This window comes from Streptomyces sp. NPDC048191 (assembly GCF_040652655.1).
GTDB lineage: Bacteria > Actinomycetota > Actinomycetes > Streptomycetales > Streptomycetaceae > Streptomyces.
Genome location: NZ_JBEZMO010000006.1, coordinates 115,344 through 342,981, shown reverse-complemented (window position 1 = coordinate 342,981; position 227,638 = coordinate 115,344). Strand labels below are relative to the sequence as shown.

The 227,638-nt window shown below is 71.9% G+C and carries 198 protein-coding genes, 2 tRNA genes and 4 pseudogenes (2 of these 204 only partly in view); 102 read left to right on the top strand and 102 right to left on the bottom strand.

Translation table 11 applies throughout. The features are described from left to right. The 4 genes in view from AB0D93_RS13705 to AB0D93_RS13690 are tightly spaced (at most 1 nt apart) and all read right to left on the bottom strand, a layout consistent with a single transcriptional unit that may run on beyond the window. On the bottom strand, positions 1-1,124 hold the 5' portion of the coding sequence (locus AB0D93_RS13705; RefSeq protein ID WP_362118109.1) for an AAA domain-containing protein. It extends 214 nt beyond the left edge of the window; only the first 1,124 of its 1,338 coding nucleotides appear in the window; its start codon is at positions 1,122-1,124; its stop codon lies off the left edge, out of view. Next, on the bottom strand, positions 1,121-2,710 hold the full coding sequence (locus tag AB0D93_RS13700; protein WP_362118106.1) for a hypothetical protein: 1,590 nt from the start codon (positions 2,708-2,710) through the stop codon (positions 1,121-1,123). Before AB0D93_RS13700 ends, AB0D93_RS13705 begins: the two co-directional genes overlap by 4 nt. Continuing rightward, complete coding sequence (locus AB0D93_RS13695) at positions 2,701-3,774, bottom strand: hypothetical protein (protein WP_362118216.1); 1,074 nt, start codon at positions 3,772-3,774, stop codon at positions 2,701-2,703. The genes AB0D93_RS13700 and AB0D93_RS13695 overlap by 10 nt, the downstream gene beginning before the upstream one ends. A 1-nt stretch (position 3,775) precedes the next feature. Next, a complete protein-coding gene (locus AB0D93_RS13690) occupies positions 3,776-4,720 on the bottom strand; it encodes a phosphatase PAP2 family protein (protein ID WP_362118103.1) in 945 nt (314 codons plus the stop codon). A gap of 216 nt (positions 4,721-4,936) precedes the next feature. On the opposite strand from AB0D93_RS13690, the gene AB0D93_RS13685 reads away from it, so the two are divergent. Beyond that, positions 4,937-5,533, top strand: a complete 597-nt coding sequence (locus AB0D93_RS13685; RefSeq protein WP_362118100.1) for a histidine phosphatase family protein — start codon at positions 4,937-4,939, stop codon at positions 5,531-5,533. Between the two features lie 70 nt (positions 5,534-5,603). Here AB0D93_RS13685 and AB0D93_RS13680 read toward each other — a convergent pair whose 3' ends face one another. Continuing rightward, positions 5,604-7,076 carry a hypothetical protein gene (locus AB0D93_RS13680; protein ID WP_362118097.1) on the bottom strand — a complete coding sequence of 491 codons (1,473 nt, stop codon included), beginning with the start codon at positions 7,074-7,076 and terminating at the stop codon, positions 5,604-5,606. Positions 7,077-7,342: 266 nt separating this feature from the next. Between AB0D93_RS13680 and AB0D93_RS13675 the strand changes: the two genes are divergently transcribed. From AB0D93_RS13675 to AB0D93_RS13665, 3 genes are all read left to right on the top strand, one after another. Next, entirely contained in the window at positions 7,343-7,756 is a 414-nt protein-coding gene (locus AB0D93_RS13675) for a hypothetical protein (RefSeq protein ID WP_362118094.1), read from the top strand. A gap of 57 nt (positions 7,757-7,813) precedes the next feature. Next, positions 7,814-8,683, top strand: coding sequence for a fused MFS/spermidine synthase (locus AB0D93_RS13670; protein WP_362118091.1), 870 nt, complete (start codon positions 7,814-7,816; stop codon positions 8,681-8,683). Between the two features lie 154 nt (positions 8,684-8,837). Next, positions 8,838-9,185 (top strand): hypothetical protein, encoded by a 348-nt coding sequence (locus AB0D93_RS13665; RefSeq protein WP_362118088.1) that lies wholly within the window; start codon positions 8,838-8,840, stop codon positions 9,183-9,185. Between the two features lie 28 nt (positions 9,186-9,213). Here AB0D93_RS13665 and AB0D93_RS13660 read toward each other — a convergent pair whose 3' ends face one another. Then, positions 9,214-9,720 (bottom strand): hypothetical protein, encoded by a 507-nt coding sequence (locus AB0D93_RS13660; protein WP_362118085.1) that lies wholly within the window; start codon positions 9,718-9,720, stop codon positions 9,214-9,216. A 99-nt stretch (positions 9,721-9,819) separates the two neighbouring features. Here AB0D93_RS13660 and AB0D93_RS13655 point away from each other — a divergent pair, with 99 nt between their 5' ends. From AB0D93_RS13655 to AB0D93_RS13640, 4 genes and pseudogenes are all read left to right on the top strand, one after another. After that, positions 9,820-10,527: a response regulator transcription factor gene (locus AB0D93_RS13655; protein ID WP_362118082.1), complete on the top strand. Its 708-nt coding sequence runs from the start codon at positions 9,820-9,822 to the stop codon at positions 10,525-10,527. Next, positions 10,524-11,937 (top strand): annotated as a pseudogene (locus AB0D93_RS13650) (HAMP domain-containing sensor histidine kinase). The gene AB0D93_RS13655 and the pseudogene AB0D93_RS13650 overlap by 4 nt, the downstream one beginning before the upstream one ends. Positions 11,938-12,048: 111 nt before the next feature. Further along, entirely contained in the window at positions 12,049-13,521 is a 1,473-nt protein-coding gene (locus AB0D93_RS13645) for a cellulose binding domain-containing protein (RefSeq protein ID WP_362118079.1), read from the top strand. Between the two features lie 87 nt (positions 13,522-13,608). Continuing rightward, positions 13,609-13,920, top strand: coding sequence for a trypco2 family protein (locus AB0D93_RS13640; RefSeq protein WP_362118076.1), 312 nt, complete (start codon positions 13,609-13,611; stop codon positions 13,918-13,920). A gap of 264 nt (positions 13,921-14,184) precedes the next feature. Here the strand turns inward: AB0D93_RS13640 and AB0D93_RS13635 are convergent, their stop codons facing one another. The 4 genes from AB0D93_RS13635 to AB0D93_RS13620 all read right to left on the bottom strand — a co-directional run bounded on the left by AB0D93_RS13635 (position 14,185) and on the right by AB0D93_RS13620 (position 18,941). After that, a complete protein-coding gene (locus tag AB0D93_RS13635; RefSeq protein WP_362118073.1) occupies positions 14,185-15,615 on the bottom strand; it encodes a GH1 family beta-glucosidase in 1,431 nt (476 codons plus the stop codon). Positions 15,616-15,706: 91 nt separating this feature from the next. After that, positions 15,707-16,588 (bottom strand): carbohydrate ABC transporter permease, encoded by an 882-nt coding sequence (locus AB0D93_RS13630; RefSeq protein ID WP_362118070.1) that lies wholly within the window; start codon positions 16,586-16,588, stop codon positions 15,707-15,709. After that, the gene (locus tag AB0D93_RS13625) at positions 16,585-17,610 is read right to left on the bottom strand and encodes a sugar ABC transporter permease (RefSeq protein WP_362118067.1); all 1,026 of its coding nucleotides are present in this window, start codon (positions 17,608-17,610) and stop codon (positions 16,585-16,587) included. Before AB0D93_RS13625 ends, AB0D93_RS13630 begins: the two co-directional genes overlap by 4 nt. Continuing rightward, entirely contained in the window at positions 17,607-18,941 is a 1,335-nt protein-coding gene (locus AB0D93_RS13620; RefSeq protein ID WP_362118064.1) for an ABC transporter substrate-binding protein, read from the bottom strand. Before AB0D93_RS13620 ends, AB0D93_RS13625 begins: the two co-directional genes overlap by 4 nt. 378 nt (positions 18,942-19,319) lie before the next feature. On the opposite strand from AB0D93_RS13620, the gene AB0D93_RS13615 reads away from it, so the two are divergent. After that, positions 19,320-20,375: a LacI family DNA-binding transcriptional regulator gene (locus tag AB0D93_RS13615; RefSeq protein WP_362118061.1), complete on the top strand. Its 1,056-nt coding sequence runs from the start codon at positions 19,320-19,322 to the stop codon at positions 20,373-20,375. A 170-nt stretch (positions 20,376-20,545) separates the two neighbouring features. Next, positions 20,546-21,493: an RNA polymerase sigma factor SigJ gene (gene sigJ, locus AB0D93_RS13610; RefSeq protein ID WP_362118058.1), complete on the top strand. Its 948-nt coding sequence runs from the start codon at positions 20,546-20,548 to the stop codon at positions 21,491-21,493. An 89-nt stretch (positions 21,494-21,582) separates the two neighbouring features. Here sigJ and AB0D93_RS13605 read toward each other — a convergent pair. The 4 genes from AB0D93_RS13605 to AB0D93_RS13590 form a co-directional block, all read right to left on the bottom strand. Then, positions 21,583-21,655, bottom strand: a tRNA-His gene (locus AB0D93_RS13605). 115 nt (positions 21,656-21,770) lie between these two features. Further along, positions 21,771-22,373, bottom strand: coding sequence for an oligoribonuclease (gene orn, locus AB0D93_RS13600; RefSeq protein WP_362118055.1), 603 nt, complete (start codon positions 22,371-22,373; stop codon positions 21,771-21,773). Between the two features lie 123 nt (positions 22,374-22,496). Further along, entirely contained in the window at positions 22,497-23,714 is a 1,218-nt protein-coding gene (locus tag AB0D93_RS13595) for a helix-turn-helix domain-containing protein (protein WP_362118052.1), read from the bottom strand. 378 nt (positions 23,715-24,092) lie between these two features. Continuing rightward, complete coding sequence (locus AB0D93_RS13590; RefSeq protein WP_362118049.1) at positions 24,093-24,383, bottom strand: hypothetical protein; 291 nt, start codon at positions 24,381-24,383, stop codon at positions 24,093-24,095. Between the two features lie 315 nt (positions 24,384-24,698). Here AB0D93_RS13590 and AB0D93_RS13585 point away from each other — a divergent pair, with 315 nt between their 5' ends. After that, positions 24,699-25,226 carry a universal stress protein gene (locus AB0D93_RS13585; RefSeq protein WP_362118046.1) on the top strand — a complete coding sequence of 176 codons (528 nt, stop codon included), beginning with the start codon at positions 24,699-24,701 and terminating at the stop codon, positions 25,224-25,226. Between the two features lie 129 nt (positions 25,227-25,355). Continuing rightward, on the top strand, positions 25,356-25,916 hold the full coding sequence (locus AB0D93_RS13580) for a GPR1/FUN34/YaaH family transporter (RefSeq protein ID WP_362118043.1): 561 nt from the start codon (positions 25,356-25,358) through the stop codon (positions 25,914-25,916). 68 nt (positions 25,917-25,984) lie between these two features. Here the strand turns inward: AB0D93_RS13580 and glmS are convergent, their stop codons facing one another. Then, a complete protein-coding gene (gene glmS, locus AB0D93_RS13575; protein ID WP_362118040.1) occupies positions 25,985-27,802 on the bottom strand; it encodes a glutamine--fructose-6-phosphate transaminase (isomerizing) in 1,818 nt (605 codons plus the stop codon). Between the two features lie 12 nt (positions 27,803-27,814). Then, positions 27,815-28,072: a hypothetical protein gene (locus AB0D93_RS13570; protein WP_362118037.1), complete on the bottom strand. Its 258-nt coding sequence runs from the start codon at positions 28,070-28,072 to the stop codon at positions 27,815-27,817. 177 nt (positions 28,073-28,249) lie between these two features. Between AB0D93_RS13570 and AB0D93_RS13565 the strand changes: the two genes are divergently transcribed. Continuing rightward, the gene (locus AB0D93_RS13565; protein ID WP_362118034.1) at positions 28,250-29,815 is read left to right on the top strand and encodes a metallophosphoesterase family protein; all 1,566 of its coding nucleotides are present in this window, start codon (positions 28,250-28,252) and stop codon (positions 29,813-29,815) included. 25 nt (positions 29,816-29,840) lie between these two features. Here AB0D93_RS13565 and AB0D93_RS13560 read toward each other — a convergent pair whose 3' ends face one another. Beyond that, positions 29,841-30,716 carry a DUF4429 domain-containing protein gene (locus tag AB0D93_RS13560; protein ID WP_362118031.1) on the bottom strand — a complete coding sequence of 292 codons (876 nt, stop codon included), beginning with the start codon at positions 30,714-30,716 and terminating at the stop codon, positions 29,841-29,843. Between the two features lie 62 nt (positions 30,717-30,778). Between AB0D93_RS13560 and AB0D93_RS13555 the strand changes: the two genes are divergently transcribed. Next, positions 30,779-32,383 carry a beta-N-acetylhexosaminidase gene (locus AB0D93_RS13555; protein WP_362118028.1) on the top strand — a complete coding sequence of 535 codons (1,605 nt, stop codon included), beginning with the start codon at positions 30,779-30,781 and terminating at the stop codon, positions 32,381-32,383. Between the two features lie 194 nt (positions 32,384-32,577). After that, on the top strand, positions 32,578-33,105 hold the full coding sequence (locus tag AB0D93_RS13550) for a hypothetical protein (RefSeq protein ID WP_362118025.1): 528 nt from the start codon (positions 32,578-32,580) through the stop codon (positions 33,103-33,105). Here the strand turns inward: AB0D93_RS13550 and AB0D93_RS13545 are convergent. The 6 genes from AB0D93_RS13545 to AB0D93_RS13520 all read right to left on the bottom strand — a co-directional run bounded on the left by AB0D93_RS13545 (position 33,102) and on the right by AB0D93_RS13520 (position 40,159). Next, positions 33,102-34,910 (bottom strand): IucA/IucC family siderophore biosynthesis protein, encoded by a 1,809-nt coding sequence (locus tag AB0D93_RS13545; protein ID WP_362118022.1) that lies wholly within the window; start codon positions 34,908-34,910, stop codon positions 33,102-33,104. The two genes, AB0D93_RS13550 and AB0D93_RS13545, sit on opposite strands and share 4 nt — an antisense overlap. Continuing rightward, complete coding sequence (locus tag AB0D93_RS13540; protein ID WP_362118019.1) at positions 34,907-35,437, bottom strand: GNAT family N-acetyltransferase; 531 nt, start codon at positions 35,435-35,437, stop codon at positions 34,907-34,909. The genes AB0D93_RS13545 and AB0D93_RS13540 overlap by 4 nt, the downstream gene beginning before the upstream one ends. Beyond that, positions 35,434-36,720: a lysine N(6)-hydroxylase/L-ornithine N(5)-oxygenase family protein gene (locus tag AB0D93_RS13535; protein ID WP_362118016.1), complete on the bottom strand. Its 1,287-nt coding sequence runs from the start codon at positions 36,718-36,720 to the stop codon at positions 35,434-35,436. The genes AB0D93_RS13540 and AB0D93_RS13535 overlap by 4 nt, the downstream gene beginning before the upstream one ends. Then, positions 36,704-38,146: a lysine decarboxylase DesA gene (gene desA / locus AB0D93_RS13530; RefSeq protein WP_362118013.1), complete on the bottom strand. Its 1,443-nt coding sequence runs from the start codon at positions 38,144-38,146 to the stop codon at positions 36,704-36,706. The genes AB0D93_RS13535 and desA overlap by 17 nt, the downstream gene beginning before the upstream one ends. 112 nt (positions 38,147-38,258) lie before the next feature. Continuing rightward, the gene (locus tag AB0D93_RS13525) at positions 38,259-39,080 is read right to left on the bottom strand and encodes a siderophore-interacting protein (RefSeq protein ID WP_362118010.1); all 822 of its coding nucleotides are present in this window, start codon (positions 39,078-39,080) and stop codon (positions 38,259-38,261) included. Positions 39,081-39,112: 32 nt separating this feature from the next. Next, entirely contained in the window at positions 39,113-40,159 is a 1,047-nt protein-coding gene (locus AB0D93_RS13520; protein WP_362118007.1) for an ABC transporter substrate-binding protein, read from the bottom strand. Between the two features lie 199 nt (positions 40,160-40,358). On the opposite strand from AB0D93_RS13520, the gene AB0D93_RS13515 reads away from it, so the two are divergent. Then, positions 40,359-41,363: a 2-dehydropantoate 2-reductase gene (locus AB0D93_RS13515; protein ID WP_362118004.1), complete on the top strand. Its 1,005-nt coding sequence runs from the start codon at positions 40,359-40,361 to the stop codon at positions 41,361-41,363. A gap of 70 nt (positions 41,364-41,433) precedes the next feature. On the opposite strand, the gene AB0D93_RS13510 is transcribed toward AB0D93_RS13515, so the two are convergent. From AB0D93_RS13510 to AB0D93_RS13495, 4 genes are read right to left on the bottom strand one after another with little or no spacing between them, the layout of a single operon-like run. Continuing rightward, positions 41,434-42,594, bottom strand: a complete 1,161-nt coding sequence (locus AB0D93_RS13510) for an acyl-CoA dehydrogenase family protein (protein WP_362118001.1) — start codon at positions 42,592-42,594, stop codon at positions 41,434-41,436. Positions 42,595-42,599: 5 nt separating this feature from the next. Beyond that, entirely contained in the window at positions 42,600-43,550 is a 951-nt protein-coding gene (locus AB0D93_RS13505) for a hydroxymethylglutaryl-CoA lyase (RefSeq protein ID WP_362117998.1), read from the bottom strand. Further along, positions 43,547-45,559 (bottom strand): acetyl/propionyl/methylcrotonyl-CoA carboxylase subunit alpha, encoded by a 2,013-nt coding sequence (locus AB0D93_RS13500; RefSeq protein WP_362117996.1) that lies wholly within the window; start codon positions 45,557-45,559, stop codon positions 43,547-43,549. The genes AB0D93_RS13505 and AB0D93_RS13500 overlap by 4 nt, the downstream gene beginning before the upstream one ends. An 11-nt stretch (positions 45,560-45,570) precedes the next feature. Further along, a complete protein-coding gene (locus tag AB0D93_RS13495) occupies positions 45,571-47,187 on the bottom strand; it encodes a carboxyl transferase domain-containing protein (protein ID WP_362117993.1) in 1,617 nt (538 codons plus the stop codon). A gap of 97 nt (positions 47,188-47,284) precedes the next feature. Here AB0D93_RS13495 and AB0D93_RS13490 point away from each other — a divergent pair, with 97 nt between their 5' ends. The 4 genes from AB0D93_RS13490 (at position 47,285) to AB0D93_RS13475 (ending at position 50,803) form a co-directional block, all read left to right on the top strand. Beyond that, the gene (locus tag AB0D93_RS13490) at positions 47,285-47,884 is read left to right on the top strand and encodes a TetR/AcrR family transcriptional regulator (protein WP_362117990.1); all 600 of its coding nucleotides are present in this window, start codon (positions 47,285-47,287) and stop codon (positions 47,882-47,884) included. A 134-nt stretch (positions 47,885-48,018) separates the two neighbouring features. Continuing rightward, on the top strand, positions 48,019-49,176 hold the full coding sequence (locus AB0D93_RS13485; RefSeq protein ID WP_362117987.1) for an acyl-CoA dehydrogenase family protein: 1,158 nt from the start codon (positions 48,019-48,021) through the stop codon (positions 49,174-49,176). A 35-nt stretch (positions 49,177-49,211) separates the two neighbouring features. Beyond that, positions 49,212-50,081, top strand: a complete 870-nt coding sequence (gene tesB, locus AB0D93_RS13480) for an acyl-CoA thioesterase II (protein ID WP_362117984.1) — start codon at positions 49,212-49,214, stop codon at positions 50,079-50,081. 260 nt (positions 50,082-50,341) lie between these two features. After that, the gene (locus AB0D93_RS13475; protein WP_362117981.1) at positions 50,342-50,803 is read left to right on the top strand and encodes a hypothetical protein; all 462 of its coding nucleotides are present in this window, start codon (positions 50,342-50,344) and stop codon (positions 50,801-50,803) included. A gap of 80 nt (positions 50,804-50,883) precedes the next feature. On the opposite strand, the gene AB0D93_RS13470 is transcribed toward AB0D93_RS13475, so the two are convergent. After that, positions 50,884-51,672, bottom strand: coding sequence for a phosphatase (locus AB0D93_RS13470; protein ID WP_362117978.1), 789 nt, complete (start codon positions 51,670-51,672; stop codon positions 50,884-50,886). A gap of 73 nt (positions 51,673-51,745) precedes the next feature. Continuing rightward, a complete protein-coding gene (locus AB0D93_RS13465) occupies positions 51,746-53,449 on the bottom strand; it encodes a PucR family transcriptional regulator ligand-binding domain-containing protein (RefSeq protein ID WP_362117975.1) in 1,704 nt (567 codons plus the stop codon). A 192-nt stretch (positions 53,450-53,641) separates the two neighbouring features. Between AB0D93_RS13465 and AB0D93_RS13460 the strand changes: the two genes are divergently transcribed. Genes AB0D93_RS13460 through AB0D93_RS13450 form a run of 3 tightly spaced genes read left to right on the top strand, consistent with a single transcriptional unit; the run spans position 53,642 to position 57,837 of the window. Further along, positions 53,642-55,102, top strand: coding sequence for a sodium:solute symporter (locus AB0D93_RS13460; RefSeq protein WP_362117972.1), 1,461 nt, complete (start codon positions 53,642-53,644; stop codon positions 55,100-55,102). Positions 55,103-55,158: 56 nt separating this feature from the next. After that, positions 55,159-56,127 carry an agmatinase gene (speB, locus tag AB0D93_RS13455; protein WP_055706451.1) on the top strand — a complete coding sequence of 323 codons (969 nt, stop codon included), beginning with the start codon at positions 55,159-55,161 and terminating at the stop codon, positions 56,125-56,127. A gap of 24 nt (positions 56,128-56,151) precedes the next feature. After that, the gene (locus AB0D93_RS13450; protein WP_362117968.1) at positions 56,152-57,837 is read left to right on the top strand and encodes a thiamine pyrophosphate-binding protein; all 1,686 of its coding nucleotides are present in this window, start codon (positions 56,152-56,154) and stop codon (positions 57,835-57,837) included. 62 nt (positions 57,838-57,899) lie between these two features. Here the strand turns inward: AB0D93_RS13450 and AB0D93_RS13445 are convergent, their stop codons facing one another. Then, a complete protein-coding gene (locus tag AB0D93_RS13445; RefSeq protein ID WP_362117965.1) occupies positions 57,900-58,292 on the bottom strand; it encodes a hypothetical protein in 393 nt (130 codons plus the stop codon). Between the two features lie 377 nt (positions 58,293-58,669). Continuing rightward, positions 58,670-58,798, bottom strand: a complete 129-nt coding sequence (locus AB0D93_RS13440) for a hypothetical protein (RefSeq protein WP_362117962.1) — start codon at positions 58,796-58,798, stop codon at positions 58,670-58,672. Positions 58,799-58,889: 91 nt separating this feature from the next. Here AB0D93_RS13440 and AB0D93_RS13435 point away from each other — a divergent pair, with 91 nt between their 5' ends. The 6 genes from AB0D93_RS13435 to AB0D93_RS13410 all read left to right on the top strand — a co-directional run bounded on the left by AB0D93_RS13435 (position 58,890) and on the right by AB0D93_RS13410 (position 68,224). Beyond that, the gene (locus AB0D93_RS13435; protein WP_362117959.1) at positions 58,890-59,813 is read left to right on the top strand and encodes a serine hydrolase; all 924 of its coding nucleotides are present in this window, start codon (positions 58,890-58,892) and stop codon (positions 59,811-59,813) included. A 65-nt stretch (positions 59,814-59,878) separates the two neighbouring features. After that, entirely contained in the window at positions 59,879-60,907 is a 1,029-nt protein-coding gene (locus AB0D93_RS13430; protein WP_362117956.1) for an esterase-like activity of phytase family protein, read from the top strand. Positions 60,908-61,076: 169 nt separating this feature from the next. Continuing rightward, on the top strand, positions 61,077-64,796 hold the full coding sequence (locus AB0D93_RS13425) for an ABC transporter ATP-binding protein (RefSeq protein ID WP_362117953.1): 3,720 nt from the start codon (positions 61,077-61,079) through the stop codon (positions 64,794-64,796). A 135-nt stretch (positions 64,797-64,931) separates the two neighbouring features. Next, entirely contained in the window at positions 64,932-65,324 is a 393-nt protein-coding gene (locus AB0D93_RS13420; RefSeq protein WP_362117949.1) for a hypothetical protein, read from the top strand. Between the two features lie 339 nt (positions 65,325-65,663). Next, positions 65,664-67,523 carry a glycoside hydrolase family 3 protein gene (locus AB0D93_RS13415; RefSeq protein ID WP_362117946.1) on the top strand — a complete coding sequence of 620 codons (1,860 nt, stop codon included), beginning with the start codon at positions 65,664-65,666 and terminating at the stop codon, positions 67,521-67,523. Positions 67,524-67,636: 113 nt separating this feature from the next. Beyond that, on the top strand, positions 67,637-68,224 hold the full coding sequence (locus tag AB0D93_RS13410; RefSeq protein ID WP_362117943.1) for a hypothetical protein: 588 nt from the start codon (positions 67,637-67,639) through the stop codon (positions 68,222-68,224). Between the two features lie 118 nt (positions 68,225-68,342). Here the strand turns inward: AB0D93_RS13410 and AB0D93_RS13405 are convergent, their stop codons facing one another. The 4 genes from AB0D93_RS13405 to AB0D93_RS13390 form a co-directional block, all read right to left on the bottom strand. Next, the gene (locus AB0D93_RS13405) at positions 68,343-69,755 is read right to left on the bottom strand and encodes a S28 family serine protease (protein WP_362117940.1); all 1,413 of its coding nucleotides are present in this window, start codon (positions 69,753-69,755) and stop codon (positions 68,343-68,345) included. Between the two features lie 89 nt (positions 69,756-69,844). Then, positions 69,845-71,113: an MFS transporter gene (locus AB0D93_RS13400; protein ID WP_362117936.1), complete on the bottom strand. Its 1,269-nt coding sequence runs from the start codon at positions 71,111-71,113 to the stop codon at positions 69,845-69,847. 153 nt (positions 71,114-71,266) lie between these two features. Further along, positions 71,267-72,067 carry a sugar phosphate isomerase/epimerase family protein gene (locus AB0D93_RS13395; RefSeq protein WP_362117933.1) on the bottom strand — a complete coding sequence of 267 codons (801 nt, stop codon included), beginning with the start codon at positions 72,065-72,067 and terminating at the stop codon, positions 71,267-71,269. A 17-nt stretch (positions 72,068-72,084) separates the two neighbouring features. Next, entirely contained in the window at positions 72,085-73,014 is a 930-nt protein-coding gene (locus AB0D93_RS13390) for a bifunctional helix-turn-helix transcriptional regulator/GNAT family N-acetyltransferase (RefSeq protein WP_362117930.1), read from the bottom strand. 335 nt (positions 73,015-73,349) lie between these two features. Between AB0D93_RS13390 and AB0D93_RS13385 the strand changes: the two genes are divergently transcribed. Together AB0D93_RS13385 and AB0D93_RS13380 are read left to right on the top strand one after the other, a co-directional pair. Continuing rightward, positions 73,350-73,649 carry a hypothetical protein gene (locus AB0D93_RS13385; protein WP_362117927.1) on the top strand — a complete coding sequence of 100 codons (300 nt, stop codon included), beginning with the start codon at positions 73,350-73,352 and terminating at the stop codon, positions 73,647-73,649. A 136-nt stretch (positions 73,650-73,785) separates the two neighbouring features. After that, positions 73,786-75,021: an FAD-dependent monooxygenase gene (locus AB0D93_RS13380; protein ID WP_362117924.1), complete on the top strand. Its 1,236-nt coding sequence runs from the start codon at positions 73,786-73,788 to the stop codon at positions 75,019-75,021. A gap of 57 nt (positions 75,022-75,078) precedes the next feature. On the opposite strand, the gene AB0D93_RS13375 is transcribed toward AB0D93_RS13380, so the two are convergent. After that, entirely contained in the window at positions 75,079-76,128 is a 1,050-nt protein-coding gene (locus tag AB0D93_RS13375) for a LacI family DNA-binding transcriptional regulator (RefSeq protein WP_362117921.1), read from the bottom strand. A 221-nt stretch (positions 76,129-76,349) separates the two neighbouring features. Between AB0D93_RS13375 and AB0D93_RS13370 the strand changes: the two genes are divergently transcribed. From AB0D93_RS13370 to AB0D93_RS13360, 3 genes are read left to right on the top strand one after another with little or no spacing between them, the layout of a single operon-like run. Further along, the gene (locus AB0D93_RS13370) at positions 76,350-77,501 is read left to right on the top strand and encodes a Gfo/Idh/MocA family oxidoreductase (protein WP_362117918.1); all 1,152 of its coding nucleotides are present in this window, start codon (positions 76,350-76,352) and stop codon (positions 77,499-77,501) included. Beyond that, positions 77,498-78,649 carry a dihydrodipicolinate synthase family protein gene (locus AB0D93_RS13365; RefSeq protein WP_362117915.1) on the top strand — a complete coding sequence of 384 codons (1,152 nt, stop codon included), beginning with the start codon at positions 77,498-77,500 and terminating at the stop codon, positions 78,647-78,649. The genes AB0D93_RS13370 and AB0D93_RS13365 overlap by 4 nt, the downstream gene beginning before the upstream one ends. Before the next feature lie 32 nt (positions 78,650-78,681). Then, on the top strand, positions 78,682-79,479 hold the full coding sequence (locus tag AB0D93_RS13360; RefSeq protein WP_362117912.1) for a sugar phosphate isomerase/epimerase family protein: 798 nt from the start codon (positions 78,682-78,684) through the stop codon (positions 79,477-79,479). Positions 79,480-79,700: 221 nt separating this feature from the next. On the opposite strand, the gene rbsD is transcribed toward AB0D93_RS13360, so the two are convergent. From rbsD to AB0D93_RS13315, 9 genes and pseudogenes are all read right to left on the bottom strand, one after another. Beyond that, complete coding sequence (gene rbsD / locus AB0D93_RS13355; RefSeq protein ID WP_362117909.1) at positions 79,701-80,081, bottom strand: D-ribose pyranase; 381 nt, start codon at positions 80,079-80,081, stop codon at positions 79,701-79,703. Next, complete coding sequence (locus AB0D93_RS13350; RefSeq protein ID WP_362117905.1) at positions 80,078-80,980, bottom strand: ribokinase; 903 nt, start codon at positions 80,978-80,980, stop codon at positions 80,078-80,080. The genes rbsD and AB0D93_RS13350 overlap by 4 nt, the downstream gene beginning before the upstream one ends. A 104-nt stretch (positions 80,981-81,084) precedes the next feature. Beyond that, positions 81,085-83,034 carry a substrate-binding domain-containing protein gene (locus AB0D93_RS13345; RefSeq protein WP_362117902.1) on the bottom strand — a complete coding sequence of 650 codons (1,950 nt, stop codon included), beginning with the start codon at positions 83,032-83,034 and terminating at the stop codon, positions 81,085-81,087. Next, entirely contained in the window at positions 83,024-84,544 is a 1,521-nt protein-coding gene (locus AB0D93_RS13340; protein ID WP_362117898.1) for a sugar ABC transporter ATP-binding protein, read from the bottom strand. The genes AB0D93_RS13345 and AB0D93_RS13340 overlap by 11 nt, the downstream gene beginning before the upstream one ends. Continuing rightward, entirely contained in the window at positions 84,541-85,584 is a 1,044-nt protein-coding gene (locus tag AB0D93_RS13335) for a LacI family DNA-binding transcriptional regulator (protein WP_362117895.1), read from the bottom strand. Before AB0D93_RS13335 ends, AB0D93_RS13340 begins: the two co-directional genes overlap by 4 nt. Before the next feature lie 368 nt (positions 85,585-85,952). Next, positions 85,953-86,129 carry a hypothetical protein gene (locus tag AB0D93_RS13330; RefSeq protein WP_362118222.1) on the bottom strand — a complete coding sequence of 59 codons (177 nt, stop codon included), beginning with the start codon at positions 86,127-86,129 and terminating at the stop codon, positions 85,953-85,955. Between the two features lie 101 nt (positions 86,130-86,230). After that, positions 86,231-86,599 (bottom strand): annotated as a pseudogene (locus AB0D93_RS13325) (YbaK/EbsC family protein); the annotation flags it as partial. Between the two features lie 117 nt (positions 86,600-86,716). Then, positions 86,717-87,910: a M23 family metallopeptidase gene (locus tag AB0D93_RS13320; protein ID WP_362117892.1), complete on the bottom strand. Its 1,194-nt coding sequence runs from the start codon at positions 87,908-87,910 to the stop codon at positions 86,717-86,719. Further along, complete coding sequence (locus AB0D93_RS13315) at positions 87,844-88,191, bottom strand: hypothetical protein (RefSeq protein ID WP_362117889.1); 348 nt, start codon at positions 88,189-88,191, stop codon at positions 87,844-87,846. The genes AB0D93_RS13320 and AB0D93_RS13315 overlap by 67 nt, the downstream gene beginning before the upstream one ends. Positions 88,192-88,491: 300 nt before the next feature. Between AB0D93_RS13315 and AB0D93_RS13310 the strand changes: the two genes are divergently transcribed. Then, positions 88,492-90,762 (top strand): ATP-dependent RecD-like DNA helicase, encoded by a 2,271-nt coding sequence (locus tag AB0D93_RS13310; protein ID WP_362117886.1) that lies wholly within the window; start codon positions 88,492-88,494, stop codon positions 90,760-90,762. Positions 90,763-90,959: 197 nt separating this feature from the next. Next, positions 90,960-92,249, top strand: a complete 1,290-nt coding sequence (locus AB0D93_RS13305) for a citrate synthase (protein WP_362117883.1) — start codon at positions 90,960-90,962, stop codon at positions 92,247-92,249. Between the two features lie 739 nt (positions 92,250-92,988). On the opposite strand, the gene AB0D93_RS13300 is transcribed toward AB0D93_RS13305, so the two are convergent. The 4 genes from AB0D93_RS13300 to AB0D93_RS13285 form a co-directional block, all read right to left on the bottom strand. Continuing rightward, complete coding sequence (locus AB0D93_RS13300) at positions 92,989-95,265, bottom strand: heavy metal translocating P-type ATPase (RefSeq protein WP_362117880.1); 2,277 nt, start codon at positions 95,263-95,265, stop codon at positions 92,989-92,991. An 87-nt stretch (positions 95,266-95,352) separates the two neighbouring features. Further along, positions 95,353-95,592: a heavy-metal-associated domain-containing protein gene (locus AB0D93_RS13295; protein WP_362117877.1), complete on the bottom strand. Its 240-nt coding sequence runs from the start codon at positions 95,590-95,592 to the stop codon at positions 95,353-95,355. An 86-nt stretch (positions 95,593-95,678) separates the two neighbouring features. After that, positions 95,679-96,617, bottom strand: coding sequence for a PrsW family glutamic-type intramembrane protease (locus tag AB0D93_RS13290; RefSeq protein ID WP_362117874.1), 939 nt, complete (start codon positions 96,615-96,617; stop codon positions 95,679-95,681). Between the two features lie 323 nt (positions 96,618-96,940). Further along, on the bottom strand, positions 96,941-97,597 hold the full coding sequence (locus AB0D93_RS13285; RefSeq protein ID WP_362117871.1) for a TetR family transcriptional regulator: 657 nt from the start codon (positions 97,595-97,597) through the stop codon (positions 96,941-96,943). Between the two features lie 161 nt (positions 97,598-97,758). On the opposite strand from AB0D93_RS13285, the gene AB0D93_RS13280 reads away from it, so the two are divergent. Continuing rightward, positions 97,759-99,969: an MMPL family transporter gene (locus AB0D93_RS13280; RefSeq protein ID WP_362117868.1), complete on the top strand. Its 2,211-nt coding sequence runs from the start codon at positions 97,759-97,761 to the stop codon at positions 99,967-99,969. A gap of 31 nt (positions 99,970-100,000) precedes the next feature. Beyond that, positions 100,001-101,044: a zinc-dependent alcohol dehydrogenase family protein gene (locus tag AB0D93_RS13275; protein WP_362117865.1), complete on the top strand. Its 1,044-nt coding sequence runs from the start codon at positions 100,001-100,003 to the stop codon at positions 101,042-101,044. On the opposite strand, the gene AB0D93_RS13270 is transcribed toward AB0D93_RS13275, so the two are convergent. The 3 genes from AB0D93_RS13270 to AB0D93_RS13260 all read right to left on the bottom strand — a co-directional run bounded on the left by AB0D93_RS13270 (position 101,025) and on the right by AB0D93_RS13260 (position 103,193). Continuing rightward, the gene (locus AB0D93_RS13270) at positions 101,025-101,588 is read right to left on the bottom strand and encodes a GNAT family protein (RefSeq protein ID WP_362117862.1); all 564 of its coding nucleotides are present in this window, start codon (positions 101,586-101,588) and stop codon (positions 101,025-101,027) included. The two genes, AB0D93_RS13275 and AB0D93_RS13270, sit on opposite strands and share 20 nt — an antisense overlap. A 73-nt stretch (positions 101,589-101,661) precedes the next feature. Continuing rightward, a complete protein-coding gene (locus tag AB0D93_RS13265; RefSeq protein ID WP_362117859.1) occupies positions 101,662-101,862 on the bottom strand; it encodes a MerR family transcriptional regulator in 201 nt (66 codons plus the stop codon). A 413-nt stretch (positions 101,863-102,275) separates the two neighbouring features. Further along, positions 102,276-103,193: a sugar phosphate isomerase/epimerase gene (locus AB0D93_RS13260; RefSeq protein WP_362117856.1), complete on the bottom strand. Its 918-nt coding sequence runs from the start codon at positions 103,191-103,193 to the stop codon at positions 102,276-102,278. 125 nt (positions 103,194-103,318) lie between these two features. On the opposite strand from AB0D93_RS13260, the gene iolC reads away from it, so the two are divergent. The 5 genes from iolC to mmsA all read left to right on the top strand — a co-directional run bounded on the left by iolC (position 103,319) and on the right by mmsA (position 109,792). Then, complete coding sequence (iolC, locus tag AB0D93_RS13255; RefSeq protein ID WP_362117853.1) at positions 103,319-104,269, top strand: 5-dehydro-2-deoxygluconokinase; 951 nt, start codon at positions 103,319-103,321, stop codon at positions 104,267-104,269. A gap of 404 nt (positions 104,270-104,673) precedes the next feature. Continuing rightward, positions 104,674-105,552 (top strand): deoxyribose-phosphate aldolase, encoded by an 879-nt coding sequence (locus tag AB0D93_RS13250; RefSeq protein ID WP_362118213.1) that lies wholly within the window; start codon positions 104,674-104,676, stop codon positions 105,550-105,552. Positions 105,553-105,559: 7 nt separating this feature from the next. Further along, complete coding sequence (iolB, locus tag AB0D93_RS13245) at positions 105,560-106,399, top strand: 5-deoxy-glucuronate isomerase (RefSeq protein WP_362117850.1); 840 nt, start codon at positions 105,560-105,562, stop codon at positions 106,397-106,399. After that, positions 106,396-108,273, top strand: coding sequence for a 3D-(3,5/4)-trihydroxycyclohexane-1,2-dione acylhydrolase (decyclizing) (gene iolD / locus AB0D93_RS13240; protein ID WP_362117847.1), 1,878 nt, complete (start codon positions 106,396-106,398; stop codon positions 108,271-108,273). The genes iolB and iolD overlap by 4 nt, the downstream gene beginning before the upstream one ends. A 16-nt stretch (positions 108,274-108,289) precedes the next feature. After that, positions 108,290-109,792 (top strand): CoA-acylating methylmalonate-semialdehyde dehydrogenase, encoded by a 1,503-nt coding sequence (mmsA, locus tag AB0D93_RS13235; protein WP_362117844.1) that lies wholly within the window; start codon positions 108,290-108,292, stop codon positions 109,790-109,792. Positions 109,793-109,846: 54 nt separating this feature from the next. On the opposite strand, the gene AB0D93_RS13230 is transcribed toward mmsA, so the two are convergent. Next, positions 109,847-110,659 (bottom strand): hypothetical protein, encoded by an 813-nt coding sequence (locus tag AB0D93_RS13230; RefSeq protein ID WP_362117841.1) that lies wholly within the window; start codon positions 110,657-110,659, stop codon positions 109,847-109,849. Positions 110,660-111,061: 402 nt separating this feature from the next. On the opposite strand from AB0D93_RS13230, the gene AB0D93_RS13225 reads away from it, so the two are divergent. From AB0D93_RS13225 to AB0D93_RS13190, 8 genes and pseudogenes are all read left to right on the top strand, one after another. Further along, the gene (locus AB0D93_RS13225) at positions 111,062-112,525 is read left to right on the top strand and encodes an APC family permease (protein WP_362117838.1); all 1,464 of its coding nucleotides are present in this window, start codon (positions 111,062-111,064) and stop codon (positions 112,523-112,525) included. A gap of 204 nt (positions 112,526-112,729) precedes the next feature. Then, on the top strand, positions 112,730-115,381 hold the full coding sequence (locus tag AB0D93_RS13220; RefSeq protein ID WP_362117834.1) for a CocE/NonD family hydrolase: 2,652 nt from the start codon (positions 112,730-112,732) through the stop codon (positions 115,379-115,381). Then, a complete protein-coding gene (locus AB0D93_RS13215) occupies positions 115,378-116,232 on the top strand; it encodes an ABC transporter permease (protein ID WP_362117831.1) in 855 nt (284 codons plus the stop codon). The genes AB0D93_RS13220 and AB0D93_RS13215 overlap by 4 nt, the downstream gene beginning before the upstream one ends. 233 nt (positions 116,233-116,465) lie before the next feature. Further along, positions 116,466-116,885 (top strand): hypothetical protein, encoded by a 420-nt coding sequence (locus tag AB0D93_RS13210; RefSeq protein WP_362117828.1) that lies wholly within the window; start codon positions 116,466-116,468, stop codon positions 116,883-116,885. A gap of 365 nt (positions 116,886-117,250) precedes the next feature. Beyond that, positions 117,251-117,947 (top strand): annotated as a pseudogene (locus AB0D93_RS13205) (transposase); the annotation flags it as partial. 312 nt (positions 117,948-118,259) lie between these two features. Then, positions 118,260-118,574, top strand: a complete 315-nt coding sequence (locus tag AB0D93_RS13200) for a hypothetical protein (protein WP_362117825.1) — start codon at positions 118,260-118,262, stop codon at positions 118,572-118,574. Between the two features lie 64 nt (positions 118,575-118,638). Beyond that, entirely contained in the window at positions 118,639-118,953 is a 315-nt protein-coding gene (locus AB0D93_RS13195; protein WP_362117822.1) for a hypothetical protein, read from the top strand. Positions 118,954-119,020: 67 nt separating this feature from the next. Then, positions 119,021-119,335 carry a hypothetical protein gene (locus tag AB0D93_RS13190; protein ID WP_362117819.1) on the top strand — a complete coding sequence of 105 codons (315 nt, stop codon included), beginning with the start codon at positions 119,021-119,023 and terminating at the stop codon, positions 119,333-119,335. Positions 119,336-119,505: 170 nt separating this feature from the next. On the opposite strand, the gene AB0D93_RS13185 is transcribed toward AB0D93_RS13190, so the two are convergent. Beyond that, the gene (locus AB0D93_RS13185; protein WP_362117816.1) at positions 119,506-119,799 is read right to left on the bottom strand and encodes a hypothetical protein; all 294 of its coding nucleotides are present in this window, start codon (positions 119,797-119,799) and stop codon (positions 119,506-119,508) included. Positions 119,800-120,065: 266 nt separating this feature from the next. Here AB0D93_RS13185 and AB0D93_RS13180 point away from each other — a divergent pair, with 266 nt between their 5' ends. After that, positions 120,066-120,191 (top strand): hypothetical protein, encoded by a 126-nt coding sequence (locus tag AB0D93_RS13180; RefSeq protein WP_362117813.1) that lies wholly within the window; start codon positions 120,066-120,068, stop codon positions 120,189-120,191. An 8-nt stretch (positions 120,192-120,199) separates the two neighbouring features. Here the strand turns inward: AB0D93_RS13180 and AB0D93_RS13175 are convergent, their stop codons facing one another. After that, positions 120,200-121,708, bottom strand: a complete 1,509-nt coding sequence (locus AB0D93_RS13175) for a fibronectin type III domain-containing protein (RefSeq protein ID WP_362117810.1) — start codon at positions 121,706-121,708, stop codon at positions 120,200-120,202. Between the two features lie 581 nt (positions 121,709-122,289). Here AB0D93_RS13175 and AB0D93_RS13170 point away from each other — a divergent pair. Continuing rightward, positions 122,290-122,595, top strand: a complete 306-nt coding sequence (locus AB0D93_RS13170) for a hypothetical protein (protein WP_362117806.1) — start codon at positions 122,290-122,292, stop codon at positions 122,593-122,595. A 1,256-nt stretch (positions 122,596-123,851) separates the two neighbouring features. Here the strand turns inward: AB0D93_RS13170 and AB0D93_RS13165 are convergent. Beyond that, positions 123,852-125,105, bottom strand: coding sequence for an FAD-dependent oxidoreductase (locus AB0D93_RS13165; protein WP_362117803.1), 1,254 nt, complete (start codon positions 125,103-125,105; stop codon positions 123,852-123,854). Continuing rightward, the gene (locus AB0D93_RS13160; RefSeq protein WP_362117800.1) at positions 125,105-126,430 is read right to left on the bottom strand and encodes an ATP-grasp domain-containing protein; all 1,326 of its coding nucleotides are present in this window, start codon (positions 126,428-126,430) and stop codon (positions 125,105-125,107) included. The genes AB0D93_RS13165 and AB0D93_RS13160 overlap by 1 nt, the downstream gene beginning before the upstream one ends. Before the next feature lie 154 nt (positions 126,431-126,584). Between AB0D93_RS13160 and AB0D93_RS13155 the strand changes: the two genes are divergently transcribed. Next, positions 126,585-127,859, top strand: a complete 1,275-nt coding sequence (locus AB0D93_RS13155) for a glycosyl hydrolase (RefSeq protein ID WP_362117797.1) — start codon at positions 126,585-126,587, stop codon at positions 127,857-127,859. Here AB0D93_RS13155 and AB0D93_RS13150 read toward each other — a convergent pair. From AB0D93_RS13150 to AB0D93_RS13110, 9 genes are all read right to left on the bottom strand, one after another. Further along, positions 127,856-128,965 (bottom strand): GNAT family N-acetyltransferase, encoded by a 1,110-nt coding sequence (locus tag AB0D93_RS13150; protein WP_362117794.1) that lies wholly within the window; start codon positions 128,963-128,965, stop codon positions 127,856-127,858. The two genes, AB0D93_RS13155 and AB0D93_RS13150, sit on opposite strands and share 4 nt — an antisense overlap. Next, positions 128,962-129,606: a lipopolysaccharide biosynthesis protein gene (locus tag AB0D93_RS13145; protein ID WP_362117791.1), complete on the bottom strand. Its 645-nt coding sequence runs from the start codon at positions 129,604-129,606 to the stop codon at positions 128,962-128,964. Before AB0D93_RS13145 ends, AB0D93_RS13150 begins: the two co-directional genes overlap by 4 nt. Then, entirely contained in the window at positions 129,603-130,766 is a 1,164-nt protein-coding gene (locus AB0D93_RS13140) for a glycosyltransferase (protein WP_362117788.1), read from the bottom strand. Before AB0D93_RS13140 ends, AB0D93_RS13145 begins: the two co-directional genes overlap by 4 nt. Beyond that, positions 130,763-131,521, bottom strand: coding sequence for a polysaccharide deacetylase family protein (locus AB0D93_RS13135; protein WP_362117785.1), 759 nt, complete (start codon positions 131,519-131,521; stop codon positions 130,763-130,765). The genes AB0D93_RS13140 and AB0D93_RS13135 overlap by 4 nt, the downstream gene beginning before the upstream one ends. After that, positions 131,508-133,112 (bottom strand): lipid II flippase MurJ, encoded by a 1,605-nt coding sequence (locus AB0D93_RS13130; protein WP_362118210.1) that lies wholly within the window; start codon positions 133,110-133,112, stop codon positions 131,508-131,510. Before AB0D93_RS13130 ends, AB0D93_RS13135 begins: the two co-directional genes overlap by 14 nt. A gap of 1,303 nt (positions 133,113-134,415) precedes the next feature. Beyond that, the gene (locus AB0D93_RS13125) at positions 134,416-135,777 is read right to left on the bottom strand and encodes an O-antigen ligase family protein (protein ID WP_362117782.1); all 1,362 of its coding nucleotides are present in this window, start codon (positions 135,775-135,777) and stop codon (positions 134,416-134,418) included. A 3-nt stretch (positions 135,778-135,780) separates the two neighbouring features. Then, the gene (locus tag AB0D93_RS13120; protein WP_362117779.1) at positions 135,781-137,202 is read right to left on the bottom strand and encodes an exopolysaccharide biosynthesis polyprenyl glycosylphosphotransferase; all 1,422 of its coding nucleotides are present in this window, start codon (positions 137,200-137,202) and stop codon (positions 135,781-135,783) included. Continuing rightward, complete coding sequence (locus tag AB0D93_RS13115; protein ID WP_362117776.1) at positions 137,199-138,359, bottom strand: glycosyltransferase; 1,161 nt, start codon at positions 138,357-138,359, stop codon at positions 137,199-137,201. Before AB0D93_RS13115 ends, AB0D93_RS13120 begins: the two co-directional genes overlap by 4 nt. A gap of 53 nt (positions 138,360-138,412) precedes the next feature. Then, a complete protein-coding gene (locus tag AB0D93_RS13110) occupies positions 138,413-138,820 on the bottom strand; it encodes a hypothetical protein (RefSeq protein WP_362117773.1) in 408 nt (135 codons plus the stop codon). A gap of 215 nt (positions 138,821-139,035) precedes the next feature. Here AB0D93_RS13110 and AB0D93_RS13105 point away from each other — a divergent pair, with 215 nt between their 5' ends. From AB0D93_RS13105 to AB0D93_RS13070, 8 genes are all read left to right on the top strand, one after another. Continuing rightward, the gene (locus AB0D93_RS13105; protein WP_362117770.1) at positions 139,036-139,275 is read left to right on the top strand and encodes a chaplin; all 240 of its coding nucleotides are present in this window, start codon (positions 139,036-139,038) and stop codon (positions 139,273-139,275) included. Positions 139,276-139,446: 171 nt separating this feature from the next. Further along, complete coding sequence (locus AB0D93_RS13100; protein WP_362117768.1) at positions 139,447-140,172, top strand: hypothetical protein; 726 nt, start codon at positions 139,447-139,449, stop codon at positions 140,170-140,172. Positions 140,173-140,380: 208 nt separating this feature from the next. After that, a complete protein-coding gene (locus AB0D93_RS13095) occupies positions 140,381-140,671 on the top strand; it encodes a hypothetical protein (RefSeq protein WP_362117765.1) in 291 nt (96 codons plus the stop codon). A gap of 171 nt (positions 140,672-140,842) precedes the next feature. Then, positions 140,843-141,334 (top strand): DUF5949 family protein, encoded by a 492-nt coding sequence (locus AB0D93_RS13090; protein WP_362117762.1) that lies wholly within the window; start codon positions 140,843-140,845, stop codon positions 141,332-141,334. Continuing rightward, on the top strand, positions 141,334-141,918 hold the full coding sequence (locus AB0D93_RS13085) for a vitamin K epoxide reductase family protein (protein WP_362117759.1): 585 nt from the start codon (positions 141,334-141,336) through the stop codon (positions 141,916-141,918). The genes AB0D93_RS13090 and AB0D93_RS13085 overlap by 1 nt, the downstream gene beginning before the upstream one ends. Before the next feature lie 3 nt (positions 141,919-141,921). Then, positions 141,922-142,194 (top strand): hypothetical protein, encoded by a 273-nt coding sequence (locus AB0D93_RS13080; protein WP_362118219.1) that lies wholly within the window; start codon positions 141,922-141,924, stop codon positions 142,192-142,194. A gap of 72 nt (positions 142,195-142,266) precedes the next feature. Continuing rightward, the gene (locus AB0D93_RS13075; RefSeq protein WP_362117756.1) at positions 142,267-142,758 is read left to right on the top strand and encodes a tyrosinase family oxidase copper chaperone; all 492 of its coding nucleotides are present in this window, start codon (positions 142,267-142,269) and stop codon (positions 142,756-142,758) included. Beyond that, complete coding sequence (locus AB0D93_RS13070; protein WP_362117753.1) at positions 142,742-143,608, top strand: tyrosinase family protein; 867 nt, start codon at positions 142,742-142,744, stop codon at positions 143,606-143,608. The genes AB0D93_RS13075 and AB0D93_RS13070 overlap by 17 nt, the downstream gene beginning before the upstream one ends. Before the next feature lie 228 nt (positions 143,609-143,836). On the opposite strand, the gene AB0D93_RS13065 is transcribed toward AB0D93_RS13070, so the two are convergent. From AB0D93_RS13065 to AB0D93_RS13050, 4 genes are all read right to left on the bottom strand, one after another. After that, positions 143,837-144,796: a D-2-hydroxyacid dehydrogenase family protein gene (locus tag AB0D93_RS13065; RefSeq protein WP_362117750.1), complete on the bottom strand. Its 960-nt coding sequence runs from the start codon at positions 144,794-144,796 to the stop codon at positions 143,837-143,839. Between the two features lie 135 nt (positions 144,797-144,931). Continuing rightward, positions 144,932-145,351, bottom strand: a complete 420-nt coding sequence (locus AB0D93_RS13060) for a hypothetical protein (protein WP_362117747.1) — start codon at positions 145,349-145,351, stop codon at positions 144,932-144,934. A gap of 520 nt (positions 145,352-145,871) precedes the next feature. Then, the gene (locus AB0D93_RS13055) at positions 145,872-146,276 is read right to left on the bottom strand and encodes a hypothetical protein (RefSeq protein WP_362117744.1); all 405 of its coding nucleotides are present in this window, start codon (positions 146,274-146,276) and stop codon (positions 145,872-145,874) included. Between the two features lie 387 nt (positions 146,277-146,663). Next, positions 146,664-146,897, bottom strand: coding sequence for a hypothetical protein (locus AB0D93_RS13050; protein WP_362117741.1), 234 nt, complete (start codon positions 146,895-146,897; stop codon positions 146,664-146,666). A gap of 66 nt (positions 146,898-146,963) precedes the next feature. Here AB0D93_RS13050 and AB0D93_RS13045 point away from each other — a divergent pair, with 66 nt between their 5' ends. From AB0D93_RS13045 to AB0D93_RS13035, 3 genes are all read left to right on the top strand, one after another. Then, positions 146,964-147,476 carry a hypothetical protein gene (locus AB0D93_RS13045; RefSeq protein ID WP_362117738.1) on the top strand — a complete coding sequence of 171 codons (513 nt, stop codon included), beginning with the start codon at positions 146,964-146,966 and terminating at the stop codon, positions 147,474-147,476. Positions 147,477-147,884: 408 nt separating this feature from the next. Next, positions 147,885-148,373 (top strand): hypothetical protein, encoded by a 489-nt coding sequence (locus AB0D93_RS13040; protein ID WP_362117735.1) that lies wholly within the window; start codon positions 147,885-147,887, stop codon positions 148,371-148,373. A gap of 78 nt (positions 148,374-148,451) precedes the next feature. Beyond that, positions 148,452-149,324 carry an alpha/beta hydrolase gene (locus tag AB0D93_RS13035; RefSeq protein ID WP_362117732.1) on the top strand — a complete coding sequence of 291 codons (873 nt, stop codon included), beginning with the start codon at positions 148,452-148,454 and terminating at the stop codon, positions 149,322-149,324. A 423-nt stretch (positions 149,325-149,747) separates the two neighbouring features. On the opposite strand, the gene AB0D93_RS13030 is transcribed toward AB0D93_RS13035, so the two are convergent. After that, a complete protein-coding gene (locus tag AB0D93_RS13030) occupies positions 149,748-150,227 on the bottom strand; it encodes a hypothetical protein (RefSeq protein ID WP_362117729.1) in 480 nt (159 codons plus the stop codon). Positions 150,228-150,665: 438 nt separating this feature from the next. On the opposite strand from AB0D93_RS13030, the gene AB0D93_RS13025 reads away from it, so the two are divergent. Next, positions 150,666-150,914, top strand: a complete 249-nt coding sequence (locus tag AB0D93_RS13025) for a hypothetical protein (RefSeq protein WP_362117726.1) — start codon at positions 150,666-150,668, stop codon at positions 150,912-150,914. A 222-nt stretch (positions 150,915-151,136) separates the two neighbouring features. Further along, the gene (locus AB0D93_RS13020) at positions 151,137-151,340 is read left to right on the top strand and encodes a cold-shock protein (RefSeq protein ID WP_141360305.1); all 204 of its coding nucleotides are present in this window, start codon (positions 151,137-151,139) and stop codon (positions 151,338-151,340) included. A 150-nt stretch (positions 151,341-151,490) separates the two neighbouring features. Here AB0D93_RS13020 and AB0D93_RS13015 read toward each other — a convergent pair whose 3' ends face one another. Further along, positions 151,491-151,802 carry a hypothetical protein gene (locus AB0D93_RS13015; RefSeq protein ID WP_362117722.1) on the bottom strand — a complete coding sequence of 104 codons (312 nt, stop codon included), beginning with the start codon at positions 151,800-151,802 and terminating at the stop codon, positions 151,491-151,493. Between the two features lie 346 nt (positions 151,803-152,148). Between AB0D93_RS13015 and AB0D93_RS13010 the strand changes: the two genes are divergently transcribed. Then, the gene (locus AB0D93_RS13010; protein ID WP_362117719.1) at positions 152,149-152,880 is read left to right on the top strand and encodes a hypothetical protein; all 732 of its coding nucleotides are present in this window, start codon (positions 152,149-152,151) and stop codon (positions 152,878-152,880) included. A 176-nt stretch (positions 152,881-153,056) separates the two neighbouring features. Here AB0D93_RS13010 and AB0D93_RS13005 read toward each other — a convergent pair. Beyond that, positions 153,057-153,129, bottom strand: a tRNA-Arg gene (locus tag AB0D93_RS13005). Between the two features lie 273 nt (positions 153,130-153,402). On the opposite strand from AB0D93_RS13005, the gene AB0D93_RS13000 reads away from it, so the two are divergent. The 7 genes from AB0D93_RS13000 to AB0D93_RS12970 all read left to right on the top strand — a co-directional run bounded on the left by AB0D93_RS13000 (position 153,403) and on the right by AB0D93_RS12970 (position 164,463). Then, positions 153,403-155,007: a dynamin family protein gene (locus AB0D93_RS13000; RefSeq protein ID WP_362117716.1), complete on the top strand. Its 1,605-nt coding sequence runs from the start codon at positions 153,403-153,405 to the stop codon at positions 155,005-155,007. 1,155 nt (positions 155,008-156,162) lie between these two features. Next, positions 156,163-158,115: a YfjP family GTPase gene (locus AB0D93_RS12995; protein ID WP_362117713.1), complete on the top strand. Its 1,953-nt coding sequence runs from the start codon at positions 156,163-156,165 to the stop codon at positions 158,113-158,115. Between the two features lie 491 nt (positions 158,116-158,606). Then, the gene (locus AB0D93_RS12990; RefSeq protein ID WP_362117710.1) at positions 158,607-159,083 is read left to right on the top strand and encodes a single-stranded DNA-binding protein; all 477 of its coding nucleotides are present in this window, start codon (positions 158,607-158,609) and stop codon (positions 159,081-159,083) included. A gap of 280 nt (positions 159,084-159,363) precedes the next feature. Next, on the top strand, positions 159,364-160,776 hold the full coding sequence (locus tag AB0D93_RS12985) for a Cys-Gln thioester bond-forming surface protein (protein ID WP_362117707.1): 1,413 nt from the start codon (positions 159,364-159,366) through the stop codon (positions 160,774-160,776). A gap of 262 nt (positions 160,777-161,038) precedes the next feature. Further along, a complete protein-coding gene (locus tag AB0D93_RS12980) occupies positions 161,039-161,653 on the top strand; it encodes a DUF1326 domain-containing protein (protein ID WP_362117704.1) in 615 nt (204 codons plus the stop codon). Then, entirely contained in the window at positions 161,599-162,417 is an 819-nt protein-coding gene (locus AB0D93_RS12975) for a DUF2182 domain-containing protein (RefSeq protein ID WP_362117701.1), read from the top strand. Before AB0D93_RS12980 ends, AB0D93_RS12975 begins: the two co-directional genes overlap by 55 nt. Positions 162,418-163,110: 693 nt before the next feature. Then, positions 163,111-164,463 carry a hydrolase gene (locus AB0D93_RS12970; RefSeq protein ID WP_362117698.1) on the top strand — a complete coding sequence of 451 codons (1,353 nt, stop codon included), beginning with the start codon at positions 163,111-163,113 and terminating at the stop codon, positions 164,461-164,463. Positions 164,464-164,694: 231 nt separating this feature from the next. Here AB0D93_RS12970 and AB0D93_RS12965 read toward each other — a convergent pair whose 3' ends face one another. After that, entirely contained in the window at positions 164,695-165,093 is a 399-nt protein-coding gene (locus AB0D93_RS12965; protein WP_362117695.1) for a VOC family protein, read from the bottom strand. Positions 165,094-165,186: 93 nt separating this feature from the next. On the opposite strand from AB0D93_RS12965, the gene AB0D93_RS12960 reads away from it, so the two are divergent. Beyond that, positions 165,187-166,197, top strand: a complete 1,011-nt coding sequence (locus tag AB0D93_RS12960; protein ID WP_362117692.1) for a YafY family protein — start codon at positions 165,187-165,189, stop codon at positions 166,195-166,197. 242 nt (positions 166,198-166,439) lie between these two features. On the opposite strand, the gene AB0D93_RS12955 is transcribed toward AB0D93_RS12960, so the two are convergent. Continuing rightward, positions 166,440-167,015: a hypothetical protein gene (locus AB0D93_RS12955; RefSeq protein WP_362117688.1), complete on the bottom strand. Its 576-nt coding sequence runs from the start codon at positions 167,013-167,015 to the stop codon at positions 166,440-166,442. 123 nt (positions 167,016-167,138) lie between these two features. After that, the gene (locus AB0D93_RS12950) at positions 167,139-167,651 is read right to left on the bottom strand and encodes a hypothetical protein (RefSeq protein ID WP_362117685.1); all 513 of its coding nucleotides are present in this window, start codon (positions 167,649-167,651) and stop codon (positions 167,139-167,141) included. Between AB0D93_RS12950 and AB0D93_RS12945 the strand changes: the two genes are divergently transcribed. The 9 genes from AB0D93_RS12945 (at position 167,650) to AB0D93_RS12905 (ending at position 175,541) form a co-directional block, all read left to right on the top strand. Then, positions 167,650-167,820 carry a hypothetical protein gene (locus AB0D93_RS12945; protein WP_362117682.1) on the top strand — a complete coding sequence of 57 codons (171 nt, stop codon included), beginning with the start codon at positions 167,650-167,652 and terminating at the stop codon, positions 167,818-167,820. The two genes, AB0D93_RS12950 and AB0D93_RS12945, sit on opposite strands and share 2 nt — an antisense overlap. Positions 167,821-167,832: 12 nt before the next feature. Further along, positions 167,833-168,078, top strand: coding sequence for a hypothetical protein (locus AB0D93_RS12940; RefSeq protein WP_362117679.1), 246 nt, complete (start codon positions 167,833-167,835; stop codon positions 168,076-168,078). A 399-nt stretch (positions 168,079-168,477) separates the two neighbouring features. Then, complete coding sequence (locus tag AB0D93_RS12935; protein WP_362117676.1) at positions 168,478-168,678, top strand: dehydrogenase; 201 nt, start codon at positions 168,478-168,480, stop codon at positions 168,676-168,678. A 771-nt stretch (positions 168,679-169,449) separates the two neighbouring features. Beyond that, complete coding sequence (locus AB0D93_RS12930; RefSeq protein WP_362117673.1) at positions 169,450-170,709, top strand: DUF4041 domain-containing protein; 1,260 nt, start codon at positions 169,450-169,452, stop codon at positions 170,707-170,709. A gap of 111 nt (positions 170,710-170,820) precedes the next feature. Further along, positions 170,821-171,402 (top strand): UTRA domain-containing protein, encoded by a 582-nt coding sequence (locus AB0D93_RS12925; protein ID WP_362118207.1) that lies wholly within the window; start codon positions 170,821-170,823, stop codon positions 171,400-171,402. A 672-nt stretch (positions 171,403-172,074) separates the two neighbouring features. After that, the gene (locus tag AB0D93_RS12920; protein WP_362117670.1) at positions 172,075-172,572 is read left to right on the top strand and encodes a hypothetical protein; all 498 of its coding nucleotides are present in this window, start codon (positions 172,075-172,077) and stop codon (positions 172,570-172,572) included. A 210-nt stretch (positions 172,573-172,782) separates the two neighbouring features. Next, entirely contained in the window at positions 172,783-174,447 is a 1,665-nt protein-coding gene (ettA, locus tag AB0D93_RS12915) for an energy-dependent translational throttle protein EttA (RefSeq protein WP_362117667.1), read from the top strand. A gap of 6 nt (positions 174,448-174,453) precedes the next feature. Beyond that, the gene (locus AB0D93_RS12910) at positions 174,454-174,867 is read left to right on the top strand and encodes a thioesterase family protein (RefSeq protein WP_362117664.1); all 414 of its coding nucleotides are present in this window, start codon (positions 174,454-174,456) and stop codon (positions 174,865-174,867) included. Continuing rightward, on the top strand, positions 174,864-175,541 hold the full coding sequence (locus AB0D93_RS12905) for a hypothetical protein (RefSeq protein ID WP_362117661.1): 678 nt from the start codon (positions 174,864-174,866) through the stop codon (positions 175,539-175,541). Before AB0D93_RS12910 ends, AB0D93_RS12905 begins: the two co-directional genes overlap by 4 nt. Positions 175,542-175,551: 10 nt before the next feature. Here AB0D93_RS12905 and AB0D93_RS12900 read toward each other — a convergent pair whose 3' ends face one another. From AB0D93_RS12900 to AB0D93_RS12885, 4 genes are all read right to left on the bottom strand, one after another. Beyond that, the gene (locus AB0D93_RS12900; protein ID WP_362117658.1) at positions 175,552-176,514 is read right to left on the bottom strand and encodes an ABC transporter ATP-binding protein; all 963 of its coding nucleotides are present in this window, start codon (positions 176,512-176,514) and stop codon (positions 175,552-175,554) included. 89 nt (positions 176,515-176,603) lie between these two features. After that, entirely contained in the window at positions 176,604-179,327 is a 2,724-nt protein-coding gene (locus AB0D93_RS12895; protein ID WP_362117655.1) for an FtsX-like permease family protein, read from the bottom strand. A gap of 86 nt (positions 179,328-179,413) precedes the next feature. Continuing rightward, on the bottom strand, positions 179,414-182,716 hold the full coding sequence (locus AB0D93_RS12890) for an FtsX-like permease family protein (protein WP_362117652.1): 3,303 nt from the start codon (positions 182,714-182,716) through the stop codon (positions 179,414-179,416). A 152-nt stretch (positions 182,717-182,868) separates the two neighbouring features. Next, positions 182,869-183,273: a globin gene (locus AB0D93_RS12885; RefSeq protein ID WP_362117649.1), complete on the bottom strand. Its 405-nt coding sequence runs from the start codon at positions 183,271-183,273 to the stop codon at positions 182,869-182,871. Positions 183,274-183,437: 164 nt separating this feature from the next. Here AB0D93_RS12885 and AB0D93_RS12880 point away from each other — a divergent pair, with 164 nt between their 5' ends. Continuing rightward, positions 183,438-184,415 (top strand): methyltransferase domain-containing protein, encoded by a 978-nt coding sequence (locus AB0D93_RS12880; RefSeq protein WP_362117646.1) that lies wholly within the window; start codon positions 183,438-183,440, stop codon positions 184,413-184,415. A 6-nt stretch (positions 184,416-184,421) separates the two neighbouring features. Here the strand turns inward: AB0D93_RS12880 and AB0D93_RS12875 are convergent, their stop codons facing one another. From AB0D93_RS12875 to AB0D93_RS12805, 15 genes are all read right to left on the bottom strand, one after another. Further along, positions 184,422-185,858 (bottom strand): FHA domain-containing protein, encoded by a 1,437-nt coding sequence (locus tag AB0D93_RS12875; protein WP_362117643.1) that lies wholly within the window; start codon positions 185,856-185,858, stop codon positions 184,422-184,424. Between the two features lie 33 nt (positions 185,859-185,891). After that, positions 185,892-187,232 carry a VWA domain-containing protein gene (locus AB0D93_RS12870; RefSeq protein WP_362117640.1) on the bottom strand — a complete coding sequence of 447 codons (1,341 nt, stop codon included), beginning with the start codon at positions 187,230-187,232 and terminating at the stop codon, positions 185,892-185,894. An 80-nt stretch (positions 187,233-187,312) separates the two neighbouring features. Further along, a complete protein-coding gene (locus AB0D93_RS12865; protein WP_362117637.1) occupies positions 187,313-188,674 on the bottom strand; it encodes a PP2C family serine/threonine-protein phosphatase in 1,362 nt (453 codons plus the stop codon). Between the two features lie 3 nt (positions 188,675-188,677). Further along, a complete protein-coding gene (locus tag AB0D93_RS12860; RefSeq protein WP_362117634.1) occupies positions 188,678-191,389 on the bottom strand; it encodes a tetratricopeptide repeat protein in 2,712 nt (903 codons plus the stop codon). Then, entirely contained in the window at positions 191,386-192,660 is a 1,275-nt protein-coding gene (locus AB0D93_RS12855) for a hypothetical protein (RefSeq protein WP_362117631.1), read from the bottom strand. Before AB0D93_RS12855 ends, AB0D93_RS12860 begins: the two co-directional genes overlap by 4 nt. Before the next feature lie 43 nt (positions 192,661-192,703). Further along, positions 192,704-193,738, bottom strand: a complete 1,035-nt coding sequence (locus tag AB0D93_RS12850) for a glutamate ABC transporter substrate-binding protein (protein ID WP_362118203.1) — start codon at positions 193,736-193,738, stop codon at positions 192,704-192,706. Between the two features lie 14 nt (positions 193,739-193,752). Further along, on the bottom strand, positions 193,753-195,114 hold the full coding sequence (locus AB0D93_RS12845) for a hypothetical protein (RefSeq protein WP_362118200.1): 1,362 nt from the start codon (positions 195,112-195,114) through the stop codon (positions 193,753-193,755). Positions 195,115-195,530: 416 nt separating this feature from the next. Then, positions 195,531-196,517 carry a BadF/BadG/BcrA/BcrD ATPase family protein gene (locus tag AB0D93_RS12840; protein ID WP_362117628.1) on the bottom strand — a complete coding sequence of 329 codons (987 nt, stop codon included), beginning with the start codon at positions 196,515-196,517 and terminating at the stop codon, positions 195,531-195,533. Then, positions 196,508-197,773, bottom strand: coding sequence for a 6-phospho-beta-glucosidase (locus AB0D93_RS12835; protein WP_362117625.1), 1,266 nt, complete (start codon positions 197,771-197,773; stop codon positions 196,508-196,510). Before AB0D93_RS12835 ends, AB0D93_RS12840 begins: the two co-directional genes overlap by 10 nt. Positions 197,774-197,780: 7 nt before the next feature. Then, positions 197,781-198,674: a carbohydrate ABC transporter permease gene (locus tag AB0D93_RS12830; RefSeq protein WP_362117622.1), complete on the bottom strand. Its 894-nt coding sequence runs from the start codon at positions 198,672-198,674 to the stop codon at positions 197,781-197,783. A gap of 2 nt (positions 198,675-198,676) precedes the next feature. After that, on the bottom strand, positions 198,677-199,618 hold the full coding sequence (locus tag AB0D93_RS12825; protein ID WP_362117618.1) for a sugar ABC transporter permease: 942 nt from the start codon (positions 199,616-199,618) through the stop codon (positions 198,677-198,679). A 2-nt stretch (positions 199,619-199,620) separates the two neighbouring features. Further along, on the bottom strand, positions 199,621-200,964 hold the full coding sequence (locus AB0D93_RS12820) for an ABC transporter substrate-binding protein (protein WP_362117615.1): 1,344 nt from the start codon (positions 200,962-200,964) through the stop codon (positions 199,621-199,623). Positions 200,965-201,005: 41 nt separating this feature from the next. Continuing rightward, positions 201,006-202,217 (bottom strand): ROK family transcriptional regulator, encoded by a 1,212-nt coding sequence (locus AB0D93_RS12815; protein WP_362117612.1) that lies wholly within the window; start codon positions 202,215-202,217, stop codon positions 201,006-201,008. Between the two features lie 494 nt (positions 202,218-202,711). Then, entirely contained in the window at positions 202,712-203,332 is a 621-nt protein-coding gene (locus tag AB0D93_RS12810) for a Uma2 family endonuclease (RefSeq protein ID WP_362117609.1), read from the bottom strand. Positions 203,333-203,469: 137 nt separating this feature from the next. Further along, positions 203,470-204,582, bottom strand: coding sequence for a mechanosensitive ion channel family protein (locus AB0D93_RS12805; protein WP_362117606.1), 1,113 nt, complete (start codon positions 204,580-204,582; stop codon positions 203,470-203,472). A 325-nt stretch (positions 204,583-204,907) separates the two neighbouring features. On the opposite strand from AB0D93_RS12805, the gene AB0D93_RS12800 reads away from it, so the two are divergent. Next, positions 204,908-205,444 (top strand): HNH endonuclease, encoded by a 537-nt coding sequence (locus tag AB0D93_RS12800; protein WP_228625160.1) that lies wholly within the window; start codon positions 204,908-204,910, stop codon positions 205,442-205,444. Between the two features lie 119 nt (positions 205,445-205,563). On the opposite strand, the pseudogene AB0D93_RS12795 reads toward AB0D93_RS12800, so the two are convergent. After that, positions 205,564-205,956 (bottom strand): annotated as a pseudogene (locus AB0D93_RS12795) (ABC transporter permease); the annotation flags it as partial. Between the two features lie 206 nt (positions 205,957-206,162). On the opposite strand from AB0D93_RS12795, the gene AB0D93_RS12790 reads away from it, so the two are divergent. From AB0D93_RS12790 to AB0D93_RS12780, 3 genes are read left to right on the top strand one after another with little or no spacing between them, the layout of a single operon-like run. Continuing rightward, the gene (locus tag AB0D93_RS12790; protein WP_362118197.1) at positions 206,163-206,375 is read left to right on the top strand and encodes a hypothetical protein; all 213 of its coding nucleotides are present in this window, start codon (positions 206,163-206,165) and stop codon (positions 206,373-206,375) included. Beyond that, positions 206,376-208,457, top strand: coding sequence for a 4-alpha-glucanotransferase (gene malQ / locus AB0D93_RS12785; protein ID WP_362117601.1), 2,082 nt, complete (start codon positions 206,376-206,378; stop codon positions 208,455-208,457). 58 nt (positions 208,458-208,515) lie between these two features. Beyond that, on the top strand, positions 208,516-208,791 hold the full coding sequence (locus tag AB0D93_RS12780) for a hypothetical protein (RefSeq protein WP_362117598.1): 276 nt from the start codon (positions 208,516-208,518) through the stop codon (positions 208,789-208,791). 137 nt (positions 208,792-208,928) lie between these two features. Here the strand turns inward: AB0D93_RS12780 and AB0D93_RS12775 are convergent, their stop codons facing one another. Then, entirely contained in the window at positions 208,929-209,507 is a 579-nt protein-coding gene (locus AB0D93_RS12775) for a TetR family transcriptional regulator (RefSeq protein ID WP_362117595.1), read from the bottom strand. A 130-nt stretch (positions 209,508-209,637) separates the two neighbouring features. On the opposite strand from AB0D93_RS12775, the gene AB0D93_RS12770 reads away from it, so the two are divergent. The 3 genes from AB0D93_RS12770 (at position 209,638) to AB0D93_RS12760 (ending at position 213,036) form a co-directional block, all read left to right on the top strand. Continuing rightward, positions 209,638-211,089, top strand: coding sequence for an FAD-dependent monooxygenase (locus tag AB0D93_RS12770; RefSeq protein WP_362117592.1), 1,452 nt, complete (start codon positions 209,638-209,640; stop codon positions 211,087-211,089). A gap of 181 nt (positions 211,090-211,270) precedes the next feature. Then, positions 211,271-212,122, top strand: coding sequence for a DMT family transporter (locus AB0D93_RS12765; RefSeq protein WP_362118192.1), 852 nt, complete (start codon positions 211,271-211,273; stop codon positions 212,120-212,122). A 17-nt stretch (positions 212,123-212,139) separates the two neighbouring features. Next, positions 212,140-213,036, top strand: a complete 897-nt coding sequence (locus tag AB0D93_RS12760) for a LysR family transcriptional regulator (protein WP_362117589.1) — start codon at positions 212,140-212,142, stop codon at positions 213,034-213,036. Between the two features lie 27 nt (positions 213,037-213,063). Here AB0D93_RS12760 and AB0D93_RS12755 read toward each other — a convergent pair whose 3' ends face one another. Next, entirely contained in the window at positions 213,064-213,552 is a 489-nt protein-coding gene (locus AB0D93_RS12755) for a DUF1203 domain-containing protein (RefSeq protein WP_362117586.1), read from the bottom strand. 112 nt (positions 213,553-213,664) lie between these two features. Here AB0D93_RS12755 and pepN point away from each other — a divergent pair, with 112 nt between their 5' ends. Further along, on the top strand, positions 213,665-216,265 hold the full coding sequence (pepN, locus tag AB0D93_RS12750; protein ID WP_362117582.1) for an aminopeptidase N: 2,601 nt from the start codon (positions 213,665-213,667) through the stop codon (positions 216,263-216,265). Positions 216,266-216,316: 51 nt separating this feature from the next. On the opposite strand, the gene AB0D93_RS12745 is transcribed toward pepN, so the two are convergent. The 3 genes from AB0D93_RS12745 to AB0D93_RS12735 all read right to left on the bottom strand — a co-directional run bounded on the left by AB0D93_RS12745 (position 216,317) and on the right by AB0D93_RS12735 (position 219,556). After that, complete coding sequence (locus AB0D93_RS12745; protein WP_362117579.1) at positions 216,317-217,078, bottom strand: SDR family oxidoreductase; 762 nt, start codon at positions 217,076-217,078, stop codon at positions 216,317-216,319. 68 nt (positions 217,079-217,146) lie between these two features. Next, a complete protein-coding gene (locus AB0D93_RS12740; protein WP_362117576.1) occupies positions 217,147-218,439 on the bottom strand; it encodes an RNA polymerase subunit sigma-70 in 1,293 nt (430 codons plus the stop codon). Positions 218,440-218,536: 97 nt separating this feature from the next. Beyond that, positions 218,537-219,556 (bottom strand): aspartate-semialdehyde dehydrogenase, encoded by a 1,020-nt coding sequence (locus AB0D93_RS12735; protein WP_362117573.1) that lies wholly within the window; start codon positions 219,554-219,556, stop codon positions 218,537-218,539. A 331-nt stretch (positions 219,557-219,887) separates the two neighbouring features. Here AB0D93_RS12735 and AB0D93_RS12730 point away from each other — a divergent pair, with 331 nt between their 5' ends. Together AB0D93_RS12730 and AB0D93_RS12725 are read left to right on the top strand one after the other, a co-directional pair. Next, positions 219,888-220,445 carry a sigma-70 family RNA polymerase sigma factor gene (locus AB0D93_RS12730; protein WP_362118189.1) on the top strand — a complete coding sequence of 186 codons (558 nt, stop codon included), beginning with the start codon at positions 219,888-219,890 and terminating at the stop codon, positions 220,443-220,445. A gap of 1 nt (position 220,446) precedes the next feature. Beyond that, entirely contained in the window at positions 220,447-221,301 is an 855-nt protein-coding gene (locus AB0D93_RS12725; protein WP_362117570.1) for a hypothetical protein, read from the top strand. A gap of 14 nt (positions 221,302-221,315) precedes the next feature. Here AB0D93_RS12725 and AB0D93_RS12720 read toward each other — a convergent pair whose 3' ends face one another. Next, positions 221,316-221,858, bottom strand: a complete 543-nt coding sequence (locus AB0D93_RS12720; protein WP_362117567.1) for a CGNR zinc finger domain-containing protein — start codon at positions 221,856-221,858, stop codon at positions 221,316-221,318. 108 nt (positions 221,859-221,966) lie between these two features. Here AB0D93_RS12720 and AB0D93_RS12715 point away from each other — a divergent pair, with 108 nt between their 5' ends. The 6 genes from AB0D93_RS12715 to AB0D93_RS12690 all read left to right on the top strand — a co-directional run. Next, on the top strand, positions 221,967-222,413 hold the full coding sequence (locus AB0D93_RS12715; protein WP_362117564.1) for a VOC family protein: 447 nt from the start codon (positions 221,967-221,969) through the stop codon (positions 222,411-222,413). A 2-nt stretch (positions 222,414-222,415) separates the two neighbouring features. Further along, positions 222,416-223,321, top strand: a complete 906-nt coding sequence (locus AB0D93_RS12710; RefSeq protein WP_362117560.1) for a pyridoxamine 5'-phosphate oxidase family protein — start codon at positions 222,416-222,418, stop codon at positions 223,319-223,321. A gap of 9 nt (positions 223,322-223,330) precedes the next feature. Next, on the top strand, positions 223,331-223,837 hold the full coding sequence (locus AB0D93_RS12705) for an NUDIX hydrolase (RefSeq protein ID WP_362117557.1): 507 nt from the start codon (positions 223,331-223,333) through the stop codon (positions 223,835-223,837). 168 nt (positions 223,838-224,005) lie between these two features. Beyond that, entirely contained in the window at positions 224,006-225,772 is a 1,767-nt protein-coding gene (locus AB0D93_RS12700) for a TIGR03767 family metallophosphoesterase (protein ID WP_362117554.1), read from the top strand. Between the two features lie 104 nt (positions 225,773-225,876). Further along, positions 225,877-226,998, top strand: a complete 1,122-nt coding sequence (locus tag AB0D93_RS12695) for a serine hydrolase domain-containing protein (RefSeq protein WP_362117551.1) — start codon at positions 225,877-225,879, stop codon at positions 226,996-226,998. Between the two features lie 150 nt (positions 226,999-227,148). Beyond that, on the top strand, positions 227,149-227,638 hold the 5' end (the start) of the coding sequence (locus AB0D93_RS12690; RefSeq protein WP_362118186.1) for a glycosyltransferase. The gene runs 773 nt beyond the window's last position; the window shows 490 of its 1,263 coding nt (coding positions 1-490); the start codon lies at positions 227,149-227,151; its stop codon lies off the right edge, out of view.

The following is a 227,638-nucleotide window of genomic DNA, read 5'->3' as shown; positions in this document are numbered from 1 at the left end:
AAGGCGGTGGCGTCGGGGCGGCCGGAGAGCGGGTGCAGGACGACCGTGACGTCGTACTCCCGGCCCTGGAGACGGTTCGCGGTGTCGACCGTGACGTCCGCCGCGCCGAGCTCGGCCAGCGCCGCGCGGACCGCCGCCGCCTGGTCGCGGTGGGCCGTGCCGACGGCGATCCGGTCGGCGGTGAGGGGAGCGGGGGCCTGCGAGCGTTCGGAGAGCGCCGCGCCGCCTCTGTCCAGCAGGCGGCGCACGACCGTCGCCACCGCCCGTACCGCCTCCGGGTCGGTGCGCGGGGTGTGCCGGGCGGGCAGCTCCAGCAGGCCCCAGCCGGATTCCGCCGCCTCGTCGATCACCCGGTCCGGGCCGGAGCCGTCCGAGGGCACGGCGAAGGTCAGGCGACGGTCGCCGTGGTCCGTGCCGCTGCGGAAGGGGGTGTACGGGTAGAACGCGTCGGAGACCAGCGGGGCGGCCGACGCGGGCAGGCGCCAGGAGACCGGCAGGCGGTGCTGGGGGAGTGCCGGGTTGTGGGCCAGGAGGGTGGTCACCGCGGAGGCCGAGGGGTCGTACGACAGACCCGCCCACTGCTCGCTGCCGACGATCGCGAACGGGTCCAGCTGGCCGGGGTCGCCGACGAACAGCGCCCGCTCGAACAGGCCGGCCACGGCGAGCAGGGAGTCCGAGCGCATCTGGTACGCCTCGTCCACGATCGCGTGCCGCCAGGGCTCGTCCACCTTGACGTGCGCCCACTTCGCGGCCGTGGAGAGGACCACCGGCAGTCCGTTCAGGTCGGCCGCCTTCGCCGACGTGCGGACCTGCGGCAGGTCGTCCAGCGCCTTGTCGTAGGCGTCGGTGTCGCTGCTGTGCAGCCGGCCCACCGGCAGGTCCGGGTTCTTCTCGGCGAGCCGCAGGACGAGATCGTCCACCTGCGCGTTCGTCTGGGCCACGACCATCAACGAGCGCCCGGCATCCGCCAGTTCGAGGGCCGCGCGGACCACGAGCGTGGACTTGCCGGCGCCCGGCGGGGAGTCCACCACCACACCCCGCTCGGTGCCGTGCAGCGTGTCGTGGAGGATCGCGTCGGTGGCGCGGGCGGCAGCGGCCGAGGGGTCGAAGTCGACCGTCGTCACAGCAGGTCCTCCTCGGTCACGGTGTCGGGGGCCTCCGGCGCGGGCTCACCCGGCGGGCCACCGTGCGTCCACGGGGTCTCCTCCGGGTCGGGCAGTTTCGCTCCGCCGCGCTGCTCGTGCTCGAAGAGGGTGAAGCACACCCGGTCGCCCTTCTCCGGCACCGAACCGGGCTCGGGTTCCCTGCCCCGGCCCATCTTGTCCACGATCCGCAGCACCAGCAGGCCCTCGCCCTCCAGGCCGACGAACTCCGCCGACTGCGGCCTGCCACCCAGCGAGCGGTAGACCTTCGCGCGCTCCGCGAGGTGCGGCCGGTCGTCCGTGCGGACCGTCACCAGGGGCCGCGGGCTCGGCCGCTTGCCCTCGCTGAAGGCCATGACGACATCGGTCACCTCGCCCGCGAACGCCTCCCCGGCCAGCCGCCGCCCCGCCATCACCAGCGGGTCGTCCAGCGCCTCCTGCGCCTCCAGCCGGGCCTGCTCGCGCTCGCGCGTGGCCAGCTTGTTCGCCGCCGTCACCGCGTCGTCGCGGCGCGGCTGCGGCGGCTCGCCCGCCACCACCCGGTCCCGGTGGCCGGTGAACGACCAGCGGTCGCGGGTCCAGCGCTCCTCGACGTGCGCACCCTCCGGCAGCGCCCGCAGCAGGTCAAGCCCCCGCCACACCGCGTCCCAGGTGGGCCGCGTGCGGCTGTCCACCAGGTCGCGGATCCCCCGCTCGGCCGCGGTGAGCGCGGCCAGCCGGTCGTCGGCGACCAGGGCGTCCTCGGCGGCGGCGAGGGCGGTGCGCGCACGGTCGTAGCGCTCGATCGCCGGGGCCAGCAGCTTGTTGTCGAACGCCGGGTCGGTCGCCGGACCGGCCGGCGGGCACAGCAGCTGGCCGGCGGCGTCCCTGGCGAGTTCCGCCCGGCGGGCGGCCTCCGCGCCGGACGTGTCCTGCGGCGGGTCGATCCAGGCGAGCAGCGCGCCCAGGTGCTGGTCCTCCAGGCCGGACTGGCCGGTCGCCCAGTGCCGGGACAGCACGTCGGTCAGGGCGAGGAGCAGGGACGAGCCGGGCACCCGGGACCGCTCGCCGTAGTGGGTCAGCCAGCGGCCGAGCAACGGCACCCTGGGCGGCGCCGGATGGGGCGCCTCCGGGTCCTGCTCGGCGGTACGGCGAAAACGCATCGAGCGGCCCAGGAGCCGTACGAAGTCCAGGCCGGCGCGGCTCGGCACGATCAGCTGGGGGGCGTCCGCGCACAGCTCCACCTCGACCTTGACCCGCTTGCCGGTCTCCGGGTCGGTCTCGGTGCGCTCGGCCGCCTCCACGGACCCGGCGTAGGAGTCGAGGTACGGCAGGACGACGTCGGCCAGCTCGGCGAGGAAGGAGAACCGCAGGTCGCGGTCGCGGGGCTGGGGTACGACCAGCAGGCGCGGGGTGTCCCGGTCGGTGCCGACCAGCGCGCCGAGCGGGGCACCGGCCTCACCGGCGGTGGTGAGCGGCACGAACACCAGCGGGCGCTCCGACAGGTGCCGGTGCCGGACGGTCGCCGCGGGCCGGGCGCGGCCGCTGCTGACGGCCTCCAGCCGGGCGAGGGTGGCGATCAGCGACACGTGCCCACCTCCGCCAGTGCCTCGGCGCGCAGGGCCGCCGCCCGGCGCAGGGCGGCGACCGCCGGGTCGTCCGGGTCGCCCAGCTCGCCGCGGGCCGCGGCGAGGACGTCCTCGACCGTGGTCAGACCGCCCAGCTCCGCGCGCAGCGGCCGGCCGAGGCGGGTGACGGCGCCCTGCTCGCGGGAGCGTTCGCGGCAGTGGAAGGCCAGCTCGCACGCGGACAGGCACTCGGGGGCGTAGGTGGCCGGGACCGCCTCCACGGCCGCCGTCAGCTCCTCGGCGCTCCGGTCCGGCGCGAAACACGTGCCCGCGGGCAGGGCCCCGGCGAGCTCCTCGATCCGGGTGAGCCGGGTCAGCTGGCGGGCGGTGACGGCGCGCTGCTTGCGGACGTCGACGGCGCAGCCCGCGGGCAGGTTGGAGAAGTCCTTCGGGCACACGAGCAGGATTCGGTGCCGTACGACGGGGGCGGGATCGAGGCGGGCGGCCAGCTCCTCCAGGGCCAGCACGTACGCCGCCGCCTGGCGGGCCGCCGCGCCGACCTTCGCCGGGTCCGCTGAACCGTCCAGCATCGGGAAGGACTTGATCTCCACCACCGACCAGCTGCCGTCCGGGTGCACCACCACCGCGTCCGGCTCCAGGAAGGCGAGCGATCCGGCCACGTCCAGCGCCAGCATCGGATGGTCCAGCAGCGTCCAGCCGCCCGCCCGTGCGGCCTCCCGCAGCGCCAGCGCCGTACGGGCCGTACGCCCCTCGGGGCCGTGCGCGGTCAGGTCGGGCACGGCGGCCGCAGCCGGCGCATCGGCGCCCGGGTCGAGGCGGGCGTGGGCCAGCCGCAGCAACTCCGCGCCGCCGTCCGCCTTCACCCGCGCCTCGAACGCGTTGCCCCGGGTCAGCGCGAACTGCGACTGGCCGAAACCCGACGGCGCGCCCAGCGCGCTCGCCAGCCGCGCCTTGTCCACCCCGGCGCCGTCCAGGATCGCCCGCCGCGCGCACCCCGGGTTCGCGGCGAGCGCCGCGAGGGCGCGCGCGTCCAGGGCCTTGGCCGGTACGTCGGGACCGCGCAGCTCAGCGAGCCGGTGCCGGAGCCCCTTCCCCCGTGTCGCTGGGGGAGACGTCCGGTCCGGCCCCGGCGTCGAGCTGCGACTCGCGCTGCCGTGGAATTCGCTCACCCGCGGAAGTCTGGCACCCGGCACTGACAATCGGGGAACCCGTCGCCTGCGCGACCGGTGTGCGGCGCGGGAACAGGCGGGCCCGGAGCAGGTCCAGAGCCCGCATCAGGCCCGGCGCCAGCAGCAGGCCGACGCCCATCACGGCGACCCCGGCGACCGCGTCCAGGAAGTAGTGGTTGGCGGTGCCCATGACCACGAGCGCGGTCCCCAGCGGGTAGGCGACGCCGAGGATCTTCGCGAGGCGGGTGCCGCCGTGGCGCCACAGCATCACACCGCACCACAGCGCCCAGCCGACGTGCAGGCTCGGCATCGCCGCGTACTGGTTGGTCATCCCGCCCATGCCGCGCGGTGCGCTCGCCTCGCCGCCCCACCAGCCGTAGGAGCTGTAGTGCGCCATGGTGTCCACGAAGCCGTGACCGGCGGAGAGCAGCCGGGGCGGGCAGGTGGGCAGCAGGGTGAAGCCGATCAGGCCGATGAACGTGGACGTCATCAGCCAGGTGCGGGCCCGCCGGTAGTGCTCGGCGCGGGTGCGGAACAGCCAGACCAGGATGGCGGGCGTGATCAGGTAGTGCAGCGAGGCGTACCAGAAGTCCGCCGGCACACCGAGCCAGGGCTCGCGCGTGAACAGCCGGTTGAGCGGGTGCTCGGCGTTGAGGTGCAGGGCCTTCTCCAGGCGCAGGATCGCCAGGCCGTGGTCGACGGCGCCGTGCACGTCACCGCGGGCGAGGAGGCGGCCGGCCGAGTAGCAGCCGTAGACCAGGAGGATCAGCGGCAGCTCGGTCCACCAGCGCAGCCGGGTACGCGGGGCCCCTTCGGTGCCCGGTGTCTCGGTCTGCGGCATCCGATCGCCCTCCCCCTTGTCGCTGTGCGGCGCCGCCCGGAGGGCGACCGTGCCACCTTACGGCGTGCGTATCTCGCCCATGAGGGCGCTCCGGCCCACAAAGACGCCGAGATCGCCCGCCGGGTTGCCCCGAGCGGGGGTGAGCGATGATGGAGAAGTCCTCTTTTCTTGTTTTCGTGACGTCTGTGTGGCGTCCCGCTCCCGGAAAGGTCCCCCATGGCACCGCGCATCCTGCTGGCCCGGCACGGACAGACGGAATGGTCACAGTCCGGCAAGCACACCGGCAGGACCGACGTACCGCTGCTGGAGGAGGGCCGGCGGGGGGCCAAACTGCTCGGCGAGCGACTGCACCGGGCGCCGCTGGACGGACTGCCGGGCGCGGAGGTGCGCACCAGCCCGCTGGTACGCGCGCGTGAGACCTGCGAACTGGCCGGCTTCGGGGACCGGGCCACCGCCTGGGACACCCTCATGGAGTGGGACTACGGCGCGTACGAGGGCATGAAGCCGGCCGAGCTCCAGGCCGTGCGGCCGGGGTGGCTGATCTGGCGGGACGGGGTGCCGGAGGGCGAGAGCATCGCCGAGGTGACCGCACGCGCGGACGAGGTGGTGGAGTGGGCGCGGTCCGCCGACCGTCACGTGCTGGTCTTCGCCCACGGCCACATCCTCCGCTCCATAGGCGCCCGCTGGCTGGGCCTGCCCCTGGACTTCGCCGCGCGCCTGCGCCTCAACCCGACCTCGCTGTCGGTGCTGGGCTGGGCCTACGGAGAGCCGGCGATCGAGAGCTGGAACGACTTGGGGCACCTGGCGGGATAGCCGGGACGCGGCTCCCCGGGGCGCGGGGAACCGCCACTGCCCCCACGCCCCCGCAGACCGCCGACCGCGGTCAGGCCCTTCCCGTTCTCGGGGTCCTCGGCATCGAGGCGTGCCGGTCCAGGAAGTCCGACACCCCCGAGGCCCGCCGGTGGGGCAGCAGCACCCGCGCCGTCCCCGCCAACATGGTCTGGATGCGCGAGGACTGGACCTGGTCCAGCAGCGTCAGCACCCGCAGCCCCGCCTGCGCCGCCTCGTCGGGACGGCCTTCGCGGGCGAGATCGTCGGCCAGCTCGGCGGTGTACAGCGCGATGTTCCGTGTGAAATGAGGATCCTGCAGCTCGGCGGCGCGGTACGCGTGCCGGGACGCCCGCCGCCAGTCGCCCAGCATGGACCAGCACTGGGCCTCCAGCCCCTCCAGCTCCGCCTCGCCGTAGAAGCTCATCCACTCGGGGTCGGTGTCCGAGCGGCCCCGGGCGAACAGGGTCTGGGCCCGGACGAGCGCCTGCTCACAGCCGGTGCGGTCGGCGAGGCCCGCCCAGCCGCCGGCTTCCCGCAGGGCGAGCAGGGACATCAGGCGCGCCGACCCCAGCGGAGCGGCCGCGCGCTGGGCGGCCTGGGCCGCGCGGACCGCCTCGCGGGGGCGGCCGGCGTCCCGCGCCAGGAACGCGGTGTTGCAGAAGGCGTGGGCCTCCAGCGCCGGGTCCCCGGTCATGCGGGCCGTGGCCAGCGCCTCCGCGTAGTGCGAGCGTGCGTCGTCGAAGCGCCCGGAATCGTGCGCCAGCCAGCCCACGGAGATGGCGAGTTCACCGGCGCCCGAGTGCAGCCGGTCGGCGGTGGTCTGCCGGGTCGCGCCGGCGTCCAGCAGCGCGTAGGCGGCGCGGAGCGGAGCGGCCGCGCGCCGGTACAGGCCGTCCGCGCCGTGCCGGTCGTCCAGCAGCCGGATGCGCCGGACCGCCTCCTCCAGGGCGGCCGCCTCGGGGGCACCGGGCCGGCGCGCGGGCCGGACCGCGGCCGCGGCGTCCGTGGTGAGCCCCATCGGGCTCAGCGTGGCGGCGGCCACCGTGGCGCCGCCGCCGGTCATGAATGCGCGACGCAGCACGTCGCTCTCCTCGTGGTTCAGGTGGTCTTTCACGTACGGTTCTGGCGCGCCGTACGGGTCCTGCGTGTCATACGGTTCGAAGGCCCGCCGTGACTCATCGGGCGCCTCCGCGGCAACGAGTTCCTCCGCCGCCTCCGCGGCCGTGCGCGCCGCACGGCCGCGGACGGACGAGCGGGGTGCGAAGCCGAGGTCGGTGAGCGTGCGTCCGGGGTACATGTGCAGGAACACCCGTTCGTAGGCGTAGTTCGGGCAGCGGATCTCGCCCGCCTCGACCCTGCCGATGTACCGCGCGTCACAGCTCACCCGCTCGCCGATCTCGTGCGCGGCGCGCCGTACGAGCGCCGCGAACTCGGCCGGTGAGCGCCTGCCGCGCAGGTGCCGGAAGGCGAGGTTCGGCCGGGGTGGCCGTTCGGGCTGTGACGAGGTCACGGTTGACGACGCCATGGCCGGGTCCTCTCGTGCGAACCGTCGAACCGTGCCGGATCCGGGGCGGATTCGGGACGAGTTGTCCGAGTGACGCCCTGGTTCCGGCGGGCATGAACGTACCTGCTGTGAACGACCCGCCACGCAGTGTTTGGCTACAAACCGGATATCTCATCCCTGATCTGCCATGAAGTGCCATCCTTTGCGGCGCACTTGTGCCGTAGCCGTTGACGCGCTCACGCGTTGGACTCCATGGACCGCAACAGGGCTGTGTGGTGGAGGCCGGCATGGAGACCAGCCAGAGCAACGAACCTTGTACGTCGCCGTCGTCGGCCGAGGAGGACGACGAGGACGCCGCAGGATGCGACCTCGTGACGGTACCGGCGCGGCAGGGCCTCGAGGCGGTCGACATCCTGCGGCGCGGCTCCGGCGAGGCGGTGGGGCCCGTCCTGCACGACGGCGGTTGCGCCACCCTCGGCTTCCTGGTCCCGGCCGGCACGGCGGCCGGCTGGGACGTGCCGGGCAGCATCTGCACGGAGACCGACGGGCGCGGGCTCAGGCTGAACCCCGAGCCGCCGGTCGAGGGCTCCGACTGGCTGCTGCCGCCCGGCGAGGCCGAGCTCGCCACCGATCCGACGGTGCTGCGCCGGGCGCTCGGTGAGGCGGCCCGGCTGATCGAGGCGGCCGACAGCCGCAGGTGAGGCGGCCCGGCCGGCCGACGGTGGGCGCCGGCCCGGGTGGCCTGCGACAATGGTCCGATGGGCGGGTCCAGGAACACACGGCAGACGCGGCGCGGGCCGGCCGCCGTCGTGGAGGCGGTCGACGGCGGACTCGCGCAGCTCGTACCCGACCCCGACCGCCGCCGCGCCTGGACGCTGCTGGTCGACGGCGCGCCGCAGTCCCACGTCGACCTGGACGACCCCGCATACCTCTCCTTCGAGTACCAGCGCCGCCTCGGCCATGTCATCGACCTGGTCGCCCCGCCCGGCAGGCCCGTGCACGTCCTGCATCTCGGCGGCGGAGCGTTCACCCTCGCCCGGTACGCCGCCGCCACCCGGCCCCGGTCCACCCAGCAGGTCGTCGAGCGGGACGCGAGCCTGGTCCAACTGGTCCGCAGGGAGCTGCCGTTGGACCCGAACGCCCGGATCCGGGTCCGGTCGGCCGACGCCCGGGCCGGTCTCGCCAAGGTGCCGGACGGCTGGGCCGACCTGGTCATCGCGGACGTCTTCAGCGGCGCCCGTACCCCCGCCCACCTCACCTCCACCGAGTTCCTGGACGAGGTCCGCCGGGCCCTGAAGCCGTCCGGTGTCTACGCCGCCAACCTCGCCGACGGCCCGCCGCTCGCCCACCTGCGCGGTCAGATCGCCACCGCCGCCGCCCGGTTCGCCGGACTCGCGCTGATCGCGGACGCCGCCGTGCTGCGCGGCAAGCGTTTCGGCAACGCCGTCCTGGTCGCCTCCGACGCCCCGCTCCCGCTCGCCGAACTCACCCGTCGCGCCGCCTCCGACCCGCACCCGGGCCGGGTCGAACACGGCAGGGCGCTCACGGACTTCGCGGGGGGTGCGCTCCCGGTGACGGACGATACGGCGGCGGCCTCCCCGGCCCCACCGCCCTCGGTGTTCCGCTAGGTCCCGCGGCCCGCTCCGAACCGGTTGCCGCGCGGATCAGGGTCTGTCGCAAACAGTCCCTCTCGGTACAACTCGCGACATTTCAGGAGCCGTCAGCGTGTCGTTGTCGGTCCGCTGCTGATCTGGTGCTCCACCACTCCGAAAGGAAACGGTCATGAGCGCTGCTGTCCGCCGGACCGCCTACGCCCTGGGCGCGGTCGCCGCGGCCCTTCTCGTCCTGGTCGCGTTCGACTCGTACACCTCGTCCTCGGCCGATGCCGCGGTCACCCGTCCCCTCGTCAGGTCCAGGTACTTCACCGGCTCCACCACGATCGGCTGTCCGTCCGGCTACACCGCCACCGGCGGCGGCGTCGGCGTCGACGTGCCGAACGGCATGTACGTCGCACGCACCGAGCCGGTCACGAACTCCGCCGGCAGGCCGGTGGGCTGGAAGGGCGACGTCCGGCAGCGCGTCAACGGCGGCGCCGCCACCGGCACCGTCTACGTGGTCTGCGCCCAGTGACGCGCCACCGCTGAACCCGGGCACGTGCTCAGTAGTTCCCGACCTCCACGTGCGGCGGCCCGTCGTGCCAGGTGCAGAACACCGACACCCGGTCCGTGCCCCGGCTGAACTCCACCCGGATCCAGGTCGCGGTCTTCCACACCTGCATCGACCAGCCGGTTCCCGGCGTCGCCGACACGAGAGTGGCGTCGGCCCCGCCCAGTTCGAACACCGCCCGGCCGCCGTCGGTGTCGTAGGCCTTGACCTGGCCGGACGCGGAGGCCGAGGCGGTGGCGGAGGGGCTCGGCCGCCGTGTGGGGGTCGGGCCGGGCGTCGCCGGGCCGGTCGACGGCCGCTTCGACGGGGACGGCCGGTGCGTCGGCGAGCCCAGGGCCTTGGTGCCCTGCGTCGTGGCGTCGGCGGCCGTGACCGGCAGGGCGCGTGGCGGGTCGTACGCCGTCCCGGCCATCACCGTGTGCACACCCCACCACGACAGCGTGACCGCCGCTCCCGTCGCGAGCAGCCACGCCAGTACGTGTACGAGTCCTCTGCGCATCGTCGGCCATACTGCCCCAGGAACACCGCCGTGCGCACATGCCCCGAGTTGTCCACAGGCACCCGCCCGGCGCGGGCCGCATGGCGTACGGTGCGGCGCATGGCAAGTGTGCTCGTGGTCGAGGACGACCAGTTCGTACGCTCGGCGCTCATCCGGCATCTGACCGACGCCGCACACACCGTGCGCAGCGTGGGTACGGCACTGGAGGCGCTGCGCGAGGTCGCCCATTTCCGTTTCGACGTGGTCATCCTCGACCTCGGACTGCCGGACCTGGACGGCTCCGAGGCGCTGAAGATGCTCCGCGGCATCACCGACGTGCCCGTCATCATCGCCACCGCCCGGGACGACGAGACGGAGATCGTCCGGCTGCTCAACGCCGGTGCGGACGACTACCTGACCAAGCCGTTCTCCGTCGAGCACCTCTCCGCGCGGATGGCGGCCGTGCTCCGCAGGGCCCGCTCCGGCGGCGCCGAGGCCCCGCCCTCGTCCGTGCTCCGCGTCGGCGGCCTGACCGTCGACCCCCTGCGCCGCCAGGCCGATCTGGACGGAGCCCGCCTCGACCTCACCCGGCGCGAGTTCGACCTGCTCGCCTTCCTCGCCGGGCGGCCCGGCGTCGTCGTCCCGCGCAAGGAACTCCTCGCCGAGGTCTGGCAGCAGTCCTACGGCGACGACCAGACCATCGACGTCCATCTGTCCTGGTTGCGCCGGAAATTGGGGGAGACGGCCGCCCGGCCCCGGTATCTGCATACGCTGCGGGGCGTCGGCGTCAAGCTCGAACCCCCGGTGGACGGGGTGCCGGCGCGATGAGGTGGGCCCTGGTCAAGGTCTGCCTGGCGGTCACCACGATGGTCGTGGTCGCCTTCGCCGTGCCGCTCGGCCTGGTCGTCAAGGAGATGGCGCGCGACCGGGCCTTCTCCAACGCCGAGCGGGAGGCCGCCGCGGTGGCGCCCGCGCTGTCCATCACCACCGACCGGGACAAGCTGGAGCGGGTCGTGGCCTCGGCCGGCGCCGACGCCGGGATGGCCGTGCACCTGCCCGCGGGCGGCGGCCGGCCCGCGCTCGACCTCGGCCGGCAGCGCGCCGCCGGCCGCGACATCCAGATGGTGCGGAAACTGGGCCGGGCCTCCACGACCTCCGTGAGCGGCGGCTCCACCCTGCTCCAGCCGGTCGCCCTCGGCTCCGGCGACATCGCGGTCGTCGAGGTCTACGTCCCCGAGTCCGAGGTGACCAACGGTGTCGGCACGGCCTGGGCGGTGCTCGCGGCGGTCGGACTCGCGCTGATCGTCGGCTCGGTCGCGGTCGCCGACCGGCTCGGAGTGCGCATGGTGCGGCCCGCCCAGCGGCTGGTCGAGGGGGCGCACGAGCTGGGCGAGGGCAAACTGGGCGCCCGGGTGCCGGAGGACGGCCCGACCGAACTGCGCCTCGCCGCCGTCGCGTTCAACTCCATGGCCGACCAGGTCGTGCAGCTCCTGGCCAACGAGCGGGAGCTGGCCGCCGACCTCTCGCACCGGCTGCGCACCCCGCTGACCGTGCTCCGGCTGAACGCGGCCTCGCTGGGTGCCGGACCGGCCGCCGAGCAGACCCGGGCCGCCGTCGCCCAGCTGGAGCGCGAGGTCGACACCATCATCCGCACCGCCCGGGAGGCCAAGCCGCAGACGGTCGCGGCTGGGCCCGGCGCCGGGTGCGACGTGGCCGAAGTGGTGCGTGAGCGCATGGAGTTCTGGTCCGCGCTCGCCGAGGACGAGGGCCGCACATGGCGGGTGGCCGGCGTCGAGCGACCGGTGCGCACACCCGTGGCCCGCGCCGACCTGGCCGCCGCGCTCGACGCCCTGCTCGGCAATGTCTTCCGGCACACCGCCGAGGGCACCGCCTTCGCGGTCGACGTGCACAACAGCGAGGACGCGGTGATCGTGCTGGTCTCCGACGCGGGCCCCGGTATATCCGACCCGGAGGCGGCGATGGCCCGTGGCCGCGGCTCGGGCACCGCCGGTTCCACCGGCCTCGGGCTCGACATCGTGCGCCGGCTCGCCGAGTCCACCGGCGGGGACGTCCGCATCGGCTCCTCGGTGCTGGGCGGCACCGAGGTGCGGATCTGGATCCAGCTGGACGGGCGCAAGCCGGTCCGGCGGGGGCACCGGGGGTCGGTGCGAAGACGCCGATCGGGCAAACCGGTCCCGAGTGGTCTCGACCATTAATCGTCCCCGATCCCTTCCTTAAGTGAACCCTAAGGTCTGCAACCGCCGTCCCGAACGAGCCATTTGTCCGATTACAGATCGCTAGCGTGCTGCCGCACCCCACCCCCCGTGAACAGCGAAGGCAGGCACGCGCATGACCACGCACCGGCGCAGGATCAGTGGCAGGAACAAGGCGATGGGCGGCGTCGTGGCCGCGGCCGTGGTCGGTGGCGGCGCGGTCCTGCTCACCGGCACCGCCCACGCCGCCGGCGTCAACGCCGCGTACACCAGGACCAGCGACTGGTCGACCGGCTACACCGCCCAGTACGTCGTCACCAACAACAGCGACCAGACCGAGAAGACCTGGACGCTGGAGTTCGACCTCCCGGCGGGCGCCAGGCTCAGCTCCCTGTGGAACGGCGAGTCGAGCGTCAGCGGTGCGCACGTCACCGTGCGGCCGGCGAAGTGGGACACCGAGGGCCTCGCCCCCGGCAAGTCCGTGACGATCGGTTTCGTCGTCAACGGCAGCGGCGCCCCCACGGGCTGTCTCATCGACAACGCCCAGTGCTCCGCGGACGGCGGTGCCACCCCCGAGCCGAGCGGCCGCCCCACCCAGTCCCCGTCCCCGGCCCCGACGGCTACGCCCACCAAGAGCACCACCCCCACCCCCACCCCCACCAAGACCGCCACCCCCACACCGACCCCCACCAAGACCACAGGCAGCGGCACCACCGCCTCCGCGGGCTTCGCCCCCTACGTCGACACCTCCCTCTACCCCGCCTTCGACCTGGTCGGCGCGGCCGACGCGACCGGTGTGAAGAACTACAACCTCGCCTTCGTCACCGACGGCGGCGGCTGCACCCCCAAGTGGGGCGGTGTGACCGACCTGACCAGCGACGCCGTGGCCGCACAGATCGGCTCCCTGCGCGCCAAGGGCGGCGACGTGCGGGTCTCTTTCGGCGGCGCCTCCGGCTCCGAACTGGCCACCACCTGCTCCTCCGCCGACGCCCTCGCGGCGGCCTACGGCAAGGTGATCGACGCCTTCAAGCTGACCAAGGTCGACTTCGACGTCGAGGGCGGCGCACTGCCCAACACGGCGGCCAACACGCTCCGGGCGAAGGCGATCGCCAAGCTCCAGGCACAACACCCCGACCTGGACGTCTCCTTCACCCTCCCGGTCATGCCCGAGGGCCTCACCCAGGACGGCGTGAACCTGCTGTCCAACGCCAAGTCCAACGGCGTGAAGGCCTCCACGGTCAACATCATGGCGATGGACTACGGCCCCTCGTACAACGGTGACATGGGCGACTACGCCCAGCAGGCCGCGACGGCCACCCAGGCGCAGGTCAAGAGCGTCCTCGGGCTGTCCGACTCCGCCGCCTGGAAGTCGGTCGCGGTCACCCCGATGATCGGCGTCAACGACGTCTCCACCGAGGTCTTCAAGGTGGACGACGCCACCCAGCTGGTGAACTTCGCCAAGTCCAAGGGCCTCGGCGGCCTCTCCATGTGGTCCGCGGCCCGTGACCAGCAGTGCGCCGGCGGCGCGAAGAACTCCGCCGACCCCACCTGCAGCTCGATCGTCCAGGACAAGGACGCCTTCTCGAAGGCGTTCGGCGCGTTCAACTGACGCGCCACCCCCGGCAGGGGGCGCGGCACCACGGTGGGGTGCCGCGCCCCCGGTAGCATCCGGGTATCCGGTGCACGAGGGGGCGCAGTGATCGAACTGTCCGACATGATCCGGGAGTTGAGAGGTCAGCTCACGACGGCCCTCGCGGACGGCGACGGGCGGCTCGTCCGGTTCGAGCTGGGGCCGGTGGAGGTCGAGGCCACCGTCGCGGTCACGCGCGAGGCGGGCGCGGACACCAAGGTGAGGCTGTGGGTCGTCGACGCGAGCGCCAACGACAAGTACAGCCAGGCGCAGACCCAGCGGATCAAGCTCACCCTGACCCCGAAGGCCGTCCCGGTGGACGGCGCTCCCGTGCGGCCCGTTCTGATCGCGGGCGGCGAGGTTGACGACGAGCGCTGACCCGGGACTGCGCCCCGGAGCGGGTCGCCGAGGTCATGGTCTGGAGTGGACCGCCGGGGCGACGGTGACCTGGCGGCACCGGGGCATCGACCTCGGGAGTCCTGGCCGAAGCCCTCACCCGGGACGGCTGGCACCACGCCGTCCCGGTCCTCGGAGCCATTGCCCCGAGGCGATCCTCCCGGTGCGGGACGTCCTCTTCGCCCACCTGGGCCTCGACGAGCGACGGGGTGCGGCCCGCCACCACGGCGTGCCGCACCCCGTCGCTCAGGAAGCGGACTCCACCGCCGGCAACACCCCCGTCCGCGCCGCCTGCGCGTACCACCGGGCACTCGACTTCGGTGTCCGCTCCAGCGTGGCGTAGTCCACGTACACCGCGCCGAACCGCTTGCCGTAGCCGTACGCCCACTCGAAGTTGTCCATCAGGGACCACAGGTAGTAGCCGCGCACATCGGCGCCGTCGGCGATGGCCCGGCGTACCGCCGCGAGGTGGCCGTGCAGATAGGCGATGCGCTCGGGGTCGTGGACGCGGCCGTCGGGGTCGGGCTTGTCGTCGTAGGCCGCGCCGTTCTCGGTGATGTGGAGGGGCAGTCCCGGGGCCTCCCGGGTGTAGCGCATGAGCAGGTCGTACAGGCCCGTCGGATCGATCGTCCAGCCCATCTCCGTGCGCTCGCCCGGCGTCTGGTGGAAGCGCACGTCGTCGGCGCCCGGCCAGGGGGAGTGGTCGCTGGCGCCGTGACCGTCCGCCCGGGCACCCTCGGCGGTTCCGGTCCCGGCCGAGACCAGGGCCGGGGTGTAGTAGTTCAGGCCGAGCGCGTCCAGCGGGGCGTGGATCGCGCGCGTGTCGCCGTCGAGGACGTACGACCAGTCGGTGAGGGAGGACGTCGCCTCCAGCAGCGACGACGGGTACGCGCCGTGCAGCATCGGGCCGTGGAAGATCCCGTTCGCCAGGTCGTCGATCCTGTGGGCGGCCGCGACGTCGGCGGGGTCCTGGGAAAGCGGCCGCACGACGGACGAGTTGAGGCTGATCGCGATCTCGTTGCGGGACGGCATCACCGAGCGCAGGGCCGAAGCCGCGAGGCCGTGCGCCAGGTTGAGGTGATGGGCGGCGCGCAGGGAGGCCACCGGCTCGGTGCGGCCCGGGGCGTGCACACCGGAGCCGTAGCCGAGGAACGCGCTGCACCAGGGCTCGTTGAGGGTGATCCACTGCTCCACCCGGTCGCCCAGCGCCTCGCCGACCAGCTGGGCGTACTCGGCGAACCGGTACGCGGTGTCCCGCTGCGGCCAGCCGCCCGCGTCCTCCAGCTCCTGCGGCAGGTCCCAGTGGTAGAGGGTGAGGGCCGGCTTGATGCCGTGCCCTAGCAGTTCGTCGACCAGACGGCGGTAGAAGTCCAGGCCCACCTGGACCGCCGGGCCCCGGCCCGTCGGCTGCACCCGGGACCAGGAGACCGAGAAGCGGTACGCGGTCAGGCCCAGCTCCGCCATCAACGCCACGTCGTCGCGGTAGCGGTGGTAGTGGTCGACGGCGATGTCACCGGTCTCCCCGCCGGCGGTCCTCCCCGGCGTATGGCTGAAGGTGTCCCAGATCGAGGGGGTGCGGCCGTCCTCCCGCACCGCCCCCTCGATCTGGTACGCCGACGTCGCGGCGCCCCAGAGGAAAGCGGGCGGAAAGGTCACGGAGGTAACGGGTTCAGGCATGGAAGCGCTCCCATTGGGGGTCGTAGGAGACCTGGCGTAGTAGTAGGGGAGGGGCCGGGGCGGCGGTGGCCCGGCCCCGTGCACAGGGGTGTCAGCCCTTGATCGCGCCCTGCATGATCCCGCCCACGATCTGCTTGCCGAACAGCAGGAAGGCGACCAGCAGCGGCAGCGTGCCGAGCAGCGCGCCCGCCATGATCACCGCCTGGTCCGGGACGTATCCGGTGCCGAGCGAGTTCAGGGCCACCTGCACGGTCGGGTTCTGCTGGTTCAGGGCGATGATCGGCCACAGGAAGTCGTTCCAGGCGAACACGAACGTCAGCAGGCCGAGCACGGCCATGGCCGGCCGCGCCGCCGGGAAGACCACGTGCCAGACGACCCGGACGCTGCTCGCCCCGTCCACCCGGGCCGCCTCGATCAGCTCGGTCGGCAGCGCCTGCACCAGGTACTGCCGCATGAAGAACGTGCCGAAGGCGGTGACGAGGCTCGGGAGGATCACCGTCTGCAGCTGGTTCGACCAGCCGAGGTCCGACATCCACAGGTACAGCGGTACGACGGCCAGCTGCGGCGGGATCATCATCGTGCCGATGGTCAGCAGCAACAGCAGACTGGAGAAGCGGAACCGCAGCTTGGCGAAGGCGAAACCGGCCAGCGTGGAGAACAGCACCGTGCTCACCGTGATCGTGCCCGCCACGATCACCGAGTTGAACATCGCGGTGCCGAGCCCCGCCTCGTCCCAGGCGGCCTGGAGGTTCTTGAACAGGTTGCCGCCGAACCACAGCGGCGGCGGGGTCTGGGCGAGCCGCCCGGCGGTGCGCGAGGCCGCGATCGCCGTCCACACCAGCGGGGCGAGGGAGACCAGCGCGAAGACGGTGAGCACGACGTACGTCACCGGACCCGCGTGCAGCTGCTTGCCGGCGCCCATCACCCGGCGGCGGCCGGCCCTCCGGGGCGGGGTGAGTTCAGTGGTGGTCATTGGGACTTCCTCAGCCGTCGGGTGAGCAGCAGGTTGACCGCGGCGATGACCAGCAGGATCAGGAACATCGACCAGGCGATCGCGGACGCCTTGCCGAGGTTGCCGATGATCCAGCCCTGGTCGTACATGTACAGGCCGAGCGTCTGGTACTGGTGCTCGGAGCCGCCCTTGGACCCGCTCACCCCGCCGAACAGCAGCGGCTCGCCGAAGAGCTGGGTCGCGCCGATGGTGGAGACGACCACCGTGAACAGGATCGTCGGCCGCAGCTGCGGGATCGTCACGTGCCGGAACTGCTGCCAGCGGTTGGCGCCGTCGATCGCCGCCGACTCGTACAGGTCGGCCGGGATCGCCTGCATGGCGGCCAGGTAGATCAGCGCGTTGTAGCCGGTCCACCGCCAGATCACGATCGACGAGACCGCGAACTGCGAACCCCAGTCGGACTCACGCCAGTTGACCGGATCCACTCCGAAGAAGTGCAGGATCCAGTTGACCATGCCGCCGTCCCACGAGTACAGCAGCGTGAACACCAGGGTCGCCGCGGCCACCGAGGTGGCGTACGGCGTCAGCATCACCACGCGCCACACGGTCGAGCCCCGCAGCCGGTAGTTCAGCAGGTGCGCGAGCCCGATCGCGGCCAGCAGCTGGGGCACCGTCGAGATGACACCGATGGTCAGGGTGTTCTTCAGGGCGTTCCAGAAGAACTCCGACGACCAGAGGTTCTTGTAGTTGTCCAGGCCTGCCCAGGTCTGGTGGTCGAGGGCCGACAGTTGCACGTCGTGCAGCGAGTACCAGGCCGTGTAGAGCAGCGGGACCAGCGTGAACGCCCCGAACAGGACGAAGAACGGGGACACGAACGCGTACGGCGACGCCTTCATGTCCCAGCGGTACAGCCGGCTGCGCCAGGAGTCGGCGCCCGCCGGCGCACCGCGACCGTGAGCGTCCCGCGCCGCGCCCGGCGAACTGCCGGGCGCGGCGTCGGCGCTCGACGCGGAGTGCGCGAGAGCCTGCTTGGGGCTGGTCACTGGCCGAGCACGTCCTTGATCTCCTTGGACGCCGCGTCCCAGCCCTGGGACGGCGACTTGCCCTTCTGCTCGACCTGGAGGATGCCGACGTCGGTGATCGCCGAGTTGATCGGCTGGTCCTTGATGCCGAAGTACTGCGTCGGGATGGTCTTCGCCGAGTCGGAGAAGATCTGGGTGAGCGGCGCGTTCGAGAAGTACGCCGTGGTGTCCGCGGCCGGCTTCAGGCTCGCGTACGCCGACGGGGTCGACGGGAAGCTGGCCTGCTTGGCGAAGACCTTGGCCTGCTGCTCCGGCGCGGTCAGCCACTTGGCCAGCGCGATGGCCTCCTTCTGGTGCTTGCCCGCCGTCGGGACACCGAGGAAGGAGCCGCCCCAGTTGGCCGCGGTGGGCGCGGCCGCCACGTCCCACTTGCCCTTGCCCGAGTCACCGGACTTCTGCTCGATGTAGCCGAGCATCCAGGCCGGGCAGGCGACGCTGGCGAAGGTGCCGTTGGCGTAGCCCTGGTCCCAGGTCGGGTCGAACTGCTTCAGCTTCGCCGACATGTCGCTGGTGGCGACGTCCATGGCGACGTTCCAGGCCTTCTTCACGCCGTCGGACTTGTCCCATACGACGTTGCCGGTCGCCTGGTCGTAGTACCGCTCGTCACCGCCGCCGAGGGCCGCGTTGTAGACGGAGGACGCGGAGTCCACGAACTTGGTGCCCTTCGGCGCCTTCTTCATGTACTGCTTGCCGACGTCGACGTACTTGGCCCAGTCGCCCTTCCACAGGTCGGCGAGCTTGGTCCGGTCGGTGGGCAGGCCCGCCTTCTGGAACAGGTCCTTGCGGTAGCAGATGGCCATCGGCCCGATGTCGGTGCCGAGCCCGATGAGCTTGCCGTCCTTGGTGGTGGCCTGGGCGTTCTTCCAGTCCAGCCACTGGGACTTGTCGACCTCCTTGCCGAGGTCGACGAACTTGGCCGCCTGCGTCTGCACGGCCTCGGTGATGTTGCCGATCTCGATGGCCTGGACGTCGTCCGTGCCGGAACCGGCCTGGAGGCGGGTCAGCACCTTCGGCCAGTACACGTCGGTACGGGTGGTGACGTTCTCCTTGATGCTGATGTCCGGGTGCAGCTTCATGTACTCGTCATAGAGGCCGGCCTGCTTGTAGCCGAAGACGCCGAAGGTGCCGACGGTCAGCGTGATCTTGCCCTTGCCACTGCCGTTTCCGCCGCCTGAGCCGTCCGACGAGCTGTCGTTCGAGTCCTTGGCGCAGCCGGCCAGCAGCCCCGTGGTCAGTGCGGCCACGGCCGCGAGGGCCATCAGCCGCTGGGACCGGCGGATGCTCGTGCGCATTGCGTCCTCCTGTTGCCTGACGTGCCGACCCCCCGGCCAACTGCATGACATGGGCCCGTTCGTACGCGCTGCGGCTCGGGCGGGGAACGTGCGGGACGTGTATGTGTCAGGTAGTGTGGGAGCGCTCCCACCAGTGATGTGTTGAAGGTTCGCCGGTTCGGGGCAGGGTGTCAAGGGAGCGGACAGCGCGAGCGTGTTCAGTTATCTGAGCGTTAGCCGGCGCCTGGCGGGCGGGCGCGATCCGGCCCGCCCGGCGCTCGCGGACGACGCCGGGGGCCGATGGGCGGGGGGCGGCGGCACCCAGGGACGGTCACTGTGGCGAACGGTGCTGTTAGATTCCAGGCCAGCACCAGGTGTCGGTCAAGAGAGGCGGAGCCCATGGCAAGCCACGGAGCGCGGAGCCGAGGCGGGGGTCGGCCCACGCTCGAGGAGGTCGCCGCCCGGGCCGGGGTCGGCCGGGGCACGGTCTCGCGGGTGATCAACGGCTCGCCCCGGGTCAGCGACGCCACGCGGGCCGCGGTCGAGGCGGCGGTCGCCGAACTCGGCTACGTCCCGAACACGGCGGCCCGCGCCCTGGCCGCCAACCGCACCGACGCCATCGCGCTGGTGGTCCCCGAGCCGGAGACCCGCTTCTTCGCGGAACCCTACTTCTCCGACATGCTGCGCGGAGTCGGCTCCGAACTGTCCGAAACCGAGATGCAGTTGCTGCTGATCTTCGCGGGCAGCGACCGCGAGCGCCGCCGCCTCGCCCAGTACCTGGCGGCCCACCGGGTGGACGGTGTCCTGCTGGTCTCGGTGCACGCCGACGATCCCCTCCCCGACATGCTGGCCCAGCTGGAGATCCCGGCCGTGATCAGCGGCCCCCGCTCGGCCGGCGAGACGCTCACCTCGGTGGACTCGGACAACTACGGCGGCGCCCGCTCTGCCGTGGAGCACCTGCTCTCCCGGGGCCGCACCCGCGTCGCGCACATCACCGGCCGCCTCGACGTCTACGGTGCGCAGCGCCGCGTCGACGGCTACCGCGACGCCCTGCGCGACGCGGGCCGGGAGGTGGACGAACTCCTCGTCGAGACGGGGGACTTCACCGAGGAGGGCGGCCGGCGGGCGATGTCCGTACTCCTGGAACGGCGCCCGGACCTGGACGCGGTCTTCGCCGGCTCGGACGTGATGGCGGCCGGCGCGCGGCAGGTGCTGCGGGAGGCGGGCCGTCGTATCCCGGACGACGTGGCACTGGTCGGCTACGACGACTCCGCCATCGCCCGCCACATGGACCCGCCGCTGACCAGCGTCCGCCAGCCCATCGAGGAGATGGGCCGCGCGATGATCGACCTCCTCCTCACCGAGATCGCCGACCGCCGCCCACCGGCGTCCCGGGGACTGGAGCGACGGCACGCGGTGCTGGCGACGGAACTGGTGACGCGGGCGTCGTCGTAGCGCCGGCCGGGCCCGGTCCGCCGGGCCGTGACCCGTGCGGTCGGCCGGGCCCACCCGCACACCGCCCCGGTCGGTGGACGAAGGACTCGGGCCCGGACGCACCCCATGCCACGAAGAGCAGGCCTCGGATACGCTGCTGGGCGTCTTGCGGAGGTTCGGAGGGGGAGTCCGTGGCGGCGACAGGGGTGGGAGCGGACGCGGAGCGATACCGGTCGTTGCTGTTCTCCATCGCCTACGGGATGACCGGTTCGGTGGGTGACGCCGAGGACATCGTGCAGGACGCCTTCCTCGGTCTGACCCGGGCGCGGCGGGCCGGGACCCCGGTCGCGAACCTGAAGGCGTACCTGACCACTTCGGTGACGCGCCTGGGCATCAACCACCTGAGCTCGGCTCGGGTACGCCGGGAGACCTATGTCGGCGACTGGCTGCCCGAGCCGGTCGTGGTGGCCGCCGACAGGCCGGGACCGGCGGAGCGGGCCGAGCTCTCCGAGTCACTGTCGATGGCGTTCCTCGTGCTGCTGGAGGCCCTGTCCCCGGTCGAGCGCGCGGTGTTCATGCTGCGCGAGGCCTTCGGGTACGGCTACCCGGAGGTGGCCCGGGTCACCGGCAAGTCCGAGGCGAACTGCCGGCAGATCTTCGCCCGTGCCCGCAGGCGCGTCGCCTCCGGCGGGCAGCCGGTCCGGACACCGTCGGCCCCGGTGCGGCGGGCGGAGGGCGAGGAGCTCGCCCGCAGGTTCTTCGAGGCCGCCGAGGGCGGCGACCTGGACGGGCTGCTCGGGATGCTCGCCCCGGACGTGGTGTTCCGGGGCGACGGCGGCGGCAAGGCGCGGGCGCTCGCCCGGTCGGTGACCGACCCGCGGCACGTCGCCCAGCTGCTGGTCGGCGGCTTCCGCCGGGTCCGGATCCTCGGTGCCTCGATGCGCGCGGCGTGGATCAACGGCCGGCCGGGTGCCGTGACCTACGACGCCGAGGGGCGCGTGGCCAGTGTGGTCGCGCTCGACATCGCCGGGGGCGCGATCCGGGCGATCCACGCCGTGTCCAACCCCGACAAGCTCGCTCACCTCGGCCCGGTGTCCGACATCGGACGCCTGCCGGAGGGACGCCCCACCGGTCCCTGACCCCCGCCGGCACCGGAGGCGCCGCTGCGGTGGGAACGAAACAGCCGGTGACCCGTCTTGCGACGGAGTCACCGGCTGTTTCCGATGAGGGTGAGTGACGGGACTCGAACCCGCGGCATCCTGGACCACAACCAGGTGCTCTACCAGCTGAGCTACACCCACCATGACCGGCGGTGGAACTTGTCGTTTCCCCGACCGGCCGAGAAGAAGTCTACAGGGTCCGAAGGGGTGCTCGCGCACAGGTTTTCGCGCGGCGCCGCGAGCCGTGTCCCCGGGGCTACTGCGCGGGCAGGACGTGCTTGGCCGCGATGGCCCTCGCGGTGTCGGAGTCCGGGCCGGGCTGCGGGACGAAGACGGCCTCGCGGTAGTAGCGCAGCTCGGCGATCGACTCACGGATGTCGGCGAGGGCCCGGTGGTTGCCGTTCTTCTCCGGGCTGTTGAAGTACGCCCTCGGGTACCAGCGGCGGGCCAGTTCCTTGATGGAGGACACGTCGACGATCCGGTAGTGGAGGTAGTCCTCCAGGGTCGGCATGTCCCGCAGCAGGAAGCCGCGGTCGGTGCCGACGGAGTTGCCGCACAGCGGCGCCTTGCCGGGCTCCTTCACGTGCTCCCGCACATACGCGAGGACCTGCTCCTCGGCGTCCTGGAGGGTCGTGCCGTTCGGGAGCTCGGCGAGCAGTCCGGACACGGTGTGCATCTGACGCACCACCTCCGGCATCGTCTCCAGCGCCTGGTCCGGCGGGCGGATGACGATGTCCACCCCCTCGCCGAGTACGTTCAGCTCGGAGTCGGTGACGAGGGCGGCCACCTCGATGAGCGCGTCGTCGGACAGCGAGAGGCCGGTCATCTCGCAGTCGATCCACACCATGCGATCGTTCATGCGACCACCCTAAAGCTGACGTCAGCTTTTGGGGTCCCCCGTGCTGGTCCCGGCCCGCGCTGAAAGAGGGGATCCGCGCCGGAAAAGGGGGAGGGGGGCGAGCGTGTGCTCGCCCCCCTACGCTCAGCTACCGCTGCGCGGCCCCGGCAGCAGCCCCACCGCGCCCGCCGCCTGGCGGCGGCTCTGCATGGGGACCCCGCTGTCCCGGTCCGGGTGCAGCAGGGGTGCGTGCCCCACCGGCCCGGGACCCGTCAGGCCCGGTGGCGGGCCCGGCTGGCCGGACGCCGACAGCGACGGCTCCGGGTCGGTCGGCCTGTCGCCCTGCGGCCGGCGGGCCCGGTAGGCGGCCCGGTAGGCGGCGGGGGACGAGCCGAGCTGGCGGCGGAAGTGCCCGCGCAGCGCGACGGGGGAGCGGAAGCCGCACCGGCCCGCCACCTCGTCCACGGAGTAGTCCGACGTCTCCAGCAGCCGCTGCGCCTGCAGCACCCGCTGGGTGATCAGCCACTGCAGCGGGGCGCTGCCGGTCAGCGAGCGGAACCGGCGGTCGAACGTACGGCGGCTCATGTAGGCGCGTGCCGCCAGGGTCTCCACGTCGAACTGCTCGTGGAGGTGTTCCAGCGCCCAGGCGACGACCTCGGCGAGCGGGTCGGCGCCGATCTCCTCCGGTAAAGACCTGTCGAGGTAGCGCTCCTGACCGCCGCTGCGGCGCGGTGGGACCACCAGGCGCCGGGCGAGCGCGCCGGCCGCCTCGTTGCCGTGGTCCGTCCGCACGATGTGGAGACAGAGATCAATTCCGGCCGCCGTACCCGCCGACGTCAGGACGTCGCCGTCGTCGACGAACAGCTCCCGCGGATCGACGTGCACCGACGGGTAGCGCTTGGCCAGCGTCGGCGCGTACATCCAGTGGGTGGTCGCCGGGCGGCCGTCCAGCAGGCCCGCCGCCGCCAGGACGAAGGCGCCGGTGCACAACCCGACTATGCGGGCACCCTCCTCGTGCGCCCGGCGCAGCGCGTCGAGCGCCTCCTCCGGTGGTGGCGCGGTGATCGAACGCCAGGCCGGTACGACGACCGTCCCGGCGCGTGAGATCGCCTCCAGTCCATGTGGCGCGGTGAGTTCCAGGCCCCCTGTGGTCCGCAGCGGGCCCTCCTCGCCGGCGCACACCAGCAGTCGGTAGCGCGGCACCCCGGCGTCCTGGCGGTCGATTCCGAACACCGACAGCGGTATGGAACTCTCGAAGATGGGGCCGCCGCTGAACAGCAGCACCGCGACGATCTCCTTGCGGCGTCGCCCGGAGAGTTTTCGGGCTGCGGCTTCCGGCGCGGCAGTGGAGTCGTGGCTCATACTGCTAAGCCCCCCTCGGTGGTCGCGGCTCCTCGGTTGTGTCGCTCCTGCACGTTTCCCCTCGGTCCTGCACGAGTCCCCCGCCGTAAGACAGTCAAGATCGAATCTACTGGCTCCCGCGGTCTCACGGTGACCAGTTCCACACGCCCCAGATTGTCGACATGACAACTTGGCGTGAAGCATTCGATCACGAAGCGTTGCACTCACGGGGCGTGCAGGGAAGTGCGCCTTGTCGCAGTGGCCAAACCGCGTAGGGTGCACAGCCGCCCGTGGACCCTTTCCGTGCAGGTGGAACGGGGGTTGAGGGGTGGTTGGGTGCCCTCTTGGGCGACATTCAGAAGTTGGCTGAAAAGAAGCGTTCGAGGGTACGGAAACAGGTCAGTCGACCGGTGTCCGTCGGCGGGTGTGACGTCCGCCTCTTTGCTCGGCGCAACGCCTGCCCGGACGGCCGTACCGCTCGGCGCACCGCTCGGAGCGGCGCAGCAGGACGCGGCACACGGCCGTGACGGCGGCCAGGCCCAGCGCGGCGCCCGTGGCTCCGGCCAGCGACGTTCCGTACCAGACGAGGATCACCGGGACGAGCACGCAGCTGAACGCGGCCCAGCGGATCACGTCGCTCACGGTGTCCGGTGCGGGCGGCGGCTGGGACGTGGATCGGCGACCGGACATGACTCGTACTCCCTGGGGCGGTGGCTCATCCGGTTCAACGCGTGTTCGACCGGTCGGTCACCGGCCGTACATCTGTGAATCCCGTGCAAACCGCCTGTACGGGGCAGCAACCATTGCGTTGCGGGCGCCGCTCGTGCATGCTCCGGTGAACCCCTCCGGACGTCGGGGGACCGCTTACGGAGCGTGCGCGGGATCTGGGCTCGGGAGGCGTGCCGCCGTACCCTTGGGGGTATGGGGTTGGGAAGATGTTTCCCGGACACAGCTCCGTCGCACACTGTCGTCCCACCCATAAAGGATCACAACGCCGAGACAGCCATGGCCGGTCACGAATTCTTCGAACCCGCGGACCGCAAGCGGCCGGTCGCCGACCCCACGGCGGCCGATCCCCTGGCGGCGGAAGAGTCACGTCCTTGTTGCGACCCCGCCTTCCGGCACGGAGTGGTCGTCGGCTTCGACGGCTCCACCTCCAGTGAGCGCGCCCTCGCCTACGCAGTCGGCATGGCCCACCGCTCCCACTCGGGCCTGATCATCGTCCATGTCGCCAACCGGCTGCCGACCACCGTGTGGGCCGGCTGCGAGCCCCCGGTCTTCGTCGACGTGCCGGACCACCGCACCGAGGTCCTCGGGCTGGAACTGGCGTGCGCGGACTATCTGGCCGAGGTGCCGTGGATCCTGGTCGAGCGGGGCGGGGACATCTGCCACGAACTCGAAGAGGTGGGGCGGGAGTACGAGGCCGACGCGATCGTCGTCGGCTCCACGCACGGCATCGTCGGCCGGATCTTCGGCTCCGTCGCCGGGCGGCTCGCCAAGCGGGCGCAGCGCCCGGTGATCGTCATCCCGTGACCGTCGCTCCCTGACTGCCCCAACTCCTTTTGTGCAGCGCGAAACTACTCGCGCGTAGAGGTGGTTTGTGCCCTTGTGAAGGGCATATACCGGTCACCGCGCAACTGCACAGCATGAAGGGAGCCCGCCGTGGACAACGAAGTCTCTGCGGGAACGGGAAGCACTACCGTGGTCGGCCGACTCGCCCTGGGAATCACCCTGTTGGCGTTCGGTCTCGGCACGACCGGCGTGATCCATGGAGTGGCGGCGTCCGACGCCACGTCACTGGCCCACTACGTGGGCGGAGTTGCCCTGTTCCTCGTGGGCCTGCTGGCCTTCCGCGGCGGTGACGCCGCCTCCGGTACGGGCTTCGTGGCCCTCGGCGCACTGTGGTTCACCTGGGCCGTCGCGGGCCAGTCCTCCGCCAACGGAGCCGGGCTCTTCCTGCTTCTGTTCGCCCTCGTGGCCCTCACCCTGACCCTCGCGGGCGGGGACAGCCTCGGACAGGTCATGCACGGACTGCTGTTCCTGGCGATGCTGGTGCTGGCCGTCGCGGCCTTCGCCGACAGCTCGTCCCTGGCCAAGGTGGGCGGCTGGGTCGCCGCGGTGTCGGGCGCCGTGGCCTGGTACGCGGCGACCGCGGCGTTGGCCCACTGGCCGACGGCGCTTCCTGGTCGTGCTGCGGGCCGGGGGGTGACGGCCGCCGGCTGATCGGAGCAGCACTGAAGGGACCCCCACGTGAAGGTGGCCACGTGGGGGTCCGTTCTGTTGCCCCGGAACTACTCCACCGTCACCGACTTCGCCAGGTTCCTCGGCTTGTCGATGTCCCGGCCCAGGGCCTTCGCCGTGTGGTACGCGAGGAGCTGGAGCGGGATGCCCATCAGGATGGGGTCCAGTTCGTCCTCGTTCTTCGGGACGACGATGGTGTGGTCGGCCTTCTCCTGGTGCTGGTGGGCCACCGCGAGGATCTTGCCGCTGCGGGCCTTGATCTCCTCCAGGGCCGCGCGGTTCTTCTCCAGCAGGTCGTCGTCGGGGACGATCGCGACCGTGGGCAGGGCCGGCTCGATCAGGGCCAGCGGGCCGTGCTTCAGCTCGGAGGCGGGGTAGGCCTCGGCGTGGATGTAGGAGACCTCCTTGAGCTTCAGGGAGGCCTCGCGGGCCACCGGGTAGCCCCGGACCCGGCCGATGAAGAGCATCGAGCGGGCGTCGGCGTACAGTTCGGCCAGCTCCTTGACCTTGTCCTCCTGCTTGAGGATCTCGGTGATCTGGTCCGGCAGCTTCCTGAGGCCCTCGATGATCCGCTTGCCGTCGCGGACCGAGAGGTCACGGGTGCGGCCGAGGTGCAGGGCGAGCAGGGCGAAGGCGACCGTCATGTTCGTGAAGCACTTCGTCGAGACCACGCAGACCTCGGGGCCCGCGTGCACGTAGATCCCGGCGTCCGCCTCGCGCGCGATCGCCGAGCCGACCACGTTGACGACGCCGAAGACCTTGGCGCCCTTGCGCTTCAGCTCCTGCACGGCGGCGAGGACGTCGTAGGTCTCACCGGACTGGGAGACGGCGACGTACAGGGTGTCGGGGTCGACGACCGCGTTGCGGTAGCGGAACTCGGAGGCCGGCTCGGCGTCGGCGGGGATGCGGGCCAGCTCCTCGATCATCTGGGCGCCGATCATGCCCGCGTGGTACGAGGTGCCGCAGCCGAGGATCTTCACCCGGCGGATCTGCCGGGCCTCGCGGGCGTCCAGGTTGAGGCCGCCGAGGTGCACGGTGGAGAAGCGGTCGTCGATGCGGCCGCGCAGCACGCGGTCCACGGCGTCGGCCTGCTCGAAGATCTCCTTGTGCATGTAGGTGTCGTGGCCGCCCATGTCGTACGACTCGGCCTCCCACTCCACGGTCGTGGGCTCGGCGGTGGTGCGCGTGCCCTCGGTGGTGTAGGTGCGGAAGTCGTCGGCCTTCAGGGTGGCCATCTCGCCGTCGTCCAGCGTCACTATCTGGCGGGTGTGCATGACGAGCGCGGCGATGTCGGAGGCGACGAACATCTCCTTCTCGCCGATGCCGAGGACGACGGGGGAGCCGTTGCGCGCCACCACGATCCGGTCCGGGAAGTCGGCGTGCAGCACGGCGATGCCGTACGTGCCCTCGATCACCCGGACCGCCTGGCGGACCTTGTCCTCCAGCTTCTCGGCCGTGGAGCGGGCGATGAGGTGGGTGAGGACCTCGGTGTCGGTCTCGGAGAGGAACTCGACGCCGTCCGCCTCCAGCTTGCGGCGCAGGTCGGCGGCGTTGTCGATGATGCCGTTGTGGACGACCGCGACCTTGTTGTCGGCCGACATGTGCGGGTGGGCGTTGACGTCGGAAGGGGCGCCGTGGGTGGCCCAGCGGGTGTGGGCGATGCCGGTCGTGCCCTTGAAGCGCGCCGGGACCTTGGCCTCCAGGTCGCGCACCCGGCCCTTGGCCTTGACCATCTTCAGGCCGGGCGCCTTCGGGGAGGTGACGACGATGCCCGCGGAGTCGTAGCCGCGGTACTCCAGCCGCTGCAGGCCCTCCAGGAGGAGGGGGGCGACGTCACGCTTCCCGATGTAACCGACAATTCCGCACATGTATGGGTATTCCTAGCCGTAGACAATGCGGCGCAGCTGCCTGAGCGTCAGCTCGGGCGGTGCCACCGCGCGGTATTTCAGGTCCGCCCCGATCCGTTCGAAGATCTCCGCGTTCACCAGGCCCTGGGCCTGGAGCTCACGGTGGCGGCGCCGGACGTAGTCCTCCGTCGACTCGTCGAAGTAGGCGAGCACCTCCTGGATCACCCGCAGCGCCTCGCCCCGGCTCAGGGGTGAGGACCGCGTCAGATGATCAACGAGTTCGTCGTGCACCCGGTAGATCCTGGGGTACCGGCGCCGGATTCGCAAGATTCCTGCCCGGTATCGGGCACGCGACCCCGGGCCGGCCCGTTGTCGGGCTGGTGGACCTCTGTTCGCCGGCTGTCCATCCTGTGTCCTACGTCTCGTTGGAGATGTGGGCCATTTTCAGACGCCATGGACATTCCTCGTATGGGAGTACCGGACAAGCTGGCCGAGCGCATGAGCATGGCCGAGCAGCACGAGTACCTGCGCGCCAGATTCTCACGGCGCACCATGATCAGGGGCGGCGCCGTCACACTGGGCGCCGTCGCGGGTGGCGCGTTCGTGACGGGCGCCACCGCACAGGCGGCCGTGCCCACCCAGCGCACCGCGCCCGCCACCGAGACCGTCGACGGTGCCCTCGTCGCCCCCTTCGGCCGCCACCTCGCCTACGGCAGCGACCCGCGCACGGAGATGACCGTCTCCTGGCAGGTCCCGGTCGCCGTGAAGAAGCCGTTCATCCGTATCGGCGCCCACCCCTGCGACCTCTCCCGCAGGATCGACGCCGAGGTCCGCAGCCTCTATACCCCGGCCGGCGTCGGTGCGAGCGGCGACCACACGCAGTACTACCTGCACGCCCGGCTCACCCACCTGCGCCCGGGCAGGACCTACTACTACGGCGTCGGCCACGAGGGCTTCGACCCGGCCGAGCCGCACCTGCTGGGCACCCTGGGCACCTTCACCACCGCCCCCGCCCACAAGGCGCCCTTCACCTTCACCGCCTTCGGCGACCAGGGTGTCAGCTACCACGCGCTGGCCAACGACAGCCTGATCCTCGGCCAGAACCCGTCCTTCCACCTGCACGCGGGTGACATCGCGTACGGCGACCCGGCAGGCCAGGGCAAGTCCACCGACGCGGGCTTCGACTCGCGCACCTGGGACCAGTTCCTGTACCAGACCGAGTCGGTCGCCAAGCAGATCCCGTGGATGGTCAGTTACGGCAATCACGACATGGAGGCCTGGTACTCGCCCAACGGCTACGGCGGCGAGGAGGCCCGCTGGACCCTCCCGGACAACGGCCCGGACGCGAAGAACCTGCCCGGTGTCTACTCCTTCGTGTACGGCAACACCGCGGTCGTCTCGCTGGACCCGAACGACGTCTCCTTCGAGATCCCGGCGAACCTGGGCATTTCCGGTGGAACCCAGACCAAGTGGTTCGAGGCCCAGCTGAAGGGGTTCCGGGCCCGCGACGACATCGACTTCGTCGTCGTGTTCTTCCACCACTGCGCCTACTGCACCTCCACCGCGCACGCCTCGGAGGGGGGCGTGCGCCAGGAGTGGGTGCCGTTGTTCGAGAAGTACCAGGTGGACCTGGTCATCAACGGCCACAACCACCAGTACGAGCGCACCGACGTGATCAAGGCGGGTGCCGTCACCAAGAAGCTCCCGATCGGCGGCACCGCCTACCCCGAGACCGAGGGCGTGGTCTACGTCACCGCCGGTGCGGCGGGCCGCAGCCTGTACGCGTTCAGCGCCCCGGACTCCTACGAGGGCCACGAGCACGAGGTCGACTCGGTCGCGTCCTTCATCAACACCAAGGACGGCAAGGTCGACGAGACCGTCACCTGGTCCCGCGTCCGCTACCTCAACTACTCCTTCCTGCGCGTGGACGTCACCCCCGCGCCGAAGGGCCGCCAGACCACCCTGACGGTGTCGGGCATCGCCGAGACCGGCGACCGCATCGACCACTTCACGGTGTCCCGCACGGCGAAGTAGGTCACCGGGTCCGGGCCGGCGGTCCTCAGATCCGCTTGAGGACCGCCTGCTTGGCCAGGGTGAACTCCTCGTCGGTGAGCACGCCGTCGCGGTGCAGGTCCCCCAGCTCGCGCAGGCGGCGCAGCAGCGCGTCGTGGTCGTCGTCCCCGGCGGGCGCCTTGTGGAGCACCGGCGGGGCCTTCGGCGCGTCCGTGCCCTCCGCCGCCGGATGTGGCAGCCGCGCCTGTACGGCGGCGGCGACCAGCGCCATCAGCGGATCCTTCTTGAAGCCCCACAGCTCCACGGCGTTCGGGTCGTACTTGGGTGGTGTCGTCACCGGGGCGCCGCGCACCAGGAACCGCAGATGGCCGTTCTCCAGGCCGGCCGCCGGCTGCCACTCCACGCCGAGGACGTCCGCGAGGAGGATCGTGCGGGGGCCGGTGGCGGCCTTGGCGTCCTCCGTCTTCCAGTTCCACTCCAGCCGCACCCGCTCCCCGTCGAAGCCCGCCGCGCCGTCCCCGGCGGAGGCGGACACCGGCAGGGGCGGCCCCGGCAGCAGGTACCCGTCGACCGGGTCGGGGGAAACCCCGTCCAGCAGCAGCGCGTTGCGCACCTCGTCCGCGAAGTACTCGGCGACGCCGTACCGGTCGGACTCCACCGCGAGCTGATACGGGTCGTTCGGCTCGGCGAGCCGTCCCCCGGTGGCCTGCGTCAGCGGATCGGCGCCGTCGCGCAGCCGCAGCCTCAGCCGCCCGGACCGCCGCCCCTGCTCGAAGGAGACACCGGCCAACGCTCCCAGGGGCACGACGAGTTCGCCCAGCTCACGGCGGAGCAGGCTCACGTTCTTGTCCCGGCCCGGAGTGAGCCGCAGGGCGTCGCCGTCGAAGGCCCAGGTGCCGTCCTTCTGGATGATTTCCGCCATGGGGGGATTGTTTCACCGGATCTGCGGGAGAGTGGTCTCGACCACTTCTGAAGGGAGCGCATGTGAGACGGAACCACAGCACGACTCCCCGAGCCCCCCGCATCCTCGGATCACTGCTGCTTCTGGCGGCCGCCGGGGTCTTCACCCTAGGGGCGGCCCCCACGGCACGGGCGGCCACCCCCACCCCCCTGGACCGGGTGGTCCCGGCACCCGCCTCCGTCAGGCCCGGCGCGGCCCCGTACCGCATCACCTGGGCGACGCGCGTCCGCGTCGACGACTCCGCCGAGGTCCGCCGCATCGGCACCTATCTCACCGGGATCCTGCGGCCCTCCACCGGCTATCCGCTGCCGGTCACCACCGGCCCGGCCGGCCGTGGCATCCAACTCCACCTCGAGCAGGGCGACTTCGGGGCCGAGGGGTACCGGCTGCACAGCGACCCGGCCGGCGTCACCATCACCGCCTCGGCCCCCGCCGGCCTGTTCCACGGCGTCCAGACCCTGCGTCAGCTCCTCCCGGCGTCCATCGAGAAGAAGACCGCCCAGCCCGGCCCCTGGCACATCGCCGGCGGCACCATCGAGGACCGCCCCCGCTACGCCTACCGGGGCGCCATGCTGGACGTCTCCCGGCACTTCTTCAGCGTCGACCAGGTCAAGCGGTACATCGACCAGCTGGCCCTCTACAAGATCAACGAACTGCATCTGCACCTCAGCGACGACCAGGGCTGGCGCATCGCCATCGACTCCTGGCCGCGCCTGGCCACCTACGGCGGCTCCACCGAGGTCGGCGGCGGCAAGGGCGGCTACTACACCAAGGCCCAGTACCGGGACATCGTCTCCTACGCCGCCTCCCGCTATCTGGAGGTCGTCCCCGAGATCGACATGCCCGGCCACACCAACGCGGCCCTCGCCTCCTACGCCGAACTGAACTGCGACGGCCAGGCACCTCCGCTGTACACCGGCACGGAGGTCGGCTTCAGCTCGCTGTGCGCGCCGAAGCAGGTCACGTACGACTTCGCGGACGACGTCGTCCGCGAACTGGCCGCGCTCACCCCGGGCCGCTACCTGCACATCGGGGGCGACGAGGCGCACTCCACCAGCCACACCGACTACGTGACGTTCATGGACCGCGTGCAGCCGATCGTCGCCAAGTACGGCAAGACGGTCATCGGCTGGCACCAGCTCACCGGCGCCCACCCCGCCCAGGGCGCCCTCGCCCAGTACTGGGGCCTGGACGGCACCAGCGCCACGGAGAAGGCCCAGGTCGTCAAGGCCGCCCAGAACGGCACCGGGCTGATCCTGTCCCCGGCGGACCGCCTCTACCTCGACATGAAGTACACCAGCACCACCAGGCTGGGCACGAAGTGGGCCGGTTACGTCGAGGTCCAGCGGTCGTACGACTGGGACCCCGGCGACTACCTTGCCGGAGCACCGAGTTCGGCCATCCAGGGCGTGGAGGCGCCCCTGTGGTCGGAGACCCTGAAGACCTCGGCCGACATCGAGTACATGGCGTTCCCACGCCTCCCGGGCGCGGCCGAACTGGGCTGGTCCCCGGCGTCCACGCACGACTGGAGCAGCTACCGGCTCCGCCTGGCCGCCCAGGCCCCCCGCTGGGACGCCCTCGGCATCGGCTACTACAGGTCACCGCAGGTGCCCTGGCCGACCAGCTGACCACACCCGGCCGGCCTGAGCCGACGGGCACCCCGGAGGACCGTACTCCGGGGGGCCCGTCCGCGTTTTCCTGGCATCTTCCGCATCGTGGCGAGGCGGGAACTCCCCGGGCTCTTCGCGCGTTGCTGGGGACGACTTGATCGTTTGGTGTGTCACACGGCGGCGGTGCCGTCGTCGGGGGAGTGAGTTAACCCATGGCCATGGTGGGACTGTTCTGGATCGCCGGGAGCGACGTGTACGTGGGCGCGAAGCCCTCCGGCCTGGCTCCCGGGGTCCGTCTGACCCCCGAGGGCGTCGTGGCCCTCGGGGACGGACAGGCCGGCCTCCACCTGTGGGAGGACGTGCGAGCCCTGACGGTGGCGGACGTCCCCGTGAAGTCCCTGAAGCGGCAGGCCGGCGCGGTCAAGGACCTGGCTCTGGGCATGGTGCTGGACGTGGCCCTGTGCGGCGGCGTCGGCCTGACCGGCGAGGAACCGCCGATGATGACGGTGTGCGTCGAATCGGCCGACGGCGAGCACGAGTTGTCGGCGTACGTCGCCGCGGCCGTCGGCTACTCCCAGACGGAGGCCGACCTCTCCCGCACCCTCCTGTCCCGGCTCACGGCCGGCGCCGCGACGATGGCGACGACGCTGGCGGCGATGTCGGAGTGGGGCCGCGCCTGGGAAGGCGGATCACCTCGGAGGGCGGAGCGTGAGGCACTGCTGCGGGGGTGGGTGGGCTAGATTCCGTCCCTCCGCTCACGGACCGGACCGGACGGGAACCCGGCAATGGGGTTCTTCAGCGTGCCCACCAGCTGGAGTGCGCCGGACGGGTCGGTGAGGTCCACCATCTGCTTGTTGTTGCGCAGCTGGAGGCGGTTCAGGCAGGACAGGGCGAACTCGGGGGCGAAGACGTCGTACTGGCGGAACCGGTCGGCCAGGCCGGGGTTCGCCTCCTGGTACTCGTGGGTGACCTCCGCGACCGTACGCCAGAAGGTGTCCTCCGCCAGGATTCCCTCGGTGGCGAGGTTCGCGGCGAGGAAGCGGAAGAAGCAATCGAAGACGTCCGTGAAGACGGAGAGGAGTTTCTTGTCCTCGGGGACGTCGACGCGGATGCGTGCGACCTCCGGTGGCAGGACGGCGTGGGGGTCCATCACCGCGATCTCCTCGGCGATGTCCTTGAAGACCGCCCGCCGCACCACACCGTCCTCCAGCACCAGGATCACGTTCTCGCCGTGCGGCATGAACACCAGGTCGTAGGCGTAGAAGCTGTGCAGGAGCGGGGTGTAGTACGCCCGCAGGTAGTGCCGCAGCCACCGGGTGGGCGTCAGGCCCGAGCGGGCGATCAGCGCGCCGGCGAAGGAGGAGCCCTCATGGTCCACGTGCAGCAGTGAGGCCATGGTGGCCAGGGACTCGCCGTCCCGGAGGGAGGGCACCGGGCTCTCCCGCCACAGCGCGGCCAGCATCTTGCGGTACGGCGAGTGGCGGTCGGTGGCCCGCTCGTACTCCAGGTGCCGGTAGCCGACGGCCGCCCGTTCCCGGATGATCGTGAGGCCGGCCGACTTCAGCACCGGGTCGTTCTCGATGAGCTGGGCCAGCCAGTCGTTGATCGCCGGGGTCGCCTCCATGTAGGCGGCGGAGAGCCCGCGCATGAAGCCCATGTTGAGGACCGAGAGGGCCGTCTTCACATAGTGCTTCTCGGGGTGGGACGTGTTGAAGAAGGTCCGGATGGACTGCTGGGCCAGGTACTCGTCGTCGCCCTCGCCGAGGCAGACCAGGTGCCGGCGGGCCACCTCGGCGGCGAAGGTGACGGAGAGCTTGTTCCACCACTGCCAGGGGTGGACGGGGATGAGGAGGTAGTCGGCGGGATCCAGGCCCTGGTCGGTGAGCGTGGTGCGGAAACGGATCAGTGTCCGCTCGCCCAGTTCCTCCCGCAGGAACGACTCGTACTCGATCCCGGCGCCCGCCGTGAACGCCGCTCGCGAGCGGTGCGCCGCCAGCCACACCAGCCGGACGGGGCTCGCGGCCTCCGGGGCGTACGACAGGTACTCGTGGACGCCGAACCCGAGCCGCCCGTTGTTCGCGACGAAGCAGGGGTGGCCCTCGGTCATCCCGGTCTCGATCGCCTGGAAGCCGCTGCCCGCCAGCTCCGCGGAGGTGACACGGGGTCTGGTGAGCTTGTAGCAGGTGCCGGAGAGGGTGGAGGAGATCTCCTCCAGGTAGACGGGCAGAACCTCGTCGCCCAGGCCCAGGGACTCCTTCAGCTCGATGAAGAAGTCCAGGGCGGCCAGGGGGAGTTCGCTGCCCTCGCGGTGCCGGGTGAGGGATTCCGCGTCGATCTGCCAGTGGTCGAGGGCGCGCCGGACGGCAAAGAAGCGGTAGGAGGTCAGGCCGTCGTCGCTGCGGACGACGTACCGTCCCTCGCCGACGGTCTCGGGCGTGAGCAGGCGCTCGTGGGTGAACTCGGCGAGCGCCTTGCGTATCAGCAGGCGGTTGGCGGTGGCCCAGCGCTCGGGGGACAGATGGGCCACGGCGTCGACGAGGGTCATGCGGACACCCCCGTCGCTGCGGCGAACCCCTCGCGCGAGCAGAAGCTCAGCAGAGCCCTCTTCTCCGGCTTCCGGATCTCCCGCGCGGGCACAAATCCGACGGCCTCGTTCAGGGCGTGCACGGCCTTGTTGCGCACATCCGGCTCGACGACGACCCGCTGCACCGAGGGGTCCTCGAAGAGGTGGGCCAGTACGGCCGTGATCACGGACCTGGTGAAGCCGTGCACGGGCGTGTCGGTCGGCGGGGTGAGGAAGTGCATGCCGACATCGCCCGGCCGCGGTGCGTACAGGCCGACCAGTTCCCGGTGTGCGGGATCGTACTTCTCCATCAGGAAGACGGGCCTGCCCGCGCGCAGCCCGAGCAGCGCGTGATGGTGCTCGTCCGCCGCGATCTCCAGGTACGCGCGCTCGACGTCCTCCTGCTTCGCGTCCTGCATCATCCAGAACGCCGCCTTGGGGTGGGTGATCCAGGAGTGCAGGAGTTCGCCGTCCTGCAGCGGGTCGACGGGGCGGAAGGTGAACGTCATACTGCGAACTCCTGGAAGGCGATCGTCTTCTCGACCGGGTAGTACTCGGTGCCGAGCAGCTCGCGGATGATGTACGAGTTGCGGTACGCACCCATGCCCAGGTCGGGACTGGTGATGCTGTGGGTGTGGACGCCGGCGTTCTGGAGGAAGACACCGCGGCCGGTGATGTCGACGGCGTAGTTGCGGGCGACGTCGAAGCGGCCGTGGCCGTCGAAGCGGAGGCGGTCCCGGATGGGGGCGAGGAAGGCCGGCGGCTCGTAGTGGTAGCCGGTGGCCAGCAGCAGGCCCTCCGTGCCGATCTCGAAGTCCTTGCCCTGCTCGTCCTGGCGGAAGCCCAGGGTGTAACCGCCGTCGGCGTCGTAACGGGCGGTTCTCAGCGTGGAGTTGGTGAGCAGCCGGGTGGGGAGCGGGCGGTCGCCGCTCTCGACGTCCTTCTGGTAGAGCAGATCGAAGATCGAGTCGATCAGATCCGAGTTGATGCCCTTGAACAGGCCCTTCTGCTGCTTCTCCAGCCGGTAGCGGGTCTCCTCGGGCAGCGCGCGGAAGTAGTCGATGTAGTCCGGGGACGTCATCTCCAGCGTCAGCTTGGTGTATTCGAGGGGGAAGAACCGGGGGGAGCGGGTGACCCAGTTGAGCTGGTAGCCGTGGACGTCGATCTCGGAGAGCAGCTCGTGGTAGATCTCGGCCGCGCTCTGGCCGCTGCCGACGATCGTGATCGACTTCTTCGCCTGCAGCTCCGCCTTGCGGTGCAGGTACTGGGAGTTGTGCACGACGTCACCGCCGAGCGCCCGGCAGGCCTCCGGCACGAAGGGGACCGTTCCGGTGCCGAGGACCAGGTGCCGGCCCCGAAACCGCTCCCCGCCCTCGGTGCGGACGACGTACAGCCCGTCCTCGTACGTCACCTCGGTGACCGTCGTGCCGAAGCGGACGCTGCTCAGCCTGCCCGCCGCCCAGCGGCAGTAGTCGTCGTACTCGACCCGCAGCGGGTAGAAGTTCTCACGGATGTAGAACGGGTACAGCCTGCCCTTCTCCTTCAGGTAGTTGAGGAAGGAGTACGGCGAGGTGGGGTCGGCGAGGGTGACCAGGTCCGACATGAACGGGGTCTGCAGGTGGGCGCCGTCCAGGAACATGCCGGAGTGCCACTCGAAGTGGGGCTTGGAGTCGAGGAAGACGCCGTCGAGCCCGTCGATGGGTTCGGTGAGGCAGGCCAGGCCGAGGTTGAAGGGGCCGAGCCCGATCCCCACGAAGTCATGGATGCGGCTGGCTTCAGGAAGCGCGGTCAAGGGACTCTCCCAGGTACTGCTCGGCATGGCCGGCGATCAGGTCGAGGACGGCGGCGATGTCGGCGGGCGTGGTCTCGGGGTTGAGCAGGGTGAACTTCAGGTAGTGGCGGCCGCCGACCTTGGTGCCCGCGACCACGGCGTCACCGGAGGCGAACAGGGCCTTGCGGGCGTACAGGTTGGCGCGGTCGATCTCGGCCGGGTCGGTGACGGCCGCCGGGATGTAGCGGAAGACCAGGGTGGACAGGGCGGGGGCGACGACGACGTCGTAGCGGGGGTCGGCGGCGAGCAGCTTCCAGCCCTCCGCGGCCAGGTCGCAGACCTCGTCGAAGAGTTCGCCGATGCCGTCCGCGCCCATCACCCGCAGCGTCAGCCACAGCTTGAGGGCGTCGAAGCGGCGGGTGGTCTGCAGGGACTTGTCGACCTGGTTGGGGATGCGTTCCTGCACCATGCGGCGCGGGTTGAGGTAGTCCGCGTGGTAGGTGGCGTGCCGTAGGGTCGCCGCGTCCTTCACCAGCACGGCGGACGAACTCACCGGCTGGAAGAAGGACTTGTGGTAGTCGACGGTGACCGAGTCGGCGCGCTCGATGCCGTCGAGGCGGTCCCGGTACTTGAGGGAGGCGAGCAGCCCGCAGCCGTAGGCCGCGTCGACGTGCATCCACACGCCGTACTGCGCGCACAGCTCGGCGATCTCCGGAAGCGGGTCGATGGAGCCGAAGTCGGTGGTTCCGGCCGTGGCGACGACGGCCATGGGGACCAGCCCGTCGCGCCGGCAGCGCTCCAGCTCGTGGGCGAGGGCGACGGTCTGCAGGCGTTTGTCGTGGTCGACGGGGACGGAGACGACGGAGTCGGGGGCGAGCCCGAGCAGTTTCGCGGACTTCCTGACGCTGAAGTGGCTCACCTCGGAGGCGAAGATCCGCAGGGCGGCCGGCGAGTCGGTCTTGGACTCCTCCCGCGCGAGCAGCAGCGCCTGCAGGTTGGACTGGCTGCCGCCGGAGGTGAACACGCCGTCGGCGGCGGGCCCGAGGCCGATCCGGCGGGCCGTCCAGTCGACGAGCCGGCGCTCGATGAGGGTGCCGCCGGCCGACTGGTCCCAGGTGTCGAGGGAGGAGTTGACCGCGGAGAGCACGGCCTCGCCGAGCACCGCCGGGATGACGACGGGGCAGTTGAGGTGGGCGAGGTAGCGGGGGTGGTGGAAGTAGACCGCGTCCCGGAGGTAGACGTCCTCCAGCTCGTCGAGCACGGCGGCGGTGTCGCCGAGCGGCCGGTCGAGGTCGATCGTGTCGATGCGGGGAGCGAGGGCGTCGACGGTGACGCCGGTGAACGGACGGTCGGTGGTGGCGAGTTTGGCCGCCACCCGCTCGACTCCTTCGGTCACGGAGCTTCGGTAGTGCTCCGCGGTGAGGCCATTGAGCAGGTGCGAGCGCATGTGGGGGTCCTCCGAGGGGACAGTCCGTGCGGGGGTTTAATTTAGGTTAGCCTAACCTAAGTTTTTTGGATCAAGGCATGCCTCGCCGTGACCGGTGTCATGCCCGGGGGAGTTACCCGGCGGCCCGCAGCTGTTCCTCGGTCATCCCCTGCCGCCAGTACCCGACGAAGGTCACGCGCCGTCGGTCGACCCCGCGCTCACCGACGAAGTGCCGCCGCAGTGCCTTGACGTGGCCGGACTCGCCGGCGATCCACACGTACGGCCGCTCGGCGCGGGGGAGCCGGGCGGCCCGTACGGCGTCGACGGCCATGGGGGACCCGTCGTGCCGTACGAGCCACGTGATCTCCGCGTCCGCCTCCGTGCGCACGTCCTGGACGTCACCGGCGTGCGGCACCTCCAGCCAGGCGCGGACGCGGGTGCCGGCGGGCAGGGACTCGAGCACAGCGGTCGCGGCCGGTACGGCGCTCTCGTCGCCCCACAGGACGACGAGGTCGGTGTCCCCGGGCGGGCGGAAGCGGATGGCGCGGTTGTCGGCAACGGCCGGTCCGAGCACCAGTACCCGGTCACCGGTGACGGCGCGGGAGGCCCAGCGGGAGGCGGGGCCGGCGGGAGTGTGCAGGACGAAATCGATGTCGACCTCGTCGGGGTCCCGGCGCAGGGCGCGCAGGGTGTACGACCGCATCACCGCCCGTACGTCCTCCGGCAGTTCACGCCACCCCTGCCACCAGTTGTCGTCCAGTTCCAGTGGGACGACGGGCTCGCTCTGGCCCGGGTGCGGCAGGAACAGGGACAGGGACTGGTCCCGGCCCTCGGAGTGGAAGGCGTGCAGGGCCGTCCCGCCGAAGGTGACGCGGACCAGAGACGGCCCCAGCCGCCTCGTCCGTACGACCTGCAGGGAGAAGAATCGGAACGGGGCGGCTACGGCCGTCGTCATGGTGGACTCCTGATGTCACGTCAGGTGGGTTGTCAGCTGACCTTCTCGGCCTTCTCCAGGGCCTCCGCCAGGCTCGTGAGCAGCGGCACGCACTTGTCGTACGAGAGGATCGGCTCCGGAGAGCGGGCGATGACCTGGCCCGCCCTCACCGCGGGGAGTTTCCTCCAGGTCGGCTTGGTGATGCCGGCCGGCTGGATGGCCGACGAGCGGTCGTCCATCATGATGATGTCGGCCCGGTACTTGTCGACGTTCTCCCAGCTCAGCGACTCGTACCAGCCGCCGCCCTGCTTCTTTGCGCTCTCCGGCGGCTCCACGAAGTTCACGCCGAGGGCCTTGAAGTACTCCAGGTCGACGGAGAGGTTGGTGCCGGAGACGTAGAACAGCTGGTCGCTCGCGCTGCCGGCCATCACCTTGAGACCGGGCTTGGCCTTGGCCGCGGCGCGCAGTCGGGCGGCCGCGGTCTCGAACCGCTTCCTGGCGCCGGCCACCTTCGCGGCCTTCATGTCCGCGCCCAGCGACTCGGCCAGCTCCCACATCCGCTGCAGCGGCTCGGTGAGCTGACGGTCGTAGACGGAGATCCCGACGCTGGGGGCCAGCTGGGCGATCTTCTTCTTCGACTCCTCGGGGACGTACCAGAGCGTGCCGGCGCCGTCGAACATCGTGGTGATCAGCACGTCCGGCGCGAGCGAGGCGTACTTCTCGATGTTGAACTGCCCCCAGGTGTTGCCGAGGACCGTCACCTTGCTGAGGTCCATGTCGCCGGCCTGCACATCGGGCTTGCCGCCCTTGGTCGTCGTCGGGCCGAACACGCCCTTGACCTCGATGCCGTAGTCGTGGAGCGCGGCGCCGACGCCGGTGAAGGCGACGATGTTCGCGGGGGCCTTGGCCAGCCGCACGGTCGTGCCGCGGTCGTCCTCGAAGGACCAGGGGCCGGACCCGGCGGCTGCCGTGCCCTTGCCGGAGCCACCGTCTTTGCCCTTGTCGTCCCCGCAGGCGGCGAGCGCGGCACCGAGTCCGACGGCGCCGCCCGCGGCGAGGAGGCCGCGACGAGTGAGGTGGGTGGCACGGGCAAGGGGCATGGGTACGACTGCTTTCGAACGGGGCGGAGCGCCCGCCGGACAGGTTCGAAGGTAGGTTAGCCTAACCTTGCTTGTTGTCCAGGGGTGGGTGTGCGTCCCGTCCTCCCGCGGGGTGCGGAACGCGCCGGGGCCTGGTCAGCCGTCATCCCCCTGGGCCAGGCTGGCCCTTGCACACCCCGCCCCTGAGCAGGAGTCACCCATGCCCAAGCCCCGCTTCGCCGTTCTCGGTGCCGGCAGCATCGGCTGCCATCTCGGCGGCCACCTCGTCGCCGCCGGTTTCGACGTGGCGTTCATCGGCCGGCCCGCGGCCATGGAGGTGCTGCGCGAGCGGGGGCTCACCCTCAGCACCTCCGTCCGGCCCCCCGTCCGCCTCACGCCGGACCGGCTGACCCTGGCCACCGGCGCCGAGGCCGCGGCCGGCGCCGGCCATGTGCTGGTCACCGTGAAGAGCGCCGGCACCGAGGCCGCCGCCAAGGACCTCGCCGCCCATCTCGCCCCCGGCGCCGTCGTGGTCAGCTTCCAGAACGGGCTGCACAATCCCGCCACCCTGCGCGCCGCGCTCCCCGGCCACACCGTGCTGGCCGGGATGGTGCCCTACAACGTGGTGCAGTCCGAGCCGGGCACCGTGCACCAGGGCATGCCGGGCAGGCTGATGACCGAGCCCGACGACACGCTCCTCGCCGCCTTCCGCGAGGCGGGACTGGCCGTGGAGGCCCGCACCGACATGCCCGAGGTGCAGCACGCCAAGCTGCTGATGAACCTCAACAACGCGATCAACGCCCTCTCCGGGCTGCCGCTGCGCGACCAGCTCGGCGGTCGGGACTACCGCCGCTGCCTCGCCCTGTGCCAGCGCGAGGCCCTCGCCGTCTACCGGGCCGCCGGGATCACCCCCGCCCGCCTCGGCCCCACCGCGCCCGGCGTCACCCCGTACGTGATGGGGCTGCCCGACGCCCTCTTCCGCCGGGTGGCGGCAGCGTCCCTGCGGATCGACGCCCACGCGCGCTCCTCGATGTGGGAGGACCTGCAGCGCGGAAGGCCCACCGAGATCGACTCCCTGCAGGGCGAGATCGTCACCCTCGCCGCCGCCCACGGACGCGGCGCACCCGTCAACGCCCGTCTCGCCGCCCTGGTGCACGAGGCGGAGACCGCGCCGCGCACCTGGACGGGGCCGGAGCTGTACGCCGAACTGCGCGCGGCGCGCTGAGCCGCACGGAACACGCCTCCGGCCCCGCACGTGCCACGCGCGGGGCCGGAGGCGTACGAGGGGGCGGAGCTCAGCCCGCCAGGCCCAGCTCCCGGGCGATCAGCATCCGCTGGACCTCGCTCGTGCCCTCGCCGATCTCCAGGATCTTGGAGTCGCGCCACATCCGGGCCACCGGGTACTCGTTCATGAAGCCGTAGCCGCCGTGGATCTGCGTGGCGTCGCGGGCGTTGTCCACGGCGATCGTCGAGGAGTACAGCTTGGCCAGCGCCGCCTCCTTCTTGAAGGGCTCGCCCGCGACCAGCCGGGAGGCCGCGTCCCGCCAGGCGAGGCGGGCCGTGTGGGCCTTCATCTCCATGTCGGCGATCTTGAACTGGATGGCCTGGTTGGCGCCGATCGGCCGGCCGAAGGCGTGGCGCTCCTTCGCGTACTTCACCGACTCGTCGACACAGCCCTGGGCCAGGCCGGTGCCGAGGGCCGCGATGGCGATCCGGCCCTCGTCCAGGATGCGCAGGAACTGGGCGTAACCGCGGCCCTCCTCGCCGAGCAGGTTCGCGGCCGGCACCCGCACGTCCTGGAAGGACAGTTCACGGGTGTCGGAGGCGTTCCAGCCGACCTTCGAGTAGGGCGCGGCGACCGTGAAGCCGGGGGTGCCGGACGGGACGATGATCGCCGAGATCCGCGGCCGGCCGTCCGGCTTGCGACCGGTGACGGCCGTGACCGTCACCAACCCGGTGATGTCCGTGCCGGAGTTGGTGATGAAGCACTTCGCGCCGTTGATGACCCATTCGTCGGTGTCGGGGTCCAGCCGGGCCGTCGTCCGGGTGGCCCCGGCGTCGCTGCCGCCGTCCGGCTCGGTCAGCCCGAACGCGCCCAGGATCTCGCCCGAGCACAGCCGGGGCAGCCAGGTGCGCTTCTGCTCCTCCGTGCCGAACAGATGGACCGGCATCGCGCCCAGCGAGACCCCGGCCTCCAGGGTGATCGCCACCGACGAGTCCACCCGGGCCAGTTCCTCCAGGGCGATGCCGAGCGCCAGGTAGTCGCCGCCCATGCCGCCGTACTCCTCCGGGAACGGCAGCCCGAACAGGCCCATGCGGCCCATCTCACGGACGATCTCGTACGGGAACTCGTGGCGCTCGTAGAAGTCGCCGATCTTCGGCGCCACGACGTCGTGCGCGAACTGCTCCACCGTACGGCGGAGTTCCTCGAGCTCGGGGCTGAGACGGTGGTCCATGCTGATCACTGGTCCTTGTGGGTTTTACCGAGTGCGCGGACGGTACGGGACGGGCTGGGCCGGTCCAGGTGGGCGGCCATCCACACGCTTGTGGCGGTGAGACGGCCGAGGTCGACCCCGGTCTCGATGCCGAGGCCGTGCAGCATCCAGACGAGGTCCTCGGTGGCGAGGTTGCCGGTGGCGGACTTCGCGTACGGGCAGCCGCCGAGCCCGCCGGCCGAGGCGTCCACGGTGGTGACGCCGTGCTGGAGGGCGGCCAGGGTGTTGGCGAGCGCCTGGCCGTAGGTGTCGTGGAAGTGGACGCCGATCACGTCCGTCGGCACGTGCCGCTCGTTGAGCAGGCTGAGCAGTTCGAGCACATGGCCGGGGGTGGCCACGCCGATCGTGTCGCCGAGGCTCAGCTCGTCGCAGCCCATGTCCCGTAGGGCCGTGCAGACGCGGGCCACCTGGTGCAGCGGGACGGCCCCCTCCCACGGGTCGCCGAAGCACATGGACACATAGCCGCGCACGTGCACGCCCTGGTCCTTCGCCTGCCGCACCACCGGCTCGAACACGGCGAGCGACTCGTCCAGCGTGCGGTTGAGGTTGGCCTTCGCGAAGGACTCGGTGGCGCTGGCGAAGACGGCGATCCGGTCCGCCCCGAGCGCCAGCGCCCGCTCCAGGCCGCGCCGGTTGGGCACGAGCACCGGGAGCGCCACGCCCGGAAGGCCGCTGACCGTCCGGAACAGCCGCTCCGCGTCGGCGAGTTGGGGAACCCACTCGGGGTGCACGAAGCTCGTCGCCTCGATGGTCGTCAGGCCCGCGTCGGCCAGCCGGCGGATGAACTCCGCCTTGACCTCGGTCGGTACGGTCCGCTTCTCGTTCTGCAGCCCGTCGCGCGCGCCGACCTCGTGGATCCGCACCCGTGCGGGCAGACCGGGCGCCGGTACGGTCATGGGCAGTTGCTCGGCGGTCACGGGGCCACCTCCCCTTCCTCGTCGTGCGGGGCGATCACCGCGAGCACCTGGTCCATGGCGACCGTCGTGCCCGGGGTCACGTCCAGCTCGGCGACCGTGCCGGCGTGCGGGGCGGAGATGACGTGCTCCATCTTCATCGCCTCCACCACCAGCAGGCTCTGCCCGGCCGTCACCTCGTCGCCGACGGCGACCTTGACCACGGTCACCGTGCCGGGCATGGGCGCGGTGAGGGAGTCGGCGCCGGCGTGCCCGGACCTGCTGAGGGACGCGGCCACCGGGTCGTGGTCGCGCACCTGCCAGGCGTCGCCGTCGCGGCCGAGCCAGGTGCCGTCCGGACCGGTCGCGAAGGTGTGGCAGACGCCGTCCAGCACGAAGCTGAACCGGTCCTGTGCGCCGGGCCGCGAGGACACGCCCCCGGGCCCCCGAAGCGGCGTGTCCGCCCCGGGCAGCAGCAGCTCGGTGGCGCCGTCCGGTGTGCTGCGCACGCGCACGGTCACCGGCTCGTGCCCCGGCACCCGCAGGTGGTGCGGCGTCCAGGCCCGTGTCCCGCCCAGCCGCCAGCCGTCGGCGGCGGCGAACGGGTTCGCCCAGCCGGAGCCGCCGGCGGGCGCGAGCGTGGCCTGCCGCAGCAGCGCCGCGGCGGCGTAGACCTCGGCCGGCACCGCGTCCGGCACGAGCCCGTCCACCTCGCGCTCCACCAGCCCGGTGTCCAGCTCACCCGCCGTCACCGCCTGATGGGCCAGCAGCCGGCGCAGGAAGCCCGCGTTGGTCTGCACGCCCAGCGTGACCGTCTCCGCGAGGGCCGCCCGGAGCTTCCTGAGCACCGTCTCGCGGTCGGGACCGTATGCGATCACCTTGGACAGCATCGGGTCGTACAGGCTGCCCACCTCGGTGCCCTCGCTGAGCCCCGAGTCGGTGCGCACGCCGTCGCCGTGCGGCTCGTTCAGCAGCAGGACGGTGCCGCCGGAGGGGAGGAACCCGCGGGCGGGGTCCTCGGCGCAGATGCGGGCCTCGACCGCGTGCCCGGTGAGCGTCACGTCCTCCTGCGCGAAGCCGAGCTTCTCCCCGGCCGCGACCCGCAGCTGCCACTCCACCAGGTCCAGGCCGGTGACGAGTTCGGTGACCGGGTGCTCCACCTGGAGCCGGGTGTTCATCTCCATGAAGTAGTACTGCGACGGGTCCCCGCCCGGCACGATGAACTCCACCGTGCCGGCGCCCCGGTACCCGCAGCTGCGCGCGGCCTGCACGGCGGCCTCGCCCATCGCCGCGCGCGTGGCCTCGTCGAGGAGCACGCTGGGCGCCTCCTCGATGATCTTCTGGTGGCGCCGCTGGAGCGAGCACTCGCGCTCGCCGAGGTGGACCACGTTCCCGTGGCCGTCCGCCAGCACCTGGATCTCGATGTGCCGGGGCCGGTCGATCCACCGCTCCACCAGGAGCGTGTCGTCGCCGAAGGAGGCGCGGGCCTCACGGCGGGCGGCGGCGATCTCCTCCTCCAGGACCGCCATGTCCCGCACCAGCCGCATGCCCTTGCCGCCACCGCCGGCCGACGGCTTCAGCAGCACCGGGGCGCCCAACGCGCGGGCGGCCTCGGCCAGTTCGGGGTCGCGTCCGCCGGGCACGACCGGCACCCCGGCCGCCTCCACCGTCTCCTTGGCGCGGATCTTGTCGCCCATCAGGGCGATCGCGTCCGCCGGCGGGCCGATGAACACCAGTCCCGCCTCCTCGCACGCGCGCGCGAAGCCCGCGTTCTCGGCGAGGAAGCCGTATCCCGGGTGGACGGCCTGGGCACCGGTGCGGGCGGCGGCCTGAAGCAGCCGCTCCACCGACAGATAGCTCTCGGCGGCCGGCGCCGGCCCGATCCGTACCGCCGTGTCGGCCTCCCGGACGTGCCGCGCGTCGGCGTCGGCGTCGGAGAAGACCGCCACCGAGCGCACGCCCAGCGAGCGGAGCGTACGGATGACGCGTACGGCGATCTCGCCCCGGTTGGCGACCAGCACTGTGTCGAACACGGTTCCCCTCCTCACATCCGGAAGACGCCGAACTGGGGGTCTCCCAGGGGCGCGTTGGCGCAGGCCGTCAGGGCGAGGCCCAGGACCTGACGGGTTTCCAGCGGGTCGATCACGCCGTCGTCCCAGAGGCGGGCGGTGGCGTAGTAGGCGTTGCCCTGGCGCTCGTACTGAGCGCGGACCGGCGCCTTGAAGGCCTCTTCCTCGTCGGCGGGCCACTCCTCGCCGCGCGCCTCCAGCTGGTCCCGCTTGACGGTCGCCAGCACGGACGCGGCCTGCTCCCCGCCCATGACCGAGATCTTGGCGTTGGGCCACATCCACAGGAAGCGGGGGGAGTAGGCCCGGCCGCACATCGAGTAGTTGCCCGCGCCGTACGACCCGCCGACCACCACCGTCAGCTTCGGCACGCGCGTGCAGGCGACGGCGGTGACCATCTTGGCGCCGTGCTTGGCGATGCCGCCCGCCTCGTAGTCCTTGCCGACCATGAATCCGGAGATGTTCTGCAGGAACACCAGCGGGATCCCGCGCTGGTCGCACAGCTCGATGAAGTGCGCGCCCTTCTGGGCGGACTCGGAGAAGAGGATGCCGTTGTTGGCGACGATCCCGACCGGGTGGCCGTGGATCCGGGCGAAGCCGGTGACCAGGGTCTGCCCGAACTCGCTCTTGAACTCGGCGAACCGCGAGCCGTCGACCACGCGCGCGATGATCTCGCGGACGTCGTAGGGGGTGCGGGAGTCGACCGGGACCGCGCCGTACAGCCCGTACGGGTCGGCCTTCGGCTCGACCGGGGGCCGCACCTCCCAGGGCGGGGACTGCCGGGCCGGGAGCGTGGCGACGATGTTCCGCACGATCCTGAGGGCGTGCGCGTCGTCCTCGGCGAGGTGGTCGGTGACCCCGGACACGCGCGAGTGGACCTCGCCGCCGCCCAGCTCCTCCGCCGTCACGACCTCACCGGTGGCCGCCTTCACCAGCGGCGGGCCGCCCAGGAAGATGGTGCCCTGGTTGCGGACGATCACCGCCTCGTCGCTCATGGCCGGGACGTACGCGCCGCCGGCCGTGCACGACCCGAGGACGGCCGCGATCTGCGGGATCCCGGCGCCGGACATCCGGGCCTGGTTGTAGAAGATCCGCCCGAAGTGCTCGCGGTCCGGGAACACCTCGTCCTGCATCGGCAGGAAGGCGCCACCGGAGTCGACGAGATAGACGCAGGGCAGCCGGTTGTCGAGGGCCACCTCCTGGGCGCGCAGGTGCTTCTTCACCGTCATCGGGTAGTACGTGCCGCCCTTGACGGTCGCGTCGTTCGCGACGACCACGCACTCGCGCCCGCTGACCCGCCCGATCCCGGCGATCACACCGGCGGCCGGGGCCTGGCCGTCGTACATCCCGTCGGCCGCCAGCGGAGCCAGCTCCAGGAACGGCGACCCGGGGTCCAGCAGCGTGTCCACCCTGTCCCTCGGCAGCAGCTTGCCCCGCGCGGTGTGCCGGGCGCGTGCCTTCTCGCCCCCGCCGAGGGCCGCCGCGGCCAGCTTGCCGCGCAGTTCCTCGACGAGCCCGAGATGGGCTTGTTCATTGGCCCGCCAGGCCTCCGACGCGGGATCCGCCGCGCTCTGGAGCTCCGGTGCCTCGTGCATCCTGCGGTCCCCTCACCAGGTGATCGAACCAGTTAATGAGCGTTAACCATTTCCTTCAGGTTAACGACCGCTAACCTCCCTGTCTAGAATTGGCCGCATGGTCACCAGAACCGACGCCCCCACCCGCCGCGAGCAGATCCTCAAGGAAGCCGCGCGGCTCTTCGCCGAACGCGGTTTCCACGGCGTCGGCGTCGACGAGATAGGGGCCGCGGTCGGCATCAGCGGTCCCGGGCTGTACCGGCACTTCCCGGGCAAGGACGCGATGCTCGCCGAGCTGCTGGTCGGCATCAGCGGCCAGCTGCTGACCGGGGCCAAGCGGCGCCTGGCGGAGGCCGACGGCGGCACCGGGGCCTTCGCGGTCCTGGACTCCCTGATCGAGGGTCACATCGACTTCGCCCTGGACGACCGTCCCCTCATCACCCTGCACGACCGGGAGCTGGACCGCCTGCGCGACAGCGACCGCAAGCTGGTGCGGCAGCTCCAGCGGCAGTACGTCGAGCTGTGGGTGGAGGTGGTCCGCGAGGCCTACCCGGCCCTGACCGAACCGGCGGCCCGCTCGGCCGTCCACTCGGTCTTCGGTCTGCTGAACTCCACACCTCACCTGGGCCGGGCGGGCACCCTGCCGGGCCGGGGGACCACGGCGGCGCTGCTGCACCGGATGGCCCGGGGGGCGTTCGAGGCGGCGGGGCGGGAGTAGCCGCCGGGCCTGCCCCGCGGGCGTGACGAGCGTTACGGCCGGACCCCCCTGGACGGCGTTCCGTACTCGCCGGTACGGTTGTCTCTGAGCAAGCGCTTAGACATGCCGATCTGCCGAGGGACGTGGAGGTAGCCGTGCGCCGTACGGTGTTCAACGAGGATCACGAGGCGTTCCGGGAGACCCTCCGCGCCTTCATCGAGGCCGAGGTCGTCCCGGTCTACGACGAGTGGTTCGCCGTCGGCCAGGCGCCGCGAGACTTCTACTACAAGCTCGGTGAGCTGGGCATCTTCGGCATCAACGTGCCCGAGGAGTTCGGCGGCGCGGGCCTGGACAGCCACAAGTTCGAGGCGGTCCTCTACGAGGAGACCGCCCGCGCGGGCGTCCAGTTCGGCGGCTCCGGCGTGCACGTGCTGCTCGCCCTGCCCTACATCAAGATGCTCGCCAACGACGAGCAGAAGAAGCGCTACCTGCCGAAGTTCGTCAGCGGCGAGGAGATGTGGGCCATCGCGATGACGGAGCCGGGCACCGGTTCCGACCTCGCGGGCATGAAGTCCACGGCCAAGCTGAGCGAGGACGGCACGCACTACGTCCTCAACGGCGCCAAGACCTTCATCACCGGCGGCGTCCACGCCGACCGCGTGATCGTGTGCGCCCGAACCTCCGCGCCGACCGCCGAGGACCGCCGCCACGGCATCTCCCTCTTCGCCGTCGACACCAAGTCCGAGGGCTACTCCGTCGGCCGCAAGCTCGACAAGCTGGGCCTGAAGACCTCCGACACCGCCGAGCTGGCCTTCGTCGACGTCAAGGTGCCGGTCGAGGACCTGCTCGGCGAGGAGAACAAGGGCTTCTACTACCTGGGCCACAACCTGGCCTCCGAGCGCTGGGGCATCGCCTTCGGCGCCTACGCGCAGGCCAAGGCCGCCGTCCGGTTCGCCAAGCAGTACGTCCAGGAGCGCACCGTCTTCGGCAAGCCGGTCGCCCACTTCCAGAACACCAAGTTCGAACTGGCCGCCTGCCAGGCCGAGGTGGACGCGGCCGAGGCCGTCGCCGACCGCGCGACGGAGGCCCTGGACGCCGGCGAGCTGACCCCCGCCGAGGCCGCCTCCGCCAAGCTGTTCTGCACGGAGGTCGCCCACCGCGTCATCGACCGCTGCCTCCAGCTGCACGGCGGATACGGCTACATGAACGAGTACCCGATAGCCCGCCTGTACGCGGACAACCGCGTCAACCGCATCTACGGCGGCACCAGCGAGATCATGAAGACGATCATCGCGAAGGACATGGGCCTGTAAGCCGGCCGCAATCACTGGCCGGTACAACCAAAGCCATGAGTCAGGCACTCCAGGATCTCCTCGATCTGCTCGACCTCGAGCAGATCGAGGAGAACATCTTCCGCGGCCAGTCCCGCTCCGCCGTCGTACCCCGTGTCTTCGGCGGGCAGGTCGCGGCGCAGGCGCTGGTCGCCGCCGGGCGGACGGTTCCCGCGGACCGGCCCGCGCACTCCCTGCACGCGTACTTCCTGCGCCCCGGCGACCCGGGCGCGCCGATCGTCTACACCGTCGACCGCATCCGCGACGGCCGGTCCTTCACCACCCGCCGCGTGGTCGCCGTCCAGCACGGCAAGCCGATCTTCCACCTCTCCGCGTCCTTCCAGGTGTTCGAGGAGGGGCTGGAGCACCAGGCGCCCATGCCCGCCTCGCCCGACCCGGCGACCCTGCCCACCTCGCAGGAGCGGCTGCGCGGCTACGGCCACCTGTCCTCCGAGGTCGTCGAGAGGTTCCTGGAGGCCCGCGAGGCGATCGACCTCAGATACGTGGAGGAGCCGCCGTACGGGCAGTTCGGCGAGCCGCGTGAGCCGCACAGCCAGGTGTGGTTCCGCACCAACGGCAAGCTGGACGACGACCCGTTGCTGCACGTCGTCCTCGCCACCTACGTCTCCGACATGACCCTCCTCGACTCCGTGCTGCTCGCGCACGGCCGCGGCGGCTGGGCGGTCGGGGACGTCGTGGGTGCCTCCCTGGACCACGCGATGTGGTTCCACCGCCCCTTCCGCGCCGACGAGTGGCTGCTGTACGACCAGGAGTCGCCGTCCGCGCACGGCGGCCGCGGTCTGGGCCAGGCCCGGATCTACACGCAGGACGGACGGCTCGCCATCACCGTCATCCAGGAGGGTGTCGTCCGCGTCCCGCGTGACTGATGTCGCCTCGAGGTGCCGAGTGGCCCGTGTGGCTCTAGTCTCTATGAGTGAGCGCCGCAGCACATGGCGTAACCGGCCGACGGTTTCCGGTTTCCGGGAACGGCAGACGTCGGCGGCGACGTCCGTGCAGTCAGTCCCCTGCGGTGACACCTGAAGAGCGCGCCGTGACGTCCCCCTCAGTGAGCACGGCGCCGACCATCCACCTGCGTGAACTCCTCACGGAGCCGCGGGAGATGATGGACACAGAAGGGTAACTTCTCATGCGAGCACAGCGCGTCAAGCGTTACGTCGTGATGTCCACCGCCGGCTTCCTGCTGGCGGGTGGAGCCGCGATCGGCACGGCGGGCACCGCCTCGGCTGCCCCGGTGCACCAGAACCTCAGCATCCACAACCGGGTCGTCGACTGCGGTTGTGGTGGTTGGCGTCACCACCGCCACCACCGCCACGGCGGTCGCGGCGGCCGCGGTTGGGGCGGCTGGGGCTGGGGCGGTAACCGGGGTAACTGGGGCAACTGGGGCAACTGGGGTTGGGGCAACAACAACAGCAACAACAACAGCAACAACAACAGCAGCAGCAACAAGAGCAGCGGCAACACCAGCAGTGGCAACACGAGCAACACCGGCACCAGCCGCAGCAACAACAGCAGCAGTAGCAGTAGCAGCAACCACAGCAACAACACCAGTAGCAGCAACACCGGTAGCAGCAGCTCCAGCAGCAGCTGAGCCGGTGCCGAGTGCGCCCACACTGTGCGGCCCCGTGAGCGGGGCCGCACAGTGCCGTGCCGGAGCGGCGCGGGGCCGGGTCAGGAAAGTCCCGCCTCCGCCAGCAGGTACGCCGTCATCGGGTCGTAGTGGCGGGGGCTGAGCACGTGGTCGTCGAGGGGTACGACGACCTGGAGCGTGCCCTCGGACTCGGCGAGGAACAGCGCCGGGTCGTTGCAGTCGGCGTATCCCACCGAGTCCAGGCCGTGCTGCCCCGCGTAGCCGGCCCAGCCGTGGTCGGCGACGACCAGGTCCGGCAGCGGACGCCCCTCGCGCTCAAGTCCCGTCAGAATGGCCCGCATCGGCTCCCCGGAGTGGGTGTGCCACAGCGTCGCCCCGTGCTCCAGCACCGCCACGTCCGCGAACTGCATGACGTAACCCTCGTCCGTCTGCAGCCCGTCCGGGATGACCACGATCTCGCAGCCGGCGGCGCGCAGCGCGGCGGCCGTGGCCCGGTGCACGTCCAGCAGACCGCCCGGGTGACCGGTCGCGAACAGCACCCGCTGCCGGTCCTCGGCCGCCTTGCGCAGCCGTGCCGCCATCCGCTCCAGCGCGTCCACGGTCAGTTCGGGGTCGATGGTGTCCTGCCCGTACCGGTACTCGGGATCGTCGTTGACCCCCACCCGCTCGGCCATGACCGCGAGCACGTCCTGCTCGTCCGTCCAGCGGTCGCCCAGCTCCAGGCCGAGCCAGAAGTTGCGGACACCGTTGGCGAGCTGGCGGTAGTGGGAGAGGTTGTTCTCGCGAGGCGTGGCGACGTCCCCCGCGATACGGGTCCTCACCAGGTGGTCGACGAGCTGGGCGCGGCTGGGTGTCCCGGATATCGGCATGGGTCCATTGTGGGGCAGCGGGCCACGGCCGTCCTCGACATACGGTCCGCTGGGACGGGGCTCACTCGCCAGGTCAGCCGTGCCGCAGCGCGAACCAGAGCTCCATCCGTACGTCCGGGTCGTCCAGGTCGGCGTCCAACAGGGCGGCGCAGCGGGCGATCCGCTGCCGCACGGTGTTGCGGTGCACGTCGAGCGCCACTGCCGTGCGATCCCAACTGCCGTGCAGCCCCAGCCAGTTGCGCAGGGTCTCGGCGAGTTCGGGACGGCCGGCCAGCGGGGCGAGCAGCGCGCGGGCGTGCGCCTCGGCATCCGCCCGCGGCACCAGGTCCTCCAGGCCCGGCCGGGCGCCGTGCCGGACGAGCGGGGTGCGGGTGGCACGGGCCCTGGCCAGCGCACGGGCCGCCTGGGCGTCGGCGGCCGGCCACTCCCGCGGCGCCACGGCCGCGCTCACCCCGAGCGTCCAGCCCGTCTGCGGCTCCGGTGCCCGCCCGGCCGGCACCAGCACCCGTACGACGTCACGGCCGAGGTCGACCAGCGGCGAACCCAGGGCGGCACCCAGCGCGGAGGCGGTGACGGCATCGGGCAGCTGGGCCTCCGGGCGGGCGTGCACGACGACCCAGTGGTCCTCTCCCAGCAGCGGCGCGACCGTCTCCGGCGGGGCGCCGAGCAGCAGCCGCACCAGCGCCGAGGACCGCGCCGCCCCGGCGCCGCTGTGATGCTCCCCGGTCAGCAGCGACAGCAGCACCGCGGCGACGGAGGCGATGGTGTTGTCCCCGGCCTCACGGCGCGCGGTGGCCACCCCGAGGACGAATCCCTCACCGGAACCGAGGGCGTAGACGGCGAGGTGCTGCGCACCGACGGTGTCGGTGGCCGAGGTGGGCCGGGGGCGGCCCGGGGACGGAGCGGCGGGAGCGGGAGCGGCGGCGAAGGAGGCGGCCGGGGCGCTGGTGGGCGTGGCCGTGGCCGGGCGCGCGGCGGGGGAGCGGGCCGGCGTCGCGTGCGAGCCGCCGCCGGGGACCTGCCCGGTCGGGACGGTCGTACGGCCACCGGGCGTGCCTCCCGGTGCGGGCTGCCGCGCGGTGGTCCTCGCGGGGCCCTCCTCGGCCGCGCGGTCCGGAGCGCCGGTGGGGCGTACCACCGCCGCCAGCCGGGTCAGGGCGGCGCCGGTCTCCCCGGCCGGCTCCCGGCCCGCCGTGGCGACGGGTGTGCCGTCGGGGCCGTAGAGCACTGCGTGGCCGGAGAGGTGCCGGGCCAGGCGGCGCAGCACCGAGGGGACCGGATCCGGGCGGGAGGCCGCCGCCGCGAGGTTCTGCTGGGCCTCCGTGACCCGGCGCAGTTCGGCCAGGCGGGCCTGGGCCATCAGCTGCCACACCGCGCGGGCCACCCCGGAGAACGTGGTCTGCGGCGGGACCTCCAGCAACGGGAGGCCGTGGTGCTCGCAGGCGGCGACCAGGGCGCGCGGGACCGTGTCGTGCACGGGGGCCAGGCCGAAACCGAGGGCCGCGCCGCCCGCCGCGACGATCCGGGAGACGTAGTCCTCGAAGTAGGTGCCCGAGCCCGCCGCCTCCGGGACGTGCACGCCCGCCGTGAGCAGCAGCTCGCCCCCCAGCAGGTACGGATAGGGGTCGGCCATCTCCGAGGTGTGCGCCCAGTGGATCACGGTGGACGGGTCGGACGGGCCCGCGATCTGGCGCAGGGCGAGGTCCTCGCGGGCCAGCAGGGCCGACAGCGGTACCGGTGGGGTCGGTGGGACCGCTGGGGTGATCGTCTCCGGCATGGTGTGCGTTCCCTCCATCCCGCCCCGTTCATATGGATGAAACGTACACTTCGCAGTCGCTTTCCGGCCACCTAGTGTCAAGTCAGCACGGCAGCCGCGGGTACGGGCGGATGTCCCCGCGATCTGCTGCCGGCGCGTCCCCACCGCATCTGCACGACACGCCACCGGAATGTGCGCGAAGGAGGGCCCCACATGGCCGTCGACTACACAGTGATCGTCGTCTATCTGGCCGGCATGCTGGCCATGGGCTGGTGGGGCATGCGCCGCGCCAAGTCCAAGAGTGATTTCCTGGTGGCCGGCCGCCGCCTCGGACCGGCCATGTACTCCGGCACCATGGCGGCGATCGTCCTCGGCGGCGCCTCCACCATCGGCGGCGTCGGCCTCGGCTACCAGTACGGCCTCTCCGGCGCGTGGATGGTCTTCACCATCGGCCTCGGCCTGCTGGCCCTGTCCGTCTTCTTCTCCGCCCGCATCGCCCGCCTGAAGGTCTACACCGTCTCCGAGATGCTCGACCTGCGCTACGGCGGCCGGGCCGGGGTCATCTCCGGCGTGGTCATGTGGGCGTACACCCTCATGCTGGCCGTGACCTCGACGATCGCCTACGCCACGATCTTCGACGTCCTGTTCGACATGAACCGGACCGTCGCGATCATCCTCGGCGGCTCGATCGTCGTCGCCTACTCCACACTCGGCGGCATGTGGTCCATCACCCTGACCGACATGGTCCAGTTCGTGGTGAAGACCATCGGCGTGCTGCTCCTGCTCCTGCCGATCGCGGTCGTCAAGGCCGGCGGCTTCAGCGAGATGAAGGCCAAGCTGCCGACCTCGTACTTCGACCCGCTGGGCATCGGCGGCCAGACGATCTTCACCTACGTCCTGATCTACACGTTCGGCATGCTCATCGGCCAGGACATCTGGCAGCGCGTGTTCACCGCCCGCAGTGACAGGACCGCCAAGTGGGGCGGCACCGTGGCCGGCACTTACTGCCTGGCCTACGCCCTCGCCGGCGCGGTGATCGGCACGGCCGCCAAGGTGCTCTACCCCAAGCTCGGCAGCCCCGACGACGCCTTCGCCACCATCGTCAAGGACGAACTCCCGGTCGGCGTACGCGGGCTGGTGCTGGCCGCCGCCCTCGCCGCGGTCATGTCCACCTCCTCCGGCGCGCTGATCGCCTGCGCCACGGTCGCCAACAACGACATCTGGTCGCGGCTGCGGGGCATGGCCCGGCGGTCGTCCGAGGACCACGACGAGGTCAAGGGCAACCGGGCGTTCATCCTGGTCATGGGTGTCGCGGTGATCGGTACGGCCATCGCGCTGAACAACGTGGTCGAGGCGCTGACCGTCGCCTACAACCTCCTCGTCGGCGGCCTGCTCGTACCGATCCTCGGCGGCCTGCTGTGGAAGCGCGGCACCGTCCAGGGCGCGCTGGCCTCCGTGATCGTCGGCGGTCTGGCGGTGATCGGCCTGATGGCGGGCTACGGCATCCTCGCCAACGAGCCGGTCTACTACGGTCTGCCCGCCTCCCTCGCCGCCTACGTCGCCGTATCCCTGGCGACGAAGCCCACCGACGAGACCGTCCTCGCCACCTGGCGCGAACGCCTCGCCGGACGGAACCCCGAACTCGCGTCCGAACCGGTCCCGGCTCACCAGTAGAGTCGTATGGAAAGCAGCACATGCGCGACGAAGCGCAGGAAAGAAGGCATTTCACCATGAGCAGCAACGAGACGCCCCGCGGCCCCGTCGACTCCTCCCGCATCCCGCGGTACGCCGGCCCCGCGACCTTCGCCCGGCTGCCCCGTCTGGACGAGGTCGGCACCGCCGACGTCGCCGTGGTGGGCGTGCCGTTCGACTCGGGCGTCTCGTACCGGCCGGGCGCCCGCTTCGGCGGCAACGCGATCCGCGAGGCGTCCCGGCTGCTGCGCCCGTACAACCCGGCCCAGGACGCCTCGCCCTTCGCCCTCGCCCAGGTCGCGGACGGCGGCGACATCGCCGTGAACCCGTTCAACATCAACGAGGCCGTCGAGACCATCGAGGCCGCCGCGGACGAGCTGCTCGGCACCGGCGCCCGCCTGATGACCCTGGGCGGTGACCACACCATCGCGCTGCCGCTGCTGAGGAGCGTCGCGAAGAAGCACGGCCCGGTGGCCCTGCTCCACTTCGACGCCCACCTCGACACCTGGGACACCTACTTCGGCGCCGAGTACACCCACGGCACCCCGTTCCGCCGCGCGGTGGAGGAGGGCATCCTCGACACCTCCGCCCTCTCCCACGTCGGTACCCGCGGCCCGCTGTACGGCAAGCAGGACCTGACCGACGACGAGAAGATGGGCTTCGGCATCGTCACCTCCGCCGACATCTACCGCCGGGGCGCCGACGAGGTCGCCGACCAGCTGCGCCAGCGCATCGGCGACCGCCCGCTGTACATCTCCATCGACATCGACTGCCTCGACCCGGCCCACGCGCCCGGCACCGGCACGCCGGAGGCGGGCGGCATGACCTCCCGCGAACTGCTGGAGATCCTGCGCGGCCTGGCCTCCTGCAACCTCGTGTCGGCCGACGTCGTCGAGGTGGCGCCCGCGTACGACCACGCCGAGATCACCTCGGTCGCGGCCTCGCACACGGCGTACGAACTGACCACCATCATGAGCCGCCAGATCGCGGCGGCCCGCAACGCCTGACGCTCCTTAGGGGGATCGAGAGCAGTGACTCACGACCACGACCTGGTACTCCGCCCGACCGAGGCGCAGATCACCGCAGCCCTGAACCCTCCCGGGGGCCGCAACGGCGGAGACCTGGTCGTGGAGACGCTGGCCGGGCTCGGCGCGACGACGGTCTTCGGCCTGCCCGGCCAGCACGCCCTCGGCATGTTCGACGCCCTGCGCCGCTCGTCCCTGCGCTATGTGGGCCTGCGGGTGGAGAACAACGCGGGCTTCGCGGCGGACGCGTACGGCCGGATCACCGGCGAGGCCGCCCCGCTGCTGCTCTCCACGGGCCCCGGCGCGCTGACGTCGCTCGCGGCCCTGCAGGAGGCGGCGGCCGCCTCGGCCCCCGTGCTGGCGATCAGCAGCCAGATCCCGACGGCCGGCCTGGGCGGCGGCCGCCACGGCTACCTCCACGAACTCCCCGACCAGGCCGCCTCGTTCAGGGGCGTGGTGAAGTCGGTCCACACGGTCCGTACGCAGTCCCAGATCCCGTCCGCGATCGCGGCGGCCTGGAAGTCGGCGCTGACGGCCCCGCACGGCCCGGTGTGGGTGGAGATCCCGCAGGACGTACTGCTCGCCGGGACCTCGCTGCCGGTGGTGACGGCGCCGGACGCGACGCCGGAGGAGCTGGTCCCGCGCCCCGAACTGACGGCGGTGGCGGCCGACTTGCTGTCCCGTGCCGCCCGCCCCGCGATCATCGCGGGCGGCGGGGTCGTACGGGCGGACGCGTCGGCGAAACTGCTGGCGCTGGCCGAGAGGCTTCAGGCGCCGGTGGTGACGACGTTCGGCGGCAAGGGGGCGTTCCCCTGGGAGCACCCGCTGTCGATGCGGTCCTGGCTGGAGGACCGGTACACGACGGACTTCCTGGAGGACGCGGACGTCCTACTGGTCGTGGGCTCGGGCCTCGGCGAACTCTCGTCCAACTACCACACGTTCAAGCCCCGCGGCCGAGTGATCCAGATCGAGGCCGACCTCGGCAAACTGGAGTCCAACCACCCGGCGCTGGGCATCCACGCGGACGCGCGCCTGGCGTTGCAGGCGCTGCTGGAGACGGCCGAGGAGCGCACGGACGCGTCGGCGCCGGAGCGGGTGCGCGAGCTGCTGTCCCGGGTCGGTGAACGCATCGCCTCCCAGGAACTCACCCTGGAACAGCAGGCGCTGGCCGCCGTCCGGCGCGCCCTGCCCGACGACTCCCCGTCCTTCTGGGACATGACGATCCTGGCGTACTGGGCCTGGTCGGCCTTCGACCCCCGGGGCACCAACCTCATGCACTCCGCCCAGGGCGCCGGCGGCCTCGGCTACGGCTTCCCGGCGGCGCTGGGCGCGGCGGCGGCCGACCCCAGCCGCCCGGTGCTGGCGGTGTCCGGCGACGGTGGCGCGCTGTACTCGATCGCGGAACTGGCCACCGCCCGCCAGTACGACCTGCCGGTCACCTGGCTGATCGTCGACGACGGCGGGTACGGCATCCTCCGCGAGTACATGACGGACGCCTTCGGGCGGGCGACGGCCACGGAACTGACCCGCCCCGACTACGTGGCCCTGGCGGAGTCCTTCGGCGTGCCCGGAGTCCGTACGACCCCGCAGACGCTGGAGGAGGACCTGGCGAAGGCGCTGGCCGCGCCCGGCCCCTCGGTGGTGGTCCTCCCGGCGGTGCTCCGGATGTTCGCGCCGACGCATCTCGGATAGGCGCGTGCCGCCGCCCCGGCGTGGAATCCGTGCCGGGGCGGGGTGGCCGGAGCCGGGGTGTCTCAGTGGCACCTGCTGGAGGTGCTGATGTACACGTGGGTCGGGTGCGCCCCGTTGAAGGCCCATCCGTCACGCGGCCTCATGCAGATCGTGTGGTAGTTGGAGAACCGCACGTAGGCCACGTCGTCGTGCCGGGTGTTGAACGCGCCGTTCGCCTTGCGGCTCGCGCCGAGCTTCTGCCAGTACCCGGTGTCCTTGAACTTCCCCGTCATCGTGTTGCCGTTGTAGAAGCACACGTACGGATACGGACACGAGGGGCGGGCCGCGGCGGACGCGGTGTGGCTGTGGGCCGGCGCGGCCTGCGCGGCCTGCGCGGCCTGCGCGGAGACGGCCAGTCCGCTCCCGGCCATGGCGCACGCGGTCAGAACGGCCGCGGTCGCGGTACGGAATCGCATGGATGCTCCCTGGGTCGGAATGCCGGTGCGGTGCGGGGTGGACCGCACCGCCCGTCGTGCACCACCGAGAGTGCAGGCCGGGTCCAGGACGCGGACAGCCCTGCGGCGCGGTTGCCGCCGGTGCGGGACGTCCCACCTTCCGACCTGCTGGGACGCCCTGTGGGATGAGACACCGGCGGGACACCGGAACGTGCCCCACTTCGTCGGCCGTCTTCAGGAAGTCGGCCATCTGGGCCTCGTAGCCCGCCCTGTGCTCCGCGAGCTTCTCGTCGTTGAAGCCGCCGAGCGGCAGGCGTCCCGGTGACAGAAGGTCCGGGATCAGCCGGAATATCTCCTGCGCTGCCTCCCACTCTGGCCGCCGCGGGCGCGCAGGGCCATCAACTGGTCGAGGCCGACGCGCCCCGGTCGAGCGGCTTCCGGTCGGACGACACCAGGTACTGCGGGACCGCCGACGCCGCGAACAGCCGTCCCGACCGCACGAATCCGCTGTCCGTCTCCTCCGGCATGAGCGAATCATTGCCATCTGCCGGGTCTCCCGAACGTCCGCGCCGCAACGGGCGTACAACCATTCGGGCAGTTCCGTGCGTCAACGCGGGTATGGATCCCCGGACATCAAGACGTACCGGCGCACTCGCCGCCGCCCTCGGCGCCGCGCTGCTCATACCCACCGTGGCCGCCGCCACCCCGGCCGCCGCGGCCACGCCCACCGTCAGCTGTACGTCCGCCAAGGCGGGCCTGGCCGCCAAGCTGCAGAAGGACATCACGGCCGCCCTCGCGAACCGCAAGGGCACCGTCGCCGTCGGCCTGTACGACCGCAGCACCAGCACCACGTGCACCCTGCGCGCCACCAGCTCCTACGACTCGGCCAGCACCGTCAAGGTCACCGTGCTCGCCACGCTGCTGTGGGACGCCAAGAAGCACAACCGGTACCTGACGGACCGAGAGGCCTCGCTCGCCAAGGCCATGATCACCCAGTCGGACAACAACGCCACGACCACGCTGTGGAAGCAGCTGGGCATGACGAAGATCAAGGGCTTCCTGGCCGCCGCCGGGATGACGAAGACCGTGCCGGGCGCGAACGGCTACTGGGGACTGACCCAGGAGAACGTCACCGACGAGCAGAAGCTGCTCAAGCTCGTCACCGCCAAGAACAGCGTGCTGAGCGACAACTCCCGCGCCTACATCCTGAAGCTGATGGGCCAGGTCATCTCCTCGCAGCGCTGGGGCACCCCGGCCGGCGCGCCGTCCACGGTCTCCGTGCACGTCAAGAACGGCTGGCTGCAGCGCGCGACGCACGGCTGGCGGGTGCACAGCCTCGGCACCTTCAACGGCGCCGGTCACGACTACATGATCTCGGTGCTGACGCAGGACAACAGCACGATGGACTACGGCGTCACCACCATCCAGAACGTCGCCAAGGCCATCCACAAGGACCTCGTGCCGACCACCTCCGCGACCGCGGTCTACACCCCGACCAGCAAGCCCAGTGAGGCGTACGTCGCGGTGCCGCCGCAGGGCTGACGCGGCACGGGGCGGTTCACGGGGCGGTCTCCCGCCGGACACCCGTCCGCCCTACGGTGGCGGGCATGCGTCCGAGAACCGTACTCGCCATCCTCACCACCTGCCTGGCGGCGGCCACTTCGCTGACCGCCGCCGGGCCCGCCGGTGCCAACTCCGTGAGCGGACACGCCTGTTCGCGTTCGGTCTCCATCGACCGCTTCTCCGACACGCTCGACAAGACGACGTACGACGGCACCTTCGTCGGCAACTTCTCCGCGCTCGCGGTCGAGGGCGACGGCTCGATCGCCGCCCTGGAGGACCGTTCCTCGCTGTTCGACCTGGACGCGCGGACCCTTCAGCCGGAGGCGGCCGTCCACCTCGCCGACGAGAAGGGCGCCGAGCTCGACTCCGAGGGCCTCGTCGTCGACCGTGACGGCACCCGGCTGATCAGCTCCGAGACGGAGCCGTCCGTCCGCCGCTACTCGGCCGACGGCAGGATCCTCGACCGTCTCCCGGTCCCGTCCTCCCTGCTCGTCGCCCCGGCCGGCCGCGCCACGGACAACCAGACCTTCGAGGGCCTGACCCTGCTGCCGGGCGGGCACACCCTGTTGGCCTCCATGGAGAGCGCGCTCTCGGGAGACGCGGCGGGGATCGTGCGCTTCCAGACCTGGCAGCGCACGAAGGGCGACCACTTCCGCCTCTCGGCCCAGTACGCCTACCGCACCGACCCGGGCCTCGGCGTCCCCGAGGTGCAGGCCACGCCCGACGGCCGCCTGCTGGTCCTGGAACGCGGCTTCACCCCCGGCGTCGGCAACACCGTCCGCCTCTACCTGGCCGACCCCCGCCACGCGACGGACACCAGTGGCATCGAGGACCTCACCGGCCAGGCGGACGTCCACCTGATCAAGAAGACCCTCCTGGCCGACATCGCCACCTGCCCCTCCCTCGGCGCCACGGCCAAGCAGCCCCAGCCCAACCCCCTGCTGGACAACATCGAGGGCATGACGATCACAGGGCGTGACCACTCGGGCCGCCTGAAGGCCCTGCTGGTGAGCGACGACAACCGGAATCCAGCCCAGACGACGAGGTTCTACTATTTGCGGGTGCGAATCTGATCTCGGTGGCGTGACCGGCCCAGGGGTGCGGGGAGCGCGCGACCGGCCACGACGGACCCGCACGCGGAAAACGGCCGAACCAGCGGAGCGTTTTGTTACGGAGGGATGAAATCCGCTCACGTGCGCGTTGGTGTCTTCCGGCAGAGCAGGTCGACAGGGAGGCACCGGCGTGGCAGCGCAACGGGGATGGGCACGACGCCTGGCGGCATACGCCTGGCGGTATCCGAAGGACGTCGTCCTCGCCCTCGGCTCCTCCCTGGCCGGCATGGCCGTCATGGCCGTGGTCCCGCTGATCACCAAGGTGATCATCGACGACGTGATCGGGAACCACACCCGCACCATGGCCCCCTGGGCCGGCGCCCTGATCGGCGCGGCCCTCCTCGTCTACGCCTCCACCTATGTCCGCCGCTACTACGGCGGCCGTCTCGCCCTCGACGTCCAGCACGACCTGCGGACCGAGATGTACGGCACCATCACCCGCCTCGACGGCCGCCGCCAGGACGAGCTGTCCACGGGACAGGTCGTCGGCCGGGCCACCAGCGACCTCCAGCTGATCCAGGGCCTGCTCTTCATGCTCCCGATGACCATCGGGAACGTCCTGCTCTTCCTGATCTCCCTGGCGATCATGGCCTGGCTGTCGCTGCCGCTGACCCTGGTCGCCCTCGCCGTCGCGCCCGCCCTCGGGTGGATAGCCAGGCGCAGCCGCAGCAAGCTCCACCCCGCCACCTGGTACGCCCAGGCCCAGGCGGCGGCCGTCGCGGGCGTGGTCGACGGCGCCGTCAGCGGTGTCCGCGTGGTGAAGGGCTTCGGACAGGAGGAGCAGGAGACCGGCAAACTCCGGGAGGTCGGCCGCAAACTCTTCGCGGGCCGGCTGCGCACGATCCGGCTGAACAGCAGGTTCACCCCGGCCCTCCAGGCCGTACCGGCGCTCGGCCAGGTCGCCATGCTGGCCCTCGGCGGCTGGCTGGCCGTGCGCGGGCACATCACGCTCGGCACCTTCGTCGCCTTCTCCAGCTATCTCGCCCAGCTGGTCGGCCCGGTCCGCATGCTCGCGATGGTGCTCACGGTCGGCCAGCAGGCACGGGCCGGCACCGAGCGCGTCCTGGAGCTGATCGACACCGAGCCCACGCTCCGCGAAGGCACCAGGACCCTTTCCGCCGACGCGCCCGCGACCGTCGAGTTCGACGACGTGTCGTTCGGGTACGACAGCGGTTCCAAGGTCCTCGACGGCCTGACCTTCGAGATCCGCCCCGGCGAGACCCTCGCCGTCGTCGGCTCCTCCGGCTCCGGCAAGTCCACCCTCTCCCTGCTGCTCCCGCGCTTCTACGACGTCACCCACGGCGCGGTCCTGATCGGCGGCCACGACGTCCGCGAGCTGACCCTCGACTCGCTCAGGGCGGCGATCGGCCTGGTCCCGGAGGACTCCTTCCTCTTCTCCGACACCGTGCGCGCCAACATCGCCTACGGCCGTCCCGACGCGACCGAGGAGGAGATCCACAAGGCCGCCCGCGCCGCCCAGGCGGATCGTTTTATCGCCGAGCTGCCCGAGGGCTACGACACCAAGGTCGGCGAGCAGGGCCTGACCCTCTCCGGCGGCCAGCGCCAGCGCATCGCGCTCGCCCGCGCCCTGCTCACCGACCCGCGCCTGCTCGTCCTGGACGACGCCACCTCGGCCGTGGACGCCAACGTCGAGCACGAGATCCACGAGGCGCTGGGGCAGGTGATGGAGGGCCGTACGACGCTCCTGATCGCGCACCGCCGCTCCACCCTCAACCTCGCCGACCGCATCGCCGTCCTCGACGGCGGCCGGCTCGCCGACCTCGGCACCCACGAGGAACTCCAGCGGCGCTCGGCGCTCTACCGGCGGCTGCTGACCGACCCGGACGAGCTGGGCGGGGTCTCCCCGGGGCACGCCCCGTCGGCCGCCCCGGCGGAGGACACGACCCTCCGTGAGGAGCTGGACGCCGAGTTCGACGCCGAGCGGGGCGTGACCCCCCGGCTGTGGACCGGCGACCGCACCCCCAAGGACCAGGCGCTCAGCGGCACCCCCGCCACCCCCGAGCTCCTCGCCCAGGTGGAGGCGCTGCCCCCGGCCACCGACACCCCGGACATCGACGAGGCCCGCGCGGTCCGCCGCGAGGACTCCTACGGTCTGCGCCGCCTGCTGCGCGGCTTCGGACGGCCCCTGCTCCTCAGCCTGCTGCTGGTCGCCGTGGACGCGGGCGCGGGCCTGCTGCTGCCGGTGCTGATCCGGCACGGCATCGATGCGGGCGTGACGAAGATGGCCCTCGGCGCGGTCTGGGCGGCCGCGTCGCTCGGCCTGCTGACGGTGCTGGTGCAGTGGGCCGCGCAGATCGGCGAGACCCGGATGACCGGCCGCACCGGCGAGCGGGTGCTGTACGCGCTGCGGCTGAAGATCTTCGCGCAGCTCCAGCGGCTGGGCCTCGACTACTACGAGCGCGAGCTGACCGGCCGGATCATGACGCGCATGACCACCGACGTCGACGCCTTGTCGACGTTCCTGCAGACCGGCCTGGTCACCGCGTTCGTCTCGGTCGTCACCTTCTTCGGCATCATGGTCGCGCTGCTGGTGATCGACGTCCAGCTCGCGCTCGTCGTCTTCGCGACGCTGCCCCCGCTGATCGTCGCGACCTTCTTCTTCCGCCGGGCGAGCGTGAAGGCGTACGAACTCGCCCGTGAACGCGTGTCGGTGGTCAACGCCGACCTGCAGGAGTCGGTGGCGGGGCTGCGGATCGTGCAGGCCTTCCGGCGCGAGCGGGACGGCGGGCGGCGGTTCGCCGAGCGCAGCGACAGCTACCGGCGGGCCCGCATCCGCGGTCAGTGGCTGATATCCGTCTACTTCCCGTTCGTGCAGCTGCTGTCCTCGGTCGCGGCGGCCTCCGTGCTGATGGCGGGCGCGCACCGGGTGGAGGCGGCGACGCTCACCACCGGCGCCCTCGTGGCGTACCTGCTCTACATCGACCTGTTCTTCGCGCCCGTGCAGCAGTTGTCCCAGGTCTTCGACGGCTACCAGCAGGCCACCGTCTCCCTGGGCCGCATCCAGGAGCTGCTGCGCGAGCCGACGTCCACGGGGTCCGCGGACGAACCGCTGGAGGTGCTGTCGCTGCGCGGTGACATCGTCTTCGAGGACGTGCACTTCGCGTACGGCACCGAAGAAGAGGCGCTGACCGGCATCGACCTGACGATCCCGGCCGGGCAGACGGTGGCCTTCGTCGGCGAGACGGGCGCCGGCAAGTCCACGCTCGTCAAGCTGGTCGCGCGCTTCTACGATCCCACCGGCGGACGGGTCACGGCCGACGGCACGGATCTGCGCGCCCTGGACCTGACCTCGTACCGGCACCGTCTCGGGGTCGTCCCGCAGGAGGCGTACCTCTTCCCGGGCACCGTCCGGGACGCCATCGCCTACGGCCGTCCCGGCGCCACCGACGCCGAGGTGGAGGCCGCGGCCCGGGCGGTCGGCGCGCACGAGATGATCGCCACGCTGGAGGGCGGCTATCTGCACGAGGTCGCCGAGCGCGGCCGCAACCTCTCGGCCGGGCAGCGCCAGTTGATCGCGCTCGCCCGCGCCGAACTGGTGGACCCCGACATCCTGCTCCTCGACGAGGCCACGGCCGCCCTGGACCTGGCCACGGAGGCGCAGGTCAACCAGGCCACCGACCGCCTGGCCGGCCGTCGTACGACGCTGGTGGTCGCCCACCGGCTGACCACGGCGGCCCGCGCGGACCGCGTGGTGGTGATGGACCACGGCCGGGTCGCGGAGGACGGCACGCACGACGAACTCCTCGCGCGCGACGGCCGGTACGCCGCCCTGTGGCGCACCTTCGTCGGGCGCCCGGAACCGGAGGAACCGGTCACCGCGTCCCGCTGAGTCCCGCGGTTCGGCGTATCCCTCAGGGCCCCGTTCACGTGTGCCGCTGACGGCCGTGCAACCATCCGACATACGTCGTGCGTCCGTACATCAGTACGGCCACCGGGGGACGACCGTGGTGCGGGGAGGACGACAGTGGACAGTGGTGGGATACGCCGGCGCCTGGCGCTCGGGGCGGCCGTGTTGGCCGCGTCGGGGGTGCTCGCTCTCGCGGCATCCGGCAGCGCGCAGGCGAGCACGGCCGGCAGCTGCTCCGGGCGCGAGGTGCGGACCCTGTCATTCAGCACCGGCGTCACACACGTCTACAAGCGCGACGGCTACGTCTGTGCCGTCACCGTCGCCCGGCACCCCGGCCACGTCCAGGCGATGTCCGTCAGCGTCCAGGCCCGCGGCAGCCGTCCGGTCGTGGACCAGGGCCGCTATGTGCACCACGCGGGCCCGGTGACGGTCCACGCCGGCCACCGCTGCGTGTGGATCAAGGGATCCGTGGATCGGGAGGGGGTCAGCACGGGCTGGATCCTGTGCTGACGGCCGGCCCGGCCTGACCTGAGCGGGCCCACTCATCACCTCCGCCTGCCTGTTCCGCCGGGCGGGGGAACCCGGCGCGCGCCGGAACCGTCCCAGGGGCGGGTTGCCGGACGAGTCCCACGTGCCGTGGTGTCGGCCCTCGCGACTGGCCGCGAACGCCGACCCACCCTCTCCGCCGCGGCACGGCCGGCGGCCCGCCGCCACCGGCGCGCCCCCCTCCCTGCGCCGGTGGCGGCCTCTTGACGGTTACTGTGCATTCCCTTGACGGAAAGAAACTTCCCGGATATTGCTGACTCCTCGGAAGTTTCCTTCAGCGGTTCTCCTCTGGAAGGAGCGCACGTGCACGACACGGGAAGCGACGACACCAGCACGGGAAGCACAGGAAGCACGGGAAACACCGCACGGCCGTCCAGACGCGCCGTCCTCGCCGCGACCGCGGGCCTCTCCGCCGCGCTGACCCTGCCGACGGCCGCCCGCGCCGCCACCCCCGGCGCCGACCGCCGGCTGCGCGCCCTGATCTCCCGGATGACGCTTCAGGAGAAGGTCGGTCAGCTCTTCGTGATGCGGGTCTACGGCCACTCCGCCACCGCCCCCGACCAGGCCGACATCGACGCCAACCTCAAGGAGATCGGCGTCCGCACGGCCGCCGAGCTGATCGCCAGGTACCGCGTCGGCGGGATCATCTACTTCACCTGGGCCCACAACACCCGTGACCCGCAGCAGATCGCGGACCTCTCCGCCGGCATCCAGCAGGCCTCACTCGGCCAGCCGCGCGGCCTGCCCATGCTCATCGCCACCGACCAGGAGCACGGCGCGGTCTGCCGGGTCGGCAAGCCCGCCACGCTCTTCCCCGGCGCGATGGCGATCGGCGCCGGCGGCTCCCGCGCGGACGCGCACACCCTCGGCCGGATCTCCGGCGCCGAGCTGCGCGCGATGGGCATCAACCAGGACTACTCCCCGGACGCCGACGTCAACGTCAACCCGGCCAACCCGGTCATCGGCGTACGGTCGTTCGGCGCCGACCCGGACGCGGTCGCCGCGCTGGTGGCCGCCGAGGTGAAGGGCTATCAGGCGTCCCGGGTCGCGGCGACCGCCAAGCACTTCCCGGGCCACGGCGACACCGCCACCGACAGCCACACCGGCTTCCCGGTCATCACCCACAGCCGGGAGCTGTGGGAGAAGCTGGACGCCGAGCCCTTCCGGGCCGCGGTCGCCGCCGGCATCGACTCCATCATGACCGCGCACATCCAGTTCCCGGCCCTGGACGACTCCGGCGACCCGGCCACCCTCTCCCACCCGATCCTCACCGGCATCCTGCGCGGCGAACTCGGCTACGACGGGGTGGTGATCACCGACTCCCTCGGCATGGACGGCGTCCGCACCAAGTACGGCGACGACCGGGTGCCGGTGCTCGCCCTGAAGGCCGGCGTGGACCAGCTGCTCAACCCGCCGTCGCTGGACGTGGCCTGGAACGCGGTGCTGAGGGCCGTCCAGGACGGCGAGCTCACCGAGGCCCGGCTCGACGAATCGATCCTGCGCATCCTGCGCCTGAAGTCCCGGCTGGGCCTCTTCGGTCCTGCGCGCGCCGGCCGCACGAGCGTCGAGCGCGCGGTGGGCACCAAGGCGCACCTGGCCGCCGCCGACAGGCTCGCCGAGCGGACCACGACCCTGCTGGCCAACGAGGACCGCGTGCTGCCCTTCTCCCCGCGCACCGAGCCGCGCGTGCTGGTCGTCGGCGCGGACCCGGCCTCCCCCTCCGGCACCACCGGTCCGCCCACCGGCGTGCTGGCCGCCGCCCTCACCGAGCTGGGCTTCACCGCCACGGCCCTGTCCACCGGCACGGCGCCCTCCGCCGCGACCATCGCCAAGGCGGTGACGGCCGCGCAGGACGCGGACGCGGTGGTGGTCGCGACGTACAACGTGGCGGCCGGCAACGCCCAGCAGACGCTGGTGGACCAGCTGTCGGCCCTGGGCAAGCCGCTCGCGGCACTCGCGGTCCGCAATCCCTACGACGTGGCCCAGTACCCCATCGTCAAGGCCTGTCTGGCCTCCTACGGCTGGACGGACGTCGAAGTGCGCGCCGCCGCACGGGTGATCGCCGGACGCGTGGCGCCGCGCGGCAAGCTGCCGGTGCCGGTGCAGCGGGCCGACGACCCCACGCAGGTGCTGTACCCGATCGGGCACGGGCTGACGTACTAGTCGTACGCCACACACCGGGCGTAACACCCCCAACAGGCGGAAACCTCCCCGCACATCTGGCGTGGCCGCATTACCAAGGGCCACGCTGGACGGGGGTGTCAGGGGGGATGGCCATGCGTGGGAAAGGTGCCGTAGGGGCCGCGTGCCTCGCGTTCCTGCTGCCGGCCGCGCTGCTGACCGGCTGCCGGGGCCCGTCGGGCGCCCCCGTCGGCGACGCCCGCCCCACCCCGGCCACGACCGCCTACGGCGCCGAGTTCCTCGCCGTCGGCGAGTGCAGCTCCTTCGGCACGACCAGCTTCACCGAGGTGCCCTGCGCGAGCGAGCGGGCGGCGGCCCGGGTCGTCGCCCGCTACGACGGTGCGGTCGCCGACGGCCCCCTGTGCCCGGCGACCACCGACTTCGTGCTGCACATCAGCGCCCAGGCCGCGATCTCCCCGGGCTACGCCTGCATGCGCAACCTGGAGCCCCCGCACCCCGGCGACCCCGGCGGCGGAGGCGGCCCTCGCACGGTCCCCGGCGACTGCGTGTACACCTCCGGCGCGGGCCAGGTCCGCGAGACCCCCTGCGACGGCTCCGGCGACCACCGCCCCCAGTACCGGATCACCGGGGCGGCACCGACGCGCGGCGACTGCCCGGCGTCGACGCAGCTGTACGTCCAGCTGGGCGGGAACAGGCCGGTGGGGTGCGCCCGCCGGGTGTGACCCCCCGGAGGGGGAGGGGGCGTACCCTGCCGGGCCGGCCGGCCCCCTCTGCCGGTCGCGCTGACGGCGGGTCACCCCGGACCCGCCGTCGCTCCGTCCTCGACGGACGCCGCGGACGCTAGGGACGCAGGGCCGGCTCGTGCTCGGCGTCCCGGGCGTCCAGCCCGGCGTCGAAGCGCGCCAAGGGCCTGGCCCGGGCGACGTCCGCCGAGGAGACTCCCGCCCACTGCAGGATGCGAGCCGTGGCGAGGGACTTCTGGTCCGGCACCAGCCCCGCCACGTTCGCGCCGTGGTTCATGCCGGGCGCCGTGAAGACGTAGGAGTCACGGGCGCCGGCGCCGAGCCGGAACCGCTCCGCGCCCCACGGGTCGTTCTGGCCGTAGACGAACAGCATGTGCGTGGCGTGGTGCCGCACCCACGTGTCCACGTCCCGCATGGCCCGCGGCTGGAAGCGCATCGGGATGGAGCGGGGCACGTAGTCGCGCGGCGGCTGGTAGCCGTAGCGGATCAACTTCCCCTCGATGTAAGGGAAGTGGATGGTCGGCGCGCCCAGCTGGGTGCCCGCCTGGTAGTAGTACGGCGTGTACTGCGCGAGGCCCTGGTCGGTGTAGGCGGAGAAACCGGAGATGGTGTCGACCGAGTTCCAGATCTCCTCGTCGCTCGCCCGGGCCGCGTCCGCCGGGACGGTGCCGCAGTCCTTCAGCAGGCTGTACTGCCAGAAGCCCCAGACGTAGTCGAGGACGACCGCCTCGTACGCCTTGTCCAGGCTGCCGACGGTGTCGAAGGTGTAGCCGTTGTCGCCGGCGAACCGCTCGTACCGTTTCTCCAGCGGTCCCCGGCGCACCAGCGCCTCGCGCTGGACGGCGTTCAGCCGGTCCCGGCACTCCTTGGTGCCGACGCCGGCGAAGAAGCGGTCGTAGGCCGAGTCCTCGTTGTTCACGACGTCGTTGGGCGCGACGTAGGCCACCACGCCGTCCATGTCGCGCGGGTAGAAGCGCTCGTAGTACGTCGCCGTCATGCCGCCCTTGGAGCCGCCGGTGGCGATCCAGTGGCCGCCGTAGAGCGGCTTGAGGGCCTCGAACACGCGGTGCTGGTCGCTCGCCGCCTGCCAGATGTCGAGCTTGGACCAGTCCGCCGGGCCGGGGCGGGACGGGGTGAAGAAGCGGTACTCCAGGGAGACCTGGTTGCCGTCCACGATCTGGGTGGGCTCGCGGCGCGAGGGGGTCGTGGAGACGTTGTAGCCGCTGGTGTAGAAGACGGTCGGGCGGCTGGTGTCCTTGTGCAGCACGGTGATCCGCTGCTGGAAGGTGCCGCGGTCCGGGTGCCGGTGGTCGATCGGCTGGGTGTAGTTCAGGACGAAGTAGCGGTAGCCGGGGTACGGCTTCTCCTGGATCAGGCTCATGCCCGGTATGGCGAGCAGCCGGTCCTTGATGTCGGTGGGCCCGGACTGGGCGGCGGTGGCCGCGCCCGCCGTGCTCAGCGTGCCTATGAACACGGTGAACGCCAGCAGCCATCTGAGCACCTTGCGCATGCGCACTCTCCCCTGTGAGACAGATGTGCGCCGGAAGCTATCGGAGCAACTGCCATCACACCAGGGGGAGTTGGACCAACCTGAGGCCCTCAGGGGGAGTCGGTGGCCAGATCCGGCGCCCCGGCGGCCCCGTCGGCCGGAGCCGGCGCCCGGTCCCGCAGCTCCGGTGTCGTCGCGGCGACCGTGCCCACCGCCAGCAGACACAGCAGGCCGCCGGTGATCAGCGAGGCCGCTCCGCCGGCCCAGCCGGCGACCAGACCGCCGCGCACATTGCCGAGGCTGGGGCCCGCCTGGCCGACGATCTGCTCGGCCGCCGTGACCCGGCCGAGCAGCGCGTCCGGGGTGCGGGTCTGCACGATCGTGGACCGGGAGACGACCGAGGTGGCGTCCCCGGCGCCCGCGACGGCGAGCAGGACGAGGCCCAGCCAGGGGTCGGTGGTCAGCCCGAAGAGCGCCAGCGCGGCACCCCAGACGGCCGCCGCGCCCAGCATCACCGGACCCGGCCGGCCGAGCCGGGTCACGGCACCCGACAGGGCGGTGGCCGTGACGCCGCCCACCGCCAGGGCCGACAGGAACAGGCCGAGCGTGCGCGGGTCGTCACCGAACCGCTCGGCGTTGACCAGCGGGAACAGACTCACCGGGAAGGACAGCACGGTCGCCGCGAGATCGGTGACCAGCGCGCCCCGCACCACCCGGTGCCCGGCCAGGAACCGCAGCCCGTCCAGCACCCCGTGCAGCCCGGCCCGCGACGGCTCACCCCGCGGCGGCAGCGCGGGCAGCCCGAAGGCGCCGTAGAAGGCGACGCCGAAGCTGAGGGCGTCCAGCAGATAGCAGGTGCCGGTGCCCAGCCGGCCCAGCAGCACACCGGCCAGGGCCGGGCCGAGGAGCATCATCGACTGGCCGGTGATCTGGTTCAGGGCCAGACCCGCGGCCACCTGCTCCCGCGGCAGCAGACGCGGTACGAAGACCCCGGCCGCCGGGGCACCGAGCGCGCCGAACGCCGACTGCGCGGCGACCAGCGCGAGGACGGCCGCCACCGGGACGTGCCCGGTGAAGCCCTGCACGGCCAGCAGCGCCGAACAGGCCGCCTGGCCCACGTTCGCCGTCAGATAGATCCGCCGCCGGTCCGCCCGGTCCACCCGGGCGCCCGCGAACAGCCCGACCACCACCAGCGGCAGCGCCTGCGCGAGCCCGACGGCACCGGTCCACGCCGTGCTGCGGGTCATGTCCCACACCTGGTACATGACCGTCACCATGGTCATGACCCCGCCGAGCGTGGACACGGTCCGCCCGACCAGCAGCCGCCGGAAGACGGGCGAGACGCGCAACGGGCTCAGGTCGATGAACGGCTGGATCACCGGGGGAGGCTAACCGGGCGCCACGGCCTGGGCCAGCCATTTGCCGGCGGCCAGGGGAGCGGGGCCGTGTTCGACGTGCGGCTCCGCCGCGTGGGCGCGAGCGACCACGACGCACCCGCACTCGGCAACGCCCCCGTACCCCCGGGCCCGCGACTACGCGGCCTCACCCAGCAGGCGCAGCAGATGCTCCCGGCCGGCACCGAGCAACCCTGCAAGCGGCGCGGCCGACTGGTACCACCGCTTCTCGTACTCCCAGCACAGCCATCCGTCCCACCCCTGCCGGCACAGCACATCCACGCACTCGGTGAGCGGCAGCACCCCCGAGCCCAGCGGCAGCGGCATGGTGTCCTGCGCCGACGCGATGTCCTTGACCTGCACATATCCCAGGTGCGGGGCGAGGGCCGCATAGGTGTCGGCGGGCTGCTCGCCGCCCAGCCAGGTGTGCATCACGTCCCACAGCGCACCCACCTGCCGGTGTCCGACCGGGCCCAGCACCCGGATCGCGTCGGCACCGGTGCGGTGCGAGTCGTGCGTCTCCAGCAGGATCCGCACACCCAGCGCGGTGGCGTCCTCCGCGGCGGTCCCGAGCCGCCGTGCGGCCAGGGCGTCGGACTCCTCGCGCGGGCGGTCGGGGTCGGCGCCGGGGAAGACCCGGACGAAGGGCGCGCCCAGGTCGTGGGCGAGGTGGAGGAGCTCACGGATCTCCGCCAGCACCGGCGCGTCGTCACCGGGAGCGGCGACGCGTGCGTACCCGGCGAGGCCCAGCACCTCGACCCCGGCCTCCTTGAACCGGGTCGCGGTTTCCGCGCGTTCGGCGGGGGAGAGGCCGGGACGCACCGGCTCCTCCGGGTGGGCGCGCAATTCGACACCGTGGTAGCCGTGCTCGGTCGCGAGCGCCAGGACGTCCGGGACGGGCAGGCCGGGGACACCGAGTGTGGAGAACGCCAGCTTCATGGCTCGGACCCTACTCGTCACTCGCCCGATTCGCGCAGATCCAGCCGCCAGTCCTGGCCGACGAGATCCTTGCCGAAGGAGCGGTGCGGCTTCTCGGCGACGAGGGCGAAGCCGTGCCGCTGGTAGATCCGGCGGGCGCTGCCCAGGACGTCGTTGGTCCACAGCACCAGCTCGCGGTAGCCGACCTCGCGCGCGAAGTCGGTCACGGCCCCGACCAGCCGGTCGCCGATCCCGTGCCCGCGCGCCCCGGGCTCGACGAGCAGCAGCCGCAGCCGCGCGGTACCGGGGGCGTCGTCCCGTACGCACATCACGCAGCCCACCGGCCGCATGTCCTGCTCGGCGATCCACACCCGCTCCAGATGCGGGTCGTGGTCCTCGGCGAAGTCGGCGACGATCCGGGCCACGAGCCCCTCGTAGTCGGCGTTCCAGCCGTACTCCGCCGCGTACAGCGCCGCGTTGCGCTGCACGATCCAGCCGAGGTCACCGGGTTGTGGTTCGCGCAGCACGACCTCGCCGGGCCGGGGCCGCTCCGCGCCGAGGATGTCCTGGATGGCCCGCATGGCCTCGGCCAGCCGGGGCCGGTCGGCCGGGGCGACGGTGTCGAGCATGGCTCCGACCGTGTCCCGGGCGCGCTCGTCCAGCAGTGCGGCGGCCTCCCGCCCCGGTGCGGTGAGCCGCACCCGCCGCCGGCGCGGATCGCTCCGGGAGGGCCCGCGCTCGATCAGGCCGGCGTCCTCGAACCTGTTCAGGATCCGGCTCAGGTACCCGGCGTCGAGGCCGAGCCGCGTGCGCAGGTCGACCGCGTCCAGGTGCGGGACCTGGGCGAGTTCGTACAGCACGCGGGATTCGGTGAGGGTGTACGGGGCGTAGAGATGGCGGCCGTAGTCGAGGGCGCCGATGAGGCCCGTGTAGAAGCGGTTGAAGGCGCGGACGTCCTGGACTGTCATGATCGCCCCCGGATGTTTGACTCAGTCAGAGATGCGGCCCCTCCGAGCCTAGGCCCGCAGGGCGCCGGCGTCCACGGCCCGTGCCCGGTCGTGGCCAACTTCCTTTGTCGGCTGTCGGATTCCTCGCCGGGTGCTTTTGACATCCCCGCGGACTCATCGTAGGTTTAGAACGAAACGTCACTTATATCCGATTTATCCGGAGAAGTGGCGGTCCGCTGCGGAGCGCATCGCGGCGGTGGACGAGCCCGGAGCGACGCGCAGGCTCCGGAGCCAAAACGGACGGCCCGTCGAGGCCGCCGAACAATCCAACACACCCTCCGGAGAGGGGCATCATCATGCGCGCACACACCACCCGTATGAAGAGAGTGGCCATCGCGGTCTGCTCGGCGCCCATCCTGGCCATCGCGGCCGGAGCCGGAGCGGCCCAGGCTGCCACCTCCTCCGCACCGACGCACGTCGCCACGTACAACCACGACCGTGGTGGCGGCGGCTGGGGCTGGGGCGACGACGGCGGCTGGGGCTGGGGCGGCGGCGGCTGGGGCTGGGGCTGGGGCTGGGGCGGCGGCCACGGCGGCGGCTGGGGCTGGGGCGGCGGCGGCTGGGGCTGGGGCTGGGGCGGCTGGGGAGGCTGCTGAGCGTCAGTTCTGACCGACACCCCCTGACAAACCAAGGGTGGATCCGGGTGCCCGACCCCACGGGCACCCGGATCCATATGCCGGAAGCCGTGACAGAAGTGCTGTGTCGCCGCGGCCGTGACAACGGAGGTACCGGATGAGGATCGTCTGCGTAGGTGGAGGCCCGGCCGGGCTGTACTTCTCGATCTCCGCGAAGCTGCGGGACGCCGGTCACGAGATCACCGTGATCGAGCGCGACCCGCCGGAGGCGACGTACGGCTGGGGTGTCGTGTACTGGAACGATCTGCTGGACATCCTGCACCGCAACGACCCCGAGAGCGCGCGGGCGGTGAGCGCCGGTTCCGTGCTCTGGCAGGACCAGGAGATCCGCGTCCACGGCGGCGGGCACGACGGCACCGCGTACTTCGGCGGCTACGGCTACAGCATGGGCCGGGCGGCCCTGCTGGACGTCCTGACCCGCCGCGCACGGGCGCTCGGCGTCGACGTACGGCACGAGAGGCTCGCCGACCCCGCCGACCTGCCCGAGGCCGACCTGATCGTGGCCGCCGACGGCGCGGGCAGCCGGATCCGGCAGAGCCGCGCCGAGCACTTCGGCACCAAGGTGGAGACCGGCCGCAACCCCTACATCTGGCTCGGCACGGACCGGCAGTTCGAGAGCTTCGTGTTCGACTTCGAGGAGACTCCGGCCGGCTGGGTCTGGTTCCACGCCTACCCGTCGATCAAGGGCAGGATCAGCACCTGCATCGTGGAGTGCTCCGCGCAGACCTGGCAGGGCCTCGGCCTCGACACGCTCGAACCCGAGGACGCCGTCCCCCTGCTGGAGAAGATCTTCCACCGCGCCCTCGACGGCCGCTCCCTGATCAGCCGGTCACGCGGCGAACCGGCCAGGTGGCAGCGGTTCCAACACCTCAGCAACCGGACCTGGGTCGACGGCAACGTCGTCCTGGCCGGCGACGCCGCGCACACCACCCACTTCACGCTCGGGTCCGGCACCCGGCTCGCGATGATCGACGCGATCGTGCTGGCCCACAGCCTCTCCCGGTTCCCGGATCCGCAGGAGGCGCTGCGCGAGTACGACCAGCACCGCCGCGCCGAGATGCAGGCCGTACAGGCCGCGGCGCGCACCAGCATGGCCTGGTTCGAGCGGCTCGACGACTACCTGGACCGCGACCCGGTCTCCTTCGCCTACGCCATGTCGGTACGCCAGGGCCACCAGACCCCCTGGAAGTACCAGGTCCATCTCGCCACCCAGATCCCCGCCGTACGCGGTGCCCGCCGGTCCTACGAGACGGGCAAGCGCTGGTACCGCGACCGCCGCAGGGGCGAGGCCCCGCTGCCGCTGCTGGGACGGTCGCTGCCCGGCCGGTCGTGAGGGACGCGCGGGCGGGAGAACTCCGGCTCTTCGGGGGGTGCGCTCCCGGAGAGCCGCTCAGGCGCGGGGGACCCCGGAAGATCCCCGCACCATCAGCTCCCCCCGGATCGTCGCTATCGCGCCCGGCGGCGGCTCCTCCCGCCCCATGGCGATCCGCCCGGCCCGCGCCCCGGCCTCGGCGAGCGGCAACCGCACGGTGGTCAGCGCGGGCACCGCATCCACGCTGAACGGAAGATCGTCGAACCCGGCGACCGACACGTCGTCCGGGATCCGCAGCCCGGAGTCCCGCAGCGCCGCGGACGCCCCCAGCGCGACGGAGTCGTTCGCGGCCACGATCGCCGTCAGCGCGGGGTCACGGCGCAGCAGCTCCAGCGTGGCCTCGTACCCGGACTGGCGGTCGTACCGCCCGTGCACCGTCCAGCGAGGGTCCTCCCGCACACCCGCCGCCTCCAGCGCCGCCCGGTGACCCTCCAGCCGGTGCCGGGTGGTCGTACGTTCCTCGGGGCCCGCGATGTAGCCGAGGCGGCGGTGGCCGAGGCCGAGCAGGTGCTCGGTGAGCCGGCGCGCGCCGCCCCGGTTGTCGAAGGTGAGGGCGACGGCGTCGGCGTCGGGGGCCGGCGGCCGCCCGCACAGCACCACCCGCGTGCCGGCCTCGCTGAGCTTGCGCAGCTTCGCCGCGACCGCCGCCGCGTGCGGCGCGTCCTCCACGGCCCCGCCGGTCAGCACCACGGCCGCCGCCCGCTGCCGCTGCAGCAGGGTCAGGTACGTCAGCTCGCGCTCCGGTGAGCCGCCCGTGTTGCAGACCACCGCGAGCCGTTCGCCGCCCGCCCGGCCGCCGCCCGTGCCGCCGATCTCGGCCTGGATCGCGCTCGCCATGATCCCGAAGAAGGGGTCGGCGATGTCGTTGACCAGGATGCCGACCAGGTCGGAGGTGGCCGCGGCGAGGGCGCTCGCCGGTCCGTTGAGGACGTAGTCGAGCTCGTCCACCGCCCGCAGCACCCGCTCGCGCGTGGAGGTGGCCACCGGGTAGTTGCCGTTCAGCACGCGCGACACCGTCGCGGGTGAGACCTGGGCGCGGGCCGCCACATCCGCCAGGGTCACCGTCATCTCGTCGTCCTCCGGTCGCGCATCGTGTCGTACGCCCTCGTAGACAGCCAGTTCTTGCCGCTGGTTCCGAGAAACTGTCGAGCAGACCTTAAAGCCATGCACCCCCGTTGTTCGCCCCCTCGAACAACTCGAAGGGAACACGGTCTTGTACGGACCACCGTGCAGAGGCTAGTTTCTCACCGTAGAAAGCGCTTGCTGCGATGTGGACAGAGGGGACTGACGTGACACGCAAGACGGTGCGTATCGCCATGAACGGCGTGACCGGGCGCATGGGCTACCGCCAGCACCTCGTCCGGTCGATCCTCGCCCTGCGCGACCAGGGCGGCCTCGACCTCGGCGACGGCACCGTGCTGTGGCCGGAGCCGGTCCTGCTCGGCCGGCGCGCGCACGCCCTCGAGGAGATCGCCGAACGGCACGGCCTGGAGCACGTCTCGACCGACGTCGACGCGGTGCTCGCCGACCCGGCCGTCGACATCTACTTCGACTCCCAGGTCACCTCCGCCCGCGAGGAGTCCGTGAGGAAGGCGATCGCGGCCGGAAAACACGTCTACACCGAGAAGCCCACCGCCACCGGGCTCGACGGCGCCCTCGAACTCGCCCGGCTGGCCCAGGAGAAGGGCATCAAGCACGGCGTGGTCCAGGACAAGATCTTCCTGCCGGGACTGCTGAAGCTGAAGCGGCTCGTCGACGGCGGCTTCTTCGGGCGGATCCTCTCCGTACGGGGCGAGTTCGGCTACTGGGTGTTCGAGGGCGACTGGCAGCTGGCCCAGCGGCCCTCCTGGAACTACCGTGCCGAGGACGGCGGCGGCATCGTCGTCGACATGTTCCCGCACTGGGAGTACGTCCTCCACGAGCTGTTCGGCCGCGTGACGTCCGTCCAGGCCCTCGCCACCACCCACATCCCGCAGCGCTGGGACGAGAACGGCAAGCCCTACGACGCCACCGCCGACGACGCCGCCTACGGCATCTTCGAGCTCGAAGGCGGCGCCGTCGCCCAGATCAACTCCTCCTGGGCCGTGCGCGTGGGCCGCGACGAACTGGTCGAGTTCCAGGTCGACGGCACCGAGGGCTCGGCGGTCGCCGGGCTGCGCCGGTGCCGCGTCCAGCACCGCTCGGCGACACCCAAGCCGGTCTGGAACCCGGACGTCCCCGCCACCGAGGCCTACCGCGACCAGTGGCAGGAGGTGCCGGACAACGCCGGGTTCGACAACGGTTTCAAGGCCCAGTGGGAGCTGTTCCTCAAGCACGTCTACGCCGACGCCCCGTACCACTGGGACCTGCTGGCCGGGGCCCGCGGCGTCCAGCTCGCCGAACTGGGCCTGAAGTCCTCCGCCGAGGGCCGCCGCATCGACGTCCCGGAGATCTCCCTGTGACCATCCGACTCCCCGCCGCGGACGGCACCCTGCGCACCTACGAGCCCCGCACCGAGCCGCCGGACCTCGCGCCGGGCACCCCCTTCACCTCCCGTACGGTCTTCTCGGCGGCCCATGTCGTCGCCGACCCGTACGCCGACGTCTCGCCCGACTCGCCCGCCGCCGTCGACTGGGACGCCACCCTCGCCTTCCGCCGCCACCTGTGGTCCCACGGACTCGGTGTCGCCGAGGCGATGGACACCGCCCAGCGCGGCATGGGCCTGGACTGGGCGGGGGCGGCCGAGCTGATCCGCCGCAGCGCGGCCGAGGCGCGGGCGGTCGGCGGCCGGATCGCCTGCGGGGTCGGCACCGACCAGATCACGGGCGGTTCCCTGGCGGAGATCCGCGCGGCCTACGAGGAGCAGCTCGCCGTCGTCGAGGAGTCGGGCGCGCAGGCGGTCCTGATGGCGTCGCGCGCCCTCGCCTCCGTGGCCAGGGGCCCCGAGGACTACCTGGAGGTCTACGGCGGGCTGCTGCGCCAGTGCGCCGAGCCGGTGATCCTGCACTGGCTGGGCCCCATGTTCGACCCGGCGCTCGACGGCTACTGGGGACCAGCCGGCCTGGACGCGGCGACGGAGGTGTTCCTGGAGGTCGTCGCCGCGCACCCGGACAAGGTGGACGGCGTCAAGGTGTCCCTGCTGGACGCGCGGCGGGAGCTCGGCCTCCGCCGCCGGCTGCCTCGCGGGGTCCGCTGCTACACCGGCGACGACTTCCACTACCCCGAGCTCATCGCGGGAGACGACAAGGGGTTCAGCCACGCCCTGCTCGGCGTCTTCGACCCGCTGGGTCCGCTGGCGGCGCAGGCGGTACGGGTCCTGGACAAGGGGGACGTGCCCGGCTTCCGGGGCCTGCTGGACCCCACGGTGGAACTGTCCCGCCATCTCTTCCAGGCGCCGACCCGCTTCTACAAGACCGGTGTGGTCCTGCTGGCCTGGCTCGCGGGCCACCAGGGGCACTTCACGATGGTCGGCGGCCTGCAGTCGGCCCGCTCCCTCCCGCACCTGGCCCGCGCCTACGAACTCGCCGACGGCCTCGGCCTGTTCCCGGACCCGGCACTCGCCGAGGCACGGATGAAGAACCTGCTCGCCCTGTACGGAGTCGCCCAGTGAACGCCGGCCTTTCGCGTTTCAGCATCAACCAGATGACGGTGAAGCAGCTGTCCCTTCCCCAACTGGCCGACGCCTGCCGTCGGTCGGGCGTCGGCCAGGTGGGCCTGTGGCGCGAGCCGGTCCAGGAGCACGGCGTGGCGGAGACGGCCAAGCTGGTGCGGGACGCTGGCCTGACGGTGACGACCCTGTGCCGGGGCGGCTTCCTCACCGCGACCGACCCCGAGGAGCGGGCGGCGGCGCTGGCGGACAACCGGCGTGCGGTCGAGGAGGCGGCGACGCTCGGCACCGACACGCTGGTCCTGGTCTCCGGCGGCCTCCCGCCGGGCAGCAAGGACCTGCGGGCGGCCCGCGAACGCATCGCCGACGCCCTGGCCGAACTCGCCCCCTACGCCGGGGCCCACGGCGTCCGCCTGGCCATCGAGCCCCTGCACCCCATGTACGCCGCCGACCGCTGCGTGGTCTCGACCCTGGCCCAGGCGCTGGACCTCGCCGAACGCTTCCCCGCACACCAGGTCGGGGTGACCGTGGACACCTACCACGTCTGGTGGGACGACCAGGCACCCGCGCAGATCGCCCGGGCGGGCGCGGCGGGCCGCATCCACGCCTTCCAGCTCGCCGACTGGACCACCCCGCTGCCCGAGGGCGTCCTCAACGGCCGCGGGCAGATCGGGGACGGCGCGATCGACCTGCGTGAGTGGAAGGGCCACGTGGAGGCCGCCGGCTACACCGGGCCCGTCGAGGTCGAGGTGTTCAACGAGGGCCTGTGGGCCAGGGACGGCCGGGAGGTGCTGGCGGAGACGGCGGACCGTTACCACAGCGCTTTCCTCTAGACGCCCCGCCCCGCCCGCCACTGCCCCCGCCGCGCATCGGCAAAGAATCTTGGGATTCCGTGCAACCCTTTGCGGGCCCTGGGTGTCGTACCTGTCATCAGAACCCGGGAGGGGACCCGGGGGGGATTCACGGGGTTCTGGTACGGAGGGGAAAGCCGAGGGGGCGGCCCCGGTCGACGGACCGGGGCCGCCCCCTCGAAGTGCACCGGGTGATACCGGTTTCAGAAGAACACGCCGCAGCGCAGCAGCACGTTCGCGTACGGCCGTGCCTCGCCCGTGCGGACGACCAGCCGGGCGCCGGCCGACAGCTCCTTCAGGCGCTCGTGCGGGACCAGGGCCAGCCCCGGGAAGTGGCCTTCCAGCAGGGCCCGGTTGCGGCCCCGCAGCTCCCGCGCCGCCGTGGCGCCCTCCACCACCAACTCGGCCAACAGCCCGTCCACGACCTCCGCGAACGACGGCACCCCGGCGCGGAACGCCAGGTCCACCACGCGCGGCCCGTCCGGGATCGGCATGCCCGCGTCGCACACCAGCACCCCGTCCCCGTGCCCCAACTCGGCGAGCGCGCCGGACAGATGACGGTTGAGAATGCCCGCCTTCCTCACAGGTTCCCGACCTCCTCCGCCGTCGGATACGACTCCTGCGCGCCCCGCCTGGTCACGGCCGCCGCGCCGACGCGGGCCGCGTAGGCCGCCGCCTCCGGCAGATCCGCGCCGGAGCCCAGCCTCCAGGCCAGCGCGGCCGTGAACGCGTCGCCCGCGCCCGTGGTGTCCACCGCGTCCACCTTCACCGACGGCACCCGCGTCACCTCCAGGGACTCGCACACCAGCGCCCCCTCCGCGCCCAGCGTCACCACCACCGAGCGAGGGCCCTTGGCCAGCAGCAGCCGCGCCCAGTCCGCCGGCTCCTCGCTCACACAGGCCTCGCCGAGGATCACCCGGGCCTCGTGCTCGTTGACGATCAGCGGATCGCAGGCCGCGAGCACCTCCGTGGGCAGCGGCCGCGGCGGGGACGGGTTCAGCACGAAGCGGCTGTCCGGGGACAGGTTCCGTACCACCTCCACCACCGTCTCCAGCGGGATCTCCAGCTGCGTCGACACCACCCGGGAGGCGAGGAACAGGCTCACCGCCGCCCGGATGTCCGCCGGGGTGAGGCGGGCGTTGGCACCGGGCGACACCACGATGCTGTTGTCCCCGGAGGGGTCCACGGTGATCAGCGCCACGCCCGTGGGTGCCCCGCCCACCAGCACGCCGACCGTGTCGACGCCGGCCGTGCGCAGGGAGCCGAGGAGCAGCCGGCCGTAGTCGTCGTCACCGACCCGGGCCAGCAGGGCCGTACCCGCGCCGAGCCGGGCCGCGGCGACCGCCTGGTTGGCGCCCTTGCCGCCGGGGTGGACGGCCAGGTCGGAGCCCAGCACCGTCTCACCGGCGGCCGGCCGCCGCTCGACGTCGATCACCAGGTCGGCGTTGGCCGAACCCACGACCAACAGGTCGTAGTCGAACATCAGTTGACTCCCCTGAGAGATGACCCCGGGCGGACGGCCGCCACCCATGGTGCCTCATGCCGGGTGACCCATGGTGTACGACCGTCCGCCCGCGTCGGCCGTTGTCAGCCGCTGAAGCCGGCCACATTGTCCCGCGTGACCACCTTCACCGGTACCTTCACCGTCGGTTCCACCTTCTTGCCCCGGACCGCCCTGAGCGCGTTGTCCACGGCGATCCTCCCCAACTGCGTCGGCTGCTGGGCGACCGACGCGTACAGCGTGCCCTGCTTCACCGCCGTGAGCCCGTCCGGGGTGCCGTCGAATCCGACGACCTGCACGGACTTCCCGGCCCTGGAGCCCAGCGCCTTGACCGCGCCGAGCGCCATCTCGTCGTTGGCGGCGATGACGCCCCGCACGTCGGGGTGGGCCTGGAGCAGGTTCGACATCACGTCGAGGCCCTTGGTGCGGTCGAAGTCGGCCGGCTGCTGGGCCACCACCCGGATGCCGGGGTAGGCCCTCAGACCGTTCGCGAAGCCCTGCGCACGCTCCCGGGCCGCCGACGTACCCGCCTGGCCCTGAAGGATCACGATGCTGCCCTTGCCGCCGAGCTTCTCGGCGATCGTCCTCGCGGCCAGCTCACCGCCCGCCACGTTGTCGGAGGCGACCAGGGTGTTCACGTCGGCCTTGTTGACGCCCCGGTCGACGGCGATCACCGGGATCCCGGCCTTGTCGGCGGCCTTCACCGAGTTGCTCGCCGCGTCCGAGTCCACCGGGTTGACGATGACCGCGCCCAGCTTGGAACTGGTGAAGTTCTGCAGCTGGTTGGCCTGCTGGGAGGCGTCGTTCTGGGCGTCGGTGACGGTCAGGTCCACGCCCAGCTTCTTCGCCTCGGCCCGGGCGCCGGCCCGGATCTGCACGAAGAAGGGGTTGTTGAGGGTGGACAGCGACAGGCCCATCCTCGGGGTCGTCGAGGACGACGAGCCGCCGTGCAGGAAGGAGGTCGCGCCCACGATCGCCACGGTGACGACGGCCGCGAGCGCGTAGGTCGCCGCCTGCCTGCCCTTGGGCCCGCCCGCACCGGAGGCCACGGGGGTGGCCCCGGCCCTGCGGCGCACGGTGTCCAGCAGTACCGCCAGCGCGATGACGACGCCGATCACGACCTGCTGCCAGAAGGCGGACACGTCGAGCAGGTTGAGGCCGTTGCGCAGCACTGCCAGGATCAGCGCGCCGATCAGCGTGCCGGACGCCTTGCCGGTGCCGCCCGCGAGCGAGGCACCGCCGATCACGACCGCGGCGATCGCGTCCAGTTCGTAGCCGTCCGCGGCCTGCGGCTGCGCCGAGGACAGCCGGGAGGCGAGCACGACGCCCGCCACGGCCGCGAAGACGCCGGACAGGGCGTAGATCGCGAGCTTCTGCCTGTGCACCCGCAGCCCCGACAGCCGGGCGGCCTCCTCGTTGCCGCCGATCGCGTACATGGAGCGGCCGATGTACGTCCGGCCCAGGACGACGGCCGCGATCAGCCCCATGACCACCATGACCAGCACCGGCACGGGCAGCCAACCGCCGAGCGTGTCACCGAGGTGCGAGACCGAGTCCGGGAAGGCGATGGGGGAGCCCTGCGAGATCACCAGGGCGAGACCGCGGCCCACCGACAGCATGGCCAGCGTCGCGATGAACGGCGGCAGCTTGCCGTAGGCGATGAGGAAACCGTTCACCAGGCCCGCCGCGACCCCCGTGGCGACGGCGAACAGAACCGCGACCGCCACCGGCACACCGTGCTGCGTGGCGCTCCAGGCCAGCACCGTCGCCGACAGCGCGGCCACGGACCCGACCGACAGGTCGATGCCCGCCGAGACGATCACGAAGGTCGCACCGAAGGCGAGGACCGCCGTCACGGCGGCCTGGACACCGATGTTGAGCAGGTTGTCCGTCGTCAGGAAGTCGCCGGACAGCGCCGACAGCGCGATGACGAGGACGATCAGCGCGGTGAGCGCGCCGTTGTCGAGGAGCAGCCGGCGAAGGGCCCCCGGGGCGCCGCTCGCGCCCGCCCGGCCGTTGAGCGTGTCAGTGGCCACGGGTGGCCTCCTTCTGGGTGGTGGGGGTGGAGACGGCGAGGGACATCACGGCGTCCTGGGTGGCCTCGTCGGCGGAGAGTTCACCGGCGATCCGGCCCTGGGCCATGACCAGCACCCGGTCGCTCATGCCGAGCACCTCCGGCAGATCGCTGGAGATCATGAGCACGGCGGCTCCGGCGGCGGTCAGTTCGTTGACCAGCTGGTAGATCTCGACCTTGGCGCCGACGTCGATGCCGCGCGTCGGCTCGTCGAGGATCAGCACCTTGGTGTCGGCCAGCAGCCACTTGCCGATGACGACCTTCTGCTGGTTGCCGCCGGACAGGGTGCGCACGCGCTGCCCGAGGCCCGCCATCCGCACGCCCAGCTGCCCGGCGATCCGCTCGGCGGCGACGTGCTGCGCCCCGCGGTCGACGAGGCCGGCCCGGGTGGCGGCCCGCATGGTCACGAGCCCCAGGTTCTCCTCGACGGAGGCGTCCAGCACCAGCCCCTGGCCCTTGCGGTCCTCGGGGACGAGCCCGATCCCGGCCGCCATGGCGGCGTTCACGTCATGCCGCTTGAGCCGGTCGCCGCAGACCCTCACGACGCCGTCGTCGTACGGGTCGGCCCCGAACACGGCCCGTACGACCTCGGTGCGGCCGGCCCCCACCAGCCCGGCGATCCCGACGACCTCCCCGGCGTGCACCTCGAAGCTCACGTCGTGGAAGACACCGTCCCGGGTGAGCCCCTCGACGGACAGCAACGCCGCGCCACGGCCGGGCCGCCGCCGCGGGTACTGCTGCTCGATGGACCGCCCGACCATGAGCCGTACGAGCTCCTCCTCGGGGGTGGAGGCGGGCACCTGCCCGACACTCCGCCCGTCCCGGATCACGGTGACCCGGTCGCCCAGGGCGGCGATCTCCTCCAGGTGGTGGGTGATGAAGACGATCCCGACGCCGTCCTCGCGCAGCTGACGCACGATCGCGAACAGCCTCTCGACCTCCTCCGAGGTGAGCACGGCGGTCGGCTCGTCCATGACGAGCACGCGCGCGTCCAGGCTGAGCGCCTTGGCGATCTCGACCATCTGCAGCCGTGCGATGCCGAGTTCACGCACACGCGCGCGGGGGGACACGGACACGCCCACGCGCCGCAGCAGTACCTCGGCGTCGGCCTCCATCCGCTTGCGGTCGATCAGCCCGCGGCGCCGGGGCTGCCGGCCGAGGAAGATGTTCTCGGCGACGGTCAGATCCGGAACGAGGTTGAACTCCTGGTAGATGGTGGCGATCCCGAGCCGCTCGGCGTCCTGCGCGCCGTGGATGCGCACGTCCTGACCACCGACACGGATCCGGCCACCGTCGGGCGTATGGGCACCGGAGAGCATCTTGATGAGCGTGCTCTTGCCGGCGCCGTTCTCACCGAGCAGCACATGGACCTCGCCCCGGCGCAGGTCGAAGTCGACGCCGTCGAGCGCGACCACGCCGGGGAAGGTCTTGCGTATGCCCTCGATGCGCAGCAACTCGTCCGGGTTGCTCACGACGTGCTCCTTTGCACTGGGGAGGGGGACTGCAGGGGGGATGGAGCGGGCGGCTCGCCGCACGAGCGGCGCACGACGAGCCGGGCGGGCAGGGTGACGGACCGCGGGGTACGGCCCTCGATGCGGTCGACCAGGGCCCGTACGGCGGCGCGTCCCAGCTCGCCGGTCGGCTGGGCGATCGCGGTGACGGGCGGATCGGTGTGCACGAACCAGGGGATGTCGTCGAACGCGGCCAGCGCGATGTCGTCCGGAACGCGCAGCCCCCGCGCGCGTACGGCGTCCAGGGCGCCGAGTGCCATGAGGTTGTCGGCCGCGAAGACGACCTGCGGCGGCTCGGGAAGGTCCAGGAACCCCTCGGTGACCCGCCGCCCGCTCTCGGCCTGGAAGTCGCCCTGGCCCGTGTAGGCGTCCGGGAGAGGCAGCCCGTGCTCGCCCAGGGCGGCCCTGAAGGCGGCGACGCGCTCGCTGCCGGTCGTGGTGGCGGCGGGCCCGGCGATGATCGCGAGCCGCCGGTGCCCGAGCCGGCAGAGGTGGGCGACGAGATCCCGGATGGCCGCCTGTCCGTCGGCCCGTACGACGGGCACGTCGACGCCCGGGATCCAGCGGTCCACGAACACCATCGGGGTCCCGGCGCGGGCGGCCTCCAGCATCAGCGGAGAGCCGCCGTCGGTGGGCGAGACGAGCAGCCCGTCGATCCGCCGGTCGAGCAGATTCCGCACATGGTGGTCCTGGAGGTCGGGCCGCTCGTCGGCGTTGCCGATGATCACGCTGTAGCCGAGCGCACGGGCCTCCTCCTCGACCGAACGGGCCAGCTCGGTGAAGTAGGGGTTGAGCACGTCGCTGATGACGAGCCCGAGGGTGTGGGTCTGGTCGGTGCGCAGGGACCGGGCGACGGCGTTGGGCCGGTATCCCAGCGCCTCGACGGCGGCCAGCACCCGCGTCCGCGCGTCGGCACTGACCGAGGGGTGCGCGTTCAGGACGCGCGAGACCGTGGCCACGGAGACCCCGGCCGCTGCGGCGACGTCCTTGATGCTCGCCATCGGCGGGCTCACCTCCTCGTGAGTGTCATCGGCGGTCGCGCAGGTCGTGGAAACGATTACATGCGCTGCCGTAGGAGGGATTGGAATCGATTACACGGGGAGGAGGCAAGAGGTTGAAGGTTGTCCGAAACCCAATCGTGACCGGAGGGCCGGGCCGGGACACGCCTCGACGGCCGCGCCACCTGGCCGGGAGCGGTCACCCGGTGTCCGTCACGTGGCCGCGGCCTTCGTCCTCGTGCGCGTCCTCGGTTCTCGCCCGCACGGCCCGGATCGGCATGCCGAAGACGCTCGGGCCGGTGGCCGGTCACGAACCCGCTGAGCAGCCGGTGGACGTCGGTGGCGTCGACGGGGTACGGCGACGCGGATGCTCACGCGGGCCGGCCGGCGGGGCGGGGTTCTGATCGGCGGGCGGGGTTCCGGCCGGCGCCGTGACGGGCCGCCGTGACGGCCGCGACGAGCAGCGCCGGGTCGATCTCCATGCTGGTGCCGGGCCGTCCACTGCCGCGGTGCACGCGCCCGGGACCGCTGATGGTGTCGTCGGACACCACCGTCGCGGTCCGGTCCGCGGGGCGGGGTTCCGATCGGCGGGCGGGGTTCCGATCGGCGCCGTGACGGCCGCCGGAACGGCCGCGACGAGCAGTGCCGGGTCGATCTCCATGCTGGTGCCGGGCCGTCCACTGCCGCGGTGCACGCGCCCGGGACCGCTGATGGTGTCGTCGAACACCACCGTCGCGGTCCGGTCCGCGGAGACCGGGCAGACACCTCCGGGTCGCATCCCGGCCCGCGCCGGCCGCTGGGCATCCGCGGGGGACGGTTCGCTACGACGGATCCCGGCGGCCCGCGCCGGCGGTCCGTACCGCACCCGCGCGTGACCGGGCAGCGCGGCCGGCGGCAGCCGGTCCTGGGGCGTGACGAAGGCCAGGGTCTTCACGGTCCGCTCCAGCGGAACGCCCGGCGCGGCACACACCCGGACGGGAGCCACTGCTCCCGGGTGCTCGTACAGCCGGAAAGGCATGCCGAGCGCGGTGAGCACGTCCGGCGGCTCGCCGGGCGCGGGATCGCTCACCCGGCCAACGTTACGGGTGTGGCGGGGAGTTCGTCGGCTCCGTACCGCGACTCGCCGTCCCGGCGGTCAGTTGCGGATCACACGACCGCGGTGGAAGAAGCCGCCGACGTCGGTGAACGCCAGGTCCAGCCCGACGCCGTCCCGTTCGGCGTGCAGGTGCAGGTGGGGCTCGGTGGAGTTGCCCGAGTTGCCGACCTCGCCGACGAGTTGTCCGGCCCGTACCGTCTGCCCGGTGGTGACCGTCACGCTGCCGGGCCGCAGGTGGGCCATCTTGACCACTTCGCGGCCGGTGTCGATGAACACGTGGTTGCCGTAGAGGGGGCCGAAGCGGATGAGGCCGGGTTCCTGGTCGGGCAGTCCGTCGGCGGCGGAGCTCACCACACCGTCGCACGGCGCGTACAGCTTCGCGCCGTAGATGAGGTACGACTCCAGGCCGGTACCGGGGCCTTTGCTGCCGTGGACCCCGTCGACGGCGACGATGTCGAGCGCGCCGCGCTGTTCCGCGATGGCGAAGTGGTGGTTGAGGCCCTTGCCGCCGCCCTGTCCCACGTACCAGACGCCGCCCCTGAGCGGGAAGCGCAGCGGTGCGGACAGCGGCGTGCCCCAGCGGTGCCGGCGCCGCCTGAACAGCGTCCACAGGACACCGGCGCACACGGCCGCCGCGACGGCGGCGCCCGGCAGCGGGTGCCCGAACGGCAGCCGCGCCGCCCGGTACCCCGCGGCCAGCACCGGCAGGGCCCCGGCCTCCAGCGAGCGGCGGACCCGGCGGGGCATCGAGGCGGGCTCGCCGTACCCCTCGAAGACGGCGTAACCGGTGGCGACGGCGAAGAGAGCCGCGAGCCAGGACGAGCCCGTGCCCGCCGTCCAGCACTCCGCGATGCCCCAGGCGGCCAACGCGCCCCAGACCACCGGGCCCAGCACCGGCTGCACAGGAGGCGGGAGGCGGAACGCGGGTGCCTTGTACGGGGCGCCGTCGATCAGCAGGCCGATCAGCGCACCGTCGTCGTCGGTCGTCGCCCACGCCAGGACCCGCCCGGTCGCACCGCGGACCACCAGTCCGTCCGGCCCGTCGTCGACGCCCGCGAAGTCACCGGTGAGCTCACGGGTGGCGGCGACGATCGTCTCCAGCCGCTCCCGGCCGACCCCTCGTACGACGCGCGGCGCGAGGCGCTCCCACTCGCCGGGGTCCGAGGTCAGGAAGCGGTGGAGCGCGTCGGCCGGGGAGGCGTCGGCGGCGCCGTGCCGGTTCGGATCCCGCATGTGTGCTCCGTTCGGTCGCCGGTGGAGAACCCGCCCGCGAACGCCGCCGCAGCGCCGGTGCGGCGCTCGGCCGTGAGGAACCACGGGCGCTGCTCCGCCCGGGCGCGGGTCAGCCGGCGGGTGGCGAGGTCGGCCGGCCGCCAGGACCGTCGTTCACCGCGCAGCCGCGGGCGCCGCACCGGGTGGCCGGTCGCGGCCCGGCGGAAGCCGCACTCGCCGTCGAAGAGGACGGTGGGTGCCGGGGCGGAGGTTGCCTGAGGCGTGTCGGAAGATTCGGACACGCTGCCCCTCCTCGTCCGCGGGGCGAGTGGCGGCCACCTCCTCGTCGCGCGGGCGGGGAGTGCCACGTCAGCGAGGGCCGCTCGCCGCGCTCGGCGGGGGTGAGGCGCCCCCCGCGTCCGCAGAACTCGTGCGGCCACGCGTCGAGTCGGCCGTGGGCCCGTCCGGCTTGCCGGGTGCCAGGGCGCGTGAAGGAGGTGCGGGGCAGGGGCGGTTGCGGCACTCGGGGCGCGGTCGCGTCGCCCGGTGGGCGGCGGCATGAGGCGGCGCCCGTTGTCGGACCCCGGCTGTACCGTCGGATCATGGCTCAACAGGCGGGGACCCAGAGCGGCGAGCGCCGGCTCGCGGTGCTCGAAGGCGTGCTGGAACGCATCACGTACGCCAACGAGGAGAACGGATACACCGTCGCCCGGGTCGACACCGGCAGAGGCGGCGGTGATCTGCTCACGGTCGTCGGTGCGCTGCTCGGTGCCCAGGTCGGGGAGTCGCTGCGGATGGAGGGGCGCTGGGGGTCGCATCCCCAGTACGGCAAGCAGTTCCACTGTGAGAACTACACGACCGTCCTGCCCGCCACCGTCCAGGGCATCCGGCGGTACCTGGGGTCCGGGCTGGTCAAGGGGATCGGGCCGGTCTTCGCCGACCGCATCACGCAGCACTTCGGGCTGGAGACCCTCCGGGTCATCGAGGAGGAGCCCAAGCGGCTCGTGGAGGTCCCCGGCCTCGGTCCCAAGCGGACCAAGAAGATCGCCGACGCCTGGGAGGAGCAGAAGGCGATCAAGGAGGTCATGCTCTTCCTGCAGACCGTCGAGGTCTCCACCTCGATCGCCGTGCGGATCTACAAGAAGTACGGCGACGCGTCGATCCAGGTCGTCAAGGAGCAGCCGTACCGCCTCGCCGCCGACGTCTGGGGCATCGGCTTCCTCACCGCCGACAAGATCGCCCAGTCCGTCGGCATTCCGCACGACAGCCCGGAGAGGGTCAAGGCGGGACTGCAGTACGCCCTGTCCCAGTCCGCCGACCAGGGGCACTGCTTCCTGCCCGAGGAGCGGCTGATCTCCGACGCGGTGAAGCTGCTCGCCGTGGACACCGGGCTTGTCATCGAGTGTCTCGCCGAGCTGGCCGAACCCGCGGAGGAGGGCGGCGACCCGGGTGTCGTACGGGAGAGGGTGCCCGGGCCGGACGGTGACGACGGCGAACCCGTCACCGCGGTCTACCTCGTCCCCTTCCACCGCGCCGAGCTGTCCCTCTCCTCCCAGCTGCTCCGCCTGCTGCGGACCGGGCAGGACCGGATGCCGGCCTTCCGGGACGTCGACTGGGGCAAGGCCCTCGGCTGGCTGAAGGACCGTACCGGCGCGGACCTCGCCCCGGAGCAGGAAGCCGCCGTCAGGCTCGCGCTCACCGAGAAGGTCGCCGTCCTCACCGGCGGCCCCGGCTGCGGCAAGTCCTTCACCGTCCGTTCCATCGTGGAGCTGGCCCGTGCCAAGCGGGCCAAGGTGCTGCTCGCCGCCCCCACCGGGCGGGCCGCCAAGCGCCTGTCCGAGCTGACCGGCGCCGAGGCCTCCACCGTCCACCGGCTGCTGGAGCTGAAGCCCGGCGGGGACGCCGCCTATGACCGGGACCGGCCGCTCGACGCCGATCTCGTGGTCGTCGACGAGGCGTCCATGCTCGACCTGCTGCTCGCCAACAAGCTCGTGAAGGCCGTGCCGCCCGGCGCCCATCTGCTCTTCGTCGGTGACGTCGACCAGCTGCCCAGCGTCGGCGCCGGTGAAGTGCTGCGTGACCTGCTCGCCGAGGGGAGCCCGGTGCCCGCCGTCCGGCTCACCCGGGTCTTCCGGCAGGCCCAGCAGTCCGGCGTCGTCACCAACGCGCACCGGATCAACGCGGGACAGCATCCGCTCACCGACGGGCTGAAGGACTTCTTCCTCTTCGTGGAGGACGACACCGAGGAGGCGGGGCGGCTCACCGTGGACGTGGCGGCGCGGCGGATTCCGGCCAGGTTCGGGCTCGATCCGCGCCGGGACGTGCAGGTGCTGGCCCCGATGCACCGGGGGCCGGCGGGTGCGGGCGTGCTCAACGGGCTGCTCCAGCAGGCCGTCACTCCCGGGCGGCCCGATCTGCCGGAGAAGCGGTTCGGCGGCCGGGTCTTCCGCGTCGGCGACAAGGTCACCCAGATTCGCAACAATTACGAGAAAGGGAAGAACGGTGTCTTCAACGGCACCGTCGGCGTCGTCACGGCGCTCGACCCGGTCGACCAGCGCCTGACGGTGCTGACGGACGAGGACGAGGAGGTTCCGTACGAATTCGACGAACTGGACGAACTGGCCCATGCGTACGCGGTGACCATTCACCGTTCGCAGGGAAGTGAATATCCGGCGGTGGTGATTCCCGTCACGACCGGGGCATGGATGATGCTCCAGCGGAACCTGCTCTACACGGCGGTCACCCGGGCCAAGCGGCTGGTCGTCCTCGTCGGTTCGCGCAAGGCGATCGGACAGGCGGTGCGCACGGTGTCGGCCGGGCGGCGGTGTACGGCCCTCGACTTCAGGCTTGATCAGGGCCATCACGAAAAATGATCGATCAAACGAGTCGTGAAGGTCACAGAGACCTTCCAGATGGGGAGACGAGGGGGCAGGATGAGCAGGTTGGCGGCACTGAGTGCCGCCAATAGGCCCAATGGTCGACCCCGAGTGCACTCTCCTGAGCCAAATGGGGGATGGTAGAGACAGTCAGGGCACCTCGAAGATGAGGCACTACGTCGGTGAGGGAAGACGTGAGCGACAACTCTGTAGTACTGCGGTACGGCGACGGCGAGTACACCTACCCGGTGGTCGACAGCACCGTCGGCGACAAGGGCTTCGACATCGGGAAGCTCCGCGCCCAGACCGGTCTGGTGACTCTGGACAGCGGGTACGGCAACACGGCCGCCTATAAATCCGCTGTCACCTACCTCGACGGCGAGGCGGGCATCCTCCGCTACCGCGGCTACCCCATCGAGCAGCTGGCGGAGCGCTCCACCTTCCTCGAGGTGGCGTACCTGCTGATCAACGGTGAGCTGCCCACCGTCGACGAGCTGACGACGTTCAAGGACGACATCACGCGGCACACCCTGCTGCACGAGGACGTCAAGAACTTCTACAAGGGCTTCCCGCGCGACGCCCACCCGATGGCCATGCTGTCCTCGGTCGTCTCGGCGCTGTCCACCTTCTACCAGGACAGCCACAACCCGTTCGACGAGCGCCAGCGCGACCTCTCCACGATCCGCCTGCTCGCCAAGCTCCCGACGATCGCGGCGTACGCGTACAAGAAGTCGATCGGCCACCCGTTCGTCTACCCGCGCAACGACCTCGGCTACGTCGAGAACTTCCTGCGCATGACCTTCTCGGTGCCGGCGCAGGAGTTCGAGCTGGACCCGGTCGTCGTCTCCGCGCTGGACAAGCTGCTGATCCTGCACGCCGACCACGAGCAGAACTGCTCGACCTCCACGGTCCGCCTGGTCGGCTCCTCGCAGGCCAACATGTTCGCCTCGATCTCGGCGGGCATCAGCGCACTGTGGGGCCCGCTGCACGGTGGCGCCAACCAGTCCGTGCTGGAGATGCTGGAAGGCATCCAGGCCAACGGCGGCGACGTCGACTCCTTTATCACCAAGGTGAAGAACAAGGAGGACGGCGTCCGTCTGATGGGCTTCGGTCACCGGGTCTACAAGAGCTTCGACCCGCGCGCCAAGATCATCAAGGCCGCCGCGCACGACGTCCTCTCCGCGCTCGGCAAGTCCGACGAGCTGCTGGACATCGCGCTGAAGCTGGAGGAGCACGCGCTCTCCGACGACTACTTCGTCTCGCGCAACCTCTACCCGAACGTCGACTTCTACACCGGCCTGATCTACCGCGCCATGGGCTTCCCGACCGAGATGTTCACGGTCCTGTTCGCCCTCGGCCGCCTGCCGGGCTGGATCGCCCAGTGGACCGAGATGATCAAGGAGCCGGGTTCCCGCATCGGCCGCCCGCGCCAGATCTACACGGGCGTGGAGCTGCGCGACTTCGTGCCGGTCGAGGAGCGCTGACACCTGCCGGTGAGGGGCGCCGCGTGCTCGGCGTCCCGCCACCGGCAGCCGTGCTCTCGGGCTTCACCGGGCGTTCGCCCGCGAGCCCGTCGTGTTCGCCCGCGAGTCCGTCGTCAAGGAGTCCGGGCGGCCACCGGTGGTGGCCGGTCACGCTCATGCGGCGGGGCGGCATGCCGACACGGCCCCGCGCATCGGAACGCACAAAGCGGAAGGCGCCCTGGCGCCGGTCCCCCCACGGGCCGACGACCAGGGCGCCTTCCCATGTCCCGGTGCGGATTCCCCCCACGGGATCCGGCCGGGCGCTCGGAGAGGACAGCGCCTGAATCGCTGTCGTCGAGCAGAATGAGCAAAACTCGTCCTGCTCCGGTGATGCGGTGCGATCTGCCGGGACAACGCACGCTGGGAGGGCCGCTCAAAGCTTCCCGGTGTACGTGCCCCGGCAACGCATCTCTGAGGAAGTCCCCCAAGACATCCCCAGACGCCGGTTGACGCCCCCCAAGACGCCGAACCGACATCGCCAACTTAGACCTTCGAACCCCTTCGATGGTTACGTTCGCATCACTGTGATCTGCGTCTCTTGCATATGTCCTTTAGGTGCGCAAGAGCCCCGATACGAGGATCGGGGCCCAAGCGTAAGGATGATGCGCGAGCCTTGTGAAGAGCTTATGTGAGGCTCGCGCCGGACTCTAGGGGGTCTCTTACTTCGGCCGTGCCTAACCGCCGGTAACCTCGCGGGACTTCAGCGGAACCGGCGCAGCCGCAGACTGTTGGTGACCACGAAGACCGAGGAGAAGGCCATCGCCGCGCCGGCGATCATCGGGTTCAGCAGCCCGGCGGCGGCCAGCGGCAGCGCCGCCACGTTGTAACCGAAGGCCCACACCAGGTTGCCCTTGATGGTGACCAGCGTCCGCCGGGACAGCCGGATGGCGTCCGCGGCCACCCGCAGGTCCCCGCGCACCAGCGTCAGATCGCCGGCCTCGATGGCCGCGTCCGTGCCGGTGCCCATGGCCAGGCCCAGGTCGGCGGTGGCGAGCGCGGCCGCGTCGTTGACGCCGTCGCCGACCATCGCCACGGTCCGTCCCTCGCGCTGCAGCCGTCGTACGACGTCCACCTTGTCCTCGGGGAGCACCTCCGCGTACACGTCCCCGGCGTCGATGCCGACCGTGCCCGCGACCGCTTCGGCGACCGTGCGGTTGTCGCCGGTGAGCAGCACCGGCCGCAGCCCCAGTGCGCGCAGCTCCCGCACCGCCTCGGCGCTGGTCTCCTTGACCGCGTCGGCGACGGCGAGTACCCCGCGGGCCTGCCCGTCCCAGCCGGCCACGACGGCCGTACGGCCCTCCTGCTCGGCCTCGCGTGCCGCCCTGGCCAGCTCCTGCGGCAGCTCGTCGTACAGGCGCCCCACGGCCACCTCGCGGCCGTCCACGCGTCCGCGTACGCCCCGTCCGGGGACGTTCTCGAAGTGCTCGACCGCGGGGAGGGCGCCGGCCCGTTCCTCGGCGCCGGCGGCGATCGCGCGGGCGACGGGGTGTTCGGAGGCGTGCTCCAGGGCGCCGGCGAGCCGCAGCAGCTCCTTCTCGTCCTCGTCCGCGGCCACGTGCACCGCCTGCAGGGTCATCCGGCCGGTGGTGACGGTGCCGGTCTTGTCGAGGACGACCGTGTCGACGCGGCGCGTGGACTCCAGCACCTCGGGGCCCTTGATGAGGATGCCGAGCTGGGCGCCGCGCCCGGTGCCCACCATCAGCGCGGTCGGCGTGGCGAGCCCCAGCGCGCAGGGGCAGGCGATGATCAGCACGGCGACGGCGGCCGTGAACGCGGCGACGGTGTCCCCGGTGACGCCCAGCCAGACGGCGAAGGTGCCGAGCGCGATCAGGATGACCACGGGCACGAAGACGGCGGAGATCCGGTCGGCCAGCCGCTGCACCTCGGCCTTGCCGTTCTGCGCGTCCTCCACGAGCCGCGCCATCCGGGCGAGCTGGGTGTCGGCGCCGACCCGGGTGGCCTCCACGACCAGCCGGCCGCCCGCGTTGACCGTGGCGCCGGTGACCCGGTCACCGGGCCCGACGTCCACCGGCACGGACTCGCCGGTCAGCATGGCGGCGTCCACCGCGGAGACGCCCTGGACCACGGTGCCGTCGGTGGCGATCTTCTCACCGGGGCGTACGACGAACCGGTCGCCGACGGCCAGGGACGACACCGGCACGCGTACCTCGTGGCCGTCCCGCAGTACGGCCACGTCCTTGGCGCCCAGCTCCATCAGCGCCTTGAGGGCGGCGCCGGCGCGGCGCTTGGAGCGGGCCTCCAGGTAGCGGCCCAGCAGGATCAGTGTGACGACTCCGGCGGCGACCTCCAGGTAGATGGTGGAGGCGCCGTCCATGCGGGCTGTGACATCAGTCGCCACCGCTCCGGTGGTGAAGCGGAACTCGTCGTGCATGCCGGTGGTGCCCGCGTCACCGAAGAACAGGGCCCACAGCGACCAGCCGAACGCGGCCAGCGTGCCGACCGACACCAGGGTGTCCATGGTGGCGGCGCCGTGCCGGAGGTTGGTCCAGGAGGCCCGGTGGAAGGGCCACCCGCCCCAGACGACGACCGGGGCGGCGAGGGTGAGGGAGAGCCACTGCCAGTTGTCGAACTGCAGCGCCGGGACCATCGCGAGCAGGACCACGGGCGCGGCGAGCAGCGCGGAGACGAGCAGCCGGTGGCGCAGCGCGCCGAGTTCGGGGTCCTGCGCGGAGGGTTCGGGCGAGGCCTCGGGCTCGGGCTGCGGCGGCGCGGGCTCCTCGGCGGTGTAACCCGTCCTCTCCACGGTGGCGATCAGGTCGGCCACCCGCACGCCCTCGCCGAAGGTGATCCTCGCCTTCTCGGTGGCGTAGTTGACGGTGGCGCTGACGCCCTCCATCCGGTTGAGCTTCTTCTCCACCCGGGCGGCGCAGGAGGCACAGGTCATCCCGCCGATGAGCAGCTCGACGCCGGAAGTGCCGCCTATCGCGGCCCCGGTCTGTGCGGTGGTGCTGGTCATGTCCGGACTCCAGACATCGGACCGGACCGTACGGAGTCAGTATCAGCTGGTCGGCACGGCCCGGTCGGGGAAGGGGGTGAAGGGCGTTCAGACCCGGCCGGCCAGCTCGAAGCCGGCCTCGTCCACGGCGTCGCGCACGGCCTCGTCGTCCAGCGGGCCCTCGGAGACCACGGTCACCTCGCCGGTGGACGCCACGGCCTTCACCGAGCTGACGCCCGGGATCTGGGAGATCTCGCCGGAGACGGAGCCCTCGCAGTGGCCGCAGCTCATGCCGGTCACCTTGTAGACGGTGGTGACGGAGCCCGGGGTGTCGGTGTGGGCGGTCATGTCATTACTCCTCGTCGAGGCAGGTGGGGCGAGTGGGGCCCGCGAGGGAACCCCACCCTTCGGACAGTATACCCCTAGGGGGTACCTCACCAAGTGGGCGCCCGGCGTGCCAGCGACCGCACCCAGCCGATCCCGGCCAGGGCCACCAGGGCCGGCCCGCCGACCGAGAACAGCGTGAACAGGTGTTCCTGCTCGGTGCTCGGCCGGACGAGGTATCCCTGCGTGAACAGCTGCCCCTCCGGGCCGCCGCCGGTCAGCCGGGTGACCGACCAGATCGCGAGGGCGTGCGTGGAGTCCCACAGGGCGTGCAGCAGGGAGACGCCCAGGCAGGTGCCGAGGACCGGCGCGGCGATGCGGAAGCGCCCGCTCAGGCGGCGCCGGGACAGCAGCGCACCGCCCGCGATCGCGGTCCACAGACCGTGCCCGACGGGGGCGAGCACCCCGCGCAGGATCTCCGTCTCCAGCAGGGGGAGCAGACTCACGCCCTGGGCGGAGGCGGCTGCCTGGAACGCGTAACCGGCGCTCTCCAGTGCCGCGAAGCCGAAGCCGACGGCCGCGCCGAGCACCAGTCCGGCGCGGGGCCCGCGGACGGCCGGCTGCCGGCGCAGCACGAACACCAGCGCGGCGAGCTTGGCCGCCTCCTCGGCCAGGCCGACGCCGAGGAGTGTGCCGGGGGAGGTGCGCGCCGGATACCAACCCGTCAGCGAGGCGCCGAGCACGCCGAGGGTCCCGCCGGCCAGGAAGCAGCCGAGGATCGCGCTGACGCCCAGGTCACGGCCGTGCCGCTCGTACGCCCACAGCACGAAGGCGACCGGCACGAGAAAGCTGCCGAGCAGGATCACCGTCGGCAGCAGTGCGCTGCCGCGCGTCTCGTACGTGACCCACGTGGCCGGCACCCACAGGGCGAACCCCACGCCCAGGCAGCGCCGCCACAGGCCCGCCGCGATGCGCGGGTACGGCGGTGGCGGCTGCTGGGGGCCGGGAATGCGGGCCTTGGGCGCGCCGGGAGGCGGGGAGTGGCTCACGGGGGTCCCCTCGGACGGCTGCTGATCGATTTACCCGCACTGTATGCAGACGCACCGATTGCCGCAGTCCGGGCGGCCCGGCGGGGGCATGGGGGGCGCCCGGGCCCTTGAGGTCGAATGGATTCCCCGACCGTCCACGTGCGGAGTCGGTGCTCCGTCGCCCGGTTTCCCCCTGGGGGGGCCTGGTGCCGGGTGGCGTCAGTGAGGCATCGGGCTCAGGTGACTCCAGGAGTCAGCTGTGACTGCGGGGATCCCGCGAAACCGCACGGAGCGGACGCCCCGGGGGACCGCCGCCCTCGGCGACCACCAGGCGCCCCCCCGCGTCACCCGAGGCCGAGACGGTCGCCCACCAGTGGTTCCAGGTAGCGGATCAGGACGTTCTTGATCTCCTGGATGTAGGCCGCGCGCTCGGCGCCCTCGTGGGCGAGGACCAGTTCCAGGCCGGACTTGTAGATGCCGAGGCACACGTGCGCCGTGCGGGTGACGTCGGCGGGGGAGGTGCCGGGCATGAAGGAGGCGAGCAGGTCCTCGATCCGGCCGATCAGCGTGGCGTGCAGCTGGTCGTGCGACTCGGCCATCCGGCCCGGGATGTCGGAACCGTGCATCAGGGCGAAGAAGACCGGGTGCTCGGTGTTGAAGGCCATGAACCGGTCGATGGCCGAGCCGATGGCCGCCTCCAGCGGGGTGGCCGGGTCGACGGGGGCCAGCGCCTCGCCGTAGGTCTCCCGCATCTCGTGAACGAGCCGGTCGCCCAGCTCGATCGCGATCGCTTCCTTGTTCGGGAAGAACTGGTACAGCGTGCCCGGCGAGACGCCCGCCTCGCGGGCGATGGCGTTGGTGCTGGCCGCGGTGTAGCCGGCGGAGCAGAAGACCCGGGCGGCCGCTTCGAGCAACTGGGCGATACGGCGCTCCCCGCGGGCCTGCCGACGGCGCGGCTGCTCCGTCCCCCGCGGCTGCTCCTTCTCCGAGGTGTCGGACACGCGTTATCCCCAGCTCTCCAGAAGGTCATTGACAAACGCGAGCGGTCGCTCGCATTCTGGAGAAACGCGAGCGATGTCTCGTGTTTGTCAGTTTATGGCAACGACTCCTCCGTGCCGCCTGCCTGCGCGGACACGGCTCGTGGTGAAGGGGACACCGCAGGATGACCGAAGTCAACACGCCACCGCCGTCGGCGGACCCGGCGCCGCCCCGGCCCGGCCGGTACACCCGCTTCGTGACCGCCCGCCCACGCCTGTCGCTCCTCGTGGCCCTGGTGCTCACCGCGCTCGCCGTGCTGGCCGGCAGCGGTGTCGCGGACCGGCTCGGCAGCGGCGGCTGGGAGGACCCGGGCGCCGAGTCGACGTACGCCACCAAGGCCCTGGAGCACGAGTTCCCGGACTCCCAGCCGAACCTGCTGCTCCTGGTCGACTCGGGCCGCGCCTCGGTCGACGATCCGGCGGTCGCCGCCCGGGCCCGGGACCTGGCCGCCCGGCTGGCGGGGGAGAAGGGCGTGACCGGCGTCGGTTCCTACTGGCAGAGCCGGTCACCGGCCCTGCGCGCCAAGGACGGCCACGAGGCCCTGATCGCCGCCCGCATCACCGGCGACGACAACACCATGGGCAGAACGCTCGACCGCATCGCCCCGCACTACCGCGGCGCGCACGGCCCGGTCCAGGTGAAGGTCGGCGGCATCGTCGCCGTCCGGCACGAGATGCAGACGGTCATCAAGGAGGACCTCACCCGCGCCGAAGCGATCGCCCTGCCGATCACGCTCGTGCTGCTGGTGATGGTCTTCGGCAGTGCCGTCGCCGCCCTGCTGCCGCTCGGCATCGGCATCGTCGCCATCCTCGGCACCAACGCCGTCCTGCGCGGGCTGACGGCCTTCACCGACGTCTCCGTCTTCGCGCTCAACCTCACCACGGCCCTCGGCCTCGGTCTGGCCATCGACTACGCCCTCTTCATCGTCCGCCGCTACCGCGAGGAACTGTCCACGGGTGCCGACCCGCTGACCGCGGTCGGCGCGACCCTGCGCACGGCCGGGCGCACGGTGCTCTTCTCCGCCCTCACGGTGGCGGTGTCCCTGGCCGCCATGATGGTCTTCCCGCAGTACTTCCTGCGGTCCTTCGCCTACGCCGGCATGGCCGTCGTCCTGCTCGCCGCGGCCGCCGCCCTGATCCTGCTCCCGGCCGCGCTGGTCCTGCTCGGTCACCGGGTCAACTCCCTGGATCTGCGCCGTCTGCTGCGCCGGCGCCGCGATACCGGGCCTGCCGAGGGGAGGGCCTGGGCGCGGGCCGCCGGCCTGGTGATGCGCCGCGCCCCGCTCTTCGCGCTCGGCACCACCGTCCTGCTGGTCACGCTCGGACTGCCCTTCCTGGGCGTGAAGTTCGGTACCGCCGACGACCGCCAGCTCCCCTCGACCGCCGAGTCCCACGTGGTGCAGCAGCACATCCGCGAGGGCTTCCCGGGCAGCCCCGGCGGCGGTCTGGAGATCCTCACCGAGGGCAGGGCCACCGACGCCCAGTACGCCGCCTACAAGCAGCAGTTGGCCGCGCTGCCCGAGGTGGTCCATGTGGAGGGCCCGCTGGTCAAGGACGACGCCGCCTACTTCACGGTGCAGCCCAGGGGGGAGGCCGTGGACGACGCGGCCCAGCGCCTGGTCGGCGACGTGCGCGCGCTGCACACCCCCTTCGACGCCAAGGTGACCGGCACGGCGGCCGTCCTCGTCGACACCAAGCACGCGATAGCCGAGCGCCTGCCCTGGGCGGCCGCGTTCATCGCCGTCGTCACCCTCCTCCTGGTCTTCCTGCTCACCGGAAGCGTGCTGATACCGGTGCAGGCCGTGGTGCTCAACGCGCTCAGCCTGACAGCGATGTTCGGTGCGGTCGTCTGGGTCTTCCAGGACGGTCATCTGTCCGGCCCGCTGGGCTTCACCAGCGCCGGCTCCATAGAGACCACCCTGCCCGTGCTGATGTTCTGCGTGGCCTTCGGACTCTCCATGGACTACGGCGTGTTCCTGCTCTCCCGCATCAAGGAGGAGTACGACCGCACGGGCGACCACGACGCGGCGGTGCGCCACGGACTCCAGCGCACCGGCGGGCTGATCACCGCGGCGGCGGTCATCCTCGCGGTGGTGATGGTCGCCATCGGCACCTCACGGGTGACCAACACCAAGATGCTCGGCATGGGCATCGCCCTGGCGGTCCTGATGGACGCGATGGTGGTCCGGAGTCTTCTGGTTCCGGCGATCATGCGGCTGACGGGCAGGGCCACGTGGTGGGCGCCGGCCCCTCTGCGGCGCTTCCACGAACGGTTCGGGGTGAGTGAGGGCGAGCCCGCGCGCACCGAGGAGGTGAAGGAGACGGCGGGGGTGTGAGGCAGGAGGCAGCCGTGCGAGGGTGAAGCCCATGAGAGCAGTGGTGTTCGAGCAGTACGGTGAACCGGCCGCGGTGCGGGAGGTACCCGACCCCGCACCCGCGGAGCACGGCGTGGTCGTCCGGGTCGAGGCCACCGGCCTCTGCCGCAGCGACTGGCACGGCTGGATGGGCCACGACCCCGACATCACGCTGCCGCACGTGCCCGGGCACGAACTCGCCGGTGTCGTCGAGGCGGTGGGTTCCCGGGTGACCGGGTGGCGGCCCGGAGACCGGGTCACCGTGCCGTTCGTCTGCGCCTGCGGCACCTGCCCGGCGTGCGCGGCGGGGGACCAGCAGGTGTGCGAACGCCAGACCCAGCCGGGCTTCCACCACTGGGGCTCCTTCGCCGAGTACGTCGCGCTCGACCACGCCGACGTCAACCTGGTCGCCGTCCCGGACGACATGGCGTACGCGACCGCCGCCGCCCTCGGCTGCCGTTTCGCCACCGCCTTCCGCGCGGTGCTGCAGCAGGGCCGGGTGGCGGCGGGGGAGTGGGTGGCGGTGCACGGCTGCGGCGGGGTCGGGTTGTCGGCGGTGATGATCGCGGTGGCCTGCGGGGCGCGCGTGGTCGCCGTCGACGTGTCGCCCCAGGCCCTCGCTCTGGCGCGGAAGTTCGGCGCCGCCGAGTGCCTGGACGCGACCGGCGTGCCCGACCCGGCCGCCGCCGTCCGCGAGCTGACCGACGGGGGAGCCCACCTCTCCCTGGACGCCCTCGGCTCGCCGGGCACCTGCGCGGCCTCCGTGAACGGCCTGCGCCGCCGCGGCCGGCACGTCCAGGTGGGCCTGCTCCCCTCGGCCGACGGCACCACCCCCGTCCCGCTGGCCCGCGCCATCGCCCTGGAGCTCGAACTCCTCGGCAGCCACGGCATGGCCGCCCACGCCTACCCCGGAATGCTCCGCCTGGTCCGCTCCGGAGTCCTCGGTCCCGACCTCCTGGTGACGTCCGTCATTCCGCTCGACGCCGCACCGGCGGCCCTCGCGGCCATGGGCACGGCACCGGGGGCCGGGGTCACGGTCATCGAGCCCTGGCGTTGAGGGCGGCCCACTCCCGGTCCAGGACCGACATGATCACCTCGTCGGCCCACTCGCCGTCGCGCCGCTGCACCTCCCGGCGCACGCCCTCGACCACGAACCCGGTCTTCTCGTAGACGTGCAGGGCCCGGTGGTTGTCGGCGTAGGCCGTCAACTCGATCCGGTGCAGCCCGAGTTCCTCGAAGCCGTGGGCGACGATCAGCCTCGTCGCCTCGGTGCCGATTCCGCGGCCGCGGCCCCTGGGACCGATGAGCGTGCGGAAGGTGCAGCTCCGGGAGGCCGGGTCGTACTCGTTCAGCACGACCTCGCCCAGGACCTCGCCGGTCCGGGGGTCCGTGACGGCCAGGTCGAGCCGGTCGGGCGCGGTGGCCCGGGAGCCGTACCAGGACCGCAGCCGTTCCAGGGTGAGTTCGGTGGACGGTTCGTAGGTGAAGCGGATGACCTCGGGGGCGGCGATGATCTCCGACATGACGTCGGCGTCGGCCTCGGTGAAGGGCCGCAGCACGGTCTTCCGGCCGGTCAGGGTGGGTTTGACGGAGAAACTCATGGAGCGACTGTGCCCCACGTGGCAGGTGGGGCACAGTGATTATTCCGGCGGCCGGGGGCGGCGGCCGTTGCTGTCAGTCCGGTCGGCGGCCCCGGTTGCCTGGCCGGGAGGCGACCCAGGCGCGCACGGTTTCGGCATACCAGAAGGGCTTGCCGCGCTCCACGTGGTCCGGCGGGGGCAGCAGCCCGTGCTTGCGGTAGGACCGTACGGTGTCCGGCTGCACCCTGATGTGCGCCGCGATCTCCTTGTAGGACCAGAGCCTTTGGTCGGTCATGAGTTGCACCTCCCTGCGCGCGCCACAGCGGCGACCGGGGGCGGTCGTCGGGGGAGCCGGGCGCCGCGCTGGCGATCACCAGCCTGCGTCCGGTGAACGACGCAGAGTGACGAGAGGACAGCGCCTGTCGAGACGATGTGACACAGAACTAGCGCACACGTGACATCTGTGACACGCAGGGGGCGTTCGTGACAGAACCGCCGCAAAGGCGCGCGCCGGGGCGGCGGTGGGGCGCGTGACCCTCGCGCCGAGCCATGGCCGGCGAACCGGTCGGTCCGGGGCGGTGGAATGGGCGGCAGAGGGCGGGCCGGCCCGGCTGCGTCAGACCCGGCCCGCCGGCCTCCCCGCGGCCGGTTCCCCCGGCGGCGTCCTCCGGGTCGGTCCCCTGGGCAGGGGCACCCCGGCAGGCGCTCCTACACCCCGCAGGACCGGAGGAACGCCCGGGTCCGCCGGGCGATGGGCAACGGCGCATCCGGCGCGCACGGATACATGTCCTGCTCGACGATCGCGAACAGCTCCACCCCCAACCGCTGGGCGGCCTCCAGCACCGGTCCCAACTCCGGAACTCCCCGCGGTGGTTCGCACATCACACCCTGCGCCACCGCGGGTCCGAACGGCGTCCCCCCGGCCCGTACGGCCGCCAGGATCCCCGGGTCCACCTGCTTGAGGTGCAGATACCCGATCCGCTCCCCGTAGGTCTCGATCAGCTTGACGCTGTCCCCACCGCAGTACGCGTAGTGCCCGGTGTCCAGGCACAGCGACACCAGGCCGGAGTCCGTGCCGTCGAGGAAACGGGTGACGTTCTCCTCGCTGTCGATGTGGGTGTCGGCATGCGGGTGGACGACGATCGACAGCCCGTACCGCTCCCGTACCTCCCGTCCGAGCCGCTCGGTCAGCGAGGTCAGGTTGCGCCACTGCTCGGCGGTCAGCGTGTCGGGCTCCAGCACCTCGCCCGTCTTGTCGTCCCGCCAGAAGGACGGGATGACGACCAGATGCCGGGCGCCCATCGCCTGGGTCAGGGCCGCGATGTCGGAGACATGCGCCCAGGTCTCCTCCCACACGGCCTGCCCGTGGTGCAGGCCGGTGAAGACGGTGCCGGCCGACACCTTCAGGCCGCGCCGGGCGGTCTCCTCGGCGAGCACCGCGGGGTCGCTGGGCAGATAGCCGTAGGGACCCAGCTCGATCCACTCGTAGCCCGAGTCGGCCACCTCGTCGAGGAAGCGCCGCCAGGGCACCTGCCGGGGGTCGTCGGGGAACCACACGCCCCAGGAGTCGGGCGCCGATCCGATCCGGATACGGGACAGTGAGGAGGAGGGCGACAACGAGGTCATGGGCGCCAGCGTGCGGGCAGCCGGAAAGCGGTGTCAAGAGCTGGTCCGAATGTCTGGACAAACCATTGACAGGGTCAGCCGTGCGGGACTAGAAAGCCGGGGAGAGCCATGACGAAGGGAAGCCGATGGCCTACGACCTGATCACCATGGGGCGGATCGGAGTGGACCTGTACCCGCTGCAGACCGGTGTCCCGCTCGCCCAGGTGTCGTCCTTCGGCAAGTTCCTCGGCGGGTCGGCGACCAATGTCGCGGTCGCCGCGGCCCGGCTCGGCCGGGACACCGCCGTGATCACCCGCACGGGCGACGACCCGTTCGGCGCTTATCTGCACGAGGCGCTGCGCGGTTTCGGCGTCGACGACCGCTGGGTCACTCCGGTCCCCGGCCTGCCGACCCCGGTCACCTTCTGCGAGGTCTTCCCGCCGGACGACTTCCCGCTCTACTTCTACCGGCAGCCCAAGGCGCCCGACCTGGAGATCGACGCCCACGACCTGGACCTCGACGCCATCCGCGAGGCCCGCATCTTCTGGGTCACCGGCACCGGACTGAGCGAGGAGCCCAGCCGTACGGCGACCCTCGCGGCCCTCGCCCAGCGGGCGAAGTCCGGTACGACGGTCTTCGACCTCGACTGGCGACCGATGTTCTGGAAGGACCCCGAGGCGGCCCGCCCCTTCTACGCCGAGGCCCTGCGCCACACCACCGTCGCGGTCGGCAACCTGGACGAGGTCGAGGTCGCGACCGGGGTGCGCGAGCCGCACGCCGCCGCCCGCGCGCTGATCGACGCCGGGGTCGAGACCGCCGTGGTCAAACAGGGACCCAAGGGCGTCCTGGCGGTCAGCGCCTCAGGCGAGTCCGCCGAGGTCCCGCCCCTGCCCGTCACCGTCCTCAACGGCCTCGGCGCCGGGGACGCCTTCGGCGGCTCCCTCTGCCACGGCCTGCTCGAAGGCTGGGACCTGGAGACGGTCATGCGGCACGCCAACGCGGCCGGCGCCATCGTCGCCTCCCGTCTGGAGTGCTCCTCCGCGATGCCCACCCCGGACGAGGTGGCCGCCGCGCTCGACGCCGGAGCGGTGCTGTGAGGGCGGGCCGGGTCGCGGGCACGCAGACCGGAGGCGGAGCCGGCCCCGGGGCCGGAGCCGGCACCGGCCCCGAAGGCACCGCGACCACTCCCGATGACCGCACCGCGACCGTGTCCGGCGAGGAGTCCGTGACTGCTCCCGGTGAGCGGACGGCGGCCGTGTCCGGCGAGGAGTCCGTGACCGCTCCCGATGACCGCACCGCGACTGCGTCCGGCGAAAAGTCCGTGACCGCTCCCGGTGAAGGGACGGCGGCCGTGTCCGGCGAGGAGTCCGTGACCGCTCCCGGCGACCGGAGCGCGACCGCACCCCGCGAAGGTGCCGTCGGATCGCGCCCCGGCGGCACCCCCACCGCCCACCGCGAAGGCGCCGCGGGCGCCGCAGGCACCGCGCGCCCCCTCGTCGACGTGGCCGGACTCGTCCGTGTCCGCACGCACCACCCCGAGGCGATCGCCGAGGCCGCCACCCGCCGCGCCCGCAGGCCGCTCATCAACGAGAACGGCAAGCTGATGATCGTCGCCGCCGACCACCCCGCCCGGGGCGCCCTCGGCGTCGGTGACCGCAAGCTCGCCATGGCCAACCGCGCCGACCTGCTCGAACGCCTCTGCCTGGCACTGTCCCGCCCCGGCGTCGACGGTGTCCTCGCCACCGCCGACATCCTGGACGACCTGCTCCTGCTCGGCGTCCTCGACCACAAGGTGGTCATGGGCTCCATGAATCGGGGCGGACTGCAGGGCGCCAGCTTCGAGTTGGACGACCGCTTCACCGGCCACCGCCCCGAGGACATCCAGCGGCTCGGTTTCGACGCGGGCAAGCTGCTGCTGCGCATCGACTACGACGACCCCGGCTCCCTGACCACCCTGGAGTCCACCGCCCGCGCGATCGACGAGATGGCCGCGCGCCGGCTGCCGGTCTTCGTCGAGCCGTTCCTCAGCCGCCGCACCCCGGAGGGAAAGGTGCGCAACGACCTGTCCGCGGAGGCGGTCACCAAGTCCATCGCGATCGCCTCTGGCCTCGGCGGCTCCTCCGCCTACACCTGGCTGAAGGTGCCCGTCACCGAGAACCCCGACGACATGGCCCGGGTCATGGAGACCTCCACCCTGCCGGCCGTGCTGCTCGGCGGCGACATCGGCGACTCGCCCGAGGACCAGGTCGCCGCCTACGAGAAGTGGCGCGAGGCGCTGCGACTCCCCACCGTGCGCGGCCTGGTGGTCGGCCGCTCGTTGCTGTACCCGGCGGACGGCGATGTGGCCGCCGCCGTGGACACCGCCGTAGGACTGCTGTGAGGGCCGCATGACCAGCACCGACCTGCACCTGCCCAAGGGCACCACCGCGAACGCCCAGTACGCCGTCGACATCGACCCCGAGTCGGCCGGCTGGACGCACAGCAGTCTGCGGGTGGCCGAGTTGGCACCGGGTGGCACACATACGTTCACCACCGGGGACAGTGAGTGGATCGTGCTTCCTCTGCAAGGCGCATGTACCGTGCGGATGGAGACCGCGCCCACTGAGCGGGTCGAGATGCAACTCCTGGGCCGGGAAAGCGTGTTCGCGGGCGTCTCCGACTTCGCGTACGTTCCCCGGGACGCCCGGGTCCAGATCGCCTCCGGCGCGGGAGGCCGCTTCGCCCTGGCAGGAGCGAAGTGCGAGCGACGACTCCCCGCCCGCTACGGCCCCGCGCCGGAGGTCCCCGTCGAGGAGCGCGGCAACGGCTCGTGCGCCCGCCGGGTGCGCAACTTCGCCTCTGCCGACTCCTTCGACTGCGACAAGCTGATCGCCGTCGAGGTGCTCACGCCGGGCGGCAACTGGTCGTCGTACCCGCCGCACAAGCACGACGAGCACCGGCCGGGCGAGGAGGCCGAGCTGGAGGAGATCTACTACTTCGAGATCGACGGCCCGAACGGTCTCGGCTACCAGCGCGTGTTCCCCTCGCGCGAGGGCGGTTCGGACGTGCTCGCCGAGGTCCGTTCCGGCGACGCGGTCCTGGTACCCGACGGCTGGCACGGCCCGTCCATCGCCCAGCCCGGGCACGACATGTACTACCTGAACGTCATGGCGGGCCCGGGCGAGACCCGGGAGTGGCGGATCTGCTTCCACCCCGATCACGTAGAAAGCACAGGGGGCTACCGATGACGATCCGGCTGACAGTCGCCCAGGCGCTCGTCCGCTTCCTCTCCGCCCAGTACACCGAACGCGACGGCGAGCGGCAGCGGCTGATCGGCGCCACCTGGGGCATCTTCGGCCACGGCAACGTCGCCGGGCTCGGCCAGGCGCTGATCGAGTACGCGGACGTCATGCCGTACCACCAGGGCCGCAACGAACAGTCCATGGTGCACGCGGCGGTCGGCTACGCCCGCCAGTCGAACCGCCTGTCCACGCACGCGGTGACGACGTCGATCGGCCCCGGGGCCACCAACCTGGTCACCGGCGCCGCGCTCGCGACCATCAACCACCTCCCGGTGCTGCTCCTCCCCGGCGACGTCTTCGCCACCCGGCCCGCCGACCCGGTCCTGCAGCAGCTGGAGCTGCCGTACGCCGGAGACGTCTCGGTCAACGACACCCTGCGCCCGGTGTCGAAGTACTTCGACCGCGTCACCCGCCCCGAAGCCCTGATTCCGTCCGCCCTTCAGGCGATGAGGGTCCTCAGCGACCCCGTCGAGACCGGCGCGGTCACCCTCGCCCTGCCGCAGGACGTGCAGGCGGAGGCCTTCGACTGGCCGGAGGAGTTCTTCGCCGAGCGGGTGTGGACCGTACGCCGGCCGGGCGCCGACCCGACCGAGCTGGCCGAGGCGGTGCGGGCGGTCCGGGAGGCACGCCGGCCGCTCCTCGTCGCGGGCGGCGGAGTCCACCACAGCCGCGCCGAGGCGGCCCTCGCCGAGTTCGCGGCGGCCACCCGCATCCCGGTCGCCTCCACCCAGGCCGGCAAGGGCTCCCTGCGGTACGACCACCCGCAGGACGTCGGCGGGGTCGGTCACACCGGCACCGCGACCGCCGACGAGCTGGCGCGCACGGCGGACCTGGTGATCGGCGTCGGCACCCGCTACACCGACTTCACCACGGCCTCCGGCACCCTCTTCGAGAACCCGGACGTCCGCTTCCTCAACCTCAACATCGCGCCCTTCGACGGCCACAAGCTCTCCGGGCTCCCGCTGGTCGCCGACGCCCGCAGCGGCCTGGGCGAGCTGACCGAGGCGCTGGTGATGCACGGGCACAAGGTGGCGGAGTCGTACGTCACCGAGTACACCGAGGACAAGGAGCGCTGGGAGCAGTGCGTCGACGCCTGCTTCGAGGCCGGGGAGGAGGACGTACGGCCGACCCAGCCGCAGGTCATCGGCGCCCTGGACGCCCTGGTGGACGAGTCGGACATCGTCATCAACGCGGCCGGCTCGCTCCCCGGCGATCTGCACAAGCTGTGGCGGGCCCGGTCGGTGGACCAGTACCACCTGGAGTACGGCTACTCCTGCATGGGCTACGAGATCCCGGCCGCGCTCGGCGTGAAGCTGGCCGCACCGGAGCGGAACGTGTGGGCGCTGGTCGGCGACGGGACCTATCTGATGATGCCGACGGAGATCGTGACGGCCGTGCAGGAGGGCGTCGCGATCAAGATCCTGCTGGTGCAGAACCACGGGTACGCGTCCATCGGCGGGCTCTCGGAGTCGGTGGGCGGCGAGCGGTTCGGCACCGCCTATCGCTTCCAGGCCGGGGACGGCACCTTCACGGGCGCCCCGCTGCCCGTCGACCTCGCGGCCAACGCGGCCAGCCTGGGTATGCGGGTACTGCGCGCGAAGACCGTGGGGGAGCTGCGCGCGGCGCTCGCCGAGGCGCGCGCCGCCGACACTCCCACATGTGTCTACGTGGAGACCGAAACGTCCGACACTGTGTCGGGCGCGCCTCCGGCGCAGGCCTGGTGGGATGTTCCTGTGGCCGAGACCGCGACCCGACCGTCGGCGGTCAAGGCACGTGAGCTGTACGAACGGCACGTCTCGACCCGACGCCGCCATCTGTAAGAAGGAGTTTCTGGGCATGACGAAGATCGTCAACCACTGGATCGGCGGGAAGACCGCCGAAGGCGCGTCGGGCACGTACGGGCCGGTCACGGACCCGGCGACCGGCGCGGTCACCACGAAGGTCGCGTTCGCGTCGGTGGAGGAGGTGGACTCGGCCGTCGCGGCGGCCAAGGACGCCTTCACCACCTGGGGCCAGTCCTCCCTGGCCCAGCGCACGACCATCCTCTTCCGGTTCCGGGCGCTGCTGGACGCCCACCGCGACGAGATCGCCGAGCTGATCACCGCCGAGCACGGCAAGGTGCACTCCGACGCGCTCGGCGAGGTCGCGCGCGGCCTGGAGATCGTGGACCTGGCCTGCGGCATCAACGTCCAGCTGAAGGGCGAACTGTCCACGCAGGTCGCCAGCCGCGTCGACGTGTCCTCCCTCCGCCAGCCGCTCGGTGTCGTCGCCGGCATCACGCCGTTCAACTTCCCGGCGATGGTCCCGATGTGGATGTTCCCCATCGCCATCGCGTGCGGCAACACGTTCGTGCTGAAGCCGAGCGAGAAGGACCCGTCGGCGTCGGTCCGGATCGCCGAGCTGCTCTCCGAGGCCGGTCTGCCGGACGGCGTGTTCAACGTCGTGCACGGCGACAAGGTGGCGGTGGACCGCCTGCTGGAGCACCCGGACGTCAAGGCCGTCTCCTTCGTCGGCTCGACCCCGATCGCCCGCTACATCCACACCACGGCCTCCGCCCACGGCAAGCGGGTGCAGGCGCTGGGCGGCGCCAAGAACCACATGCTGGTCCTGCCGGACGCCGACCTGGACGCGGCGGCCGACGCCGCGGTGTCCGCCGCCTACGGCTCCGCGGGCGAGCGCTGCATGGCCATCTCGGCGGTCGTGGCCGTGGGCGCGATCGGTGACACGCTGGTGGAGAAGATCCGCGAGCGCGCCGAGAAGATCAAGATCGGTCCCGGCAACGACCCGGCGTCCGAGATGGGCCCGCTGATCACCGCCGCCCACCGCGACAAGGTCGCCTCCTACGTCTCCGGCGCCGCCGCCGAGGGCTCCGAGGTGGTCCTGGACGGCACCGGCTACACCGTCGAGGGCTTCGAGGACGGCCACTGGATCGGCATCTCGCTGCTCGACAAGGTGCCGACCAGCGCCAAGGCCTACCAGGACGAGATCTTCGGTCCGGTGCTGTGCGTGCTGCGCGTCGACACGTACGACGAGGGTGTGGCGCTGATCAACAGCTCCCCCTTCGGCAACGGCACCGCGATCTTCACCCGGGACGGCGGCGCGGCCCGCCGCTTCCAGCTGGAGATCGAGGCGGGCATGGTCGGCGTGAACGTGCCGATCCCGGTGCCGGTGGGCTACCACTCCTTCGGCGGCTGGAAGGACTCGCTCTTCGGCGACCACCACATCTACGGCAACGACGGCACGCACTTCTACACCCGCGGCAAGGTCGTCACCACCCGTTGGCCCGACCCGGCCGACGCCCCGGCCGGCGTGGACCTGGGCTTCCCGCGCAACCACTGAGCCGTAGCCGTACCGTGCCCCGTCCTCCGCGTGCAGGACGGGGCACCGGCGTGTTCAGCCCCGCTGCCGCCTCATCCACGCGGTGACGTCACCGGTCTGCCCGGCGGGCGGCGCCTCGACCGTGGCCGCCCTCGCGAACCCGTCGAAGTCCATGGTCAGCGTCAGGAGGCCGGTCTTCTCCCGGATCCGGACGGGCAGGCCGTCGGTGCCGATCCAGACGTCGGCGGTCATGGAGGCCGCCGCGGCGGTCAGCGAGCCGATCGGGCTGTTCCGGTCTCCGTAGACGTCCTTGAACCCGCGGCTCCAGTGCGCCCGGTCGACCACGGCGCGGTAGTGGGTCGCACGGCGTCCGTCCACCGTGCGTGTGCCGAGGTCGTCGACCTCGTCGGCACCCTTCAGCCCCCGCAGGGCCACGGCCGGGCTGCTGCCGGCACCGGAGAGGGCCCGGGCGCCCTTGCCGCCGTACACGGCCGAGGCGTCGAAGCTCATCCACTGCTTGCCCTTGAGCGGTCCGGAGGGCTGCGGGTCGACGTCGTAGTAGTAGACGCCGCGCACGAACAGACAGCGGATCCTCGGCGCGTGCCGCACCTTCTGCATGCCCGCCTGCCGGGTGTCCATCTCGACGTCGTAGGCGTATCCGTGGCCCCAGGAGTACGTGCCCTCCATGGCGACCGGCGGGCCGCCCATGCCGTAGTCGACCGTCATCCGCACGTGGGCCGAGCCCAGCGCGTCGGTCCGGTCGCCCGCCCGGGCCAGCGCCGCCGTCGCCTCGTCGGCCTTCCGCGTACCGCACCCGGCGGTGACCGCCAGGACCGCCAGGACCGCCGCCGTGACCGCCGCCCAGGTCCCTGTGTGCCGCATCCCCATGGCCGGGCACTGTAGTGGACCCGACTGGCATGCACGCGACCAGCAGGCCCGTCCGGATAGCGGACGGCTGACATTTTTTTGAAACCTGGGCTGCGGTTCCCGTTCAGGCGGTACGAAACGGATGGCGAAGGGCTGACGGGCGAATTGCCTTGGAAAGCAAGGTCACACTCGGCTGCGGCTTGATGGATGCCCTTATTGGTGTTCGCGGCCTGGGAATGTGATCCGGCGTGAGCTGCTCCGCAAGTGCGGATTCCGAAGGTAAACGGTCATTGACGCGGCGGTTTTCGTCGGGGTTCTCTATGCAGGCCGGGAGCGGACGAGATGAACGTATGACGAATCCGCCGGAGGCGATAGCGCTCCCGACCCCCACCCTCAGCCGTACGAGTCGATCGGAACCGCCGCATGAGCGACACGCTCCCGAAGTCCGTGGTCGATACCGCGCCCGCCCCCTCACCGGGCCTGAAGCGTTCCATCGGTGTCGTCGGCGGCACCCTGCTGACGCTGTCCTGCGTCACGCCCGCCTCCACGCTCTTCGTGATCGTGCCCGACCTGTTCTCCAGCCTGGGCACGGCGACGGCGCTCTGCATCGCCATCGGCGCGCTGCTCTGCATCCCCGTGGCGTTCTGCTACTCGGAGCTGGGCACGCTCATCCCCAGCGCGGGCGGCGAGTACGCCATCGTCTCCACCCTCGCCGGACGGCTCGCCGGCTGGCTGGCCTTCGTGATGTCGCTGCTCGTCGTGATGATCGTCCCTCCGGTCATCGCGATGGGCACCGCCGACTACCTCGCCCCGGTCGTCCACCTCGACCCGTCCTGGACGGGCGCCGGCGTGATGATCGCCGCCACCCTCGCCGGTCTGCTGGACCTGCGCGCCAACGCCTGGATCACCGGCATCTTCCTGGTCCTGGAGGTCGTCGCCGCCGGAGTCGTCGCCCTCCTCGGCTTCACCCACTCGCACCGCGGTGTGGGCAGCCTCGGCTCGATGCAGGTCGCCGGCGAGCACGCCCACATCAACCCGGTCACGGCCATGATGGTCCTCTCCGGGCTCGCCATCGCCCTCTTCGCCACCCAGGGCTTCTCCACCGCCGTCTACCTCTCCGAGGAGCTGGAGAACCCGCGCCGCAACGTCGCGCGCACCGTCCTCGCGACCCTCGCCATCTCCAGCGTCGTCATCCTGGTGCCGGTCGTGGCGATCACCCTCGGCGCCGGTGACCTGAAGGCCCTGACCGGCGGCGACATCTCCAGCATGGTCATCGCCTGGAGCAACTCGGGCGTCGGCACCTTCGTCAGCCTGTGCGTCGCCCTCGCGATCATCAACGCGGGCATCGTCATGGTCATCCAGAACTCCCGCGTCCTGTTCGCCTCCGCCCGCGACAAGGCCTGGCCGACCCCGGTCAACAACGCCCTCGCCAAGCTCGGCCGGTTCGGCTCCCCCTGGGTCGCCACCCTCGTCGTCGGCGTCCCGGGCGCGTTCCTCTGCTTCGTCAACCTGGACACCCTCTACGGCGTCACCGGCGTCGCCGTCACCGGCCTGTACCTGCTGGTCGCGATCGCCTCGCTGCTCGCCCGGCGCGGCACGCACGGCGGCAGGACGGCGTGGCGGATGCCGCTGTGGCCGGCGATGCCGGTCCTGCTGATCGCGGTCCTCGTCTACATTCTGGTCGAGCAGGACCCGATGTACCTGTGGTGGACCGGCGGCATCACCGCGGTCGCCACCCTCTACTGGGCCTTCTACCTCCGCCCGCGCCGCGAGACCCGCTGGCTGGTGTCCCTCCCGGAGGACGTCCGGCTCGCCGAAGAGGTGCAGGTCGCCGAGGGCGCGCCGGTCGCCGGAATCACTCCGGTCGCCGAGGGCGCGCAGGCGTAGGGGCCGGCTCACGGCTCCGGGCCCCGCGCCCCCCGGCGGGGGGCGCGGGGCCGTCCCCATGGTGACCAGCCCGACGGCGTGGGACCGGCAGGCCCGCGTACCACGGCTGGTGTACGCCGGGCAGGGCCCGTACTCCTGCGGGAGGGGCGGGCGTTCAGCCCAGCGGCCCCGTCCGGTGTCGGTGGCGGCCCGTACCGTTGAGTCATGGATCTCCGGGTGCCTTCCGCGCGAGGGCTGCTGAAGGGGCCGCGCCGGCTTGTCGCCGCCGCGGCCGCCGTCGTGGTACTCGCCGGCGCCGGGACGTGGACCGCGGCCGTCGCCTCGGACGACACGCGGACAGTGCATACGAGCGACCAGGTCATGCCGGTCGACGGTGTGCGCCTGGACACCTCGTTCTTCACCCCGGCCGACGCCGGCCGCCACCCCGCCGTCCTGCTGGCGCACGGCTTCGGCGGCAGCAAGGACGACATGCGGCAGCAGGCCGAGGACCTCGCCCGGCACGGCTACGCGGTCCTGACCTGGTCGGCGCGGGGCTACGGCAGGTCCACCGGCAGGATCGGCCTCAACGATCCGAAGGGTGAGGTCGCCGACGTCTCCCGGCTCATCGACTGGCTGGCGAAGCGGCCCGAAGTCCAGCTCGACAAACCGGGCGACCCGCGCGTGGGCATGGCCGGCGCCTCCTACGGCGGCGCGATCTCCCTGCTCACCGCCGGCTACGACCACCGGGTCGACGCCATCGCCCCGGCGGTCACCTACTGGAACCTCGCGGACGCCCTGTTCCCGGACGGCGTGTTCAAGAAGCTGTGGACCGGGATCTTCTTCAACTCCGGTGGCGGCTGCGCCCACTTCGAGCCCGAGCTGTGCCGGACCTACAACCGCGTCGCCGAGTCGGGCGTCCCGGAGCAGGCCGACCGGGGGCTCCTGGAGGAGCGCTCGCCGTCCGCCGTCGGCTCCCGCATCAAGGTCCCCACCCTGCTGGTGCAGGGCCAGACGGACTCCCTGTTCACCCTGAGCCAGTCCGACGCGGCCCAGCAGGCGATCCGGGCCAACGGCGCGCCCGTGGACGTCGACTGGATCGCAGGCGGCCATGACGGCGGGGACCTGGAGACCGGCCGGGTGCAGGCACGCGTGCGTGCGTGGTTCGACCGGTATCTGAAGGGCGACAAGAGCGCCGACACCGGCCCGGCCTTCCGGATCACCCGCACCGGCGGCGTCGACTCCACCAACGGCACCGCCCAGCTGCGCGGTGCGAGCGCCGGTGCCTACACCGGCCTGCGCGACCACCCGCGCGGCATCGCCCTGACCGGCGGCACCCAGCACGTGACCAGCCCGGCCGGCGCCAGCCCGCCCGGCGTCTCCGCGCTGCCCGGCCTCGGCGGCTCCGGTGGCCTCACCCAGCTGTCCGCGCTCGGCGTCGGCGTCTCCCTGGACTTCCCCGGCCAGTACGCCGCCTTCGCATCGGCGCCCCTGACCCACGACCTGCAGATCACCGGCACCCCGACCGCGACCGTCCGCATCACCTCCACCAGCGACGACGCCGTCCTCTTCGGCAAGGTCTACGACGTCGGCCCCGGCGGCACCCGGCAGGTCCTGCCCTCCCAGCTCGTCGCCCCCTTCCGGGTGACCGGCGCCAAGGCCGGCAAGGACGTCACGGTCACCCTCCCGGCGATCGACCACGAGGTGCGCAAGGGCCACCGGCTGCGCCTGGTCCTCGCCTCCACCGACCTCGGCTACGCCTCACCGAACGCACCGGCCACCTACACCGTCACGCTCAAGGGAGACCTGAGCGTGCCGACGGCGCCGGCCGTCACCACCGCCGCGGCGCCCCTGCCGGCCTGGGTGTGGTGGCTCCCGGCGGCCGGTGCGGTCGCCGCGCTCGCCCTGCTGCTCACCACCCGCCGCCGTACGGCCGGCCCCGCCCCGGACCCGGAGCTGGCCGAAGTCCCGCTGGTCATCAAGGACTTGAGCAAGCGGTACGCGAAGTCCGCCGACCGGTACGCGGTGCGCGAGCTGTCCTTCCGGGTGGAGAAGGGCCAGGTGCTCGGCCTGCTCGGACCCAACGGCGCGGGCAAGACCACCACCCTGCGCATGCTGATGGGCCTGATCACCCCGGACGACGGCGAGATCCGCGTCTTCGGCCACGCCGTCCGGGCCGGCGCTCCCGTGCTGTCCAGGGTCGGCGCCTTCGTGGAGGGCGCGGGCTTCCTGCCGCACCTGTCCGGCCGGGAGAACCTGGAGCTGTACTGGAGGGCCACCGGCCGCCCGCCCCAGGACGCCCACCTGGAGGAGGCCCTGGAGATCGCCGGGCTCGGCGACGCGCTCGCCCGCGCGGTGCGCACCTACTCGCAGGGCATGCGCCAGCGTCTCGCCATCGCCCAGGCCATGCTCGGCCTGCCCGACCTGCTCATCCTCGACGAGCCCACCAACGGCCTCGACCCGCCCCAGATCCGCGAGATGCGCGAGGTGATGATCCGCTACGCGGCCGCGGGCCGCACGGTCATCGTCTCCAGCCATCTCCTCGCCGAGGTCGAGCAGTCGTGCACGCACCTGGTGGTGATGGACCGCGGCCGGCTCGTCCAGGCCGGCCCGGTCGCCGAGATCGTCGGCTCCGGCGACACGCTGCTGGTCGGCACCGCCCTGCCCGTGGACGAGCCGGTCGTGGAGAAGGTGGCCGCGCTGCCCGGCGTCGCCTCCGCCGTGCGCACCGACGACGGCCTGCTGATCCGGCTGTCTCCCGGGGGCACGGCCCAGCGGCTGGTCGTGGAGCTGGTGCGGCTGGACGTGCCGGTCGCCTCGGTCGGTCCGCACCGCCGCCTGGAAGACGCCTTCCTCACCCTGATCGGAGGTTCAGCATGAGCACGCTCACCGAAGTCGCCTCCGGCTATCAGACGCGGCACACCCTGCCCCTGCGGGTCGAGCTGGTCCGCCAGCTCAAGCGCCGGCGCACCCTGGTCATGGGCGCGATCCTCACCCTCCTCCCCTTCGTGCTGCTGATCGCCTTCGCCATCGGCGGCGACCCGTCGAGCCGCAACGGCCAGATCACCCTGATGGACACGGCCACCGCGTCCGGCGCCAACTTCGCCGCGGTGAATCTGTTCGTGTCGGCCGGCTTCCTGCTGGTGATCCCGGTCGCCCTGTTCTGCGGGGACACGGTCGCCTCGGAGGCGGGCTGGTCCTCCCTGCGCTATCTGCTCGCCGCGCCCGTGCCCCGCGCCCGGCTGCTGTGGTCCAAGCTGGTCGTGGCGCTCGGGCTGAGCCTCGCCGCGATGATCCTGCTCCCCGTGGTGGCCCTCGCGGCGGGTACGGCGGCGTACGGCTGGGGGCCGCTGCAGATACCGACGGGCGGTGCGCTCGACAGCGGTACGGCGGTGCAGCGCCTGGCGGTGACGGTGGCGTACATCTTCGTGTCCCAACTGGTCACCGCCGGACTGGCGTTCTGGCTGTCGACGAAGACGGACGCCCCGCTCGGCGCGGTCGGCGGCGCGGTCGGCCTGACCATCGTCGGCAACGTCCTGGACGCCGTCACCGCCCTCGGTCACTGGCGCGACTTCCTGCCCGCGCACTGGCAGTTCGCCTGGGCCGACGTCGTCCAGCCACAGCCGGAGTGGTCCGGCATGATCCAGGGCGCCGCGGTCTCCATGACGTACGCCCTGGTGCTGTTCGCCCTGGCCTTCAGAGGTTTCGCCCGCAAGGACGTGGTTTCATAATTTCTTTTTTCGTGTTTCTTTTTCCGTCGGCATATCGACCGCCGCAAGCTTGACGCATCATAGGATCAATCGATTCGCCGACCAGATGTGAATCACTCCGAGGGATCCGAATAATGTGCGCTCCTTCGCTGCAGAAATCTTCATGCGTATGGAGTAGTGCATCGCTTTGGGTGGGCTGTGGACTGCTATGTTCTGCGTCTGTTGGATCAGAGGTAACTCCAAGTGAGGTGACCATGAAGAAGGCAGTTCTCACAACTGCGACGTTGGCCATCGGCGTGAGTCTCGTGGGTGGCTCCGCCGTCGCGGCGTCGGGCACCGCCAAAGCGCCTGCCCACGAAACCGAGCCTCTCGGTCTTATTTCCCAGACCGAGGTAACTCCGGCGATCGTCCCCGCGGCCGACACCGTGATGCGGGTGGCCAAGCAGGGCAACCTCACCAAGGGCAGTGCGTTCGACGAGAACCAGTCAGCGAGGGTCACCGGCACAAACAAGGCGGCGAGGGTTTCCGGCGTATACCTGGACGGGATGGGGCGCGACAGCAGCAAGAAGCCCGCAATTCCGGTAAAGAACCCGGTCGGAACCGGATCCGTTCAGCTCCATCCGCTGAAGGGACCGACCAGCGTCGGGCTCGGTAGCCTGCTCAACCAGGGGTGACACGTAAACCGTCAGGAGTCGGTGCGGTGAAAGTCGCCGGAATTCTGACGTTCTGATCCGGTTCTCGGCATCCACGTCGGGCGCCTCGAGGGCGTAGCACGGAGCTGGAGCCGGACCAGCAGTTCCGCGCTCGCTCCGGTGCCCGATGCCGTGCCCGGGATGCGCCTCAAGCCTGACCTGGGACGATGGTGTCCGCGTTGAGGGGCGGCGGTTGTGGAGCGGTCGGCCTCAGTGGCCTCCGACCCGACGGTCTCCCGGCTGGTCGACCCCTGGCATGGGCGGAACCGATTGTCCCGGGGGAGATCTGGGCCGCGCGAGCCCAAGTCGGTGAGTACGTACAGAAGTTGACATGTTCCTCGGCGCCGGACGCCGCTGCGACCTGGAAGAAGACCTTTGGGCACCATCGGCTGATGGGCTTCGTCGACCACGGCCGAGGTGGGAGTGGCGAGCCGGTCGCGGGCCTGCTGCGACCCGGCAACGCCGGCAGCAACACCGCCGCCGACCACCTCACCACCGCCCAACTCGCGCTGGCTCAGCTGCCCAAACACCATCGACGTGGGCGGCGGACACTCATCCGTACCGACTCCGGCGGTGGGTATCCGCGTGGACACCGGACGGCGCCAAGGTCACCGGGCTCGACGCCGGCAGCGACTGCCTGAAGGGCCGGCCCAAGGGGATGCGGCTGAGCGTCCGCAGGGAATGCCCGCACGCCCAGTTGCGCTTCACCGACGCCGACGGGCTGCGTTTGACCTGCTTCGCCACCGAGACCACCGGCCACAAGATCGCCCAGTTGGAGCTGCGGCATTGCCGGCGGGCCCGTGCCGAGGACAGCATTCCCTCAGCCCGCGCCACCGGCCTACGCAACCTGCCCCTGCACGACGGCGCGGAATCAGATCTGGCTGAAGATCGTCCAGATCGCCCTGGACCTGCTGGCCCGAGTGCCGAGGCTCGCCCTGCCTGGCCGGGCCCGTTCTCTGGGAGCCCCGCCGCCTGCGAGTCCGCTTGCCCCGCGCCGCCGCCCAGTCCGTCACCGCCGCCCGCCGCCGACACCTCAGGTTCGCCGGAGCCCTGTCACCCGACGGCCACCTGATGCGACAGTCCGGCCGCCGTCACACCCGAAAAACACCGGCGGACGCAGATCGGCCGCCCGTACGAGCTGACGGCCAATCGCAAAAGATTAATGTCGGTCAGTGGGCCGGACTCATGTCGGCGTCGGCTTTTGTTTCCCGTGCGGCACTTGGGAAGCGGGCATGGCATCGTTCCGCCATCCGATGGAATCTGTCCGATATGGCTGGTGTCCGCGTGACTTTCCGCAGCATATTTCGGTTTCTTGCCATGTAAGTGAGGTTAGCGTGAATCCAGGAAGGAACCGAGTTGACCAGGAAGTTCGCGGTCGTCACTGCCCTCGCCCTTAGCGCCCTCTGCGGTAGCGCAGGCATTGCCTCCGCCCACTCGAACACGACCAACGTCACGGGTGGTGACGGCTTTTCGGAGTCCCCGGTCGTCGTGAACGCACCTCAGCAGGGTGTGCTCGTCGTCAACGGCGCCTTGGTCGATGGCCGCTGCGTCGCGCCGTGGTCCAACGGTGCCGTCCTCGGCGGAGTGGTCCCGCCGCACTCGCGCTACGCCGCGTGCAACACGGCGCCGGTCGACCAGTCGACGCTCCGCGAGGCGGCCGGCATCCTCTGACCCCTGCTCCGGGCAATTCCGAGCAGGTGAACCCCCTCGAAACGCAGTCCGGAAAGGACATCCCATGCGTAACAAGGTTACGGCCATCTCCGCTCTTGCCGCGGGTGTCGTCTTGGCGGCAGGCGGCACCGCCGCGGCCGACAACTGCACGACCGTCAAGGGCGGCAGCGGCTTCTCGTCGTCCCCCGTCGTCGTGAACGCTCCTCAGCAGGGCGCGCTCGTCTCCAACGGCACGCTCGTCGACCTCCGCTGCCTCGCCCCGTGGTCCAACGGTGCGGTGCTCGGCGGCGTCTACGCGCCCCACTCGCGCTACGCCGCGTGCAACACGGGGTCGGTCGACCAGAAGGCGGGCGTCGAGGCGGCCGGCCTCCTCGGCTGAACCACCAGTGCTCTGATCACATCGGTTCCGTCTCCTTCCGATCTTCAACAAACCGAAAGGCGCATCCATGCGTAACAAGGTTACGGCCCTCAGTGTCCTGGCTGCGGGCATCGTCCTGGCCGCCGGCGGTACTGCCTCGGCCGACGACAACAGCACCACCGTCACCGGCGGGAGTGGCTTCTCGGAGTCCCCGGTCGTCGTGAACGCTCCTCAGCAGGGGCTCGCCGTTGTCAACGGCGCCCTGGTCGACGGCCGCTGCCTCGCGCCGTGGTCCAACGGTGCCGTGCTCGGCGGAGTGGTCCCGCCGCACTCGCGCTACGCCGCGTGCGACACGGCGCCGGTCGACCAGTCCGTCCTTGCCGAGGCCTCGGGTCTGATCTGACGCCCCTTCAGACTGGCGGCCCGCCGTGCCTCGGTGGGCCGCCGTCGGCATTTCCGCCCATGCTTTTTCGTACGAGGCACGACGTCACGTCCGCGTGCTGTGTGGCGAAACAAAGCAAGGCCGGCTCCGAGAACACCGGAGCCGGCCCGAAAGCCCAGCGGATGCGTCTTCTACTTCAAGTTGGGAAGCGCGGCGGGCGGCTTGCCGTTGAGGGGGTTCGGCAGGGCGCCGCCCAAGACGGGGGTCTCGACGACACCCGACTTCTTCACGCCGTCCGCCGCGTGCTTGATGTCGCCGGCCAGGGCACCGGTCGGCATCTCGGCTGCATTGGGGAGAGACCGGGCAACCGTCTTCCCGTCATCGATGAGGCCCTGTGCTGGTACGTCCGCCGCGACGGCCGGCGCCGCCGTGGCGGCCATGGCCAAGGCGCCGACAACGATGGCGGCAGCCTTCAGACTCTTCATTGGATTCCTTTCAATCTTGCTTCCGTCGGGCTAACGAGTGAAAGACGCAACGGGAAACTCCGCGGCGGCAGGTTCCTGGAACTCATACATCCCGAATGACTCTGCGAATAATTTCATCGGATTGCCTGCGCGTGAGGCTGCCCTTCCGGCACGGCTGACGATGTCGCGGATAAAAGCGGATAAGTGACTGGTATGGTCCGTGAATCCGACGCTTATGCCGAGACCAGGGTTCGCACACTTTGTGCTGGATTCAGAATGTTTCGCAGGTGCTCGCCGCCCACGACGTACAGCAGACCACGGACGCAGTGATCGACGTGTACCGCGAACCGCTCGGCACCGTCACCACGCCGGCCCTGGTACCCGCCCGGACCAGAGAGCCCATCACCACATGACCGGCCCCTCAGGCGGTCACGTCGAGCGGTTCCGAGCGGTGCGTCGTGTGCCTTCCGTCGGTGGCGGCGATCGTGTAGCGGTGATGTGAGCCCGGAGGGACGGAATCCGTGTACGTCATGTCGGGTCGGTCCCATTCGACCGACCGCCGCTTCGGCGAGGCCACGAGAACACCGTCTCGGTAGATCCGGTACGTCAACTCTGCGTCGTCCCTGTCCCATGTGGCACGCCAGGCGAGCGTGACCTTTCCGGCGTGAGTACGCCGGGCCGTGAGCCGGGGCGCGGCTTGCGGGGCAGTGTCGCCGGGGCCGGTGCCGAAGCGCGTCAGCCCCTGCTGTGGTCTGCCGTTGACCGCGGTGAACTCGCCGCCTGCCCAGAGGACGTTGCCGGCCATCACGAGCGTCCGGGGGCCGACTCCCTCACCGATGCCGTCATCGGTGTCGGGGAACCAGTGCAGGATGCTCCTGTCACTGACCGACTCGGCCAGGAAATGCCGTCGGGGCCCGTCGGGGAAGCCCCCGGGGGTGAGGCCGCAGTAGTGGGCGTGGGATGCGCTGTACAGGACGCCCTTGTACACGACGACATCCTGAGTGGCGCCCAGACACGTGTCCTTCCAGACCATCGTGCCGTCGGACAGCCGGCCCGCAATCCGGCCGTCGAAGATGCCCGTTCCCTCGCCCTCGGCTCCCAGGTAGAAGCGGTCGCCGTTGCGGGTCAGTGACGTCACCGCGGATCGTTCCGGCAGCCAGTCGTGGAAGGACTTCACCGTCGAACCGGTCGTGGGACTCAGGGAGACCAGGGCCTGCTCCGGCTGGCCGTTGACGTGGTGGAACTTTCCGCCGACGAGCACCTGTCCCCGGTCGGACGCGGCCAGGATGGCCCGGACCGGCCCGTCGACGTCCGCCTTGAACGGCAGCAGTGTGCCGCTGCGGCTGAACGCCGCGACGCGCCTTCTCTCCTGGCCGTCGACCACCGTGAAATCGCCAGCCAGGTACACGGTCGTGTCGGTGGTCTCGATGGCCCGTACGGGCGCCGCCACGGCGGGGCGGAAGTCCCGACGCAGCGAGCAGTCGGCCGTGTTGAGCGCTGTCGCACTGGACACGCCGGTGCCGTCGACCCTGTCGAACGATCCGCCGACGTACAGCACTTTGCCGTCGCGTGACGCCTTCAGCGCCCGTACCGTCCCGGCACCTTTAGTGAAGGAGTGGGCACACGGCAGCAGTTTGCCGGTCAACGCGTCGAAGGCCGCGAAGTTCTTCCGGGCGACCTGCTTCCGGCCGGGCTTCGCGCCGGGCGGGCGGACGTTGTCGAAGGTGCCGCCGACGTACACGACACCGCGCGCGTACTCGACCGACCAGACGATGCCGTCCGTCTGCCAGGTCGCCAACGGGGCCGCGGTCAGCGTTCTTTCACCACGCGGAGTTTTTTCGGTACGGAGGACTTTTACGTCGCGTGCCTGCGAGCCGAAAGCGGACGTGAGCGATGCGGCCGCGAGGAGGACCACTGTGGAAGCCGTCATGACGGTCCTGGCCGCGTTTTTCCTTAGTCGCATGGAACTTGAAAGTAGACCCGGTCCCCGGATATCGCGACGCCACGACGGCGCGCTCCGCTCTTCAGGCTCTTACTGAAGCTCGGATGGCCTAGGAAAAGGAGTCGTAACCCGTGACAGCATGCTGTTCGTGGGAATGTCGGGCGAGATCAAGTACCCGAGCTCTGGTACCCAAGCAATGAGGAGGAGTGCTCGTCATGCGAGTAGCTGCCCGAACAAAAACGCGGTCACGGCGGTTGGGTTGGGGAGCGGGGCTCGTCGGCGCCGGCCTGACCGCGACCGCGGCATTCGGTATCGCTTTCGGCTCCGTGTCGGCCCACGCCGCCCCCCGAGCGACGCAGGCGTGCACGTCGTGCCAGTCGAAGCCGCCCACGTCTGGGTGTCCGGCGTGCCAGTCGAAGCCGCCCACGTCCGGGTGTCCGGCGTGCCAGTCGAAGCCGCCCACGTCCGGGTGTCCGGCGTGCCAGTCGAAGCCGCCCACGTCTGGGTGCGGGTGCCACACGACGCCGCCCCCTCCACCGATCTGTCCCTCGGGCTCGACCGCGGTCAGCGTGACCAAGCCCAGGACCGAGTCCGTGGCGATCCCCGGTGACGGAAGCTTCCAGCTCACCGTCTCCAGCACCGCCCAGGGACAAGTGTTCAGCTTCAACATCCCGGGATCCGCTCACCGTTCCGTGGTCAGGGTCACCGCCACGGGCGGCACCGCCGGCTCCATCGTGACCAACTACGACAGCTCAACGGGCTTCCCCGACGGCGTTGCCGCCGACGGTCCGCTGCACGCCCCGGTCAACTCGATCGGGAAGTACGCGAACCTCAGCCGCATCGACTTCTGTGTCAAGCCCACCAAGTACCACTGAGAAACAGGCAGGTGAGGGGGCCCGGGACGTTCCGGGCCCCCCAGGGCAGGGGAGGGAGCGGGCCGGGGGACACCACAGGGGCGCTGGGGGTTGCCGGGGGGGGGATGTGTCGCTGGTGGGCGCGGTGTCTCCCGAGGATCGAAGCCTCCGGGATGTACGTCGTCCGCAAGGCCTCATCGCGGTCGGCGGAACTGCTCGAGGCCCTCGACGGACGAACGTGACCTGATGTCCGCCGGGATGAAAGAGAGACAGCGGCGGAAGGGAAGCGGCAGGTGCCGGACGCCATACGTCCGGCACCCGGTTGACTACTTCTGGGACGTCGACTACTTCTGGGACGCGGCCCGGCGGCCCCGCCGGTACAGGACGGTTCCGGCGGCCAGCAGAGTCCCGCTGGCGGCCAGGGCTGCGAAGGTCTCCTCCGTGCCGGTATGGGCCAGCTCGGGAGGCTTGTGCGCCGGCGGCCGGGTGTAATGGTGAGGGTGATGTACCGGCAGGCTCCGGTGGCGTTGCGGTGGCTCGGACGGCGTCGGTGCGGGCCCGTCGTCGCCGTAGCTTCCGTGGGAGGGCTGGGGGCTCGGTTCGTCGTCGCCGTAGCCTCCGTGGGAGGGCTGGGGGCTCGGCTTCGTCGTGTGGGTGGAGGAAACACGGCGGGAGGAATCGTCGGAGGTGTCAGCGGCGGCCGAGGACTCCTCTGCCGTCCTGCGCGCCCTCTGCTTCGCGCCTTCCGTGTGCCCGATGGCCCGGTCGGCGCCTGCCTCACCCGGGATGTCCCGCTGATCCGTGTTTCCGGACATCGAAGCGAATAGGTCGGCCCCTGTCACCCGCGGACCGGAGTCCGCGAATGCCCATGAGCCGCACAGAGTCAGGGTGCCTGTCGCGGCGGCCGCCACGATCAATCCCTTGCTCAGGGTCTGTCGCACTCTCTTGTCTTTCCTCTCGGAAGGATTCGGAAGCCGGCCCCTGGAGCCTGAGAAGGGGCTCCTCAGCGGGCCGTGGGGTGTTGTTCCGCGCGGTCGTCGCAGGGGCGTTATGTCGCTGGATATGCCGCCCGTTCACACGTGTCACGACGTGCAGACTGTGAACGAAATATGGAGCCCGAAGATACTCGGATGCGTGAAACGGCGGGGAATTCACCCGATCGCCCACCCGCCACGGCAGCAGTAAGCCTTGATTGTCGCGGCGTCCGTGCAGGTGAGCGGCCGGACCGACCGCCCGGCACCCGGCCCGCGCCACGACGAACCCGCGGCCGGCGGACGTCACGGCAACGGCGCCTCCAGCGGCAGCGCGGCCGCCGCCGGCGACGGCAACCGCAGCGGAGTGCCCCGCAGCCGGCGCCGTACCCCGCGTACCAGCGTGCCGGCCGTGAAGGTCGCGCCGTGCACGAAGCGCATCGCCGGGCCGAAGCCACCGGCCGTGATCAGACCGGCCAGGAACAGGCCGGGGTACGACGACTCGAACTCTGGCCCCACCTCCGGCGCCCCGTCGGGACCGGTCGCCAGCAGCGCCCGCAGCTCGGGGGAGAGCAGTCGCAGCCGGTCCCGGGTGGCCCGGAAGCCGGTCGCCGCGATCACATGCCCGGTGCGCAGCGACGGTGCCCCGGTGCCGGCACCCGCGAGCTCCAGACGCAGTCCGTCCGGCACTTCACGGGCCGTCACGATTTCTTGGCCGAGCAGCACCTCCACCCGGCGCTCCACCCGCTCGCGCACCCACCACGCACCCGCCGGACCGAGCGCGTCGGTCACGATCCGGGTCCGGGTCCGCTCCGGCAGCCGCCGGTACAGGCCGGGCCGCTCGGCGTAGAACCAGTTCCGCCAGCCGGGGCCGAGGCCGCTGTGCGGGGCACGGGCCGAGCGCCACCAGGGGCGCTTCCAGGGCGGCGGCACGTCGTTCCAGTACAGCCGGTCCGCGCGGGCCAGCACCCGTACCCGGGTGCCCTGTTCGGCGAGGAGCGCGGCCGTCTCCAGGGCCGCCTGGCCGCTGCCGACAACCGTGACGTCCCGGTCGCGGAAGCGGTCGAGGTCGGCGTGGTGGCTGCTGTGCGAGACGAGCGCCGGGGGCATATGGCGCAAGGGCCGCGGGATCTCGGTGAACGGCAGCACACCGACGGCCAGCGCGACCGTCCGCGCGGTGAGCGTCTCGCCGTCCTCGGTGACGGCCTCGAAACCGCCCGCACGGGGCGCCAGCCCGGTCACCGTCCGCTCGTCGACCGGGGGTACGGCGTTGCGCGCGAACCACAGTCCGTACTCGGCGAATACCTCCAGCGGGAGCGGTTCGGCGTGCCGGGCGGCGAGGCCGCGGAAGGCGCAGAAGACGTCGAGTCGCCAACGCCCCTCCGGATCCGAGAGGTTGGAGGCCCACGGCTCCGATTTCAGGAACATTCCGCGAGGCATGTGGTCGCGCCAGGACACCATGGGCCGGCCGAGCACGCGGACACTCAGCCCGGCCGCCGCGGCGTGCGACGCGATGGACAGCCCGTACGGGCCGGCGCCCACCACCAGCAGGTCGTACATCAGCAACTGCTCGCTTTCTCGTCCTCACGGAAGTCGTCCGTGATGCCGGTGATCTGGGTGATGCTGGTGATGTCGGGGGCGCCCGCTTGGTTCACGAGGCGCGGTGCGCTCGCCGGTGCGTTCGCCGGCGTGGGGGTGCGGGGGTGCAGGCGGTCGGTGACCTGGCTCGCGAGGCGGCCGGCAGCGCGCCGGCTCCACAGCGCCCACATCGCCCGGCCCGGCGCCGGGTCGTCCGCCGCATGCCAGGCCAGCTCCTGGCCCGCCGGCGCACCCCGCAGCGCCGCCAGCGGGGCGTAGTTCTCCACCACGAACCGCCTGCCCGGCAGCGGCATGTCCGCAGGCAGCGGGCGGTGGGTCAGATCCAGGTGCAAAGCGCGCACGACGTCCAGGCCGGAGCCGTCGGTGAACAGCCGGAACTGGGCGCCGGGGCGCGGGTTGAAGTCCAGCAGGTGGTAGCGGCCGGTGCTGCCGCAGCGGCGGAAGTCCAGGTCGAAGATGCCCCGGTAGCCCAGTTCGCGGGTGAGCCGCTCGGCCAGCGCCGTGACCTGCGGGTTGGGTGTCCATCGGCCGACCGCGGTCAGACCCGCGCCGCGCGGCCAGGCCAGGTGTTTGCGGCCGGTGCCGCCCGCCCGGACGGCGCCGGTGCGGTCGGCGTAGCCGTGGCAGAACCAGTCATGGTCCGGGCCCGGCAGCAGGAACGTCTGGAGCAGCAGCAAGCTGCCCGCCTCGGCGCTGCGCAGGAACAGCTCCCGGGCCTCACGTGCCGAGCGCACCAGCACGGTCGAGCGCAGCCCGCTGCCGGCCGGCACCAGCCAAGGTCGGCTCCACTTGGCCACCAGCGGCAGCCCCAGCCGCCTCGCGGCCGCCGCCGCGTCCTCGGCGCTGTCCGGGACCAGGGTCACCGGGTGCGGGACGCCGGCGGCGGCGCAGAGTTCGGCCAGCCTCGCCTTGTCAGCGACGCGTTCGGGCAGCGAGTCGGGCTGCTGCGGCAGCAGATAGGCGGGCGCCAGCTCCTCGCGCAGTCGGCCGGCCGCGATGGCGCTCGCGTCGTCCAGCGGGATCAGCACCGCCGGACGCGCCACGTGGGCCGCGACCCGGAGCAGGGTGGCGGCGATGTCGCCGGGGGACGCACCGGGGCGCGGTGGGGGATGCAGCCGGCGCACGAAACGCGACGTGTGTACAGGGCTTCGGGTGGAATCGGCGACGACATGCACTTCCACTTCGGCCCTGCCGAGCGAGCGCACGGCGCCCAGGGTGCCGTGATGAAAGGGATTCCGGTCGATCCGCAACAGCACCGCGGGGACCTGGTTGTCCAGCAACGACACGGATTTCTCCTCCTTTTCTGTTCCGTTCGCCCGTGCGGGGGTCCGTACCGCCTGAAAGCCGCAACCGCACTGGCGGAATACACGTTGATATGACTGTGTGTCAGTAGCGGGGAATGCGAGGCCAGGGCGCAGCCGAGCGGAGAGAGGAGCGGACATGGCCGCACAGCAGGACGGGGCTCGGTCCCGGCGGTTGGCCGTCGTGGCGGTGACGGCCGTCGCGTCGGTCGCTTTGGCGGTCGGCCCGGGTTTCGCCGCGGGCCCAGGTGCGGCGCAGGCCGCCGCACCACCCGCTCCGCCCTCGACCACCCCGGCACCGGTCATTCCGGCACCGGTCACCCCGGCACCCGTCCTCCCGACATCGGTCATCCCGGCTCCCGCGCCCGCCAAGCCCGCCGTGCTGCCGTTCGGCGCCTTCCTCGACTCGGGACCGCTCGGGGTCGCGCGCATGGCCGACTTGAGCCGCTGGCTGGGCGGGACCGAGGTGAAGGTCGCCCACACCTATCTGCCCGGCAACCACTGGACGGACATCGAGGGGTCGCCCGGCTTCCTCGACGTGTGGGCGCACTGGCGGCGCGGCAAGCCCGACCGCACGCTCGTCCTCAACGTGCCGATGCAGGAGCACAACGAGGACGACGTCTCGGACGCCGCAGTGCGGCGGCTGCTCCGGCAGGGCGCGTCCGGCGCGTTCGACCAGCACTTCAAGGCGCTGGCCGAGCGGCTGGTGCAGTTGAAGGTGCCGGACACGGTGATCGTGCTCGGCTGGGAGATGAACGGCACCACCTACACCCATCGCTGCGGACCGGACCCGGCGAGCTGGAAGGCGTACTGGAACAGGATCGTCACCACCATGCGGTCGGTGCCGGGCCAGAAATTCCGGTTCGACTTCACACCGAGCCGCGGCCGGGACGCCGTGCCGTGGACCGAGTGCTATCCGGGTGACAACACGGTCGACATCATCGGAATGGATTCCTACGACCAGCCGAACGGGCTGTCCTTCGACGCACAGGTGAAAGAGCCCTACGGCCTGCAGCAGCAGGTGGATTTCGCCAAATCCCACGGCAAGCCCATTTCCTATCCGGAATGGGGACTCTTCCGCAACGGTGACGACCCCGAGTACCTGAGGCGCATGCTCGCCTGGATCGACGAGCACAAGCCGCTGTACAACACGCTGACCGACTACTGCCCGCACGGCGTGTGGCAGTGCCCGGACAACCCCGCCTCCGCGCGCGTCTACCGCACGGCCCTGTACGACCGCACGGAGGAGCCGGCCCCGGTACCCACCACACCCACGCCCACGCCGAACCCGACGCCCACCCCGCCGTACAAGCCCCCGGCGGACTGCTCCCCGCTGGACCTCGGCGACTGGGTGGAGTACTGGCTCGGCGGAAAGCTCTGCATCCGCCTCGACTGGTGGTCGAGGACCCGCTAGCCCCGCCGGCGGTCCCGCCATCGGTGCAGCACCTCCTTGCCCCGCCGCCGGGCGGCCGCGTCGCACAGCGCGGCCGTCAGCAGCGGGGTGGTGCGGCGCCGGGCCATGAGCAGCCGCCGGTTCACGACCGGCTCGGGACGCCAGTGGTGCTTGTACGGCTCGTCACCGCGCAGCAGGCTCAGCGTGCCGCGCCCGCCCAGCAGCTCGGTGCAGGCGTCCAGCAGCATGACGGCCACGTCGGCCTTGCGCTCCCGCAGGCCCGGATGGGCGCCGTACAGGTAGCCGCCGGCCAGGCCGTGCGAGAGCAGGGTCAGGTCGACGGCCACCACCTCGCCGTCGATGCGGAACTCGGTGACCGCCGCGTTCCCCGAGCGCACCATCGGACCGACCGCGCGCACCAGATGTGCGCGGAAGCGTGGCTGGAGGTGCTCGGTCGTCACCTTCCGGCCCTGCCACTGGAGCCGGTGCAGCTCCAACAGCCGGCCGAGCGCCGTGTCCACGTCCTGCGGCCGGACCGTCCGCCGCTGCACGCCCAGCGATTCCAGCCTGCGCAGCTTGGCCCGCACCCGCTGCTGGGCCTTGGCCGAGGGCAGCCGGGCCACCAGACCGTCCATCGGCACGGCCGGCAGTTCCAGGCACAGCGAGTCGTCCACCGTGCGGCGCGGGCCGCGCCAGCGGTCGTAGACACGCTCCACCGCGGCGCCCGGCCGTACCTCGCGGAAGTCGAGCAGCGCCGTGCTCGCCGCGTCCGCCAGTGCCTCGGTGAGCGCGGCGGCCGCGCGGTCACGGTCGTCGTCCAGCAGCACGTCCGCGTAGTCGGAGATCGCCCCGCCGAGCGGCACCAGCGCGGGCACCGGCCGGCGGACCAGCATCAGCGGCGCGACGGCCACGAGTTCGCCGCCGGAACGCACCAGCAGCAGCCTGAGCCGGTCGCGCCTGCCGTACGACAGCCACCACGAGTGCAGCCAGGCGTGGCTCTGGAACGGGGTCGCGGCGGCGCACCGCCCGTACAGCCGCGCCCAGTCGGGGGCGAGCGCGGCGAAGCCGGCCCCGTCGGTGACGAGTTCGGTGGTACAGGTGGGGCGTGCCGTCTCGATGGCCGTCACAGCGAGCGGTGCGCGTCGGCGGCGACGGCCGGACCGGGCACCGAGGCCGGGCGCACGACCTCCTCCTCCGGCCGGCGCCTCGGCCGCACCAGCAGGGCGAGCGCGCCGAGCAGCCCGCCCGCGCTCGCCCCGACCAGACCGGTCACCTTGGTGGAGGCCGAGGACGGCGCGCTCGGCTTCGTCGCACGGGAGAACTGCAGGAGCTCGACGTGCGTGTCGGCCTTGGTCTCGTTGGCGTGCTGGATGAGCGCGCGGGCCACCGCGTTGGCCATGTCGGCGGCGTCGGCACGGCGGGCGGACACGGCGGAGATCGAGACCATCGGGGCGTCCGGCGAGGTCGCGCTGCGCACGCTGTCGCGCAGGGTGTTCACCGGCACCCCGGCCCACATCTGGGCGTCGCCGAGCACGGCGAGCTGGGTGGCGACCCTGCCGTAGGCCTGTGCGAAGCCGAGCGCGGAGACGGTGTCGGACCTGTCGGTGGGTACGGCCATGACATAGCTGGTCGCCGTGTACGTCGGCGGCGTCAGCACGCCGTACGCGCCGCCGAGCAGCCCGCCCGTGGCGATCCCGGCCGCGACCAGCGACCAGGGCGGCAGCGCGCGGAGGCGGGAGGGGCGAGCGGTGCGGTGGTTCTCGGTCATGAGGGGTGTGCTCCCTGCTGGACGGGGACCTGGTGGGGAAAGGGGGGAGTCGCGAGCGCCGCCACGTAGACGTCCATCAGCCGGGCGGCGCTGCGGGTGATGCAGTAGTGGCGGGCCGCCTCGGGGGCGGTGCGCGGGCCGGGGCCCGCTGCGCGTACCCCGGCGAGGGCGCGGGCGTAGGCGTCGGCGTCGCAGGGGACGTGCGCCGCGTCCGGGGCCGCCCCGGGCGGCAGGTCCTGAAGAGCCGGGCAGGAGGTGTAGCGCACCGGCAGCCCGGCGGCGAGCGCCTCCACGACCGCGAGCCCGAACGCCTCCTCCGGGGAGGGCGCGGCGAGCACGTCCATCGCCGAGGTCAGCGCCGGCAGGTCCGGCCCGGGCGAGCCGTCGGCGAGCCAGGGCCGCTCTCCCGCGAACACCACCCGGCCCGCGACCCCCGCCCGGCGCGCGGCCAGCCGCAGGGCGTCCTCCTCGGGCCCGCCGCCGACCAGCAGCAGGCGGCAGTCGTACTGGAGCCGGGCGAGCGCGTGGATCAGGACGTCGAAGCGTTTGCCGGGGGCGAGCCGGCCGATGCCGCCGACGACGAACGCGTCGGCGGGCAACCCGAGCCGGTCGCGGGTGTGCCGCCGGGCCACCGGGTCGAAGGCGAACCGGGTCAGGTCGATGCCGTTGGGGACGACCGTGATCCGCGGCTCGGGCACTCCCCAGCGGGTGAGCCGTCCGGCGACCGTGGGGGAGACGGCCACCGTGGAGCGGCCCAGCCGCTCGCCCAGCAGATACAGCCCGCGCACCCCCGCGGTGAGCGGGCGGTTCTCGATCTGCGAGTCGCCGAGGGAGTGTTCGGTGGCGACGACCGCGCGGACCCCGGCCAGCCGGGCGGCGAGCCTTCCGTACAGGCAGGCCCGGTAGAGGTGGGTGTGCACGAGGTCGTAGCGGCCCTGCCGGACGATCCGGGTCAGCCGGGGCAGGGCGGCCAGGTCGCGGTTGCCCCGCATGCCGAGGTGCAGCACCCGCACGCCGTCGGCCCGCAGCCCGTGGGCCACCGGCCCGGGGTTGGTCAGCGTCACCACCTCGCACTCCACCGGCAGGTGCCGCAGCAGCAGCCGCAGTTGTTGTTCGGCCCCGCCGACGCCGAGTCCGGTGATGATGTGCAGCGCCCTCACCGCAGCCCCACGACGGGACGGCGGCGCAGCCGGTGCAGCCGGTACTTCAGGAACAGGCGTACGGCGGTGTCGTCCTGCCCGATGTGCACGCGCGGCAGGACGTACGGGCCGTTCAGCTCGTCGGGGTCGATGGCGCAGCCGTAGCCGTAGCCGGCCGCGCGTACGGCGTCCATGGTGCGCCGGTCGACCGTGCCATAGGGGTAGCAGAAGCCGGACACCGGGGTGCCGGTCAACTCCTGCAGCAGGGCGCGGCTTTCGCCGGTCTCGTCCCTGAGTTCGGCGTCGTCGGTCCGGGTCAGGTCGACATGGGTGAGGCCGTGCGAGCCGATCTCGACGCCCGCTTCGGCGGCGCGCAGGATGCCGTCGGCGGTCAGCAGCGGCCGGCGCGGGCCCAGCGGATCCCAGACGTTGTGGCCGCCGAGCAGCCCGGGCAGCACGAACAGGGTGGCCGTGCAGCCCCAACGGGCGAGCGCGGGAAGGGCGTTGACGGTGAAGTCGGCGTACCCGTCGTCGAAGGTGAGGCCCACCAGGTCGCGGCCCTCGCCCCGCGCTCGGGCGGCGAGCAGCTCGGCCACCGACACCCCGCGCAGCCCCCGCCGGCGCAGCCAGCGCAGCTGCCGCTCGAGGCGGGCCGGCGCGACCGTGATGCGGTACGGGTCGTCGGAGCAGTCGCCGACCGAGTGGTACATGGCGATCCACGGGACCGGGCCCGTGCCGGCCGGCCCGCGTCGGGCGGCGGTCTCAACGCAGGACATGGGCGAGCCTTCGGGTGAGGGTGCGGACGGAGCGGAGTGCGGTGGCGAAACCATGGGCGCGCAGCGCCCGGCCGAGGACGACGAACACGACGGTCACGGTGGCGCCGCCGGCGACGAGGCCGGCGAGCGGTGTCGCGGGCAGCCGGGCGACGAGGGCGCCGGCCGCGGCGGCGACCGTGGCGGCCCTCAGCGGCCGGCTCAGCTCACGCAGCACGAGCGGCGTCCGGACGGGAACGCTCCGGCGTCCCATGCCGGCCAGCATCAGCACGGTCGTGACGGTGATGCCGGCGGCGTTGGCGCCGGCGATCCCGGTCACGCCCCACGAGCCGACCTTCCAGGCGCCGATCAAGGCTGTCACGACGATTCCGGCGGTCATCGCGCCCACCGGGTACCAGGTGGCGCGGCCCGCGGAGAAGTAGGAGCGGACCAGGACACCGGTGAGCGTCTGGCCCAGCAGGCCGAGCGCGTAGACCCGCATCACCTCGGCGGTCGCCGCGGTGTCCTGGGCGGTGAACGCGCCGCGCTGGAACAGCAGGCCGATCAGCTGCGGGGCGCAGGCCACCACCGCGGCGGTGCCCAGCAGCACCAGCGTGGCGGCCACCGCGAGGTCGCGCTCCACCCGGGCCCGGGCCCGCTCGGTGTCGCCCTCGGCCAGCGCCCGGGCGACCACCGGGAAGGTGACCGTGCACAGCATCAGCGACAGCGACATCGGGATCTGCGCGACCTTCTGCGCGTAGTTCAGGTGCGAGATGGCCCCGTCGGGCAGGGAGGAGGCGAGGAACCGCTCGATCAGCACCTGCGACTGCCGGCACAGCGCGAACAGCAGCACGCACGCCAACAGCGGCCCGCCCATCGGCCGCGCCGCCGCGCCCTCCGCCTTCGGCTCCGCACCTGCCGTTCGTCGCCCCCGCAACTCGCGTACCGCCGTGGGAAGTTGTACGAGGACCATCAGCAGGCCGCCCGCCGCCACCCCGAACGCGGCCGAGCGCACGCCCCAGTGGCCGCCGAGCGCGTACATCGCGATGACGATGGCGAGGTTGTAGGCGATGTAGATCGCGGCCGGCGCCAGGAAGCGGCGGTGGGCCCGCAGGACCGCGCTGCCGTATCCGGCGAGGCCGAAGCTGAGCACACAGGTCGCGGTGAGCCGGGTGCAGTCCACCGCGAGCCCCGGGTCGGACAGGCCCGGCGCGAGCGCCGCGACCAACTGCGGTGCCGCCACCGCCAGCAGACCACCCACCGCCGTGAACGCCAGTGCCAGCCGGGGCAGGGTGCCGGCGACCAGCGACCGCACCGGGTCCCCGGCGGCGCCCTGGCCCCGGCGGGCCAGCGCCCGGCTGAACGCCGGGATCAGCGCGAAGGCCAGCCCGTCCTCGATGAGCAGCGTGGCTGCGAACTCCGGCACGGTCCAGGCCACCAGGAAGGCGTCGGTGTCCCGCCCGGCCCCGAACAACCGGGCCAGCGACTGGTCCCGCACCAGCCCGAGCAGCGACCCCGCGACCGAGAGGGAGGCGGTGACCAACGCGGCCCGCGCGAGAAACCGCCGACTGGGAGCGGACTGACGGCACTCACCGCCGACGCCCTGCCCGGCCACGTCGTGCGCAGAGGCGGCGGTGACTGTGGCCGGGAGGAGGGTGGGGGAGTGGGTCGGTTCGGGGGCGGTGGGCGCGGCCGGAGGTGCGTCGGTGGGTGCGGTCGGCTGGGGCTCGGCGGGCGAAGGCTCCTGGGTCGGACGGGCACCTGCGAGCACGGAGGCCCAGGGGATGACGTCCGGGACCGGTCGAGCGCCGTCCGCCACCGACGACACAGAGTCGGTGACCGGGGCCGGCAGAGCGTGGGCGGGTGTGGGTGTGGACGTGGGTGTGGGTGGTTCGGGTTCGGTGGTCGTGTCGGGCTGGGGGTGGGCGGGTGTGGTTGGTCCGGTACTTGTGGGTGTGGGTGTGGGTGTGGGTGTGGGTGTGGGTGCGGGTGCCGGAGGCCGGGGGTCGGTGATTGGCGCTGGCTGGGCGTCGGCTGTCGAGGTCGGCGGGGAGTCGGGGGTTGAGGTCCGCAACGCGTCGACGAGTGCCGTCGGTTGGGAGCCGGTGGTTGTGTCGGGCCGGGGGGCAGTGGGGGCGCTCGGCAGGGCAGCGACGGGTGTGGGGGTGTTCGGCAGGGCAGCGGCGGGTGTGGACGGTTGGGGTGCGGTGGTCGTGTCCGGCCGGGGGGCAGTGGGGGCGCTCGGCAGGGCGCCGGCAGGTGTGGGGGTGCTCGGCAGGGCAGCGGCGGGTGTGGGGGCGCTCGGCAGGGCTCCCACAGGCGTGGCGGCTGTGGGAGCAGGTGCCGACGTGGGGTCGCAGGTGGGGGGTCGGGTCATCGGGACGGTTGGGCCGGGCAGGTCGGAGGGCGGTGCCGGCACGGTGTGGTTCGGCTTCGGCTGCGGCACCGCGCCGGCCGCCTCAGGTCCGGGCATGCCGTCGGTCCTGGGGCTCGTCATCGCGTCGGCCTCCAGCACCTGTGGTGCGCCGGCGTTCGCCTCCGGCACCGGTCGCTCGTCCGCCTCCGCCTCCGGCACCGGTCGCCCGTCAGCGTTCGCCTCCAGTACTGGTCGTCTGTCGGTTTCCACTCCCGGCAGTGGTCGTCTGTCGGTTTCCACTCCCGGCAGTGGTCGTCTGCCGGTCTCCACTCCCGGCAGTGGTCGTCTGCCGGTCTCGACCCCCGGCAGTGGCCGTATGTCGGCCTCCACCCCCGGCACTGGTCGTCTGTCGGCCGTGGTCTCGGGTAACAGGCGGCCGTCGGCCTCCGCCTCCAGTACGGGGCGGCCGTCGGTCTCCGCCTCCAGTACCGGGCGGCCGTCGGCCTTCGGCTTCTGCGGTGCTCGGTGGTGTGTGTTCCGGGCAGGGACCCGCGGAGCAGCGTCATCGCAGCGCCGCCTCCTCCGTGGCCGCCGCCGGCGCGCTCGGTGTGTCCGTGCTCGCGCCGGAGGGGTTCTCGTCGACGCCCACCAGGGCCCACCAGCCGGCGAGGCCGAAGCAGACCGCCGTCAGCACGGTCGAGGGGCCGCCGATGTCGGCGTACACGAAGTCGACCAGGTGCCACACCAGCAGCCCGCAGGCGACCAGCGCGCAGTCCAGGCCCCGGCCGCCGGCCGTGCGGGCCCGCCACAGGCCGCGCAGGGCGCACACCAGCAGGGCCAGCCAGCCGCCCGCGAGGCAGAGCAGCCCGATCAGGCCCTGTTCGCCGAGGACCAGCAGGTACATGTTGTGCGGGGAGAGGAGCGGCTCCCGGCGGTACGCGACACCCGCGCCCCCCGTGTCGCTGCCGGAGGACAGGGCGAGGGAGGCGTGTCCGTCCCGGTACTCGGGGAAGCCCTTCAGGCCGACGCCGGTCAGCGGGTGTTCCCGCCACATGTCGGTCGCCGCCGCCCACATCGTGTACCGGTCGACGACGGACTGGTCGGGCGCGTCGGTGACCCGGGTGATGCTGTCGATCCGCTCCTGCAGCATCGCCGTACCGACCCCGAACCCGCCGATCAGCACCACGCACACGGCGACCAGGGCCGCCCCCGCCTTCAGCGCCCGGCGCAGCCCGGCCAGAGCGAGCTGGACGGTGAGCGTGACGGCGGTGGCGATCCAGGCGCCCCGGCTGAAGGAGACCGCGAGGGGAAGGAGCAGGGCCGTGGCGCAGGCGGCGGCCGTGAGGCGTACGCGCACGGTGCCGCGGCCCAGCGCGAGACCCGCCGCGCACACCACACCGAACGACACCACCGTCGCCATGCCCATCACGTCCGACGGCCCGAAGGTGCCGACCGCGCGGATCTCCTGGCCCTGGTAGGAGGCGCCGGTGCCGGTGAGGTACTGGTGCACGCCGATCCCGCCCTGGCACATCGCGAGCGCCACGAACGACCAGGCCAGCAGCCGCAGATCGCGCCGGTCGCGGACGAGCAGGACCACCGCCGCCGGGACGAGCACGAAGATCTGGAGGTAGCGGCCGAGGCCGGTGACGCCGGCGCCCGGCGACACCGCGTCCATCGCCGCCAGCGCGACACCGGGCACGGGCAGGGCGAGGACCAGGGCCGCGGTACGGGCCAGTGGGCGGCGGCGCGCGCGCAGCAGCCGTACGGCGCAGTACCCGACGACCAGCGCGGACAGCGCGTCGGCGGGACCCGCGCCGCTCTCGCCGCCGGGCGGGGCCGGCAGCGCGAGCAGGGCGACCACGGCCACCACGGGCAGCACCGGCAAGAGGTGGGCGGGGCGGCGCAGCGGCAGAGCGAGGGTCATCGGTCAGCTCCCCGTCGAGCGCACGAGCGCGGCCGCGGTGCGCAGCAGGATGCAGACGTCCTGCCACAGCGACCAGTTGTCGATGTAGGCGTTGTCGAAGCGGGCCCGGTCCTCGATGGAGGTGTCACCGCGCAGCCCGTGGATCTGGGCGAGCCCGGTGATGCCGGTCGGCATGCGGTGCCGGGCCGCGTAGCCCGGGTGGGCCTGGCTGAACTGTGCGACGAAGTACGGCCGTTCGGGCCGGGGGCCGACCAGGCTCATGTCGCCCCAGAAGACGTTCCACAGCTGGAGCAGCTCGTCCAGCGAGGTCTGCCGCAGAAAGCGGCAGAAGGGACTCATCCGGACCTCGCCGGCCACGCTCCACCGGGTGGCCGCCTCGTGCTCGTCGGCCGGGCGGTGGGTGCGGAACTTCAGCAGGGTGAAGGGGCGGCCGCCCTTGCCGATGCGCTCCTGGCGGAAGACCACGCCGGGCCCGTCGGTGATCCGGAGCACGACCGCGCACACCAGCAGCACCGGGCTGACCAGCACCAGCAGCGTCCCGGAGACCAGCACGTCCACCAGCCGCTTGCCCGGGTTGCCGCGCCGCCGCGAGCCGAGGTCCAGCCGCCGGACGGCGAACCCGGCGAGCTGCTCGCGCATCTCGTACGACGGACAGTCCGCGTCCAGCTCCCACACCGTGCAGCCCGACTCGGCGAGCGCCCGCAGCAGCGGGCCCTGCGCGGTGCGTACCGCGGGGTCGACGGTGAGCACCACCCGCACCCCGTTCTGGATCAGCGCCCGCTCCACCTCCTCACCCCGGCTGAGGACGGGCAACCCGGATCCGCCGTCCGCATGTTCGGCCACGACCCCGACCGGCCGCACCCCGCAGCGCGGATGCCGCAGCAGCGCGGCGGCCACCCGTTGCGCGGTCGCGGCGGGCCCGATCACCAGCGCGGTCCGCGGGCGGCGCAGCAGCGCGACCCGGCGCCGCCAGTGCACCAGGCCCCGGCCCGCGCAGGCGACCGCCGCGTGCAGCGCCCAGCCCAGCAGCAGGGTGCGGGTGCCCAGGGCACGGTCGGGGTCGTACGCGGCGAGCAGCGCGGCGAGGCCCAGCCAGACCACCGCGATCCGGCCGCACAGGGCGGGCAGTTCGTCGAGGACGCCGGGGCCCGGCCGCGTCGCGTGCGGGCGCAGCAGCAGCGCGCCGGACACCAGGGCGGCGACCAGCAGCGGGCGGTGGGCGGCGGCGTCCAGCGTGCTCGCGCCCGCCAGCGCGGCGACCAGGTCGGCGGCGAGCAGCGGCAGCGGGGAGGCGGGCCGTGCCGGCGGGCGTCCGAGCGGGAACCGGAAGCCGCCGGCCGCGCGGGCCGGCAGCACCGAGACGGGCGAGAATCCGTGGTCCCATGGCTGCGCGCCGGGGGAGGGGACGGTACTTTCCGCAGTCACGAGAGGATGGACTCCCTGCACTCGGAGGGCACGCGCGGTGCTGTTTCTCTGGCGGTGCCGAGGAGTTCGCGGTAGAGGTCCGCGATCCGTTCGGCGGTGTGCCGTACGTCGTGCGTGGACAGGACGTGCCGACGCCCCTGTTCGCCGAGCGCGGCACGCAGCGGCGGGTCGGACAACAGCCCGGCGACCGCCCCGGCCAGTGCGCCGGAGTCCTCCGGCGGGACCAGGCAGCGGGCGGCGAGGGCGGGCGGCAGGCTCTCGCGGGCGCCGCCGACGTCGGTGAGCACCACGGGCCGGCCGCAGCCGAGCGCCTCCAGCGGGGCGAGCGCCATGCCCTCCCAGCGGGAGGGGAGTACGACCAGGTCGGCGGCGCGGTACCAGGGGACGGGGTCGGTGACGGCGCCGGCGAACTGTACGGAAGGGTGGGCGAGTTGGTGTAGCCCCGCGCGGTCCGGGCCGTCGCCGACCAGCACCAGCCGGGCCCGCGGCACCGCGCCGAGTACGTCCTCCCAGGCGCGCAGCAGTACGTCCTGCCCCTTCTGGCGGCAGAGGCGGCCCACGCAGACGACCAGGGGGCCTTCACCGTCGAAGGCCCACGGTGTCAGGGGGCCGGGGGAGAAGCGCTCGGTGTCGATGCCGTTCGGGACGACCGTGTACGCGGCGTGTACGCCCGCGCGCAGCCCCGTGTCGCGTTCCGCCTCGCTGACGCACACCAGCCGGTCGGCCCAGCGCGCGCCCCACCGCTCCCAGCGCAGCGCGAGGGCCGCGGTGAGGCCGTCGACCGCCTCGAACGACCAGGCGTGCGGCTGGAACACGGTGGGGACGCGTCCGCGGACGGCGAGCCGGGCGGCCAGGCCGGCCTTCGCGCTGTGCGCGTGCACCAGGTCCGGCCGTACCTCATCGATCAGGCGGGCGAGGCGGCGTACCTCGCCCGGCAGGCCGGGTCCCGGCGACCGGGCGGCCCGCCAGTCCCGCACGTCGGCGCCCAGCGTCCGCAGGCGCGCCGCCAGTTCGCCGCCGGGGCAGCCTGCCGTGACCTGCAGACCCGCCCTGAGCTGGGCCTCGACCAGGTCCAGTACGACACGGGCGACGCCGCCGTCGACGGGTTGGGCGAGGTGCAGGACCCGTGGCCGAGGGTCGGGTGCTGACTGGTGCATTCGCGGGATACCTCGCTCATGGGGGCGCTCGGGACGGCGGTCGGGAACGCGCCTCACACCGGGGCGCTGGCGGTGGCGTGGAACGCGCCGGCGCACGCTCCGTCCTGAGAGGAGACGAGCCCGGAGTGCGGCTGGTCACCGCCGCGCCGCGGAGCCGGGCCGGGAGCGGACGCGTCGTAGCCGAGCGTGTGGGCATGGGCAGGGATCCGCCGGGCCGCGGCCCCACCCGGTTCGCCGGTCGTGGAGTCCGGCACGTCGTCCGCCGGACGCCCGGTGTCGCCGAGTGGGAGTGCGACCGGCGTGCGCCGGGGCTTGGGGGGGAGCGTGAGCCTGTCGCCCGCGCCGAGCGCCGCCCGCCGAGCGCCGCCCGTTCCGGCGACCGGCACGCGCGAGTGGGCCGGGGTGGCGAGGGCCGGGGCGCCCGCCGTCGGGCACAGCAGCGGACCGAGGAACTTGCGCATGACCGGCGGTGCCCTTTCGCACGTGCTGGAGAGGCCCCAACTCTAATGGCTATACGTATTAATCTGGAGAAACAGGACAAGTGTGTCGGAAACGTGAAAGTAGCCTTTTCGGTACCTCACTCCATTGGCGGCGCAACCGCGGATGCCGCCGCGCGTTGACACAGAGCCGGGCGTCCGCCCGGATGTGTGTTGTCGATCCCAAGGAGCACCTCTCCATGTCGCGTATCGCGAAGGGCCTGGTTCTGACCTCCGCCGCCGTCGCGGCCGTCGTCGGCGGTGGAGGTATGGCCTCCGCCGACTCCGGCGCACATGGCCTCGCTGCCGACTCTGCGGGCCTGCTGACGGGCAATGTCGTCCAGGCCCCGATCCACGCGCCGATCAACGTCTGCGGCAACACCGTCGACGTCATCGGTCTGCTGAACCCGGCGCTCGGCCACGCCTGCGTCAACGACTGACGTCGGGACGCAAACCTCAGGCCGGCCGTCCGCCCCGCGCATGGGCCGCGGGGCGGACGGCCGCTTTCGCGCTCGCCCTAATGGATCACGGTAGGTCGTCGAGCGGTTGCGGAGGGCTACCGGTGAACTCACGGTGGGCACAGGTCCCGATGTTCACCGAAAGGAAACCTCATGCATGGTCTGCCCGCGCGGCGCCTCGCGTCCACCGTCCTCTGCGCTGCCGTCCTGACCGGCATAACCGGCCCGGCAGCCGTCGCCGCGGACTCGGCGGGGGAGCGCGGCCATGCCACCGCCTCCCGGTCCGCGGTGCCCGGTGCGGAGAAGCTGCTCGCCCAGGTAAGAGCCCTGGAGCACACCGGATCCGTCCTCCAGCCGGTCGTCGACCTGCTCAAAGCGTCCCTGCAGAACGGCACTTTGCCCCCGGACCAGGCCCGCCTGCTCGGCGAGGCGGCCAAGAAGGCCATCGCCGAGGCCGCGGTGGCCGAACCGAAGCCGAACACGCCGGCCACGCCCACGACCCCCGCCAAGCCGGCCACGCCCACGACCCCCGCCAAGCCGGCCGCGCCGGCGACCCCCTCGCTACCGCCCAAGCCGGCGGCTTCCAGCGCCCCCGCTCTGCCCGCGACCCCGGCCGTCCCGGCCGCCGCGAAGCAGGGTGACGACGGCAACCCGCCCTCCGCCCGTGACCTCACCGACGACGCGCTCAGCTCCCTGGAGACCGCCGTCGACAACCTGCTGAAGGCGGTCACCGGCGACCTCGACCAGCTGATCTCGTCCGCCACCGATGTGGTCGGCGGCCTGGTCAACCTGCTGACGACCACGCTCCTCGGCGACGGTCTGCCCGCCCCGAGTCTGACTGCCCTGCCCTCGCTGCCCAGCGTGTCCACGACCGGGTGACACGGGTGCCCGGACGTCCCGGGTGTCCTCATCGGCCTCGGCCGTCCTGTCCTCCCGCGAGCGCGACGACCGAGGCCTTTTCCCGGCGGGCCGGTTCTCGGGGATTTCATATGTCTTCTCGGTGCGGGGTTTCCGGGCCGCCCGGACCTCGTTGGGCAGAACGTCAGAATTCCCTGGGGTGACGTGAGTTGCCGAAGAAAGGAACGCGATGAAGTCCCTGAAGGCTGCCGCTGTCGTTGCCGGTTCCGTGGCCCTCGCCGGCGTTGCGGCGCCCGCGTTCGCCTACAGCGCCGCCGACGTGACGCCCACCAGCCTCAACGGTGCCGTCAACCGGCTCACCAAGGGTCCCGTCACCCTCGACGACGCGATGCCGCTCAACCACCAGTCGAACGCGCTCGACACCGAGAACAAGCACTCCGTGCTCAACACGGTCAAGCGCGCCAGTGGCGCACTGAACCAGCACAACCCGCTGCTCGGCGGCCTGCCCCTGCAGAGCTGACCCTCCGCACGCCCGCAAGCCCGCACGCACCGGGGCCGGTACCGCAGCCACGGCACCGGCCCCGACGCTTCCCGGCCCGCTTCCCTCAATCGTGTGGAGCGGGCAGCGGCACTGGTCCGGAAGGGTGAGCAGCCGCCCGGCGGGGCGCGAACCCGCCGATATGGTCGCGCGGTGACCTCAACCTCAAGCGAGATCCGTTCCGCCGACCTCGGCACGCTCGTTCTCCTGGCCTGGAGCGGCGAGGCCCCCGACGGAGCCGACATGCCGTACCTGCTGGCCTACTCCCTCGGTGACGCCGAGGGCGGCCCTGAGGCCACCGCCACCGCGGTCGAGCACCTGCTGACGAGCAACGGACTGCCGGTCGGCGGCGAGCTGGTCGACGGCAACGGCCGCCCCAGCCTGCCCGTCAGCCTGCTGGTCGAGGCCGGTCAGGCCGTCCTGCGGATGCCACAGCTGGTCGCCCAGGCCGACGCGCCGCCGGAGTGGCTCGCCGCAGTCGCCCGACGCGGCTTCGCCTACCTCGTCTTCACCACCCGAGCCTGGCCCGCGGGTGAGCCCGGCAAGCCCGTCGAGCCGGCCGACCTGGCCGCCTTCGCCGGCGCCGACGAGACCCTGACGGCCGCCGCGCACGTCGTCCTGCCGGCCACCAGCCTGCGCGGCTGATGCCCAGAACCCTCGCGGGAGGCCGGGGCTTCGGCCTGCTGCTCGTGCTCACCGGCGCGGCCGGACTGCTAGCCTCCTGGGTCATCACCCTGGACAAGTTCAAGCTGCTCCAGAACCCGAACTTCGTCCCCGGGTGCAGCCTGAACCCGGTGGTGTCGTGCGGCAGCGTGATGAAGAGCCAGCAGGCCGCGGCCTTCGGGTTCCCCAATCCGATGCTGGGCCTCGTGGCCTACGGCATCGTGATCTGCGTCGGCATGAGCCTGCTCGCCGACGCCCGTTTCCCCGGCTGGTACTGGCTGCTGTTCGAGGCCGGGTGCCTGTTCGGCGTCGGATTCGTCTCCTGGCTCCAGTTCGAGTCGCTGTACCGGATCAACGCGCTGTGCCTGTGGTGCTGCCTGGCCTGGGTCGCCACGATCCTGATGTTCTGGTACGCCACCGCGCTGATCGTCAGGAACGGTTTCCTTCCGGCGCCGGCCTGGCTGAAGGGCTTCTTCGCCGAATTCACCTGGGTGCTTCCGGTCCTGCACATCGGCGTGATCGGCATGCTGATCCTGACCCGCTGGTGGGACTTCTGGACGAGCTGATGAGTGACGAGCGGACTATTACGGCAGTCGGGCCTCGACGCCCCCGCCTCCGGCCTGCGCACCCTCGGCCCCGGTTTCAACCTGGACGCGCCCCTGACCGCGCCCCACCCGGACAACTTCGGCCTGCCCGCCCTCGAGCAGCCCGAGGTCGGCGTCCTCGCCCCGGTCGTCCAGACCGCCGCGAACGCGAACCTGGGTGCCGGGGGCAGGCAAGTAGCGCGACCGCAAGGCGCCCGGGAGCCGCTGTCCGCCCACCGGATGGCTCTGTGTCGGTGACCCTCCGTGCCCCGCGCCGGTTAGCCGGTACGGACATCCGGTCACGGACATCCGATCACGGAGGAGCGAGCGATGGTCGTGGGCGTCGACGCTGTGGCGGTGGCTGCGAAGCAACGAAGAGCGGGGGCGGCCCGACCGTCACGCAGGGAGCTGACACGGTGGCTGCCGGCCTTGGCCGCCGCCCTGGGGCTGACCCCGGTCGTCGCCGCCTCCCGGCCCGCACCGCCGGTGCGGAGCGAGGGCACCTCCTTCGACGAGACCTACCGGGGCCGCCGTATCAAGGGCGTGCCGGTGGCGGCGGCGGGGCGCAGGGCGGCCGAGTGCGAGTGGCGGATCACCGTCGACGGGCGCCCGCTGCACCTGATGCGGCGGGCCGACGGCAGCTGGCTGAGCATGGTCGACCACTACACGTCGTACCGCACCCCGTTGGAGGCGACGCGGGCCGCCGTGGACGAGATCGGCCCCGGCCTGCGGCTGCGCGACCCGGCGCCGGAGCACATGGGCGACGGACACACGGGGGACATGGGGCAGGCGAGGGGGGGAACCGATGCCGTACGTGCGTAAGGACGTCAGCACGCTCACCGCGAGCGAGCGGCGGCGGTTCGTCAACGCGCTGCTGGAGCTCAAACGGCGCGGCGAGTACGACGAGTTCGTGCGGATGCACGTCCACTTCTACACCCCCGACGGCGAGTCCGGGCTGCGCACCGCGCACATGTCGCCGTCCTTCCTGCCCTGGCACCGCCGCTTCGTGCTGGAGCTCGAGCGAGCCCTGCGCCGCGTGGACTCCTCGGTGACGGTGCCGTACTGGGACTGGACCCGGGACCGCCGGACGACGTCCGTGCCCTGGACGCAGGACCTGCTCGGTGGCAACGGGCGACGCTCCGACCGGCGGGTGACGACCGGCCCGTTCGCCTACGCGGCGGGCCACTGGATCCTCAAGGTGGGCGTCACCGACGGCAAGTACCTCACCCGGGACCTGGGCCGCGCCGCGGCCCCCCTCCAGCTGCCCACCAGGGGCGAGCTGCAGTGGGCCCTCGACGACCCGGTCTACGACGTCCGGCCCTGGGACTCGACCGTCACCAGGGGCTTCCGCAACAAGCTGGAGGGCTGGGGGCGGGGCAGCGGCAGCGCGTCCTGGCACAACCACAACCGGGTGCACCGCTGGGTCGGCGGCGCGATGCTCGGCGGGGCGTCCGTCAACGACCCGGTGTTCTGGCTGCACCACGCCTTCCTCGACCTGCAGTGGCAGCGCTGGCAGCGGGCCCACCGCGAGCACCGCTATCTTCCGGCCGAGCCGCCGGGCGTCGCCGACCACCAGCACGGGCGGGTCGTCGCCCGGCACGAGAAGCTGCCGCCGTGGGACGAGACACCGGACCAGCTGGAGGACCTGAGCCGGATCTACCGGTACGCGTGAGAACCGGCCCGTCCGCATGGTGCCGGACACGGGAAGAGCCCCGGCGCTCGGAGTGCCGGGGCTCTCGCCTGTGGGGCCCGGATCAGTTGCCGTAGCCGCTCTTGTGGCTCGTGCCGTAGCCACCGGGGCCGGGGCTGCCGCTCGGACGGTGGCTGCCTTCGCGATGCGAGAACACCCTTCCGTCTCAGGTGGCGTCGGTACGTCGTGCCGGGCAGCCGCCGTACGGCCTCAGGGCAGCCGTCGTACCGGCGAACCTGCCAGGTAGGCGCGGATGTTCTCCACCGCCTGGCTGTAGTACGTCGAGTAGTTGGCCCGCGAGACATAGCCGAGGTGGGGCGTGGCGAGGAGGCGGGGGGCGGTGCGCATCGGGTGGTCGGCGGGCAGGGGCTCGATGTCGAAGACGTCGACGCCGGCGCCCGCGATACGGCCCTCGTGCAGCGCGGCCAGCAGGGCGTCCTGGTCGACGACCGACGCCCGGGAGGTGTTGAGCAGGTAGGCGGTCGGCTTCATCAGAGCCAGTTCGGCGGCGCCGACGAGGCCACGGGTGCCGTCGCCGCCGGCCACCTGAATGGAGACGAAGTCACTGTCGGCGAACAACTCCTCCATGGACGCGGCCAGTTCGACACCGTGCTCCGCGGCGCGCTCCTTGGTCAGGCGCGGGCTCCACGCACTCACCCGCATGCCGAAGACGAGCCCGACCCGGGCCACATGGCCGCCGATCCTGCCCAGGCCGAGCACACCGAGCCGGGCGCCGTGCAGATCGGTGCCCACGGTGGACTGCCAGGGGCCGTTCGCACGCAGCGCCGTGCTCTCCTGGACGATCCCGCGGGCCAGCCCGAGCAGCAGCGCCCACGTCAGCTCGGCGGGCGGGATGCCCGAACTGCCGGTTCCGCACACGGTGACGCCGTACTTCTCGGCGGCGGCGTAGTCGATGACGCTGTTGCGCATGCCGGAGGCGACGAGCAGCTTCAGCCGGGGCAGACGGGAGATCAACGAGCCGGGAAACGGGACGCGTTCGCGCAGGGTGACTACGACGTCGTAGTCGGTGAGGGCGGTGGCCAGGGCGTCCTCGCCGTCGAGGTGCTCGCGCAGCGAGACGACCTCCACCTCGTCCTCGATCACCGACCAGTCGGCCGACTCGAGGGCCACGCCCTGGAAGTCGTCCAGCACCGCACAGCGAAGTCGCATGTCGTCTCTCCCTTACCAATGGCCATGGTTACGTCCATGGCAAGGAAACGGGACGCGCATCCATTCCTTCACGAAAACGGTGGAAGGGGTGGTTCCAGGGGGGCGGAGGGCGCCGGAAGTCCGCTGATCGGTGGCTCACCACTCGTCGTGGTCGCACACCACCCGGAAGCTGCCCACGACGCCGTCGTCACCGAACAGGCGCCCGAACAGGCCCGCTTCACCGAAAGCGTCCCCGTCGTCGGTACGGCTCACCACGCCATGGGTCTCGCCGTGCGGGCCCACGACGGCGACCGGGGCGCCGTTGTCACAGGAGAAGCCCCGGAACACCTCGACGGTCTTCCCACTGTCGTTGAAGACGCTGAAGCTGCTGGCGCCCGGTCCGCTGGCCGCCGTGATGCAGCCCTCGGCGACGGCCGGGTACGTGCGTTCGTTGAAGTAGATCCTTCCGTTGTGCCCCTGGCCGCCGCCGCGTCCGCCGCCGCCGCGGCCCTCGTTCCTCCCCCCGCCCGCGCTGCCGCCGTCCGCGGGAGCCGCGGCAGGGGCGGCTCGTGGCACAGGCGGGGCCGCCCGGTGGGCAGGACGGGCCACCTGGTGGGCAGAGTGGGTCGCCCGGTGGACAGACGGGGACGCCGGGGCGGAGCCGACGGTCAGGGCGTAGGTAACGCCGGCGGCTGCGAGGACGGCCGCGCCTGCTCCGGCGCCGACCACAGCAAAGGTACGCGGAGGCATGTCACTTCTCTCTGTCTCACGGACGTCGGCCGGGCGACCGATCTCCGACGAACGTATCGACAGCTCCCACAAGTGGCATTCCGGACAGATCGCAAGTGTGACGCCGGCAGCCCAATCGGGTATCAGGGCCCGGGATTCCGCGTGCGGAGGTGCCGGTGCCGGATCCGCGAACCGGCGGTGCGGCGTTCGGGCAGCGACCACACGCGCGGGGCACATGGCCGGAGGGCCGAAGACGGCAAGGGGCGGTCTTCGGCCCTCCGGTGGGGTGCAGAGGCGTGCCGGTTATGACAGCGGGTGGCAGAGGGCGTGGTCGGCCTCCGCGTCACGGCACAGCCTCCGAGCCGGCCTAGCGACGGCCGAGACCGCGGTGGTCCCTGTACTGGTCGCCGTGCCAGCCGTGGTGCCGGTCCCGGTCCCAGCCCCGACCGTGCTCCCGGTACCAGACCCGGCCGTGGTCCCGGTGCCAGCCTCGGCCGTGGTCCTCGTGCCAGCCCCGGTGGTCCTCGTGCCAGCCCCGGTGGTCCTCGTGCCAGCCTCGGCCGTGGTCCTCGTGCCAGCCCCGGTGGTCCTCGTGCCAGCCTCGGCCGTGGTCCCGGTCCCGGTCGGTCCCGTGGCTGTGCGAGTAGCTCCTCCCGTTGTCGCGGTCATGGCCGGCGCCGGCGGCCAGTGCCGGCATGGCGGCCGCGCCGATCAGGGCGCCCGAAGCCACGAAGGTGGCGATCAGGCGGAACGTCGTACGAGAAACAGACATGAATCTGTCACCTCACGTTCGTGCACACCCGCCGCGGTCGGGCCGGGCGTGCCATCCGAAATTCCCGGCTCGTTGCCGAGGACCCACACTGTGGCTCCCCGCGGCGACGTCAGGCCCGCGAAAGGATTCGCGTTACAAAGCGCGGATACATCCGTAACTCTCCCTTGTATGGGCCACCGATGCCGGAGGGCCGTGGGCACCGGCCCCGTCCGCCGCCTCAGCTCCTTCGAATGGCGCAATCGCCTCCGTAACGGTCGCGGAGCCTCTGTTCGGGGGACCCGTTGTGTCCGGCGGCGATCCGGCCGACCGGCATACAGGGACGGCGGGGAAAAGCCCCCGGACCGTCATCGGTCCGGGGGCTTTCCCGTGCGTCGGGTGGTGCTGCCGTCACCACCACCCGCAGACCACCCGGAAGCTGCCCACGACGCCGTGGTGACCGAATGCGCGTTCACCACCGAATTCGCCGCCGTGGCCGTGGGCCACCACGCCGAAGGTCTCGCTGCGGGGTCCCACGGTGGCGACCGGAGGGCCACCGTCGCAGTTGGCGCCCCGGAAGATCTCGACGGTCCTCCTGCTCTCGTTGCGGACGTTGAAGCTCTTCGCGCCCAGTCCGCTGGCCACGGTGATGCACCCGTCAACGAAGCCGGGGTACGAACGTTCGTTGATGAAGATCCTTCCGGCCCCCCTGTGGCCGTCACCGCGTCCGCCGCCGCGGTTGTGTCCACCGCCTCCGCCGTCACGACCACCGCCGCCGTCGCGACCACCTCCGCCATCGCGTCCGCTGCCGCCGTCACGTCCGCCGCCGTCGCGTCCGCCGCCGTCACGGCCCTCGTCTCCGCCTCCGCTCCCGTTCTTGGCGCCCGAAGGAGCCGTGACGGAAGGCGCGGATGCGGCGTGCTGCGCTGGCTGAGCCGCGTGTTGCGCAGGTCGGGCGACGTGGTGGGCCGGTTGGGCGGGGTGGTGGAGTGGCTGGGCGACCTGGTGGACAGGCGGGGAAGCCGGGGTGGATTCGACGGTCGAGGCATAGGTGATGCCGGCGGCTGCAAGGACGGACACGCCTATTCCGGCGCCGACCACAGCGAAAGCACGCGAGGGCATGGGCACTTCTCTCTTTCTTACGTGCGTCGGCCGGGCGACCGACCTGCGATGAACGTACCGATAGTTCACATAACTGGCATTTCGGGCATGGCCAAGGTGTGAGGCCGTGCGGCCAACCAGGTGTCAGAAGCCCAGGGCGACGCATGCCCGCGGTCGTAGGGCACCGGCGTACGCGTATGCATCACTGCACTGCACCCACCACCGCACTGCACTGCACCGGCCTCGGCCGCGACCTCCCGCCGCCGTCCGCGATGAACTGGCCGTCTCCCGCCCGGCCTTCGGTCGCCGACGGGCCAAACACCGTGTGCGACGCCGGAGGGCCGGCAATCAGCGGACGGCCACAGGGGAGATCCAGGAACAACGCAACCTGAAGAGCCGTGCGAACCGCCGGCCGGGTGATCTGCGGCCGGTGGCCGAGTGCACCGGGAGCGGCGTCGCCGCGCTCAAGGTGACCGATGACGATTGATCGGTTCACCGAAGGGCATCATCCACGCGAAACCGGGAGGTGCCATGAGTGAGCCCAGTAGCGAACATGACAACACCGGAAAGATCATCGAGCTTCGCATGAAGGAATACGAATCCCTTCGGTCCGAGGTGGTGCAGAGGGTCGGGGCAAGACAGCAGTTGGCGGGGTATGCGGGCGCGGCCACTGCTATTGCGGCAACCCTTGGCAGCAATCTGGGGTATTGGCGAATCGTGATCGTGTTACCCGTAGTCCTTGTTGCTTACTGGTATTTGCGGGACAGCAACGAGGGGATTCAGAGGCTGGGGAAGCACCTGCGGCTTATCGAAGAAGATGTGAACACTCTTGCCCGCGGCGCATACGGGCGCGATGTCCTCTCATGGGAGTCCAGCAGGCAGGCCGTCAGGAACGGAGAAAAGAAGATCTGGAAGGTGGTTGGGCGAATCGGGGGGTGGCACCGCGACGATCCGGGCGTGAGGATGCCAGAGCCGCGAGGCGGCTCCGAACACCAGCCCGACAGTCAACCCACCTCGTGAGGCGCCAGGAGTTCGATCAACGATCATCCATCCCATTGGTCGGGTGATGCTTCGATACCGCACCTATCATGCTGCTTCATGAGTCAGCTATTGACCCTGGAGCGCCCGGACAACGCGCGTCCGGTTCGTCTGCACACGGAGCGAGGCGTCTTCGCGGCGCTCGACGTCACACCTGATGGGCACGCCCCCTCCGTCTGCTCGACAGCCCTGCTTGTTCCTGGCTTCATGGGCAGCAAGGAGGACTTCCTCCCCTTGCTGTCCGGCTTGAGCAAAGGGGGCGTGCGCGTCCTGGCCATCGACAACCGCGGTCAGTACGAAACTGGTTCAGCCTCGTCGGACCCCTCGTACTCCCGTGACGACCTCGCGAGTGATCTCGTGGCCATCGCCCAACAGGTCAACGCCGGCCCTGTGCATCTCGTGGGTCACTCCTATGGCGGGCTCCTCGCTCGTGCGGCGGTACTCGCCACCCAGGGGGATCCGGCCCTCTGGGAGTCCGTCACGTTCATGAACTTCGGCCCGGCTCGCGTCTCGGCCTGGCAGCAGGAGCGCCTTCAACTACTGCTCTCGGTCGTCGATTCGATGACGCTTGCCGATATGTGGCCTTTCGTGAGAAACGACGAGTCGTCTACGCCGCCGGACGTGGAAGCCTTCATGGAGCAGCGGTGGTTGAGTAATAGCCCGCAGCAATTGGTGGCCGCTGCAAGGCAGATGCTGAATGAGCCGGACGAGACATCACGCCTGGGGCGTCTTTCGATTCCAAAGTCTGTGATCTCAGGAACTCCGGATGAAACCTGGGTACCTGAGGGAGTCGAGCGGATGGCCAGTGAGCTCGGAGCCCGGTTTGTCAGGATCGAGGGTGGGGGACATTCGCCCAACGTTCACCGGCCTGCTGAGACGGCATCAGCACTACTCGATTTTTGGCTCTCCAGTCAGGAGGTAGCCGCTGCCTGACCGGCGAGCCCAGGAGTTACTGCGGGGGCTGGCGGAGTCTCAAGACCGCCGATTCAAGTCGACGGCTGCAAGGGCGAGTTCTTCATTGTCGTGACAGGTCTCCCGGTGTCCCATCGTTCCCGGTCGGCTGCCGCGAGCTTGGTGCAAGTGCGCCGTCGAGTACGCGGACGCTCGTCGGCCGCCGGTTCGCGCCTGCGGCCGTGCGGACCGCTCTCCGCGAATGGGCGCCCAACACGAACCGACGCCCAGACCCACCCCCGGCGACGTGCCGGCCGTCCTCAAGCGGATCGAGCGGAACTCCCTGCCCGTCTCGACCTGGGAGGACCCGGCGAAGGGCGACCAGGCCCCGCAGGCCGTCGACATGCTGACCTGCGTTGCGGGCCTTCCACATATACAGGCCTGTTGCTCAGGGTCTCGTGACGATCACTCGATCCCGAGGGGCCCAAAACCGAGGTCCTCACGCATGAGACGACGCATCTGCGCCATGGCCGTACGACGCGTTCCTATCAGGGATGCTTCCTCGGCGGAGCCGACTGTCACCCCCCGGGCGTAAGCGTCGCGTATCGCGCGCAAGCCGTGAAATGCCTCGTTACCCGCCGCTACAACCTGCGGCGGGCCCACGAGCCAGAGGCGCTCACTGGCCGTATAGAGGCCGGTGCCACGGACGGCCTCCCTCACGGCCGCATCACGCGCCGACTCGGACATGTGATCGCCCAAGGCGACGGCCCGCATCTCTTCTCCTGCCGCTTTGAGGGCGGACACGAACTCCGTGTACACCTCGCGCCGTACTTCCAACGCATGTCTGCTTTCCTCTCGCCGCCACCGGTTGCGATCGGCGATCAAAGTGGCGGTGATGCCGATGACGGCACCGGTCAGTGTGGAGAGAAGCGGCATCCAGTCCATGGGCCGCAGCTTGGCTCAACCCGTGCGCCGGCACCAGTGGCTCTTACCACGGAGGCGGGGACGGCTACGGTTGGCGGCTGCTGGCGGTGACGTTCCGCTCCTCGTTAGGGGGCAAGAACACGGACTCCTCTACGGCCGCCTCCCCAGCGCGCTCTGACTTGCCGGTACGGAAGAAGCCCACGGCTCTGAGCTGCTCAGATGCCGTGAGCTTCTGTCGCTGTTGGTCAGCGCCGGGTGACCTTGGACGGCCAAGGGACGACCCGGGCTCCACCATCGGCTGTCGCCGGCCGGGGAACGCGACTGATGCCGGGCCAACGCGCCGCAGGGCGTCCTGGGTGACCTCGAATCAAATCGGTACTCCACCCCACGTGATGGTGTCGCGGCCTAGGGGTGGCCGGTCGCCGCGCGCCCTGGTCGACAGGGACGTAGCGGCAGCGCATGGTCTCCCGTATCACCGCTGAGGAGGAAGCGCGCGTCTTCCGGCTCGCGGAGCTCCTGGACGGCGGCACGCAACCGCTGGAGACGCAGCTCGTCGAGGAGCTGGGCCCGCACCTTCGGCAGCAGCTCGAACGGCTCAAGGCCAAGGGTTGGATCCTCGTCCGCGAGGCTGCAGACGGAATGATGGCCGTCGATCCCACCCGGCCGGTGTGGAAGGCTGTCCGCAGCCGCCGCGACGTCGGCCGGTAACGGCCGTCGTGACGCCAGAGATTCGCCTACGCGATCCCATAAGTCCTGTGATCTTCGGCCTCGCCCGGTGTAGCGTCGCTACAAGTAGTCGTGGTTCCGAAGTCCGTTCGCCCGTGACGCACGTCTCGGGCGTCCTTGCTGTTCAGCGCCTCTCCGGACCAAGGCGATCACCTCCGGATCCCGCACGGTGCGGGATTCCGAAATTCCTTGAGGGAGACAGGCATGGCCAGCGGCACCGTCAAGTGGTTCAACGCCGAAAAGGGCTTCGGTTTCATCGAGCAGGACGGCGGCGGCCCCGACGTCTTCGCCCACTACTCGAACATCGACGCCTCCGGCTTCCGCTCCCTGGAAGAGGGCCAGCGGGTCACGTTCGATGTCGGCCAGGGGCAGAAGGGCCCGCAGGCGGAGCACATCCGCCCCGAGTAACAACGCATGGAGAGACCCCGGCCGGATGGTTACCGGCCTGGGTCTCTTGCTACCCGGGTGAAAGGGGGACAAGCCAGTGCGCACCCCCGGCAGTGATCCGCGGCCCCGAACCCTGCAACACCCCGGGGAGGCAACCCGCACTGCTGGGAGTCACCGCGCGGCCTCTTCGAGCCACCCCGCAGGGAAGAACGGCGTAGGGACGAGTGCCGCGAAGGCGATCTGAGCCATGACCTGGAACGCCAGAGGTTCGCCGGCGCTGCTCGCAAGGAGGGGCCAAGCGCATACGACCAGCGGAAGGGCAAGGAGCACACGGAACCGGACCGTCTCCATCTGGTTGTGGACCCAGACGGCGAAAATGGCGATGAGCAGGGTGGGAATGCCGATGATCAGCAGCATGTCCATCCCCAGCGTCATGATCTCGAGGAAGCTGTCTGTCCACCAGACGGTCTGCGAGATGGCCACCCACGCTGCGGTGTGGAGGAGCACGTATGTAAGCACACACCGACCCATTCGCCCCAGGATGTACCCCAGCCTGCCAACGGCTCCCACCTCTGTCGCCATCTCCGCCCCATGCCCGAGTCCTGGATTTGAACGCGTTCAACATAGTGCACTGGGCGCCTGACGGCAGCGCCGGGACCCGTAACGGCCACTGGAAGGCAACCCCGTTGGCGTCAGAAACGGATGTAAAAGGCCCGTGACGGTGATCGGTGCGGGGCCTTTCGCCTGGGGCCCGGCAGGATTCGGGGCAGTCCGCCGACTCCGCCTCGGGCTACTGAACGCCGCTGCCGTCTGCCGTTGCCGTCAGTCCATGAAGTACGCGATCCGACGGCGCATCCTGCGGACCAACCCCCTTCCCAAGGGCAAGGATTCGACGGCGGCCACGAAGACCACGAATGCCGTCGACGAGCGGGCTTTGCTGAACCCCGAACAGGCGGCGGCGATCCTCGACTGGATCCGGCGTCGGCCGCGCGGCGGCAAGCGGCTCCACGCCTTCTTCGCCACGCTGTACCGCTGCGGCCCACGCCCCGAGGAAACCGTAGCCATGCTGATCCACACGGCGACCCCGGAGGTGGGCAAGCAGTGGACCGACACGGGGGAGATTCGCGAACAGCGCGACATGAAAGGCCGTGCGGAGGGCGGGACACGCACCGTACCGCGGCATCGGGCCCTGACGCGCATCCTGCGGCAGCACATCGCCGACGAACAGCTCCAGCCGGGTGATCTCCTCCTCCAGGGGGAGACCGGTGGCATCCTCGCCGGCGCCGTCATCCGCCGGGCGTGGCGCAGCGCGCGTAAGGCCGTACTGTCCCCGCACGTCTTCGACTCGCCCACTGGGCGGCGCGTGTACGACACCCGCAACACGCGTCTGACGAAGTGGCTCAACGACGGCATCCCGCCCGCCCAGGTGGCCGGGTGGGCCGGGAACAGCGTCGCGGTGCTCCTGTCGAGCTACGCCCGATGCATCTCCGGGCAGCTCCGGGACCTCAAACAGCGGATTCTGGCGCGAGGTGATCTCCCCGACCTGCCCGAGACCGGCTGACGGCCGCCGGAGAACTTCTCCGCGTATTCACCGCAGCCACCCGCAGAAACCCGGTGACAGCCGGACAGTGCCGGACCTCCCCGCCATCACCGGAGGTGGGTCCGGCGCTCTTCTGTGTGGACCTAAACCCACCCTGACCAGCAAAAAGCCCTCCCGGGCGGGAGGGCGGAGACTTGCGCCCCCGGCAGGACTCGAACCTGCGGCCAAGCGCTTAGAAGGCGCCTGCTCTATCCACTGAGCTACGGGGGCCTGGTGGCGGGTCCAAGGATAAAGCTCCCTGCTCCTCGACCCTGTCGCTTCGCCTCCGTGGCTCGATGTGGAGGTTCGGTGAAGCGGTCCTGATAATCGCAGGCAGGTACGAATCGTGCATCGCTTTTGGCGCCCGACGCACCGGGTGTTGTGCACTCGTTATGCCTGGGCTGTGCCCTTGTCCCGGTCATCCCTTCCGCCCGTTCTGTTCCGTCGGCACGCAGACATGTCTATATGCTTCAGAAATCCCCTAAAATTGGGCATTCTTCGCATGTGGTGACCTTGGACGTACGGCCTCAGCTGCTCGACACACTTTCCGCACTGCGCGACCGTGTCGCCGCCGCACGCTTTCCGCTGCCCCTGCCCGGGGCCCCACGCGCGCGTGCCAACCGCGACGAACTCCTCGCGCAACTCGACGACTACCTGCTACCGCGTCTACGGGAGCCCGACGCGCCGCTGCTGGCGGTCGTCGGCGGATCCACCGGCGCCGGCAAGTCGACGCTCGTCAACTCCCTCGTCGGCCGACGGGTGAGCGAGGCGGGCGTGCTGCGGCCGACCACCCGGACGCCGGTGCTTGTCTGCCATCCGGAGGACCATCACTGGTTCGGCGACATGCGTGTCCTGCCCGACCTGACACGCGTGTGGGGGCCGCAGGAGGACCCCGACGACCTCCTGCCCTCCGGTGCGCACCCCGCGCGCGTGCTGCGCATCGAGACCGCCGAGACCCTCCCGCGCGGAATCGCCCTCCTCGACGCCCCCGACATCGACTCCCTGGTCGCCGACAACCGTGTCCTCGCCGCCGAGCTGATGTGCGCCGCCGACGTCTGGATCATGGTCACCACGGCCGCCCGCTACGCCGACGCCGTCCCCTGGCACCTGCTGCGCACCGCCAAGGAGTACGACGCCGCTCTCGTGACCGTGCTGGACCGGGTGCCCCACCAGGTCGTCTCCGAGGTGTCCCGGCAGTACGGCGCCCTGCTCGCCAAGGCCGGGCTGGGCGACGTACCCCGGTTCACCGTGCCCGAGCTGCCCGAGTCCGCCTGGGGCGCGGGCCTGCTGCCCGCCACCGCCGTCGCGCCGCTGAAGACCTGGCTCGCGCACCATGCCCAGGAACCCGCCGCCCGGCAGCACGTCATGGCCCGCACCGCCCACGGACTCCTCGACTCCCTCAAGGCCCGGATGCCCGAGCTGGCCAATGCCGCCGCCGCCCAGTACGCGGCCGCGCTCCGGCTCACCTCCGCCGTGGACACCGCCTACGACGGCGAGCACGCGCGCGTGCGCTGCCGGCTCCAGTCCGGCGCCGTACTCGCCGGGGACGCTCTCAAGCGCTGGCGTGCCTTCCCGCTGGACTGTGCCCCGGGCGAACTCCTCGACGCGCTCGTGGAGAGCCTGGCCGCCCTGCTGCTGTGCTCCGTCACCGCGGCGGACGAGCGCGTCGACGAGGCCTGGCGGCGCGAGCCCGCCGGAGAGGACCCGGCCCTCGCCGCCGGCGAGACCACCGCGGAGAGCGCCGAACACCGCATCGGCATCGCCGTCCGGCGCTGGCGCCGCGAGCTGGAGGAATACGCCGAGGAGGAGGTGCGCGAGCTGGAACGTACCGCCGCCCCCGACGCGGAAGCTGTCGCCGCGCTGGTCGCCACCGCGCTGCTGGGCGGACGCCGGGCGCGCAGCGCGGGCGAGGGCCTCGCGGAGCGGATCGGGGCCCATGGCGCGCTGCGGCTGCGCGACAGGGCCGGGCGGTTGCTGGGCGAGCACGTGGACCGCGTCATGCACACCGAACGCGAGCGGCGCCTCGCCCCGCTCGACTCCCTGGACGTCCACCCCGAGCCCCAGGCCGCACTCATCGCCGCGCTGTCCGTACTGCAGAAGGAGAGGTGACCGGTGACCGCCGTCACTGACCAGGACCCAACGGATCACACCGACCACATGAGGCGCGTGGGACGCATGAGGGACATGGAGCACGGCAGCTACGGCAGCGACGACGGTTCCGGACCCGTGGAATACGGCGGAGGGCCGGGCGGGGGTACGGAGAGCGTCCCGCGCGACGGCAGCGGTACGAGTGCCCCGGAGTCCGGCGGCGGACCGGCGGGGGCGAGAGGGGCCTTCCTGGACCGGGAGCTCGGGGTGAGGGACGCGCCCAGGACCACCGGCGTCTCTGCACCCTCCGGCACGCCCCCCTCCGGCACGCCCGACAGCGCCGGTGCCGCCGGCTCCGCGGACCGTTCCGGCGGCGCGGACACCCGGGAGGCGGACGCCAGGGACCACGCCTGGATCCCCGCGGGCGCGCCGAGCGAGCCACACGCGCGCGTACGGGACACGGGCGAGGACGTGAACGCTGACGCGGACCAGGGCAACGTCGGCGAAGGCTGGGGTCGGGGAGGGGACCGTACGTGGTCCGCCGGAGCCGGTACCGGAGCTGGTACCGGGGGCGAGAGCCGAGGCGGGGAGCGGGCGGACGGCCCGGACGCGCAGGGTGGCGTGCAGTTGCATCTGCCGCACCCCTTCCCGCTCCCGCACCCCACCGGCGGCCCGGGCTCCCCGGAGACGAATCCGGCCCGCCCGGCCACCCCCGCCGCCGAAGCCAGGTGGATCTCCGCGGCCAAGCCCGCCGCGGAAGCGGACGACGCGATTCCCAGGGTCGGTCCGACGGCGGGTAGCGATGTGGCGATTCCCAGGGTCGGTCCGACGGCGGGTGGCGATGTGGCGATTCCCAGGGGCGGTCCGACGGCGGGTGGCGAAGCGCCCGTCCCCGTGGTCGAGGCGACCAGCACCGGAGGCCAACCGATGCCCGCGGCCAGGCCGACGGCGGGTGCCGAAGCGCCGATCCCCACGGCCATGTCGACCACCACCCCCACGGCCATGCCGACCACCGGAGCCGAACCAACTTCCACCGCCCACTCCGAGGCGCCGCCCCCCTCCGCGCCCCCGGCCCCCTCCGCGAGCGCGCCCCCTTCCGCGCCCTCGGCCGCCTCGGCTGCCTCAGCCGCCTCTTCGCCCCCCTCCGCACCCCCGCTTCCGCCCACACCCCCGCCCATGCCGTTGCTCCCGCCCAGGCCCGCGTTCGCGCCCCTGCCGGCGTTCGCGCCGCCCCCGGCCTCCCGAGCGAGCGCGGACACGGAGGCCGCGCCCGGGCCACGCGGGCCCGCCAAGCCCTCGCGGCCCGCGGAGTCCTCGGGCTCCGCCAAGTCCCTGGGCTCCCCGGTTTCCCCGGGAACGCAGGACTCTCGGCACCCCCAGGATCCCCAGGACCCCCAGGACTCCTCCGGCCCCTGGGACGACGGACTCATCGCCCGTCGCGTCACGGAGGCCACCGCCGCCGCGCTCGCCGCCGAACGCGCCTCCGCCCTGGACAGCGGCGGCCGCGGCCCCGGCGGCCAGACCCCCGCCCCGCTGGCGTACGACGGCCGGCTGCGCTCCCGGCTGGACGCCCTGCGCGAGCTGGTCGGGCTCTCCCGGACCCGTGTGGACAGCCCTACGCTCGCAGAGGCGGGCCGGGTCCTGGACGAGGCGGCCGCCCGCCGTAAGCTCTCCGGCCGGCACACGGTCGTAGCCATCGCGGGAGCGACCGGCAGCGGCAAGTCGCAACTGTTCAACGCCCTTGCCGGCGTGGCCATTTCGGAGACCGGCGTACGACGTCCGACCACCGCCGCCCCCATCGCGTGCAGTTGGAGCGACGGCGCGGCGGGCCTCATCGACCGGCTCGGCATCCCGGGCCGGCTGCGCCGCCGCCCGCTGCAGAGTCCGGAGGCCGAGGCGCAGTTGCGCGGGCTGGTGCTGGTCGACCTGCCCGACCACGACTCCGCCGCCGTGGAGCACCGTAAGCAGGTCGACCGGATCCTGAAGCTGGTCGACGCGGTGATCTGGGTGGTCGACCCGGAGAAGTACGCCGACGCCGTCCTGCACGAGCGCTATCTGCGGCCCATGGCAGGCCACGCGGAGGTCACGTTCGTCGTCCTCAACCAGGTCGACCGGCTGCCCGGAGAAGCCGCCCACCAGGTCCTGGACGATCTGCGCCGGCTGCTGGACGAGGACGGCATCGCACTCGGCGAGTACGGCGAACCGGGCGCCACGGTGCTCGCGCTGTCCGCGCTCACCGGCGACGGCGTCGGTGAACTGCGTGAGGCACTCGGCCAGTTCGTGGCGGAGCGCGGCGCGGCGGCCCGCCGCGTGTCGGCCGACGTGGACGCCGCCGCGGCCGAGCTGCGGCCCGTGTACGCCGCCGGGCGGCGGATCGGTCTCAGCGAGGAGGCGCGCGAGGAGTTCGCCGCCCGGCTCGCGGACGCGGTGGGCGCCACCGCCGCGGGTGAGGCCGCCGAGCGCGCCTGGCTGCGCAATGCCAACCGCGCGTGCGGAACGCCCTGGCTGCGACTGTGGCGCTGGTACCAGTGCCGGGGTGAATCCTCCACGGGCCGCATCCCGGTGCGGGCGGCCCAGCCCGACGAGGAGGCCACGGCCCGCCAGAGCGTGGAACAGGCGGTCCGTACGGTGTCCGACCGCGCCTCGGCCGGGCTGCCCACGCCGTGGGCGCAGGCGGTGCGCGAGGCGGCCGTACGCGGGTCCGAGGGGCTGTCCGAGGCGCTGGACGAGCTGGCGGCACGGGCGGGACTGCCGCCGGGCCGGCCGCCGCGGCCCGGCTGGTGGCCGGCGGCGGTGCTGGTCCAGGCCGCGATGACCCTGCTCCAGGTGGTGGGGGGCCTGTGGCTGGCGGGCCAGATCGTCGGCGTCATGGCACCCAACCTGGGCGTTCCGGTGCTCCTGATGGTGTGCGGGATCGTGGGCGGGCCGCTGGTGGAGTGGGGCTGCCGGATGGCGGCCAGAGGACCGGCCCGCCGCTACGGCCAGGAGGCGGAACGGCGGCTCCGGGAAGCGGCCGCCGGCTGCGGCCGGGCCCGCGTGCTGGATCCGGTGGCGTCGGAGCTGTTGCGGTACCGGGAGGTGCGGGAGCAGTACGTGCGGGTCGTACGGAGCGGTGCCGGGATGGGCTGAGCGCCGGAGAGGGCTAGGTGTGGGTGCGAGGAGCCTCGGATTTCCGGGGCTCCTCGGCGGCTTTTCGGGGGCGGCACCCAGGGTGACAAGGGCCGCGGCGGAGGTGGGTCACTCGTGCGGGTGGCGGGTTTTTCCACAGGTGGGGTGGCCGTCCACAGCGCTCAGCGAGTCCGGCCGAGGGGAGGCAGTCTGGGGGCACGGCGGTCGCACGGCGGGTCCGGCCGGAAGGACGGCGGACGGTGCGCGCGGTCGGCGGGACGTGCGGGCACGTACGGCGGGACGTACGCGCCCGCACGACAGAGACGCACGACCACACGAATACACGACAGAGACACACGACCACACGACAGAGACACACGCGTCAGACACACGTGTCAGCACATGCGTCAGCAACGCACGACAGACGCGCACGACAGACACAGCCGTACGGGACGCGCCCGTACGCGTGGCCGTCCGGTCGGAGGGGCCGGGCGGGGGAGGGGAGCGAGGACATGAACGAGACAATCGTCTGCGTGGTGGGCAACGTGGCGACCCAGCCGGTGTACCGGGAACTGGCGGCCGGTCCGTCGGCCCGGTTCCGGCTGGCGGTGACCGCCCGCTACTGGGACCGGGAGAAGAGCGCCTGGACGGACGGGCACACCAACTTCTTCACGGTGTGGGCGAACCGCCAGCTCGCGGTCAACGTGGCCGCCTGCGTGGAGGTGGGCCAACCGGTCGTCGTACAGGGCCGGCTGAAGGTGCGCACCGAGGTGCGCGACGGACAGCAGCAGTGGGCCTCCGCCGATATCGACGCCGTGGCGATCGGCCACGACCTCGCACGCGGTACGGCCGCCTTCCAGCGACCTGCCAAACCGGAGGCTCCCCCGACGGCGGCCCGGCCGGAGCCGAACTGGGAGACACCGCGTCCCGCCGACGTCCCGGACGAGGACGCGCCCCAACAGGGCCCGGTGCCAGCAGTGGTGAGGTGACATCAGCAACCGGTCGACGGCACGGCCGGCCGGTGCCATCCGGTCGCCGAACACCCGGTCGTCCCGAACGGCCCGTACGAGCCAGTCGATTTATCGATATGCCCAGCTCATGGACGGTCCCGGCGATAACGATTACGGATCGGATCGCCCATCGGATCATCCGACCGGCGGGAGAGGCTCCACGTGATCCATAGGATGCCGGGCGTGCCCCTAGGGGCTGCCGATTCTGCTGGTGGGACCGTCCCCCACGTCCAACGGGTCCTGCTCGAAGGGGAATTCTGTGCTTGCTGCGTTCTCTGGGTTCCGCCGTTCCGCCGGAGCGGCCCGCCTGGCCGCCGCCACGACGGTGTCCGGTCTCGTGGCAGCCGGCGTGCTGTCCGGCGCCGGTAAGGCCATGGCCGACGGGGCCGACGGCATACCGCAGAACCAGGGCGGCGCGACGGCCACGATCAACGGCCTGAAGACCTACGGCGAGGCCGTGATCCACGGGGACGGCGGCGACCAGCGGGTGGAGGCGGGCCTGTTCGAGATGTCCGTCGACGGTGGCGGCACCCTGCAGACGTACTGCGTCGACCTGCACAACCCCACCCAGCGCGACGCCCACTACCAGGAGACGTCCTGGAGTGGCACCTCACTGGGCGCCAACAAGGACGCCGGCAGGATCGGCTGGATCCTGCACAACTCCTACCCCCAGGTGAACGACCTCACGGCGCTCGCCCGCCGGGCCGGTGCCGGTGCGCTGACCGAGCAGGACGCGGCGGCCGGCACCCAGGTGGCGATCTGGCGCTACTCCGACCACGCGAAGGTCGACGCCGTCGACCCGCAGGCCGAGAGGCTCGCCGACTACCTCGACAAGAGCGCCCGGAACATCGCCGAGCCGCAGGCCTCGCTGACCCTGGACCCGCCTGCGGTCTCCGGTCATCCGGGAGACCTGCTCGGCCCGGTGACCGTGCACACCAACGCGTCCGCCGTCACGGTGAGCCCGCCGCCGGACGCGGCCACCAGCGGGGTACGGATCATCGACAAGACCGGCAAGGTGATGACGTCCGCCCAGGACGGCAGCCAGTTGTACTTCGACATTCCCGAGGACGCCTCGGACAGCGCGGCCGAGCTGACCGTGCAGGCGTCGACCACGGTGCCGGTGGGCCGGGCCTTCGCCTCCGACAGCCGTAGCCAGACCCAGATACTGGCCGGGTCCAGCGAGTCCACGGTCTCCGCGACCGCGACCGCCACCTGGGCGTCCGGGGGCGCCATACCGGCGGTGTCGGCGCGGAAGAACTGCGCCAAGAGCGGCGTGGACATCATCGCGGCCAACAAGGGTGACGAGCCGTTCACCTTCGAGCTGATGGGCGCCGAGCACACCATCCCCGCCGGCGCCTCCCGCACGGTGACGGTGCCGCTCCAGGAGGACCAGGCCTACGACTTCACGATCACCGGGCCACACGGCTTCAGCCACCGCTTCACCGGCGTCCTCGACTGCAAGACGCAGGGCACGATCACGACCCGGGCTGCCCAGGTCCACAACGAGCCCAGCCCCGCCTCGGTCGGCGGCAGCACGGCCCCCGACACCAACCTCGCCTCGACCGGCGGATCCGCGATCACCCCGCTGATCGCCGGGGTGGCCATCGGCTTGGTGGTGATCGGCGGCGCGGTCCTGGTGGTGCTGCGCAAGCGCGAGCAGACCGGCGCCTGACGACCCTGGCGCCACCGCCACCGCCACCGCCACCGTCACGCCACCGCCGCCACCGCCATGCCCTGTGTCGGCGAGAGCTGACGGGCGTGGTGTGCGGGCGCGGGACTAGCCTGGGAAGTACTCGGGCGGCCGTGCGGGCCAGGGAGTTTCCCCGATATCGATCTTGTGGTCGGTGGACGCGTGGCAGACGTCCACGGGCCCGGCTTTCCTCCTGAGGCCGAGGCGCCCGAACCGGGCCGGCGCAGGCAAGGAGAGTGCGGAGATGGCGTGGAATGTGAACGGTACCTATCTCGAAAGCTGCAACTGCGACACCGTGTGCCCGTGCACCACCTCGGGCATGACCGCACCCGCCGACAACGAGCGCTGCCAGGTGACTCTCGCCTTCCACGTCGCCCAGGGTGAGGTCGACGGCGTGGACGTGTCGGACCACAGTGTCGTCGTCTTCGCCGACACGCCCCGCTCGATGGCCGACGGCGGCTGGCAGGTGGCGCTGTACGTGGACGCTTCGGCCGACGACACCCAGGCGGACGCGCTGGGCAAGGTCTTCTCCGGGCAGGCGGGCGGACCGATGGCGGCGCTGGCTCCCCTCATCGGCGAGGTCCTCGGCGTCGAGCGCGTACCCATCGACTTCCACGACGACGGTCGCCGTCACGCCGTGCGGGTGGCGAACGCCATCGACATAGAGATCGAGGACCAGGTGGCCCCGCAGCTGGGCGAGAGCGGTCCCGTGATGAGACTGACCGGCATGTTCCACCCGGCGAACAGCACGCTGACGATCGCCCGGTCGACGCGGGCCACCGGCCATGGCGTACACGGCCGCTCATGGGACTTCACCGGCCGCAACGCGCACTCGGCACCGTTCTCATGGTCGGCCTGACCCGCACGACGATCGCGGACCGCCCCACCGCGGCCTACACCGGGCTGGTGCTGCTCACGGCGGCCGCAGCCTGGGCATGGACGGCACTGCGCTGGGGCGCCATGGGGTCCGGGACCATGGCCGGGGACCTGCCCGCCTTCCTGGGCACGTGGACGATCATGATGGTCGCGATGATGCTGCCGGCCACGGCACCGGTCGCCTCGCTGTACGCACGGACGGCACTCGTGCACCGGACGCCACGCGTGATCGCCTTCACGGCCGGCTATGTCCTGGTCTGGGCGGCGGCCGGGCTGCCGGCCTACGCCCTGGCGATCGGTGCACGGCACGTCGCCACCATGCACCCCACCGCGGGGACGGCGGTGGCCGCCGCGATCTTCGCCGTCGCCGGTGTCTACCAGCTCACCGCCCTCAAGGATCTGTGCCTCACCAAGTGCCGCTCACCGATAGCTCTGCTGCTGCACCAGGCGTCGTACCGCGGTCCCGCGCGCCACGTGCGGGTCGGGCTGCACCACGGGGCGTTCTGCCTGGGGTGCTGCTGGTCCTTGATGCTGCTGCTCACTGCGTTCGGCGTGATGAACCTGTGGGCCATGATGGGCCTGGCCGTCATCGTCACGGCCGAGAAACGCCTGCCCCGGGGCCGCCTCCTCGCCCGCGCCGTAGGGCTCACCTCGCTCGCGCTCGCGATCGCCGTCTTCTGGATGCCTCTGCTGGCTCCGAACCTCACCGGCGGCGTCATGACCGAGATGGGCCTGCGTCACCTGTGACCGGCGCACGGCCTTCCAGGCCCGCGCCTCGCCGGACGGCACCGGAAAACTACGCTGGCACCCCTTCCGATCGTTCAAGGACCATCGTTCAAGGACCAGCGTGCCGCCGTCCTTCGTCCACCGGATCACGAGTTCGTCTGGGAGGCGGAGGACGGGACGATCAGCCACGCGATCGTCGACGACACCGAGTACCGGGAGCTCGCCGCCGTGGTGGCCGGTGCGCGGGCGGTCTGCGCCCTACCCACCTGCGCCGACGAGCGCCATCCGTTGCTCTGCGCCGTCCTGCCCGACGGCGACGGCGTTCTGCGCGCGCGGTGGTGACCGGGTCATCAGGGCCGGGCTCGGCCGGCCGGAATTCCTCGATCAGCGCCCGGAACGCGCCCTCGTCCATGCCGGCCACCCCGGCATCCGGATCCGACAACCGGAGGCTGTCGGCTTTCGCGAACGGCGCACCACAACCAGTCCCGTCCCGGACGGCATGAGACCGCGTCCTCGCTGAGCAGAGACTCGACGGGACGCGTATGTGTCAGTGCACCACTGTCCGCTGGGCGCTTGGGAAGTCGCATTCGCAAAACGGCTGGGAGGCGCTGCCGGCGGCACGGGTCCCCGCGCAGACCATCGGCCGCCGCAGCGGTACGGTGTGCGGCATTTCGATCGCGCGTTCTGCGATCGCTGAACCAACAAGGGGGTTCCATGAAACACCGCCGCCCGCGACACCGTCGCAGAGTCCTCGCCAGAGCGGTCGGTACGGCGGGTGCGCTGGCCGTCGCGCTGGGCGCGGGGATGACGCCGGCGATGGCCGCCGGGAAGTCGTCCGACACGCCTGCGGCCACCGGGTTCTCGCCCGACCAGCCCGACCCGAAGACGCCCTGGGCGCCCGAGAACGACGAGGCGTCGCTGCGCCACAAGCCCGTACAACACCCTGAGGCGCTCACGGGCGGCCGCACGGGCACGGCCGGTCTGCAGCTCAACATGCCCGCGCCGACAGGGCCGTACAGCGTGGGCATGGTCGGCCTGCACCTCGTCGACAAGTCCCGTACGGATCCGTACGTTCCCGGCAGCAAGCCTCGCGAGGTGATGGTGTCGCTCTGGTATCCGGCCACCGCCACGTCCGGCCACTACCAGGCGCCGTGGATGCCGTCGATCTCCGGCGCCCACTTCCTCGCCACGCGAGGACTGTCGCCGCAGCAGGTGACCCTGCCGAGGACCGCGGGCCATGTCCTCGCCCCGGTGAACACCAAGCTCGGCAAGCTGCCCGTCCTGCTGTACTCGACCGGGCTGCACTCGGACCGCGCGATGGGTACCGCGCTCGCCCAGGACCTCGCCAGCCGCGGCTACCTCGTCGTCACCGTCGACCACACCCACGACGCCAACGAGGTGCAGTTCCCCGGGAACCGGCTCGAGGTCAACACGATGCCGGCGGGCGCCCACTCCTCCGACACGCTCAAGGTGCGCGCGGCCGACATCCGGTTCGTCATCAACCAGCTCGGCACGATCAGCAAGGGCGGCAACCCGGACCCCGGCCACCCCACGCTCCCCACCGGGCTGTCGAAGGCCGTGGGCATGTCCCGCATCGGAATGTTCGGCTGGTCGCTGGGCGGCGCCGCGGTCGACACCTCCATGCAGCTCGACCACCGGATCGCAGCCGGCGCCAACCTGGACGGCCAGTTCTTCGGGACGGCACCGAGCAAGGACCTGGACCGCCCCTTCATGCTCTTCAGCTCCGGCACCCACAACCGCAACAACGACGGGTCGTGGCGCACGCTGTGGTCGCATCTGAAGGGTTACCGGGTCGACATCCAGCTCCACGGGGCGGCGCACCTGTCGTTCAGCGACAACGAGTGGATGGTGCCGCAGGAGGCGGGACTGCTCTGGCTCTCCCAGGCCCAGCTGGAGCAGCAGTTCGGCACGATCGATCCCGACCGGGCGGTCAAGGTCCAGACCGACTACCTCGCCGCCTTCTTCGACCAGGAGCTGCGCGGCAAGCACAGCACCCTGCTGGACGGACCGTCCAAGAGCTATCCGGAGATCTCCTTCGTCCGCTGACCGGACAGCGACCGTACGGCCGGCCGGTCATCCGAAGGGCGGGTCCTCTTCGCGGGCCCGCCCTTCGGCGCGCCGGGAGGGGGAGGTCGGCCGTCGAACGCAGGTATGTGTGTCCGGCCTTGGCGGTGCCGGGACCGGTGCGTTCGGAGCGCGCGCGGACCCGGTGCCGACGCCGTGCATCCGCCGGCCGCCGCCGGTCGGGACGCGTCCGAGCGTGCCCCGCTGGTGGCGTCAGCGTGCGAACTTTGCGATGGCTGCGGGGGTGACCGGGGTGAAGAAGTTGACGAGGTTGCCGTCCGGGTCGCGGAACAGCAGCGACCGGTTGCCCCAGGGCATCGTGGTGGGCTCGTTGACGAAGTCGCCGACGAAGCTGGTCAGGTTCTGGTGAACGCGGTCCACGTCGTCGACGAGGAACTCGATGATCACGCTGTGGTTGTCCGCCGGGCGGGCAGAGCCCGGGGCGAACAGCGGGACGGTGCGGGTGCCGGCGATCGCGAGGGTGGCGACCGCGGTCCTGAGTTCGGCGAAGTCCTCGGTGGCCCGTATCGCCTGCAGACCTGTGGCTCGCTCGTAGAACTCGACGAGGCGTGCCACGTCGCCGGTGATGATGCGGATCGAGACGAAGTCCATGGGAATCTCCTTGGCTGGGCTGGAGGCGTACGCGTCGCAGGCTAGGAGAAATAGGGGACAGAACCGGTCCTGTATTCGGGTTAGGGTGCGAACATGCCTCGACCCACCGGCCGCGTGCTGACACTCCTGGAGCTGCTGCAGTCGGGCGGTACCCGGACTGTGGCCGAGCTCGCCGACCGTCTCGGCGTCGAAGGGCGCACTGTGCGGCGGTATGTGGAGCAGCTGATCGACCTGGACGTGCCCGTGGAGTCGGTGCGCGGCCGTTACGGCGGGTACCGGCTGGCTCCCGGGTACCGCTTGCCTCCGCTCATGCTCAGCGACGACGAGGCGCTGGCCGTGGTGCTCGGCCTGGTCGCCGGCCGCCGGGCAGGGCTGACGATGACGGACCGCACGGCGAACGAGACGGCGTCAGCGAAGATCCGGCGGGTGCTGCCCAAGCACATCGCCCGTCGGCTCGACACACTCCTGGAAGCTCTCGCCTTCACGGATCAGCCCGGCGGGTCGGACCACCCGGACGCTGTGGTCCTGCTCGCGGTCGCCGACGCGGTGCGCCACCGCCGGCCGGTCTCGATCCGCTACACCGACCGTGACGGACGGCGCAGCGAACGCACGCTGCACGCGTACGGGATCGTCGCCCACGCGGGCCGGTGGTACGTCACGGGCAAGGACGCCGGGGTCGGCGAGGACCGAACCTTCCGGCTCGACCGCATCGCAGACGCGCGGACCCTGCCCGGCTCGTTCGAGGCGCCCGTGGGTCCCGGTCCGGCGGAGCGCCTGTTGTCAGGGTTCGCCACGGCCGAGTACCGGCACGAGGTGACCTTGCGGATCCACGGGACGGCTGAGCAGATCCGCGCCCACTTTCCGGCCGGCGTCGCGAGCCTGGGGGAGTACGAGTCGGCGGCTGGCGAGGACCGGGCGACCGAGCGCTGGCTGCGCGTCGAGCTGCGGGCGGAGCGGCTCGACTGGTTGCCTCCGGTACTCGCCTCCCTCGACCGGCCGTTCGTCATCGAGCGCCCCGACGAACTCCGCGACCTTGTCGTCGCGCTCGCTGACCGCCTCACGTCCTCCGCCCGCCGATCCCGACCACGAGGAACCAACTCATGAGACGGCACAGCCGTCCGACACCCGACGGCAAGCCCGCCGTCCGACATCCGGCGGGCAAGAAACCCCAGGTCAGAGCCACCACCCCTAACGCGTTTCCGCCCAGGGGTGGCCGTACGGCAAGATGGGGTGTTACTTGCCAGGGGAGGGCACGAAAAGGCCCCTCACCAGCGGTTTCCTTGCCGATGAGGGGCCGTGTCAGGCGGCTTGGGCCGTCTCTGGGCCGTCGACGGGGGAGGGGCGCTTCAGGAACTGATCGCGGGTGGCTCGCCCGCAGCACTTCCGAGGCCCAGGTCGGCGCGCATCACGGCGCGCATCCCCTCCCAGAGCTCCCAAAGTCGAACGAAGTCTGTTCTTATTTCATTGAATGATCCATCCGGATCCGGATTCCCTTCCTCCAGGCACATGGTCCGCCGGTAGACCTCAGACAGCGCGGTTGTCATTGCATCCAGCTCGACCAATACCGCTGCGGACGCGACCAGCTGGGCCTCAGCGAGGACGGAGTGATGGTCGCGTCGGGCCTCCTCGACCAACTCGCGTTCATCCGGCGTGACAGCTCCCTTGTGCACGTTCCACAGGAAGTTCGTCAGCTGGGTTCGGTAACGCCGGAACGATGCATTGACTTGTATGTAGCCTTCGCGACGGCGGTTCAGCTCAGCTACTTGCTGCTCACGGTGCCACTGAGCTTCAGCCGCCTGCTGCTGACGCTCAAACTGTTCCGATTGAACGCGTGCCAGGTGACGTTGCGACAGGACGGACGCAACAAGCGTGCCTGTGACACCGACCACCGCAGCGGCTAGGCCGATGAGTGCGCTTCCCATTTGAGCCCCTGACTGGTTGACAGAGCTACGTCAGCGGCATCGTGCCCGCATCGCGGCGGCCGCGGATGTCCTTTTGCGTCCTAAGCCCCTTGGGGGCATGTCCGCCGTGGGTGCTGATTGCGGTCAGCCTCGAAGTTGGTCCTCGATGGCCTGCTTGAGGGACCGGTTGTGCACAGAGCCCGCCCACGAGGCGAATGTGAAGTTCTTGCCAGCCTGGACGGCACGTTCGCGCGCCTCACCGAGGAAGTACAGGCCAGGTTCGCTGGCACTGACGATGACGATCGCGTGCACGTCGTCATCGTTAAGGTAGTCCGACCGTACGAGCCGGCGCAGTACCTCGGGCGGCATGGCCTTTGAGGGGTTGCCGAGCCGGGTTTCGACCACTGCCCGCTTCCCACCGAGGGTCACGACGATCTCGGCGCGGGTGGACCCGATCGGAACGTCGCGCTGGACTGCGTCGCCGAAGTACTCAGCCAGGACGCCCGCAACCGATTTCTCGTAGGCGGCTTCGCTCATCATGGTGATGTCTTCGTCGCGTTGAAGCTGGCTCTGCACGGGGCCCGGGGCGTTGACGATGGCGTCTACGACCTGTTCAGGACTATCGGCCTGGTTTACCTCATCCTTGACATCCTGCATGGTCCGTAGGGCGGCGAAGGAGCAGGGGCTGCTGCCCACCCTCAGGGAACTTGGCGAGATCATCCAGGCGTCGCACGGCATCTCACTGAGCGACAGCACGCTGAGCAGGTACGCGAACAAGTTCCACAACCGGCTGGGCATGGAGCTGATGGAAGAGCACATCGCGTAAGGGCCCACCTGTGTGAGCAGCCCCGGTACCGACGACGAGACCTACGGGGGCTGGACGGCCGCCGCGCCTCAGCAGCTCTTCGATCGGCTGACTTACGAGCGCTGGTGGGACCTGACCGACGACATCATGAGCCGCCCGCACCACAACCGCACCAGATCGAACGGGGAACCGCAGGGAACCACAGTGAAAGCACCTGCGCCCCAAAAGGCCGCAAGCCTGCCGTTCGCCCAGGTCGGCACCCGAACCGGTCGCAAATAACCGCAGCTTCCCAAGCTGATGACTCGTTGCCAGCCTTGACTCGATCGGTGGGCGCTGATCGGCTTGGCCCATGGCCGTGGACCCCAGCGAGTACGACAAGGCAATGCCGATCATGGCAGCCCACCTCGCGAAGATCGAGCGGGCGGTTAGCCGGACCCGCACCTCACATGCGGGGCAGCCGTTCTCAGCGGTCCATCAGGCATTGGCCGAAGCACTGCAAGACGAGGGTGCCCAACGCGTCGTGCCTCAGGTCGTTGAGGAGTTGGCGCGCCAGATCTCTGGGGCAGTTACCGGACCCTCAGGGGCTGTGGGGTGAGTGTCTAACTGCGTGACAACGCCCCCGCACAGCGGTGGACAGTTGTTTCGGGACGAATCGGTCGCTCCGTTAGGGTGCGCTTCGTGACCGACGACGCCCCGGCCTGCCCCGAGTGCGGCCAGACTATGAAGTTCGGCGGCTACCTCCTGGCCGAGCGCGAGGACGATGGCCGGCGGACCTGTCGGAAGCTATGGAGGTGTACCGGTGGGCATGTCTGGTGGCGCTGGGCCGACCGGTCGGAGGAGCAGTTGGAGGCCTGCCCCATGCCGGAGCTCTTCCGCTGACATCAACGCCTCCGGACGGCGCTGGCACACAACAGCCACCTATGGCACCGGTTCACGAGGCGAGCCCCGACCAGGCGAAAGAAGATCGAACTCCTAAAGCATCGCCGACAGGCTGGTGCGTACGCCGGACTGCTGCGATCGTGTCAGATGGTGCGAGGACCATGGGAAACATCAGCCGCAGACTCGGCAAGAAGCAGATGTTGCGTCGCTCTCCTGTGGGTCATCCCGGCTGCTGCTCCCAGTTCGCCCAAGTCCCCAAGCTCACGGGGTGGATCTAGGACCGGGGAGAGATAGTAACCTCGGTCCACTAACTCTCCGCACTCTGAAGGGCGCGGGCTGTGAAGTCAGTATCGGTCTGTGGGGACAGGCCGGGTTGGGGGGGGCACGATGATGACGTATCGGTTCAATCCGCCGCCAGGCTGGCCGACGCCGCCTCCTGGGTGGATGCCGCCTCCCGGCTGGCATCCCGACTCCTCGTGGCCACCGCCGCCGCCAGGTTGGCAGCTTTGGGTACTTGACACCCCAAGTAGCGTCAGTGCTGTGGACGTCGGCGCTGGCACCACGGAGTTGCCGGGCCGAGCCCCGAGTGCCCTCGCGGCGCCAACCGCACCACCAGGCCCTACACACGACAACCCGGTAGTCGTCGAGGCCGCCACACCCTCGCAGTCTCCCATCCCCCCGGCTCGCCGCACTGGTTTGTTCGGCAGGCGGCGTCGCGACGAAAGTCAAGAGATCGAACAGTTGCGCGCGTGGATAGCCGACACGCACGGCATGGACGCTGTCCGAGCCCTCGATGCTCTGCGTTCGGCGCGTGAAGAAGCCGTATCTGTGCGCGAAGCTGCAGAAGCTGAAGCGGAGCAGATCCGCCAAAGGGCCCGGGTCGAGGTAAAGACGGAGAAGGCAGAGGCGAAGAAGGCCGCCAAGGAAGCTGACCGCGCCCGGAAAGAGGCGGAGAGGGTCAGGCAGGAAACCTACAAGGCCAGCAGCCGGCTTGCCGAACTTCAAGCCCAAGTCGTGACAACCGACGAAATGGCGATGCTCCAGCAGGTCGGAATCTACGCCTACCGGCACCAGTTGCAGGATGCCATTGCCTACCGCACTCGCTTGGATTCGCTAAAGACCGAGATCAAGAACCTTGCGCGTACCGACCAGGCGGTCCTCGCAGTCCAGCATTGGACGGTCAACGGGTCGGCCAGCGCCGGGCGGAAGATGGTCCGCGATTTCTCAAAGCTCATGCTCAGAGCGTACAACGCCGAGGCAGATTACGCAGTGCGCTCCATGCGGCCCCACCGTTTGAACTCGCTCATCGACCGCCTCTACAAGAGCCGGGAGACCATCGCGAAGCTCGGTGCGACGATGAACATCCGCATCTCGGATGCCTACCACGATGCCCGTGTGCGTGAACTGGAGCTGACTGCCGACTTCCTGCAGAAGAAGGAAGAGGAGAAAGAGGCTCAGCGAGAGATCCGAACGCGAGAGAAGGAAGAGGCCGCTGCTCAAAGGGAGTTGGAGCGCGAGCGAGAAAAGCTTCAGAAGGAGTTGGGCCACTACCAGGTAGCTTTGGAGCGACTCCGAGATCGTGGCGACGCCGAGGCCGTAGCGGAGATGGAAGCCAAACTCGCAGAGATCGAAGAGGCCCTCAGCTCCGTCGAGGCACGTGCCGCCAATGTTCGCGCCGGCTACGTCTACGTGATCTCCAACATCGGCGCTTTCGGTGAGCGGATGGTCAAGATCGGAATGACGCGGCGTCTGGAGCCCCTGGAGCGTGTTTACGAGCTGAGTGGTGCATCAGTACCGTTCCGATTCGACGTCCACGCACTGATCTTCAGCAAGGATGCGGTGGGTCTGGAGTCACAGTTGCACCAAGAGTTCGCAGACCATCGAGTCAACCGCGTTAACGCCCGAAAGGAGTTCTTCCGTGTCACCCCCGCCCAGGTGCGCGATGCCCTCCAGCGGTACGCTGACCAGCACCTAGTCGAGTTCACGGAAGAGCCTCAGGCGCTGGAATGGCGCGCCAGCCAAGCGAGCTGACCCGCAATGTCACGCACGCAGTGACGCGGCCGGAGCAGCATAGAGAACGGGGAGAGGAACCGGGGCTCGTATCCGGGTTCCTCTCCCCATTGGGATGGAACGGAAGGTCGGATCGGCAGGCGCTCCGGATCGGGCACGTACGTCGCCGAGCCCCGGCAGCGCGTCCGGGTCGTCCGGTCATCGGCCCGGGAACAGCCCAGTGGATCGCCGTTCCGTGCGGACATGAAGGCCGTGGGCAAGCAAGGTGATTGGGAGAGCCGGACCGATGCCAAGGTCCCGGCGCCGGCGGACGTCGCGGCGCGGCTCGGCATCGCCGAGGGTGACTTGTGCGTCCGGACGACGTACGAGTTCCTCGCCGACGGCAGGCCGGTGCAGTTGTCCACAAGCTGGGAGCCGTACGACCTCACCGCCGGCACTCTCATCGTTCCCCCCGAGGGAGGACCGCACGCCGGGGCGGGGGTCGTGAACCGCATGGCCGCGATCGGGGTCACCGTCAGCCACGCCGTGGAGCAGCCCGAGCCGAGGCAGGCGACCGCCGAGGAGGCGTCGATACTCGGCATCCAGAAGGCCGCGCTCGTCACGCACATCCGGCGGACGTACTACAGCGACCAGGGGCGGCCCGTGGAGACGGCGGACATCATCGTGCCCGCCGCTCACTGCGAGATCGTCTATGAGATCCCGATCAACCCCTAGTTGAGACAGGCGAGATCTCGGGCATTGCGTCCGATGCTAGGTAGCGTGGCGAACATGACCGATGCCGCCCGTCATGCGAACACCTGTGGCCTATGCGGCCGACCACTCGACTGGGATCACTCCCACCAGAAGGCGACTCTCGGAACCCGAGTCGAGTACGAGGTAGTCGAAGTTCGCGGCGTGCTGGCTGATTCGGTTGCGGTCCATGACCCGAATGACAAGCACCCACTGCCCACCCGGGTCCTCGCTGCCAACCTGGGTGTTGACGCCGGTTCGCTACTCGGCCTTCATTACACGTGCCTCGTTTCCCGTGATCCGTACGGAACTACTCGATCTGACTACTGCCTGAGGCGTAGTGGCAGCTTGCCGCCGACAGCTCAGCCGGGGGGCCAGCACTGAGCGGTGCGGCGGTCGCCTCCCCAGTACGAGTCGAATGCGTGTCGAAGCTCGCCCCACACCACCTGGCCGGATCGTCCTCTTGCTAGCGCTTTGTGTATGTGTCACACAGTTGATAGGCGGGGTGACAGGGGGAGGGGGCTCTGCATGTCTGTGCTGGGTGGCAACCGCGGGGAGCCGTCGGACTGGGCCGTGAGGCGGTTCGGGCGGCAAGCCGGCAGGCTAGTCGAAGTGATCCCGGAGCAACTGGCGAGGGCCCATGCACGGGCTCACGCAGTGCACCTCACCGCGAGGCTAAAGAAGCGCAGCCCCTACGGCTCGACCTTGGCGGAGGCGGTGCGCGAGAACCTGGCGGACACTGCGCGGGAGCTGGGAGAAGCTGTACGGGACCTACGCGGGTACGAGTACGCCGTCATCAATGACCATGCGCTCTTCCCCTTCAAATACGCCAACCGACTCAAACCTCTTGAACGGGCACGGTTGGCTGCCGACGCGTCCCCTACCCGCCGCCGCATGCTCTTGAGCCACGGGCCAGAGCCGGAGGACGCCCTTTTCCCCTTGGATGACGAGTACACGACCGAGGAGTACGAGAATCTGCACGAGACCTTCGAGGCGCTGGGCGCGTCCACGAAGCTGGTGTGCCTCTTCTTCACGGCCGACCCAGAGGGCGGCATCCACGTGATCCATTGGGGAGACGCGCGCCTGGAGCCCGACCGTACCTTCACCTGGCTCCACAGCGAACAGTTGCGGGTGGCGCCCCAGCCTCTTGAGTGAGCCGGCCTCGCGCCGGGCCGTCTCTGGGCCGTGCGAGGGTGCCCGACGCCGCTCAACAGCGACCGACAGTGACAGACGAGCTACAGTCGTCACCGCAGAAACCCCAGGTCAGAGCCACCGGACCAAACGGGTTAACACCCAGGGCTGGCAGTCAGGCAAGATGGGGTGTATCTGCCCACTGCCAGATTTCAAGCTGCCGGACGGTTTCTCTTGGCTGAGTTCATTTACACCATGCGCAAGACGCGCAAGGCGCACGGCGACAAGGTGATCCTCGATGATGTCACCCTGAACTTCCTGCCGGGAGCGAAGATCGGCGTCGTCGGGCCGAACGGTGCCGGTAAGTCGACCGTGCTGAAGATCATGGCGGGGCTGGAGCAGCCGTCGAACGGCGACGCGTTCCTGTCCCCGGGTTACAGCGTCGGCATCCTGCTGCAGGAGCCCCCGCTGAACGAGGAGAAGACCGTCCTGGAGAACGTCCAGGAGGGTGTCGCCGAGATCAAGGGCAAGCTCGACCGGTTCAACGAGATCGCCGAGCTCATGGCGACCGACTACTCCGACGCGCTGCTCGACGAGATGGGCAAGCTGCAGGAGGAGCTCGACCACGCCAACGCCTGGGACCTCGACGCCCAGCTGGAGCAGGCCATGGACGCCCTGGGCTGCCCGCCCGGCGACTGGCCGGTCACCAACCTCTCCGGTGGTGAGAAGCGCCGCGTCGCGCTCTGCAAGCTGCTGCTGGAAGCCCCCGACCTGCTGCTCCTCGACGAGCCCACCAACCACCTCGACGCCGAGTCCGTGAACTGGCTGGAGCAGCACCTGGCCAAGTACGCGGGGACCGTCGTGGCCATCACCCACGACCGGTACTTCCTCGACAACGTCGCCGAGTGGATCCTCGAGCTCGACCGCGGCCGCGCCTACCCGTACGAGGGCAACTACTCCACGTACCTGGAGACCAAGGCCACCCGTCTCAAGGTCGAGGGTCAGAAGGACGCCAAGCGGCAGAAGCGCCTCAAGGAAGAGCTGGAGTGGGTGCGCTCCAACGCCAAGGGGCGCCAGGCCAAGTCCAAGGCCCGTCTCGCGCGGTACGAGGAGATGGCCGCCGAGGCCGACAAGATGCGGAAGCTGGACTTCGAGGAGATCCAGATCCCGCCGGGCCCGCGGCTGGGCAACATCGTCGTCGAGGTCGACAAGCTGGGCAAGGCCTTCGGGGAGAAGGTCCTCGTCGACGGCCTGTCGTTCACGCTGCCGCGCAACGGCATCGTCGGTGTCATCGGCCCGAACGGCGCCGGCAAGACGACGCTCTTCAAGATGATCCAGGGCCTGGAGACGCCGGACTCCGGCGACATCAAGGTCGGCGAGACCGTCAAGATCTCCTACGTCGACCAGGGCCGCGCCAACCTCGACCCGAAGAAGACGCTGTGGGAGGTCGTGTCCGACGGGCTCGACTACATCAACGTCGGCCAGGTCGAGATGCCGAGCCGGGCGTACGTGTCCGCGTTCGGCTTCAAGGGCCCGGACCAGCAGAAGCCGACCGGTGTCCTCTCCGGCGGTGAGCGCAACCGCCTCAACCTGGCGCTCACCCTCAAGCAGGGCGGCAACCTGCTGCTCCTCGACGAGCCCACCAACGACCTCGACGTCGAGACCCTCTCCAGCCTGGAGAACGCGCTGCTGGACTTCCCCGGCTGCGCCGTGGTCGTCTCCCACGACCGGTGGTTCCTCGACCGCGTCGCCACGCACATCCTCGCCTACGAGGGTGAGTCGAAGTGGTTCTGGTTCGAGGGCAACTTCGAGTCGTACGAGAAGAACAAGATCGAGCGGCTCGGCCCGGACGCCGCGCGTCCGCACCGCGCCACCTACAAGAAGCTGACCCGGGGCTGATCGGACTTGCGCCACATCTACCGCTGCCCGCTGCGCTGGTCGGACATGGACGCGTACGGACATGTCAACAACGCGATCTTCCTGCGCTATCTGGAGGAGGCTCGCATCGACTTCCTGTCCCTCAGGGCCAAGGAGTCGAAGCAGGGGTCCGTGGTGGCGCGCCATGAGATCGACTACAAGCGGCAGCTCGTCCACCGGCCCGCGCCGGTGGACGTCGAGCTGTGGGTCACGCAGATCAGGGCCGCGTCCTTCACCGTCTCCTACGAGGTGAAGGACGCGGACGCGATCTACGTCAAGGCCTCCACCGTGGTCGTCCCGTTCGACTTCGAGACCCAGCGGCCGCGCCGGATAACCGACGCGGAGCGGGAGTTCCTCGAGAAGTACCGGGACGACGCCGACGAGGAGGCCGTCGCCGCATGACGGTGCTGCACCTGGCCGACGAGACGGAGGCGGCCGATCTCGCCGCCTTCCTCTCCCGGTTGCTCCACTACGACCGTGGAGCCGCGGTGCGCCTGCAGGCGGCCGGCACGGCGCTCGCCGTCTTCGGCCGCCCGCCGTCCTTCGAGGTGCTCGCCGTACGCGCGGTACGGCTGGCGAAGCCGTACGAGAACGGGCTGGACGTCACCCTCGACGTGACCGTCTCCGCCGGTGAGCTGCTGGAGTCCGTGGACGAACGCGCGGCCACCGCCGCCGTACCCGCCGCGGTCACCGGGCCGCCGTGGGCCGGTGTGCTGCCGCCGCGCGGCGGCTGGCAGGCCGTGCCGGGGCTGCCCGCGCCGGACGCGCTGCGGGCGACCGTCGCCGCGGCGGTCACCGAGTTCCGGTCGCGTACGGAGGAACTGGCGCCCGACGGACGTACCCGCGCGGAGCTGGACCGGATCGGGCGGGACATCTGGTCCCGGGAGATAGGACCGACCGGACTGCCGGTACGGGCCGTGCACGCGGCCCAGTCCCTGGGTTTCCTGCGGCCGGGCGCCGAGCCGGCCGACACCGGGCTGTTCTCCTCGGGGGCGTGGCTGAGGCTGCGCACCCCCTACGGGTCCGTCGCCGTACGGCGGGCCGGGCTCGGCCCGCTCGGCCTCAGCGTGCGCTGAGACACCCCGGTCACGGTCGCGGGGTGTCGTCCGGCCACACACCTATGTGGTCCGGCTCCAGTTCCAGGGCCACGCGGTCGCGCATGTCCAGGGCGCGCAGGTAGTCGGCGGGCAGCTGGAGACGGCCCGCGCGGTCGAGCATCGCGTACTCGCGGGCGACGACCGTCTCATGGCCGGTCGTGGCGTCGATCTCGCTGCGCCGCAGCACCTCGGTGGAGGTGCGCCCGTCGCGGATGGCGACCGTGCGGCGGACCTCGCCCGCCACGGCCTGGTCGTGGGTGACGATGACGATCGTGGTGCCGAGGGTCTCGTTGGCGGTGCGGAACGCGTCGAAGATCTGCGCGGCGGTCCGGGAGTCGAGTTCGCCGGTGGGTTCGTCGGCGAGCAGGACCGCCGGGTCGTTCGCGAGGGCCACGGCGATCGCGACGCGCTGCTGCTGGCCGCCGGACATCTCGTGCGGGTGGTGGTCGCGGCAGTCGGCCACCTGCAGCAACTCCAGGAGTTCCAGGGCGCGTTCGGTGCGGGCGCGGCGACGGGTGCGGTTGCCCGAGAGCTGGAGGGGCAGGGCGGTGTTCTGGGCGGCGGTGAGGTAGGGGAGCAGGTTGCGGGAGGTCTGCTGCCAGACGAAGCCGACGGTTTCGCGGCGGTAGGTCAGGCGGTCCCGCGCGGTCATGGTGAGCAGGTCGTGGCCGGCGACGCGGGCGGCGCCGGCGGTGGGGGTGTCCAGGCCGGCGAGGATGTTCATCAGGGTGGACTTGCCGCTGCCGGAGGCGCCGACCAGCGCCATCAGTTCGCCTTCGCGGACGAGGAGGTCCAGGCCCTGGAGCGCCTGGACCTCGATGCCGGCCGTGGAGAAGATGCGGACCAGGCGGTCGCAGGTGATCAGCGCGTCGTGGCCGTAGGCGGGCCGGTCGCGGGTCTCTCGTACCCGGGTCGCCAGGTCGGACAGGCTCGGGCTCGGGGGTGTTGCCATGAGGTCTCCTGAGTGGGTGTCCTGTGCCGGGGCCGGACGGGGGCCGGCCGCCTGCCGGCGCCGGCTGCCCGGGGGCTGTACGGGCTCCTTCACCGGCCGTCGCCCGCCCTCAGTTCCGTCACCGATCCCCGGCGCCCCGTCCACCACGCCTGAAGTGCCGCCACCCCCACCGTCACCACCACGACCAGGACCGCCGGAACCGTCAGCGACCAGGTGTCGGGACGCAACGAGGCTTCGTCGAGCGGGGACGGGGCCGAGGCCAGGGCGATGGTCGTCAGGTCGATGCCGGGAGACAGCAGCCGGATCGTGGACCAGCCCGTCAGCGCGGAGCCGAGCGCGGCCGGCAGGGCCTGGGGGAGGGACTCCAGGATCAGCAGGCGGCGGCCCTGTGCACGGGTGAGGCCCATCGTGCGCAGGCGGGCCAGGAGCGCGGCGCGTTCCGGGGCCGCGCGGAGCAGGGCCAGCAGCAGGGCGAGCACGGCGAAACCGGCACCCGCGGCCACCGCCGCCGTGTAGACGTGCTCGGCGCCGGACTGGAGCGGTGAGTCGGCGTACCGGTCGCGTTCGACGGCCAGAACGTGGACGTCGGCCGAGTCGTCCGCCGCGTGCCGCAGCGCGCCGGCGTCCAGGTGGCCGCCGGTCAGCAGCAGGGCCGTCGGACGGTCGGCGGGCGGGGCCAGGCCGGCTCGGTCGACGACGAGGAAGTTGCCGCCGGACACCGCGGGGGTGGTGTCGCGGACCAGCATGATGCGTACGGTGACGGTGCTGCCGTCCGAGAGCCGGACCGGGAAGGGGCGCCGGGTGCCGTACTCGGCGGCGACGGACCGGGAGGCGACGGCCGGCAGCGGGCCGTGGCCGGACGTCAACCGGTCCGCGCGGACCGCCCCGAGGCCGGTACGGGAGGTCAGCGCGCCGTAGGACGGCGGGTCCACGCCCACCAGCGGTATCGAGTCCTGGCCGTCGATCGGCTTGGCCTGGTAGTCGATGCTCACCGCCGTCACGTCCCGCACCCCGGGTACGGCGCGCACCCGGGCCGGCAGGGCCGTCGGCAGCGGGACGTCGGAGTCCAGGCGGGCGTCGGCGCCGACGGTCAGCAGCGCGGCCCGCTCCCGGGCGTCGGCCACGCCCGCCAGCACCGAGCCGCCGAACGCCGCCGTGGTCAGCGCGGTCAGCAGGGCCAGCAGGGGCAGCACCGCCGACGTGCTGGTGCGGCCCGCTCGGGCGAGGGAGAGATGCCCGGTGGCGCCGCGCAGGCGTGCCGCGGGAGCGGCCAGGCGGCGCAGCAGCGGAGGAAGGACGCGGAGCAGCAGCAGGGCGGCGATGACACCGACCAGGACCGGGGCGAGCGCCACCAGTTGGTCCCCGGTCGTGCCGCGCCGGCGCAGTGCCGCGACCGCTCCGGCCGCCAGCACCAGCAGGGTCAGCTCGGCGACCGTACGGCGCCGGGAGGGGCGTACGGTCGCCAGGTCGGCGCGATCGGCCGTCGCGCGCACCGCGCGCTGCGCCAGGGCGGCGCGCAGGGGCAGTGCGCAGCAGGCGGTGAGGGTGACGGCGGCCGCCGCGGCGACGGTGTACCCGGTGCGGCCGACGGGGACCGCGAGCAGGGCCGCGGCCAGGCCGAGCGCGCCGGCCGGTACGGCGGCCACGGCGGTCTCGGCCAGCAGCCGGCCGGTGAGCGCGGGCAGGGAGGCACCGCGGGCGCGCAGCAGGGCGAGTTCCGCGCGGCGCCGGTCGGCGGCCAGGCCACCCGCCATGAGCAGGACGACGGCGACGACCGTGCCGGCGCCGGCGGCGGCGACGGACACCAGCGGGGAGATGCCGGAGCGCAGCTTGGCGAAGGACGTGAGGGTGTCGTCCAGCCGGGTGGTGATGCCGACGCCGTCACCGGTGACGGCGCGGGCGCGTTGCAGCCCGGGGCCCGACTCCAGGGCGGCCACGGCCGACTTCAGCCGGTCCACGTCGTGCGCGTGCAGGGTGTGCGGGTCGGGCGCGAGGAACCAGTAGCGGATCGGGTTCACGGTCGTGCCCAGCAGCGCGGGTGCCGCCTCCTGGGGGAGCAGCAGGGAGCCGAGCCAGTACTTCGGCGGGTCCCCGCCGAGGCTGGGCGTGGTCACCAGGACGGGGGTGCGCAGCCGGGGGACGGTCGACCAGTAGGCGCCGCCGGGGTCGTGCGGGACCAGGATGCCGGTGACCCGGACCGCGAGCGGGGGGCGGCCGGGCGCCGGCACGTGGATGACCGAACCGACCCTGATGCGCATCGACTTGGCGGTGGCGGCGGTGACCGCGGCCTCCACGTCGGTGGTGTTCGCGTCCACCGGGCGGCCGGCGTGCGGCATCCGCCCGGCGCTCACGCGGGCGTGGGCGGCCAGGCCGCTCGGGGCGAACAGCGAGACACGGGCGGGCAGTCCGGAGGGCCGGGGCAGGAACGCGTCCGGCACCGCCGGGTTCACGCTGCCGGTGACGCCGTACATCGACTGGGCGCGGTCGACGGTCAGCGGGCTGCCGACGACGGTGAGGACCTTCCGGTACTGCCTCTCCAGCGCGGCCGGGCGCACCGCGGCGGCCTGCTGGCCGGCCGGCAGACCGGTGTCGCCCTGGGGTGCGACCACCTCGACGGTGGTGCGGTCGGGCCGCGCCTGGGCGAACGCGCGCCGCAGGCCGGCGTCCTCGTACCGGTCGACCGCGCGCGGGAAGGCGCCCGCCAGGCACGCGGCGAGCGCGACGAGCAGCGCGAGCGCGCCGGCGGCGCCGGGCGCGGCCCGCAACCGCGTCCGCACCCAGGGCGCGACGACACGCGGCGTACGACGTCCCACCTCACTCACCTCCTTCGCGGGCCGGCGCGAGCGCACGGGCCGTCGGGCGGACGGTTTCGTACGCACTCTTCTCGGCTCGCTCCACCTCACTCACCCCCCTGCTCGCGCAGCGCCCGTGCCGGGTCCGTGCGGCGCAGGGCCGGCAGCGCCGTCACCGTGAGCGGCACCACCGCGACCGCCGCGAGAAGCAACGCGACGCGGAAGGGCGGGAGTTGGACCAGGAGGTCCGGTACCGGGCGGGTGGCCGCGCCGGTCAGGACGATCAGGGGGAGGACGGCGCGGGCCAGGACGGTGCCCAGGCCCAGGCCCACCGCGAGCGCCAGGCCCACCAGGACGGCCTGTTCGGCGGCGGCCGTGCGGGCCAGTTGGCGGCGGGGCACGCCGAGCGCCCGCAGGACGGCGGAATCCGCGGCGCGGGCCCGCTGCGCGGCTGCCGCGCCGACCGCGAAACCGACCGCGGCGAGCGCCGCCGCCACCACGGCCGCAGCGGTGAACGCGGCCTCGGGGCCCGCGCCGAAGGGATCGTCGCGCAGCTCGGCGGCGATCTCGTCGCGCACCACCACCTGCCCCGGGTCCACGTCCGGCAGCGCCCGCACGGCGGCGGCCACCCCCGCCGCGTCGCCGGGCCGGGTGTCCAGCCACCACTCGTCCGGCGTCACGCTGTCGCCGTAGCGCGTCTGCAGCACCTGGTTCACCGCGCGCAGGTCGAGCAGGACGGCGCCGCCGTCGTGGGCGCCGGTCACCGTCGGGTCGGCGGTGGCGGGCAGGCCGTGCACCGAGCCGACGATCCGCACCGGCAGGGAGTGACCGCCGATCGTCAGGTCGACGCGCTGCCCGACGCGGGCGCCGGCCGAGGTCAGATAGCGGTCGGTGACCACGGCCGGGACGGCGGCGGGCGCACGCTGCGGCACGTCCAGCCGGACCGTGAGGGAGGCGACCCGCCAGGCGTCGGCCTCCGGGAGGTAGCCGGTGCCGTAGGTGAAGGTGTGGGCGCCGGTGACCTCGGGGCGGGTGGGGTCGGTGGCCGGGCTCGTGACGGCGTCGCCCGCGGTCTCCACGGCGGTCTTCCAGCGGGTGGGCGCGGCGAGGCGGTGCTCCGTGCCGTCGGTGCCGGTCGCCGTCAACGCGCCGAGGACGAGCCGGTGTTCGGCCCGCTCGGCGGGCTGGTTCAGGTCCAGGCGGAGCCCCGTCAAGGTCAGCGGGCCGGGCGCCGCGCTCACGTCGAGGGCCAGCGGGTGGGGGTGGCCGTCGGCCGGGAGCTGTCCGAACGGCAGCTGGTACGGCACCCCGTACCGGTCCGTCAGCGTCACCGTCACGTCGGTGACCACCCCCGGCCCGGCCGAGCTGCGCAGGGTCGCCGCCAGCCGGAGCCGCGCGGTGCCCGCGGGCACCCGGGTCCCGGCCGGGGAGCCGTGCGCGGCGAGCCCCGCGAGCAACCGCCGTACCGGCACACCCGCCAGGTCCCGGCGCATCAGCAGCGCGTCCGCCGCGTGCCCGGTGTCCAGCGCCAGCGCGGTCGCCGTACGGTCGTCGGACAGCGGCTGGGAGACGCGGACGGCCGGGGCGGCCCCGCGCACGTGCGGCAGCCGCGCGTACAGGTCGGTGCGGCCGAGTCCGCCCTCCCCGGCGGACACCACCCGCACCGGCGCCCCGGCGCGGAAGTCGGCCTGGTCGTCCTGCGAGCGGCCCGAGGACGCGGCCTGCCCGATCGCGAGCATGCCGAGCGCGACGGCCAGCACCAGCAGCAGCACCGGGCCCGCGCCGCGCGCGGTGCGCCGGCTGAACTGCCAGCCGGCCAGCGCCACCGGCAGCCCGCGCCCGCCGGAGGCCCACCGCTCGGCGAACCGCGCCACGGGCGGCAGCAGCCGGAGCGTGAGCACGGTTCCCGCGAGCAGCGCGAGCGCGGGCGCGACCACGAGCAGCGGATCGATGCCGAGCGTGCCGGACCGGTCGGCGGCCACGCCTCCCGAGCCCTGCCGGCCCAACTGCCAGTACGCCACCCCGGCGACCGCGAGCAGCCCGAGGTCGGCGCCGGCGCGCAGCGGAGCGGGGAGGGCGGCGCCACGGCGGCGCGCACGCTTCGGGCTGCGGGGCGCACGGCCCCGCTCCGGGCCACCACGGTCTCCGGTGCCCGCCGCGGCCACCGCCGGTACCGTCACCGCCAGCGCGCAGCCCAGTGCCGCCGCGGCGGCGACCAGCCGGACGAGCGGGCTCCCGGCCGGGGGCAGGTCCAGGTGCAGGCCGAGGCGGGCCAGCGGGCCGTGCGTGGCGAGCACGGTGGTGAGGGGGCCGGCCAGCAGGGGGGCGCACACGGCGGCGGGCAGCGCGAGGAGCAGCGCCTCGGCGGCGGCGAGGGCGGCCAGCCGGGCGCGGGAGGCGCCACGGGCCCGCAACAGCCGTGTCTCCTCGGCCCGTTCACCGCTCAGCAGCCGGGCCACCAGCAGCAGCGCGTACCCGGCGAGCAGTACCAGCTGCAGCGTGACGATCAGCAGCGTGGAGCGGGCGACGAGCAGTGAGCGGTCCACCCGGTCCAGGACGTCCGGCAGCGAGGTCTGCGCCATCGTCGTCCCGTGCAGCGCCGCCCGGTCGCGCAGGCCCGCGCTCCCGGACCGGGCCGCCGTCCGCAGCCGGCCGATCCGCGCGGTCGTCATGCGGGTGAAGTCCGCCGACGCGAGCCACGCCGTGGTTCCGGCGCTGACCCGGCCGCCGGTGAGGACGGAGGAGTCGGCGAGCAGCGGGCCGTACGTCATGAAGCCGGCCTTCTTCTCGCCGCGGCCCGCCAGGTCGTCCAGCTGCCAGTACGGCGCCGTCACCGAGACGGGCCGGTACAGCCCGGTGATCCGCACCCTCACCGGCGGGCCGTCGAGCCGGTCGGCCAGGGTGAGCCGGTCGCCGGGCCCGAGCCGCAGTGCCCGGGCGGCGGTCTGCGGGAGCGCCACCTCGACGGTGCCGCCGGTGCCCCCGCCGTGGTGCGGGAGGCGGCCGGCGGTCAGCCGCAGCTGGGCGGGGTCCAGTGCCGCGAGGTAGGTCAGGTCCGGGTCGCCGGACCGGGCGGCGGGCGGCTGCAGTGAGCGGGGGAGCGCGTACGGGCCCGAGCGGCGCAGGGTCCGTACCGTCACCGGCAGGCCGTCGAAGGTCGTGCGGGCGCCCTCGCGGACGGCGGCGTCGGCGGCGGCCCGGCCGTCCGGCGGCACGTCCGCCTTGACGATCAGCGCGGTGTCGGCGGCGCCCCGCGGATCGGCCAGCACATGGCGCAGCGCGGCGTCGCCGATCGCCGCCGAGTACGCGGTGAGGGTCGCCAGGACCGCGGTGGTGAGCACCACGGTGAGCAACGCTGCACCCAGCAGCAGCCGGTGCGCACGCGCACGTGCGAAGACGAACCCTGCCACTCGGCCCCCGTGTGTCCGGATCTCCAGACCTGCGGGTGATGCTGACAGAGCGGACCGGCCGGGGGTAAGCGGTTGTCGAGCGGTCTATACCGGATCGTGACCGGAATCCGGCCGGGCGCGCCCGGAATCCGGCGTTCAGTGACGGCTGTTCGTCAGTCCGGGGTGTTGATCATCGAGGCGGCCGCGTACGTCAGGTAGTTCCACAGCGTCGTCTCGTGTTCCTCGGACAGCCCGAGTTCGTCCACGGCCACCCGCATGTGCCGCAGCCAGGCGTCGTGCGCCGCCCGGTCCACGGTGAACGGGGCGTGCCGCATCCGCAGCCGGGGGTGGCCGCGGTTCTCGCTGTAGGTGGTGGGGCCGCCCCAGTACTGCATCAGGAACAGGGCCAGCCGCTCCTCGGCCGGGCCCAGGTCCTCCTCCGGGTACATCGCCCGCAGGAACGGGTCCTCGGCGACTCCCTCGTAGAACCGGTGGACGAGGCGGCGGAAGGTCTCCTCCCCGCCGACCTGCTCGTAGAAGGTCTGCTCCTGAAGCGTGCCGCGGCGAATCTCGGTCACGTTGGGTTGCCTCACTTCTATACGCCGGTCCACCCCGAGGCTGTGCGGCCGGGGGTCCGGGGGTCGTCCCCGGGAATTGCAGTACGTGTCCATGGTCTCAGACCGGGTGACCCAGGACTCCAGGCTTAGGACCCCGCGGTCCGGGGCGCCCCTACTGTGGACGCATGGGTGCCTACGACGCCGAGACCGACCGCCTGGCCACCGCCGCGCGGGAGACGCTGGTGCGGGAGATCGACGCCGAGGGGGCCCTGGCCGGGGACCCGGTGTGGCGGGAGGCCTTCGCGACGGTGCCCCGGCACCTGTTCGTGCCGTACTACTACGTCGCCGGGCCGCGCGGCTACGAGCGCCGCTGGGGCGAGAGCCCCGACCGCGAGGCCCGCGAGCGCTGGGTGCGCGGCGCCTACGCGGACGCGCCGCTGGCCACCCGGCTGCGCGACGGCGAGCTGGTCTCCTCCAGCAGCCAGCCCTCCCTGATGGCACGGATGCTGGTCGCGCTGGACGTCGAGGACGGCAACCGGGTCCTGGAGGTGGGCGCCGGCACCGGCTACAACGCGGCCCTGCTCGCCCGGCGGCTCGGCGACGACGACCTCGTCACCACCATCGACCTGGAACCGGAGATCACCGAATCGGCACGCCGGCACCTGGAGGCGGCCGGATTCCACCCGGCCGTCGTCACCGGCGACGGCGCGCGCGGAGTGCCCGAACGCGCCCCGTTCGACCGGATCGTCGCCACCTGCGAACTGCCCACGGTCCCGCGCGCCTGGCTCGCCCAGTGCCGCCCCGGCGCCCGGATCCTGACCCCGCTGGCCACCGGGCTGCTCGCGCTCGCGGTCCGGGACACGGCACACGCCGAGGGCCGTTTCCTGTCCACGGCCGCCTACTTCGTACCGCTGCGCGGCGAGCGCAGGCCGGGGCCCGAGGGCGTGTCGCTCGCCGGGCTGCCGGGCCGCGCCCGCGAGCAGGAGTCGTTCCGCTTCCTGCTCGCGCTGACCCGGGGCACCCTCGATCCGCGGGAGGCCTACGCCCTGTGGGAGCGCGAGGGCATGCCGGAGCGGGAACGGTACGGCGTCACGGTCGGCGGTGAGCACGCCTGGGCGTGGCTGGACGAGCCGGAGGGGCCGTACGCCTGGCCCCTCCCGTGAGCGCCGTCAGGACCGGCGGACGGTGATCGTCGTCCAGGCACCCACGTGCACCCGGTCGCCGTCCTGCAGCGGCACCGGCACGAACGGCTGGATCGGTTCCTCGGACATGTTGACCGTGGTGCCGTTGGTCGAGTTCTGGTCCACGACCGCCCAGCTGCCGTCGGGCTGCTGCACCAGCACCGCGTGCTGGTGCGAGACGCCCGGGTCCTCCGGCGGCACCGCCAGGTCGATGTCGGGGGTGTCGCCGGTGGAGTGCCGGCGGCGGCCGATGGTGATCTGGTTGCCGCTGAGCGTGCGCTGCTGCTCGGGCGAGTACGCGGGCAGGTTCAGACCCGCGGCCTCGGGACCGGAGCGCTGCATCATCGCCATGAAGTAGTCGCGGTCCGGGCCGATGGTCGCCGTCCAGGTGGCCCGCTGCTGCGGGAAGCCGGGGCCGCCGGGCGGGGCCTGGGTGGCGCCGGGCTGCGGATATCCGTACCCGCCGCCGGGGGTTCCGGAGGGGCCGGCGGACGACGGCGGGGAGATCACCCAGTCGTCGTCAGCGCCGCCGAAGGAGGGGCCGCCGGAGGGCGGACCGCCCGCGGGCGGGCGGCCGGTCTCGCCGGGGAACACGGGCGGCGCGGGCGGGCCGGGCTGCTGATACGCCTGCGGGGCACCGCCGGGACCGGACTGCGGGGCCGGCCCGGGCGGCGGCGGGACCGGACGCGAGGGGTCGCCGCCGAAGCCGCCGGGACCGGGCGCGCCGGGGTGGGCGCCGCCACCGGGGCCCGAGGGCTCACGACCGAAGGGCGGCGGGCCGGCGGGACCACCCTGCCCCTGGCCGGGCCCCTGCCCCGGTCCGCCGCCGAAGCCGGAGGGACCGCCGGGACCTTGGCCGGGGCCACCGCCGAAGCCGGAAGGACCACCGGAGCCCGGACCCGGACCCTGCCCGCCGCCGAAGCCGGACGGGCCGGGGGAGGTCGGCGGGCCGGACGGGCCGCGCTCACCGGCGAACGGCGTCGGGCCCGAGGGCTCGCTGCCGAAGGACGGGATCGGCTCGGCGGGCCGGTTCACCTGCGAGGGCCGCGAGCCCTGGTACTCGTACCCGTCGTTGCCGCCGTACGTCGCGCTCGGCGGCTGGAACCGCGGCTGCGGAGAACGCGGCGCGGCCGGGGTGTACGAGGTCGCCGTGTTGGTCAGGAAGTTCCACCGGCACTCCTCGCAGAAGGGCGCGCCGCCCTCGCGGGGCGTACGGCACTGCGGGCACAGCTCCGGTTCCGGGGCCGACGCGGCCGGCGGGCGTGCGCCGGGCCGGCCGCCCGGACCGCCGGGCGGCGGAAAGCCGTAGCCACCCGCGGGCGGGGGCGGCGGCGGGGGCGGAGGTACGGCACCGGCCATGCGGTGACCGCAGACCTCGCACCAGTCGTCGGAACCCGACTGGTGTCCGTTCGGGCAGGTCGGCATGTCGGTGCTTCCCCTTCTCCTACGCTTCCAGGGTCACTTCTTTACACGAACAGTCTTTGTGGACCGGGTCTCCAGAGTCATCTCATCCGCCTCCGTGACCTTCGTCTTCAAACGCACAGTACCTGTCGCGGCGTCGACCACGTCCACCACCTTCGCAAGCAGTTTCGCAGTATCGGCGTTCCCTGAGGCATTCGCGAGCTGAACAGCACGCCCCAGTTTGGCCGTTGCTCCATCGAAATCGCCCGCTTTGCGAAGATCCAGCCCTTGTTGGATGGCCTGGGCCAGTTCGGCCTGCCCGGTGTAGTGGGCGACTTGGGGGCTGATCGAGGTGGAGGCCACCATGTCGTCGGTCCACACCGCCCGTACGAGCCCCTGAGCGCCGAGGTTCTGTGCGGATCCGTCCGATTGCGGCACGACCAGGGAGACCCGCGCGGCGAGCATCTCCTGGCCGAGGCCGGCCGCCGGGACCTGAACGCACAGGTGGTAGTCGCGGGACTCGTCACCCCAGGAACCGGTCGGATAGTCCCCTGCGCGCGGTCCGGCCTCGGTCCGGCGGGTGGTCAAGTCCTCGACGGTGGGTGCCACTTGCTTGACGTAGCGGATGGTCGTGCCGACCGGCGTCCACACCCGCAGTGCGACGTCGGCGACCTCCTTGCCCATCGCCGTCTCCATCATCCGCGTGAAGTCGGCGGCGAGCCCGGACGGATCGGCGACGATGTCGGCGGTGCCGAGCAGCGCGGAGGCGATCCCTGTGACTTCTTTCACTTCCCAGTCGGTGCCCACGCCCCGCGCGTCACAGGTGAACCGTCCGGCACACGCCTCGAGCGTCGCCCGCAGGTCCTCCGGCGACTCGTGCTCGTTGCGGCCGTCGGTGAGCAGGATGCCGTGCCGGATGGCGACGTCCGCCGAGTCCAGCAGCCGGTCGGCGAGCCGCAGCCAGGTGCCGATGGCCGTGCCGCCGCCCGGGCTGAGCCGGCGTAGCGCCTGCTTGGCCTGTTCGCGGGTGGTGGTGTCGGCGAGCGCGAGCCGCCCACCGCCCGGATAGACCTCCTTGGCCACGTGCGTGCCGCCGACCACCGCGAAGTGCGTGCCGTCGCGCACGGCGTCGATCGCGGCGGCCGTGGCGTCCCGGGCGCCCCGCATCTTGTCCGGCGGGTAGTCCATGGAGCCGGAGCAGTCGACCATGATCGCCACCGCCGCGGACGGTCCCCGGCCCTGTGCGTACACCGGAGCCGCGGCACCGCCGGTGGTGCCGCCGCCGGTCGCCGTCACGGTGACGATGGCGTTCACCTCGCGCCCGCCCTCCGGCAGGTACTCGTTCTGGTAGACGTCCATCGAGAACTGCGGCACATACGACTTCGCGAAATTGGCCATGCGTACTCAAATCCCCCTTCACCGCCGTGCCGAAGCAGGGCGATGGCTGTGAACGGGCCGGTCCCCTCCGGCCCGAGGCCTCAGGCCGATCCTGCCCCCTGCGACGGCACCGGGAACGGCACGACGGCCACTGTTACGTTGTCGTGGCCCCCGCCGTCCAGGGCGTGGCCGACCAGGACCCGGGCGGTGTGCAGCGGACGCTCGGCCGCGTCCCCCGGCACGATCTCGGACATCTCCTCGGCCGTCTCGGCGTAGTTCCACAGGCCGTCGGTGCACACGACCACGACACCGGACCGGTCCGGCTTGAACGACGCGGTGTGCGGGTCCAGTTCGTAGGCGTCCGCGCCGAGCCAGCCGGTGATCGCGTGGGCACGCTCGTCGGCGTACGCCTCGGCCTCGCTCATCAGGCCGGCGGCGACCATCTGGGCGGCCCAGGAGTCGTCCTCGGTCAGCCGGGCCGCGGGCGCGCCGCGGTCGTCCGGCACCCAGTAGACGCGGCTGTCGCCGACCCAGCCGACGACCAGCAGCCCGGAGGTGACCACCGCGCCGACGATCGTGCAGGCCGGGGCGTTCTGGTGCGGGGCGTGCTCGCGGGCCGCGGCGGGCTCCTCGGCGAGCGCGTTGACGGCCTGCGCGGCGGCGACGATCGCCTCGTGCATGGCCGTCTGCGGATGCGTGCCGCGCGGCAGGGCGGTCAGCAGCGCGTCACCGGCCGCCTGCGAGGCGGCGCTCGACGCCTCGTCGGGGCGGGTCGCGGAGGACACGCCGTCGCAGACGACGGCGAGGGTGGCCGGGGTGCCGTCGGGCAGCGTGGTGTGGCCGACGGAGAAGGCGTCCTCGTTGCGGTGGTGGCGCAGGCCCCGGTCGCTGACGGCGGCCACCGGGCCCGACTCCCGCTCCATGTGGTCGCGTTCGCGGGGCTGGGCGTGCCCGCAGTTCTCGCAGTAGCCGTCGCTGTCCACCCGGCCGGCCCGGCAGGCCACGCACAGCTGCGCGGGCTCCTCCGGCACGGTGACGGTCTCGGCCACCCGCGGGTCGGGCGCCTGCAACGGGTACTCCTCGGGCTCCGCGGGGCGGTCGAAGCGCACCCCGGAACCGGCCGCCGACTCGGTGCCCCGGCCGTCGGGCTCGCCGCCGTGCGGGGCCGGGCGCGGCTCGCCCCCGTGCAGCGGCGAGCCGCCGGAGTCCGTGCCGGGCAGGTCGGCCGGCAGATGCACGGCGGGCGGGGCGGAGGAACTCTCCGGCTCGGGGGCGGGCCAGGCGACGCCCTCCGGGCCCTGGCCGGGTGGGCCGGTCATGGTGAGCGTCGGATGGTCCTGCGGCGGCTCGGGTACGACAGAGAGGTCGTACCCGCACGCTCCGCAGTAGAGGTCGCCCGGCTCCACGGGCTCCGCGCAGCTCGGGCACTTCGGCAGTGCGGCCTGCTGGGGCATCTGCGACATCAACTACACCCACGTCCGGGGGCGGTAACGGTTGGCCCGTTCCACCAGTTCGATCCTCTCCTCGCCGCCGGGCGCCAGCCGGGCCAGCGTGCGGTAGGCGCGCTCCAGGCCGAAGCGGAGGCCCCGCTCGTCCAGACCGCTGCCCAGCAGCACCCGTCCGCCGCCCGCGGGCTGGTTGCCCTGACCTCCGGAGAGTATCCAGTCCAGCGCACAGCCGAGCACCTCCGCGGACAACTCCTCGCGCCGCGCCGGGTCCAGGCCGTACGCGTCCAGGGCCTCGACCTGCCCGGCGGCGGCCGTCAGGTCGTCCAGGAACGGTACGTCACCGGCGGTCGCGGTGCGCTGTCTGAGCCGCGCCCGGACGGCGGCGACCCGGGCGGCCGTGTAGTGGATGGAGGACTCCGGCACCGACTCCAGGGTCCGCACGGACCCGTGCCGGTTCCCGGCCGCGAGCTGCACCCGGGCGAGCCCGAAGGCGGCGCTCACGAAGCTGGGGTCGGTCGCCCACACCAGGTGGTAGTACTCGGCCGCGTTGTCCAACTGGCCCAGCACCTCCGCGCACAGACCGAGCGCCAGCTTCGGCGCGGCCTCGCCGGGGAAGGCGTCGTAGATCGCGTCGAAGGCGAGCGCGGCGTTCTCGAAGTCGCCGGTGACCAGGGCGGCCACGCCCCGGTACCACACCACCCGCCAGTCGTCGGGCCGCTCCTCGTCGAGCTTGGCGAGGCTCATCAGCGCCGACTGGTGGTCGCCGCTCTCCAGCCGGGCGCGGATCTGCCGCAGCCGGGTCTCCACCGTCCGGGTGGGCGCCGCGTCGAGCGCGCTGATCAGTTCGGCCGGGGCGGAGGCCAGCAGGCCGGCCAGGAAACCGGCGTCGGGGTCGTTCGGATCGACGAGCGGCACCGGCAGGGCGAGCGCGGTGGCCGGGGTGTCGACGGGCTTGACGAGGGCGGACGACGCGGGCGCGTACGGGCCGGCCGCGGCACCGACGGCGCCCTGAGCGGGCACACCGGCTTCGTCTCCGGCGGCCCCCGCCCTCGCGCCCATCACCGCGCCAGGTCCCGCGGCCCCCGCTGCGAGCACGCCGGCCGCCGTCCCGGTCACGGGTACGCCGGCGGCGGGTCCGTGCGCCCCTGACGCAGGCGCAGCGGGTGCCGGCCCCGCACCCTGCGCGGGCACACCAGCTGCGGGTCCGGCGAGCGGTCCCGGTGCCGCGGTGCCTTTCCCCTTGCGGCGCAGTACCGTCCGGGCGCCCAGCCGGGACACGTCCGCGTCCAGCCGGGGGAACAACTCCCGGTCGGCGACCTTCACTTCGGGGCCGAACAGCGTCGACAGGGCGGGCCGCGGCTGCCCCGTCTGCAGCGAGACGACCTCCCTGAGCACACCGGTCAGCTGCTCGGCCATCTCCTGCGCGGAGGCGAACCGACGGGCCGGATCGGGGTCGGTGGCGCGCACGAGCAGCCGGTAGAAGGACTCGTAGCGGCGGAAGACGTCGATGGTGTCGGGGTCGGGCAGGGAGTCCACGTAGACGTTCGTGTAGCCCTGGAAGTCGAACGTGAGCACCGCGAGCGTGCGGCCCACCGTGTACAGGTCGCTCGCCACCGACGGCCCGGCCTCGGCGACCTCGGGCGCCTGGTAGCCGACCGTGCCGTAGATCGCCGACTCGTCGTCGTCCATGCGGCGCACGGCGCCCATGTCGATCAGCTTGAGCTGGTCCTCGGTCTGGATGGCGTTGTCGACCTTGAAGTCGCAGTACAGGAGGTTGCGGCTGTGCAGGTGGCCGAGGGCCTCCAGGGCCTCGATGCCGTACGCGCACGCCTGCTCCACCGGCAGCGGATCGCGCCGGCCCTCCTGCGTACGCCGGGCGTTGGCGATCTCCTTGAGCGACTTGCCGCCGACGTACTCCATGACGATGTAGCCGTCGAGGGAGCCGGTGCGCTGGTCGAGGTGCTCGACGAAGTTGTAGATCCGCACGATGTTGGCGTGCTCGATCTCCGCGAGGAAGCGCCGCTCGGAGATCGCGGCGGCCATCGCGTCCTGGTCGCCGGTGTCCAGCAGGCCCTTGAGCACGACCCAGCGGTCGGACACGGCCCGGTCCACGGCGAGGTAGATCCAGCCGAGCCCGCCGTGCGCGAGGCATCCCGCGACCTCGTACTGGCCGTGCACCACGTCCCCGGCCTTCAGTTTGGGCACGAAGGAGTACGGGTGCCCGCACTTGGTGCAGAAACCTTCCGTGCGGCCGGGACGGTCACCTCGCGCCCGCCCGACCGGCGCCCCGCAGTCCGAGCGGGAGCAGAACCGCTTCCGCTCCGGCACCTCCGGGTTCTGCAGCACCATCGCGCGCGGGTCGGGCCGCGGCACCTGAGGCACGTGCACCAGACCGGCGCCGAGCCGGCCGCGCGTGGAGGTGCCGGAGGAGGAGCCGGAGCTGCGCACCGACACCGAACGCCCGCTGGAGCGGCCCGACAGCGACCGCGAGAGCCGTCCGGACACCGAACGGCGCGACTTCGACGACTGCGAGGACGTCCGCGAGCTGCTGCGCGAACTGCCGCTGTCCGCCGCGCCCCTGGTCACCCCGGTCGCCGGCGAACCGACCAGCCCGTTCGCCGACACCACCGGGGCGAGGCCGCAGGTGTCGCAGTACAGCTCGCCGCCGCCGACGTCCTCGTACGACCCCTCGCAGCCCGGTCGCTGGCAGCTCTGCCCCGGCTGGCTCATGACTGGTCCCCCTTACGGTCCTGCGGCGCGCCCGCGCCCCCGAGCAGCTCGCTCGCCAGCTGCTGGTAGCGCAGCACGGCCTGTTCCGCGACCCGCAGGTCGCAGGGCGCGCTCCACAGCATCCGCCGGGCCGCGTCGTACCGCTCGACCAGGAACGGGTCCTCCGCGAGCCCGTGCCGGGCGACCTTCGCCCGGTACGCGTCGAGCCGGCCGCGCAGCTCGGCGCGGACCGCGAGCGGCGCGGTGACCGCGGTCAACGACTCGCGGGCGCGCAGCAGTTCGTCCTCCGCCTTGCGCTCCAGGGACTCGAGGAGCGGGGAGAGCCGGTGCCACTGGGCCTGCCTGCGGTACTCGGCCGCCGCCGCCAGCTGCTCGTGGAGCACGGTCGGCGGGCCGCTGACCACGGGCACCTCGGTGGCCGCGATCTTCGCCAGCACCTCGCCGCGCGCGGTGCGGGCCTCGGCGAGGGTGCGGTCGGCGCGGGAGAGGACGTCCCGCAGCCGGATCAGCCGCGCCTCGGCGTCCTGCCGGACCGTCAGCACGGCGTCGATCTCCCGGCGCACGTCCTCCAGGGCGCGCGCCTCACGGTCGTACACCGTGGTGTCCGGGCGGCCGCCGCCGGGCGCCGAACTGCCCTCGGCCGGCACCCAGAAGGCCAGCGGGTCGCGGACGACGTCCTCGCGCAGCTTGGTCAGCGTGCGCGTGATCCGCTCCAGGTCGTCTCCGGAGGGATGCTCGCCGGGGCGCACGCCGACGGAGTGCGCGAGCTTGCGGGTGCGCTGGAGTTCCGCGGCGAGTAAATCGATCCGCGCGGGCAGCGCCGACCACACCGCGTCGGCGGCGACGACCAGGTCCAGGCTCGTCGCGTACAGCTCGTTCATCCGGTCGACCAGCGTGGTCAGCGAGAAGGACTCGCTGAGCGTGCCGCCGCCGGCCACGGTGACGGACTCGCCGCGCAGTAGGTCCGTCAGCTCCACCAGGTCCTCACGGCTGGACCAGCGGCGCCGGGCACGGATCTCGCGGGCGGAGCGCAGCGCGGCGGCGTAGGCGTCGAAGTACGCCCACAGCCGGGTGATCCGGTCCTCGGTGGCCTGCCAGCGCTCCCGGGTCACCCCGGTCAGCTCGGCGCCCTCCAGGAGTCTGCGGCCCGCGTGGTCCTGCAACGCCAGCAGCGAGGTCTCGATCGCCTCGTGCTCCTGGCCGAGCCGCGCCAGCGCACGGTCCACCTCGTCCCGGTCCATCACCGGCCCGGCGGGGTCCGTGACGCCCATCGATCACCTCTCGCTGCTGTCAAGTGTTCCGGTCGGATGTGGCTCAGCTCGTGCGCAGGTACTGCGGCGCGGGCGGCTTGGACGCCGACGCGTCCTTCCCCAGTGTCGCCGACAGCCACTTGTCGTACGACTCCTGCCAGCCGCCGCCGCGGTAGTCCACCAGAATGCGATTGACCCGGCGTACCAGATCGGAGGCGTCCTTCTTCATCGCCACGCCGTAGTACTCGGTCGTGAACGCCCCGCCCTTGAGCTCGACGGTCGGGTCCTGCGCGGCCTGGCTGGCTGCCAGGGCGCCGTCGGTCACCACCGCGTCCACCTCGCCGAGTTGCAGCCTGACCAGGCAGTCCAGCTGGTTCGGGACGGTCGTGGAGATGTCCGTGGAGGAGGGCAGGGTGCCGTCCTTCCGGTCGGCGTCCAGCTTGGTGTACGCCGTCGAACCGGCTGCGGTGCAGACCTTCTTGTGCGCCAGGGTGGCGTTGTAGCCCGTGACGGACGAGGACTTGGGGGCGAGGACCTGCTGGCCGGTCTTGAAGTAGGGCGCGGAGAACGCCACCTGGGAGAGCCGGTCACAGGTGATCGTCATGGTCCGCACCACCATGTCGACCCGCCCGTCCTGGATCGCGGAGATCCGCTGGCTGGTCGGGATCGCCTTGAACTGCACCGCGTCCGGGTCGCCGAGGATGTCCTGCGCTATCCGGTGCACCAGGTCGATGTCGAAGCCCTCCAGCTCCGCGCCCTGGGTGTTCGGGTTGCGGTAGCCCCAGTGGTAGCTGTTCTGGTCCACGCCGACGACCAGCTTGCGCTTGGCGCCCGTACGCGCCTTGATCGCGTCGATCGTCGGCCCGTCGGCGCCGGACGGCGACAGCGTCTGCTTCTGCGCCTCGGAGTCCTTGCAGTCGTCGGCGCGGGCCTGCACACCGTTGGCGACGGCCTGACCGCCCCGGTCCGGACGGTGGTCCGGTGCCCGCTGGGTGCACGGCAGCAGCAGGACGAACGCCAGTGCCAGCGCGCACAGCACCGCCATCGCGCCGACCCCGCCCCAGCCCCGCAGGGAGGCTCGTACACGCGCCGCGTACATCGTCATGCCTCCTGTCACCGGTACTCCGAAAGTCTGCGCCCGATGCCGAACACGGCACCGGCCGCCCCGAGCACCGCGAGCACGGCCGCGCCCACCGGCAGCCCGGTCATGGCGTCCCGCCCGTCACCGGCGGCCCGCTGGAACTCGGTCTGCTCGTGGTCGATGGCCCGGGCGAGATTGCGGTCGACACTGTCGAAGCACTCGCCGGTGGCGCCCTTGGCACCGATGACCTTGTCCAGCGCCTGCTGGTAGTTGCCGTTCTCGTCCTCGGCGCGGGCCGCGGCGTGGCGCTGCTTCCACACCGCCATGTTGCTCTCGGCCGCCTTCACCGGTGTGGTGCCGCCCTGGTCGGCGGCGAGCTTCGACGCCCGGGCCAGGCCCGTGCCGAGGTGGGCCATGTCCTTGTCGAAGTCGTAGTAGTAGGCGTCGTACGGCTTGCCGTCGACCGTGATGGTCTCGGCGCCGCGCGCCACCAGGCTCAGGTTCTCGTTGCCGCGCGCCTTCAGGGAGGCGATCCGGGCGTCGTCGAGGACGGTCAGCGAGCGGATGCCGTGGTCGTAGGAGCCGTTCAGCTCCGTGCGGGCCACCGCGTGCCCGACGACGAGCCACAGCAGGGCGACCGTGGTGGCGGCGGAGGCGGCGACCAGGCCGTGGTTGAGGACGCGGTTGGTGCGCCGGTAGGTGCGGTGCTGGGCCCAGCCGAGGCCGGCCAGCGCGAGCACACCGAGCGCGATGGCGATCCACGGATACGGCGTGGCGTGGCCGTAGTCCGCGTCGAGCCGCTGGTTCTCCTTGGTGTAGAGATCCTCCGCCGCCGGGAGCATCTCCTTCTGCATCTTCTCGTTGGCGTACCGCAGGTACGCGCCGCCGACCGGATAGCCCTGCCGGTTGTAGGTCCGCGCCCGCTCGATGAGCCCCTTGTACTCGGGCAGCAGCTTGTTCAGCCTGGTGATCGTCGCCTCGGAGGCCGAGCCCGGCTCGGCGTTCGCCGCGGCCGTCACCAGGCCGGCGGCGGCCGTACTGATGTCCTTCTCGTACCGGTCCCGGGAGGCGGCCGTCTCCTGCCCGCCGGCCAGGAAGCCGCTGGACGCCGCCGTGTTGGCGTCGGCCAGCGAGCGGTAGATGCCGGCCGCGCCCGAACTGAGCGGCTGACTGCGGTGCAGCACGTCGTCGGCGGCGGCCGCCCGCTCACCGGCCTGCCAGGCGGTGACCGCGCCGAACGCCACGACCAGCAACGCCAGTACGGCCCCGATGATCCGCAGCCGCCCCGGCTCGGTGGTCGCCGCGGCACGCAACCGCTCGACGCCCTCGGCGAACGCGGTCCGGCGGGTCGCCGAGGCGGGCCCGGGCGCCGGCCGGCCGGACTGAGGGGGGATGCCGGGGGCGGCGGGCACACCGGGGCCCGCCACGGGTGGTGCTGCGCTCTTCGGCGGGTGTGTCACTCGACCTCCCCCATGGTCATCCGTTCGCCGCCAAGTATCACCGCCGGCACCGACATCCGCACCGGCCTTCACTGGATCTTGATCGGATCGCAGTGTGCCCGACGGCGCGCTGCGCCCGGCGCACCACCCCCTGCAGATGAACACGCGGGTCAGGGCGGATCGGTTCCCCCGGGGGCGGGGAGGGGGCGGGCTTCGGGAACGGACGGGGCTTCAGGACGGAGCAGAGGCCGGGTGGCGGGCGCGGTCCGGGCGGGGCCGGTCCGGGCGTGGCCGGTCCCGGAGGGCGCGGGCGGTGGACGCGGAGCTGGAAGAGGCCCCGCCGTCCTTGTCGGCCGGACGAGCCGCGGTCCTCAGGACTGGTCCCAGTACCCCCGCGCCCGCTCCCGTGCCTCTGGGGCCGCCCCCAGCCGGTCCAGGCCCAGCAGGGCCGCGCCGAGGACCGGGCTCGCCGTGACCACGCGGACGTCGGCCTTGGGGGCGCGGGCGGCCAGCCGGTCGCGGATGCCGTCGTCCAGCAGGGCGTGACCGGCCGTCAGGACGCTGCCGCCGAGCAGCACCGGCGTCTCCTCGTCGAGCAGGTCCAGGCGGGTCAGCGCCACCGCGGCCATCGCCGTCACCTCCTCCGCGAGCCGGGCGACGATCGAGCGGGCCGTCGGGTCGCCCTCGGCGGCCGTCGCGAAGAGCACCGGCGTCAGCTCGTGCCGGCGGTCGTGGTCGATCTGCTCCAGGTGCAGGGCCTCGATGAGCGCGTACATGGACGGCAGGCCGAAGTGGGCCGGGAGAGAGCGGGCCAGGGCCGTCGTCCCGCCCCGGCCGTCCTCCGCGCGGGCCGCGTACCACAGCGCCTCCTCCGCCAGCCCCCAACCGCCGCCCCAGTCACCGGAGATACGGCCGATGGCCGGGAAGCGCGCGGTACGGCCGTCGGGGCGCATGCCGACGCAGTTGATGCCCGCCCCGCACACCACGGCCACCCCGCGCGGCTCGGCGACGCCGGCCCGCAGGATCGCGAAGGTGTCGTTGCGGACCTCCACCGACCCGCCCCAGCCGCGCGCCTGGAGCGCCGTCCCCAGCTGCTCCTCCTCGACGGGGAGATCGGCGTTGGCCAGGCAGGCCGAGACATGGGAGACGGAGGCGACGCCGGCGTCCGCGAAGGCGCGCGCGACCGGTTTGGCCAGCGCGTCCAGCGCCGCCGTCACCCCCACCACTGGTGGACGGAACCCGCCGCCGCGGGCCGTGGCCAGCACCTCCCCGGCGGCGGTGACCACGGCCACGTCGGTCTTGCTGTTGCCCGCGTCAATCGCAAGGACGCTGCCGGAATCAGGTGCGGTCAGGCCCACGCGAGGTGCTCCCGGTTGTGTGCGATCAGCTGGTCGGTGAGGGCTTCGGCGTACGCGTACTGGCCGATCAGCGGATGGGCGAGCAGGGCGCGGAAGACGCGGTCCCGGCCGCCGTGCAGCGCCGCCTCCAGGGCCAGGTCCTCGTACGCCGTCACGTTCGCGATCAGACCGGAGAACAGGGGGTCCGGCTCCGGTACCGGCAGCGGGGCGGCGCCGGTCGGGCCGACCGCCGCCTGGACCTCGATCACCGCGTCGTCGGGCAGGAACGGCAGCGTGCCCCGGTTGAACGCGTTCACCACCTGGTACGGGCTGCCTCCCCCGCCCAGCAGGGCCGCCGCGAGGTCCACGGCCGCCTCCGAGTAGTACGCCCCGCCCCGCCTGGCCAGCAGCGCCGGCTTCTCGGCCAGGGCCGGGTCGCCGTACATCGTCAGCAACTCCCGTTCCATGGCGGCGACTTCCGCGGCCCGGGACGGTTTGCCGCGCAGGTCCCGTACGACCTCGTCGTGGGCGTAGTAGTAGCGCAGGTAGTAGGAGGGGACCACACCCAGGCGGTCCAGGAGGGGACGGGGCAGGCGGAGGTCTGCGGCGATCGCCTCGCCGTGTTCGGCCAGCAGCTTGGGCAGGACGTTCTCGCCCTCCGGGCCGCCCAGCCGCACGGCCGTCTCCCAGGTGAGGTGGTTGAGGCCCACGTGCGCGAGGTGGACGTCCGCCGGACTCACCCCGAGCAGGCCGGCGAACTTCCGCTGGAAGCCGATCGCCACGTTGCACAGCCCGACCGCGCGGTGCCCGGCCCGGAGCAGGGCGCGGGTGACGATGCCCACCGGGTTGGTGAAGTCGATGATCCAGGCGCGCGGGTTGGCACGGCGGACCCGTTCGGCGATGTCGAGGACGACCGGGACCGTGCGCAGGGCCTTCGCCAGCCCGCCCGCGCCCGTGGTCTCCTGGCCGACGCAGCCGCACTCCAGCGGCCAGGTCTCGTCCTGCTCACGGGCCGCCTGACCGCCCACGCGCAGCTGGAGCAGGACGGCGTCGGCGCCGTCGGCTCCCGCGTCCAGGTCGGCGGTGGTGACGATCCGGCCGGGGTGACCCTGCCTGGCGAAGATGCGGCGGGCCAGGCCGCCCACCAGCTCCAGGCGTTCGGCGGCCGGGTCCACGAGGACGAGCTCCTCGATGGGCAGGGTGTCCCTCAGGCGCGCGAAGCCGTCGATGAGTTCGGGGGTGTAGGTCGAGCCTCCGCCGACCACGGTGAGTTTCATGGATGGATCAACCCTTTACTCCGGTGAGGGTGACGCCTTCGACGAACGCCTTCTGGGCGAAGAAGAACACGAGGATCACGGGGGCCATGACCAGCACGGTCGCGGCCATCGTGAGGTTCCAGTCGGTGTGGTGGGCGCCCTTGAAGGACTCCAGGCCGTAGGACAGGGTCCAGGCGCCGGGGTTCTCGGACGCGTAGATCTGCGGCCCGAAGTAGTCGTTCCAGGCGTAGAAGAACTGGAAGAGGGCCACGGCGGCGATGCCGGGCTTCGCCATGGGCAGCACGACCCGCAGGAGGGTGCGCAGGTCACCGCAGCCGTCGACCTTCGCGGCGTCCAGGTACTCGTTCGGGATCGTCATGAGGAACTGGCGCAGCAGGAAGATGGAGAAGGCGTCGCCGAACGCCATCGGGACGATCAGCGGCCACAGCGTGCCGGACAGGTCCAGCTGCTTCGCCCAGAACAGGTACATCGGGATGATGACCACCTGCGGGGGCAGCATCATCATCGAGATCACCAGCATGAGGGACAGGTTGCGGCCCCGGAAGCGGAACTTGGCGAGCGCGTACGCCACCGGGACGGATGACACCACCGTCAGCACGGTGCCGAGGCCGGCGTAGACCAGCGTGTTCCTCCACCAGGTCAGGAACCCGGGCGTGTCGAAGACCTTCCTGTAGTTGCCCCACTCCCAGGTGTGCGGGATCAGATCGCGGCTGAGCGCCTGGGTGTCGCTCATCAGCGAGGTCAGGAACACGAACACGAACGGCAGTGTGAAGAACAGCGCGGCGGCGACACCGAGGGAGTGGACGCCGATCCATTCCAGCAGTGCCCTGCGCCGGGCGGTGCGCTCGGCGGGTGTGGCACCGGCGCTCAACTCCACGGGCTTGTCCAGTACTTGGGTCATGGTCAGTCACCTGCCTGGATGAGACCGCCCCGGCGCCGCATCAGGAACCCGGTGAACACCATGGACAGGGCGAACAGCACCAGCGCCACCACGCAGGCCGAGCCGTAGTCGAAGCGCTGGAAGCCGAGGTTGTAGACGAGCTGGGGGAGGGTGAGCGTGGACTTGTCCGGGTAGCCGGGCTCGAACTGGGTGCCCGCGCCCTGGATCACTCCGGAGGCGACCTTCCCGGCGATCAGCGGCTGGGTGTAGTACTGCATGGTCTGGATCACGCCGGTGACCACGGCGAACATCACGATCGGGGAGATGTTCGGCAGGGTGACGTACCGGAAGCGCTGCCAGGCCGACGCGCCGTCCAGCTCGGCCGCCTCGTACTGCTCGGTCGGCACGTCGAGCAGCGCGGCCATGAAGATGACCATCAGGTCGCCGACGCCCCACAGCGCCAGCAGGGTCAGGGCCGGCTTGGACCAGCTCGGGTCGTTGAACCAGCCCGGCGCCGGGATGCCGGTCTTCTCCAGGAGGGAGTTGACCGGGCCGGTACCAGGGTTGAGCAGGAAGGCGAAGGCCATGGTCGCGGCGACCGGCGGGGCGAGGTACGGCAGGTAGAAGAGGGTGCGGAAGACACCCGTGGCGGCCTTGATCTTGGTGATGAGCAGGCCGACGCCCAGGCCGAAGACGACCCTGAGGGTCACCATGACCAGGACGAGCCAGAGGGTGTTGCGCAGGGCCGGCCAGAACAGCGGGTAGTGCTCGAAGACATACGCCCAGTTCTTCCCCCCGCTCCACGTCGGCGGCCGGAAGCCGTCGTAGTGCATGAAGGAGAAGTAGACCGTCGAGATCAGCGGGTACGCGAAGAAGACCGCGAAACCGATCAGCCAGGGCGACATGAAGGCGGCGGTCCTCAGGGCCGCCCGCCGGCGCTTGGACGCAAGGGTGAGCGCGCTCATCGCTACTTCGCCTGCGCGATGTCCGTGTCGATCTGCGCCGCGGTCTTCCGCAGACCGGCCTTCAGATCGGTGACCTTGCCGCTTTCGTAGTCGTACCCGAACTGCTGGATCGTCACCAGGTACTGCCCGCCGTTGATGGAGGCGGGAGTCGTGGCGGAGTTCGGGTCGGCGGCGATGTCCAGGAACGTCTTGAAGCGCGGGTCGTACTTCAGCTTCGGGGACTTCAGCGCGGCCAGTGTGGACGGCACGTTGTGGATGTCGTTGGCGAAGCCGACCACCGCGTCCGTGTCCGTGGTGATGTACTTGACGAACTCCCAGGCCGCGTTCTGCTTGTGGCTGGCGGCGGCGATGCCCGCGATGGTACCGGTGATGTAGCCCTTGCCGTACTGGCTCACCTGGTCGTCGGGCACGGGCAGGGGGGCGACCCCGATCCCGAACTTCGGCTTGGCCTGCTCGGCCATCCCGAGCCGCCACTCGCCGTCGAGCTGCATGGCGACCTGACCGGTGTGGAAGGGGTGCTTGGGGCCCCACTCGTCACCGAGCGTCGCCCGGAACTTCTCCAGCTTCTGGAATCCGCCGAGTTCGTCCACGAGCCGCTTCTGGAGTTCGAAGCCCTTCTGGAACGCCGGGTCCTTGGCGACGTCCGACGTGCCGTCCTTGTCGAAGTACGTCGGGGAGAACTGGGCGAAGTAGTGCTCGGTGGTGGACTCCCAGCCGTGGTAGTCCGGCATGAACCCGAGCTGCTTGTAACCGTCGCCCTGGGGGGTGGTCAGCTTCTTGGCGTCGGCCTCGAACTCGGACCACGTCTTCGGCGGATTCGCGATCCCGGCCTTCTGGAACGCCGTCTTGTTGTAGTAGAGCCCGTACGCGTCACCGAGCAGCGGCACCGTACAGCGGTTGCCGTCGAACTGGGTGTACTCGTTCATGGTCTTCGGGAACGTCGTCGCCGGATCGACGCCCGACTTCTTGAAGAAGGGGTTGAGGTCGACCAGGGCGCCCGAGGAACAGAACTTGCCCACGTTGTTGGTCGTGAACGAGGAGATCACGTCCGGTGCCTTGTCGCCTCCCGACCGCAGCGCCTGGTTGATCTTGTCGTCGGTCATGTTGCCGACGATGTTCACGTGGATGTTGGGGTGCGCCTTCTCGAAGCCGGCGACCAGGGACTTGACGGCCTTGACCTCGTTCGGCGCGCTCCAGGCGTGCCAGAAGTTGATCGTCGTGTCCTTCGAGGCGTCGTCCGTGGCGCCGGAGCCGGACTGTCCGGTACAGGCGGTGACGAGGAGGGTCAGGGAGGCGGTAACGGCAAAAGCCGCTTTTCGGGCAACTGAGGGTACGACTTCGGGCATGGCGAGGTCTCCCAGCGGGACGGGGTGGGTGAGGAGGGGGCCTAGCGCGAGGTGTCGAAGACCTCGTCGCGGGTGGTCACGAGCGCGGACTCCAACGCGCCGCGCAGTACGGGGTGTTCGTGGACGTCACCGACGACCAGCCGGGGGCGGGCCGCGGCCAGCTCCTCCAGCTCGGCCTGGACGAGGGCGCGCAGTCCCTCGCCGCCGGCCGTCAGCGCGGAACCGCTGAGGACGACGAGTTCGGGGTCGAGCACGGAGACGAGCGAGGCCAGACCGGTGGCGAGCCGGGTCGCGTAGCTCCGCAGCAGCTCGCGGTAGGGACCGGTGGTGTGGTCGGCGCCCCGGGCCACGAGTTCGGCGGCGACCTCGGTGTACGACCCCGGCGGCACGTCCTCGATGCCGAGCTCCCGGGCGAGCTTCGGTACGGCCTGGGAACCGGCCAGTTCCTGGTAGCCACCGCTGTTGGCCTTGGTCACCTGCCGGACCAGGGGCGTGCCCGGCACCGGCAGGAAGCCGACCTCGCCGGCGCCGCCGGTCCAGCCGCGGTGCAGCCGGCCGCCGAGGACGAGGGCGGCGCCGAGGCCTTCCTGGTTCCACAGCAGCACGAAGTCCGCGTGGCCCTTGGCCGCCCCGAGCCGCTGTTCGGCGAGGGCGACGAGGTTGACGTCGTTCTCGTACTCCACCGGCATCGGCAGGGCGGCGGCGAGCTCGTCCAGCAGGGTGGGCGAGTGCCAGCCGGGCAGGTGGGAGGCGTAGCGCAGCCGGCCGGTGTTGGGGTCGAAGGCGCCCGGGGTGCCGATGACCAGCCGGTGCACGTCGGACCGGGCGAGCCCGGCGGCCTTGACGGCGCCGTCGAGCGCGTCGGCGACCTGCTGGACGACCGGGTGGGCGGGCCGCCGCCCGGGGGTGGGCAGCTCGTACTCACCCACCGTCCGGCCGGTGATGTCGGCGACGGCGGCGCGGATGCGGGTGGGGGTGACGTCGAGCCCGGCGGCGTGCGCGGCCGTGGGGTTGACGGCGTACAACTGGGCGTTCGGGCCCGGCCGGCCCTCGCTGGTGCCGGTGACCCGGACCAGTCCGGCCGCCTCCAGGCGGGCCAGCAGCTGCGAGGCGGTGGGCTTGGACAGGCCGGTGAGCTTCCCGATCCGGGTGCGCGACAGCGGCCCGTGCTCCAGCAGGAGGTCCAGGGCGGTGCGGTCGTTCATGGCGCGCAGTACACGCGGGGTGCCCGGCGTACCGGCGGTTCCTGCCATGGTCGACACCTGCCTTTCCAGCCGCCCAGCTTCGCAGTGACCTTGACCGGAGGTCCAGTCTTGATCACTGTTAGGAAACTTTCCTATTGGGGTGGGAGGAACGTAAGCCCAGGACGAAGGGGGCGTCAATAGACAAGGGCGCGGGGGCTGCAGAGTCGTTATCTCGCGGGCCTGTACAGCCTGTCCACAGGCTGGTGATCTTTGATCCGCCCGCCGGGCAGGCGCCCCGGCCGTCGATGCGTCTACGCGTACGGCGCCCTGCACCGCCGTGCTCGCGGCACCGGCCTCCTGCGAGCGCGCGTGGGACGTGCTGAGCGGCGAAGAGATCCACTCCGCCGGCGCCCGTTCCGCGGCCGGCGATCCGTCAGCGGCACCGCCTTCGACTCCGCGTCGGGAGAGGCCCGGGAGGATCGACGCCGACGAGAACCTGACGACCGGCCTGGGGCTGCGCAGGGCGAGCGCGTTCGTCGCGCTGTGCCAGATAGTGCGGCTGGTCAGTCGGTGAGGAAGGGGGTGGTGTCGAGGGTGGGGTACGGCGCCGGGAGGGGGAGCGGTTCGCCGAGGCTGACCTTGGTGTCCATGTCGTAGTACGCCTCGGTGGGGTCGTCGCCGGGGAGGACGGGGGCCGTGTAGCAGTGGGCCGTCTTGGAGTGGCGGTCGATGAGAACGTAGACGGGGACCCCGGCGGCGGCGTAGGTGCGGAACTTGGGGCCGGTGTCGGTCTCGTGGTTGGTGGAGGTGACCTCGCCGACCAGCGCGATCATGTCGATGGGGTACCAGCCCTTGTGGGCCTTCCGATACGACTCGTCGAGTTCGGTCGGCCGACGGCGGCGGACATAGAAGTCCGGAATGATCAGGGCCATGGTCCTGCCGTCCTCATGGGCGGCGCGATAAGCGTTGCCGAAGCCCATGAGATGGAACCCGCCTGCCCGGAACTGGTAGAACAGCTCCCCGGCACCGTGGTTGTGGTTGTCGTTCGGTTGCGGCGGCACGATGACCGTCCCCTCGACGTACTCCGGTCGAATCGGCATCGGCGCTGCCTCTTCGATCGCACTCAACAGGTCGATGGGGTCCACCTGCGTCATGACCGGCTCCATGATCGGTTCGGCGCTCATCGCTTCTCCTCGCCACGGTGATGCCAGGCTAAGCCCACGCTGGGCGCCCCGGCAGAACGATGGGGCACCCCAGCGCATCGCGCGCCGGAATGCCCCACCTGTTCACTCGAACGAGTGTGCTGAAACCGTTCCGCTCGCTACTTGCCCGGAGGCGTCGGCCGCTGCGCGGCGATCGGTGCCGTCGCCGCCGCCTGCGGCGAGTCCGCGTTGGCGAAGACCGACGGCGCCGCCACGGCCGCCGTCGGGTCCGGGGTGTCCTCCGCGTCCTCGACCGACGTCGCGCCGCCCACGATGCGGATGCTCGCCGCATCGAAGGCACGCTTGATGCGCCAGCGCAGCTCGCGTTCGACCGTCAGCGCCTTGCCCGGCATGGTCTTGGCCGAGACGCGGACCACCATGGAGTCGATCAGTACCGAGTCCAGGCCGAGCACCTCGACCGGGCCCCACAGCAGCTCGTTCCAGGGCTCCTCCTTGCTCAGGTGCTCGGCGACGTCGTCCAGCGTGGCCTTGACCCGGTCCAGGTCCTCGCTCGCCCTCACCGTCACGTCGACGCCGGCCGTCGCCCAGCCCTGGGAGAGGTTGCCGATCCGCTTGACCTCGCCGTTGCGGACGTACCAGATCTCGCCGTCGGAACCGCGCAGCTTGGTCACGCGCAGCCCGACCTCGATCACCTCGCCGGTGGCCACGCCCGCGTCGATCACGTCACCGACGCCGTACTGGTCCTCCAGGATCATGAACACACCGGAGAGGAAGTCGGTGACCAGGTTGCGGGCGCCGAAACCGATCGCCACACCGGCCACACCGGCCGACGCCAGCAGCGGCGCCAGGTTGATCTTGAAGGTGGACAGCACCATCAGCGCGGCCGTACCGAGGATCAGGAAGCTCGCCACCGAGCGCAGCACCGAGCCGATCGCCTGCGAGCGCTGCCGCCGCCGCTCGGCGTTGACCAGCAGCCCGCCCAGCGCCGTGCCGTTCACGGCCTCGGCGGTGCGCCCCATGCGGTCTATCAGCTTGGTGATCGCCCGCCGTACCGCCGCGCGCAGCGCGACCGCGACCACCAGGATCAGCAGGATCTGCAGACCCATCGCGAGCCATGTCGACCAGTTCTGCTCGACCCAGCTCGCCGCGTTCGTCGCGCTCTCCTGGGCGTCCTGGAGCGAGGGCACGGCGGGCTCCGTCGAGCCGGACGGAGAGGGGGACGGGGTCGGCGACGCTCCGGCGGCCAGGAGGACGGCGGGCAAGGACGACACGGCAGGTACCTCCAAGGTGCTGCGCGGTCCGGCCGGCAAGGCGGTCAAGGTCTTCAAGGTCACGAAAAGGTCACCGGACGGACAGGATCACCACACTAACGGGGCATTGTGTGTCTCCCGCGCGGATCCGCCAAGGAGACGCACAGGAGAGACGGGACTCACCCTGGCTTGAACAGGCCATGATCCGGGGGATGTATCGGGTGTGGTCGAAAACACTCCCAGCCCGTTACCGGGACATGGTGGCGCTTCCACCAGGCATGAGGGGAGACTGACTGCAGATCGTCCCGGCGCGAGCCACGCGCCGCCGACGCCCAAGGAGGCACCCGTGCCGCATGTCCTGGTCCTCAACGCGTCGTACGAGCCGCTCGGCGTCGTACCGCTCCGCCGCGCGCTCGTCCTCGTCCTGGAGAACAAGGCCGTCTCCCTCGAGGAATCCGGCGCCTATATGCACAGCGCAACCGTCACAGTCCCCGCACCCAGCGTGGTCCGGCTCAAGCGATTCGTGCGGGTTCCCTACCGGGGGCCCGTTCCTCTCACCCGCCGAGCGCTCTTCGCGCGCGACGGGGGCCGGTGCATGTACTGCGGTGGCGTCGCAACCAGCGTCGACCACGTCATCCCGCGCAGCCGCGGGGGCAAGCACGTCTGGGACAACGTGGTGGCCTCCTGCCGCCGCTGCAACCACGTGAAGGCCGACCGTCACCTCGTCGAGCTGGGGTGGCGGCTGCGACACAAACCGGCTCCGCCGTCGGGGCTGGCCTGGCGCATCATCGGCACGGGGCACAGGGACCCGCGCTGGTTGCCCTACTTGCAGCCGTACGGCGCGGACGACGCCATGGCCCGGATCGACGGCATCTCTGCCTGACGGCGATCCGGGCCTTCGCGTACCCGCCGTGCCGAGGGCGCGAGCCGGTTCCGGGAGTCCCCTGCGCCCCCGGAGCCGGCCGGCTCACGCGCACCGGGCAGCCCCCGGAGCCGTGAGGGTCAGGTGTACCGCAGCTCCCCGGGGTGCGCCGCGCGGCGCAGCAGGGGCAGCGAGGCGGCCGCCGCCAGCAGGCAGCAGGCGTACACACCCACCGGCACCAGCAGCGCGGCGTACGGCACGGTCCGGCCGAGCCGGCCCCCGGTCAGCGAGGCGTACCAGACGCCGATCGTCATGCCGCCGGCGCCCGCCAGCACTACCGCCGGGGCCAGCGGCAGCGCCGTCTCCAGCAACAGCGCCCGGCCGAGCACCGCCCGGGGCACCCCGGAGGCGACCTGCGCGGCCAGGCCGCGGCGGCGACTGGCCACCGACTCGGCGGTGCCGACGGCGAGGCCGGAGAGCGTGATCGCGAGGGAGACGAGGATCGCGACGGCCGTCAGGTCGATGCCGGTCGAGGCGGTCGGCCGGAGTGCCGCCAGGTCGGCTGGAGTGCGCACGCCGTCACGGGGTAGGCCTGCCGTAACCCGTTCAAAGCCGCACCATCCGGCCGACTCGTTCGGCCGGCCCGAAGGAGGCACGCGTGCCCGCACCGGCTCGACTCTCGATCCCGGCCCAGTGGAAACCCGAGGCGGATCCGTCCGCCACGACCCACGCGGCGTCGCTGTGCGTCTTCAGCGCGGAGAGCGCCTGCGCCCAGGCCCCGCTGACCAGCGAGCCGCCACTGCCCGACGCCGAACCCCTGACCAGCGAGCCGCCGCTCGCCGACACCACCCCGCTGACCAGCGAGTCCGACGCCTACGGCACGGCGCCGTACGAGCCCGACGCCTACGCCACGGGGTCGTACGAGTCCGGCGCCTTCGGTACGGGGTTGTAGATGACGGCGGCGCTCGAGGACGAGGACCTGTCCCGGCTCGCCGAGCTGCACGGGGTCGCCACCTCCTACAGCCCCGCCCCGGGCCGTACCGTCGCCGTCCCCGCCTCCGCGGTGGTCGCCGCCCTGGCCGCCCTCGGTGTCGACGCGAGCGGCCCCGGCGTCGTACGCACCGCGCTCGGCGCACGCGAACGCGAACTGCGCGAGCTTCTGCTGCCGCCGACCCTCGTGCACTGGGCGGGCGACCCGGGGGGCCCCGCCGCCCTCGCCGCGCTGCCGCCCGGCACCCGCCTGCGGGTCGGGACGGAGGAGGGCGAGGAGCGGGAGGAGGCCGAGGGCCTGCCGCTCGGCGTGCACCAGGTGACCGCCGTCACCCCCGACGGCCGCACCGGCCACGCCCACCTCGTCGTCGCCCCCGACCGGCTGCCCGCCCCGCCCGGCCGTTCCTATGGCCTCCTCGTCCAGCTGTACTCGCTGCTCTCCCGCCGCTCCTGGGGCATGGGCGACCTGGGGGACCTCACCGAGCTGGCCGACTGGGCCGCACGCACCGCCGGCGCCGGCTTCGTCCAGGTCAACCCGCTGCACGCGGCCGTACCCGGCGTCCCCACCGACCCCTCCCCGTACCGGCCGTCCTCCCGCCGCTTCCCCGACCCCGTGCATCTGCGGATCGAGGCGGTCCGCGAGTTCGCGTACGTCGAGGACCGCGAACGGCTGGGCACCCTGCTGGAGCGGGCCGGGCGGCTGCGCACCGCCGTCCTCGACAAGGGCGCCCTCATCGACCGGGACGCGGTGTGGGAGGTCAAACGTGAGGCGTTGGAACTGGTCCTGGCCGTCCCCCTGGACCCCGGCCGCCGCGCCGCCTACGACGACTTCCGCGCCGCCCACGGCCAGGCCCTCGACGACCACGCCACCTGGTACGCCCTCGCCGAGATCCACGGCCCCGACTGGCACCGCTGGCCCGATGACCTGCGCGACCCCCGTTCGGCCGGCACCGCCCGTGCCCGCGCCGACCTCGCCGACCGGGTCGACTTCCACGCCCGCCTCGCCTGGCTCACCGACGGCCAGCTGCGCGCCGCCCAGCGCGCCGCCCGCGAGGCCGGCATGCCCGTCGGGATCGTGCACGACCTCGCCGTCGGCGTGCATCCCGTCGGCGCCGACGCCTGGGCCCAGCAGGACGTGTTCGCCGCCGGCACGTCCATCGGCGCCCCGCCGGACGCCTTCAACGCCCGCGGTCAGGACTGGGGCCTGCCGCCCTGGCGCCCCGACCGGCTCGCCGCGACCGGGTACGCGCCCTACCGCGAGCTCCTGCGCGCCCTCTTCCGCTACGCCGGGGCCCTGCGCATCGACCACGTCATGGGCCTGTTCCGGCTCTGGTGGGTCCCCCAGGGCAGCGCACCCACCGAGGGCACCTACGTCCGCTACGACGCCGAGGCCATGCTCGCGATCCTGGCCCTGGAGGCCACCCGGGCCGGCGCCGTCGTCATCGGCGAGGACCTGGGCACGGTCGAGCCCGGCGTGCGCGAGACGCTCGCGCGGCGCGGGGTGCTCGGCACCTCGGTGCTGTGGTTCGAACGCGACTGGGAGGGCGACGGCCACCCGCTGCCGCCCGACCGCTGGCGCGCCGACTGCCTGGCCACCGCCACCACCCACGACCTGCCGCCCACCGCCGCCCGGCTCACCGGCGACCACGTCGACCTGCGCGACCGCCTCGGCCTGCTCACCCGCCCGGCCGCCGAGGAACGCGCCGAGGCCGTCGCCGACGCCGCCGAGTGGCTCGCCCTGCTGGGCAGCCTCGGGCTGCTGGACCTGACGGCCGCCGGACCGCCCGGCTCGGACGAGGAGGAGGAGATCCGGGCCGTCCACCGCTTCCTGCTGCGCACCCCGGCCCGCCTGATCGGCGTCTGGCTCCCGGACGGCGTCGGCGACCGGCGCCCGCAGAACCTGCCGGGGACCTGGGACCAGTACCCGAACTGGCGGTTGCCGATCGCCGACGGCGAGGGCCGGCCGGTGCCGCTGGAGGAACTCGCCGCCGCGCCCCGGCTCCGGGCACTGCTCGCCGTCTTCGCACAGGTCGGGAACGGGTGAGTCCCCCGTATGGGACCCCGGGCGCGCGGCCTTCCGGGTGATTCGCTAACTTGTGATCGTGGACAAGAAGAACGCCCTGCGCGCCGGCGCCCTGGCCGCCGGTACGACGCTGATGATGCTGCTCATGTCGTCCCCCGCGCTCGCGCTGACCCGCGACGACGGTGACGACCCCGGCCCCGGCCTGAGCGTCATCCAGACGCTGGGCCTCTACGTGCTGCTCCCGCTCGCCCTGTTCGCGGTCATCGCCGGTCTGGTGATGGCGCTGGACAGGTCCAAGATCAGGGTCACCAAGCCCTCCGCCACCGCGAACTCCGGGGCGAAGGCCAAGGCCTGACCGGACACCGGTTCTGTCGCCGGGGGCGCCTGCCCTCCCGTCGGTACGTGCGCGCCGCCGTACCCGGGTGAGGGCGGCGCCCCCGGCGTTTTGCCGTCCGGCCCGCCCCGGTTCGTGCCGCCCGGTTCCGGTACGGCTCAGGGGCTCGGCGCCGTCAGGTATCGCTGCACGGTCGGTGAGAGCCAGGCCAGCAGCTCTTCGCGGCTCAGTTCGCGGGCCGGCGGCAGGCGCAGCACATAGCGGGTCAGGGCCAGCCCGAGCAGCTGCGCGGCACACAGCGCGGCCCGCGCCGGGGCCTGTTCGGGGTCGGGGCACGCCTGCCGGGCCACCGGCAGCAACTGGTCCCGGAACATGCCCTGCATCCGCTCGGCCCCGGCCTGGTTGGTGACGCCCACCCGGAGGACGGCCGTCAGCTCCTCGTTCTCCTCCCACATGTGGAGGAAGTGGCCCACCAGCGCCCGTCCGACCTCGTCCCGCGGCACCTGCTCCAGGTCGGGCAGCCGCAGATCGAACGCGACGGCCGCGGCGAAGAGGCCCTCCTTGCTGCCGTAGTAGCGCATCACCATCGACGGGTCGATGCGTGCGTCCCTGGCGATCGCCCGGATGGTGGCCCGCTCGTAGCCGTCGGCGGCGAACCGCTCGCGGGCGGCGTCGAGGATGGCGGTGCGGGTCGCGTCGGAGCGGCGCGCCTGGCTGTTCCTGGGGGTGCCGGTCATGCCAACGAGCGTAGGCCAACATTCGTAGGCCAACAAGTGTTGACTTCGTTTGCCGCCCGGTCCTACCGTTGCCAACAAGCGTTGACCAACAGGTGTTGGCCAGCAGGTGTTGGCACCTTAGGAGGCCCCCATGAACGGCACCAAGGGAAACATCGTCATCGTCGGCTCCGGCCCCACCGGACTGCTTCTCGCCGGTGACCTCGCCACCGCCGGCGTCCCGGTCACCGTCCTCGAAAAGCGCCCCCACGCGACCAGCAACCTCTCCCGCGCCTTCGTCCTGCACGCCCGCACCCTCGAACAGCTCGACGCGCGCGGCCTGGCCGACGACCTGGAGAAGGCGGGCCGGCCCCTCGACCGTCTGCGTCTCTTCGGCCGGCTCACCATCGACCTCGCCGCCCTCCCCTCCCGGTTCAACCACCTCCTCGTCCTCCCGCAGTACGAGGTCGAGAAGGTCCTGGAGCGGCGCGCGGTCGAGGCGGGCGCCGACTTCCGGTACGACAGCGAGCTGACCGCCCTCACGCAGGACGCGGACGGCGTGACCCTGGACGTGCGCGGTCCCGAGGGGCGCGCCGAGCGACTGCGGGCGGCGTACGTCGTCGGCGCCGACGGCATGCGCAGTGCCGTACGGGACGCGATCGGGCTGCCCTTCCCGGGCCGGTCGGTGATCCGTTCCGTGGTGCTCGCCGACGTCAGGCTCGCCGAGGAGCCGCCGTCCCTGCTCACCGTCAACGCCGTGGGCGACGCGTTCGCCTTCCTCGCGCCGTTCGGCGACGGCTACTACCGGGTGATCGGCTGGCACCGCGGCCGCAACGTCCCCGACACCGAGCCGCTGGACCTGGCGGAGATCCAGGAGATCACCCGGCTCGCCCTCGGCCGGGACTTCGGGATGCACGACGCCCGCTGGATGTCCCGCTTCCACAGCGACGAACGGCAGGCGCCCGCCTACCGGGCCGGGCGGGTCTTCCTGGCCGGCGACGCCGCGCACGTGCACACCCCGGCCGGCGGTCAGGGCATGAACACCGGGCTCCAGGACGCGGCCAACCTGAGCTGGAAGCTGGCGGCGGTCGTCACCGGGCACGCGGACCCCGCGCTGCTCGACACCTACCAGGCCGAGCGGCACCCCGTGGGCAGGGCGGTGCTCCGCAGCAGCGGCGGGATCGTCCGCCTCGCCATGGCCAAGCGCCCCTGGACCCTCGCGGCCCGCGCCGCGCTCACCACGTTCCTGAACGCGGTCGGCCCCGCCCGGCGCAGGGTCGCCGCCCAGGTCACCGGGGTCGGCTACCGCTACCCCGCGCCGCGCGGCGCCCACCGCCTCACCGGCGCCCGCGTCCCGGACGTCGCCCTGGCCGGCGGCGGCCGCCTCTACGAGGCGCTGCGCGGCGGCGGGTTCGTGCTGATCACCCCGGAGCCGTACGACACCGCGGCCGGCCGCGCGGACCGGCTGACCGTGGCGCACTGGGCGGGCGGCCGCCGTACGACCGTGCTGGTCCGCCCCGACGGATACGCGGCCTGGGCCGCCGACTCGGCCACCGCGGCGGACGTCGAGGCCGCCGTCACCCGTCACCTGGGTCCCGCCCAGTGAGCCGACCGTTCAGTTTTCCTGAAGAGAAGCGTCGAGAACTTTCGATGGACCTGACAGGTCACTCGTTGCGACGGTAGGAGCACGCATCCGCCTCCGCTCCGAAAGGACCCCCGTGACAGCAGTCCTGCACCGGACCACCACCCCGGCCGCCGCCCGCCGCTCGCGCGCGGCGGCCGCCTCCCTGCCCGGCCTCGCCTGCGCCGCGCTTGCGACGGTCGTCTGGTCCGGCAGCTTCGTCACCTCGCGCGGTCTGCACGACAGCGTCCCACCCGTCCAGCAGGCCTTCTGGCGCTGGGTCGTCGCGCTCGCGGCCGTGGCCCCCTTCGGCGCCCGCCAGGCCTGGCGGCAGCGGGCGCTCCTCCGCCGCCACGCCCGCCACGTCCTGATCGCCTCCCTCCTCGGCGTGGCCACCTACAACACCCTCGTCAACCAGGCCGGCCTGACCACCCCGGCCGCCACCATGGGCATGATCATGGCCGCCTCCCCGGTGCTCATGGCCCTGTTCGAGCGGCTGGGCGGGGTACGGCTCGGCGCACGCCGCACCACCGGGCTGCTCATCGCCTGCGCGGGCGTGACGCTGCTGCTCGGCGGCGGTGCGCACATCTCGTCCGGCGGCCTGTGGATGATCGCGGCGGCCTGCTGCTTCGCCGGCTACAGCGCGCTGCTGCGCCGCGGGCCCGCCGAACTCCACGGCACCGGCTTCCTGTTCACCACGTTTCTGACCGGCACGGTCCTGCTCCTGCCCGCGCAGGCGGTGAGCGTCGCCGCGCAGGGCTCCTTCCACCCCACCCCCGGCACGGTCCTGCCCCTCCTCTACGTCGGCGTGGCCTCCTCCGCCGTCGCCTTCTTCGCCTGGAACAAGGCCGTCGCCCTGATCGGCGCGACCCGCGCGGGCATCGTCTACCACCTCCAGCCGGTCTGCGTGGCCCTGCTGTCCTGGGCGGTGCTCGGCGAGACGACGGGCCTGCCGCGGCTGCTGCCGATGGCACTGATCCTGGGCGGGGTGGTGCTGGGCGCGGGTGCACGCCGTTGACGTGTAGCTTTCCCGGCATGGCCGAGTGGGACATCCGCAAGCTGCAGATCCTGCGCACCCTGCGCGAGCGCGGCACGGTGACGGCGACGGCCGAGGCGCTGCACATGACGCCCTCCGCCGTCTCCCAGCAGCTCACCAACCTCGCCCGGCAGCTCGGCGTACCCCTGCTGGAGGCACGGGGCCGCCGGGTCCGCCTCACCGACGCGGCCCGCCTGGTGCTGACCCACACGGAGCCGGTCTTCGAGCAACTGGAGCGCGCGGAGGCGGCGTTGGCGGCCTACGCCCAGGGGGAGGAGGGGGAGGTCAGGGTCGGCGCGTTCCCGACGTCCGTCCCCGCCCTGGTCGTACCGGCCGTACGGGCCCTGCGGGCGGCGCACCCCGGGGTGACCGTCCGGGTCCGCGAGGCCGAGGCCGCCGAGGCGTACGACCTCCTGGCCGCCCAGGACGTGGACCTCGCCCTGTCCCTGGCGGCCGAGGCACCCAGCGCGGCCGACCCCCGCTTCACCCAAGTCCCCCTTCTGGCCGACCCGTTGGACGTGGCACTGCCCCCTGGCCACCCCCTGGCCTCGGCCTCCGCCCTGACCCTGACCGACCTGTCCGCCGAACCCTGGATCTTCGGCGGCAGCGGCCCCTGGTCGGACATCACCCGCCGCGCCTGCGAGGCGGCCGGATTCAGCCCCCACCAGGGCCACTCGGCCTCCGGCTGGACCGCGATCCTCGCCATGGTCGAGGCGGGTATGGGCGTGGCGCTGGTCCCCCGCATGGCCGCGGGCCGCCGCGACGGAGTCGTGCTGCGCGACCTCGGGCCGGACGGGCCGGTGCGGCATGTGACGGCGGCGGTGCGCAGGGGTGGCGAGACCGGGCGGGCGGTGGCCCGGGTCCTCGAAGCCCTCCGCGACGCGGCCGCCGTCTGAAGGCCGGCAAGGGTTCGCCGACGCGCCTCAGCCGCGCCGCACCTCGTACAGGAAACACCCGTACTCCACCGCCCGTACGTGCACCAGCGCCACCTCCGGGTCGGTGAAGGCCTCGGCGACGGCGGCCTGGAAACCGCCGTCCACCAGGCGGCCGCCCAGGATCCGGCCGTCGGCCGAGTAGCGGCGCAGGACGCGGTGACCGTCGGTGAAGGGCAGGGCGGTGCCGGACGGGCCCGGGCACTCCCCGGCGTGGACGAAGACCGGGCCCTGCTCGTCGTACGCGCCGGGATCGGCACCCGTCCCGGCGGCCCAGCGGCGCAGCGGCGCGTACGCCACGAGGGCGATCCGCTCGCCGGGATCGCTGCGGCGCAGGCAGCAGCGCAGCGGGGCGCCGCCCTCCTCGTCGGTGAAAGGGACCGGGGGGCGGCCCGCGTCGTCGGCGGTCCGCAGCTCGCGGAGCACCTCGGGTGGCACGGGGCGTGCGGTGTACGGCGTCGTGCGCGTCGTCGTCGTCATGGCTCCAGAGTCCTGCTCCCGCGACCCGCTCACCGGCGGGAACCGGACATCGCATTCCCGCCGGACGGCATGGAAGGATGGCGCAACCCACACATATCGAGGAGATGACCGCGTGCCTGGCACAAACCTGACTCGCGAAGAGGCGCAGCAGCGGGCCGAGCTGCTCACCGTTGACTCGTACGAGATCGATCTCGACCTCTCCGGCGCGCAGGAGGGCGGTACCTACCGGTCCGTGACCACGGTGCGCTTCGACGTGGCCCGCGCAGGTGCCGAGTCCTTCATCGACCTGGTGGCGCCGGCCGTCCACGAGGTGGTGCTCAACGGCGACCAGCTGGAGCCCGCCGAGGTCTTCGAGGACTCGCGGATCGCCCTGCCGGGCCTGCTGGAGGGCCGCAACATCCTGCGGGTCGTCGCGGACTGCGCCTACACCAACACCGGTGAGGGCCTGCACCGCTTCGTCGACCCCGTCGACGAGCAGGCCTACCTCTACACCCAGTTCGAGGTCCCGGACGCCCGCCGGGTGTTCGCCTCCTTCGAGCAGCCGGACCTGAAGGCCACCTTCCGGTTCACCGTGACGGCGCCCGAGGGCTGGACGGTCATCTCGAACTCGCCGACCCCGGAGCCGCAGGACAACGTCTGGGCCTTCGAGCCGACCCCCCGCATCTCGACGTACGTCACCGCGCTGATCGTCGGCCCGTACCACTCCGTGCACAGCGTCTACGAGAAGGACGGGCAGAGCGTGCCGCTCGGCATCTACTGCCGTCCGTCGCTCGCCGAGTTCCTGGACTCGGACGCGATCTTCGAGGTGACCCGGCAGGGCTTCGACTGGTTCCAGGAGAAGTTCGACTACGCGTACCCGTTCGCCAAGTACGACCAGCTGTTCGTCCCGGAGTTCAACGCGGGCGCGATGGAGAACGCGGGTGCCGTCACCATCCGCGACCAGTACGTCTTCCGGTCCAAGGTGACCGACGCGTCGTACGAGGTCCGGGCCGAGACCATCCTGCACGAGCTGGCCCACATGTGGTTCGGCGACCTCGTCACCATGGAGTGGTGGAACGACCTGTGGCTGAACGAGTCGTTCGCCACCTACACCTCCATCGCCTGCCAGGCCGCCGCCCCCGGCTCGCGCTGGCCGCAGTCGTGGACCACGTTCGCCAACTCGATGAAGACGTGGGCGTACCGGCAGGACCAGCTGCCGTCGACGCACCCGATCATGGCGGACATCAGCGACCTGGACGACGTGCTCGTCAACTTCGACGGCATCACGTACGCCAAGGGCGCGAGCGTGCTGAAGCAGCTCGTCGCGTACGTCGGCGAGGACGCGTTCTTCACCGGCGTGCAGGCCTATTTCAAGCGGCACGCCTTCGGCAACACCCGCCTGTCCGACCTGCTCGGCGCCCTGGAGGAGACCTCCGGGCGCGACCTGAAGACCTGGTCGAGGAAATGGCTGGAGACGGCCGGCATCAACGTCCTGCGCCCCGAGATCGAGACGGACGCCGACGGGGTCATCACCTCCTTCGCCGTCCGCCAGGAGGCCCCGCCCCTGCCCGCCGGCGCCAAGGGCGCTGTGTCCGACGACGGGGCTCCGCCGCGTGGGACCCTGCGCCCGCACCGCATCGCCATCGGCTTCTACGACCTGGACGAGGCGAGCGGCAAGCTGGTCCGCACCGAGCGGGTCGAGCTGGACGTCGACGGCGAGCTGACCGCCGTGCCGCAGGTGACCGGCAGGCGCCGCCCGGCCGTCGTGCTGCTGAACGACGACGACCTGTCGTACGCGAAGGTCCGCCTGGACGAGGAGTCCCTGAAGACGGTCACCGAGCACCTCGGCGACTTCGAGCAGTCCCTGCCGCGCGCGCTGTGCTGGGCCTCGGCCTGGGACATGACCCGGGACGCCGAGCTGGCGACCCGCGACTACCTGTCCCTGGTCCTGTCGGGCATCGCCAAGGAGTCCGACATCGGCGTCGTGCAGTCGCTGCACCGCCAGGTCAAGCTGGCGATCGAGCTGTACGCCGACCCGGCCGCCCGCGAGGCCCTGCTGACCCGCTGGACCGACGCCACGCTGGCCCACCTGCGGGCGGCCGAGCCGGGCGGCGACCACCAGCTGGCCTGGGCCCGCGCGTTCGCGGCGACGGCCCGCACCCCGGAGCAGCTGGACCTGCTGGAGGCGCTGCTGGAGGGCACCCAGACCGTCGAGGGCCTGGCCGTGGACACCGAGCTGCGCTGGGCGTTCGTGGAGCGGCTGGCGGCGGTCGGCCGCTTCGACGAGGCGGAGATCGCGGCCGAGTACGAGCGGGACAGGACCGCGGCCGGTGAGCGGCACGCGGCCACCGCCCGCGCGGCCCGCCCGACGGCGGAGGCCAAGGCGGAGGCCTGGGCCTCGGTGGTCGAGTCCGACAAGCTGCCGAACGCCGTGCAGGAGGCCGTGATCGGCGGCTTCGTCCAGACCGACCAGCGCGAGCTGCTGGCGCCGTACGCGGACACGTACTTCGAGGTCGTCAAGGACGTCTGGGACTCCCGTTCGCACGAGATCGCCCAGCAGATCGCCGTCGGCCTGTACCCGGCGGTCCAGGTCTCCGAGGCGACCCTGGCCAAGACGGACAGCTGGCTCGCCACGGCCGAACCGAACGCGGCCCTGCGCCGCCTCGTCTCCGAGTCCCGCTCGGGCATCGAGCGGGCGCTGCGGGCGCAGGCGGCGGACGCGTCGGCCGAGTAGTCACCGCCGGCGGAGGGCGCCCGGCATCCGTGCCGGGCGCCCTCCGCGCGCTCAGCCCGGGAACATCCCCGCGGTGACGTTGACGAACGTGCCGGTGATGCCCGCCGCGTGGTCGGAGGCGAGGAAGACGGCCGTCGCGGTGATCTCGGCGAGGGTGGGGTTGCGGCGGGTCATGCGCAGGCCGGCCAGGTGGTCGAGGATGCCGGCGACGTTCACGTTCGGGTCGACGGCGCGGAGCTTGTCCTCGCTGAGGGTCTCCGGGACGCCGGCCGCCCACAGGCCCACGGCGCGCACCCCGCGCGGGCCCAGTTCCATGGCGAGGTTGCGGACCAGGGCGTCGGTGGCGGCGTCGGCCGGACCCGTGCCGCCCATCATCGGACTGCCGTGCGCGGAGCCGCTGTTGAGGGTGAGGATCACGCCGGAGCCCTGCTCGGCCATGCGGCGGCCGGCGGCTCGGGCGGTGAGGAAGTTGGCGCGGGTGCCGTCGAGGACGGGGCGCAGGAAGTCGTCGGCGGACATGGCCGTCAGCGGCATGCCCTGGACATCACCGCGGCTGACGAGGTTGAAGGAGATGTCGATCCGGCCGGCCCGGGCCGCGTGCTCCTCCACGGCCGCCTCGTCCAGCGCGTCCAGGGCCGCCGTCTCGGCGTGCCCGCCGGCCGCCGTGATGTCCTTGGCCACGGCCTCCAGCGGGTCCCGGGTGCGGCCCACGAGGTGCACCCGGGCGCCCTCACGGGCGAAGGCGCGGGCCACCGCGGAACCGATCGAGCCGCCGGCGCCGTAGACGATCGCGGTCTTGTCGGTGAGCAGCATGGTGAACTCCTTCAGAAGTGGTGTCCGTTTCACCGATGCAGACGTACGGCAGCCCCGCCACTCATCGCTCACAGCCGCAGCGGCAGTCCGAACGCCGGGAACAGGTGCGGTTCGAAGGAGGTGATCTCCGCGACGCGGTCCTCGGCGTCGAAGCGGAGCACGTCCAGGACCTGGGCGCGGTAGACGTTCGTACCGGGGCGGCGGACGTAACCCCCGGCCGCGAGCTGCCCGTTGGCTTGGGCGGGCAGGTGGCGCCAGTGGCCGAGGAACACGGGTGACCCGGGGTCGAGGCTCGGGCGCAGGAAGCCGAGGAGCGCGTCGCGGCCGGTGAACCAGAACGGGTTGGGCGGCATGGTGAGCGTGACGTCCTCGGCGAGCAGCCCGGCCATCGCGGCGAAGTCGAGCCGCTCGGCCGCCGCCATGTACCGCCGCAGCGCGGCCCGCTGGGCGTCCGTGGGCGGAGCGGCCGTCCAGTCGGTGCGGTTCGCGGGCAGATGCTCGCGCAGGGCCGGACGGGCGCGTTGCAGCGCGCTGTTGACCGAGGCCACGGAGGTGTCGAGGGCCTGTGCGGTCTCGGCGGCGGTGAGTCCGAGCAGGTCGCGCAGCACGAGCGCCGCGCGCTGGCGGGCCGGCAGATGCTGGAGCGCGACGAGCAGGACCAGCTCGACGGTCTCGCGCGATTCCGCCGCGCCGTCCGGCAGCTCGTCGTCCGGGTACGGCTGCAGCCAGGTGACACGGGCCGGTGGCTCGCCGGTGCCGTGGTCCATGCCGGGCAGCGCCTCGTAGGCCTGCGGGCGGCGGGCGGTACGGCGCTGGAAGTCCAGGCAGGCGTTGGTGGCGATGCGGTACAGCCAGGTACGGGCGCTCGCCCGGCCCGCATAGCCGTCCCGGGCCCGCCAGGCACGCAGGAACGTCTCCTGGACCAGGTCCTCGGCGTCGTCGTAGGAGCCGGTCATGCGGTAGCAGTGGGCGCGGACCTCGCGCCGGTACGACTCGGTGAGCGCGGCGAAGGCGGACTCGTCGAAGGGCGTGGCCCCGGTTTCCGTCACGCCGGGCTCCGTGACGCAATGGTCCGTGGCCTGCCGGGTCTCCTGCGCGAGCCGCGCGATACGGCGCAGCCGGGCCACTGAGGCGGACAGTTCGGTGACGCCCGTGTACAGGGCGGAGGCCGGGCGCGGCACCAGCGATCCCGCCTGGCGGCCGACCGACTCGATCAGCTCCTCCAGGCCACCGCCGCCGTCCTGCCGCTCCCGGTACGCCTTCTGCCGGCAGGCCGCCGAGCAGTACAGCGAGTTACGGCCCCGGCGGCCGGCCCGCGCCGGAAGAGGGCCGCCACAGGTCGCGCACGTGTCCACGGCCACCTCCCGCTCGGAACCCGGGTCAGCGATCCTCGCACGACGGGGGAGAACACGACAGGGGCGGTCACGCGACCGTGACCGCCCCTGTGCCGTGCCGGGACTACTTCTCGGACAGCTCGGCCGCGACCAGCTCCGCGATCTGCACCGCGTTCAGCGCGGCGCCCTTGCGGAGGTTGTCGTTGGAGACGAACAGGGCGAGACCGTGCTCCACCGTCTCGTCGCGGCGGATGCGGCCGACGTACGACGGGTCCTGGCCGGCCGCCTGCAGCGGGGTCGGGATGTCGGAGAGGGCGACGCCCGGCGCCCCGGCGAGCAGCTCGGTCGCGCGCTCCGGCGAGAGGGGGCGGGCGAAGCGGGCGTTGACCTGGAGGGAGTGGCCGGAGAACACCGGGACGCGGACACAGGTGCCGGAGACCTTCAGGCCCGGGATCTCCAGGATCTTGCGGGACTCGTTGCGCAGCTTCTGCTCCTCGTCGGTCTCGTTCAGACCGTCCTCGACGACGGAGCCCGCCAGCGGGAGCACGTTGAAGGCGATGGGGCGCTTGTAGACCTGCGGCTCGGGGAAGTCGACCGCCGTGCCGTCGTGGGTCAGCTTGTCGGCGTCCGCGACCACCTTCTGCGCCTGGCCGTGCAGCTCGGCCACGCCCGCGAGACCCGAGCCGGACACCGCCTGGTAGGTGGCGACGACCAGCGCCTCGAGGCCCGCCTCCTCGTGCAGCGGCTTCAGGACCGGCATCGCGGCCATCGTGGTGCAGTTCGGGTTGGCGATGATGCCCTTGGGACGGTCGGCGACCGCGTGCGGGTTCACCTCGGAGACGACCAGGGGTACGTCCGGGTCCTTGCGCCAGGCGGAGGAGTTGTCGATCACCACGGCGCCCTGGGAGGCAACCTTCTCGGCCAGCGCCCTGGAGGTCGAGCCGCCCGCGGAGAAGAGCACGATGTCCAGGCCGGTGTAGTCGGCGGTCGCCGCGTCCTCCACCGTCACCCCGTCCAGCACCGTGCCGGCCGAGCGCGCCGAGGCGAACAGGCGCAGCTGGGTCACCGGGAAGTCACGTTCCGTGAGGATCCTGCGCATGACCGTGCCGACCTGACCGGTGGCTCCGACGATTCCGACCCTCACAGTGACTCCCTCTATGCGTCTCTCTCATGACCGGGGCTTTTCCATCATGCGGCCGACCCCGGTCGTGCTGTCCAATTCTTTGCGGAGTGTGCCCGAGGAGTGGGACACGATCACCCGGCCGACGGTTCCGTACGTCCGCCCGGCACCGCCCTGAGCTGGAGAAATTCCCCTTGCCCGGCGCCCCGGCCGCAAGCTGTGCTGTCCCGTCCCTGCCCGTACGGTTACCGGCCACACGGTGATGTGACGTACGCCTCTGCGGGCCGCCGGAAACCGGTCCGAACGTTTCGGGCCGCCGCCGCGTCGTAGGGGCAGACGGGTGAGGGGGTGGCTTGTGCTGCGCGGAGGGGCGCGCCGCGACCAGGGGGCGTACGCCGCCGGGACGGACCAGGGGGGTCCCGGCGGCGACGATCCATTGGACGCGGCCCAGGAACGCCGGGTGCGGGCGGTGCTCGCGCTCGGCGGGGTGCCGCAGTCGGACCTGCCGGACGGGGTGCAGCAGGTCCGGCTGCGGCTGCTGGAGCGGACCGCGAACGGCCGCGAGGCGCCGCGGGACGTGTCGGCGTGGGCGGCGGTGGTCGCCTCCAACCTCGCCATGGACTGGCACCGGGCCAAGCGGCGCCAGGAGCGGCTGGGGGAGCGGCTGGCCGCGCTGCGCGAACCCGCGCACCCCTCCGGCGAGGAGACCAGCCTGCTCTCCCTCGCCGTCGCCCGGGGCCTGGACGAACTGCCCGCCGCCCAGCGGCAGGTGCTCGTCCTGCGGTTCTTCACCGACCTGCCCGTCCGGGGCATCGCCGAGGAACTGGGCATCCCCGAGGGCACGGTCAAGAGCAGGCTGCACACGGCGGTCCGCGCCCTGCGCGACCGCCTGCACGAGGACGAGGTGGTGTGACGTGACGGGGCCCGACGGCACGGGGAGTGCCGGGGAGTACGGCGGTATGGACGCGCTGATGGCCGCGATCACGGGGGAGTCGCTGCCGGAGGAGGCCCGGCGGGATCCCGCCTTCCTCGCCGAACACCGGGCGGCCGAGGCCGACGTGGCGCTGCTGAAGGAGCAGCTGACCCGGCTCGCGGAGGCGCTGACCGGTGAGGAGACGCGGGGGGCGCCCGCGCGGAGTCCTGGGTCCGCGCCCCGGCCGCGCGGTGCCGTACGGCCGGCGCGTGCGCGGCGCCACCCCGCGCGTCCCTCACGGCCCGGCCGGCCCTCCGGGCCGCGGCGGGCGCCGCGGATCGCGTTCGGGGCGCTCGCCGGCGCCGCGGCCTGCGCGCTGGTCGTCGGGTTCGGCTGGTTGGTCACGCACCCCGGCGCCGCGGACGACAGCGGCGCGAGCGCCGCGGACTCCTCGGGCAAGCGTGCGGGCGAGGCCCAGGCACCCCGGGACGACGGGCGGCCCGCCGAACCGGAACTCGACCTGGCCTGCTCCCGGCTGGTCGTGGAGGGCACCGTGGCCACGGTGGAGCCGCGGCAGCCGTCCCCGTGGAGCCGGATCACACTGACCGTGATCCGTTCCTACAAGCCCGCGCACGGACCGGACCGGGTCGGCTTCCTGCTCGGCGCCGGCGCGAAACCGGCCCCGCGCCCGGGACAGCACGTGCTCGTCGAGGTGGGCGTGGGACAGCGCAACGCGCGCCTGTGGGCCGTGGGAGACACCCGGGTGGCGGTCAACCGCGCCTGGATCACGGAGGCGCTGCCCAAGTCCCGGCAGACCGCCTGCCCCGCCGAGGAGGTGCCCACCGGCAAGCCGTGACCTGCCCGGTCCGCTCACTTCTCCTTCGAGCGCGCGTAGTGCCGGGACGCCTTCGCGCGGTTGCCGCACGCGGCCATCGAGCACCAGCGGCGGGTGCCGTTCCGGGACGTGTCGAAGAAGTGCAGGATGCAGCCGCCGCCGGCGCAGCCGCGGATCCGCTCCGGCGCGCGGCTGATCAGGTCCAGGTAGTCGCGGGCGGCGAGCCAGGCCGGTCCCCAGGAGGGGTCGGCGAACTCCGGATCCTCGGCGGGGCCGTCGGCGGTCAGCCGGGCCCGGATCCGGCCGTGCGCCAGGACGGCGTCCACGAGCGGCGCCGCCTCCCGCGGCGAGCCGTGCACCGCGGCCCCGATCGCCTCGCGGGCCTCGCGTAGACGGCGCAGCACCCCGGCGTCGGCCGGATGGGTGCCGGCCAGCCCGTTGGCGGCCAGCCACACCGCGAGCCCCTCGGTGTCCTGGAGCAGGTCCCGGGTGACGCCTTCCTGGTTCCACCGGGTGTTGAGCAGGTCGAGGGCGAGGGGCTCGCCGGTGAGCGGGCGGGGATCGCGAGCGGTGGACATGGGGACTCCTTCTCTCCTAACCGCTGAATTGTATGTGAGCGGTTGACCCGGGCGCATCTAACTGCCTAATCTCATTTACGAAGGTTAGATCTCTCGAAGGGAAACGCCATGGCCCCCGGCATCGCACACGCGGGACTGAACGTCACCGACCTCGACCGCTCCCTCGCCCTCTACCGCGACCTCCTCGGCTTCGCCGTGCTCAGCGAGGGCAAGGAGGACGGCCGGCGCTGGGCGATGCTGGGGGAGACCGGCGGCGCCCCGCTCGTCACCCTCTGGCAGCAGGCGCAGGGGTCGTACGACAGCGGTCGCGCGGGACTGCACCACCTCGCCTTCACGGTCGACTCGGTCGACCGCGTCCGGGAGTACGAGACCGCGCTGCGGGCCGCCGGGGTGGACTTCGCCCACGACGGCGTGGTCGCCCACCGCGAGGGCGGCACCTCCGGCGGGATCTTCTTCCACGACCCCGACGGCATCCGTCTGGAGATCTCCGCCCCGCTCGGCCCCGACGGCGCCCCGGCCCCCCACGCCTCCGCTCCGACCTGCGGTTTCTTCTAGGCATGGGCGCCTATCACGAGGGCTCGCTCGCCGTGCAGGAACTGATGGGCGTACGCGACCGGGCCGACCACGTCGGCCGCTCCCTCGGCCAGGACATCAAGCCGGTCGCGGCGGCCTTCCTGGAACTGCAGCCCCTGCTGGTGGTGGGCGCGGCGGACCCGGGGACGGGGAGGGTGTGGGCGTCGGCGCTCACGGGCAGCCCGGGGTTCGTGCGGGCGACGAGTCCGAGACGGATGTCGGTCACGACGGACGCCACGGACGACCCGCGGCCGGACCACCGGGACCCGCTCGCGCCGGCCCTCGAAACCCCCGGCACCCCCGTGGGCACCATCGCCCTGGACCCCCGGACCCGCCGCCGCATGCGCCTCAACGGCCGGCTGCGGCCGACACCGAGGGGGTTCGCGATCGAAGCGGACCAGGTCTTCTCCAACTGTCCCAGGTACATCCAGCGCAGACAGTCGTACGAGACACTCACCGACCGCGCCCGGGAGGCTCCCCGCACCCTCGGCGAACTCGACCCGCGGGCAATGGAGTTCATCCGCTCGGCCGACACCTTCTTCCTGGCCACGGTGCACCCCGCCGGCGCCGACGTCAGCCACCGCGGCGGCAACCCGGGCTTCGTGCGGATCACGTCACCGCGCGAACTCACCTGGCCGGACTACCCCGGCAACGCCATGTTCCTCACCCTGGGCAACCTCCGCACCGACCCCCGGGCCGGACTGCTCTTCCTCGACTGGACCGCCGGCACCACCCTGCAGTTGACCGGCGAGGCGCACGCGGCGTTCACCGCCGAGGGCACCCGCACCGTCCGCTTCACCCTCACCGAGGCCCTGTGGTCCCCGGCCGCCCTGCCGCTGCGCTGGTCCGCCCCCGAGTACTCACCGGCGAACCCGGACCTTCCGGGCTAACGTCTGTGCATGCGACGGAACTTGAGGGTGGCGGCCTACGCCGTGTGCGTCCGCGACGGACAGATCCTGCTGGCCCGTTCGCCCGGCCCCCACGGAACCCCCGAGTGGGTGCTGCCCGGTGGCGGCATGGAACACGGCGAGGACCCGTACGACACCGTCCGCCGTGAGGTCGCCGAGGAGACCGGTTACCGCATCGAGGTGACCGGTCTCCTCGGCGTGGACTCGCGCCGGCTGACCCTGGACCGTCGTACCGACCACCACGCGCTGCGTCTCGTCTACGAGGGCGAGGTCGTCGGCGGTGAACTACGGTACGAAGTGGGCGGATCCACCGACTTCGCCGCATGGCAGGACTTGTCGGCCGTCGACGGCCTGGTGCGGGTGCGGCTCGTCGACGTCGCGCTCGGCCTGTGGCGCGAGCGCCCCGCGCACGGTCATCCCGGCCCCGGGGTCCGTCCCCTACCCCAGGAGATGAACGAGGAGCAACCGCCTCCCGGCCGCCCGCAATCCACTCCATGACCGCGACCGGTACCCCGTGATCCACGTACGGTGATCGGCGCTGCGCGTTGCCGCCGCGTTCACGCGCAGGTCATCCCCGGTGCCAACCATCCAGAGCGAGCGGGCCGTTCGCGCGAGCGACGACCCGCGACCACTGCCGACGCGTTCGCACCCGGGGAGATCGCGCCAATGTCGCGCATACGCTCTGTCGCCACCTCCGCTCTGGGGGTCAACCGCCGTACCGTCCTCGCCGCCGCCGGAGCGGTCTCGCTCTCCGCGGGCGTCGGCTATGCCCTCCGCCCCACCGACACCCAGGCCGCCACCACCTCGCCGCAGGCGGGAGCCGAGGCGCCGGTCGCCCACTCCCGGCAGGCCGCGGCGGCGGCCCCGCTCGCCCCCTACACCAAGGGCACCACCCTCGCCTCCGTCGCCGCCCCGCGGAACGGCTCCGGCTACCGCCGGCTCGGCGACGGCGCCGGCTGGCAGCGCGTGGTGCGCGGCGAGCTGGCCGCGCCCAAGTCGGGCCGGGCGGGCCGCCGTACCACCCTCGCCGCGTTCGTGCAGTTCACCGACCTGCACCTGCAGGACGTCCAGCACCCGCTGCGGCTGGAGTACCTGCGCTCCACCGACGTGCACGCCTGGCGTCCGCAGGAGGCGCTCACCGTGCCCGGTGCGATCTCGCTGGTCGAGCGGGTCAACGCGCTGCGGGGCGCCCCCGTCACCGGCGCCCCGCTCCACTTCGTCATGACCACCGGCGACAACACCGACAACAACGCCCACTCCGAACTGGAGTGGTTCATGAAGATCATGAGCGGTGGCCGCATCACCCCCAACTCCGGTGATCCCAGGCACTACGAGGGCGTGCAGAACAGCGGCCTGAAGCTGTACTGGCAGCCGGACGCCACCCTCCGGGACAACGACAAGGCGCTCGGCTTCCCGCACCTGAAGGGCTTCCTGACCGCCGCGATCCGCGAGGTGCGCAGCCCCGGCCTGAAGCTGCCCTGGTATTCCACCGTCGGCAACCACGACGCCCTCCCGCTCGGCTGCTACGGCTCCCACGGCGACCCCTACCTCGCCGAGGCGGCCATCGGCGGCAAGAAGCTGTTCGGCGTCTCCGCCGCCGACGCCAAGAAGCTGCAGGACGCCATCAAGAACGCCAAGGACCCCAGGGGCTCCGGCTACCGGGACTTCCTCAAGGCCCACGCCCGCTCGATGCGCTCGGTCACGCCGGACGAGAAGCGCGCCCCCTACACCCAGGCCGACTACCTCAAGGCCCACCTGGACCCGGCCCACCAGGGCGTCGGCCCGGTCGGCCACGGCTACTCCTCGGCGAACCTCGACGCGGGCACCCAGTACTACGCCTTCCGCATCTCCGACGACGTCATCGGCATCAGCCTCGACACCACCGACGCCGGCGGCCACTACGAGGGCTCCATCGGCACCGCCCAGCTGAACTGGCTGGACAAGACGCTGAAGGACAACAAGGACTCCTACGCCGTCGTCTTCAGCCACCACACCAGCACGTCGATGGACAACACCCGCCCCGACCCGGCCCACCCGGGCGAGAAGCGGCACAGCGGTGCCGAGGTGGTCAAGGCGCTGGGCGCGCACGCCAATGTGCTGGTCTGGGTGAACGGCCACATCCACAAGAACGTCATCACCCCGCACCAGGCCTCCGGCGGCCGCTCCTTCTGGGAGATCTCCACCGCCTCGCACATCGACTTCCCCCACCTGGCCCGCGTCATCGAGCTGGTGGACAACAAGGACGGCACGCTCTCCCTGTTCACCACCCTCATCGAGTCCGCGGCGCCGCACCGCACCGACTTCGCCGACCTCTCCCAGACCGGCCTCGCCGCCCTCTACCGCGAGCTGGCCTACAACGCGCCCGGCGCCAACAGGACCCTCGCCGGCAGCGCGGCCGACCGGAACACGGAGCTGGTGCTGAAGAAGGGCTGATACGGCCGGTATTCACCCAACCGGCCTACACCTGAGCAACCTTTGCGCATCCGACACCGGTTTCTCCCTCCGACCGCACGGAACACCACAGGTTGGGGGAAGACATGCGTCGACGCACGACCCTGGTGGGCGCCACCGCCCTGCTCCTCTCGGCGGCCCTCGCGGCGCCCGCCCTGGCCGCCTCCGGCGACGGGCACGCGGGCACCCGCGAGGCCGTCGAGGCGGCGGTCGCGGCCGGCGTGCCCGGGGTGACCGCCACCGCGAGGGACACCCACGGCACCTGGTCCGCCACCGCCGGCGTGGGCGACGTCCGCACGGGCGCACCCCGCTCCATCGCCGACCGCTACCGCGTCGGCAGCATCACCAAGACCTTCGTCGCCACCGTCCTGCTCCAACTGGAGGCGGAGGGCCGGCTGTCCCTGGACGACACCGTGGAGAAGTGGCTGCCGGGCGTCGTCCACGGCCACGACGGACGCCGCATCACCGTCCGCCGGCTGCTCAACCACACCAGCGGCATCTACAACTACACCTCGGACGCGGACTTCGGCCGCGACTACTTCACCCCGGACGGCTTCCGCCGGCACCGCTACGACACACTCACGCCGGCCCGGCTCGTCGCCATCGCCATGCGGCACGAGCCGGACTTCGCGCCCGGCACGTCCTGGAAGTACTCCAACACCAACTACGTCGTGGCCGGCATGGTGATCGAGAAGGTGACCGGACACACGTACGCCTCGGAGATCACCCGCCGCGTCATCGACCCGCTGCACCTGAGGGCGACCTCCCTGCCCGGGACCAGGACGGGCCTCCCGCACCCGAGCAGCCGCGCCTATTCGAAATTCACCGATCCCACCGGCCCGACGTACGACGTCACGGCCCTCAGTCCCACCATCGCCTCCTCCGCGGGGGAAATGATCTCGGACTCCGCCGACCTGGACCGTTTCTACGGTGCCCTGCTGGGCGGAAAGCTCCTTCCGGCCCGCCAGCTGAAGGAAATGAAGACCACCGTCGCGATCAAGGGCACCCCGAACCCGGGCGGCTATGGCCTCGGCCTCATGGAGACCCCGCTGGGCTGCGGCGTTCGAGTCTGGGGCCATGACGGCGGCATCCACGGCTCCGTATCGACGGCGGTGACGACCGAGGACGGGCGGCATTCCCTGGCCCTCAATTTCAACGGCGACTGGGCCGGCGACGCGCGCAAGATCGTGGAAAGGGAATTCTGTTAGCGACTTTTCATTCGCGTAGTTCTGCGTTAACGCGCACGTAATATCCGTACCGCCTCATATCGGCTAACCCGCTATGGACGGGGATGGCTCGATCTTCTCGATCATTTATGCAAGGCGGGTGGTCGTGTGCGTGCTTCGCACGGACTGCGTGTGCTGTCGGTCTACGAGGGTTTCTTCTCCGGAGGAGCCCGGATCGTGCACAGCGACGTCGTACTGGGACTGGCCGAGGGCGGCCAGTCCCACCAGGTACTCAGCATTCACGGTGAGGTCCATCGCGAGGCCACCAGGCAGCGCATGGAGGACGACCACTGCTACCGGGCGCTGACCGCCGGCGGGGTCGGCGTCACCTCGCTCGGCCGCAGCGCGGGCCTGGTGGACGGGTCCCTCGCGGCGAACGCTTTCAGCGGGCCCGAGCTGGCCGAAACCGCTCGGTCGATGGCGGGGGCGGATGTGATCCTCTCCCTGAAGGAGCAGCCGCTGGCCCTGCTGAACCAGGCTGGCCTGCCCCGCCGGCCGGTCGTGGTGGGCCTGCACCGCTCCGACCCGGAGAACCAGGGCCCCGCCCTGGAGGAGCTGAAGGCCGCCATCGCCGACGGCACGGTGGCCGCGTGCGTGTGCTGCGCCGAGTCCACCCGGGCCG

What these genes read in the sequence shown, in the direction of transcription:
- AB0D93_RS13690 (WP_362118103.1), bottom strand. Translation starts at nt 4,720, where the DNA reads ATGCCGCAGACCGAGACACCGGGCACCGAAGGGGCCCCGCGTACCCGG.
- AB0D93_RS13685 (WP_362118100.1), top strand. Translation starts at nt 4,937, where the DNA reads ATGGCACCGCGCATCCTGCTGGCCCGGCACGGACAGACGGAATGGTCA.
- AB0D93_RS13680 (WP_362118097.1), bottom strand. Translation starts at nt 7,076, where the DNA reads ATGGCGTCGTCAACCGTGACCTCGTCACAGCCCGAACGGCCACCCCGG.
- AB0D93_RS13675 (WP_362118094.1), top strand. Translation starts at nt 7,343, where the DNA reads ATGGAGACCAGCCAGAGCAACGAACCTTGTACGTCGCCGTCGTCGGCC.
- AB0D93_RS13670 (WP_362118091.1), top strand. Translation starts at nt 7,814, where the DNA reads ATGGGCGGGTCCAGGAACACACGGCAGACGCGGCGCGGGCCGGCCGCC.
- AB0D93_RS13665 (WP_362118088.1), top strand. Translation starts at nt 8,838, where the DNA reads ATGAGCGCTGCTGTCCGCCGGACCGCCTACGCCCTGGGCGCGGTCGCC.
- AB0D93_RS13660 (WP_362118085.1), bottom strand. Translation starts at nt 9,720, where the DNA reads ATGCGCAGAGGACTCGTACACGTACTGGCGTGGCTGCTCGCGACGGGA.
- AB0D93_RS13655 (WP_362118082.1), top strand. Translation starts at nt 9,820, where the DNA reads ATGGCAAGTGTGCTCGTGGTCGAGGACGACCAGTTCGTACGCTCGGCG.
- AB0D93_RS13645 (WP_362118079.1), top strand. Translation starts at nt 12,049, where the DNA reads ATGACCACGCACCGGCGCAGGATCAGTGGCAGGAACAAGGCGATGGGC.
- AB0D93_RS13635 (WP_362118073.1), bottom strand. Translation starts at nt 15,615, where the DNA reads ATGCCTGAACCCGTTACCTCCGTGACCTTTCCGCCCGCTTTCCTCTGG.
- AB0D93_RS13630 (WP_362118070.1), bottom strand. Translation starts at nt 16,588, where the DNA reads ATGACCACCACTGAACTCACCCCGCCCCGGAGGGCCGGCCGCCGCCGG.
- AB0D93_RS13620 (WP_362118064.1), bottom strand. Translation starts at nt 18,941, where the DNA reads ATGCGCACGAGCATCCGCCGGTCCCAGCGGCTGATGGCCCTCGCGGCC.
- AB0D93_RS13615 (WP_362118061.1), top strand. Translation starts at nt 19,320, where the DNA reads ATGGCAAGCCACGGAGCGCGGAGCCGAGGCGGGGGTCGGCCCACGCTC.
- orn (WP_362118055.1), bottom strand. Translation starts at nt 22,373, where the DNA reads ATGAACGATCGCATGGTGTGGATCGACTGCGAGATGACCGGCCTCTCG.
- AB0D93_RS13595 (WP_362118052.1), bottom strand. Translation starts at nt 23,714, where the DNA reads ATGAGCCACGACTCCACTGCCGCGCCGGAAGCCGCAGCCCGAAAACTC.
- AB0D93_RS13590 (WP_362118049.1), bottom strand. Translation starts at nt 24,383, where the DNA reads ATGTCCGGTCGCCGATCCACGTCCCAGCCGCCGCCCGCACCGGACACC.
- AB0D93_RS13585 (WP_362118046.1), top strand. Translation starts at nt 24,699, where the DNA reads ATGGCCGGTCACGAATTCTTCGAACCCGCGGACCGCAAGCGGCCGGTC.
- glmS (WP_362118040.1), bottom strand. Translation starts at nt 27,802, where the DNA reads ATGTGCGGAATTGTCGGTTACATCGGGAAGCGTGACGTCGCCCCCCTC.
- AB0D93_RS13565 (WP_362118034.1), top strand. Translation starts at nt 28,250, where the DNA reads ATGGGAGTACCGGACAAGCTGGCCGAGCGCATGAGCATGGCCGAGCAG.
- AB0D93_RS13560 (WP_362118031.1), bottom strand. Translation starts at nt 30,716, where the DNA reads ATGGCGGAAATCATCCAGAAGGACGGCACCTGGGCCTTCGACGGCGAC.
- AB0D93_RS13550 (WP_362118025.1), top strand. Translation starts at nt 32,578, where the DNA reads ATGGCCATGGTGGGACTGTTCTGGATCGCCGGGAGCGACGTGTACGTG.
- AB0D93_RS13545 (WP_362118022.1), bottom strand. Translation starts at nt 34,910, where the DNA reads ATGACCCTCGTCGACGCCGTGGCCCATCTGTCCCCCGAGCGCTGGGCC.
- AB0D93_RS13540 (WP_362118019.1), bottom strand. Translation starts at nt 35,437, where the DNA reads ATGACGTTCACCTTCCGCCCCGTCGACCCGCTGCAGGACGGCGAACTC.
- desA (WP_362118013.1), bottom strand. Translation starts at nt 38,146, where the DNA reads ATGCGCTCGCACCTGCTCAATGGCCTCACCGCGGAGCACTACCGAAGC.
- AB0D93_RS13525 (WP_362118010.1), bottom strand. Translation starts at nt 39,080, where the DNA reads ATGACGACGGCCGTAGCCGCCCCGTTCCGATTCTTCTCCCTGCAGGTC.
- AB0D93_RS13520 (WP_362118007.1), bottom strand. Translation starts at nt 40,159, where the DNA reads ATGCCCCTTGCCCGTGCCACCCACCTCACTCGTCGCGGCCTCCTCGCC.
- AB0D93_RS13515 (WP_362118004.1), top strand. Translation starts at nt 40,359, where the DNA reads ATGCCCAAGCCCCGCTTCGCCGTTCTCGGTGCCGGCAGCATCGGCTGC.
- AB0D93_RS13510 (WP_362118001.1), bottom strand. Translation starts at nt 42,594, where the DNA reads ATGGACCACCGTCTCAGCCCCGAGCTCGAGGAACTCCGCCGTACGGTG.
- AB0D93_RS13495 (WP_362117993.1), bottom strand. Translation starts at nt 47,187, where the DNA reads ATGCACGAGGCACCGGAGCTCCAGAGCGCGGCGGATCCCGCGTCGGAG.
- AB0D93_RS13490 (WP_362117990.1), top strand. Translation starts at nt 47,285, where the DNA reads ATGGTCACCAGAACCGACGCCCCCACCCGCCGCGAGCAGATCCTCAAG.
- tesB (WP_362117984.1), top strand. Translation starts at nt 49,212, where the DNA reads ATGAGTCAGGCACTCCAGGATCTCCTCGATCTGCTCGACCTCGAGCAG.
- AB0D93_RS13475 (WP_362117981.1), top strand. Translation starts at nt 50,342, where the DNA reads ATGCGAGCACAGCGCGTCAAGCGTTACGTCGTGATGTCCACCGCCGGC.
- AB0D93_RS13470 (WP_362117978.1), bottom strand. Translation starts at nt 51,672, where the DNA reads ATGCCGATATCCGGGACACCCAGCCGCGCCCAGCTCGTCGACCACCTG.
- AB0D93_RS13465 (WP_362117975.1), bottom strand. Translation starts at nt 53,449, where the DNA reads ATGCCGGAGACGATCACCCCAGCGGTCCCACCGACCCCACCGGTACCG.
- AB0D93_RS13460 (WP_362117972.1), top strand. Translation starts at nt 53,642, where the DNA reads ATGGCCGTCGACTACACAGTGATCGTCGTCTATCTGGCCGGCATGCTG.
- speB (WP_055706451.1), top strand. Translation starts at nt 55,159, where the DNA reads ATGAGCAGCAACGAGACGCCCCGCGGCCCCGTCGACTCCTCCCGCATC.
- AB0D93_RS13445 (WP_362117965.1), bottom strand. Translation starts at nt 58,292, where the DNA reads ATGCGATTCCGTACCGCGACCGCGGCCGTTCTGACCGCGTGCGCCATG.
- AB0D93_RS13440 (WP_362117962.1), bottom strand. Translation starts at nt 58,798, where the DNA reads ATGCCGGAGGAGACGGACAGCGGATTCGTGCGGTCGGGACGGCTGTTC.
- AB0D93_RS13435 (WP_362117959.1), top strand. Translation starts at nt 58,890, where the DNA reads ATGGATCCCCGGACATCAAGACGTACCGGCGCACTCGCCGCCGCCCTC.
- AB0D93_RS13430 (WP_362117956.1), top strand. Translation starts at nt 59,879, where the DNA reads ATGCGTCCGAGAACCGTACTCGCCATCCTCACCACCTGCCTGGCGGCG.
- AB0D93_RS13410 (WP_362117943.1), top strand. Translation starts at nt 67,637, where the DNA reads ATGCGTGGGAAAGGTGCCGTAGGGGCCGCGTGCCTCGCGTTCCTGCTG.
- AB0D93_RS13405 (WP_362117940.1), bottom strand. Translation starts at nt 69,755, where the DNA reads ATGCGCAAGGTGCTCAGATGGCTGCTGGCGTTCACCGTGTTCATAGGC.
- AB0D93_RS13395 (WP_362117933.1), bottom strand. Translation starts at nt 72,067, where the DNA reads ATGAAGCTGGCGTTCTCCACACTCGGTGTCCCCGGCCTGCCCGTCCCG.
- AB0D93_RS13390 (WP_362117930.1), bottom strand. Translation starts at nt 73,014, where the DNA reads ATGACAGTCCAGGACGTCCGCGCCTTCAACCGCTTCTACACGGGCCTC.
- AB0D93_RS13385 (WP_362117927.1), top strand. Translation starts at nt 73,350, where the DNA reads ATGCGCGCACACACCACCCGTATGAAGAGAGTGGCCATCGCGGTCTGC.
- AB0D93_RS13380 (WP_362117924.1), top strand. Translation starts at nt 73,786, where the DNA reads ATGAGGATCGTCTGCGTAGGTGGAGGCCCGGCCGGGCTGTACTTCTCG.
- AB0D93_RS13375 (WP_362117921.1), bottom strand. Translation starts at nt 76,128, where the DNA reads ATGACGGTGACCCTGGCGGATGTGGCGGCCCGCGCCCAGGTCTCACCC.
- AB0D93_RS13360 (WP_362117912.1), top strand. Translation starts at nt 78,682, where the DNA reads ATGACGGTGAAGCAGCTGTCCCTTCCCCAACTGGCCGACGCCTGCCGT.
- AB0D93_RS13350 (WP_362117905.1), bottom strand. Translation starts at nt 80,980, where the DNA reads ATGTTCGACTACGACCTGTTGGTCGTGGGTTCGGCCAACGCCGACCTG.
- AB0D93_RS13335 (WP_362117895.1), bottom strand. Translation starts at nt 85,584, where the DNA reads ATGGCGAGCATCAAGGACGTCGCCGCAGCGGCCGGGGTCTCCGTGGCC.
- AB0D93_RS13320 (WP_362117892.1), bottom strand. Translation starts at nt 87,910, where the DNA reads ATGCGGGATCCGAACCGGCACGGCGCCGCCGACGCCTCCCCGGCCGAC.
- AB0D93_RS13310 (WP_362117886.1), top strand. Translation starts at nt 88,492, where the DNA reads ATGGCTCAACAGGCGGGGACCCAGAGCGGCGAGCGCCGGCTCGCGGTG.
- AB0D93_RS13300 (WP_362117880.1), bottom strand. Translation starts at nt 95,265, where the DNA reads ATGACCAGCACCACCGCACAGACCGGGGCCGCGATAGGCGGCACTTCC.
- AB0D93_RS13295 (WP_362117877.1), bottom strand. Translation starts at nt 95,592, where the DNA reads ATGACCGCCCACACCGACACCCCGGGCTCCGTCACCACCGTCTACAAG.
- AB0D93_RS13280 (WP_362117868.1), top strand. Translation starts at nt 97,759, where the DNA reads ATGACCGAAGTCAACACGCCACCGCCGTCGGCGGACCCGGCGCCGCCC.
- AB0D93_RS13275 (WP_362117865.1), top strand. Translation starts at nt 100,001, where the DNA reads ATGAGAGCAGTGGTGTTCGAGCAGTACGGTGAACCGGCCGCGGTGCGG.
- AB0D93_RS13270 (WP_362117862.1), bottom strand. Translation starts at nt 101,588, where the DNA reads ATGAGTTTCTCCGTCAAACCCACCCTGACCGGCCGGAAGACCGTGCTG.
- AB0D93_RS13265 (WP_362117859.1), bottom strand. Translation starts at nt 101,862, where the DNA reads ATGACCGACCAAAGGCTCTGGTCCTACAAGGAGATCGCGGCGCACATC.
- AB0D93_RS13260 (WP_362117856.1), bottom strand. Translation starts at nt 103,193, where the DNA reads ATGACCTCGTTGTCGCCCTCCTCCTCACTGTCCCGTATCCGGATCGGA.
- iolC (WP_362117853.1), top strand. Translation starts at nt 103,319, where the DNA reads ATGGCCTACGACCTGATCACCATGGGGCGGATCGGAGTGGACCTGTAC.
- iolB (WP_362117850.1), top strand. Translation starts at nt 105,560, where the DNA reads ATGACCAGCACCGACCTGCACCTGCCCAAGGGCACCACCGCGAACGCC.
- iolD (WP_362117847.1), top strand. Translation starts at nt 106,396, where the DNA reads ATGACGATCCGGCTGACAGTCGCCCAGGCGCTCGTCCGCTTCCTCTCC.
- mmsA (WP_362117844.1), top strand. Translation starts at nt 108,290, where the DNA reads ATGACGAAGATCGTCAACCACTGGATCGGCGGGAAGACCGCCGAAGGC.
- AB0D93_RS13230 (WP_362117841.1), bottom strand. Translation starts at nt 110,659, where the DNA reads ATGGGGATGCGGCACACAGGGACCTGGGCGGCGGTCACGGCGGCGGTC.
- AB0D93_RS13225 (WP_362117838.1), top strand. Translation starts at nt 111,062, where the DNA reads ATGAGCGACACGCTCCCGAAGTCCGTGGTCGATACCGCGCCCGCCCCC.
- AB0D93_RS13220 (WP_362117834.1), top strand. Translation starts at nt 112,730, where the DNA reads ATGGATCTCCGGGTGCCTTCCGCGCGAGGGCTGCTGAAGGGGCCGCGC.
- AB0D93_RS13215 (WP_362117831.1), top strand. Translation starts at nt 115,378, where the DNA reads ATGAGCACGCTCACCGAAGTCGCCTCCGGCTATCAGACGCGGCACACC.
- AB0D93_RS13210 (WP_362117828.1), top strand. Translation starts at nt 116,466, where the DNA reads ATGAAGAAGGCAGTTCTCACAACTGCGACGTTGGCCATCGGCGTGAGT.
- AB0D93_RS13195 (WP_362117822.1), top strand. Translation starts at nt 118,639, where the DNA reads ATGCGTAACAAGGTTACGGCCATCTCCGCTCTTGCCGCGGGTGTCGTC.
- AB0D93_RS13190 (WP_362117819.1), top strand. Translation starts at nt 119,021, where the DNA reads ATGCGTAACAAGGTTACGGCCCTCAGTGTCCTGGCTGCGGGCATCGTC.
- AB0D93_RS13185 (WP_362117816.1), bottom strand. Translation starts at nt 119,799, where the DNA reads ATGAAGAGTCTGAAGGCTGCCGCCATCGTTGTCGGCGCCTTGGCCATG.
- AB0D93_RS13175 (WP_362117810.1), bottom strand. Translation starts at nt 121,708, where the DNA reads ATGACGGCTTCCACAGTGGTCCTCCTCGCGGCCGCATCGCTCACGTCC.
- AB0D93_RS13165 (WP_362117803.1), bottom strand. Translation starts at nt 125,105, where the DNA reads ATGTACGACCTGCTGGTGGTGGGCGCCGGCCCGTACGGGCTGTCCATC.
- AB0D93_RS13155 (WP_362117797.1), top strand. Translation starts at nt 126,585, where the DNA reads ATGGCCGCACAGCAGGACGGGGCTCGGTCCCGGCGGTTGGCCGTCGTG.
- AB0D93_RS13145 (WP_362117791.1), bottom strand. Translation starts at nt 129,606, where the DNA reads ATGACCGAGAACCACCGCACCGCTCGCCCCTCCCGCCTCCGCGCGCTG.
- AB0D93_RS13135 (WP_362117785.1), bottom strand. Translation starts at nt 131,521, where the DNA reads ATGTCCTGCGTTGAGACCGCCGCCCGACGCGGGCCGGCCGGCACGGGC.
- AB0D93_RS13125 (WP_362117782.1), bottom strand. Translation starts at nt 135,777, where the DNA reads ATGACCCTCGCTCTGCCGCTGCGCCGCCCCGCCCACCTCTTGCCGGTG.
- AB0D93_RS13115 (WP_362117776.1), bottom strand. Translation starts at nt 138,359, where the DNA reads ATGCACCAGTCAGCACCCGACCCTCGGCCACGGGTCCTGCACCTCGCC.
- AB0D93_RS13110 (WP_362117773.1), bottom strand. Translation starts at nt 138,820, where the DNA reads ATGCGCAAGTTCCTCGGTCCGCTGCTGTGCCCGACGGCGGGCGCCCCG.
- AB0D93_RS13105 (WP_362117770.1), top strand. Translation starts at nt 139,036, where the DNA reads ATGTCGCGTATCGCGAAGGGCCTGGTTCTGACCTCCGCCGCCGTCGCG.
- AB0D93_RS13100 (WP_362117768.1), top strand. Translation starts at nt 139,447, where the DNA reads ATGCATGGTCTGCCCGCGCGGCGCCTCGCGTCCACCGTCCTCTGCGCT.
- AB0D93_RS13095 (WP_362117765.1), top strand. Translation starts at nt 140,381, where the DNA reads ATGAAGTCCCTGAAGGCTGCCGCTGTCGTTGCCGGTTCCGTGGCCCTC.
- AB0D93_RS13085 (WP_362117759.1), top strand. Translation starts at nt 141,334, where the DNA reads ATGCCCAGAACCCTCGCGGGAGGCCGGGGCTTCGGCCTGCTGCTCGTG.
- AB0D93_RS13075 (WP_362117756.1), top strand. Translation starts at nt 142,267, where the DNA reads ATGGTCGTGGGCGTCGACGCTGTGGCGGTGGCTGCGAAGCAACGAAGA.
- AB0D93_RS13070 (WP_362117753.1), top strand. Translation starts at nt 142,742, where the DNA reads ATGCCGTACGTGCGTAAGGACGTCAGCACGCTCACCGCGAGCGAGCGG.
- AB0D93_RS13065 (WP_362117750.1), bottom strand. Translation starts at nt 144,796, where the DNA reads ATGCGACTTCGCTGTGCGGTGCTGGACGACTTCCAGGGCGTGGCCCTC.
- AB0D93_RS13055 (WP_362117744.1), bottom strand. Translation starts at nt 146,276, where the DNA reads ATGTCTGTTTCTCGTACGACGTTCCGCCTGATCGCCACCTTCGTGGCT.
- AB0D93_RS13040 (WP_362117735.1), top strand. Translation starts at nt 147,885, where the DNA reads ATGAGTGAGCCCAGTAGCGAACATGACAACACCGGAAAGATCATCGAG.
- AB0D93_RS13035 (WP_362117732.1), top strand. Translation starts at nt 148,452, where the DNA reads ATGAGTCAGCTATTGACCCTGGAGCGCCCGGACAACGCGCGTCCGGTT.
- AB0D93_RS13030 (WP_362117729.1), bottom strand. Translation starts at nt 150,227, where the DNA reads ATGGACTGGATGCCGCTTCTCTCCACACTGACCGGTGCCGTCATCGGC.
- AB0D93_RS13025 (WP_362117726.1), top strand. Translation starts at nt 150,666, where the DNA reads ATGGTCTCCCGTATCACCGCTGAGGAGGAAGCGCGCGTCTTCCGGCTC.
- AB0D93_RS13020 (WP_141360305.1), top strand. Translation starts at nt 151,137, where the DNA reads ATGGCCAGCGGCACCGTCAAGTGGTTCAACGCCGAAAAGGGCTTCGGT.
- AB0D93_RS13010 (WP_362117719.1), top strand. Translation starts at nt 152,149, where the DNA reads ATGAAGTACGCGATCCGACGGCGCATCCTGCGGACCAACCCCCTTCCC.
- AB0D93_RS12995 (WP_362117713.1), top strand. Translation starts at nt 156,163, where the DNA reads ATGCCGTTGCTCCCGCCCAGGCCCGCGTTCGCGCCCCTGCCGGCGTTC.
- AB0D93_RS12990 (WP_362117710.1), top strand. Translation starts at nt 158,607, where the DNA reads ATGAACGAGACAATCGTCTGCGTGGTGGGCAACGTGGCGACCCAGCCG.
- AB0D93_RS12980 (WP_362117704.1), top strand. Translation starts at nt 161,039, where the DNA reads ATGGCGTGGAATGTGAACGGTACCTATCTCGAAAGCTGCAACTGCGAC.
- AB0D93_RS12975 (WP_362117701.1), top strand. Translation starts at nt 161,599, where the DNA reads ATGGGACTTCACCGGCCGCAACGCGCACTCGGCACCGTTCTCATGGTC.
- AB0D93_RS12970 (WP_362117698.1), top strand. Translation starts at nt 163,111, where the DNA reads ATGAAACACCGCCGCCCGCGACACCGTCGCAGAGTCCTCGCCAGAGCG.
- AB0D93_RS12965 (WP_362117695.1), bottom strand. Translation starts at nt 165,093, where the DNA reads ATGGACTTCGTCTCGATCCGCATCATCACCGGCGACGTGGCACGCCTC.
- AB0D93_RS12960 (WP_362117692.1), top strand. Translation starts at nt 165,187, where the DNA reads ATGCCTCGACCCACCGGCCGCGTGCTGACACTCCTGGAGCTGCTGCAG.
- AB0D93_RS12955 (WP_362117688.1), bottom strand. Translation starts at nt 167,015, where the DNA reads ATGGGAAGCGCACTCATCGGCCTAGCCGCTGCGGTGGTCGGTGTCACA.
- AB0D93_RS12945 (WP_362117682.1), top strand. Translation starts at nt 167,650, where the DNA reads ATGGTCCGTAGGGCGGCGAAGGAGCAGGGGCTGCTGCCCACCCTCAGG.
- AB0D93_RS12950 (WP_362117685.1), bottom strand. Translation starts at nt 167,651, where the DNA reads ATGCAGGATGTCAAGGATGAGGTAAACCAGGCCGATAGTCCTGAACAG.
- AB0D93_RS12930 (WP_362117673.1), top strand. Translation starts at nt 169,450, where the DNA reads ATGGACGCTGTCCGAGCCCTCGATGCTCTGCGTTCGGCGCGTGAAGAA.
- AB0D93_RS12905 (WP_362117661.1), top strand. Translation starts at nt 174,864, where the DNA reads ATGACGGTGCTGCACCTGGCCGACGAGACGGAGGCGGCCGATCTCGCC.
- AB0D93_RS12900 (WP_362117658.1), bottom strand. Translation starts at nt 176,514, where the DNA reads ATGGCAACACCCCCGAGCCCGAGCCTGTCCGACCTGGCGACCCGGGTA.
- AB0D93_RS12880 (WP_362117646.1), top strand. Translation starts at nt 183,438, where the DNA reads ATGGGTGCCTACGACGCCGAGACCGACCGCCTGGCCACCGCCGCGCGG.
- AB0D93_RS12875 (WP_362117643.1), bottom strand. Translation starts at nt 185,858, where the DNA reads ATGCCGACCTGCCCGAACGGACACCAGTCGGGTTCCGACGACTGGTGC.
- AB0D93_RS12870 (WP_362117640.1), bottom strand. Translation starts at nt 187,232, where the DNA reads ATGGCCAATTTCGCGAAGTCGTATGTGCCGCAGTTCTCGATGGACGTC.
- AB0D93_RS12865 (WP_362117637.1), bottom strand. Translation starts at nt 188,674, where the DNA reads ATGTCGCAGATGCCCCAGCAGGCCGCACTGCCGAAGTGCCCGAGCTGC.
- AB0D93_RS12860 (WP_362117634.1), bottom strand. Translation starts at nt 191,389, where the DNA reads ATGAGCCAGCCGGGGCAGAGCTGCCAGCGACCGGGCTGCGAGGGGTCG.
- AB0D93_RS12855 (WP_362117631.1), bottom strand. Translation starts at nt 192,660, where the DNA reads ATGGGCGTCACGGACCCCGCCGGGCCGGTGATGGACCGGGACGAGGTG.
- AB0D93_RS12850 (WP_362118203.1), bottom strand. Translation starts at nt 193,738, where the DNA reads ATGTACGCGGCGCGTGTACGAGCCTCCCTGCGGGGCTGGGGCGGGGTC.
- AB0D93_RS12835 (WP_362117625.1), bottom strand. Translation starts at nt 197,773, where the DNA reads ATGAAACTCACCGTGGTCGGCGGAGGCTCGACCTACACCCCCGAACTC.
- AB0D93_RS12830 (WP_362117622.1), bottom strand. Translation starts at nt 198,674, where the DNA reads ATGACCCAAGTACTGGACAAGCCCGTGGAGTTGAGCGCCGGTGCCACA.
- AB0D93_RS12825 (WP_362117618.1), bottom strand. Translation starts at nt 199,618, where the DNA reads ATGAGCGCGCTCACCCTTGCGTCCAAGCGCCGGCGGGCGGCCCTGAGG.
- AB0D93_RS12820 (WP_362117615.1), bottom strand. Translation starts at nt 200,964, where the DNA reads ATGCCCGAAGTCGTACCCTCAGTTGCCCGAAAAGCGGCTTTTGCCGTT.
- AB0D93_RS12815 (WP_362117612.1), bottom strand. Translation starts at nt 202,217, where the DNA reads ATGGCAGGAACCGCCGGTACGCCGGGCACCCCGCGTGTACTGCGCGCC.
- AB0D93_RS12810 (WP_362117609.1), bottom strand. Translation starts at nt 203,332, where the DNA reads ATGAGCGCCGAACCGATCATGGAGCCGGTCATGACGCAGGTGGACCCC.
- malQ (WP_362117601.1), top strand. Translation starts at nt 206,376, where the DNA reads ATGACGGCGGCGCTCGAGGACGAGGACCTGTCCCGGCTCGCCGAGCTG.
- AB0D93_RS12775 (WP_362117595.1), bottom strand. Translation starts at nt 209,507, where the DNA reads ATGACCGGCACCCCCAGGAACAGCCAGGCGCGCCGCTCCGACGCGACC.
- AB0D93_RS12770 (WP_362117592.1), top strand. Translation starts at nt 209,638, where the DNA reads ATGAACGGCACCAAGGGAAACATCGTCATCGTCGGCTCCGGCCCCACC.
- AB0D93_RS12760 (WP_362117589.1), top strand. Translation starts at nt 212,140, where the DNA reads ATGGCCGAGTGGGACATCCGCAAGCTGCAGATCCTGCGCACCCTGCGC.
- AB0D93_RS12755 (WP_362117586.1), bottom strand. Translation starts at nt 213,552, where the DNA reads ATGACGACGACGACGCGCACGACGCCGTACACCGCACGCCCCGTGCCA.
- AB0D93_RS12745 (WP_362117579.1), bottom strand. Translation starts at nt 217,078, where the DNA reads ATGCTGCTCACCGACAAGACCGCGATCGTCTACGGCGCCGGCGGCTCG.
- AB0D93_RS12720 (WP_362117567.1), bottom strand. Translation starts at nt 221,858, where the DNA reads ATGTCCACCGCTCGCGATCCCCGCCCGCTCACCGGCGAGCCCCTCGCC.
- AB0D93_RS12715 (WP_362117564.1), top strand. Translation starts at nt 221,967, where the DNA reads ATGGCCCCCGGCATCGCACACGCGGGACTGAACGTCACCGACCTCGAC.
- AB0D93_RS12710 (WP_362117560.1), top strand. Translation starts at nt 222,416, where the DNA reads ATGGGCGCCTATCACGAGGGCTCGCTCGCCGTGCAGGAACTGATGGGC.
- AB0D93_RS12705 (WP_362117557.1), top strand. Translation starts at nt 223,331, where the DNA reads ATGCGACGGAACTTGAGGGTGGCGGCCTACGCCGTGTGCGTCCGCGAC.
- AB0D93_RS12700 (WP_362117554.1), top strand. Translation starts at nt 224,006, where the DNA reads ATGTCGCGCATACGCTCTGTCGCCACCTCCGCTCTGGGGGTCAACCGC.
- AB0D93_RS12695 (WP_362117551.1), top strand. Translation starts at nt 225,877, where the DNA reads ATGCGTCGACGCACGACCCTGGTGGGCGCCACCGCCCTGCTCCTCTCG.